The 230,686-nt window shown below is 29.6% G+C and carries 182 protein-coding genes and 1 pseudogene (2 of these 183 running past the window's edge); 156 read left to right on the top strand and 27 right to left on the bottom strand.

Features of this window, described 5'->3' with window-relative positions:
- Nucleotides 1-276: the final stretch of a glucoamylase family protein gene (locus CDLVIII_RS27730; RefSeq protein WP_009172802.1), read on the top strand. The gene continues 8,964 nt to the left of window position 1, outside the view; 276 of the gene's 9,240 nt are visible here — the last part of the coding sequence; its start codon lies off the left edge, out of view; the stop codon is at nucleotides 274-276.
- Nucleotides 277-430: 154 nt separating this feature from the next.
- Here CDLVIII_RS27730 and CDLVIII_RS31695 read toward each other — a convergent pair whose 3' ends face one another.
- Nucleotides 431-640 carry a hypothetical protein gene (locus CDLVIII_RS31695; protein WP_186005531.1) on the bottom strand — a complete coding sequence of 70 codons (210 nt, stop codon included), beginning with the start codon at nucleotides 638-640 and terminating at the stop codon, nucleotides 431-433.
- Between the two features lie 583 nt (nucleotides 641-1,223).
- Here CDLVIII_RS31695 and CDLVIII_RS27725 point away from each other — a divergent pair.
- From CDLVIII_RS27725 to CDLVIII_RS27700, 6 genes are read left to right on the top strand one after another with little or no spacing between them, the layout of a single operon-like run.
- The gene (locus CDLVIII_RS27725) at nucleotides 1,224-2,234 is read left to right on the top strand and encodes a hypothetical protein (protein WP_009172801.1); all 1,011 of its coding nucleotides are present in this window, start codon (nucleotides 1,224-1,226) and stop codon (nucleotides 2,232-2,234) included.
- A gap of 25 nt (nucleotides 2,235-2,259) precedes the next feature.
- Nucleotides 2,260-4,065 (top strand): ABC transporter ATP-binding protein, encoded by a 1,806-nt coding sequence (locus CDLVIII_RS27720; protein WP_009172800.1) that lies wholly within the window; start codon nucleotides 2,260-2,262, stop codon nucleotides 4,063-4,065.
- Nucleotides 4,066-4,076: 11 nt separating this feature from the next.
- On the top strand, nucleotides 4,077-4,964 hold the full coding sequence (locus CDLVIII_RS27715) for an ATP-binding cassette domain-containing protein (RefSeq protein ID WP_009172799.1): 888 nt from the start codon (nucleotides 4,077-4,079) through the stop codon (nucleotides 4,962-4,964).
- A 6-nt stretch (nucleotides 4,965-4,970) separates the two neighbouring features.
- Entirely contained in the window at nucleotides 4,971-6,185 is a 1,215-nt protein-coding gene (locus CDLVIII_RS27710) for an ABC transporter permease subunit (RefSeq protein WP_009172798.1), read from the top strand.
- On the top strand, nucleotides 6,186-7,706 hold the full coding sequence (locus CDLVIII_RS27705; protein ID WP_009172797.1) for a radical SAM protein: 1,521 nt from the start codon (nucleotides 6,186-6,188) through the stop codon (nucleotides 7,704-7,706).
- Nucleotides 7,707-7,765: 59 nt separating this feature from the next.
- On the top strand, nucleotides 7,766-7,966 hold the full coding sequence (locus tag CDLVIII_RS27700) for a CA_C0660 family putative sactipeptide bacteriocin (RefSeq protein ID WP_009172796.1): 201 nt from the start codon (nucleotides 7,766-7,768) through the stop codon (nucleotides 7,964-7,966).
- A gap of 120 nt (nucleotides 7,967-8,086) precedes the next feature.
- On the opposite strand, the gene CDLVIII_RS31690 is transcribed toward CDLVIII_RS27700, so the two are convergent.
- Entirely contained in the window at nucleotides 8,087-8,233 is a 147-nt protein-coding gene (locus tag CDLVIII_RS31690; protein ID WP_186005613.1) for a hypothetical protein, read from the bottom strand.
- Between the two features lie 396 nt (nucleotides 8,234-8,629).
- Here CDLVIII_RS31690 and CDLVIII_RS27695 point away from each other — a divergent pair, with 396 nt between their 5' ends.
- The 5 genes from CDLVIII_RS27695 (at nucleotide 8,630) to CDLVIII_RS27680 (ending at nucleotide 16,220) form a co-directional block, all read left to right on the top strand.
- Nucleotides 8,630-10,783, top strand: coding sequence for a methyl-accepting chemotaxis protein (locus CDLVIII_RS27695; RefSeq protein ID WP_009172795.1), 2,154 nt, complete (start codon nucleotides 8,630-8,632; stop codon nucleotides 10,781-10,783).
- A 274-nt stretch (nucleotides 10,784-11,057) separates the two neighbouring features.
- Nucleotides 11,058-11,918 (top strand): YitT family protein, encoded by an 861-nt coding sequence (locus CDLVIII_RS27690; RefSeq protein ID WP_009172794.1) that lies wholly within the window; start codon nucleotides 11,058-11,060, stop codon nucleotides 11,916-11,918.
- 410 nt (nucleotides 11,919-12,328) lie between these two features.
- On the top strand, nucleotides 12,329-13,666 hold the full coding sequence (locus tag CDLVIII_RS27685; RefSeq protein ID WP_009172793.1) for a tetratricopeptide repeat protein: 1,338 nt from the start codon (nucleotides 12,329-12,331) through the stop codon (nucleotides 13,664-13,666).
- 87 nt (nucleotides 13,667-13,753) lie between these two features.
- A complete protein-coding gene (locus CDLVIII_RS31685) occupies nucleotides 13,754-13,915 on the top strand; it encodes a hypothetical protein (RefSeq protein ID WP_009172792.1) in 162 nt (53 codons plus the stop codon).
- 520 nt (nucleotides 13,916-14,435) lie between these two features.
- Nucleotides 14,436-16,220 carry an MBL fold metallo-hydrolase gene (locus CDLVIII_RS27680; protein ID WP_009172791.1) on the top strand — a complete coding sequence of 595 codons (1,785 nt, stop codon included), beginning with the start codon at nucleotides 14,436-14,438 and terminating at the stop codon, nucleotides 16,218-16,220.
- A 252-nt stretch (nucleotides 16,221-16,472) separates the two neighbouring features.
- On the opposite strand, the gene CDLVIII_RS27675 is transcribed toward CDLVIII_RS27680, so the two are convergent.
- Nucleotides 16,473-16,727 (bottom strand): hypothetical protein, encoded by a 255-nt coding sequence (locus CDLVIII_RS27675; protein WP_009172790.1) that lies wholly within the window; start codon nucleotides 16,725-16,727, stop codon nucleotides 16,473-16,475.
- 95 nt (nucleotides 16,728-16,822) lie between these two features.
- Nucleotides 16,823-17,044 carry a hypothetical protein gene (locus CDLVIII_RS27670; RefSeq protein WP_009172789.1) on the bottom strand — a complete coding sequence of 74 codons (222 nt, stop codon included), beginning with the start codon at nucleotides 17,042-17,044 and terminating at the stop codon, nucleotides 16,823-16,825.
- A 185-nt stretch (nucleotides 17,045-17,229) separates the two neighbouring features.
- On the opposite strand from CDLVIII_RS27670, the gene CDLVIII_RS27665 reads away from it, so the two are divergent.
- From CDLVIII_RS27665 to CDLVIII_RS27635, 7 genes are all read left to right on the top strand, one after another.
- Nucleotides 17,230-18,927 (top strand): cadherin-like beta sandwich domain-containing protein, encoded by a 1,698-nt coding sequence (locus CDLVIII_RS27665; protein WP_009172788.1) that lies wholly within the window; start codon nucleotides 17,230-17,232, stop codon nucleotides 18,925-18,927.
- 324 nt (nucleotides 18,928-19,251) lie between these two features.
- Entirely contained in the window at nucleotides 19,252-20,514 is a 1,263-nt protein-coding gene (locus CDLVIII_RS27660) for a cadherin-like beta sandwich domain-containing protein (protein WP_009172787.1), read from the top strand.
- 390 nt (nucleotides 20,515-20,904) lie between these two features.
- Nucleotides 20,905-22,215: an N-acetylmuramoyl-L-alanine amidase family protein gene (locus CDLVIII_RS27655; protein WP_009172786.1), complete on the top strand. Its 1,311-nt coding sequence runs from the start codon at nucleotides 20,905-20,907 to the stop codon at nucleotides 22,213-22,215.
- A gap of 472 nt (nucleotides 22,216-22,687) precedes the next feature.
- Nucleotides 22,688-23,764 (top strand): cadherin-like beta sandwich domain-containing protein, encoded by a 1,077-nt coding sequence (locus CDLVIII_RS27650; protein WP_009172785.1) that lies wholly within the window; start codon nucleotides 22,688-22,690, stop codon nucleotides 23,762-23,764.
- Between the two features lie 336 nt (nucleotides 23,765-24,100).
- Nucleotides 24,101-25,330 carry a cadherin-like beta sandwich domain-containing protein gene (locus tag CDLVIII_RS29580; RefSeq protein ID WP_009172784.1) on the top strand — a complete coding sequence of 410 codons (1,230 nt, stop codon included), beginning with the start codon at nucleotides 24,101-24,103 and terminating at the stop codon, nucleotides 25,328-25,330.
- 446 nt (nucleotides 25,331-25,776) lie between these two features.
- Nucleotides 25,777-27,708 carry an N-acetylmuramoyl-L-alanine amidase family protein gene (locus CDLVIII_RS27640; protein WP_009172783.1) on the top strand — a complete coding sequence of 644 codons (1,932 nt, stop codon included), beginning with the start codon at nucleotides 25,777-25,779 and terminating at the stop codon, nucleotides 27,706-27,708.
- Between the two features lie 358 nt (nucleotides 27,709-28,066).
- A complete protein-coding gene (locus tag CDLVIII_RS27635) occupies nucleotides 28,067-29,536 on the top strand; it encodes a cadherin-like beta sandwich domain-containing protein (RefSeq protein ID WP_009172782.1) in 1,470 nt (489 codons plus the stop codon).
- A gap of 123 nt (nucleotides 29,537-29,659) precedes the next feature.
- On the opposite strand, the gene CDLVIII_RS27630 is transcribed toward CDLVIII_RS27635, so the two are convergent.
- A complete protein-coding gene (locus CDLVIII_RS27630) occupies nucleotides 29,660-31,444 on the bottom strand; it encodes an O-antigen ligase family protein (RefSeq protein WP_144005447.1) in 1,785 nt (594 codons plus the stop codon).
- Between the two features lie 322 nt (nucleotides 31,445-31,766).
- Nucleotides 31,767-33,185, bottom strand: a complete 1,419-nt coding sequence (locus CDLVIII_RS27625; protein WP_009172780.1) for an undecaprenyl-phosphate glucose phosphotransferase — start codon at nucleotides 33,183-33,185, stop codon at nucleotides 31,767-31,769.
- A 368-nt stretch (nucleotides 33,186-33,553) separates the two neighbouring features.
- Between CDLVIII_RS27625 and rfbA the strand changes: the two genes are divergently transcribed.
- Together rfbA and rfbC are read left to right on the top strand one after the other, a co-directional pair.
- The gene (rfbA, locus tag CDLVIII_RS27620; protein WP_009172779.1) at nucleotides 33,554-34,435 is read left to right on the top strand and encodes a glucose-1-phosphate thymidylyltransferase RfbA; all 882 of its coding nucleotides are present in this window, start codon (nucleotides 33,554-33,556) and stop codon (nucleotides 34,433-34,435) included.
- Nucleotides 34,436-34,495: 60 nt separating this feature from the next.
- Complete coding sequence (rfbC, locus tag CDLVIII_RS27615; RefSeq protein WP_009172778.1) at nucleotides 34,496-35,077, top strand: dTDP-4-dehydrorhamnose 3,5-epimerase; 582 nt, start codon at nucleotides 34,496-34,498, stop codon at nucleotides 35,075-35,077.
- Nucleotides 35,078-35,340: 263 nt separating this feature from the next.
- On the opposite strand, the gene CDLVIII_RS32820 is transcribed toward rfbC, so the two are convergent.
- Both CDLVIII_RS32820 and CDLVIII_RS32815 read right to left on the bottom strand, forming a co-directional pair.
- Nucleotides 35,341-35,685, bottom strand: coding sequence for a transposase (locus CDLVIII_RS32820; protein ID WP_347462534.1), 345 nt, complete (start codon nucleotides 35,683-35,685; stop codon nucleotides 35,341-35,343).
- A gap of 128 nt (nucleotides 35,686-35,813) precedes the next feature.
- Nucleotides 35,814-36,626, bottom strand: coding sequence for a transposase (locus tag CDLVIII_RS32815; protein ID WP_347462061.1), 813 nt, complete (start codon nucleotides 36,624-36,626; stop codon nucleotides 35,814-35,816).
- A 393-nt stretch (nucleotides 36,627-37,019) separates the two neighbouring features.
- Between CDLVIII_RS32815 and rfbB the strand changes: the two genes are divergently transcribed.
- The 38 genes and pseudogenes from rfbB (at nucleotide 37,020) to CDLVIII_RS27410 (ending at nucleotide 80,912) form a co-directional block, all read left to right on the top strand.
- Nucleotides 37,020-38,039 carry a dTDP-glucose 4,6-dehydratase gene (rfbB, locus tag CDLVIII_RS27605; protein ID WP_009172776.1) on the top strand — a complete coding sequence of 340 codons (1,020 nt, stop codon included), beginning with the start codon at nucleotides 37,020-37,022 and terminating at the stop codon, nucleotides 38,037-38,039.
- A 46-nt stretch (nucleotides 38,040-38,085) separates the two neighbouring features.
- Entirely contained in the window at nucleotides 38,086-39,039 is a 954-nt protein-coding gene (locus CDLVIII_RS27600) for a glycosyltransferase (RefSeq protein WP_035302627.1), read from the top strand.
- Between the two features lie 11 nt (nucleotides 39,040-39,050).
- Complete coding sequence (gene rfbD / locus CDLVIII_RS27595) at nucleotides 39,051-39,890, top strand: dTDP-4-dehydrorhamnose reductase (protein ID WP_009172774.1); 840 nt, start codon at nucleotides 39,051-39,053, stop codon at nucleotides 39,888-39,890.
- Nucleotides 39,891-39,946: 56 nt separating this feature from the next.
- Nucleotides 39,947-40,723, top strand: coding sequence for an ABC transporter permease (locus CDLVIII_RS27590; RefSeq protein WP_009172773.1), 777 nt, complete (start codon nucleotides 39,947-39,949; stop codon nucleotides 40,721-40,723).
- Nucleotides 40,724-40,740: 17 nt separating this feature from the next.
- Nucleotides 40,741-41,475 (top strand): ABC transporter ATP-binding protein, encoded by a 735-nt coding sequence (locus CDLVIII_RS27585; protein ID WP_009172772.1) that lies wholly within the window; start codon nucleotides 40,741-40,743, stop codon nucleotides 41,473-41,475.
- A gap of 64 nt (nucleotides 41,476-41,539) precedes the next feature.
- Nucleotides 41,540-45,214: a CDP-glycerol glycerophosphotransferase family protein gene (locus CDLVIII_RS29575; RefSeq protein ID WP_009172771.1), complete on the top strand. Its 3,675-nt coding sequence runs from the start codon at nucleotides 41,540-41,542 to the stop codon at nucleotides 45,212-45,214.
- Between the two features lie 13 nt (nucleotides 45,215-45,227).
- Complete coding sequence (ispD, locus tag CDLVIII_RS27575; RefSeq protein WP_009172770.1) at nucleotides 45,228-45,938, top strand: 2-C-methyl-D-erythritol 4-phosphate cytidylyltransferase; 711 nt, start codon at nucleotides 45,228-45,230, stop codon at nucleotides 45,936-45,938.
- Complete coding sequence (locus CDLVIII_RS27570) at nucleotides 45,938-46,978, top strand: alcohol dehydrogenase catalytic domain-containing protein (RefSeq protein WP_009172769.1); 1,041 nt, start codon at nucleotides 45,938-45,940, stop codon at nucleotides 46,976-46,978. Before ispD ends, CDLVIII_RS27570 begins: the two co-directional genes overlap by 1 nt.
- Before the next feature lie 12 nt (nucleotides 46,979-46,990).
- Nucleotides 46,991-47,995, top strand: coding sequence for a glycosyltransferase family 2 protein (locus CDLVIII_RS29570; protein WP_009172768.1), 1,005 nt, complete (start codon nucleotides 46,991-46,993; stop codon nucleotides 47,993-47,995).
- The gene (locus CDLVIII_RS27560) at nucleotides 47,992-49,131 is read left to right on the top strand and encodes a CDP-glycerol glycerophosphotransferase family protein (RefSeq protein ID WP_009172767.1); all 1,140 of its coding nucleotides are present in this window, start codon (nucleotides 47,992-47,994) and stop codon (nucleotides 49,129-49,131) included. Before CDLVIII_RS29570 ends, CDLVIII_RS27560 begins: the two co-directional genes overlap by 4 nt.
- Before the next feature lie 125 nt (nucleotides 49,132-49,256).
- Nucleotides 49,257-50,345 (top strand): acyltransferase family protein, encoded by a 1,089-nt coding sequence (locus tag CDLVIII_RS27555; RefSeq protein ID WP_009172766.1) that lies wholly within the window; start codon nucleotides 49,257-49,259, stop codon nucleotides 50,343-50,345.
- Nucleotides 50,346-50,384: 39 nt separating this feature from the next.
- Nucleotides 50,385-50,606, top strand: a complete 222-nt coding sequence (locus tag CDLVIII_RS27550) for a hypothetical protein (protein WP_009172765.1) — start codon at nucleotides 50,385-50,387, stop codon at nucleotides 50,604-50,606.
- Between the two features lie 106 nt (nucleotides 50,607-50,712).
- Nucleotides 50,713-51,360 (top strand): annotated as a pseudogene (locus CDLVIII_RS27545) (IS30 family transposase); the annotation flags it as partial.
- Nucleotides 51,361-51,464: 104 nt separating this feature from the next.
- Nucleotides 51,465-51,833 carry an IS66 family insertion sequence element accessory protein TnpB gene (locus CDLVIII_RS27540; RefSeq protein WP_186005530.1) on the top strand — a complete coding sequence of 123 codons (369 nt, stop codon included), beginning with the start codon at nucleotides 51,465-51,467 and terminating at the stop codon, nucleotides 51,831-51,833.
- Nucleotides 51,823-52,104 (top strand): IS66 family insertion sequence element accessory protein TnpB, encoded by a 282-nt coding sequence (tnpB, locus tag CDLVIII_RS27535; RefSeq protein ID WP_009172762.1) that lies wholly within the window; start codon nucleotides 51,823-51,825, stop codon nucleotides 52,102-52,104. The genes CDLVIII_RS27540 and tnpB (CDLVIII_RS27535) overlap by 11 nt, the downstream gene beginning before the upstream one ends.
- 171 nt (nucleotides 52,105-52,275) lie before the next feature.
- On the top strand, nucleotides 52,276-52,617 hold the full coding sequence (locus CDLVIII_RS32810) for a transposase (protein ID WP_347462058.1): 342 nt from the start codon (nucleotides 52,276-52,278) through the stop codon (nucleotides 52,615-52,617).
- On the top strand, nucleotides 52,614-53,912 hold the full coding sequence (locus CDLVIII_RS27530; protein WP_347462056.1) for an IS66 family transposase: 1,299 nt from the start codon (nucleotides 52,614-52,616) through the stop codon (nucleotides 53,910-53,912). The genes CDLVIII_RS32810 and CDLVIII_RS27530 overlap by 4 nt, the downstream gene beginning before the upstream one ends.
- A gap of 209 nt (nucleotides 53,913-54,121) precedes the next feature.
- Nucleotides 54,122-56,545: an Ig-like domain-containing protein gene (locus CDLVIII_RS32420; RefSeq protein WP_009172761.1), complete on the top strand. Its 2,424-nt coding sequence runs from the start codon at nucleotides 54,122-54,124 to the stop codon at nucleotides 56,543-56,545.
- Between the two features lie 221 nt (nucleotides 56,546-56,766).
- Entirely contained in the window at nucleotides 56,767-57,099 is a 333-nt protein-coding gene (locus tag CDLVIII_RS32415) for an Ig-like domain-containing protein (RefSeq protein ID WP_009172760.1), read from the top strand.
- Nucleotides 57,087-57,365 carry a hypothetical protein gene (locus CDLVIII_RS32410; protein ID WP_009172759.1) on the top strand — a complete coding sequence of 93 codons (279 nt, stop codon included), beginning with the start codon at nucleotides 57,087-57,089 and terminating at the stop codon, nucleotides 57,363-57,365. The genes CDLVIII_RS32415 and CDLVIII_RS32410 overlap by 13 nt, the downstream gene beginning before the upstream one ends.
- Nucleotides 57,366-57,797: 432 nt before the next feature.
- Nucleotides 57,798-59,348, top strand: a complete 1,551-nt coding sequence (locus CDLVIII_RS27510) for an MBOAT family O-acyltransferase (protein ID WP_347462054.1) — start codon at nucleotides 57,798-57,800, stop codon at nucleotides 59,346-59,348.
- Complete coding sequence (locus CDLVIII_RS27505; protein ID WP_009172757.1) at nucleotides 59,335-60,684, top strand: SGNH/GDSL hydrolase family protein; 1,350 nt, start codon at nucleotides 59,335-59,337, stop codon at nucleotides 60,682-60,684. The genes CDLVIII_RS27510 and CDLVIII_RS27505 overlap by 14 nt, the downstream gene beginning before the upstream one ends.
- A gap of 26 nt (nucleotides 60,685-60,710) precedes the next feature.
- Complete coding sequence (locus CDLVIII_RS27500) at nucleotides 60,711-62,225, top strand: amino acid adenylation domain-containing protein (protein WP_009172756.1); 1,515 nt, start codon at nucleotides 60,711-60,713, stop codon at nucleotides 62,223-62,225.
- 33 nt (nucleotides 62,226-62,258) lie between these two features.
- Nucleotides 62,259-62,486 carry a phosphopantetheine-binding protein gene (locus tag CDLVIII_RS27495; protein ID WP_009172755.1) on the top strand — a complete coding sequence of 76 codons (228 nt, stop codon included), beginning with the start codon at nucleotides 62,259-62,261 and terminating at the stop codon, nucleotides 62,484-62,486.
- A gap of 152 nt (nucleotides 62,487-62,638) precedes the next feature.
- Nucleotides 62,639-65,803 (top strand): leucine-rich repeat protein, encoded by a 3,165-nt coding sequence (locus CDLVIII_RS32405; protein ID WP_009172754.1) that lies wholly within the window; start codon nucleotides 62,639-62,641, stop codon nucleotides 65,801-65,803.
- 175 nt (nucleotides 65,804-65,978) lie between these two features.
- Nucleotides 65,979-69,239: a leucine-rich repeat protein gene (locus CDLVIII_RS31675; RefSeq protein ID WP_009172753.1), complete on the top strand. Its 3,261-nt coding sequence runs from the start codon at nucleotides 65,979-65,981 to the stop codon at nucleotides 69,237-69,239.
- A gap of 57 nt (nucleotides 69,240-69,296) precedes the next feature.
- Nucleotides 69,297-69,620 (top strand): hypothetical protein, encoded by a 324-nt coding sequence (locus tag CDLVIII_RS27465; protein ID WP_009172752.1) that lies wholly within the window; start codon nucleotides 69,297-69,299, stop codon nucleotides 69,618-69,620.
- Between the two features lie 266 nt (nucleotides 69,621-69,886).
- Complete coding sequence (locus CDLVIII_RS27460; protein ID WP_009172751.1) at nucleotides 69,887-70,624, top strand: Ig-like domain-containing protein; 738 nt, start codon at nucleotides 69,887-69,889, stop codon at nucleotides 70,622-70,624.
- Nucleotides 70,615-71,709, top strand: coding sequence for an Ig-like domain-containing protein (locus CDLVIII_RS31670; RefSeq protein ID WP_009172750.1), 1,095 nt, complete (start codon nucleotides 70,615-70,617; stop codon nucleotides 71,707-71,709). Before CDLVIII_RS27460 ends, CDLVIII_RS31670 begins: the two co-directional genes overlap by 10 nt.
- A gap of 358 nt (nucleotides 71,710-72,067) precedes the next feature.
- Nucleotides 72,068-72,883: an HAD family hydrolase gene (locus tag CDLVIII_RS27450; RefSeq protein WP_009172749.1), complete on the top strand. Its 816-nt coding sequence runs from the start codon at nucleotides 72,068-72,070 to the stop codon at nucleotides 72,881-72,883.
- Between the two features lie 127 nt (nucleotides 72,884-73,010).
- Nucleotides 73,011-73,850 carry a potassium channel family protein gene (locus CDLVIII_RS27445; RefSeq protein WP_009172748.1) on the top strand — a complete coding sequence of 280 codons (840 nt, stop codon included), beginning with the start codon at nucleotides 73,011-73,013 and terminating at the stop codon, nucleotides 73,848-73,850.
- A 138-nt stretch (nucleotides 73,851-73,988) separates the two neighbouring features.
- Nucleotides 73,989-74,846 (top strand): glycosyltransferase, encoded by an 858-nt coding sequence (locus CDLVIII_RS27440; RefSeq protein WP_009172747.1) that lies wholly within the window; start codon nucleotides 73,989-73,991, stop codon nucleotides 74,844-74,846.
- Between the two features lie 193 nt (nucleotides 74,847-75,039).
- On the top strand, nucleotides 75,040-76,761 hold the full coding sequence (locus CDLVIII_RS32700) for an N-acetylmuramoyl-L-alanine amidase family protein (protein WP_009172746.1): 1,722 nt from the start codon (nucleotides 75,040-75,042) through the stop codon (nucleotides 76,759-76,761).
- Nucleotides 76,762-76,868: 107 nt separating this feature from the next.
- Nucleotides 76,869-77,864 carry an Rpn family recombination-promoting nuclease/putative transposase gene (locus tag CDLVIII_RS27430; RefSeq protein ID WP_009172745.1) on the top strand — a complete coding sequence of 332 codons (996 nt, stop codon included), beginning with the start codon at nucleotides 76,869-76,871 and terminating at the stop codon, nucleotides 77,862-77,864.
- Between the two features lie 35 nt (nucleotides 77,865-77,899).
- Nucleotides 77,900-78,160, top strand: a complete 261-nt coding sequence (locus CDLVIII_RS27425) for a DUF4160 domain-containing protein (RefSeq protein WP_009172744.1) — start codon at nucleotides 77,900-77,902, stop codon at nucleotides 78,158-78,160.
- A 12-nt stretch (nucleotides 78,161-78,172) separates the two neighbouring features.
- Nucleotides 78,173-78,484: a DUF2442 domain-containing protein gene (locus CDLVIII_RS27420; protein WP_009172743.1), complete on the top strand. Its 312-nt coding sequence runs from the start codon at nucleotides 78,173-78,175 to the stop codon at nucleotides 78,482-78,484.
- A gap of 482 nt (nucleotides 78,485-78,966) precedes the next feature.
- Complete coding sequence (locus tag CDLVIII_RS27415; RefSeq protein ID WP_009172742.1) at nucleotides 78,967-80,643, top strand: AAA family ATPase; 1,677 nt, start codon at nucleotides 78,967-78,969, stop codon at nucleotides 80,641-80,643.
- A gap of 68 nt (nucleotides 80,644-80,711) precedes the next feature.
- Entirely contained in the window at nucleotides 80,712-80,912 is a 201-nt protein-coding gene (locus tag CDLVIII_RS27410; protein WP_035301955.1) for a hypothetical protein, read from the top strand.
- Between the two features lie 541 nt (nucleotides 80,913-81,453).
- Here CDLVIII_RS27410 and CDLVIII_RS27405 read toward each other — a convergent pair.
- From CDLVIII_RS27405 to CDLVIII_RS27390, 4 genes are all read right to left on the bottom strand, one after another.
- Nucleotides 81,454-81,732 (bottom strand): hypothetical protein, encoded by a 279-nt coding sequence (locus CDLVIII_RS27405; RefSeq protein ID WP_009169737.1) that lies wholly within the window; start codon nucleotides 81,730-81,732, stop codon nucleotides 81,454-81,456.
- Nucleotides 81,719-83,332: an IS66 family transposase gene (locus tag CDLVIII_RS27400; protein ID WP_009172741.1), complete on the bottom strand. Its 1,614-nt coding sequence runs from the start codon at nucleotides 83,330-83,332 to the stop codon at nucleotides 81,719-81,721. The genes CDLVIII_RS27405 and CDLVIII_RS27400 overlap by 14 nt, the downstream gene beginning before the upstream one ends.
- Before the next feature lie 79 nt (nucleotides 83,333-83,411).
- Nucleotides 83,412-83,693, bottom strand: coding sequence for an IS66 family insertion sequence element accessory protein TnpB (tnpB, locus tag CDLVIII_RS27395; RefSeq protein ID WP_242835760.1), 282 nt, complete (start codon nucleotides 83,691-83,693; stop codon nucleotides 83,412-83,414).
- A gap of 86 nt (nucleotides 83,694-83,779) precedes the next feature.
- Complete coding sequence (locus CDLVIII_RS27390) at nucleotides 83,780-84,118, bottom strand: hypothetical protein (protein ID WP_009172740.1); 339 nt, start codon at nucleotides 84,116-84,118, stop codon at nucleotides 83,780-83,782.
- A gap of 450 nt (nucleotides 84,119-84,568) precedes the next feature.
- Between CDLVIII_RS27390 and CDLVIII_RS27385 the strand changes: the two genes are divergently transcribed.
- The 7 genes from CDLVIII_RS27385 to CDLVIII_RS27355 all read left to right on the top strand — a co-directional run bounded on the left by CDLVIII_RS27385 (nucleotide 84,569) and on the right by CDLVIII_RS27355 (nucleotide 99,699).
- Nucleotides 84,569-86,434 carry an N-acetylmuramoyl-L-alanine amidase family protein gene (locus tag CDLVIII_RS27385; protein ID WP_009172739.1) on the top strand — a complete coding sequence of 622 codons (1,866 nt, stop codon included), beginning with the start codon at nucleotides 84,569-84,571 and terminating at the stop codon, nucleotides 86,432-86,434.
- A gap of 544 nt (nucleotides 86,435-86,978) precedes the next feature.
- Nucleotides 86,979-88,445 carry a cadherin-like beta sandwich domain-containing protein gene (locus CDLVIII_RS27380; protein WP_009172738.1) on the top strand — a complete coding sequence of 489 codons (1,467 nt, stop codon included), beginning with the start codon at nucleotides 86,979-86,981 and terminating at the stop codon, nucleotides 88,443-88,445.
- A 510-nt stretch (nucleotides 88,446-88,955) separates the two neighbouring features.
- The gene (locus CDLVIII_RS27375; protein WP_009172737.1) at nucleotides 88,956-91,190 is read left to right on the top strand and encodes a cadherin-like beta sandwich domain-containing protein; all 2,235 of its coding nucleotides are present in this window, start codon (nucleotides 88,956-88,958) and stop codon (nucleotides 91,188-91,190) included.
- Nucleotides 91,191-91,617: 427 nt separating this feature from the next.
- The gene (locus CDLVIII_RS27370) at nucleotides 91,618-92,925 is read left to right on the top strand and encodes a methyl-accepting chemotaxis protein (protein ID WP_009172736.1); all 1,308 of its coding nucleotides are present in this window, start codon (nucleotides 91,618-91,620) and stop codon (nucleotides 92,923-92,925) included.
- 258 nt (nucleotides 92,926-93,183) lie between these two features.
- Nucleotides 93,184-94,788 (top strand): N-acetylmuramoyl-L-alanine amidase family protein, encoded by a 1,605-nt coding sequence (locus tag CDLVIII_RS30320; protein ID WP_009172735.1) that lies wholly within the window; start codon nucleotides 93,184-93,186, stop codon nucleotides 94,786-94,788.
- Nucleotides 94,789-95,281: 493 nt separating this feature from the next.
- Complete coding sequence (locus CDLVIII_RS27360; RefSeq protein ID WP_009172734.1) at nucleotides 95,282-98,767, top strand: Ig-like domain-containing protein; 3,486 nt, start codon at nucleotides 95,282-95,284, stop codon at nucleotides 98,765-98,767.
- Nucleotides 98,768-98,925: 158 nt separating this feature from the next.
- Nucleotides 98,926-99,699, top strand: a complete 774-nt coding sequence (locus tag CDLVIII_RS27355) for an InlB B-repeat-containing protein (protein ID WP_009172733.1) — start codon at nucleotides 98,926-98,928, stop codon at nucleotides 99,697-99,699.
- A 286-nt stretch (nucleotides 99,700-99,985) separates the two neighbouring features.
- Here the strand turns inward: CDLVIII_RS27355 and CDLVIII_RS27350 are convergent, their stop codons facing one another.
- Nucleotides 99,986-101,968: an N-acetylmuramoyl-L-alanine amidase family protein gene (locus CDLVIII_RS27350; protein WP_009172732.1), complete on the bottom strand. Its 1,983-nt coding sequence runs from the start codon at nucleotides 101,966-101,968 to the stop codon at nucleotides 99,986-99,988.
- A gap of 1,077 nt (nucleotides 101,969-103,045) precedes the next feature.
- Between CDLVIII_RS27350 and CDLVIII_RS27345 the strand changes: the two genes are divergently transcribed.
- From CDLVIII_RS27345 to CDLVIII_RS27270, 17 genes are all read left to right on the top strand, one after another.
- Entirely contained in the window at nucleotides 103,046-104,641 is a 1,596-nt protein-coding gene (locus CDLVIII_RS27345; RefSeq protein WP_009172731.1) for a peptide chain release factor 3, read from the top strand.
- A gap of 111 nt (nucleotides 104,642-104,752) precedes the next feature.
- The gene (locus CDLVIII_RS27340) at nucleotides 104,753-105,067 is read left to right on the top strand and encodes a hypothetical protein (protein WP_009172730.1); all 315 of its coding nucleotides are present in this window, start codon (nucleotides 104,753-104,755) and stop codon (nucleotides 105,065-105,067) included.
- A 317-nt stretch (nucleotides 105,068-105,384) separates the two neighbouring features.
- Nucleotides 105,385-107,622, top strand: a complete 2,238-nt coding sequence (locus CDLVIII_RS27335) for an N-acetylmuramoyl-L-alanine amidase (protein ID WP_009172729.1) — start codon at nucleotides 105,385-105,387, stop codon at nucleotides 107,620-107,622.
- A 259-nt stretch (nucleotides 107,623-107,881) separates the two neighbouring features.
- On the top strand, nucleotides 107,882-108,025 hold the full coding sequence (locus CDLVIII_RS32395; RefSeq protein WP_242835807.1) for a hypothetical protein: 144 nt from the start codon (nucleotides 107,882-107,884) through the stop codon (nucleotides 108,023-108,025).
- Nucleotides 108,026-108,103: 78 nt separating this feature from the next.
- A complete protein-coding gene (locus tag CDLVIII_RS27330) occupies nucleotides 108,104-108,430 on the top strand; it encodes an N-acetylmuramoyl-L-alanine amidase (protein WP_083825399.1) in 327 nt (108 codons plus the stop codon).
- A gap of 427 nt (nucleotides 108,431-108,857) precedes the next feature.
- Complete coding sequence (locus CDLVIII_RS27325; RefSeq protein ID WP_009172728.1) at nucleotides 108,858-109,256, top strand: Zn-finger containing protein; 399 nt, start codon at nucleotides 108,858-108,860, stop codon at nucleotides 109,254-109,256.
- A gap of 310 nt (nucleotides 109,257-109,566) precedes the next feature.
- The gene (locus CDLVIII_RS27320) at nucleotides 109,567-112,704 is read left to right on the top strand and encodes a cadherin-like beta sandwich domain-containing protein (protein WP_009172727.1); all 3,138 of its coding nucleotides are present in this window, start codon (nucleotides 109,567-109,569) and stop codon (nucleotides 112,702-112,704) included.
- Between the two features lie 306 nt (nucleotides 112,705-113,010).
- The gene (locus tag CDLVIII_RS27315) at nucleotides 113,011-114,876 is read left to right on the top strand and encodes an NTP transferase domain-containing protein (protein WP_009172726.1); all 1,866 of its coding nucleotides are present in this window, start codon (nucleotides 113,011-113,013) and stop codon (nucleotides 114,874-114,876) included.
- Nucleotide 114,877: 1 nt separating this feature from the next.
- Nucleotides 114,878-115,573, top strand: coding sequence for a sugar phosphate nucleotidyltransferase (locus tag CDLVIII_RS27310; protein WP_009172725.1), 696 nt, complete (start codon nucleotides 114,878-114,880; stop codon nucleotides 115,571-115,573).
- Between the two features lie 265 nt (nucleotides 115,574-115,838).
- Nucleotides 115,839-117,299, top strand: coding sequence for an oligosaccharide flippase family protein (locus CDLVIII_RS27305; protein ID WP_009172724.1), 1,461 nt, complete (start codon nucleotides 115,839-115,841; stop codon nucleotides 117,297-117,299).
- Nucleotides 117,300-117,723: 424 nt separating this feature from the next.
- Nucleotides 117,724-118,809, top strand: coding sequence for a membrane protein (locus CDLVIII_RS27300; RefSeq protein ID WP_009172723.1), 1,086 nt, complete (start codon nucleotides 117,724-117,726; stop codon nucleotides 118,807-118,809).
- Nucleotide 118,810: 1 nt separating this feature from the next.
- Nucleotides 118,811-119,077 carry a hypothetical protein gene (locus tag CDLVIII_RS27295; protein WP_009172722.1) on the top strand — a complete coding sequence of 89 codons (267 nt, stop codon included), beginning with the start codon at nucleotides 118,811-118,813 and terminating at the stop codon, nucleotides 119,075-119,077.
- Between the two features lie 315 nt (nucleotides 119,078-119,392).
- The gene (locus CDLVIII_RS27290; protein WP_009172721.1) at nucleotides 119,393-120,748 is read left to right on the top strand and encodes a 6-phospho-beta-glucosidase; all 1,356 of its coding nucleotides are present in this window, start codon (nucleotides 119,393-119,395) and stop codon (nucleotides 120,746-120,748) included.
- A gap of 22 nt (nucleotides 120,749-120,770) precedes the next feature.
- Nucleotides 120,771-122,228 (top strand): 6-phospho-beta-glucosidase, encoded by a 1,458-nt coding sequence (locus CDLVIII_RS27285; protein WP_009172720.1) that lies wholly within the window; start codon nucleotides 120,771-120,773, stop codon nucleotides 122,226-122,228.
- Between the two features lie 290 nt (nucleotides 122,229-122,518).
- Complete coding sequence (locus tag CDLVIII_RS27280; RefSeq protein ID WP_009172719.1) at nucleotides 122,519-123,931, top strand: glycoside hydrolase family 1 protein; 1,413 nt, start codon at nucleotides 122,519-122,521, stop codon at nucleotides 123,929-123,931.
- Nucleotides 123,932-124,439: 508 nt separating this feature from the next.
- Complete coding sequence (locus tag CDLVIII_RS27275) at nucleotides 124,440-125,180, top strand: site-2 protease family protein (protein ID WP_009172718.1); 741 nt, start codon at nucleotides 124,440-124,442, stop codon at nucleotides 125,178-125,180.
- A 390-nt stretch (nucleotides 125,181-125,570) separates the two neighbouring features.
- The gene (locus CDLVIII_RS27270) at nucleotides 125,571-126,302 is read left to right on the top strand and encodes a MurR/RpiR family transcriptional regulator (RefSeq protein ID WP_009172717.1); all 732 of its coding nucleotides are present in this window, start codon (nucleotides 125,571-125,573) and stop codon (nucleotides 126,300-126,302) included.
- Between the two features lie 47 nt (nucleotides 126,303-126,349).
- Here the strand turns inward: CDLVIII_RS27270 and CDLVIII_RS27265 are convergent, their stop codons facing one another.
- Nucleotides 126,350-129,040, bottom strand: coding sequence for a sigma-54-dependent transcriptional regulator (locus tag CDLVIII_RS27265; protein WP_009172716.1), 2,691 nt, complete (start codon nucleotides 129,038-129,040; stop codon nucleotides 126,350-126,352).
- A 428-nt stretch (nucleotides 129,041-129,468) separates the two neighbouring features.
- On the opposite strand from CDLVIII_RS27265, the gene CDLVIII_RS27260 reads away from it, so the two are divergent.
- From CDLVIII_RS27260 to CDLVIII_RS27200, 13 genes are all read left to right on the top strand, one after another.
- Nucleotides 129,469-129,789, top strand: a complete 321-nt coding sequence (locus CDLVIII_RS27260) for a PTS lactose/cellobiose transporter subunit IIA (protein ID WP_009172715.1) — start codon at nucleotides 129,469-129,471, stop codon at nucleotides 129,787-129,789.
- A gap of 213 nt (nucleotides 129,790-130,002) precedes the next feature.
- Entirely contained in the window at nucleotides 130,003-130,311 is a 309-nt protein-coding gene (locus tag CDLVIII_RS27255) for a PTS sugar transporter subunit IIB (RefSeq protein WP_009172714.1), read from the top strand.
- 210 nt (nucleotides 130,312-130,521) lie between these two features.
- Nucleotides 130,522-131,859 (top strand): PTS sugar transporter subunit IIC, encoded by a 1,338-nt coding sequence (locus CDLVIII_RS27250; protein ID WP_009172713.1) that lies wholly within the window; start codon nucleotides 130,522-130,524, stop codon nucleotides 131,857-131,859.
- 381 nt (nucleotides 131,860-132,240) lie between these two features.
- On the top strand, nucleotides 132,241-132,969 hold the full coding sequence (locus CDLVIII_RS27245; protein ID WP_035301952.1) for a response regulator transcription factor: 729 nt from the start codon (nucleotides 132,241-132,243) through the stop codon (nucleotides 132,967-132,969).
- Between the two features lie 25 nt (nucleotides 132,970-132,994).
- Nucleotides 132,995-134,398, top strand: a complete 1,404-nt coding sequence (locus CDLVIII_RS27240; RefSeq protein WP_009172711.1) for a HAMP domain-containing sensor histidine kinase — start codon at nucleotides 132,995-132,997, stop codon at nucleotides 134,396-134,398.
- Nucleotides 134,399-134,575: 177 nt separating this feature from the next.
- Nucleotides 134,576-135,610 (top strand): cell wall-binding protein, encoded by a 1,035-nt coding sequence (locus tag CDLVIII_RS27235; RefSeq protein ID WP_009172710.1) that lies wholly within the window; start codon nucleotides 134,576-134,578, stop codon nucleotides 135,608-135,610.
- Nucleotides 135,611-135,768: 158 nt separating this feature from the next.
- Nucleotides 135,769-137,496, top strand: a complete 1,728-nt coding sequence (locus CDLVIII_RS27230; RefSeq protein WP_009172709.1) for a hypothetical protein — start codon at nucleotides 135,769-135,771, stop codon at nucleotides 137,494-137,496.
- Between the two features lie 306 nt (nucleotides 137,497-137,802).
- Nucleotides 137,803-138,687 carry a glycosyltransferase family 2 protein gene (locus tag CDLVIII_RS27225; protein ID WP_009172708.1) on the top strand — a complete coding sequence of 295 codons (885 nt, stop codon included), beginning with the start codon at nucleotides 137,803-137,805 and terminating at the stop codon, nucleotides 138,685-138,687.
- Between the two features lie 105 nt (nucleotides 138,688-138,792).
- Nucleotides 138,793-139,779, top strand: coding sequence for a glycosyltransferase family 2 protein (locus CDLVIII_RS27220; RefSeq protein ID WP_009172707.1), 987 nt, complete (start codon nucleotides 138,793-138,795; stop codon nucleotides 139,777-139,779).
- A 108-nt stretch (nucleotides 139,780-139,887) separates the two neighbouring features.
- Nucleotides 139,888-140,745 carry a LicD family protein gene (locus CDLVIII_RS27215; protein WP_009172706.1) on the top strand — a complete coding sequence of 286 codons (858 nt, stop codon included), beginning with the start codon at nucleotides 139,888-139,890 and terminating at the stop codon, nucleotides 140,743-140,745.
- Nucleotides 140,746-140,870: 125 nt separating this feature from the next.
- Nucleotides 140,871-141,854, top strand: a complete 984-nt coding sequence (locus tag CDLVIII_RS27210; RefSeq protein ID WP_009172705.1) for a glycosyltransferase family 2 protein — start codon at nucleotides 140,871-140,873, stop codon at nucleotides 141,852-141,854.
- Between the two features lie 200 nt (nucleotides 141,855-142,054).
- Entirely contained in the window at nucleotides 142,055-143,920 is a 1,866-nt protein-coding gene (locus CDLVIII_RS27205; protein WP_009172704.1) for a nucleoside-diphosphate sugar epimerase/dehydratase, read from the top strand.
- Nucleotides 143,921-143,922: 2 nt separating this feature from the next.
- The gene (locus CDLVIII_RS27200; protein WP_009172703.1) at nucleotides 143,923-145,422 is read left to right on the top strand and encodes an O-antigen ligase family protein; all 1,500 of its coding nucleotides are present in this window, start codon (nucleotides 143,923-143,925) and stop codon (nucleotides 145,420-145,422) included.
- A 172-nt stretch (nucleotides 145,423-145,594) separates the two neighbouring features.
- Here CDLVIII_RS27200 and CDLVIII_RS27195 read toward each other — a convergent pair whose 3' ends face one another.
- Nucleotides 145,595-147,604: a carbohydrate-binding protein gene (locus CDLVIII_RS27195; RefSeq protein ID WP_009172702.1), complete on the bottom strand. Its 2,010-nt coding sequence runs from the start codon at nucleotides 147,602-147,604 to the stop codon at nucleotides 145,595-145,597.
- A gap of 677 nt (nucleotides 147,605-148,281) precedes the next feature.
- Entirely contained in the window at nucleotides 148,282-149,346 is a 1,065-nt protein-coding gene (gene wecB, locus CDLVIII_RS27190) for a UDP-N-acetylglucosamine 2-epimerase (non-hydrolyzing) (protein WP_009172701.1), read from the bottom strand.
- A gap of 570 nt (nucleotides 149,347-149,916) precedes the next feature.
- Between wecB and CDLVIII_RS27185 the strand changes: the two genes are divergently transcribed.
- The 14 genes from CDLVIII_RS27185 to CDLVIII_RS27120 all read left to right on the top strand — a co-directional run bounded on the left by CDLVIII_RS27185 (nucleotide 149,917) and on the right by CDLVIII_RS27120 (nucleotide 165,764).
- On the top strand, nucleotides 149,917-151,134 hold the full coding sequence (locus CDLVIII_RS27185) for a glycosyltransferase family 4 protein (protein ID WP_009172700.1): 1,218 nt from the start codon (nucleotides 149,917-149,919) through the stop codon (nucleotides 151,132-151,134).
- Nucleotides 151,135-151,243: 109 nt separating this feature from the next.
- The gene (locus CDLVIII_RS27180) at nucleotides 151,244-151,849 is read left to right on the top strand and encodes a sugar transferase (RefSeq protein WP_009172699.1); all 606 of its coding nucleotides are present in this window, start codon (nucleotides 151,244-151,246) and stop codon (nucleotides 151,847-151,849) included.
- A gap of 203 nt (nucleotides 151,850-152,052) precedes the next feature.
- Nucleotides 152,053-153,156, top strand: coding sequence for a Gfo/Idh/MocA family oxidoreductase (locus tag CDLVIII_RS27175; protein WP_009172698.1), 1,104 nt, complete (start codon nucleotides 152,053-152,055; stop codon nucleotides 153,154-153,156).
- 235 nt (nucleotides 153,157-153,391) lie between these two features.
- On the top strand, nucleotides 153,392-154,264 hold the full coding sequence (gene galU / locus CDLVIII_RS27170) for a UTP--glucose-1-phosphate uridylyltransferase GalU (protein ID WP_009172697.1): 873 nt from the start codon (nucleotides 153,392-153,394) through the stop codon (nucleotides 154,262-154,264).
- Between the two features lie 80 nt (nucleotides 154,265-154,344).
- Nucleotides 154,345-155,433 (top strand): glycosyltransferase family 4 protein, encoded by a 1,089-nt coding sequence (locus tag CDLVIII_RS27165; protein WP_009172696.1) that lies wholly within the window; start codon nucleotides 154,345-154,347, stop codon nucleotides 155,431-155,433.
- 510 nt (nucleotides 155,434-155,943) lie between these two features.
- On the top strand, nucleotides 155,944-156,492 hold the full coding sequence (locus CDLVIII_RS27160; RefSeq protein ID WP_009172695.1) for an ECF transporter S component: 549 nt from the start codon (nucleotides 155,944-155,946) through the stop codon (nucleotides 156,490-156,492).
- 209 nt (nucleotides 156,493-156,701) lie between these two features.
- Nucleotides 156,702-157,784, top strand: a complete 1,083-nt coding sequence (locus CDLVIII_RS27155) for a sensor domain-containing diguanylate cyclase (RefSeq protein WP_009172694.1) — start codon at nucleotides 156,702-156,704, stop codon at nucleotides 157,782-157,784.
- 389 nt (nucleotides 157,785-158,173) lie between these two features.
- On the top strand, nucleotides 158,174-159,325 hold the full coding sequence (locus tag CDLVIII_RS27150; RefSeq protein ID WP_009172693.1) for an RNA-binding domain-containing protein: 1,152 nt from the start codon (nucleotides 158,174-158,176) through the stop codon (nucleotides 159,323-159,325).
- Nucleotides 159,326-159,551: 226 nt separating this feature from the next.
- Nucleotides 159,552-160,772 (top strand): tyrosine--tRNA ligase, encoded by a 1,221-nt coding sequence (gene tyrS / locus CDLVIII_RS27145; protein ID WP_009172692.1) that lies wholly within the window; start codon nucleotides 159,552-159,554, stop codon nucleotides 160,770-160,772.
- A gap of 289 nt (nucleotides 160,773-161,061) precedes the next feature.
- On the top strand, nucleotides 161,062-161,253 hold the full coding sequence (gene tlp / locus CDLVIII_RS27140; RefSeq protein WP_009172691.1) for a small acid-soluble spore protein Tlp: 192 nt from the start codon (nucleotides 161,062-161,064) through the stop codon (nucleotides 161,251-161,253).
- 171 nt (nucleotides 161,254-161,424) lie between these two features.
- Entirely contained in the window at nucleotides 161,425-162,495 is a 1,071-nt protein-coding gene (buk, locus tag CDLVIII_RS27135) for a butyrate kinase (RefSeq protein ID WP_009172690.1), read from the top strand.
- Between the two features lie 227 nt (nucleotides 162,496-162,722).
- A complete protein-coding gene (locus tag CDLVIII_RS27130; protein WP_009172689.1) occupies nucleotides 162,723-164,645 on the top strand; it encodes a hypothetical protein in 1,923 nt (640 codons plus the stop codon).
- Between the two features lie 139 nt (nucleotides 164,646-164,784).
- Nucleotides 164,785-165,042, top strand: a complete 258-nt coding sequence (locus CDLVIII_RS27125; RefSeq protein WP_009172688.1) for an EscU/YscU/HrcU family type III secretion system export apparatus switch protein — start codon at nucleotides 164,785-164,787, stop codon at nucleotides 165,040-165,042.
- A gap of 32 nt (nucleotides 165,043-165,074) precedes the next feature.
- Nucleotides 165,075-165,764 carry a metallophosphoesterase gene (locus CDLVIII_RS27120; protein ID WP_009172687.1) on the top strand — a complete coding sequence of 230 codons (690 nt, stop codon included), beginning with the start codon at nucleotides 165,075-165,077 and terminating at the stop codon, nucleotides 165,762-165,764.
- 52 nt (nucleotides 165,765-165,816) lie between these two features.
- Here the strand turns inward: CDLVIII_RS27120 and CDLVIII_RS27115 are convergent, their stop codons facing one another.
- Both CDLVIII_RS27115 and CDLVIII_RS27110 read right to left on the bottom strand, forming a co-directional pair.
- Complete coding sequence (locus CDLVIII_RS27115; protein ID WP_009172686.1) at nucleotides 165,817-166,764, bottom strand: methyl-accepting chemotaxis protein; 948 nt, start codon at nucleotides 166,762-166,764, stop codon at nucleotides 165,817-165,819.
- 37 nt (nucleotides 166,765-166,801) lie between these two features.
- A complete protein-coding gene (locus CDLVIII_RS27110; RefSeq protein WP_009172685.1) occupies nucleotides 166,802-167,482 on the bottom strand; it encodes a DUF2225 domain-containing protein in 681 nt (226 codons plus the stop codon).
- Between the two features lie 200 nt (nucleotides 167,483-167,682).
- Here CDLVIII_RS27110 and CDLVIII_RS27105 point away from each other — a divergent pair, with 200 nt between their 5' ends.
- The 5 genes from CDLVIII_RS27105 to CDLVIII_RS27085 all read left to right on the top strand — a co-directional run bounded on the left by CDLVIII_RS27105 (nucleotide 167,683) and on the right by CDLVIII_RS27085 (nucleotide 172,897).
- The gene (locus CDLVIII_RS27105; protein ID WP_009172684.1) at nucleotides 167,683-168,474 is read left to right on the top strand and encodes a GTP pyrophosphokinase family protein; all 792 of its coding nucleotides are present in this window, start codon (nucleotides 167,683-167,685) and stop codon (nucleotides 168,472-168,474) included.
- 442 nt (nucleotides 168,475-168,916) lie between these two features.
- Nucleotides 168,917-169,696: a hypothetical protein gene (locus CDLVIII_RS27100; protein ID WP_009172683.1), complete on the top strand. Its 780-nt coding sequence runs from the start codon at nucleotides 168,917-168,919 to the stop codon at nucleotides 169,694-169,696.
- A 30-nt stretch (nucleotides 169,697-169,726) separates the two neighbouring features.
- Complete coding sequence (locus CDLVIII_RS27095) at nucleotides 169,727-170,812, top strand: AAA family ATPase (RefSeq protein ID WP_009172682.1); 1,086 nt, start codon at nucleotides 169,727-169,729, stop codon at nucleotides 170,810-170,812.
- 11 nt (nucleotides 170,813-170,823) lie between these two features.
- Entirely contained in the window at nucleotides 170,824-172,158 is a 1,335-nt protein-coding gene (locus tag CDLVIII_RS27090) for a VWA-like domain-containing protein (protein ID WP_009172681.1), read from the top strand.
- Nucleotides 172,159-172,231: 73 nt separating this feature from the next.
- Nucleotides 172,232-172,897 carry a hypothetical protein gene (locus CDLVIII_RS27085; RefSeq protein WP_009172680.1) on the top strand — a complete coding sequence of 222 codons (666 nt, stop codon included), beginning with the start codon at nucleotides 172,232-172,234 and terminating at the stop codon, nucleotides 172,895-172,897.
- 106 nt (nucleotides 172,898-173,003) lie between these two features.
- Here CDLVIII_RS27085 and CDLVIII_RS27080 read toward each other — a convergent pair whose 3' ends face one another.
- Nucleotides 173,004-173,333 carry a HesB-like protein gene (locus CDLVIII_RS27080; RefSeq protein WP_009172679.1) on the bottom strand — a complete coding sequence of 110 codons (330 nt, stop codon included), beginning with the start codon at nucleotides 173,331-173,333 and terminating at the stop codon, nucleotides 173,004-173,006.
- A gap of 334 nt (nucleotides 173,334-173,667) precedes the next feature.
- Between CDLVIII_RS27080 and CDLVIII_RS27075 the strand changes: the two genes are divergently transcribed.
- Both CDLVIII_RS27075 and dcd read left to right on the top strand, forming a co-directional pair.
- Nucleotides 173,668-174,417: a hypothetical protein gene (locus tag CDLVIII_RS27075; protein WP_009172678.1), complete on the top strand. Its 750-nt coding sequence runs from the start codon at nucleotides 173,668-173,670 to the stop codon at nucleotides 174,415-174,417.
- A gap of 30 nt (nucleotides 174,418-174,447) precedes the next feature.
- Nucleotides 174,448-174,969, top strand: a complete 522-nt coding sequence (dcd, locus tag CDLVIII_RS27070) for a dCTP deaminase (RefSeq protein ID WP_009172677.1) — start codon at nucleotides 174,448-174,450, stop codon at nucleotides 174,967-174,969.
- A gap of 10 nt (nucleotides 174,970-174,979) precedes the next feature.
- Here the strand turns inward: dcd and CDLVIII_RS30315 are convergent, their stop codons facing one another.
- A complete protein-coding gene (locus CDLVIII_RS30315; protein WP_347462533.1) occupies nucleotides 174,980-175,237 on the bottom strand; it encodes an ATP-binding protein in 258 nt (85 codons plus the stop codon).
- 479 nt (nucleotides 175,238-175,716) lie between these two features.
- Here CDLVIII_RS30315 and CDLVIII_RS27065 point away from each other — a divergent pair, with 479 nt between their 5' ends.
- The 3 genes from CDLVIII_RS27065 to CDLVIII_RS27055 all read left to right on the top strand — a co-directional run bounded on the left by CDLVIII_RS27065 (nucleotide 175,717) and on the right by CDLVIII_RS27055 (nucleotide 179,416).
- Nucleotides 175,717-177,510, top strand: coding sequence for a MutS family DNA mismatch repair protein (locus CDLVIII_RS27065; RefSeq protein WP_009172676.1), 1,794 nt, complete (start codon nucleotides 175,717-175,719; stop codon nucleotides 177,508-177,510).
- Nucleotides 177,511-177,936: 426 nt separating this feature from the next.
- Nucleotides 177,937-178,842, top strand: a complete 906-nt coding sequence (locus CDLVIII_RS27060; RefSeq protein ID WP_009172675.1) for a 3'-5' exonuclease — start codon at nucleotides 177,937-177,939, stop codon at nucleotides 178,840-178,842.
- A gap of 124 nt (nucleotides 178,843-178,966) precedes the next feature.
- Nucleotides 178,967-179,416: a CBS domain-containing protein gene (locus tag CDLVIII_RS27055; RefSeq protein ID WP_009172674.1), complete on the top strand. Its 450-nt coding sequence runs from the start codon at nucleotides 178,967-178,969 to the stop codon at nucleotides 179,414-179,416.
- Nucleotides 179,417-179,586: 170 nt separating this feature from the next.
- Here the strand turns inward: CDLVIII_RS27055 and CDLVIII_RS27050 are convergent, their stop codons facing one another.
- Genes CDLVIII_RS27050 through CDLVIII_RS27040 form a run of 3 tightly spaced genes read right to left on the bottom strand, consistent with a single transcriptional unit; the run spans nucleotide 179,587 to nucleotide 181,587 of the window.
- Nucleotides 179,587-180,246 (bottom strand): hypothetical protein, encoded by a 660-nt coding sequence (locus tag CDLVIII_RS27050; RefSeq protein ID WP_009172673.1) that lies wholly within the window; start codon nucleotides 180,244-180,246, stop codon nucleotides 179,587-179,589.
- Nucleotides 180,247-180,256: 10 nt separating this feature from the next.
- Nucleotides 180,257-180,907 (bottom strand): PspA/IM30 family protein, encoded by a 651-nt coding sequence (locus CDLVIII_RS27045; protein ID WP_009172672.1) that lies wholly within the window; start codon nucleotides 180,905-180,907, stop codon nucleotides 180,257-180,259.
- A gap of 29 nt (nucleotides 180,908-180,936) precedes the next feature.
- Nucleotides 180,937-181,587, bottom strand: coding sequence for a hypothetical protein (locus CDLVIII_RS27040; protein WP_009172671.1), 651 nt, complete (start codon nucleotides 181,585-181,587; stop codon nucleotides 180,937-180,939).
- Between the two features lie 465 nt (nucleotides 181,588-182,052).
- Here CDLVIII_RS27040 and rpsA point away from each other — a divergent pair, with 465 nt between their 5' ends.
- Nucleotides 182,053-183,207 (top strand): 30S ribosomal protein S1, encoded by a 1,155-nt coding sequence (gene rpsA, locus CDLVIII_RS27035; RefSeq protein WP_009172670.1) that lies wholly within the window; start codon nucleotides 182,053-182,055, stop codon nucleotides 183,205-183,207.
- 73 nt (nucleotides 183,208-183,280) lie between these two features.
- On the opposite strand, the gene pyk is transcribed toward rpsA, so the two are convergent.
- Entirely contained in the window at nucleotides 183,281-184,699 is a 1,419-nt protein-coding gene (pyk, locus tag CDLVIII_RS27030) for a pyruvate kinase (protein ID WP_009172669.1), read from the bottom strand.
- 175 nt (nucleotides 184,700-184,874) lie between these two features.
- On the opposite strand from pyk, the gene CDLVIII_RS27025 reads away from it, so the two are divergent.
- From CDLVIII_RS27025 to CDLVIII_RS26870, 32 genes are all read left to right on the top strand, one after another.
- Nucleotides 184,875-186,329, top strand: a complete 1,455-nt coding sequence (locus CDLVIII_RS27025; protein ID WP_009172668.1) for an aminoacyl-histidine dipeptidase — start codon at nucleotides 184,875-184,877, stop codon at nucleotides 186,327-186,329.
- A 389-nt stretch (nucleotides 186,330-186,718) separates the two neighbouring features.
- Nucleotides 186,719-187,312 (top strand): C40 family peptidase, encoded by a 594-nt coding sequence (locus CDLVIII_RS27020; RefSeq protein WP_009172667.1) that lies wholly within the window; start codon nucleotides 186,719-186,721, stop codon nucleotides 187,310-187,312.
- A gap of 476 nt (nucleotides 187,313-187,788) precedes the next feature.
- Nucleotides 187,789-188,445 (top strand): SPOR domain-containing protein, encoded by a 657-nt coding sequence (locus tag CDLVIII_RS27015; RefSeq protein ID WP_009172666.1) that lies wholly within the window; start codon nucleotides 187,789-187,791, stop codon nucleotides 188,443-188,445.
- Nucleotides 188,446-188,936: 491 nt separating this feature from the next.
- Nucleotides 188,937-189,503 carry a Maf-like protein gene (locus tag CDLVIII_RS27010; RefSeq protein WP_009172665.1) on the top strand — a complete coding sequence of 189 codons (567 nt, stop codon included), beginning with the start codon at nucleotides 188,937-188,939 and terminating at the stop codon, nucleotides 189,501-189,503.
- A gap of 50 nt (nucleotides 189,504-189,553) precedes the next feature.
- On the top strand, nucleotides 189,554-190,243 hold the full coding sequence (gene radC, locus CDLVIII_RS27005; RefSeq protein ID WP_009172664.1) for a DNA repair protein RadC: 690 nt from the start codon (nucleotides 189,554-189,556) through the stop codon (nucleotides 190,241-190,243).
- A gap of 21 nt (nucleotides 190,244-190,264) precedes the next feature.
- A complete protein-coding gene (locus CDLVIII_RS27000; RefSeq protein WP_035301949.1) occupies nucleotides 190,265-191,281 on the top strand; it encodes a rod shape-determining protein in 1,017 nt (338 codons plus the stop codon).
- A 3-nt stretch (nucleotides 191,282-191,284) separates the two neighbouring features.
- Entirely contained in the window at nucleotides 191,285-192,133 is an 849-nt protein-coding gene (gene mreC / locus CDLVIII_RS26995; RefSeq protein WP_009172662.1) for a rod shape-determining protein MreC, read from the top strand.
- A 10-nt stretch (nucleotides 192,134-192,143) separates the two neighbouring features.
- Entirely contained in the window at nucleotides 192,144-192,635 is a 492-nt protein-coding gene (mreD, locus tag CDLVIII_RS26990; RefSeq protein ID WP_009172661.1) for a rod shape-determining protein MreD, read from the top strand.
- Complete coding sequence (locus CDLVIII_RS26985; RefSeq protein WP_009172660.1) at nucleotides 192,632-195,595, top strand: penicillin-binding transpeptidase domain-containing protein; 2,964 nt, start codon at nucleotides 192,632-192,634, stop codon at nucleotides 195,593-195,595. Before mreD ends, CDLVIII_RS26985 begins: the two co-directional genes overlap by 4 nt.
- A gap of 289 nt (nucleotides 195,596-195,884) precedes the next feature.
- A complete protein-coding gene (gene sfsA, locus CDLVIII_RS26980) occupies nucleotides 195,885-196,565 on the top strand; it encodes a DNA/RNA nuclease SfsA (RefSeq protein WP_009172659.1) in 681 nt (226 codons plus the stop codon).
- Between the two features lie 480 nt (nucleotides 196,566-197,045).
- Complete coding sequence (gene minC, locus CDLVIII_RS26975; RefSeq protein ID WP_009172658.1) at nucleotides 197,046-197,711, top strand: septum site-determining protein MinC; 666 nt, start codon at nucleotides 197,046-197,048, stop codon at nucleotides 197,709-197,711.
- A 21-nt stretch (nucleotides 197,712-197,732) separates the two neighbouring features.
- Entirely contained in the window at nucleotides 197,733-198,533 is an 801-nt protein-coding gene (gene minD, locus CDLVIII_RS26970; RefSeq protein ID WP_009172657.1) for a septum site-determining protein MinD, read from the top strand.
- Nucleotides 198,534-198,546: 13 nt separating this feature from the next.
- Nucleotides 198,547-198,816: a cell division topological specificity factor MinE gene (gene minE / locus CDLVIII_RS26965; protein WP_009172656.1), complete on the top strand. Its 270-nt coding sequence runs from the start codon at nucleotides 198,547-198,549 to the stop codon at nucleotides 198,814-198,816.
- Between the two features lie 455 nt (nucleotides 198,817-199,271).
- On the top strand, nucleotides 199,272-200,402 hold the full coding sequence (gene rodA, locus CDLVIII_RS26960) for a rod shape-determining protein RodA (protein WP_009172655.1): 1,131 nt from the start codon (nucleotides 199,272-199,274) through the stop codon (nucleotides 200,400-200,402).
- Nucleotides 200,403-200,637: 235 nt separating this feature from the next.
- The gene (locus tag CDLVIII_RS26955) at nucleotides 200,638-201,105 is read left to right on the top strand and encodes a hypothetical protein (RefSeq protein ID WP_009172654.1); all 468 of its coding nucleotides are present in this window, start codon (nucleotides 200,638-200,640) and stop codon (nucleotides 201,103-201,105) included.
- 104 nt (nucleotides 201,106-201,209) lie between these two features.
- The gene (locus CDLVIII_RS26950) at nucleotides 201,210-202,076 is read left to right on the top strand and encodes a M50 family metallopeptidase (RefSeq protein WP_009172653.1); all 867 of its coding nucleotides are present in this window, start codon (nucleotides 201,210-201,212) and stop codon (nucleotides 202,074-202,076) included.
- Between the two features lie 87 nt (nucleotides 202,077-202,163).
- A complete protein-coding gene (locus CDLVIII_RS26945) occupies nucleotides 202,164-202,769 on the top strand; it encodes a zinc dependent phospholipase C family protein (RefSeq protein ID WP_009172652.1) in 606 nt (201 codons plus the stop codon).
- A 298-nt stretch (nucleotides 202,770-203,067) separates the two neighbouring features.
- A complete protein-coding gene (locus tag CDLVIII_RS26940) occupies nucleotides 203,068-205,152 on the top strand; it encodes a YcdB/YcdC domain-containing protein (RefSeq protein WP_009172651.1) in 2,085 nt (694 codons plus the stop codon).
- Between the two features lie 375 nt (nucleotides 205,153-205,527).
- Nucleotides 205,528-207,066 (top strand): hypothetical protein, encoded by a 1,539-nt coding sequence (locus CDLVIII_RS26935; protein WP_009172650.1) that lies wholly within the window; start codon nucleotides 205,528-205,530, stop codon nucleotides 207,064-207,066.
- 151 nt (nucleotides 207,067-207,217) lie between these two features.
- On the top strand, nucleotides 207,218-211,441 hold the full coding sequence (locus CDLVIII_RS26930) for a DUF445 family protein (protein ID WP_009172649.1): 4,224 nt from the start codon (nucleotides 207,218-207,220) through the stop codon (nucleotides 211,439-211,441).
- A 663-nt stretch (nucleotides 211,442-212,104) separates the two neighbouring features.
- Entirely contained in the window at nucleotides 212,105-213,961 is a 1,857-nt protein-coding gene (locus tag CDLVIII_RS26925) for a TIGR03960 family B12-binding radical SAM protein (protein ID WP_009172648.1), read from the top strand.
- Complete coding sequence (locus CDLVIII_RS26920) at nucleotides 213,945-214,649, top strand: TIGR03936 family radical SAM-associated protein (RefSeq protein WP_009172647.1); 705 nt, start codon at nucleotides 213,945-213,947, stop codon at nucleotides 214,647-214,649. The genes CDLVIII_RS26925 and CDLVIII_RS26920 overlap by 17 nt, the downstream gene beginning before the upstream one ends.
- Before the next feature lie 35 nt (nucleotides 214,650-214,684).
- Nucleotides 214,685-216,133 (top strand): Rne/Rng family ribonuclease, encoded by a 1,449-nt coding sequence (locus tag CDLVIII_RS26915; RefSeq protein ID WP_009172646.1) that lies wholly within the window; start codon nucleotides 214,685-214,687, stop codon nucleotides 216,131-216,133.
- A gap of 194 nt (nucleotides 216,134-216,327) precedes the next feature.
- Nucleotides 216,328-216,639: a 50S ribosomal protein L21 gene (rplU, locus tag CDLVIII_RS26910; protein WP_009172645.1), complete on the top strand. Its 312-nt coding sequence runs from the start codon at nucleotides 216,328-216,330 to the stop codon at nucleotides 216,637-216,639.
- 7 nt (nucleotides 216,640-216,646) lie between these two features.
- Nucleotides 216,647-217,033: a ribosomal-processing cysteine protease Prp gene (locus CDLVIII_RS26905; protein WP_009172644.1), complete on the top strand. Its 387-nt coding sequence runs from the start codon at nucleotides 216,647-216,649 to the stop codon at nucleotides 217,031-217,033.
- Nucleotides 217,034-217,037: 4 nt separating this feature from the next.
- The gene (rpmA, locus tag CDLVIII_RS26900) at nucleotides 217,038-217,337 is read left to right on the top strand and encodes a 50S ribosomal protein L27 (RefSeq protein ID WP_009172643.1); all 300 of its coding nucleotides are present in this window, start codon (nucleotides 217,038-217,040) and stop codon (nucleotides 217,335-217,337) included.
- A gap of 600 nt (nucleotides 217,338-217,937) precedes the next feature.
- Nucleotides 217,938-219,230 (top strand): GTPase ObgE, encoded by a 1,293-nt coding sequence (obgE, locus tag CDLVIII_RS26895; protein WP_009172642.1) that lies wholly within the window; start codon nucleotides 217,938-217,940, stop codon nucleotides 219,228-219,230.
- Nucleotides 219,231-219,461: 231 nt separating this feature from the next.
- Nucleotides 219,462-219,764: a ribosome assembly RNA-binding protein YhbY gene (gene yhbY, locus CDLVIII_RS26890; RefSeq protein WP_009172641.1), complete on the top strand. Its 303-nt coding sequence runs from the start codon at nucleotides 219,462-219,464 to the stop codon at nucleotides 219,762-219,764.
- A gap of 188 nt (nucleotides 219,765-219,952) precedes the next feature.
- Nucleotides 219,953-220,567, top strand: a complete 615-nt coding sequence (gene nadD, locus CDLVIII_RS26885; protein WP_009172640.1) for a nicotinate-nucleotide adenylyltransferase — start codon at nucleotides 219,953-219,955, stop codon at nucleotides 220,565-220,567.
- A 54-nt stretch (nucleotides 220,568-220,621) separates the two neighbouring features.
- Nucleotides 220,622-221,200: a bis(5'-nucleosyl)-tetraphosphatase (symmetrical) YqeK gene (gene yqeK / locus CDLVIII_RS26880; RefSeq protein ID WP_009172639.1), complete on the top strand. Its 579-nt coding sequence runs from the start codon at nucleotides 220,622-220,624 to the stop codon at nucleotides 221,198-221,200.
- A gap of 36 nt (nucleotides 221,201-221,236) precedes the next feature.
- Entirely contained in the window at nucleotides 221,237-222,535 is a 1,299-nt protein-coding gene (locus CDLVIII_RS26875) for an LCP family protein (protein ID WP_009172638.1), read from the top strand.
- Nucleotides 222,536-222,574: 39 nt separating this feature from the next.
- Nucleotides 222,575-223,489, top strand: coding sequence for an RluA family pseudouridine synthase (locus CDLVIII_RS26870; protein ID WP_009172637.1), 915 nt, complete (start codon nucleotides 222,575-222,577; stop codon nucleotides 223,487-223,489).
- 164 nt (nucleotides 223,490-223,653) lie between these two features.
- Here the strand turns inward: CDLVIII_RS26870 and CDLVIII_RS26865 are convergent, their stop codons facing one another.
- Nucleotides 223,654-224,550 carry a LysR family transcriptional regulator gene (locus CDLVIII_RS26865; protein ID WP_009172636.1) on the bottom strand — a complete coding sequence of 299 codons (897 nt, stop codon included), beginning with the start codon at nucleotides 224,548-224,550 and terminating at the stop codon, nucleotides 223,654-223,656.
- 183 nt (nucleotides 224,551-224,733) lie between these two features.
- Between CDLVIII_RS26865 and asd the strand changes: the two genes are divergently transcribed.
- Entirely contained in the window at nucleotides 224,734-225,819 is a 1,086-nt protein-coding gene (asd, locus tag CDLVIII_RS26860; RefSeq protein ID WP_009172635.1) for an aspartate-semialdehyde dehydrogenase, read from the top strand.
- Between the two features lie 90 nt (nucleotides 225,820-225,909).
- Here asd and CDLVIII_RS26855 read toward each other — a convergent pair whose 3' ends face one another.
- Nucleotides 225,910-227,145 carry a D-alanyl-D-alanine carboxypeptidase family protein gene (locus CDLVIII_RS26855; RefSeq protein ID WP_009172634.1) on the bottom strand — a complete coding sequence of 412 codons (1,236 nt, stop codon included), beginning with the start codon at nucleotides 227,143-227,145 and terminating at the stop codon, nucleotides 225,910-225,912.
- Nucleotides 227,146-227,309: 164 nt separating this feature from the next.
- Here CDLVIII_RS26855 and CDLVIII_RS26850 point away from each other — a divergent pair, with 164 nt between their 5' ends.
- Nucleotides 227,310-227,990, top strand: a complete 681-nt coding sequence (locus tag CDLVIII_RS26850) for a helix-hairpin-helix domain-containing protein (protein WP_009172633.1) — start codon at nucleotides 227,310-227,312, stop codon at nucleotides 227,988-227,990.
- A 167-nt stretch (nucleotides 227,991-228,157) separates the two neighbouring features.
- Here CDLVIII_RS26850 and CDLVIII_RS26845 read toward each other — a convergent pair whose 3' ends face one another.
- Nucleotides 228,158-229,594 (bottom strand): transposase, encoded by a 1,437-nt coding sequence (locus CDLVIII_RS26845; protein WP_009172632.1) that lies wholly within the window; start codon nucleotides 229,592-229,594, stop codon nucleotides 228,158-228,160.
- A 456-nt stretch (nucleotides 229,595-230,050) separates the two neighbouring features.
- On the opposite strand from CDLVIII_RS26845, the gene CDLVIII_RS26840 reads away from it, so the two are divergent.
- On the top strand, nucleotides 230,051-230,686 hold the 5' portion of the coding sequence (locus CDLVIII_RS26840) for a hypothetical protein (protein ID WP_009172631.1). Its footprint extends 63 nt past the window's final position; only the first 636 of its 699 coding nucleotides appear in the window; the start codon lies at nucleotides 230,051-230,053; its stop codon lies beyond the right edge, outside the window.

Below are 230,686 nucleotides of genomic sequence, written 5' to 3'. Positions count from 1 at the left end.
ATGTATAGGGTTGGAATAGAAAATATTTTAGGCTTAAGAAAAGTAAAAGATAAAGGATACAGCATAAATCCATGCGTTCCAAAAGATTGGAAGGAATTTGAGATAAAGATTACAAATGAAAAAGAAGAATATATTATAAAAGCTTCTAGATTAGAGGAGAATGCTGAGCTGGATATTGGAAGTAATACTAAAGTAGTGATTAACGGAGAAGCAGTAAAAGATAATATAATTCCAAGGAATAAGGGTAAATTAGATATAACTGTATACTTTAATTAGTTAGCAGTTAAGAACTGAACTACCAATTAAAAAAGAAGAGCTTTTAAATTAGTTAAAAACTAATTAAGGGCTCTTTTTTTGTTCATTTAACAAACCTGTAAATCCTCATAAAATGAAGGATTTCTTTGCTTGTTTTTAATTATTTTAGTTATGCTTAATTCGTATTTTTACACATAATGCGAAAAATGTTTTTACGCAAGTAGCTTGCTACTGTTGCTTTTGTTACAATTTGCAGTAAACTACCATTTTCCTCATTTAGCTTATTTAAGGCTATAAGTGCAGGAACAGAAAGAAAATATCTATCTAAAAGTAGAATTGATTTTTCCACTAAAGTTTTTTTGATTGAAAAACCATTTTGAATCATTTGAACAATATGAGATTTATGTTGTTCTTAAGACTATATCCAGTTTCGGATAGTTTTAACACCATCTTTGAGATTAATTAAAAGAGGAAGACAGAACATCTTTGTGTTATTTCCCGCAAGCATGCCTATACCACCAAACATATATTTTCCTTTTTAAGAATAAAAAGAATACTTGCAAAAAAATAAATAAGATATAGCGTTTAATACTTGAAAATATACGTTTAATGAAAAATATATTTACTTAATTTTGATATTGTGAGAATATGTGGTTAAGGCAACTGAATAGGCACAATAAATAATAAAGTATTAGAGAAGCATGTTTATGGAGTGTACCAAATATCAAGAGAATGATTATTATAATAAATTTGTCAATGGTAATTTCAATCAATGTTTAAACAGTAGTGAAATTTATTATTTATAAAGAATAAATAATAAAGTTTTTATTGGAAGAAGGTGAAATATTATTAATTTAAATAATATATACGATTCTAAATATGAACATTTATATATATTAATTGCAAAAGGAATAGAAGAAAAAGAAAAATTCAGTGGATTAGCTCATGTTGGCGAACATGTATGCTTAATGCCATATTATAGTATATTAAAAAAGCCATCTTTAAAATATGCATATGGCTATACATGTTTGGATCATGCATGTTTATATTATACAGCAATAAAAGAAGAAAAAGAATGGATTAATTATATAGATGATTTGATAGAGAATGGAGATATAATAAATACTCAGAATGTAGAAAGAGCAAAAGTTCAAGTGATAAATGAATGTATTGGTATGGAAAAAATCACTATTGAGAGAGAAAAAATAGTTAGATTTGTAACAGAAAATAGAATTGGTTATTTTGCTATGGGAAAAATTGATGAGATTAGCAAAATAACATACAAGGATGTTGAAGCTTGGCTAAATGATATAAAAAGAAAAAATATATTTTATAAAATTCGGTTCAATGAAAAAAGAGAAATACAAGAACAAGTGAAAGCTATAATTGAAAAAGATAAATTAGCTAAAAAAATAAAAATAAGTGAATGTATATTCGATAAAGATATGGTTTTACATATTAATGAAATAGAAGATAAGAAATGTACAATCGACCTATATTTTAAAATAAATAATATTTTAAGTATAGAAGAATCAATAATTAAAGAGTTTATATTATGTTATTTACAATATCTATGCCAAAAATATTTTCATACTGATACTTATGTAAAGGAAAAATATTTTACTTATTCAGAGAGATATATAGTGATTACTGTAATTGATATCACTGTAGATACTTCAAATAATACAGCAAATAAATTAAGAAGATGTTTAGAGAAAAGAAATACTGTTAAAGAATTATTCTATTATAAAAAATTCTTTTATAAGTATATAAAAGAATGGTCTTTGCAAGATGAAAGTAATGAGGATTGGATCAATAAATTTTACAACTATGTATTGTATGATATACCAATTTTTGATTTGAAAAATGTTTTGGAATTAGCAGATGTCATAGATGAAAGAATATTTGAACATTTAGATTATATTACTCATCAGCCAATAAAAATAGTTATAAAAAATGCGAGAAAATCTAAAAAATAAATAATATCTGTTATGGAGTGATGTAATGAGTGATAAATTGAATTTCAAGCAGAAGTTAATGCTATTGAGAAAAGCTATTTATATACTACTGTCTGCTTCACCAATATATTTAATACTAATATTCGGTGTAAGTATTTTAACAGGTTTAATTGCACCTATTAATTTATTAATATGGCAGAAGTTTTTAGATGTAGTAGTAATTATGATTTCACAAGAAAAATGGTTAAATATAGGAATTGAATCGTTGATATTGCTATCAATAGTTACACTACTAGGATATTTATTAAATGGAATTTTACAATATATCAAACAGACATATGGCGATTTGTTAGACTTGCATATTACTGAAATGATATTGAAGAAAAGTTTGAAATTTTCCATGGAAATGTTTGATGATTCAGACACATATAATCATATAAATATGGCTATATCTCATACATCACAAAATTGTTTGAGTCTATTAGATTCAATATCAGAATGCATTTATTCTATTATTAAAGCAATCGGGGTTATAGTTATAATAATACAATTTGATTGGAAGGTCGTTATTGTAAGTGTAGTTTCAGCATTACCAGCATTATATATTTCTTTAAAAACAAACACATATTGGTATAATGTATTTTTTGAACGTACAGAAAAATTTAGATTAATTAATTATCTAAAAATGATATTAATTAAAAACGAAAATATTAAAGAAATAAAGTTGTATGGAATTGGGCTTAAAATAGTACAAATTATAAAAGATAATTATCTAAAGTTCTTAAAGAATGATAAAAAAGCTAGGAAAATCCTATTAGCAAAGAAGGTATCAGCTCAAGGATTAGATGAAATAATTTCGACTTTTCTTAAAGTTTGGATTTTAATATTATCTATTGAAAGTAAATGTAGTCTGGGAACTATTGTGTTATATTTTAATGCACAAGATAATTTAAAATCATCAATTATCGAATTGTCAAATCAAATTTCTGTATTGCATAATAGTATTTTATATCTAAGATCACTAGATGTTATAGAAAAAACAAATATTCAAGCCGATGAAATTAATAGAAGAATAGATTGTAAAATTTCGTGTATTGAATTTCAAAATGTTTCATTTAAATATCCCCAAAATCAAAAATTTGCATTAAAAAATATAAATTTTAAATTCGAAGTTGGAAAGACATATTCTATTGTAGGTCTTAATGGTTCAGGAAAAACAACTTTAATTAAATTGTTGTTAAAGTTATATAAACCTACTCTGGGAAAAATATTGATAGATGGAATTAATCTGCAAGAAATTAATGATGAAGAATACTATTCAAATATTAGTGCTATTTTTCAAGATTTCATAAAATATCCATTCAGCATACATGATAATATTGCAGTAAGAGGTAATAAAAAGAAAGAAACATATTTTTCTAAGGCAGTTAATATAGCAGGTATAAAAGATTTAATTGATGGGTTACCATTTAAAGAAGAAACATTATTAATGAAAGATTGGAAGTATGGAACGGATATATCTCAGGGGCAGTGGCAAAAAATAGCGATAGCAAGATGTTGTTATTGTGATAGTTTAATATGTATATTTGATGAACCATTTTCATCTATTGATGTAGAAGCAGAAAATCATATTATTCAACAAATAAATTCTAATAAAAAAGAAAGATTGGCAATATTTATTACACATAGGTTTTCGAGTATATCATTAGCAGATGAAATAATAGTTATGAAAGAAGGAGTAATTCTTGAACAAGGTAAACATATGGAATTAGTAAATAATAAAGGACTTTATTATGAGTTATATTCTACACAGACAGATAAGTTGAATAAATCTGTAGATAATGCATGTTAGGAGGAAATGAAATGAAATTAACATTAAACAATATCTGTAAAAATTTTTCAGGTAAAAAGGCTGTAGATAATGTTAATATAGAAGTTTCTAATGGAATATGGGGACTAATTGGGGCTAATGGTGCTGGAAAAACAACATTAATGAATATTATATGTGATATATTAAAACCTAATAGTGGTGCTATTTATTTTGAAAACCAACCTGTGCTAAAGCTAGGTGGTGAATATAGAAGTATTCTTGGATATTTACCGCAAAATTTTGGCTGCGATGGAACATTTACAGTAAAGGATTATTTGGAGTATATGGCAGGATTAAAAGGCGTACCTTATGTAAAGGCAAAGAAACAAATTAATAAGTTAATTGAAGTATTAAGTTTAACAGAATATACAAAGAGGAAAGTATGTCAATTATCAGGTGGAACAAAAAGAAGGGTAGGAATAGCACAAGCATTATTAAACAAACCTAAAATATTAATATTTGATGAGCCAACAGCTGGGCTAGATCCAGGAGAAAGAATTCGATTTAGACAGCTTGTATCGGAGTATGCAAAAGATAAAATAGTTATTATATCAACTCATATAGTATCGGACATTGAAAATATATCAACAAAAAATATCATTATGAGGCAAGGTAAAATTATATCAGTTGGAAATCGAGAAAAATTAATAAGTAATCTTATAGGTAAAATATGGACTGCCTATGGTACCGAAAATGAAGTTAACTCTTTATTGAAACAAGAAAATATTATTAACATTCATTATGGGGATAATAATAAATTAGAGGTAAGATATGTTAGTGATAATCAAATATTTGAAAATGCGCAAAGCTGTGTTCCTACTTTAGAAGATGTATATTTGTGGGAGTTCAAAGAAGAGATTAAAAATTATAAGTTAGGGTGAGGAAATATGTTAAGACTTATTAAATTAGAATTGAAACATATATTAAAAATGCGCAATACTGTAATTATTTTCTTTATTTTGATAATATTATCACTTGGTTTATCTATTCTTTCAACGTATGGAGAAAATGGATATGTACTGAATAATAATCAATCTACAACATTATCAGGTCTAGATGCTGTGCATAATATACAACAAGTTCAAAAAGAAACAGAGTTATCTGGAAAACATTTAGCTGATGTTTTTGAAAAGCAGAAAGAAATTTACAAAAAGTATGGTGAGTCTACTCCAGATGATGTGTTTGTAAAAGATGTATATCCTTATAGTGGTGAGAAAAGCTTAATACAGTGGGTTTACGGTATAGATGTTAATTATAATTATTCTAAAATATATGACAAGCTATCTGGAAATGATATATCGAAATTTTATGATAAACTCAAAAATTCTAGAAATGAGTATCTTGGTCAGCAGTTAAAAGGAAATACAAAGGCATATGAATTAGAACAAAAAAGAGCAGAAAAAATAGACATACCATTTTATTATTATCCGAGAGTAGGTTGGGATTCTGCACTTGATAAATTGGGACTAAGTATGAGGATAATTACATTTTTATGTTGTACATTAGCAGTACAATTATTCTCTGGTAATTATCAGAATGGAGCTGATGTTGTTTTTAGAACAACCAAACATGGTAGGAAAGCACTTGCATTATCTAGAACTATAGCTATGTCAATAGTTGGAATTATTTTGTATATAGTTTATATGGGAGGATATACATTATCATGTGCTATGCTTTTTGGCGTGAAGGCTCTGAAAGATCCTATACAACTTATAAGTATATTTTCATGTAGTCCATATACAATTGGACAAGTATTTATGCAAACAATTTTACTAGGGATAATCTCTGTGATTTCAGTGATCATTATTACATTATGTATATCTTCTAGAATTAAGTCACCAATATATGCTTTGGCATTTTCTATTGCTATATTAATAGCACCAATTATTATTCAAAGTATGCCTAGTGCACCAAACTTAGTTTATTTTATAGGGGATCTTTTTCCAAGTAGTGGGATAGATATTTATGGAGAACTTGTGAGATGTAATTACTATTATTTTATTAGATCTCCATATGTAATAACTGCTGCAGCAATATTGAATATAATTTTAGGAGCTTTTTTAACAAGATATTTTTATGAGAAGTATGAAGGAGGAAGGTAAATGATAAGTATTAATAGTTTAATTAAAGAAAAAGAAACAGGAGATATCTATAGATTAGGGGCTACTTTTTCTACTGATAAAAGCGATTATTTATATGATACGGGCACAGGTAAAGTTGTTCAGTTGGATGATGAAAGTTCACCATTTATTACTGGATTGTTTGATGAAAATATTTGTGCATCACAACTTAGAAATATAGCTGATGAAAATAAAAATATAGATAATGTTACTGATTTTTTTAACGAAGAAAATTTGCTTTGTAATTCAGAAATAAAGCATTTCATACCTTTAGAAAATAAAATTAAAGAAGAAAATTTGCAAATGGAGCAATTAATAATTGAATTGACAGGTAAATGCAATTTGAGATGTAAGTATTGTATTTATAATGATTATAATGATGGAACTAGAAATTTTAACACTGAAAGTATAGAATTTGAAACTGCAAAAAAAGCAATTGATTATATATATTTACATCGTAGCAATAAGAGATTAGCTATAACTTTTTATGGTGGAGAGCCATTAGTAAAATTTGATGTAATGAAACAGTGTATAGAATATTCATTAGAGCATCTCAAGGACTGCAATTTAAGCTTTTCATTGACTACAAATTTAACATTAATTACAAAGGAAATAGCAGATTACTTGGCACGCATTCCTAATTTAAGTATTGTTGTGAGCTTAGATGGGCCAGAGGAAGTTCAAAATACTGCTAGGGTATATGTCGATGGTAAACCGACATTTAAAGATGCATTTAGAGGCCTTAAAATATTATCGGAAGCGATTAATAAATACAAAAATACTACTATCACAGTTAATGCAGTTTTATTGCCACCATATACAGTAGAACGTTTAGAAAAAATAAATAGATTTTTTGAATCCTTAGATTTCTTGTCAGATGACACAGAAGTACGAGTTACTTATCCATCCCAAGGTACTGTGCCTGAAAGCTATTTTGATGAATTAAAAAATAAAGGTTATGATGACTATCAGATTGCTGATGGATGGTTTGATTGGGCAATTAAGAAGACTAGAGAAAGTGTTTCTAATCATAAGACACATAATATTTATTCATATGTTTTAGAAGCTTCACTAACTCAAATACACAATAGAATCTTAAGAGACAAGCCATTAGACCTGTATTATTATAATGGATGTTGTCTTCCAGGTCAAAGAAGATTATATGTTTGTACAGATGGCAACTATAAAGTTTGTGAACGTATTGGAGATTCGCCAGTGATAGGAAATGTAGATACTGGTTTAAATGAGGAAGCAGTTAAAAAGTATTATTTAAATAAATATGAAGAGGAATCCATACAAGATTGCTCTAAATGTTGGGCTGTCCGTCTATGTGATATTTGCTATGCAGATTGTTATGATGAGTCTGGAATTGATATTGAGAAAAAACGAAACATATGTAAAAATTTAAGGAATAGATATCTATCTTGGTTAGTTTATTATCATCAAGTTTTAGAAGATTATCCAGAAAGAATAGGTCAAATATCCAAAATAGAAGTCAACTAATAATTAATTGCATGAAAAATAGACAATTATTAATTAAAATATGAGAGGAAGTTTTTAGTATGAAAATAGTTAATCCATTAAACAGAAGACCAGAAACAGAAGAAACTATGGTAATGGGAGGATGTCATTGTTATTGCAACAGTGGAAGTAGTAGCACATACAATGTATCATGGTTCCCAGGAATGCCTAGTTGTGAATGTAATTGTAATTCTAAAAATAGTGATGACAATTATAGTGTAGCATTTAAAGCAGGTCATTAATTTTTATAAATAAATAGATAATTGTCTATTTTCAGATACTACTTACATAAAGTAAGTAGGATATAAAAAAGTATCCTTATATATTTATTATATACAAGGATACTTTTTTTATTCATAATTTTATATTAAATTAGAAAGATAATGTGTAAGCGGTGGAACATCTACCGTATTGAAAAAAATAGCTTCTTTTGCAATTTTTTTATGATTTAATGTATAATATAAAGCCTTTCTTAACGGCTTCTGATTTGTTAATGTTTTTCTGTCCATGCAAAAAAGGCATCCAGTATATTAAATGTCGAACAAGTATTGCTAGGTGCAGTTTGTCTTGTTGCTATAACTTGTATTATATTATAATTGGAGGAAAATACATTATGTCTGTTATAAATTATAAAAAAGTAATTAAGCGGAGCTTGCCTTGAAAAACATTTTCTAAAGTTGGCTAAAATTTTATTTAACAAATTCCACATAAATCTATAGTTAATCTACCAATATTATGATAAACTAATTTAAGTTGATTCTTTTGGTAGATTTTATCTCCTTTTTTTCTTGAGCAATTAAAAGGATACTATAAATTTACCTAAAGGGGTTAACTTTTTTTATAGAACTTTTGACTGTCCAGTCACTATAAATAACAGATCTACATTAAGTAAGGGGTAAATATCTATGAAAATGAAAAGAAAAAAGAATGATGCTGAAACAAAAGTAAATTCAAAAAATAATCTGGATAATGGAAGTAAAAGATCATATGAAAATACAACTATAAATAGAAGTTTAAAAAATGGCAGTATAAAACGAGAATTGCTATTTACAATGCTATCAATAGCTGTAGTTTTGACCTTTGGAATTATAATATGTGTGACTAGTATTTTATCCAGATATTATGATGATGAAATAAACAACAATAATCAAATTATAACAAATCTTATTTCTAAAAATGTATCAAGTTTTATGGATACAGCCTATAAAGTGACTGAGGATTTAGCATATAATTCTGATGTTGTACTAGGAAATAAAGATGCAAAAGAGAATGTACTTAAAGATAGTCAAAAAAGAAATCCATATTTTGAATTGCTATATATACAAGATCAAACAGGGATGCAGACTGGGAGATCATCAGGAGAGCTTGCTGATAGATCAGATAGATGGTGGTTTAGCCAATCTAAGAGTACACTAGCACCATTTGTATCTAAATCGTATTATTCAGTTTCATCTAAAAATCCAGTTACCTCAGTGTTTATTCCATTAATGGATGATAATAAATTTACAGGAGTAATGGGGGCCGATATTAATTTAGAAAAGCTCCAAGAACTAGTAAAAGAAAATTCAGATGAGAAATCAGGAAGGTATTCTTTCATAATAGATGGAGATGGTGTTGCGGTTGCTCATCCGGATGATGATGTAATACAGCAGTTATATAATTACAAAAATCAGACTAAAACAACAGGTGTTCAAGAAGGAAATCCTAAGGAAGAGCCAATTCAATTATCAGATGGAGTAAAAGAAATTATCGCACAGCTTACGGCTGGTAATTCTGGCAGTATTAAGTACAAAGAAGATGGACAAAACTATTATGCTTCTTATACAAATATTAAGCTTGATGGGAGCTCACAAAACTGGTCGGTTATTACAGTTCAGAAGGAATCTAGTGCAAAGGCAATAATAGATAAGGTAAGAGAAACTTCAATAATAGTAGGATTAGTTATCTTAGCTATAGCAGCTGTAATAATAGTATATGTTTCAAGAAGAATTTCCAAGCCTATAGCGGAAATATCAAACTTATTATCAATAGCAGCTACAGGAGATTTTACAGTGAAAGCTTCTATTAACTCTAAAAATGAAATTGGAGTTTTAGGAGAAAGTTTTAATGAAATGATACATAAAATTTCAGAATTATTAAATAGAACAAGAGCTCTAACCTATGATATTAAAGAAAGTTCTTCAATTTTAAATAGTAAATCTCAGGAAACTACAAGTGTAGCAAAAGAAATAAGTACTACTGCACAAGAAATAGCTGATGGTGCATGTAATCAAGCTAATGGGGCTGAAGAAAGTGCTAAGCTTGGTGAGCAGATGGAAACTGAATTTAATCAATTGGCAGAAAAAACTGAACTGATGATTAAGGAATCAATTAATTCGTCTAAAGCAATTGCTAACGGAATTATTAAAGTGGATGATTTAAAAACAAAAGCACAAACTACGGTAAATATTGTGGAAGAAACTCAAGGGAATATTGAAAATTTAAATGAAAAATCTAATAGCATAGAAGGTATTTTAGAAGCCTTAAAGGGCATTGCAGAACAAACTCAGCTGTTATCCTTAAATGCATCCATAGAAGCTGCAAGAGCTGGTGAGGCTGGTAAGGGTTTTGCAGTAGTAGCGGAAGAAATTCAAAAATTATCACAGGATTCAGCACAATCCACCAAAGACATAGGTAAAATAATTTTAGACATAAAACAATATATATTAAGCAGCGTTACAGCTATGAGGGAAGTGAAGAGTGTTTCAAAAGATCAGTTTGAATCTGTTAACGAGGTTAATGATGCTTTTAATAAGATTACAGAGGCAACTGATACAATAACGAATGCTGTAGATTATGTAGGGGATTTTGTTAAAAAAATGCATGAAAATAATAGTCATGTAGTCAATTCAATAAATAATATTGCAGCAATATCTGAAGAAACAGCAGCCTGCTCTGAAGAAGTGACAGCCTCAATTCAAACACAGACAGAAGCTATAGAAGAAGTTACTAAAGAAGCAGAAATGCTAAAAGAAAAAGCAGAACTTTTAGAAATAGAAATAGATAAATTTAAAATTTAAATAGTATGAATAATATTTAATAAATAATAAGCCAGAAGTACGCTGGCTTATTATTTTTATATGTATAAGTTTGAAAATTTAATATATAGGTTAAATTATTAATAAATAATTACTAAGATTATAAAGGTTGTTTGTAGAATATAAAGATGTCTTGTTGAAAATGCGATTAATTAAATATAGAATTATATTTGGCCAATGTAGAAGTTTGATTAAATCTCTAGATTGCGGGAGACGTAAATTTCTAATTATTAATTGAAATATAAGGAGTATATAAATGAGCACATATTACAAATATAAGAGAAATTTAGTTGATGTTATATTCATATTTTTAGGCTGCATGATAGCATCTTCAGGAGTAAATCTTTTTTTAGTGCATGCTAAACTTTTAAGTGGAGGGGCTACAGGTGTAGCGTTGATTTTAGAATACACACTTAAAGTTCCAGCTGGTATAGTGGTTTTCTTAATTAATGTACCACTGCTCATATTGAGTTACAAAAAACTTGATAGGTCATTTACTATTTATACTACAATAGGAATGCTTTGTCTTTCATTTTCACTTATGATAACAAAATCTTTTGCTTACTTTATAAATCTAGATGGGGATTTACTTATCTATTGCATTTATGGTGGAGTATTATGTGGAATTGGTTATGGATTAGTATTTCTAAGGCGTGGTTCTACAGGTGGAACTGATATCATAACAATGTTAATCAGAAAGAGATTTTCAAATTTTAATATAGGAAGCTTAGGCTTTTCTCTTAATCTATTAATAGTCATTGCTGGAGCAATAATATTTGGTATTCAACAGGCATTATATACAATTATTTCGTTATTCATTCAAAGCTTAGTTCTAGATAGAATGCTAAAAGGATTTAATAGCAGAAAACTGCTCCTTATATTAACAAGAAAAGAAGAAGAAATTATTGAATTTGTAATTAAAGATTTAAATCGTGGAATTACGTCTCTATTTGCAGAGGGAGAATATACCCATGATAGAAAGAAAATGCTTTATTGTATTGTAAGCTCTCATCAGATGATAGACTTAAAAAGTGCAATACACTCTATAGATCCAAGCGCATTTATAACAATAATCGATATATCAGAAGTTAGAGGAAAAGGCTTTTTAAATATATAACTCATGACTTAGGGACAATTGGATAAAAAACTTGTTATTTATCCGATTGTTCTTAAGAGTTAAGAGATGTTAATTAAAATAGATACATGTTTATTTAGTAGGATTAAACGTGTATCTATTTTTTTACATGAATATACGACTGAATAATGATAATATCATATGATTTCACTGGAAAATATGAATTAGGCATAATAATATTAAATTTTTTATAAAGATGGCTATTAATTAATATAAAAGTTATAAATATGGCATTGAACATTAACTCTAATTAATATAATATATCTATATATAGAAATATATGTTATTTATTATGTCATTTATAAAATAGTAGAGCAAAGCAACCTAAATAGCATAAAAGTACATTTCATTATTAATTCATTTTTAATAAGAGTTAAAACATTTATTTTCAAATGATAAGAATAACAGAAAGTTGGGGTATAACATTGTTTGATAATGAAATCATGAAACAAGGAGAAAGGTTAAAAAAGATAAGACAAGTAATTCTTGGAGCAACTCAAGATGAAATTTCAGCAGGTGTATGCACAAGAATAATGATAAGTTTAATCGAAAATAATAAGCAAAAATTAAGTTATAATTTAGCACAGGGAATTTCCGAAAATTTAAATAAAATTGCAAAAAAGAAAGGAATGAATCTATCATTAATTACGCCAAATGAGTTAATGATAGGAGAAGACGAACAAGCAAATTATGTTTTCCAAAATCAAATTTTGAAGGAATTAAAAGAAATTGAAATAATAGATTTGTTTGAACAGAAATTGCAGGCTGGAGAAAAGTTAATTGAAAGTTATAGCATTACAGATAATAACAAAATAGAGCTGTATAAATTAGCAGCTGATTTTTACTACTATAAACGTAGTTATTTTAAAAGTGAGCAGATGTGTGAGATTGGATTAAAAGTAAGCATTAATTCTCAAAATAGTTTAGAGGAAGTAACTTTTTATATATATAAATCCAGAAATAATATATTCACTGAGAATTACGCTAGGGCATTACAACAATTAGAGTACGCAGAAAAATTAAATAATGATATAGCAAACAATGATCTCTCTGTAATGATACTGCATTTTAGAGCATTGACATATAAAAAGCTAGGTGAATATGAGAGTTCTTTAAAGTATTTTGAAATGATAAAGCAGTTTGAAATTAAGGATTATAAGATGTTGTTAAGGATAAAAATGGTATATGCAAATTGTTTTAACGATTACCATAAGTTTGATGAAGCAGAAAAAGAATACAAGGAAACACTAAATATTGCTATGAAATATAATGATAAAGATTTTATAGCTCTTACTTACTTAAACCTCTCCGATTTATATTTTAATAAAAAGGATTATAAAACAGCAGCAATGCATATCAAAGAATCTTTAATATATAGTCTAAATAGTAAAGATCTTAATGAGATTTTATACTTTGCTGGAAAAGTGCTTAGACATGTAAATGAAGAGGTCGAGGGCTATCTTTTACAGGCATTAGAAGTATGTGAAAAAGATGATAAGGAGAACTTAAGTTTACTTGAAAAAGTAATTTATGAGTTGGTGCTTATTTATATAAAAAAAGAAGATAAGGAAAATTTAACGCTTATGGCAGATAAAGCAAAAGAATTAAATATAGATTATTCTTTAATCTACTTAGAGATTGGAGAGTATTACAGAGGTAAAAATGAAGAAAAAAGCAAATATTTTAGCAGGAAGTCAAGAGAAAAAATGAAGCAGATAAAAGGAATTTAAAATTTTTTTGTTTTCATTTCTAATATTATGTTATAATGTTAAATGAAGGATTTGTAGATTTAACTAAGCTTTTAGGGAGGAAAATTTATGAAAAAAATTATATTGGCAGTAATGGCAACATCAATGTTATTAACAAATGTTGCATTTGCGTCAACTAATGCTAACCATATTAAGAACACTAAAAATAACATAGTATCTAGTGTAAATAAAAATAATGTATTCCATGTAGATTCAGTAGATCCACATTAATAACAATAAAAGTTAGATAGTTGTGATCAAACTTTATCAAAAACTCACAAGAGTTGTTCCGTTATAATAAAGTTGTATTAAAGGGGTTGCGTAAGCAGCCCTTTATTGTTTTATATACTTCAAATTTCTCCATAAGATATTTTGAAGATTAATCTAGATATTAGATATAATATTATTTATCATAAGTGCTAAGCAATCACTGACTTTGGAATATTCATTAAATAGTGAGAGGTGATCCCATGAGAAATGTAAAACACGTTGTATTGAAACTATATCATCTGTAAAAAGATAAAAATTTACACAATATTTACATGAGTTAAGAATAGATATTGTCCATGTGATATACGATTGATTCTTAGCTTAAGTGTTTGTTATGTATGTTCAATGTAAGTTTGAAAAAATTTGAATTTAGAGTTATAATATCCCTTATGGGCAGTAGGCACAATCAAAAAATAATAGACCAGCATGTATATTTGGACTATTATTTATTTTCATGTGCTCTTAAGGAGGCAGCAGTAATATGCAAAAGAATATAAAGAAAGCATTAGTCATAATTCCAATGGTCTTTTTATTATGTATGTCGTTTGTTGGAACTATGGCAATGGCGGATGATAATGTAAATCAGACTAGTACGGTAGACAGCGGTAATAAACAAGGAAGCAGCAGTGAAAATGTGAAAAGTTCAGATTCAGAAGGTAAGGATGCTGTTAAAAATACGGAAACAACTCAAAGTAAGGATACAGCAAATACTTCTGAAAAAAATAATCAAGGAAAAAGTACAAGCTCTATAGATGAAAATGACAATCAAAACCAAAATTCAGAAACATCAACAATAGAAATTTTACCAGCATGGCAGAATTTACATTGGAAATGGTATTATGTTACTAAGGATGGAATATTAAAGAAAACGGGATGGTTTAAAGAAAAAGACGTAAATCCAAATGCAGATAATAGCAATGAATTTTATTTAGGAAGTGATTATTCCGCGACTATAGGTTGGAAAAAAATTGATGGTTCATGGTATTATTTTAACGAAGTTGGAATAAAACAAACTGGATGGCAATATGGTAACTATGGGTGGTTTTATTTGGATAAAAACGGGATAATGCAAACAGGATGGCTTAATGATAAGGGTTATAAGTACTATTTAAATGGTGATGGAATAATGTTATCAGGAAAGCAATACATAGATGGGAAATGGTATTTCTTTGCACAAGATGGAAGCCTAAAAAAAGGATTTTTCACTGATAATGGAATATCGTATTATTCAAAAGATGACGGAGAAATGGCAACTAATCAGTGGGTAACTACAAAATCAAATAAATATTATGTTAAAGCTGATGGTACTCTTGCAACTGGTTATGCAATCATAGATGGTCAAGCAGAAAATTTTGATTCTAATGGCAGGTATATAGGAACTGCAAAGATGAAAGATTATTTATTTGTTGAACATTTAAATGTTGGAGATGCGGATTGTGCGTTTATTAAGCTTCCAAATGGCGAAACTGTATTGATTGATACTGGAACTCCAGAATCTTCAGATAAGTTAGTTAGTTTTCTAAGAGGACAAGACCTAAAACAAAAGGATGGTAAGGGAGTAATTGATTATGTAATAGTTACTCATGCACATTCAGACCATATTGGTGGACTAGCTGCTGTATTAAGTAATTTCAATGTAGGTAAAGTATATATGCCTGATATTGCAAAAATGAAAAATTGGTATTCTGGTATAGAAGAAACAGCGGAAAATAGAAGTGATATAGAAATGATGAAATATGATTTTGAAGTTTATAATCGTGCAGTAGCAGCTATGAAGCTTAAAGACATGGAATTCATAACTCCAAAGCATGGTGAATTTGTAGACAAAGAGAAAATTTTACAATTCGTACAATCAGGTAAGGACTTTGGAGGAATTGGCTCTGATAAACTAGCACAATATTACTGGGGGATCAACGAAAATTCAGCCATCGTATATTTAAGTTATGGTGATTTACAAGAACTGTTTACTGCAGATATGGAATGGAATTCAGAAAAAGATTTTTGGACAAATGATTTATTGGGTGGTAGAAAAGTTGATGTACTTAAAGTACCTCATCATGGAAATGATACATCATCAACAGTAGATTTTCTTAGATACTTAAAACCAAACATAGGAATAATAAGTAGATCTAAAGAAAGTGCCAATGACAATGAGGCTCATAAAAATTTAGTCTCAAATGGAATTAACACATATGAAACAAGCGGCAGTGATGAAGGCATTTCAATATATACCACTAAAGATAATTGGACACTACAGCAAAAATAAAAGAAGGTATCTCAAAATGATTTTAATCATATTGAGATACCTTTTCTTTGGAAATAAGCACTAAATTAAAATGATAAACTTTAGTGCCTGAGTATTATGGGGTACATATAGTATTATTACCAACATCGCCATAGTTATTCATTTATTTTCTTGAATTATTTTAAAATTCCATAAGGAATTTTAATTGACAATTGACAATGCCCTAACTTATAATTTTTAACTATTTTGATAAACTGTAACTTATGAAGTTTATTAATCTATATCATCATCGTCAGGTAAAAGCATATCCTGTGTGTAATCAAATTCTGCGTTAGATATATTATTTGCTACAATAGGATCTGTTGCAGGATTTGGCATATTAATAGGAAAATCAACACCAGTAGCACTTTCAACATCGTTTTTATCAGGATGATAATTAGTTCTCATTTTTGGCAGATATGGATTATTAAAAGCTGCTTTATCATCATCTTTTACATTGGAAATAGATGAAATCTTTTTTTTACTCATAAAATCACTCCTAGTTTATTAAATGTCATATTTTTATACATCATATTGCAATTTACAATTAATATTTTAAAATTAACAATTATTGAAATCCTGAGTTAATTTAATGAATTTGGACTTGGTGGCTTAGGATGGCTTAAATTATTTGCATCTTCTATGCTTTCCTCACTTGGCTTATAATCATCCTTTGAATGAGGAAGATAAAGATTTTTAATTTTCTTCATATAAGAATCACTTGGATCTGATGCTGATGCATCAGTTAAATCTTCCATAGAATAATCTCCTGAAATTGGAGTACGGGATGCTTTTTTATTATCCATAATTAATCACTCCTAACTAGTAATTATTTGAAAAAATTAAAGTCATAAACTGCTTAAATTAAGACGACATAAAATTTGTCTATACTCTATTATTTGAAAAAACAGAGACGTTAATCCGTGAAATACTTGGATTTTGTGTTAAAATGATGGTAAAATTAAATTATAATGGCATGGAGGGAAGTATTATGAGCAAAATTATAAAACGAATAATTACAATTACACTTATCACAAGCACTTTTTCAACAGTTTTGAGTATATCACCAATAAAAGTATTCGACATTGCAGGAAAACCAGCTTATGCAGCTTCATATTCTCCAAGCAACGGAGAATTGAAATCCTTGAAGATTAAAGCTATTGATGGTGATACTCTTGATTTAAGAGATTCATATTATGGAGATGAAGTAAAATTAAATGATGATAAAGAATATTATACAAGGCTTACAGATGATAGTGATGGTATTAAAATAGATGCAAATGTAAAAGGCGATGATTACATAGTTAGAATTTTTACATCAGATAGTTCTGATGCAGTAGCCTATGAGCCAGGAGATGAAATTTTACTTGGAAAAGGTAATACTACAATATATGTAAGAACTTATGAATCATTATCAGCATTTAGAAAAGCAAAAGACCAAAAAAAAGATGTGACAGATTGTGATGAAGAATACACAATAAATGTTAAGAAGACTACGGATAGTTCTTATGAAGATGATACTCAAGATCCTATTTATTTAGAAGATATTGATTTAAGTAAAGGTGATATATCATTTTTAAAACAAAGGACAAGTTATGATATAAAGGTAGATTCTTCAGTTAGTGAAATAAAAATAACAGCAAAACCTGAAGATGAAGATGATAGAGTAAGAATAAATGGTTCATTAGTAGACTCAGATGATAACTATAAGAAAACCATATCTTTAGATAAAGGTGATAATGAAATTAAAGTAAAGGTAACTGATAATAAGGATAATCAAAGAACTTATACTTTAAATATAACAAGAGGAAATTCGTCAGATACAGAAGATGATATATATTTAGATGATCTTACTCTCAGTGATGGAGATATTGATTTCTCAGAGGATGAGACTTCATATGATGTAGATGTTGATGAATCAGTAAGTAAAATAACAATAGGTGCTGAGCCAGAAGATGATGAATATTTGGTTACAATCGATGGCGATGAAGTAAGCAGTGATGATGATTATGAGAAGAAAGTATCTTTAGATAAAGGTGAAAACACTATAAAAGTTACAGTTCAAGATGAAGTAAATGATAAAAAGAGAGTGTATACTTTAAATATAATTAGAGGAAAAGCAGATGAAGATACAAATACAGATAAGGACAATCAAGATTCAAACACAGGTGATCAAGGTACAGGTAAAAAATCAGGATGGGTTCAAACAAATGGAAGCTGGGAGTATTATGATGAAAATGGTGCTAAATTAACAGGCTGGTTACAAAAGGATGATAAATGGTATTTACTAAACAGCAATGGTACTATGCTAAGTGGATGGCAATATACAGGTGGAAAGTGGTATATGCTAGATAAAGCAAGTGGTTCTATGAAAACAGGCTGGTATAAAGAAGAGACTACTGCAGCAAACAACAATAATTCAAGTGATGGAACAGATAAAGATACTTCAAATACTACTAAGGTTGAAAATTGGTACTATTTAAATCAAGATGGTTCAATGAAGACAGGTTGGTTCCTTGATAATGGAAGTTGGTACTTCTTAAATGCAAATGGAATAATGCAAAAAGGATGGCTTATTTATTCGAATTCAAAATATTATTTAAATGATGATGGGACTATGGCAACTGGAACTAAGGTTATTGATGGAAAAACATATAACTTCACTGAGAATGGGGTTCTAATAATATAGACATTTAATTTTGAAACTAGATTTATTTGGTGGTTTACAGAAGTCACATATATATGTCGCAATTGACGATGAACAATTGTCAATTGTACTTTGTAAATTGTTAATTGCAACACATATATATTTGAGATTCTTAAATATTTATAAAATGTTAATAATTATATTATAAAAATTTTAGAATTTTATAGTATAGTTAGAAGTGTATAGAATTTTGATCAAATATTTTATTTAGATTAAGAATATACTATACTTAATGAAGCTTAAGATATCAAATTTCCTTAAATAGAACAAAGTTATGAAATTTGATAAAAGAATCGGAGGGAAATGATGCATAAAAGGATTAAACATATAATAGCTGTGACATTGGTTATTGGTGCAGTTTCAGGAATTGTTCAGGGAAGTAATCTTATTCTTGGAGGCGTGGCAGCTTATGCATCGACTTATAGCAATGCCAGTAATGGAGAATTAAGTTCACTTAAAATAACAAGAAGTACTGGAAGTGAAATTAAATTAAGTGATACTTATGCAGGCGATAGTGTAGCATTGTCAAGCAGAAAGGATTACTATATAGAACTTACTGGGGCTGATGGATTCCAGATATCTGCTGATGTAAAAGGAAGTGGATATGTAGTTAAACAATTTACTTCAGGTGACAAAACTGAAAAAGGTGAAGATGTTGGAGATTATATCTCAGTTAATTCAGCATATACGGATATCTACCTAAGAACTTATAAGAGTGAAGAAGCTTATAAGGATGCTTATGATGATGGAGATGTAACTGACTGCGAAAAGACTTACGTAATTCATGTTGATAAAACAACTGCTAATTTAGATGAAGAATTAGATAAAGATTATGCAAATCTAGAAAGTATTTATTTAAGTGATGGAAGCATTGCTTTTGATGAGGATCAATATTCTTATAATGTGAATGTGGATGAAGAGGTTGATAAAATACTTGTAAGAGCAACTCCAGAAGATGATGATGACTTAGTTGAAATTAATGGCAGTTCTGTAGAAGAAGATGATAACTATGAAAAGACAATAAGTTTAGATAAAGGAAATAACGCAATAGAGATTTACGTTGAAAGTGATGATGACGATGAGACTTATACTTTAAATGTATATAGAGGAAAAACATCAGCTTCAAATAGTACAAGCTCAACATCAAATATTCAAGATTTCTCAGTTCAAACTGCTGCAAATAAATTTAATACATGGCAGAGAGTTGACGGAGTATGGAAATATATAGATGGTACAGGAGAAGCATTAAAAAATCAATGGTGGTTTGATAAAGATAGTGGAAAGAGTTATTACTTAAAAGAAGATGGAAGCATGGCAACTGGATGGCTTGATTATAATAACGGCTGGTATCATTTCAATGAAAGTGGAGCCATGGAAACAGGCTGGATAAGTTTAAATGGTAACTGGTATTATTTAAATAAAGGTGGAACTATGCAGATGGGATGGCTTGAAGATTCTTCAGGTAACTGGTACTACTTAGATAGTAATGGGGAAATGAAAACCGGCTCAATTCAGGATTCAAATGGTCAATCATACTATTTAGATGCAACAGGAAAATTAATCAAATAAGACTTAAGTTACGTGGTGGTAACTTGCCGAAATTAAATAAATATTTATTCCAGCAGGTTCATGAAATTTTCTCTGTAAGATTCTAAGTGCAAGGTTGTGCCAATTTGCACTAATAATCTTGAAGAGCTTAATTTCAAATGCATCTTTCATAAATATGTATATGATTTATGGTGAAGTGCACACAAAAGCTTAATAAAGGTAGAAGATCAAAGTATGCTATTCTACTAAAAATATAGAACTAGTTTAGTTATATGGAAAGCTTACAATTATTTTAATAGATTTCATCCATTATTTGTTAAAAATATAAGAGCTAGTAGTGGAATGAATGTATTAGGAATTAATGATAATATTAAGTAAAATTTTATTGATCAAAAAATGGAGGAGAAAAATATGAGTAAAAATTTAAAGAAGATTATTGCTATAGCATTAGCAATAGGAACTGTTTCAGCTGTGGCACCAGGAAAATACGCTAATTTATTAGCAACAAAGGCATATGCATCAACTGGTGATATTAATTTAAAAGTAAAAGATAAAGATGGAACTATACGTTTATATGATTCTGATGATTATGATGATAAAGTAGATAGTGATGATGTAGATGATGGTGACACATATTATACTAAGGCTAAAGACGAAGTTACTTTTGATGTGGATGGTGCTGAAGGTGGAGATGATTATGTTAAAATATTTAAAGATGATGCATCAGATAGTAATAAAGGATATTCAAATGGACATAAATTTGCACTAGATGATGATCAAGATTTTATTATAAGAGTATATGATGAAGATGAAGATAAAGATGATGTAAAAGATGCAAAATATGATGATGATGATTTAGATTATAAAGAATACGAAGTTGATGTAGAATATGATGACGATGACGATGACGATAATGATGAGGATAAATTTGACAGTTTGGATTTATTAAATGATGATGGTGATTCTATACAACTTTATGATGAGGATGATTATAATTCTGATAATGAAGTAGATAGCGATGATGTAGAAGAAGGTGAAACTTATTATGCTAAGACTTCATCAGATAAAGTAAGTTTTGATGTAGATGGGGATGTAGATGATGATTATATTAAAGTATTTAAATCAACTTCAAGTTCAGCTAAGGGATATGATATAGATAAAGAATTTGATGTATCATCAGATATGACTTTTATTGTTAGAATATATGATGAAGAACCAGATGATGATGTAACATATGATGATGATGATGATGTTATAGGTGAATATAAAGTTAAATTACACTATACAGGTAATGGAACATCAACAGGTACAAGTGGTAATACAGCAACATCAACTCCAAGTTCGGCAGGAACTGTCTCGTCTGCTAAGCCAAATCAATGGATACAAGTAAATGGACAATGGCAATATAATGATTCAACAGGAAACCCAGTAAAAAATATGTGGGTACAGAATTATTACTTAAAAGCTGACGGAAATATGGCTACTGGCTGGGCAAGCTACAATGGAAGCTGGTATTACTTGGGATATGATGGACTTAAGAAGACAGGCTGGCAGTCAGTAGGAGGAACTTGGTATTATCTTGATACTGAAGGAAGAATGCAGCTTGGATGGGTTAGAGATATAAGTGGAAAATACTATTACTTAAACAGTAATGGTTCAATGGCTTATAGCACTACAATTGATGGATACAAGTTAGGCTCTGATGGAGCTTGGATTCATTAAGATTGAGAATTATAGGTGAATATAAGTTGATAAAAGGAACGTCTTTTGACGTTCTTTTTTAGCATATACATTATAATTTACAATGAACAATTAGCAATTGACAATTGATGAAGAAAAGCTTGTAGCTTCTCCAAAGTATGATTTGTGAAAATTTTCCAGAGAAATTTAATATAAAAATTATTAATTATACATTGCAAATTTTTTAGAAATATAGTATTGGAAAATAATGTAAAAATCAAGTATAATTTTGAGATTTAGTATCTATAATTAAATAAAAGAAAAAACTACAATTAACAATTGATGAAGAAAAGCTTATAGATTTTCAAAAAATATATTTTTAAAAATTCTGTGAGGAATTTCAACCTAAATTATTAATTATACATTGTAAATTGTCAATTAAAATGGTTATAGAAGTGAAAAATATGTTAAAATATATATAATTAGTGAAATATAATTAATTGGAGGAATTTAAATGAATAAAGGGATTCAACGCATAATAGCAATCACTCTTACTATTAGTGCATTTTCTATAATAGAACCTTCAAAATATTTAAATATTTTGACAACAAGTGCCGAAGCAAGAGTCAAAGGAGCTGATTTAAAGAAAATTTCTTTAGGGAAAGGTTCGATAGACTTTAAAAAAACAGTAACAGAATATACCTTGCAATTAGATTCATCGGTAGATGAATTAGCAGTAAGAGCAACACCTAGTGATGAGGATGCAGAAGTTGAAATAGAAGGGACTGAGGTATCTGAAGATGAAGGTTATGAAAAAATAGTAAATTTGGATAAAGGAGAAAATAAAATTACTATAAAGGTTCAAAATGGATCAGCAAAAAAGACATATACCTTAACGGTAAAAAGAGGGCATATAGAAAATAAGCAAATCTATTTAAGTAATATAAGTTTGAGTGAAGGAGAAATAAATTTTTCAAGAGAGAAAACTGATTATAAGGTAAACGTTCCAGCGGATCTTTCAGAGATTAGTATAAAAGCAGTTCCAGAAGATGATGATTATGATGTGGAAATAGATAAAGTAACTGCATCTGAAGATAGGAATTATAAAAGAACAGTATCTTTAATTAAAGGGGAAAATGAAATACAAATAAAAATAGAAGGTGAAAAAGATGATGAAGATCTGGAAAAAATATATACATTACATATAAATAGAGGAGGAACAGAGACTTCGTCAAATGCTCAAGAAAATCATCAGACATCTCCAGCTGGAAATAATAATACGGTTGCTAAAGGTTGGGGATTAAATAATGGACAATGGTCGTATATAGATGAGCAAGGAAATAAGACTATAGGATGGAAACAGATTAATAATCTATGGTATTACATGGATAGCAATGGAACAATGAAAACAGGGTGGCAGTTAATAAATGGTGAGTGGTATTATTTAAATTCAAATGGCTCAATGAGGACAGGCTGGCTCCAGGATTATGATGGAAAGTGGTATTACTTGAATTCTTCTGGAGTTATGGCAAAGAACACAATAATAAATGGGTATAAACTAGATTCAAATGGAGCTTGGATCTCTCGATAAATAGATGGGGGTAAATTTATGTGGTGGCTTACCGAAATAACAGAGTACCTGTCCTTTCTGGTTAAGGCGCACACATAAAATCTAAAAATATAGAAATAAAATGATTAAGAAACTTTAAGAAAGCTCAATTTCAAATGCCGTAGGTATTTATAAAAAATTAATTACATATATATATTGCAATTTGCAATGTATAGTTCACAATTAACAATTATTGAAGAAATCCTGTAAGGATTTCAACTATAATTGTCGATTGTACATTGTAAATTTTCAATTGCAACATATATATAATGTAGAATTACAATTTCTATTAGATCGAAATTATGGGAGGGAAATAAAATGAATAAAAAGATTAAAGTGATGTTTGCAAGTTTACTCTCTATAAGTTGTTTATCAATGTTTTCTCCAGTAAACTTATCATTTATTACTACAAAAGCTTATGCAGAAGTTTCAACTTATTCTTTAGCAGACAAAGGAGAATTAAAATCTTTAGATGTTCAATCTACAGATGGTGAAAGCCTTGAACTTTGTGATGATTATAGTGGATATAAGAAGTATTTAACAGATGACAAAGATTACTATGTGACACTTGATAAAAATAGTGATGGAGTTAAAATATTTGGAGAGGTAGAGGGAGAAGGTTATATAGCTAAAGTATTTGAATCTGATAGGAACTATGCAACTCCTCATGATATGGAAGAAGATATATCTATAAAGGAAGGAAAAACTACCCTTTATGTAAGAACGTATACAAGTGAAGCGGCACTAGAAAGGGCAGTGGATGATGAAAATATAAGTAATTGTGCTAAAACGTATAAAATAAATATAATTAAATCAGAAAGTAATGATATTTATTTAAATAATCTGACTTTAGATTCAGGTAAAATTCCAATTAATTTCGATGAAGAGAACTTTATATATAATGTAACAATTAATGGAAATCAAGATGATATAGAAATTAAAGCTGAACCTAAAGATGACGATTGCACTGTAAAAATTGGCGGGTTCACAGTCGATGAAGATGATGGATATAAAAAAGATCTGCATTTTAAAATGGGATTAAACGTAGTAAAAATTAATCTAACAGATCTTGATGACAATATTACCACATACACAATAAATGTAATAAGAGGAGAAAAATCTAATACAAATACTTCAAACGGCCCAAATGCAGCCCAAGTAGATAAAAATATAAAAGCTAATCAATGGGTGTTAATAAATGGAGTATGGGAATATAACGATTCTACTGGAGCTCCTGTAAGAAACAGCTGGTATTATGATAAAAACTACGGAAAGACTTATTATTTAAAAGAAGATGGTACAATGGCAGTCAATTGGTTAAGCTTAGGTGGCAACTGGTACTATCTGGGGGCAGATGGAGCAAGAAAAACAGATTGGCAGAATGTTAATGGCGAATGGTATTTCTTAGATTCTAATGGGGTGATGATGACAGGCTGGATTAAAGATACAAATGGTAAGTATTACTATATGCAAAGCAATGGAGCTATGGCTAAGAATACAAAGATAGATGGATACAGACTAGGGAGCGATGGAGCGTGGATTAAATAGTGCTTTATTAATTGACAATTGTAAATTGTCAATTAAAAAAGTCCCCAAATAAAATTAACCTTTTGTATTATATAATGTATTTAAAAGAAATAAACGGTACTTAGGGGAAATAAAAAAATAATTTCTAAAAAATATAAAAAAGTAGAAATTATTATTAAAAAAAGTCCCCAAAATAGAATTTACATTTGTATTAGTTAATGACAACATAGGAAAGACTAGGAACTTAAATAAAATTAGAAAAGATATAGTATTTTCTGTACAAGTTTTAATTTATATGGTATATTAGTATAATCGGTGTATTTTTAGTATAAATTACATATGATATAAATCGTTAAATGTGGAATTTTACATTAATGTACACACATAGGCATTATATACCTTTACAGGGTTGTACAATAGTGCTATAATTTATCTGAATTTTAAAATTTAGGAGGGAAAGAAAAATTATGTTTAAAAGAGCAAACAAAATTACAGCTTTATTAGTAGCTGCTGCTTCTGTTATGTCAGTAGTACCAGCTATGGCTTCAGACAAATTAGGAACTAAGGATGGTACTATCGATAATGCAGTAGCATTTTCAGATGGTAAATATGCATATCAAGGATATAGAACAGATGATGATGATCTAGGTATCTATTATAATGATGGAAGCAAAGATAAGGCATTAGACGATGTTGAAGATGCTGATCTTGAAGGTTCATTCCAAGATAAATATGCTTATGCAAAAGATGGAGACGATGAATATTTAGTTGATATGACAAATGGAGATGTAAGTGATGATGATACTCCAGAAGATCAATATGATACAGCTAAAACAAAATTAAAATCAAAATTAGCTAAAACTGATAGATATGATGATGTTAATTCTACTGAAGATATCGATTTCCTTGATAAAGATGGTAATGCTGTAGATGGTAATGATGATGCATATAAAGCAGTTTACTCAACTAAGTTTGGTGAAGACTGGTATGCTTATTCAGTAAATAGTAATGAAGATAATGCTAAGACAGGTAAGTTATATGGATTTACTAATGAAGATGGTAAATATGTAGATGTTTCTAACCTTGCAAACATCTATGCATATAGCACTAAAGAAGGAAAATATGTTAAGATTGAAGAATATGATGATTATGATAAAGATGCTGGATTAACTGCTTCACTTGCAGCAGCTCCAAAGTTATTAGCTCAAGACAAGGATAATCTTTATATATTAGTTAATGTTAATATATTTGATAGTTCTGAGAATGCAAAAGTTACAGGAACTACAACAGGTTCAGCAGTTGCAACTGATGGATTTAAGACAATTACTAAAAATACTGATGGTTCAGTTGTAGGTGTTACTAACCGTTACTTCATCCAAAAGGTTGCTAAAGCTCAAGGAGATCAAAAGGATGATGCTTATCTTCCAAAAGAAGTTTCATCTTACGAAGTAACTAAGGGTGAACTTGATTGTGGAGATGCAGATGATGCATATGATGCAATATTTACTGATAATAGAGAAGTTAAAGACGATACTACATTCTCAGTAGCTAATGGACAATTATTAGCTATCAGATATGATGAAGGCAAGGATAATGTTAAAGTAACTAGTATTAACTTTAAGAAAGATAAAGTTAAATATTTAGATGATTCTGATTCTGATACTGCAAAGAGACCATATGATGAAGATCATAATGGAATATTTGATAAAGATGATAAAGTAGATGTTTACTTAGCAGAAAAAGATGATGATGATGATGTAGACGTAGATGACGATATCGATAACGATGGACATTCAGGTTTACCATACGATACAGACGTTGATGGAAATGTTTGGGTTGTAGCTGATGGAAAAATCTATGAATTTGCAAACAATGAAATGACTAAGAAATATTCTGTAGATTCTTCATTAAACGTATTAAGCGTATATGATGAAAAGAATATAATCACTTGGGAACAAGATGGAGATATCTATACAACTGTAACAGAAGGTGCAGCTGAAACTGCTTCAGATGCTACTCCAGCTGCTCCAGCTACAGTAGGTTGGTCACAAGCTGCTGATGGAACTTGGACATTCTTTGATGCAACTGGAACTAAAGTTGTTAACAACTGGGTTAACTATCAAGGAGCTTGGTACTTCTTAAAAGCTGACGGTGTTATGGCTACTGGATGGCAACAAGTTGGTTCTACTTGGTACTACTTAAATGCATCAGGAGCAATGGCTACTGGTTGGGTTAATGATGGAGGTACTTGGTACTACTTACAATCATCAGGAGCAATGGCTACTGGTTGGTTAAATGACAATGGAACTTGGTACTACTTAAATGCATCAGGAGCTATGCTTGCTAACACAACTGTTGATGGTTATGTATTAGGAGCTTCAGGAGCTTGGATTCAATAATTAGCAATTTTAAATTGTTAATTTAAAAATGGGACGAGGTATAACCTCGTCTCTTTTTTCATAAATAAACAATAGATAATTGACAATGGACAATGTACAATTGACAATTAGGGAGGAAAAGCTTACAGCTTTTCTTAGAAACATATTTTAAAAATTCCTAAAGAAATTTTATCCAAAATTGTACATTGTCAATTGTTAATTAAATCATATCTTATTCCTTATGTTCATATTTATATTTAAAGGTTATAATTATTTATGATTACAGATAAACCTATAAATAGAGTATTTTTTGCAAAATAGTATTTTAAATTATATATTCATAAGGTAAAATTAATATTATAAGACTGGAGGTAATATTATGAACAAAAATATAAAGCGTATAATTGCTATGACTCTGGCTATATCAGCATTTTCCATAGCTTCACCAGTAAAATTTATTAACTCGGTAGATACAGCTTATGCATCTTCAGACGACGACAAAGATGCCATAGAAAATTCTTATTTGGATGATCTTGATATAAGTGAAGGAGATTTGAGTTTTTCAAAAAAGAAAACTGAATATACTGTAAAGGTTGATAGTAGTGATAGCACAGTAGTAATTACAGCCAAAGCAAAAGATAGAGATGATAAAATAAAGATAGATGGTGAGGAAGTTCCTTTAGATGATAATAGAAAAGCTCAAAAAGAAGTTGAATTAGATAAAGGACGGAATATGATTAAAATAAAAGTCGAAACTGAAGATTATGGCATAAGAACATATAATCTAGTAATAAACAGAGGGAGTGCTTCAAATGATTCAGATTCAGATTCAGATGATGTTTATTTAGATAACATTATCTTGAGTGATGGAGATATAGACTTTTCTGAGGATAAGATGTCTTATAATGTAAATGTAAATTCTTCGGTTAATGAAATAAGAATAGCTGCAAAGCCTGAAGATGAAGATGATGATGTTAAAATTGATGGAATAAGAGTATATAAATATGATGATTTCAGAAGAATGGTAAGTTTAAATAATGGAGAAAATAAAATTCTTATAGAACTTCAGGATAGTGAAGGAAAGGAGCAGACATACACATTAAATATAAATAGAGGTGGAACAGCTGCTGGAGGAAATACTTCGGAAGTGATTGATAACGAACAGGATCCAATATACTTAGATGATATAGTTATACAAGGTGGAGATGTCCCACTTAAGTTTAAACCTAAAGTAACTTCTTATGCTGTGGATGTTAATGAAGATTGGGATAGTATAATTCTAAAAGCAAAACCTGAATTTGATGATGTGGTTAGAGTTAATGGATCTACAACAGAAGATCCTTATATAAGAAGAATAAATTTAAATGAGGGAAAGAATGTAATTACAATAAAGATCAATAATAGTAATACATATGATCGAAATGATGATGAGTATGAAGAAAGAATATATACTGTTACAGTATATAGAGGCACAAGTGACGGGAAAAGCCAATCTAATACATCAAGCAATGCGCAAGTGACAGGTAAAGATGTTAAAACTAATCAGTGGGTAAATATAAATGGAAAATGGCAATATAACGATTCTATAGGAAATCCATTAAAGAGTACCTGGTATTTTGATAAAAATTATGGAAAGAATTATTATTTTAAAGAGGATGGAACAATGGCTACAGGCTGGATATCATATAATGGAAGCTGGTATTATTTAGATAACAGTGGTGCCATGGTTACAGGCTGGCTTAGAGATAATAATGGGGTATGGTATTACTTATATTCTAGTGGAGTTATGGCTGCAAACACAATAATTGACGGATATAGTTTAGGTCCAAATGGAGATTGGATTAAGTAAATAAGATTAATTTAATATTCTGTAAAAAAATCAGCGATAAATTAAAAAATAAAAAGTGGACAGTATGTTTGAATATACTACCCACTTTTTTATTTTTAAAATAAAAATTAATTAATCATCATTTTATTTAAAGGTTTGGCGATTGGTATAATTAATTGAAACACCGACACCTAAAATTATCCAAAAAATTGGCGCCACACTTATTACAGAATCATTAAACAATCCAGCAAATAAGTATCCTACAACACCTAAACAAATTGCAATTCCTAAAATTTGAGATTCATTGTATTCTTTCTTTAAAGCATATAGTTTTATGCTATCAACAATATAGATTATCATAATAGCTAAAAATGCTAATAACGCAATTAAACCTTCATTTAATGCAATTTGTAAATATAAATTATGTGGTTTGTCAACAATCATATTTGGAGTATCATAAGCATAGTATTTACCGATTAAATCATTTTTGGGAAATTGATATATATAACTATCTGGCCCGCCACCAATTACAATGTTATTTTTTATTAGAGGAATAGATCTTGACCAAATATAACCTCTTGATGATCCAAGCTTTTCTTTACCATTAAACAAACTAATAGTTTCAGGGTAATCTATATCAATATCATTGTTGTTATTAATATCAATTAAGTGGATGCTGTTGTCTTTTCCTAATCTAAATGCAAAGGTATAATCGTTATTAATCTTCATATATATAAATGCGACAGCAGTATCGGTTTTTGCTCGCTCAAATTCAAAAGAGGTGTTTTTAAAAGCTGCATTATCGGTAGTAAAAACATTGTTCTTTTGAATATAATTTACTAATTCATTTTTAGAATTTCTAAAGGTTAATTTATTATTTTCGTAAGATAACTTTAAAGTTTCTTTAGGAAATATAATTTCAGAATGATTATCAATATTTTTAACATCTTTAACTGGAGTATGTTCCTGATAATTAAAATCGCTTGTGTCTTTAAAGAAACTTAAAGAATCAGATATTAAGCTTGAAGTTCTTATAAAAATTGTACCGTTTGTTGCAAGATTAAGTCCTACGACTAACACGACTAGTGCGGCAATACATATTGCAATGATTTTCCATCTTTTAAAGATAGATTTCCACAATATTATAATACCTAAAAGTGCAGAAAAGCCAATACCAATAATACCAGCACGAGAGGTACTTCCGAATAATAACCATAGAGAGAGCAATGCACCAATACCTAAAAGTATTTTATATATAGTTTTCTTAACAAATATCGCTAAAACAACTAATATTGGTAATACTATAGCAACAAAACTTCCGACATAATTATAATGATATAAAGTTCCATATAATTTTCCGGTTTCATACATTAAGCTAAGCTTGCCAGTAGTTTTACCGGTGACAAGAAACAAACCTAATGTACTGTTGATTAAATCATTTCCTGTATATTGAAAGACTCCTAAAAAGGCTTCGATTGCAACTAATATAAGAATTGGAACAATAACATATTTAAGGTTTTTAGCTGTTCTAAAAGTATAAATTGAATATATTAATAAGATAATATAACAAGTAATAGTAATAAAGCCTTCGGCTCTATCAAATGCACCATGAATGGCATAAGCTTTATGTACTGAAAAAATTGCAGAGCATAAGGTGAAAATCCAAAATATAATACTTCCAATTAGGATAAGATTAGTAACTTTATCTTTTTTTTCAAATATTCGTTTAAAGAAGAGAATACCAAAAATAACTAGTATTATTGAAAAAAACAATAATATGGAGGCTTTCCACTGAGAAAAAAGGTCTGATTGTAGAGCTCTAGCATATATTTCTATAGTTTCATCATCTATTCTAACGGACGCTACATGAACTATCAAAGGTATTATTGTAAGAATAAGAGCTATAGGAATGAAAAAGTTAAATTTCACTTCTCTTAAAAATCTTCTTGGAAAATACGTTTTTTCTTCTAAATAATTTTTTATTTTTTCCACTATCTACACATCCTAGTAAGTTTATTTTTGTAAATTATTCATACAAATATGTAATATTATAACACTGGAGATAAGCCATTGCAATTATTTGCTCACAATAATAATTTTGCCAAAAAGATTGTAATTTTGATTAGTATAATAAATTTAATATGAAGAATATTAGTGAGGATAAGTAAACTATATAAAAAATCCGCTAGCGGAAAAAATATGGTTAGCGGATTTCGGAAATTATTTAAAAGATTAGCCTAATATAATTGTTCTATAAATCCATTCTATTATTGACAGATTCAGTATTGTTTAAGATGACTTTTTCGTTATTTTTAAATCCTTTGAAAGCAGTTTGGAATAATATACTTATATCCATTAGTAAACTCCAATTCTCAATATACTTAATATCGTACTCGATTCTTTTTTTTATTGAAGTATCACCTCTATATCCTTTTATTTGAGCTAAACCAGTTATTCCTGGTTTTACTTGATGTTTAACCATATAAAGTGGAATTTCATTTCTGAAATTTTCTACAAAAAAGGGCAATTCTGGTCTTGGTCCTACTAAGCTCATATCACCTTTTAGTACATTAAAGAATTGAGGGAGTTCATCAATGGAAAATTTACGAATAAAGGAGCCGAATTTAGTTCTTCGCGGATCGCTATTTGTGCTCCAGCCACTTCGTTCTTCTGAATTAACTTTCATAGATCTAAATTTATACATGGTAAATAAATTCTTATTTAAACCTACGCGTTCTTGTTTAAATATAATAGGTCCTTTTGAAGTTAATTTAATAATTAATGTAGTGAAGATCATAATTGGACTTGTAATAATTATTAAAGCGATTGAACCTATAACATCTATAGATCTCTTAATAAGGGAATTGCCTAAATTATCTAACGGAATCCTTCTAATATTAATTAACGGTATATCTCCAATTTGGTCTATATAGGGATGACTTGGAATGTATTTATAGCAAAATGGAATTATAGAAATTTTTGTTCCGCTCTTTTCGCAATCTGAAACTATTTTTTCTATGTATTTGGCATCTGATATATCAAGGGCGCAAACGACCTCATCTGGCTTGTACTTATTTAAGATATCTAATAAATCGTCATAGTTTCCAAGGCTTGTACCATAAAAATTCAAATTATTAGCAACATAACCAAGATAATTATAACCATATGATTTATTATTAATAATAACTTTTAAATATTCACTAGCAACTTCACCTGCACCAACAACTATTAAATGCTTTAAATTTAATCCTTTTGCCCTCATATAGGACAAAACTTTTCTTAAAATTAATCTTTTAGTAACTATTAAAATTATATTTATAAGATAAAATATAACAATAACCCATCTAGAGATGTTAACTAATTTAAAGATAAATAATAAAGATAGTATTATTGCTGTAAGAAACGTATTTGCTTCAATTATTTTCATACATTCTTTAGTAAAGGATACGGTTCTAAAAGAATGATACAAATTAAAGAAAGTAAAAATAATAAGATTTATCGGAAGTATAAAAAAGCTGAATTGAATATAAGTTATTAGTTTTATATACTCAGTATTTGGTGAGAATATATAAAATCGAGTAAAGTATGCTAAAGTCATAGATAAGAATAAAATTATAATATCTGTAATGGCGTTAATTTCATTTAAGAATTTCTGATTTTCCTTTATCATAAAGACTCATCCTTTTATATTATTATTATAAGTATGTTAGTTAGCTGTATAATATCATTTTATACGGAATTTTGCAATGAATTAAGTAGTATAATACCATTATTTTGACTGATAAAATTTGAGTTTAATTCAAGTTGATGGAAAACATAAAGGTTATAGAATGCATTTATTTATTTAGACTTATATGTTAAAATTAAATGTAATATATTCTAATTAACAATGAATGAGGGAAGAAAAGCTTACAGCTTTTCAAAAAGATAAGATTCAAAAAATTCTATAGGAAATTTTGACGGAAATTGTTAATTTCAAATTAAAACATAGCATAGTGATTATGTTTTTTAATATAACGTTGGAGGAAGTGATGAATTTTGACTAAAGGTATAGTACTAGCAGGGGGGAGCGGAACAAGACTTTATCCGTTAACAATGGTAACATCAAAACAGCTTTTACCAGTATATGATAAGCCTATGATATATTACCCTTTATCAACCTTGATGCTGGCAGGAATAAGGGATATATTAATTATTTCAACACCAAAAGATCTGCCGAATTTTGAAAAGCTATTAGGTGATGGCTCCAGATATGGAATGAATTTATCCTATAAGGCACAACAGGCTCCAGAAGGGTTAGCTCAGGCATTTATATTAGGAGAAGAATTCATTGGAAATGATAATTGTGCAATGATTCTAGGAGATAATATATTTCATGGAAATGGACTAAAACAACACTTAAAGAAAGCTATAGAAAATGAAGGCCGCGGAACAATTTTTGGATATTATGTAAATGATCCAGAAAGATTTGGAGTTGTAGAATTTGATAAGGCTGGGAAGGCGATATCTATAGAAGAAAAGCCAAGAAGTCCAAAGTCAAATTATGCTGTAACAGGATTGTATTTTTATGATAATAAAGTATGCGAATATGCGAAATTATTAAAACCATCTTTAAGAGGGGAGCTAGAAATCACAGATTTAAATAAGATATATCTTGAAAATGGGAAATTAGATGTAGTTACTCTCGGACGTGGATATGGATGGCTTGATACTGGAACCGTGGATAGCTTGACAGAGGCTTCTGAATATATAAAAGTAATTGAAACAAGACAAGGAATTAAAATAGCTTGCTTAGAAGAAATATCTTATAAAAATGGCTGGATTAATAAAGAGACATTAATGAAAAGTGCTAAGGAGTATGGGAAAAGTCCTTATGGGCAACATCTTAAGAATGTTGCAGATAATAAAGTTATTTATTAATTGACAATGGACAATGTACAATTGACAATTGTCAATTGTACATTAAAAGAAGGTTATATAATGAATTTGATAGGAACTAAATTAAAAGGTGTTTATATAGTAGAACCTCAAGTATTTGGAGATGAGAGAGGATGGTTTATGGAAACCTACTCTAGAATTAAAACTCCAGAGATAGTCTGCGATTTTGTGCAGGATAATCAATCATATTCAAAGGGAAAAGGAATACTTAGAGGGATTCACTTTCAAAATGGAGAACATGCTCAGGCCAAATTAGTGCGATGTATCAGAGGGTCGGTACTTGATGTAGCAGTGGATTTAAGAAAGGGATCACCTACATATAAAGAATGGATATCTGTGGAGCTTTCAGCAGAAAATAAAAAACAATTATTTATTCCAAGAGGATTTGGACATGGATTTTTGACGTTAACTGATGATGTAGAATTTGTTTATAAAACAGATAATTATTATAATCATGAAAGTGATAGAAGCATTAAGTTTAACGATCCTGAGATAGGTATTGAATGGGGAATTGAAGATCCAATTTTATCAGAAAAAGACAAAAAGGCACCGTTACTTAAAGATAGTGACTGTACATTTATATATGAAGGAATTAACAATAAACAATTTACAATGGACAATTAAGGAAGAAAAGCTTACAGATTTTCGATAATTATATTTCAGAAATTCCGTAAGGAATTTCATCCGTAATTGTCAATTATTCATTGTCAATTGTCCATTAAAAAGACGACTGGTAGTATGTCAAGATAAAATTTTAATAAAATTGGGAATTTGTTAGTTTGTCTTATGAAAAAAAGAAATCACTTATGAAAAAAAGAAATCACTTAATAAACCTTTTTTATTTCTAGAATTTAACTGGCAATTATAAGACTGCACACAACATCATATTAAATTATAGCTTTTCCAACTACCTCTTTAGAGGTATAAAGTTGATTATTGTGTAGCAAAGCAAAAATCAATCTTACAAGTTTACGTCCAGTTAGTGCAAGTGCTCTTTTGTGTTTATGTATTAAGGCTTCATCATATTTTTTATGATAATAATCACGGTATTCATCACTATGTCTAACGACGCTAGCGGCAGCTTCTAATAAATAATATCTTAAATATTTATTACCTGTTTTAGTTAGAAAGGTATTGTCAGCAGTAAAATTGCCTGATTGTTTCTTTCTCCAAGTTAAACCAGCATATTTAGCTATGCAACCTTGATTATTAAATTTGGTTATGTCACCAATTTCGGATATTATTCCAGCTGTAAATACAGGACCAATGCCAGGAATTGATAATAGGCATTGAAATTCATGATTATCGATTCTTTTAATAGCTTTTTCAATAGCTTTATCTAATTCTTTAACCTCTTTCTCTAAAGCTTTAATACAGAGTTTTGAGAAGCCGCAATAGTCGCATTTAAAGGATCATACAAAGCTTTGTCTAGCCGATAAGAATCTCTAGCAGCTTTTTGAAGCAACTTGGCAGTAGCTTCTGGATTTGAGAATCTGTTTTTACTTTTCTCAACTAAAAAGGCAACTAAATCTTCGATACTTGCATTAGCAAGTTCTTCGGTAGACATGTATTCTGTTAAAACAGCTAATGAGGTAGCTCCAAATGTATTTGGAAAAGGATTTTCACTTTTATCAAGTACAGCTAGCTCACTAAATTTTAAAAAGATATTTGATAAAATATAAGACTTTTCACGGCTTATATTTTCCATCAGATGAAGTCTGCATCTAGTAAGTCTTTGTAATGCTATATATTGAGCACCATTCCATGGAGCAGTAGTTATTTTACCGACTCTTGCAAAGTCAGCGATGATAAATGCATCCTTTGGATCGGTCTTATCCATATCAATAAAGGATTTCTTATATGCACAAATCACTCTTTGGTTCATGCAGTGAACTTTAGGCTTAAACCATACCAAAGCCTCGTGAGCAGCTAATGTATTGGCTAAATGCCAGCTATAGAATGAGGCTGATTCCATAGCTATTGTTAGGCGTGTTAGGTTGTTTTCCTTAAGGCAAGATAAAATAGTAGATACTATTTCTTCCGAACCTGGAAGGTTATTATTTACTTGAAATGATAATAGTTTTTTACCAAAGAAATCTAAAGCAAAGACATAATTGGATTTTGAACTAACATCTATACCAATGAATAAGGTAGTTGTTAAAGCGTTATTCATGGTATTACCACCTTTCATTTAAAATAGAAAAAAGAACTGGCATAGGATTATCTCTAATTTGTAATGCATCAACACCCTCGCACTAATAGGAACTAAGTTATTAATCTTTTGGGATTAGTTGCTACGCTAATCGATTAATAACCCGGACAACGACTGGGTTAGAAGTTAACAATACAAGTAGGGAAACACTCTTTATAAGAAGTACCACCGAGGTGGCCAACAAGGAGAAACCGAATAGCCCTACGCCAATTCTTCATTATAAATATTGGCGGTTAGAAGCAATTCTATACTGTTCTTATAATTTCCAGTTATCTTTAAGATCTTGTAGTTAGTTAAGATACTGGAAATTGATTAAAAACTAACTACAAAATTTATTATACGAGGAGTGTTTTTATGAAGATTATTGTAACAGGTGGAGCTGGCTTTATAGGGGGGAATTTTATTCACTATATGCTTAATAAATACGAGAACTATAAAATAATTTGTGTAGATGCTTTAACATATGCAGGAAATATGGAAACGTTGATCGATGTTAAAGACAATCTGAATTTTAGTTTTTACAAAATAGATATAGCTGATAGAAAAGCAGTTTATGAAATGTTTGAAAAAGAAGCTCCGGATATTATAGTAAATTTTGCAGCTGAAAGTCATGTGGATAGATCCATTGAAAATCCTGAAATATTTTTAAAAACTAATATTATGGGAACTCAAGTACTTATGGATGCTTGTCGTAAGTATGGGATAAAGAGATATCACCAAGTATCTACTGATGAAGTTTATGGAGACTTACCTTTAGACAGACCAGATTTATTTTTTACTGAAGAAACTCCATTGCATACTTCAAGTCCATACTCAGCAAGTAAAGCATCAGCTGATCTTTTAGTTGGAGCATATTATAGAACTTATAATCTGCCAGCTACAATTTCAAGATGTTCTAATAATTATGGACCATATCATTTCCCTGAAAAATTAATTCCTCTAATGATAGCAAATGCACTAAATGATAAAGAACTGCCTGTGTATGGTACAGGTGAAAATGTGCGTGATTGGCTTTATGTAGAGGATCATTGCAGAGCTATTGATTTAATTATTCATAAAGGAAGAGCTGGAGAAGTTTATAATATTGGTGGACATAATGAAAAAAGTAATTTAGAAGTTGTCAAGACTATTATAAGAGAACTTGGAAAATCAGAAAATTTAATTAAATATGTATCTGATCGCAAAGGACATGATATGCGTTATGCTATAGATCCTAATAAGATTCACAAGGAACTTGGATGGCTGCCAACAACAACTTTTGATGAGGGGATAAAAAAGACCATTAAATGGTATTTAGATAATAAATCCTGGTGGGAAAATATTATTAGCGGAGAATATCAAAGCTACTATACAAAAATGTACGAAAGGAGATAGGAGCAATTGACAATTGACAATTGTACATTGTTTTTCTTTTTTGTTTATGGAAGTTAATACACAATTTGATAATGTTAAAAACTTTAATAGTTTGCCGCTTATATCTATATTACTAGCAGTTTATAATCCCAATTACTCATGGTTTAAAGAACAACTTATTTCATTAAATAATCAAGGTTACAATAATTTGGAATTATTAATTTATGATGATTGTCCAGAGAATCCAACAAATGAACAAGTTATTGAAAAATGTATTACCAGATTTCCTTATAAAATAATAAGAGGAAAAGTAAATGTAGGTTCTAATAAAGCTTTTGAAGAGCTTACAAGGATAGGAAAAGGTGAATATTTCGCTTATTGCGATCAAGACGATATTTGGGAAGGTAATAAAATACAAATATTAGTTTATAAAATAATTAAAGAAAATTCTGTACTTGCTTATAGTGATATGTCTGTCATAGATAGCAATGGTGCGGTTACAGCAAAATCATTAATAGAAGTAAAACCTAGAATAGAATATGTTGAAGGCGAAAATTTATTCTCTAAATTTTTCTTCAAAAATTGTGTTTCGGGTTGCTGCATGCTTATAAGCAGTGAGATAGCTAAAAAATCAATTCCTTTTTCAAAAGTTACTATTCATGATCAATGGCTTTGCATTATAGGGAGTTTTTATGGTAAAATATCTTTCGTGAATAAGACCTTAGTAAAATATAGAATACATGGAAATAATCAGACGGGAAGCTTCAAAGGTATTTATAATAAAAAAGATTATTATAAATTGAGAGTAAATATATTAAAAGAACGAGTAAATGAAGTGAAAAAATATGTGGATGGTAAAGCTCTTAGAAGAGTTGAATCTTTTTGTTATGCTAGGATAAATAAAAAGATTTTTGAGATATTTAAATATAAATATCTGAATGAAAAAGAAGCGTATTTTGAAATTTTAATTAAGTATATGCCAAATTGGTTATTTAAAGTTATATTAAAGAAATTAAAGTGAGATGAAAAATTATGATTTTAGTCACAGGAGCTAAGGGACAATTAGGTTTTGATGTTATAACTGAATTCAATAAGAGAAATATTAATGCATTAGGGATTGGAAGAGAAGATCTTGATATTACAAATGACAAGGCTGTTAATGAGTATATAACAAAATTAAAACCAAAGTGCATTGTACATTGTGCTGCATATACAGCAGTTGATAAAGCTGAAGATGAAAAGGAACTATGTTATAATGTCAACGTAATAGGAACAGCCAATATAGCAAAAGCATGTAAAAAAGTAAATGCTAAAATGATTTACATATCCACAGATTATGTATTTGATGGTCATGGAGATAAGCCTTTTGAAATAAATGATGTTCCTAATCCACTTTCAGTTTATGGAAAAGCCAAGTATGAAGGAGAGCTAGTGGTACAAAAATACTTAAATAAGTATTTTATAGTAAGAGTATCTTGGGTCTTTGGTATACATGGAAATAATTTTGTTAAAACTATGCTTAGACTTGGCAAAGAAAGAAAATCTATAGATGTAGTTGCTGATCAAATAGGAAGCCCAACTTATACTGTGGATTTAGCAAAGCTTTTATGTGATATGACTGAAAGTGAGAAATATGGAGTTTATCACGCAACTAATGAAGGGTTCTGCTCTTGGGCGGAATTTGCTAAGGAAATTATGAAAATAGCTAATCTTGATTGTAAGATTAACTATATATCTACAAAAGAGTATCTAACTAAGGCTGTAAGGCCTTTGAATTCTAGATTATCTAAAAAAAGCCTTGCAAATAATAGATTTAAGCTGTTGGCAGATTGGGAGGATGCTTTAGCTAGATTTTTTGTTGGATTAAGATGATAATACAAAAGATAAATATAAAACGCAAATATATTGAAAAATATAAGGAGTAAAAAATGATTACACAAGTAAAAACTTTTTATAATTATAGAGCTTTATTATGGGAATTTGTAAAAAAAGATATTAAATTAAAATATAGAAATTCTGTCTTGGGTATATTTTGGAGTATGATTAATCCATTGTTGGTCATGATTGTACTAACCTTTATATTTTCAGATTTATTTAAAAACAAAATTCCTAATTTTCCAGTATACATTTTATCAGGAAAATTACTCTATGATTTTTTTTCTCTATCAACTAATCAATGTTTAACAAGCATTACGGGAAAGAGTTCGCTAATAAAAAAGATATATGTACCTAAATATTTATATCCTTTATCAAGAGTAATATCATCATTTATTATGTTTATTATTTCATTTGCACCATTAATCACAATTATGATAATAATGAATGTTCCATTAAATAAAATAACACCGCTTGCCATTTATCCCTTAATAAGCTTGTTTTTTACAGCTTTGGGAATTGGATTATTTTTAGCTACAGTAAATGTGTTTTTTCGGGATATGGAGCATTTGTATTCAGTAGTTTTACTGATGATTATGTACATGTCGGCAATATTTTATTCAGCAGATATAATCCCTAAAAATTATATAGTTATATTGAGATTTAACCCAATATTTCCTTTAATTTCAGTATTTAGGGATTGTATACTATATGGAAAAATAACAACAAGTGATAATTGGATATTATGCGCTATTTATCCTGTTGTAGCAATGATAATTGGATTAATAGCATTTTATAAAAATCAAGATAAGTTCATCTTTCATATATAGAAACGAGGTGAGTGAAGTTGAACGATAGAGTAATAAAATTTGAAAATGTAAGCATGAATTTTAGGAAATCAAAGCAAAAAATAACTTCATTAAAAGAATATATAATAAAGAAGATTAAAGGGCAAGTAGTATATGAAGAGTTTGTTGCACTTAATGATATTAATTTAGATATTATGTCAGGTGAAGTTGTAGGATTTGTAGGATTAAATGGAGCGGGAAAAAGTACTTTACTTAAGGTTGTAGCTGGGGTACAAAAACCAAGTAATGGTACTATAACAGTAATTGGGAAAGTATCACCATTACTTGAATTGGGTGCAGGTTTTGATAATGACCTTACAGGTAGGGAAAATATTTTCTTAAATGGATTAATATTAGGATATGATAGAAACTTTATAAAAAGTAAATTAGATGAAATTATTAATTTTGCTGAGATTAACGAATTTATAGATGTTCCAATAAAAAATTATTCGTCAGGAATGAAAGCAAGACTTGGTTTTTCAATTGCTACGGTTAAAGTACCAGAGATTCTTATAGTTGATGAGGTGTTATCTGTAGGAGATGGAAGATTTAGGAAAAAAAGTGAAGCGCGTATGTTGGAACTAATAAAATCAGAGGCAACAGTTTTATTTGTATCTCATTCACTAGAACAAATAAGGAGATTATGTACTAAGGTAGTGTGGTTAGAAAAGGGGAAAGTTAAGATGATAGGTGATACAAAAACAGTATGTGATGCTTATGAAGATTATCTATAAATCTATTGAGAAGAATTTAATTGGAGGTTATTGATAAATATACAGGAAATGAGGGCGTATTAAATTGTGTGAAATTAGTGTTATTATACCTGCGTATAATGTAGAACAATATTTGGATGAGTGTTTTGAATCATTAATAAATCAAACTCACAAAGATTTTGAAGTGATTGTGGTAAATGATGGGTCTACAGATTCGACTCAATATATATTAGAACGTTATTGTGGTATTATGAATAACTTGGTAGTCATAAATCAGGAAAATAGTGGATCAGCAGGTGGACCAAGAAATAAAGGAATTAATATTGCAAAAGGTAAATATATATTCTTTTTAGATCCAGATGATAAATTGCCTTGTACAGCGTTGGAAGATTTATACATTGCAATTACTAAATCAAACGCAGATATGGTATGCGGTAATTATAGCAAATTTAAAAAGGCTTCTATGTGGACCCTTAGGCATGTAACAGAAAAGATTTATCATTCAGAAAGATTGACAACATTTAACAAGGAAGTAGAGTTCACTAATAATATTATAGCTTGGAACAAACTGTATAGTAAAAAGTTTCTAATTGAAAATAGCATTTACTTTGATGAAAACTTAAGGTATGGGGAAGATAGAACTTTTGTAATGAAATCCTATGTTTGTGCAAAATCTATACATGTAATACCTAATTGTGTTTATAATTATAGAGAAAGAGAAAACAATAACAATAAATCAGCTACACAGGAACTAACAATAAAAACTTTTAATGAAAGTATAGAAGCTTGCAAAATGGATGTTGAAGTGCTAAAGATGAATGAATGTAAATATACCACTAGGGATATTTATAATAAAGATAGATCACAGCATGATTTCTTCAGATTTATAGATTATTATGCATCAAAAAATATAGATACTGAGACATGGACGGAAATTATTAGATTAGCTAAAGAATATAGGAAGCTATTAGATGAAAATATGGATAGTTTATCATATTATCAAAGACGTAAAATAAGTTTTTTATTAGATGAGAATATAGAAGCATTAAAAGAATATTCAAAAAATAAGAAGAAACTGTATAAGTGTTTATATAATGAAGGAAGATATAAAATAAAAGATTTCACTGGAATTAAATGCCTAAGTCAATCACAAATTGATGATGTTAAGGTAGCAGATTTGAATTTGTTTCATAAAATAGAAAATTTAAAAATAGTAGATAGAATATTAAATATCAATGGTTGGGCATATTTTCATAGATTTAACCAAAATACTGAGAAATGTATGAGCAAATTCCTAGTTTTTAAAGCTAATGAAAAAGAAATGGCTTTTGAACTTACTTCTTTAAAAAGAAGGGATATAGCTTTAAAAAAAGGAAAGATATTATTTAATTATTTATACAGTGGGTTTGAAGGACAAGTAAATTTGAAAGAACTAAAGGATTTGGTAAATGAAGAACAGCAAAGCGTAAAAATTTATTTGCGATTAAGCATAAATGAAAAAATTTATAAAGATGTATATGTTAATAAATTAGATGTATTTAGATATTTAAATCAAATCAATAATCATAATAGTATATCACAAAGAGTAGAAAATATAGAATTTACTGAAACATACATAAAACTAGAAGGATGGGCAATGATTGATTATGAGTCTTATAGCAATTATACAGATGTTAGTAAGAAACTTATATTTGTTAATAGGCTTACAAAAGAAGAGCATATATATGAATTAATCAATAAAAAAAACAATTGGTGTAACAGTGATTTTCAATCAAACCCATACAAACATTATTATGCATATCCCGGGTGGAGCATTAATATTCCAATATATGATATTAATGCTGGTATTTATGATGCATATATAGAAGTTTGCAATAATAATATACGCTTACGAGAAGAATTGAAGTATCCAAGTGATAAGTTAATGAAGAAACGTAGATATTTGGATAAGGGATATATAAATTTTAATAGAAAATATAAATGTGAATTTACAACTAATGAACATATAAGAGAGCAATGTAAATTTATATTTATAATACAAGATTTAAAAGATCCAAGCTATGAAATTAATGGTGGTTATATACCGATAATAGGAGAAAAAAGTGATTATTGGGATTATAAAGATAGTGATGAGGAAGTAATGATAAAAAGAATTGCAGTGACTTATACTAATCTTCAATTTTGGGGTACATTTTTATATACTGGACTTAATAAAAAGATTTTAATTCTAGAAGATGAACAAGGAGAAAAATATAGTTTACCATGTTCAAGTTATGCATTTTTATATTTGAATAAAAAAAATACTGGTTGGCAAAGCTCGGTTAATTACAATATAAAAGATGGCCGTTATAAGCTTAAACTTGAAATTCAATCAGATAATAGATTAAAGACAGCTGATAAGTTTAAATTGAGCAATGGATTAAATAATAATAAACAAGTTTGGAATAAAGAACATTTTATAGATAGAACAAAGGTTAAATTTATAAGAACAGAAGATCTAGCTAAGCCTGGACTTTATGGCATTGAAGTACTAATAAGCAATTCAATGGATAATAAAATTGAAGGAATTAAAACTAAAGTCATTAAAAGAGTTAATCAAAAATTAGATAAAGTAGTTAAAAAGAATAAACTAATAAGAAAAATTAAAAATAAGGGTTTTAAATATAGAACAAGTATATATGTTGAGCTATATAAATTTTTATCGAAATTGCCTGTAGATTATAATAAAATTACATTAGTGAGTTATAAAGAAAAAATGCCTGCTGATTACTTTGAATTTTATAATAGAATAAAATCAGAATATCCGAATGTTGATATTGAGTTTATCGGTGGAAATCAGAAGAATTTATCGCAGTATATTAAGATGGCATTTAGATTTGCAAAGTCTGGTACAATTTTAATAGATAGCTATTATAGACATCTATATAATGTGAAGCATAGGAAGGAAACAAAATTTATACAAGTATGGCATGCAACTGGAATATTTAAAAGATTTGGATTACTAGCTGTTGGTAAAAACCAAGCTAATACTAAAGAGTTTGAAATAAATGCGCATCATTATTATACTCATGTAATAGTATCGGGAGATGAAATTGTTAAGCCTTATGCTGAAGCTTTTGGTCTTCCAGAGGAGAGGGTTTTACCGTTAGGTGTATCAAGAACAGATGAACTATTTAATATAATTGAACATGAAAAGGTAAGAGAAAAAGTTTATGAAATTTATCCTATGTTTAAAGGGAAAAAAGTTATTTTATATGCACCAACATTTAGAGGTGATGATGATGAACGTAAAGTGTTTAGAAATCAGTTAGAGTTCAGCAAGTTTGAAGAATTAAGCAAGCAAGGTTACATAATAATATGTAAAATGCATCCGGCAGTACAACAGCCGTTAGTAATTCCACAAAACATGAAAACATTTGTATATGATGTTACTAAGTATCCTAATATAAATGAATTATTCTATGTTTCAGATTTACTAATAACGGATTATTCGTCTAGTATATTTGAATTTGCGTTATTAAAGAAACCAATGATATTTTTTGCATATGACTTAGATAAGTACCTAAATGAACGTGGCTTTTATTACGATTATTCAGAATTTGTACCAGGACCGATATGTAGAAAAACAGATGAAATTGTTGACTGCATTAAAAGATTAAATGACCATGATTTTGAATATGATGGTTTTGTTGAAAAGTATATGAATAAATGTGATGGGCATGCAACAGAAAGATTAATTGAATTAGTTAAAAATAGATAAGGAGCGAAGAAAAATGAATATAGGTATTATTTTAGCAGGGGGAATTGGTAGTAGGATGGGATTGGTTGATCAACCCAAACAATTCATAGATGTATATGGAAAACCAATATTAATACATACATTGGAGGCATTTGATATGCATTCAGAGATTGATGCAGTTGCAGTTGTGTGTTTACCAGAATGGCAAGAAGATGTGAGAATATGGCTTAGAAGATATGAAATTAATAAGGTAAAATGGTTAATAGATGCAGGAAAAACAAGACAAGAATCTATTTATAATGGACTTAAAGCAATAAGAGCAGATGTAGCTGATGAGGATATTGTTGTTATCCATGATTCTGCTAGACCATTAATAAGCAATAGAATTATTAGCGATAATATAGCGGGAGCAAAAGAATATAAAGCAGTAGATACAGTTATACCTGCATCAGATACTATTGTGAAAAGTTTAGATGGTGAGAAAATTCACAGTGTACCATTGAGAAAAGAACTATATATGGGGCAAACTCCGCAGAGTTTTGAATATAAATTGATAATGGAAACACATAAATATGCACAAGAAAATGTAATTATAGATGCGACTGATGATTGTCAACTAGTGTTAAAAAGAGAAATACCTGTACAATTAGTGCAAGGAGATAAGTTGAATTTTAAAATTACAACCATGGAAGATTTAGTATTGTTAAAAGCTATTGTTAAAATAGGGAATGTGGAGAGTATATAATGTTTTCAAAGGGATTTAAAATAGTTGACAAAAAACGTTTTGAAATATATGTTGAAAATATTGATAATAAATCTGATGAAGCAGTAGTAAAAATAGATACTGCAGCCATATGCAAGGCTGATTTGAGATATTATTTAGGATTACGTGATAAAAGAATACTTGGATTAAAATATCCAATCAATTTATTGCATGAGGCTACTGGCACAATAATTAAAGATCCGACAGGTATTTTTAAGGCAGGGGATAAAGTTGCTTTATGCCCTAATATTGTAAGTGACGAAGCAAGAAAAGAATTTAAGATCTGTAATATTGAAGAGTTAGGAGATAATTATTGTCCTAAAGCTCAATTTGCATCGAGTAGCATAAATGGCTTCTCAAGAGAGTGTATTAGTTATCCAGTGAGTAATTTAATATTACTTCCTAATAATGTAGAAGATAAAATATCAGTTTTTTCAGAAATGATTTCAGTTACTTTTGCAGCAATTAGAAGAATACAAATACCTAATGATTCTAGAATTGCAATATGGGGAGATGGAATATTAGGATATATTTTGTATTGCGTTCTAAGTGAAATAAAGGTGGGAGAAATTACTGTTATAGGTCATAACAGAGAGAAATTAAATAAATTTACAGAAGCTAACTGTTTCACGTCTGAAGAATTTGAACTATGCAATCCTAATATAGATATTGCATTTGAATGTGTTGGGGGTAGAGGTGCTGAAAGTGCAATTAATCAAATAATAGATAAGGCCAATCCAGGAACTAAAATTGTACTAACTGGAGTTTCAGAAAAAAATGTCTCAATAAATACAAGAAAGATATTAGAAAAAGGATTATTACTATGTGGTGTGACAAGAAGTCATGTTAAGGATTTTAAGGATGCAGTTAATCTGTTGAATAGTCCAAAATTTAGAAAGAAAATTGAGCTTTTAGTATTAAGTGAAAATACTATTAATAACATAAAAGATTATTATAATGTATTTGAACTAGAGGCGAATAATAGGGCATTAGGTAAACATATAATGTATTTTAATTTCTAGGGAGATATAACAATGATAAGTATTATAATACCATGCTATAATTCTAAAAAATATATGGAAAAGAATATAAATTCTTTGTTGAGCCAGACATGTAAGGAATTCAGGGTAATATTCATAGATGATGGTTCTAGTGACAATGTAGAACGATATATTAGAGAAAAATTTGAAAAGCATGATATTAAATTTGATATTTATGTAATAGAACATAGGGGTGTAGGATATGCTAGAAATTTAGGCATTAAGGTAAGTTCTACACCATATACAATGTTTCTAGATGCCGATGATTATTTATTGGATAATACAGTTGAGCTATTTGTTAACTCTATTAGAAATGAAACGGCGGATATCATCTTAGGAGAGTATATGCATGAAGTTTCAAACAAGATAGTGTGGAAATATGAAGATGCATATAAGAAAATCAGTAATAGAATATCAGGAGAAGAACTTTTAAGTCTAATTTTTGATAATCTAGTACATATTTGTACTTCAAATGTAATATACAAAACAGATATAATAAAAAAAGAATCTTTTAAAGAGAATAGTTTATATCACGAAGATTTGAATTTGTATTACAAAGTGATAGCCAAGGCAAAAACTATTACATTTATACCTCAGGTATTAATGGCATATGTTATGAGAGAAAAATCATTGTCACATGATTTAAGTATAGAAAAACTTAAGCAAGGTATAGATATGTTGCAAGATTTAAAAGATACGTTTGTTAATGAGGGCGTGTCGAGCATAATAATAAAAAAAATTGATACAAAGGTTATACCTAATACATGTTTTCTTTTTTTTAATAAGCTTTGTTTATCAGAGGCAAATTTAATTAGGGTATATGAAGAAAGTGGATACTTTGAAACGATGAAACATACTAAGTTGGAAAATAGAAGTATAACATCATGTGTTAAATACCTACGAATTAAGCTTATTGCATATTTTCCTAATGTATATAAAAATATTTGGAAAATATATCAGGAGACTATTAAAAGTTTAATTAGGAGGCAAAATAGTTGAAATCTATTTTAGGAAGAATATTTGCTTTAATATTTAAAATATTTAGTTTATGGAAAATACATAATAATAAAATTACTTTTATAATGACACATGATGATAAGTTCAATGGAAATATTAAATATGTTTATGAACAAATAAAATTAGATTATCCAAATTATAAAATTAATGTTATTAGCAGGAAGGATTACAGTATTAGAAAAATAAGAAGATTTAAGGATGTAGCTTACTTATTTATTCAAGTAACAGAATTGTATTTAAGAAAGAATTACCATTTAGCTACAAGTAAATATATTTTTTTGAATAATATTTTTATTACAGGAGCTTATTTAAAATTTAAAAAAGATGTTAAAGTAATACAGTTGTGGCATGCTATTGGAACATTTAAAAAATTTGGAGAAGAATATGCACCATCTGTTAAACTTAATGAATTGCAAAAAAAAGCAAATTCAATTTATACAGATTTAGTAGTATGTTCTAGTAAGGATATTTCTATTTATGCTAAAGCGTTTAATGTGAAAAAAGATAAAATTAAGGTAGTAGGAAGTCCGAATTGTGATTTATTCCATAATAGTGAAAAAATCAATAATATTAAAAAATCGATACTTAAACAGTACCCACAAATCAAAAACAAACGGATTATATTATATGCACCAACTTTTAGGGATGAAATTGAAGATAATAAAAAAGTATTAGAATACGTTAATATAATGGCAGAGAGTATTGATGAAAATTGTGTCGTATTATTAAGATTACATCCGCATATCTATAAACAATATGAGTATGGCAATAAATTTAATAATATAATAGATATGTCAGGATATGAAGATGTTAATGAATTAATGCTTATATCAGATTTATTGATTACAGATTATTCTTCTTTATTTTATGAATATAGCTACCTAGAAAAACCAATTATATTTTTTGCTTTTGATTTAAAAAGATATGAAAAAAGTAGAGGATTTTATTATGATTATACTGGATTTGTTCCTGGAGAAGTGATTTATGAGATAAAAGAATTAATTAACAAAATTAATAGTCATAATATAGTAAATAGAAGCATTGAATTTAAAAAGGAATATTTTAATTATGTTGATGGAAAATCATCTGATAGAGTATTATCAGCTTATTTAGAATAAAATATAAAAATATATTTATTTTTAACAGTACAAAATAAAGTAAATGATTTTATAAAGTATAAGTTTTGTTAATTAGAAACTTACATATAATTGTTTCAAATTATAATAATTTTGGGGGGAGAATAGTGAGTAATTATAGCAATAGGTTATTGTATACTCTAGAAGATAATAGTATTGAATTAAAAAAAGATAAGATGGGGAGAATTTTATTTTGGGATAACCTTAAATTTTTATTAATCTTAGTAGTTGTAGTAGGGCATTTTGCTGATTTCTATTCAACTTCTTCAATGAAAATGAAAGAACTATTTCTATTTATATATATATTTCATATGCCTTTATTTATATTTGTTTCGGGTTATTTCTCTAAAAAGATTATTAATGTAAAACAATTTAAAATAGAAAAAGTATTTTCATATTTAGTACTATATTTTTTGTTGAAAGTATGTTTTTTTATTCTAAATAAATATTTATTTGGTAAAGTAGAAACTTATTTTACACTTTTTAATGAAAATGGAGTGCCTTGGTATTTATTGGCCATGAGTATCTGGCTTTGTCTTACATATGTGGTAAAGGATATTAAATCAATATATGTATTATTTTCTTCGATTCTTATAAGTGTTTTAGCGGGATATGATAAAACTGTAGGAGATTTTATTTGTTTATCAAGAATTCTAGTCTTTTTTCCATACTTTGTAGTAGGGTACTATATAAGTGAAGAGAGACTAATAAAAATTTTAAAATGTAATTGGCTAAAATGTATGTCTTTAATTTTTTTATTGATCACAATTATAGCTATTTGTATGTATGGACAAAATTTATATCAATTTAGAGGTTATTTTACTGGACGTAATTCATATATTGTTTTGAATGAACCTTTATATGGTGGTGTATATAGAATATTATTTTATGGATTATCCGTAATTATTTCGTTAGGAGTTATATTCGCTACTCCTAAATGCAATGTGTTTTTTACAAAATTTGGTTCTAGGACATTACAAGTATATTTCTTACATTATTTAATCTTATCATTATATATCCATTATAAATTGAATGATTATTTAATAAAGTCTTTCCCAAAGAGTTGGAAATTTATTTATTTATGTTTAGCTATAATGTTAACTTATCTGCTATCTTTAAAAATGTTTGAATATCCTTTTAAAAGAATAATGGGTATAAATTTAAATAAACTAAAAGTTTCTCAGTATGATATGTAATAAAGTAAATGAGTATTTGTAATAGAAATCTTGATTGAAATGCTTAACTATGTGGATGTAGGATGGAAAATCAAAGAAAATATACCTAAGGAGATTGTAGAGTATTTTGATGAAATGGATCAAAGTAACATGAATAAATCCCATTGTTTTCATGTGAAAAAGGTGGAAGAGTTAGGAGACATCAAAAATATAACGACATATATGGAAAAGAATATAAACTATAGAAAAGCAAATCTCTATGGTTTTAATTCATATTTATAAATGGACCTGTTGTAAAATGAAATTGAACTAATAAAAAATCCATAGTTGATTATTCTGTGTTATGATTTAATCGCTAAACAAAAAATATACACGGAGGATAATCACTTTGGACTACCCAAATAATAGCACAAAATCACGTAAAAATAAACATTTGAATTTTGAAGAGCGTATGCTTAGCCAGCTTCATCTAAAAGATGGCTTTTCACCTTATAAGATAGAAAAAGAGTTAAAAAGTCCTATAAACACTATCTTAAATGAAATTAGACGTGGAACTACAACTCAAATTATTCAAGGAAAATATGTTGAAGTATACTTTGCTGATACTGGCGAAGCTATCGCTAGCGGTAGATTTAAGCGTTCTCAAATGATTTGCACAAAGACATTGTATAATCATATAGATATTGGTTTATTAGATGTAAAAAACACTGATTTACCAATGAAGCTACGTAGAAATACAAAGCCTACTAGAATTAAAAATCATAAGAAAAAACTTGGTTCTAGCATATCAGATCACCCATTAGAGATAAACACTCGCAACGAGTTTGGTCATTGGGAAATTGACACTGTTATTGGTCAAAAATCTAATAATGATAATGTACTACTTACAATAGTAGAGCGTAAGACTAGATATGCTATGGTAATTGATATTGTATCGAAAACCGCCGAATCAGTTACTGATGCTCTCAATAGAGTACGTAGTTTATTTGGCAATCAATTTAGTCAAGTTTTTAAGACTATAACTGATGATAATGGCGTAAACGATAGAACATGAGTACCTCGCATCAGGTTTGAATTTTTGAGATAATTAATCAAAGCTTTAAAAAACTACAAGTTTTTCAAAGTAACTAAACTAGTTTTTTGGAGGTACTAATGGATAAAACAACTCATGAAATGCGATTAATGCATTGGACATCTATTATAAGCGAATGCCGTAGTAGCGGCAAGGGTGTTAGATCTTGGTGTAATGAAAACAATATTAATGAAAAACAATTTTACTATTGGCAGCGCCGTGTTAGAGGACAAGTATTCAAGACACTGAAAAATACTGAATCTCAGAAGCAAATAAATTTTGTTCAACTCCCAGTACCTATTGAATCTTCAATAACTACTCCTTCCTTTAAGTCTGACATAGTTATACACGTCGGAAATAACGTGCTAGAAATTTCTAACACTGTTTCGGAAAATTTACTTTCTATGGTTTTGAAGGTGATGTCGAATGTTAAATAATGCATCTGGTTTTAAAAAAATCTACATTGCCTGCGGCTACAGCGATTTGAGAAGAGGTATCGTAGTGCAGCAAGAATTTAAACTCGATCCCTTCAATAGTGAAATCCTATTTTTATTTTGCGGCAGAAAAACAGATCGTATTAAAAAAGGTCTTTTATGGCAAGGTGATGGATTTCTTCTTTTATATAAGCGCCTTGAAATTGGAAAATTTCAATGGCCGCGTAATGAAGATGACGTTAAAGCCATTTCAATTCAGCAATTAAATGGTTAATGGAAGGACTTTCTATTGATCAAAAGAAAGCTATTAAAACTATAGCTCCTGGTTAAGATTTTATAACTTAGTTATCCACAATGGAGACTTTGATTACAAGGCTTTTCCACAATTTTTATAAATTGTATTTTTTCTATTGTATATGGCTTTTTTATATGGTATCTTGTCCATATGGATAAGAGATATACAGAAGCCGAATTAAAAAAACTTAATAAGGAAGATATGATTTCGATTTTCATGACTATGCAAAAGCTTGTAGAAAATCTTTCTTTGACTTGTGCTGAACAAAAGGTTCAACTAGAGCAAGTAAATCAAAATATGAACTTGATTTTAGAACAACTACGTATTTCAAAAACTAAGCAATTTGGTCGTTCTTCAGAAAAGATGGTTTATGATGGTCAGTTAAAATTGGAATTGTGTTTCGATGAAACAGAAGCGACTATTGTTAATAAGTATGTTGTAGAACCTTATATGGAAGAAGTCTGTCCCAAAGCATACAAACGTAAAAAGTGAAAGGTCAACGTGAGGAAGAGTTAAAGGGTATTCCAGTTGTAGTGATTAATCATGAATTATCTGGCGAAGAGCTTAATGAACGTTTGGGCAATAAATGGAAACGCCTTCCGGATGAAGTTTATAAAAGACTTGCTTTTCACCCAGCTAAATTTGAAGTGGAAGAACATCACGTTGCAGTTTATGCTGGAAAAGATAATGAAACTATTATCAGAGGCAATCGCCCAGCCGACTTGTTAAGATGTAGTATTCGTACAACTTCACTTGGAGCTGCTATTATGAACAGCAAATATGTAAATGCTATTCCATTATATCGTCTTGAACAGGAATTTTTAAGAAATGATGTAGTTATTAGAAGACAGGTAATGGCTAATTGGGTAATTCGGTGTGGAGAAAGATATCTTTCACTACTTTATGATAGACTCCATAAAAAGCTATACAAATGCCAGGTGTTGCAGGCATATGAAACTCCCGTTTGCGTAAGCAAGGATGGGCGATCTGCTGGTGCTAAAAGCTACATGTGGGTTTATCGTACAGGTAAAATGCATGAAGGCTCTGCTATTGTACTTTATGAATATCAGAAGACACGTAATTCCAACCATCCGCGTGAATTTTTGAAAAGTTATTCTGGCATAGTTGTTACAGATGGATATCAGGTTTATCATAGCTTAGAGAAAGAATTTGAAGACCTTAGAATTGCAGGATGCTGGAGTCATGCTAGGCGACGTTTTGCAAATGTTGTAAAGGCTCTTGGTAAAGAAAAGGCTAAAGGAACTCTTGCAAATGACGCATTAAAGCAAATAGCCTCTATTTATAAAGTAGAAGGCTTATTGAGTGAGCTCTCATCAGAGGAGCGTCAAAAGCAAAGGCAATTGACTGTAAAACCGCTGATAGAGGATTTCTTCGCATGGGTAAAAGAACATCAGAATGCTGTTCTTCTGAAATCTGAAACAGGAAAAGACTTTACCTATTGCATTAATCAAGAAAAATATCTTAGAGTTTTTCTTGAAGATGGTAATGTTCCAGCTGATAATAATGCAGCTGAAGGAAGTATTCGAGGCATCTGCATCGGAAAACGTAATTGGCATCTTATCGACACCGTTGATGGTGCTAAAACTAGTGCTATTATTTACAGTATTGCAGAAACAGCTAAAGCAAATAATTTGAAGCCTTATAATTATTTCGAATTGCTTCTTACAGAAATTCCAAAGCATATGGAAGATACTAATCTAGATTTTCTTGAGGATCTTCTTCTATGGTCTGAAAAACTTCCACTTGAGTGTAAGAAAATAAAATAGATATTTTTTAAGCCGCCATGAATGGCGGCTTTATTCATATAAGTACTCATGATTTACCGTTTACGTTGCTTCCTGTACGTATAAAAGCCATTTATATAATAATTTAATGAAAAAGCTAAAAAGATGAATTATGTATTAAAATATGGAAACTATGTCGATTTAATGATAATATAGTCTTACACTAACATAATTAGTATGGGGGAATATTTATGAAATTAAAAAGATGGACAAGCATATTAGTACTAATGGTGTCTTTTTTAGGCGTAAGCAACTATATTCCAGCGAATGCGACTGAAATATCAGCTTCTATTATGCAAAACAGAGATAACACAGTAAATGAATCACAAAGTGAATACAAAAATGTATTGGAGGAGGATACTACAACTCCTGCTGCTACTCAAGTTTCAATTACTTCGGAGACACAGCAAAATGAGAAAAATAATGCAAATATAGTAGATTCATCTCTTAAAACAGTAACAGAAACATATGTTAATCCGATGTATAAAGATGTGGATTTAGAATCATCTTCATCTGCTAGTAATACATTTAGTAGTTTTTCAACACTTACAGGGACAAGCCAACAAGCATTTGCGACAATAAAAGAAGCAAGCGATTATATGCGTGAGCAGATGGTAAAAAGGTCAGATACTATTACTTTTACTGTAAATACGTCATATTATCCTAATATTTCTGAAGACATTTTTAATTTAGCTATTGAGGATAGCGACAAAGCTAGCTCAAGTGAAGGGGATTATTTATATGCACATTTTAAATCGTATAATAGTAAGATGTCTTATAGTTCAAGTTATGTTATCTTTACCTATAATATTTCATATTTAACTACATATGAACAAGAACAAGAAGTAAATTCAAAAGTAAAAAATGTATTAGACAGTCTAAATGTTTACAATAGTGATGAATACACAAAAATTAAAGCAGTTCACGATTACATAGTACAAAATATAAAATATGATTATAGCTTACAAAATTATTCTGCATATAATGCAATTGTTGAGAATAATGTTGTATGTCAAGGCTTTGCATCCTTAACGTATAAGATTCTAAAGGAATTAGGAATAGGAGTACGTTATATCACTGGAATGGGCGGTGGTGGCGCACATGGATGGAATATAGCACGTATTAATGGAAAATGGTATAATATTGATAACACATGGGACGAAAATCTTTATTCATATAGTGATACTATAAGTTATAGATATTTTTTAAAAAACAATACAGATTTTGATGATCATATAAGAAACCCGGAATATGACACTGATTCATTTAACAAAGCATATGAGATGTCCAATGATTCATATGTATATTCACCAACAAAAGTCGAATCGGTAACATTAAATACAAATTCTTTAAACTGGACAGTAGGAAAAACAGGAACATTTACAGCAACAATCGCACCAAGTAATGCAAGCAACAAAGCAGTGACATGGGGGTCAAGTAACACAAAGGTAGCAACAGTAGATGCAAATGGAAAATTAACAGCAGTAGGAGCAGGAAGTGCAACAATAACATGTACAGCAAGTGATGGGAGTGGAAAATCTGCAACTTGTACTGTAACAGTAACGAATCCATTAACAAAGGTGACATCAGTAGCATTAAATACAGCAAATTTGAATTGGACAGTAGGAAAAACAGGAACATTTACAGTTACTGTAGGACCAAGTAATGCAAGTAATAAAGGTGTTACATGGAAATCAAGCAACACAAAGGTAGCAACAGTAGATGCAAATGGAAAGCTAACAGCAGTAGGAGCAGGAAGTGCAACAATAACATGTACAGCAAGTGATGGAAGTGGAAAATCTGCGACCTGTGTAGTTACAGTAACACCTGCGATAGTGAAAGCAACATCAGTAAAATTGAATACAAATAAGTTAAACTGGACAGTAGGAAAAACAGGAACTTTTACAGCAACAGTAGCTCCAAGTAACGCAAGTAATAAGGGTGTTACATGGAAATCAAGTAATACAAAGATAGCAACAGTAAGTTCAAATGGAAAGTTAACAGCAGTAGGAGTAGGAAGTGGAACAATAACATGCACAGCAAGTGATGGAAGCGGAAAATCTGCAACTTGTACTTTAACAGTAACGAATCCATTAACAAAGGTGACATCAGTAGCATTAAATACAGCAAATTTGAATTGGACAGTGGGAAAAACAGGAACATTTACAGTTACTGTAGGACCAAGTAATGCAAGTAATAAAGGTGTTACATGGAAATCAAGCAACACAAAGGTAGCAACAGTATATGCAAATGGAAAGCTAACAGCGGTGGGAGCAGGAAGTGCAACAATAACATGTACAGCAAGTGATGGAAGTGGAAAATCTGCGACCTGTGTAGTTACAGTAACACCTGCGATAGTGAAAGCAACATCAGTAAAATTGAATACAAATAAGTTAAACTGGACAGTAGGAAAAACAGGAACTTTTACAGCAACAGTAGCTCCAAGTAACGCAAGTAATAAGGGTGTTACATGGAGATCAAGTAATACAAAGGTAGCAACAGTAAGTTCAAATGGAAAGTTAACAGCAGTAGGAGTAGGAAGTGCAACAATAACATGCACAGCAAGTGATGGAAGTGGAAAATATGCAACTTGTGCTGTAACAGTAATCAAATAAAAAAACTTACAACATGATAGTGGAATTCGATAAAGGAGTTGTTTTAATAACAACTCCTTTATCGTAAAATAAAAAAAGATGGGTATAAATACAAATATTAAATATATATTGGATTGAGAGATATTTACTTAAACCATTTCACTATTATGGTATATATGATATAATATAAAATAGTATAATTTGGAAATAAAGGAATAATAATAATAAAAATCAAACTACATTTGAGAATTATTACAATAGTTTTTGTAATATCAATGTTGATGCAACTAGGGGAATTTACTACAATAACAGCTAATGCAGTAAGTATAGTAAAAGTAACATCAATAAAATTAAATACAAATAAATTAAATTGGACAGTAGGAAAAACGGGAACATTTACAGCAACAATTGCACCAAGTAATGCAAGCAATAAAGACGTTACATGGAAGTCAAGCAATACAAAGGTAGCGACAGTAAGTTCAAGTGGAAAGTTAATAGCAGTAGGAGTGGGGAGTACAACAATAACATGTACTGCAAACGATGGAAGCGGGAAGTCTGCAACATGTGTGCAGTGACGGTAATAGATAAGGATATGATAACTCTTGATAGCACTAATGCTAATGTAAGTAATGGAGTCCTAACCTTAAAAACTAAATTGAATAATAAAAAAATTATAATTCCATCAAAAATAAATGGACAAACTATTACAAGTATAGGATCGAGTGCATTTAGTGGATGTAAGAAAGATGCAAAATATTATGTGAGTAATAAATCTATAAGGGATTTGCTTATCAATAGTAATTCTTCAATTAATGCAAATCAAATAATAATAAAAGCATAGTTCTACTTAAATAACAGTAGCGCTAATAATGATTTTTTTATAAGGGACAACAATCAAAATAATATGTAAATCAAAGAATAGATAAGATAAAGATACATAATCTTATCTATTTCTTTATTCAGAAAATAAGTTGAAAATTCTTAGAGTATATAATATATTTTAAATTTGACACGATTTTGACAAAATAATAAATTATAATATGTTAAGGTAAATTATAGATATGTTGCAATTAAAAATTTGAAATGTATAATTATTGCTAGAATCCGTACAGGATTTATTAAAATTATTTGTTAAGTATCAAATGTATATTGTTAATTACAATATATTTTATAAGAATGTATTTTTAGACAATGGTAGTTTATTTTAATGCTGGGATGTGAAATGATGTCATTTTTGGAATTTAATTTTTGGATTTTTTTATGTGTATTGATTTTGGCATATTATTTTTTGCCTAAAAAGTTTCAATGGTTATGTCTGCTTATTGGCAGCTATGTATTTTATACATTTGCTGGAGTAAAGACTGTTGGTTATATTATTTTTACGACAGCTAGTGTTTGGATTGGCTCAGTACTAATTAGTAAAATTAATGAGAAGATGGAAAGTGAATTAATTGAAAAAAAAGAATTTTTAGCACTGCAAGATAAGAAAAATATAAAAATTATGGCGAAGAAAAAACAGCGGATAATTTTTTGGTTTGTTTTATTAATTAATTTTGGAATTCTTGCATTTTTGAAATACTTTAATTTTTTAACAGAGAATATTACAGGATTAGTTAATCTGACAACAGGAAATAAAATAGAGCCGATTACCCTAGGATTATTACTGCCTCTTGGAATATCCTTTTATACATTTCAATCTATGGGATATTTTATTGATGTGTATAACGGTAAATATAAGGCGGAAAAAAACTTGTTTAAGTTTGCATTATTTATTTCTTTTTTTCCTCAAATTATACAGGGTCCTATTAATAGATTCGATAAACTAGCAAATCAGCTATATGGAGATCATAAATTTGACTTGAATAAATTTCAATATGGATTGCAGTTAATTTTATGGGGACTTTTTAAAAAGATGATAATTGCTGATAGAGCAGTAGCAGTTGTTAATCAGGTATTTGGTCATTATGACAAGTATGGTGGTGGTATTACAATAATAGGGATACTATTTTACTCATTGCAGCAATATGCTGATTTTTCTGGTGGAATAGATGTAGCTATGGGTATTGCTGAATTATTTGGAATTAATATGTCTATAAACTTTAAACGTCCGTATTTTTCAACTTCATTATCAGAATTCTGGCGTAGATGGCACATCTCACTAGGTTCTTGGATGAGAGATTATATTTTTTATCCCTTAGCACTTACCAAGCGAATGGGCAAAATGGGAAAATATGCCAATAAACATCTTGGTAAGAGAACTGGGAAAGTAATACCGGTTGCTATCGCGAATCTTGTAGTGTTTTTAGTTGTTGGGATTTGGCATGGCCCATATTGGCATTACGTAGCATGGGGCTTATACAATGGTATTATAATTGCTTTTAGTGCTATCTTAGAACCTTTTTATATATGGTTAAAAAAAATGACCAGAGTAAATACCAAATGTTTTCCGTATCATTTATTTAGAATATTAAGGACATTTTTTATTGTAAACTTAGGCTGGTATTTTGATAGGGGAAATGCACTACATGCTTCATTCTATATGCTGCATAATACTATAACGAATTTTAAGTTTAACGAATTAATGGATGGAACAATTCTTAAGCTTGGTATTAAGCCACATGATTTTATAGTGCTATTTGCAGCGACAATTATATTATTAATAATAAGTATAATGCAGGAAAATGGAATCAAAATTCGAGAGTTTTTGTCTCAAAAAAACTTGTTTCTTAGATGGGCAGTGCTTTATGCGTTAATTTTTGCAATTATCTGTTTTGATGCTAGTTCAACAAATTTACTGGGAGGTTTTATGTATGCACAATTCTAAAGCAGCATGGTTTAGAGTGATAATATTTATAATATTATTATTTATGATAAACTATACCTTAATATTTGTCTTTGTACCTAAGGGCGGAAATGCAAGGATGACTATGCGTGAAATGTATTCTCAAAAAGAAAATATTGATGTAGCGTTTATAGGTGCTTCATTATCAGAAAGAGATGTTTATCCTTACATTATGGATAAAAAATTAGGCGTAAAGACATTTGATTATGCATTTCCTTCACAAATGTTTGTTGGTACATATTATTCTTTAAAGGAATTGTTTGATTATCAGAAACCAAAATTAATTATTTTAACCGCAGAGCAGCTTAATTTCACAATAAAGGAAGAAAAAACTTTAGCATATACTAGTACTGCACCATATATGAAATCATTTATAAATCAAATAGAATATTATTTTATGTCCTCTGCCCTAGATGGGGCATATTTGGACAGGCTTTTTCCATGGCGTGGATATCATGTAAATTCTGTACAGGCTTTAATGAAAAATTTTCACGAAAAATTGGATAAGTCTTATATTAATTATCCAGAGCCAGGACAAGTGGAGGATTTTGAAAAAAATAAAACTGGTTATATAGGAAACGGAGCTATAAAATTGAATCCTAATGATCCAAATGGAACTATTAATTATAATAATTTAAAAGTTTCTCGTACTAATAGAAATATCAGTGAGATACAGGGAAAGAATGTAGAATATTTAAAAAAAATATCTGAGTTATGTAAAGAAAATAATTGTGAATTAATTCTCTTGAATCCACCAGCTCCTGTATATCAAGTACTAAGAGTTAATAACTATTTTGATTTCAATAATGAGATAGCTAAAATTGCTAAGGACTTAAATATTGAGTATTATGATTATAGTTTAATTAAATCGGAATTATTTAAATTGAATGAAAATTATTTTTGCGATGGAGAGCATCTTAATAGTACAGGTGCGAAGGCTTTTTCAGAATCTTTTGCGGACTTCTTAAAATTAAGACAAAATGGTGAAGATATGGGTAAATATTTTTATACACCAGAAGAGTATAAAGCATCTATAAATTATATTGCAAATACATGGTTTAACTTTACAAAAGATGGGGGTAAAATAAAATTAACTGCTGATTCTACTCATGGAACTAAGGTGACTCCAGAATACCAATTTGTCTTAACAGATTTGGAAACAGGAGAGCAAAAGATAATACGGGATTATGATAAAAGTCCAACTTTTATTTTTGATTCATCAGAATATAAAAAATATAAAATACGAGTAAATGCTAGGGTAAATGGAGCTAGTGATGATAAATTAACTCGCTACTACGAAGAAGAAATTTCAAAATAAGATTTTTAGAAAGTGTAGGTAATAATATGGAGAAAAGTATTTTAACGTATCTTGAAAGATCAGAAAAAGAATTTCCGGATAAAATTGCTTTTTCTGATAATGAATATGAATTAACTTATCATGAGTTAGCTGAAGCAGCTCGTAGTATTGGAAGTTTTTTAGTGAGGGAAATAGGTACTCGTAAAGCGGTTGTTGTGTATATGGAAAAAAACGCCAGGAATATTGCAGCTTTTATGGGAGCTGCATATGCGGGGTGTTTCTATGTTCCATTAGATGCAAAAATGCCTATGGAACGAATTAATATAATATTAAAAACACTGCAGCCAGCTGTTGTAATTTATGATAATAAGACAGAAAAATTTCTTCCTCTTATGGAAACAGATTGCTTAAAGGTATTGTATGATGAGATTCACATGCTGCCACAGAATCCAGAGCAATTAGAAAATGCTCGAAGACAAATGATTGATACTGATCCTTTGTATATTCTTTTCACAAGTGGATCAACAGGAGTTCCTAAAGGTGTTATTGTATGCCATCGTTCCGTAATAGATTATGCAGATTGGGTCACCAAAACATTTGACCTAAATGAAAAAACAGTGTTTGGAAATCAAACACCATTTTATTTTAGTATGTCTGTATTAGATATATTTGCAACTATTCGAAGTGCTGCTACATTATACATTATTCCTAAAATGTTATTCTCTTTTCCTGTAAAATTATTAGAGTTTGTAAAAGAGAAAGAGATTAATACAATTTATTGGGTTCCTTCAGCGTTGAGTATAGTTGCAAATCTAGGAGCTTTAGATGTGGTACAAGTACCGAATTTAAGGAGAATTCTATTTGCAGGTGAAACAATGCCTACTAAGCAGCTTAATATTTGGCGTAGGCACGTTCCGCATGCAATGTATGCTAATTTATTTGGGCCTACTGAGATTACAGACATTGGAATTTATTATATAGTTGATAGAGAATTTAGGGATGATGAACCTATTCCAATAGGAGTGCCATGTGATAATGTGGGTGCGTTAGTAGTGAATGAGAATGGAGAGCTTATTGATGAATGTGGTAAGATTGGTGAATTATTAATTCGCGGTTCGTTCCTAGCTTGCGGATATTATAATAATCCTGAAAAGACAAAAGAGGTGTTCATACAAAATCCAGTAAATAATAGCTATCCTGAAACAGTTTATTGTACGGGAGATTTAGTTTACTGGAATGAAAATAGAGAATTAGTATATGCATCACGTAAAGATTTTCAAATTAAACATATGGGAAATCGTATTGAACTTGGAGAAATAGAAAATGCAATAGGTGCTTTAGATGGCGTAGATATGTGTTGCTGCCTATATAATATAGAAAATGATCATATTGTTGCGGTATATACAGGAGATTTAGATACAAAAGAAATGTCAAAGTTGTTAATGAAAAAGATTCCACGTTATATGATACCTAATGTATACCATAATCCATCAAATATGCCGCTTAATATGAATGGAAAAATTGATCGAACAAAACTAAAAAATGAATATATATCGAAATGAAAATTTTATATATTATGGTAAAGGAGAACTATTATGGAAAAATTAATTAAATTATTAGAAGAGGTTAGAGATGATGTGGATTTTAATGAGTGTAAGACTTTGGTGGATGAAGGAATTTTAGATTCATTTGATATTATTCAAATTGTCAATTTAATTGATGAAGAATACGATATTGAAATTCCAGCTATTGAAATAATCCCTGAAAATTTTAATAGTGCACAAGCCATTTTCAATATGATACAGCGTTTACAAGAAGAATAAATACAGAAGAGAAACCGTGCAGATATTAAGTTATCACATGGTTTTTTATTTTATTTAAATGTGGTATATATGTAATATTTTGTTTTGAGATAATTTTTGATATGGTATAATGTTATAATAAGTATAAATTATGGAAAATATGGAGGGATAACATGCTGAAAGCAAAAAGAAAAGAAATTATTACATTCTTGTTATTAACAATGTGTACAAGTTTGCTCCAAACTACTTTAGCACTTTCTGCAGAAAAGGATAATGAGAGAAGTATACTAATAAACTCAGCTCAAGTAACAGATTCAAAGGCAGGTACTACTGAAGAAAATACTATTATAGAAGCAGCGGATAATAAGCTTGTCAATTCAAGTGCGAATAGTGAATCGGATTTTACATATGAGGTGGATTCAGGAACAATAATAATAACAGGATACACAGGTAGTGCAACGGATGTTATTATACCAAGTCAAATTAATGGAACTAGAGTAGGAGCATTAGGATACGGTGCATTTGCAAATTGTAATAATATAAAAAATGTAACTATACCAGATACTGTAACAAGCACAGGATATAATGTGTTTAAAAATTGTACTAATTTACAAAGTGTAAATATACCGCCCCATATGACATATATTGCGGATTATTCATTTTATGGATGTAGTAATTTATCAAGTATAACAATACCAAATAGCATAACATCAATATCTAAATCTGCATTTTATGGATGTAGCAAATTAACAAGTATAACCATACCAGATAGTGTGGGAAGTATAGGAGACTCAGCATTCTATGGATGCAGTAACTTAATAAATGTAAGTCTTCCGAATAATATACCTACTATAGCTGATTCTGTATTTTATGGATGCAGTAATTTAACAGGTATAACTATACCTAGTAGTGTAAGAAGTATAGGAAATTACGCATTTTATAGATGTAGTGCTTTGAAAAATATATCACTACCAGATAATGTAAAAAATATAGGATATGAGGCGTTTGAAAATTGTAGTAGCTTAATTAGTGTGAATATACCAAAAGGATTAACGCTTATAAATTCGCAGTTATTTCAAAATTGTACTAGTTTAACTAGTATTACCGTACCTGATAATATAACAGAAATAGATAGTCAAGCATTTTATGGATGTAGCAACTTACAAAATATCACTATACCAAACAGTGTGAAAACTATACATAATACTGCATTTGGAGAATGTACCAACTTAACAAGTATAATATTACCAAATAATTTAGCCAATATAAGTGAACAGATGTTTGAACAGTGTAGCAATTTAACAAGTATAACAATACCAGATAGTGTAACAACAGTAGGACGTTTTGCTTTTTATGGATGTAGCAATTTAAAAAGTATTACTATACCAAGCCATGTAACAAGTATAGATGAAAATGCATTTAAAGAATGCAGTAGTTTATCAAGTATAACTATTCCTGCCAGTGTAACAAGTATAAAGAGTAATGCATTTAATAATTGTGAAAAAGCACTATTTTATGTGGAGAATGAACAAATAAAAAATCTTTTAATCAGTGCGCTGGTAGATGAAAGTAAAATCATAGTAACTGGTAAATCGGATTTTGGATTTGATTCAAATACAGGAACAATAACAACATACAATGGAAGTGACACTCAGTTAATCATGCCAAGTACAATTAATGGAGTTCCAGTAACTAATATAGGGAAATCCTCATTTAAAAATCTTAGTAATATAACAAGTATAATCATTCAGGGAAATGTAATAAGTATAGGAGATTCTGCATTTCAAGGTTGTAGTAAGTTATCAAGTATAGTAATACCAAATTCTATTACAAGTATTGGTGATTCTGCGTTCTGGGGATGTAATAATTTAACAAGTATAACTATACCAGATAGTGTAAAAAGCATAGGAAATTATGCATTTGTAGATTGTAATAGTACATTGTTTTATGTACTTAGTGAAAAGACAAAGGAATTATTAGAAAGTGCTGGAGTAGACGAAAGTAAGATTGTTATAAAGGAACCACCAACAGTAAAAGTGACATCAGTTCTATTAAACACAAATGCTTTAAACTGGACAGTAGGAAAAACAGGAACATTTACAGCAACAGTGGCGCCAAGTAATGCAAGTAATAAAAGTGTTACATGGAAGTCGAGTAACACAAAGGTAGCAACAGTAGATGCAAATGGAAAATTAACAGCAGTAGGAGCAGGAAGTGCAACAATAACATGCACAGCAAGTGATGGAAGTGGAAAATATGCAACATGTGTAGTTACGGTAACTAATCCATTAACAAAGGTAACATCAGTAACATTAAATACAACAAATTTAAATTGGACAGTAGGAAAAACAGGAACATTTACAGTAACAGTGGCGCCAAGTAATGCAAGTAACAAAGGTGTTACATGGAAATCAAGTAACACAAAGGTAGCAACAGTTGATGCAAATGGAAAATTAACAGCAGTAGGAGCAGGAAGTGCAACAATAACATGCACAGCAAGTGATGGAAGTGGAAAATATGCAACATGTGTAGTTACGGTAACTAATCCATTAACAAAGGTAACATCAGTAACATTAAATACAACAAATTTAAATTGGACAGTAGGAAAAACAGGAACATTTACAGCAACAGTGGCGCCAAGTAATGCAAGTAATAAAAGTGTTACATGGAAGTCGAGTAACACAAAGGTAGCAACAGTAGATGCAAATGGAAAATTAACAGCAGTAGGAGCAGGAAGTGCAACAATAACATGCACAGCAAGTGATGGAAGTGGAAAATATGCAACATGTGTAGTTACGGTAACAAAACCAGCAACAGTAAAAGTGACCTCAGTAAAATTAAATACCAATAAATTAAACTGGACAGTAGGAAAAACAGGAACGTTTACAGCAACAGTGTTGCCAAGTAATGCAAGTAACAAAGGTGTTACATGGAAATCAAGTAACACAAAGGTAGCAACAGTTGATGCAAATGGAAAATTAACAGCAGTAGGAGCAGGAAGTGCAACAATAACATGCACAGCAAGTGATGGAAGTGGAAAATATGCAACATGTGTAGTTACGGTAACAAAACCAGCAACAGTAAAAGTGACCTCAGTAAAATTAAATACCAATAAATTAAACTGGACAGTAGGAAAAACAGGAACGTTTATAGCAACAGTGTTGCCAAGCAATGCAAGTAATAAGAATGTTATATGGAAATCAAGTAATACAAAGGTAGCAACAGTAAGTTCAAATGGAAAGTTAACGGCAGTAGGAGCAGGAAGTGCAACAATAACATGCACAGCAAGCGATGGAAGCGGAAAATATGCAACATGTGTTGTAACTGTAAAAAAATAAGTTTAGTTCATAGCAAATTAGGGCATTTAGAAAGATGTCTTAATTTGCATTTTTTATTTGAGTTTTTTGAATATTACAATGTAGTTTTTGAGTTTTAATTGGTATATATGTAATATTATGATAAAATATGAATATAGATACATAGATTTGTTATTTAAAGAGGGGAGAAAATAATATGCTCAAGATAATAGAGAGACAAGTTGGAAAGTTATTGTTTTTTTCAATTTGCATAAGCCTGTTGCCAAGCACAGTAGCATTTTCACAGGAGAAAACTACAAATGATACAAGGATTAATACAATAGTTCAGACAACAGGCCCGGCTGTAAGTATCAATAAAGAAAAGACTGTAACAGAATCATTAAATAATGAACTTGTTAATTCAGGCGTTACAAATGAAGCAAAATTTACATTTGATTCAAGTACAGGAACAATAACTGGATTTTATGGCTCTGATCAAGTAGTAGTCATACCAAGTACAATTAATGGGGTTACTGTAAAGAAAATAGGGGAAAATGCATTTTTTAGTTGTGATAATTTAACAAGTGTAACTATTCCTAGCAGTGTAACAAGTATAGGTTCTAGTGCATTTTCTTCGTGCAATTATTTGGTCAACGTGTCAATTCCTAACAGTGTGAAAAGTATAGGAGGGTGTGCATTTGAGTATTGTACTAGATTAGCAAGTATAACGATTCCGGATAGTGTAACAAGTATAGGATCAAGCGTATTTTATGAATGCAGTAGTTTAAAGAGCGTGAAATTTCCTAGTGGTTTGACAAGTATAGGTGATTGCGTATTTTATAATTGTAGCAGTTTAGATGACATAACAATACCAGATAATGTAACAAGTATAGGAAATGATGCATTTCTTAGTTGTACTAAATTAACAAGCATACATTTACCGGTGAGTTTGGATCATATAGGTAAAAATGCATTTATAAATTGTAGTGGTCTGAAGTCTGTGGTAATTCCTAAAAATGTAACAGGCATAGAAGATTATGCCTTTTATGATTGCACCAGTTTAAAAAGTATAACTATTCCAGACAGCGTAACAAGTATAGGGCAGCATGCATTTTACGATTGTGAAAATGCCTACTTCTATGTAGATAGTGAAAAAATGGAAAATATGCTTATTACTAAGTGTTATGTAGACGATAGAAGAATTATGTTTAATCAAAAGATAACAACTTTAACTTTAAATACATATAGTTTAAATTTGAGAAAGGGTAATAAAAGTTCACTAAAGGTGTCAATAATTCCTTGTTATGCAACTAACCAGGAATTGGAGTGGAAATCAAGTAATAGTAATATAGTTACAGTAGATGGAAATGGAAATTTAGATGCTGTTGGTGTGGGAAAGGTTCAAGTAACATGTAGAGCTACTGATGGAAGTAATGTAAGTGCAACATGTAATATAGTAGTAATAAATAATCAATCCGTTATAAATTTTGATGCAGATACAGGAACTATAATTGGATATGATCCTGGACCATATACAGAGGCAGTTATACCAAGTACAATTGATGGTGTGAAGGTAACAACTATAGGTGATAAAGCATTTGCTGATTGCAATACTTTAACAAGTATAACTTTACCTGATACTATAAAAAGTATAAATGATTATGCATTTTCAGGGTGTACTGCATTAACAAGTATAAATTTACCGAAGAACTTAATAAAAATAGGAGATTATGCATTAGAGTCTTGTTATAAATTAAAAAGTATAATAATACCTAATGGAGTAACAAGTATAGGAAATCATGCATTTGCCAGCTGTGGGACACTAACACAGGTAACAATACCGAATAGTGTAACAAGTATGGGAGATTACGCATTTTCTGAGGATGGTGGATTAACAAAGGTGTCTATGCCCAGTAGCATAAATAGAATAGGAAGAAGTACATTTCTTAGGTGCTATAAATTGACAAGTATAACAATACCAAATGGGGTAACAAGTATAGGTGAGTATGCATTTGAATTTTGTGAGAATTTACAAGGTATAATTATTCCTGAGAGTGTAACAAGCATAGAGGGGGAGTATGCGTTTAGAGGGATAAGTAATAATGCTATATTGTATATAGAGAATGAAGATGTAAAGGAACTTTTAATTAATTACGGTATAGATAAAAATAGCATAAAGTCTGTCCAAAAAGTCACCGAAGTTACATTAGATACAAATAGTTTGACGCTAGAAAAAGGAAAAACTAGTTCATTAATAGCAATAATTTATCCTGATAGCACAACCAATAAAACAGTAATATGGGAAACAAGTGATAGTGGAGTAGCCACAGTAGATGATGATGGGGAAATAACAGGAATCGGAGTAGGAAGTGCAATAATAACATGTACAGCAAGTGACGGAAGTGGGAAATATGCAACTTGCGTAGTAAATGTGACGCCTGCTGTAGTAAAGGTAATATCAGTGGCATTAAATACGAATAGTTTAAACTGGACAGTAGGGAAAACAGGAACATTTACAGCAACGATTTTGCCAAGAAATGCAAATAACCAAAGCGTAACATGGAAATCAAGCAACACAAAGGTAGCAACAGTAAGTTCAAGTGGAAAGCTAACAGCAGTAGGAGTAGGAAGTGCGACAATAACATGCACAGCAAGTGATGGAAGCGGAAAATATGCAACCTGTAAAGTAACAGTAACAAAGCCAACAAAAGTAACATCAGTAAAATTAAATACAAATAACTTAAATTGGACGGTAGGAAAAACAGGAACATTTACAGCAACAGTAGGGCCAAGTAATGCAAGTAATAAGGGTGTTACATGGAAATCAAGTAACACAAAGGTAGCAACAGTAAGTTCAAGTGGAAAGCTAACAGCAGTAGGAGTAGGAAGTGCGACAATAACATGCACAGCAAGTGATGGAAGCGGAAAATATGCAACCTGCAAAGTAACAGTAACAAAGCCAACAAAAGTAACATCAGTAAAATTAAATACAAATAACTTAAATTGGACGGTAGGAAAAACAGGAACATTTACAGCAACAGTAGGGCCAAGTAATGCAAGTAATAAGGGTGTTACATGGAAATCAAGTAACATAAAAGTAGCAACAGTAAGCTCAAGTGGAAAGCTAACAGCAGTAGGAGTAGGAAGTGCGACAATAACATGCACAGCAAGTGATGGAAGTGGAAAATATGCAACCTGCAAAGTAACAGTAACAAAGCCAACAAAAGTAACATCAGTAAAATTGAATACAAATAACCTAAATTGGACGGTAGGAAAAACAGGAACATTTACAGCAACAGTAGGGCCAAGTAATGCAAGTAATAAGGGTGTTACATGGAAATCAAGTAACACAAAAGTAGCAACAGTAAGCTCAAGTGGAAAGCTAACAGCAGTAGGAGTAGGAAGTGCGACAATAACATGCACAGCAAGTGATGGAAGCGGAAAATATGCAACCTGCAAAGTTATAGTAACTAAATAGACAATTTTATATTGCTATATAAGAGTTAAATATAAAATATACAAAAGCATAGAATTTATGATGTTTAATAAAAGGAGTAAAGTAATATGTTTAAAAGAAAAATTACTCATTAAATTATTAGTTTTAAGTGTATGTACAATTTTTTTGCAACCTACAGTGGCATTCGCTGAAAGTACAGGAAGAAATGTAATTGAAGTACCAGAATCAAGTACTAATAATGCAGTTCAATTATTTGATAAATCAATTATGACAGGGTTAATATCAAAAGTAGGATCAGTAGCTCCAAGTGCTAATATTAATCAAACAATTCAAGTAAGAATAGAGGAATGTGGAGATTTTATAAAAAGTTTAAATACAAAAAATATAATATTTGGAAGATAATTTAAAGGATTAACAATAAAATCAGCAGCAATAGTATATGCAAATCATACGTGTATAGTGAATGTAAGATTATCAGGAAACCTAAAAAAATCAACGGATATCGGAACAATAACAGTTAATATAGAGTAGTAAAAAGTTACTCTATTTTTATAATTATCGATAATAGTATAAAAATGAATTAAGTTAAATTTTTCATATTACATAATTATGAAAAATTTGATATAATTATGAAGTAAATAATATTATTTGGATTAAGGGGGACAATAATGAAAAGAAGAATGTCATCAAGAACATTTATATTTACATTTACAATGATATTGATATTGCAATTAGGAGGATTTTCTGCAATAGCAGCTAATGCAGAAAGTAAAGTTGAAGAAAATACTGTAACTATAAAAACTGCTAATGTAGCAGCGGCTTCAACAGTAAAGGTAACATCAGTAGCATTAAATACAACAAAATTAAATTGGGCAGTAGGAAAAACGGGAACCTTTACAGCAACAATATTACCAAGTAATGCGAGTAATAAAGGTGTTACATGGAAATCAAGTAATATAAAGGTTGCAACAGTAGATTCTAAGGGGAAATTAACAGCAGTAGGAGCAGGAAGTGCAACAATAACATGTACAGCAAGTGATGGAAGCGGGAAGTATGCGAACTGTGCAGTAACAGTAACAAAACCATCAACAGTAAAAGTGACATCGGTGGCATTAAATACAACAAAATTAAATTGGGCAATAGGAAATATAGGAACATTTACAGCAACAGTATTACCCAATAATGCTACCAATAAGGCAGTAACATGGAAATCTAGTAATACAAAGGTTGCAACAGTAGATTCTAAGGGGAAATTAACAGCAGTAGGAGCAGGAAGTGCAACAATAACATGTACAGCAAGTGATGGAAGTGGGAAGTATGCGAACTGTGTAGTAACAGTAACAAAACCATCAACAGTAAAAGTAACATCGGTGGCATTAAATACAACAAAATTAAATTGGCAATAGGAAAAACAGGAACATTTACAGCAACAGTATTACCAAATAATGCAAGCAATAAAGGCCTTATATGGAAATCAAATAATGTAAAAGTAGCAACAGTAAGCTCAAGTGGAAAATTAACAGCAGTAGGAGTAGGAACGGCAACAATAACATGTACAGCAAGTGACGGGAGTGGAAAATCAGCTGTTTGTGTAGTGACAGTAACGAATCCGTCAACAGTAAAAGTGACATCAGTAGCATTAAATACAACAAAATTAAATTGGGTAGTAGGAAAAACAGGAACCTTTACTGCAACCGTATTGCCTAATAATGCTACAAATAAGGCAATAACATGGAAATCTAGTAATACAAAAGTAGCAACAGTGAGTTCGAGTGGAAAATTAACAGCAGTAGGAGTAGGAACGGCAACAATAACATGTACAGCAAATGATGGAAGTGGAAAAAGTGCAACTTGTGTTGTGACAGTTCAATCAGGAAATATTACAGGTACATTTATAACAAAACCTCAGGTATTAGTTAAAGATAACGATGTAGTTTTAACATTTAAAGTTAACCAATCAGGAACTTATGCGTTAAAAGGAATAGAATATGATAGTAAAGGTGAGACTAATGATAGCGTCACTTGGGATGAACATGCATACAAAGCCGGTGATGTAAAAGAAATATCAATTTCAGACACATTAGCAGAAATGGAGCAAGGAAAGTATATAGTTTTTCAAATAACTCCTAAAGATGACGAAAGCTCTGTAGTGAAATCAGAAAAGATATCTATTACTAAAAGTGGGGAAATGAATGTTGATGTATCTAAAATTACTACATCAAAAAGTGATGAAAATATAATATTAAAAGCTAACAAAAATTTTGAAGCAGGAATTTATGTGATTTATGCCTATGAGAATAATACATATGATTGTTCTGTAGAATCTACTAAATGTGCTGGTAATACTTCTAGCTTAAAATTCAACGACTTTTGGGATGATGAAAGTATCACAAGCATGCAGATTGCAAGAGTTTATGATATAAATGTGGCATCAGATGGAAGTGCAACTTGTAAAGTTGAAATGAGTGATGAATTTATACCTTCAAAATAAAGAATAAGTTAATCAATAGTAGAAGGCTTAAATGCCATCTTAAAATATAGAAGATAAATTTCTATATTTTAAGATGGCTAATTTTTTGCAATAGTAAAGTCCTATTTTTACATCAAATAATTCTATGTACAATAATTGTGATTAGGTGATATATATATATATAATTTCTGTAAAAGTCATTATAACAAAATAGATAGTTTTATAAAATAGTGAAGAATTACTCTTTTTAGATAATTTTAAATATGATATTATAAAAAAATAATATAATAATTATATAACGTTTGTAGATTTTATAATAATAATTTTTTAGAGATAATCAAAGTTTAACATAATGCATTAATTAACTGGGGGGAAAAGTATGAAATATTTTTTCTTTGATATTGATGGAACAATAAAGCCGTATAACCATAGCATACCGGAATCAACTAAGAAGACTATAAAACGGTTAAAAGAATTAGGACATGTTGTATTCTTGGCCACAGGCAGAAGGGATAATGAAATTAAATCCATAATGAAAGAGATTGATGTTGAACATGCAATATGTGCAGGTGGAGGAACTGTTGTCATTAATAATAATATAGAGAACCAAGTATTTTTTGATAAAAAGAAGTTGAAAGATATATTAAAACAGTGCAGAAAGTATAATATAATTATGGTTAGTGTCTGTAAGGGAGAGTATTATGCACCATATCAAGGTATAAAATTTGATTTATATATGTTTCTTATTAAGGCGCTAAAAAAAATAAAGTTATTTAATAAAATAAAACTGGTTAATAGAGCATTTTTTACTTCTTACATAAATGCAAAATTTATAAATGAAGAAAAATTTTTAGAAAAGCCTACGCAAAAACTGTTGTTTTATAATTATGAATGTATTAATGAAATAGAAACAATTAGAGACTTTACAATTTATAATAATGGTTCTTATGTATATATTGAATTTGAATTCAAAGAAAGAGGAATAGAATATATAAGGAAAAGGAATAATTTGGAATTAGAAGATATTATTGTATTTGGAGATGGGAAAAATGATATAGGCATGTTTAATTATGCAAAAAATTCTATTGCAATGGGAAATGCATGTGAAGAAGTTAAAAAATTGGCATCATTTATAACTAAAAAAGATAATGAAGATGGAATAGAATATGCATGTAAACACTTTAATTGGATATAGGTGTATATTTAAGTTATATAAGTGATTTTGTTAATTTTGCATGATTAATACAAATTTTTTATAGAATATTGATTACTATAATTAATATGTGTTTCAATAAACCCATTGTTACGTAGGAGGTTGGAAAATGGGAGACATTATAATATTTTGTATGACAATAGTTAGTATTATATATTTATATTATATTTTATTTAAAAATAGAATATTTTTGTCACACTATTTAACTAGTACAGGAGGTAATAAACCTAAAATTTATAATGTAAAATTTTGTATGGTTTTTATCTTTATGTTAATCCACTTTATTATAGGGATAGCAGTTGGGATATTTGTATTTATAAATGAAAATGATAAAGGTGATTTGATTCGCATTTTTGTAGCTGTTAGCGCTTCATTGTTTATAATTTTATTATTATGGGTGATATATTTTGTAGTGATTATTGGATTTAAAGAAATTATAGCAATGAGTGATAAGGTGCTTAATATGATATTGATAAATTCAATTGTTACGTTTTCAATTTTATTTTATCAAATATATAATGAACAAGTTGAATATCCAGAAGCTTTTATAGGTGCGAGTATAGTATTATATGTTATTAATATTATATCAATTGCCAGGATAGTCACAGTTATATTAAAAAAGAAAGTATCAGTGAAGAGTATCTGGTGTATTTCTATAATTAACATTTCATTCGCAATTGTTTCATTAACTAATATAACTTTTAAGCTTCAGAGCATATATGGTAGCGATTGTTATAGCCGTGAATTAATATCATGGGGAGATGCGTTATATTTTGTGGTAATTACTTTTTTTACGGTAGGATATGGAGATTTATATCCGGTTTGTGAAGTATCAAAAATATTATCAATGGTTACAATTATAACTGGATTTATATTCTCAACAATTTTTGTATCAGCAGGGTTATCAGTAACGATTGAACATTTTGCTAATGTTAATAAAAAAGAATAATAATTTATATAAGTTATAATTTAATATATATATTGAGATTAAATTTAAGAATAAACTGGTTCTTTTGTCATTGAGTATTTGTTATGTAAAATGTTATACTTTATTAATATAGCTATAAATTAAATGAGGTATTATATAATGAAAATATCAATAATTTGTCCAGTATACAATGGAGAGAAGTATATAGAAGAATTAAATAATAAACTTTTAAATCAGAAGCTAGATAAAAATCAAGATTTAGAAATTTTATATGTTGTAACTAGAGGCTCTGATAAAAGTGAAAGTATATTAAATAAATTGAATTGTAATTACTGTGTTATATGTCCAGAGGAATTTTCTCATGGCAAAACTAGGGAAATGATAGCAATGAAAACGAGTAGTGATATAATTGTTTTTATATCTCAAGATGTAAAAATGAAAGATGATTTTTGGTTGGAAAATCTAATAATGCCAATAATAAACAAAGAATGTGAGGCGAGTTTTAGCAGACAGATATGCGAGAATAATACTATAGAAAAGTATATTAGGGAAAAGAATTATCCAGAGGTATCCAGGGTAGTATCTAAAAAAGATATACAAAGATATGGAATTTTAACATTCTTTTATTCAGATGCAGCATCAGCAGTTGATGCAGAAATTTATAAGAAATTAAAAGCTTATGATGGGAAGAATTTAATAATAAACGAAGACATGTATTTTTCGCACAAATTGATACAAGCTGGCTATAAAATAAAGTATTGTGCAGATTCAGAAGTCTACCATTCTCATGTATTTACTTTTAAGCAATTATTTAAAAGATATTTTGATACTGGTATGTTTTTTAGAGAAAATTCATACTTTTTCAAATATAAGGGTAATGAAAGTGGAATAGCATTAGCTAAATATGTATTGAAGCGGGCCATTGAAGAGAGAAATATCAAGGTGATTATTAATTTGCTACCAAATTTTGGAGTTCGCTTTATAGGAAAGTTTTTAGGTGAAAGACATAAAAATTAAGCATAAATATATATTTTGCAATTAAAAATTCACAATGTACAATTGACAATTAGGTTGAACTTCTTACAGGATTTTCCTAACAGGTATTAAATGTATATTACACATTTATTTTACAACTTAATTAGCATAATTATGATATAATGGATAAAAGTATTTAATACATTGAATTAAAAGGAGTTATAGGGGGAAAAGTATGTTTAAAAGGACAAATAAAATAATATCATTATTAGTAATTGCTGCAGCAATGGTTTCAGTTATGCAAACTAGTGTAAAAGCAGCAAGTTCTAATGAATTACAATCAAAAAAGGGAGAAATTTATAATGCTATAGCTTATAAAGATGGAAAGTTTTATATAGGTGGGGAGCCTTATAAGAAAGATGAAGCTGCTTATTATTTAAATGATGGTAAATATTCAGAACTAGATGATATTGATTCTGATGATAAGGCTGAAATTTATGGAAGTAAGTATGTTAAAGTTGAAGATGGAGATTATTACGTTGATTTATCATCTGGGAAGGTAAGTGATGATGAGCTTCAAGAAAAGGCTTTAGATGATATTGCGGTAGCTTTAAGGAGTAAGATTAAAAGTGATAATGACGGAAGAATTGATGATGGTGACGCTAAAGAAATCAAAGATGTAACTGCACTTAGAGGAGCTAAGTTTTCAGATGCATGGTATGAGACTCAGTATACTGCAAAAGATAGCAGTATAAATGGCGGCGCTGGTACAATTAATGTTTACGCAGATGCTAGCGGTAAATACATAGATGCTGACTATAATATAGGAAAGATAAAGGTAAAACTAAGTGATGGAAAAACATCCAATATTCAAAATACTAATAATGAAGATTCTAATGTGACAGCTCAGGTTAGTAATGCTAAAGTTATTGGACAAGATTCGAATAATATTTACAGATTAGCTAAAATTACGGTTAAGGCTGTAAGGAGTGGAGTTACTGTAAAAGAAGTTAATGGAATAACAGTAAGCTCAAGTGCTACAGCTATTTCTGCATCAAGCGATGGGACAGCAGTAAGTTTTGAGGTTATTCAGGTTATATCAAAAAACCAGGCATCAGGAAAAGTTGATGGAATTAGATATGCTAAGGATGTCGATAGTTATATGCTTTCTGATAAAGATGGTAAGACCGTTGAACTTTTAGATGAAGATGCAGCTGATTTCACAGTAGCAGGAGGAAAATTAGTTAATTATAAGGTTGATAGTACTTCCATTGAAGCACAGTTAGTTAATTTAAAAACTAAGAGTTCAACCTATTATATTGAATTAGGAGATTATGATCATGTAAAACTTTTAAATGGTGACAGTGATGTAGACATTGATTCGCAAGGAAACCTATGGGCTGCATCAGATGAAGCTGTTTATGAGTTTGATAATGATGAGGATTTCCAAAAGATCTATACGGTAGATGACGATGAGGAATATACAGATTTATCAGTCTATGATAAAGATAACTTAATTGCTTGGAATGCAGATGATAAAATTTATTCTATAATAAGTAAAGGCTCAGAAACCTCAGATGATAATGGAAATGCAGATACTGGTGCTGGCACTGGAACAGGAAATACTACAACTCCAGGAAACACAGTACAAGCAGGCTGGGTTTTAACAAATGGAAGCTGGAGCTACAATAATGCAGATGGTACTAAGTTTAAAGGCTGGTTACAAGCTTCGGCCGGAGTATGGTATTATTTAGATCCAGCAGATGGAGTTATGGATACAGGCTGGAAATATATTAATGGCCAGTGGTATTATTTAGACAAAGCTTCAGGAGCAATGAAAACAGGCTGGTTAAATGATAATGGAACTTGGTATTACTTAAAATACTCAGGTGAAATGGTTTCAGATACAACAGTAGATGGTTATAAATTAGGAGCAAATGGAGCTTGGATTAAGTAAGTTATTTCAGCTAGGATAAAGTTATTAATTTTATCCTAGCTGTTTTTTGTTTTAAGAATATAAAAAATAGGTTATAATTAAGGTAAGGAATCTAAGGAGGTTAGAACTTGAAAAACAAAAACGTGCATCATGAACATGACGTAGGATATAAGCATTTATTTTCACATAAAAGTACTTTTTTAGAATTCTTAAAAAGTTTTATAAAAAAAGAATGGGCAAACCTGATAAAAGAGGAAGATTTAATTTTAGTTGATAAGTCATACATACTCTCAGGCTTTGAGGAAGAAGAATCAGATATATTATATAAGGCTGATATAAGTGGGAAGGAAGTAGTCTTTTATGTATTGTTGGAGTTTCAGTCAAAAGTGGATTTTCAAATGCCAATGCGATTGCTATTCTATATGGTAGAAGTATGGAGAGATATACTTAAGAATACTAATAAGATTGAAAGGAAAAGAAAAAACTTTAGGCTGCCAGCAATTGTTCCAATAGTATTGTATAATGGAAAAAACAAATGGACAGCAAAGACGAATTTTAGAGAAACGTTAAGTGGATATGAGTTATTTGAAGATAATGTATTAAATTTTAATTATATGCTATTTGATATAAATAGATATTCAGATGACGAATTATTTAGTATATCCAATTTAGTGTCAGCAATATTTTTATTGGATCAAGAAATGAATGAAGAAGAGCTGGTGAGAAGATTAAGAAAAATGATATATATTTTAAAAAAAGTATCACCAGAGCAGTTCAGTGTATTCAAACTATGGCTTAAAAATATTGTAAAACCAAGGCTTGCAGAAGAATTGCAAAATGAAGTAGATATTGTAATCGAGAAATCTAATCAAGAGGAGGTAGATATTATGGTAAGCAATTTAGGAAAAACTATAGATAAGATACAGCAAAAAGCTACAGAAAGAGGATTAAAACAAGGTATTGAACGGGGAATTGAGCAGGGAATTGAGCAGGGAATTGAGAAGAAAGCAAAAGATACAGCAATAAAGGCAATAGAAATTGGAATGAATAACGAGATTATTATGGAGTTAACAGGATTATCAGAGAAAGAAATAAATGATATTAGGAAAGAACTAAGTCATTAGCATTAAATTACTACATTATAAGAGGTGAGAATATTATGCCAGAAATAAGTTTGTTTTTTGGAATAAGAGTTACAATAAATTATAATGATCATGTGCCACCACATTTTCATGCTGAATATAATGGTAATAAAGTTTTAGTTGATATAATTAATGTTAAAGTCTTAAAAGGATACTTCCCTAAAAGACAATTAAAATTAATATTGGCATGGGGAGAGATTCATAAAGATGAGTTAATGCAGAATTGGGAACTTGCAAGAAATCATGAATCTTTATATAGAATAGCGCCATTAACATAAGGGGTGAATTTTATGGAATATATGCCAGAAGTTATTCAAGTAATACCAACAGATGATTTTAAAGTATATGTATATTTTGATGACGGCTCTATAAGGCTCTATGATGCTAGCGAAGATGTTAAATTAGGTGTATTTGCAAAACTACAAGATTTGAATTTATTCAAAAATTGTTGTACTGTTTTAAATGGTACTTTAGCTTGGGATTTAGAAGGAACTTATGATGAAACAAAATGTTTGGATTTAGATCCATTTAATATTTATGAGAACTCACCAGAAGTTGAAGAACCGGAATTTTTATTCCTAAGGGGTCAAAGTTCTGTATAAATTTACCGGGTGCGGATTAAAAATAATATATGTAAGTTCTAATTAAATCTGTACATTTTTAATTTTAGAAATTCTGTAAGAATTTCATCAATCATTGTCAATTGTACATTGTTAATTGGAATATATATAAATAAAGATAACAGGTAAGATAAATTAAAGCGAATCTTATCTGTTTTTTTGAAGTAAGAAAAGCTTATAGCTTTTCAAAAATATAAATTTCAAAAATTCTGTAAGGAATTTTAACCTAAATTGTTAACTGTCAATTGTCAATTGTCAATCGAAGTCTGCCATAGCCACTTTGTTGTTTTAAGCAAATATATTATAGGGTATAATTAAAAGTAACAAATATGTTTTATAAATGGATGTATATTATAGATTATTAATTTCTAATGATTCAGAGTTATGCATGAACTTAAGTGAGTAGCAAAACTGTTAATTTAATATTTATAATTGAAAATCTATAGAGAGGAAGTGATACTTAGATGAAAAAAACTATACAAATAGGGGCCTCTGACTTTAAAGAATTAATAGAAGGAAATAATTACTTTGTAGATAAGAGTTTATTAATAAAGGAATTCATAGAAAATGGAGCAAAAATCATCTTAACACCAAGACCAAGAAGGTTTGGAAAGACATTAAATTTAAGCATGCTTAGGTATTTTTTTGATATAAGAACAAAGGAAGAAACTAAAGACTTATTTAAAGGTTTAAAGATAGAAAATGAAAAAGAAATTATGGAGCTTCAAGGGGCATATCCTGTTATCTTTATTACTTTCAAAAATGAAAAATATTTAACTTATGAAGATTTTAAAGATGGACTTATGTTTTTATTATCAAATCTTTATAAGGAACATGAATACTTGCTTGAAAGTGATAAATTATCTAAAATAGATAAACAGGATTATATGGATGTGATGGCGAAAAAGGCATCCATTGCTGAAGTGTGTAATGGAATAAGTTCACTTATGGGGTATATGAATAAGCATTATGGGAAAAAGGTAATGCTATTTATAGATGAGTATGATGTACCAATTCAAGAAGGCTATTTACGTGGGTACTACGATGAGATGATTGTACTCATAAGAAATTTATTAACCTCAGCACTTAAAGATAATCCGTATGTTGAAAAATCATTGATTACAGGAATTCTTAGAGTTGCGAAGGAAAGTATATTTTCAGGACTTAATAATTTACAAGTAAATACGATATTAGGTTTTAAATTTAGGGATAAGTTTGGATTTACAGAAGAGGAGTTAAGAGAACTTCTACAATATTATGATTTAGATGATAGGAGTAAAAAAATTAAAGCTTGGTATAATGGATATATTTTTGGAGGGAAAATAATATATAATCCATGGTCAGTACTAAATTATATTGATAACAATGAAGTCGGCTTTATGCCTTATTGGATTAACAGCAGCAGCAATGATTTGATTAAAAGATTATTGCTTAAAGGTGACAATAATCTAAAAATTGAACTTGAAGAACTTATAGAAGGAAAATCAATAAATAAAATAATAGATGATAATATAGTAATGTCTGAAGTTGAAGATTCAAATGAAAATATTTGGAGCTTTTTGATTTTAAGTGGGTATTTGAAAGCTGTAAAAACCGAAGTTATTAGGGGGAGATTAAACTGTGAACTTAAAATTCCCAATGAAGAAGTTCATATATTTTATGAAAATTTAATTGAGAAATGGTTCAAAGAAACTTTAACTAATCAAAAATATGAAGAAATGTTAAATAGATTAACATGCGGAGATATAGAAAATTTTGGGTTTATATTTCAAGATTTTGTTTTAGATAATCTAAGTTATTTTGATGTGTCTGGGAAAGAGCCGGAAAGATTATATCATGCATTTGTTCTTGGGATGCTTGTATCACTTTCGGAAAGTTATGAAGTTAAATCAAATAAGGAAAGTGGTTATGGAAGATATGATGTAATGATAATTCCAAAAGATATATCAAAATTAGGGATCATTATTGAATTCAAAAAAATAAATGAACTATCAAAAGAAACTATAGATACAGCTGCACAGGAGGCATTAAAGCAGATTGAAGAAAATAAATATGAACAGGAACTTATTAGTAAAGGAATAAAAAATGTAATGAAACTTGCAATTGTATTTAAGGGTAAGGAAATTGATATTGTACAATAAAATTATAAAAAAAGAAAAGGTTGAATTTCAAAGTATATATTAAATTTATTGATTATAGTGGAGGAAAAATGGATATAAGATTCAATGAAAAATTAAATGATTTTGAGGATCTTGATATTATATATACTATAGATGTAGTAGATTTTTATAAGATATCTAAAGAGGAGTTAAAAAACAATATAAGAAGGCAGGGAATAGTCATTTTTGACAAAGGTATTTATTTTCCTGAGTTAAAGAAAATGCATGACAGGTTTGAAGGAGAATTATAGTTTATGTATGGGTTACTAGATGGAGAATTAAACTATATTATATGTGCCTTGAGTAAATTTAATGAAATAGATAAAGCAGTATGAAAGTATAAATAATGAAAATTTAAAGAAGCATATAAATGATTACGGAAAAGTTATATATAAAAGATGCCTGTTAAGTCTTATCTATACCTATTGTCTATGTTTTAGGCTATAATTAAATGGATAGATTTATGGAAGATTTTTATGAAGGTTATACATTTGAAGGATTTCTAAGATTATATTTATGAAATTAATAAGCTGTTTTAATTTCAACTAAAAATCATTAATATGGACAGATAGGACAAATTAAATGGTCTTAGTTGTCCATATTTTTTTTATATTTGGAGTACGTTGAGCTTGAATGAATGTAGAAAGTAATACCCAATACCCCAATTAGGCTGTAATTTAATTACTTATAATTGTAATGTTTATAGATAATCCTGAAGATTAAAATGTAAGCGGTGGAACACCTGCCGTATTGAAAAAAAGTAGCTTCTCAGGAACTTGAGAAGCTACTTTTTTAATAAAAACCTTCTTTTGCAATTTTCTTTATGTAGTTATATTGTTTTCGAATAAGTTTTTTAAATTCAGAATCTGATAAGTCATTAAAAATAGCTATTCCTTCTTCATAAAGACATTCATATATCAATTCACAATAATCATCATCTTCTCTGTGCATTTTATTGTATCTTTTTTCAAGTTCATATGGAAAATCTAGAGTATAAGCTATTTCGTCAATTCTTCCGCTAAGAAATTCTTTAGTCATATTCATCATATAGTCTATATTAGGCTGACTCACTTATATTCTCCTCCTTTGGGTTAGTTTCTTCTGTATTTATTTTGCATTCAAGTTGCACTTGATCTGCCCATGGTAAATATTCTTCAAGAACAGAATCGTTTGATGTAAAATTAATATTAGGTAAATTGCGGAATATATACTCCAAATACTTGTATGCATCTAGATTATTAGCTGCGGCTGTATTTATAATGCTAAATATAATTGCTGACGCTTCCGCCCCAGCTGGCGAATCTGAAAATAACGAATTTTTTCTTGTAATTGCTACTGGTTTCACAGCAATTTCAGATAAATTATTTGATAAAGGTATTCTTCCATCAAGCAAGAAGTTTGAAAAATATTCTTTATGATTTAATGTATAATACAGCGCCTTTCTTAAGGGCTCTTGTTTTGTAACTGTTTTTTCTGCCCATGCAAAAAAGGCATCCAATATAGGGATACTATATATAATCCTGTTATTTTTTCTTTCTTCTGGAGATAACTCTTTCCATTTTCTTTCGAATTTAAAGAGTTTATCACAATAAGCCCGTCCAATGGCTCCGCCGGATCCTGAAATCTCTTTCTTACCAGAATCTAGTGGGATAGCATCAAGATAATATCTTCTTAGATGGCTAAAGCACAAGCATCTAGTGATTCCTTCAACTTTCTCATATCCTGCATACGCATCACTTACATGATAACCAGTGAATCCATCTAAAAAAGCTTTTGCATGATCTCCAGCACGACTGCTAGTATATTGATATAGAATTACTGGCGGACCTTCACAGTCCTCAGTTCTATGTATCCATATATATGATTTACTAGATGCTTTCTTATCTTTTTCCTTGTTTACCTGCCATGTTGTCTCATCACTCATGATAATACTGCACTTTAATAATTGTTTATGCATGAGTTCATATAGGGGCTTTAGCCAATATTCAGAGCTATGTATTATCCAATTTGCCATCATATCTCTTTTAAGTTCAGCACCCATCCTTTTAAAATCTTTTTCCTGACGGTATAACGGCATAGACATCATATACTTTTGATACATTAGCCAGGCTATAATTGAAGGCGAAGCGACGGAATGCGTAAGCACAGGTGCTGGTACAGGTGCACAATATATAGAATCATATGGATTTATATCATTTTTCCCACACTCAATACATTTGTATACATATTGAACATAATCTTTTATTATAAGCTTTGCTGGAATATATTCCATTTCCGATCTTACTTTTTTCTTTCCAATTACTTTAAGATCACTTCCACAGATTTTGCACAAAGCTTCTCCATCAAGAACACATTCAACTACTTCGTGTGGCAGTGCCTTAATTAATTTTTCTCTGTCACCTTTTTTTCTTACAGGTCTTTTATGTTCTTTAATATTTATAATTTTGCTTTCATCTAGAATTTCATCATATGTTTCACCAAAAAGAGAGCATTGCCCATCTGTTTTAGGAGTTTTTTCACTTGACGCCCCAAAACGTTGTTTTGATGCATGCAAAACCGCTTGAGTAAGGAGTTCAACATTATGCTCTAACATATTCACCTTTTCTTGCAGTTTTTTATTTTCATTTTCAAGTTCTTTAATTCGTAAATCTTTCTTATCTAAAAACTGCATAGCAAAGGCTCCTTTCTAGTTAATTCTCTACTTATATTATACCAGAAAAGTGGCTATTTTACTAGCTTTTTAGACGATTTTAGAAAATCATTCCCGTAGTGTCAATCCTTTCTCGATGTGCTTTTTTCTGATCAATTTGTAGCCCATCTAAAAGCCATTCCATTTGACGTTTGGTTATATCACGTACTTCTCCTTCATTTTTTGGCCACTGAAATTTCATGTCATCAGAAAGAAACTTTGTAACTAATATAAATCCATTTTTGTCCCATCTAAGTGCTCTAAGAGAGGTGTGCCTTTTATTGCAAAATAAGAAAACACTTGTACCAGAGTATGGATTAAGATTAAATTTCAATGAAACCAATGCGGCTAGTCCGTTTTGCTGCTTGCGAAAATCGGTGGCACCGAGTGCAAGATATATGTGCTCCGCCCCATCGGCTATATGGTGCATCATAATTCTTGCAGAACCCTCATTAGTGCTGCTAAAGAATTTTGATTAAAATTGCTTGGAATCGTAACCTGTATATCTTTGTAGAGTATCTGAAAATCATCAGATTTATTTGAGTTTGATACTAGATTATCATTTTCTGAAAGGATTGGGGTAATTTCAGTAAATGCTATTTTTTCAACAGGCTTTTCTTTTCTAGTTAGTATTTTGTGATTCCAATAATTATATTTATGTTTACTAATTCCTTTCTTTTCACACCATTCTTTGACTGTCATACCACTTTCATTTCTTTCATTGATCCGTTGCTCCCAAAGGAGCAGATTTTCATTTGTGGATGCCATATTAAAAACCTCCAATCTGATTTACTTTATTAGAGCATATCAAATTGAAGGTCTATTTACATGACGGTATTTGTTCCAGCGCTTACGATTAAAATAAAGTATGTGTAATTAAGCCTATACAGTAATAAGGGTACCCAAAAGTAAAAAATCCAGATGTATATAATATCATGGAAGAAAAAACTTAAGAAAACAGCTTGAATATATCCTTAATATGTAAAAACATAAAGTAAATTGTCATAAAAAGAAAAAGATGCAGAAAAAAATAATATTAAATTCAAAAACTGCTAATAAAAACCTCCAATTAAATACAATTTTTCAACAAAAAGTGTGGACAAGGGTATATGAAGTTGCTATAATAATATTTGTAAGCCAAATGAATATTTTTAAATCAAAGTACTACTAGTAAATTATTAAAAAACCAGAAGATAAAACTTTAGGAGGAATATACGAATGATAAAAAGAATGAAAAAAACTACATCACTATTAATAGCTGCAGCAGCAGTTATTTCATTAGTACCAGCAACTGGAGCTAGTGCATCAGACAGATTAGAAACTAAAGATGGAACTATTGAAAAAGCAATAGCTTTTGATGGTGGAAAGTATCTTTTTGAAGGATACAAAAATGATGATGATGACAATGGACTTTATTACAATTCAGGTGATAAAGACAAGCTATTAGAAGATATTCAAGATGCAGACATTGAAGGCGAATACTCAAGCAAATATGGATATGTTGCTGATGGAAGTGATGAATATTTAGTAGACTTATCAAATGGAGATGTAACTGATGATACAACTCCAGAAGATGATGCAGATACAGCAGCTACTAAAGTAAGAACTTCTTTAAAGAAAACTGACAGATATGGAGCTATATCTTCAGTAAACTTAGATGAAGATTCAATATTAAAAGGAAACAAATTCGGAGAAACTTGGTATTCATATAGTGTTGCTCCAGAATCAGGTGCAGATGGAAAAACTAATACAGTTGGAACTGATAGTTTACTATATGGTTTCACTGACGGATCAGGAAAATATGTAGATGCGTCTCATGTAGCCAATATATATGCGTACAGCACAGAAAAAGGTAAAATGGTTAAAGTAGAAGAGTTCAGTAATGATGCAGATGATCTTGATGATGATTCAGGTTTATTGGCTACATTAGTAGAAGCACCAAAAGTATTAACACAAGATAAGGATTATATCTATGCATTAGTAAAAGTTAATATAACAGATACAGCTGAAAATGCAATTATGTCAGGAACTACAACAGGTTCAGCAGTTTCTGGTTTAGATGGTAAGACAACTACTCAACGTACTTATATCCAAAAAATATCTAAAGCACAAGGAGATCAAGTTGATGGAGCTTATGTTCCAAAGACAGTGGAATCTTATGAACTTCTTGGAGCTAACGATCAATTAGATTCAGATGATTCTAAAGACGCTACAGTTGCAATAAACAATGCTTTAGAAAACGGAACAGTATCAGTAGCTGGAAATCAATTACTTGCTGTTGAAGTTACTGATGGTAATGTTAAAGTAACATCTATCGATTTAAAGAAAGAAAAACTTGAATATTCAAAAGTTAACGACGTTCAAGTAACTACTAACAAAGTAGATGCTTATGTAGCAGAAAAGAATGATTCGGACGATATAGATGCTGATAATGCAAGCGGCGCATATGATATTGACATTGATGGAAATGTTTGGGTTGTTGCAGACGGAAAAGTTTCTGAATTTGCAAACAACGAATTCAAGGATGTTTACAGTGTTGATAGTTCATTAGATTCAATAAATGTATATGACGAAAACAATTTAATTGCTTGGGAAGAAGATGGAGATATCTATACAACTGTAGGTGGAACTGGTACTACTACACCTCCAGACCAAACTCCAGGAACAGCTGGATGGGTTAAGAATACAGATGGAACTTGGTCATACAACAAAGCTGATGGAACTAAAGCTACAGGCTGGGTACAAGATGGAGCTTGGTACTTCTTAAATACTAACGGAATCATGCAAACTGGCTGGGTAAATGATAACGGAACTTGGTACTTCTTAAATGGATCAGGTGCTATGAAGACTGGCTGGGTACAAGATGGAGCTAACTGGTATTACTTAAATGCATCAGGAGCAATGGCTACTGGTTGGGTAAATGATAACGGAACTTGGTACTACTTAAAAGCATCAGGAGCAATGGCTACTGGTTGGTTAAATGACAATGGAACTTGGTATTACTTAAATGCATCAGGTGCAATGTTAGCTAACACAGTTGTTGATGGCTATAAATTAAACGCATCAGGAGCTTGGGTTAAGTAGAGAACCCAAATCTCTTACTCAGCGAGCGTATGCGAGTCGAGTTTCCTTAAAAAAGACTATAGTTATGTCTGGATTAATAAAGACAAGATGTATAATTAAAGGTGGTGAATTGTGAGACAAGTTTATTTGCTCATTCTTGAGCTCACCCCTCTAACACACGAAAGATAAAAGATTCATACTATTAAGTCTTAAGAGTAAAAGGCTGCTACTTATAGTGATTAAAAATCACTATAGTAGCAGCTTTTTCTTTATCTTAAGATTTTCTTTGATAAAAATTAATATAAAATTAATATTTTGGAAGCTTCCATTAAGTTTACAGTAAAGCATCACATATGTTACCATTATTATAGAGAATGTAAATCTAGACATCAGATAAGGCGCACGAAGGAATAGAGTGGGTCAAAAACTGCTGGATTTTGTTAGAGAGCAGGTGATAATTTATAGTGAGCCAGGCAGGGGGATTGCAGCCATACGATAATTAAGAGTATCCAGGGAAATGGAATTTAGTTATTTTTTTGGAATGCGCCTAAAGAGGAGACGAGATATGGGAAATAAAATAAAAAACATAATAACCATATTGTTTGTTGCAGGTATTTTTTGCATTATAGAGTTAAGTTGTTTAAGTCTAATGACTATAAGGGCTTATGCGGAAGAAGATGATGAACCTCATTTAAAAGGTATTTATGTGAGCGAAGGAGATAATATAAGTTTTTCTGAGGATGTATACTCTTATATTGTAGATGTTGATAAAGATACTGAGGAAGCGTTCATTAAGGCAAAACCGGATGATCCTAATGACATTGTGAAAGTTAATGGAGATGTGGTAACTAAGGATAATTATTATAAAGAAGAACTGACTTTGGATAAAGGAAAAAATAAGGTTAAAATAGAAGTTGAAGATGATAAGACTCAAACTATATCAGAATATACTGTTTATATCTTTAGAGGCGGCAAGGAAGCTGTTTACTTAAAGGATATTGATATAGATGGTAATACAATTGGTTTTAATAAGAGTAGTACTTCTTATAATGTAGAATTAGATGAAGATGCGGAGGTTGTTGAGCTTGAGACAGTACCAGAAGATGATTCTTACTCAATTACTGTTAATGGAGTAGAGCTTAATGAAGAGACTAATTCAATTAAACTTAAATTTAAGGGCATAGCTAAATATACGATAAATATAGGAATTAAAGATAAAGATACAGGCAGAGTTGGAAAATATACTTTAAATATATATCTTGGAATTTCTGTAACACCTAATGTTCCTGATGCTATTAATTCAGCACTCAAACCTAATCAATGGGTATTAGTAAATGGGCGCTGGAGATATAATGATGCTTTGGGAAATCGCTTAAAGGGTACTTGGTATTACGATAATAAATATAAAAGTTATTTTCATTTTAGCAATATGGGAAATATGCAGACAGGCTGGATAGATGATGAAGGTAATTGGTATTATTTAAACTCTAAAGGTGAAATGCAGACAGGTTGGGTGAAATACGAAGACCAGTGGTATTACTTGAATTCCAAAGGAGCAATGCAGATAGGCTGGGTTTTCAACGATGGAAAATGGTATTATTTAAGAAGAGACGGAACTATGACAACAGGCTGGATAGTAAGTAATGATAATTGGTATTATTTAAACTCCAGTGGAGATATGCGTACAGGGTGGATGTACTACGGAAAGAAGTGGTATTTTTTCGACAATTCAGGGGCTATTCATACAGGATGGCTGAATTTAGGTGATGAATGGTATTACTTTAACGTTGATGGAAGTATGAAATCTGGAGAATGGATATATTATGATAGAAAGTGGTACTATTTTAATCTTATTGGAAACATGAGGCATGCTGTTGAGGGAGATCTGAATAGCGGATGGCTTTCTAAAGATAATGTATTTTATTATTTTAATGAAGACGGGTCAGCTAGGACAAGTCCAATAATAATTGATGGATACACATATTATTTCAATGAATATGGTGAATTCAAATATGGATATTATAATAATTAGATGTATTAAAAAATATAGAGGTTAAAGTCTGTAAAAAGATTTTTTAGATATGCTTAATATGAAAAAGAACCAATATTTTAAGGAACATTTGTATATTATAATAGGAAATGTAATTTAATGAATCCTGGACTGGCTGAGATTATTTTAGTAAAAGGTTAAAAGTGACAAAAAGTTCTCACTTTTAACCAATTAATTTTATATTGTTTTTAATTCTTAATATTACCAGATAAAATTTATCATAAATAAACGCTATAATTTAAAGGTTTGTGGAAAATAATCGATAATAATGGTATTATATACATATGAGTTTTTTACATATATGAATTGTAATAATAATTCTACATTTTCAAGAAATCCTGTAAGGATTCCAACTGTAATTGTCAATTGTCAATTGTACATTGTAAATTGTTAATTGCAAAATATATAATATTATATTGTTTAAAATGTCGAAAGATATTATTAAATAAATCATTACATACTTTAGGATGCATAAATGGGGGGACATATTTGATGAGAGTAAAAAATGTTAATCTTAAAAGAATCTTTTCTTACTTACTGATTCTTACTGTATTTTTTACAACAGTACAATTTGGAAGTATAAGTAAAGCAGGTGCAGTTACTACCGATGATAAATCACAGATACCAGGTTTGAACTTGTATGTAGGAGATACGAGCTCAGATCCAAAAGTTATTGATGGAAATGCTCAAGATGGGTATGTTTGCGAGCCTCTTGAGATAGGTTCATCATTCATTTTGCAAGCAGATACTGCTAATGGATATACTATTACAGGTGTAAGTAGTAGTAATCCTAAAAAGATGATAATTACACCACAAGGAGCTGGAAAATCGTATTCGGTTGGCTCAATAACTGATTATAGTGACTTTATTATTACAGTTACAATGAAGAAAGATAATGTTACAACAGATTATAAAATAAAGATGAAGTTTAATGTAGATTCAGTACTTCAATTTAAAAATCTACAGGTTTCTTTTGATGGTGGGCAGCCTATTTCAGTTTCTTATGCTGATGCAGTTAGCGGTGATGCTACCCTTGGACCTGTAGATTCAACTGTAAAAACTGCTACAATTCAAATGTTGGATGATAGTAATACACCTTTAGTATTCTCGGCTAATGGTGGAGGCAGTTCTACTCAGGCAAAAATAAACTTGGTTGGTGGAAGTAATGTTATAAATATAACTAGAACTTATTCAAATGTATCTAAACAATATACATTGACAATAAACAAAAAAGGTGTGGCAAAATTACAGGCTTTAGCGCCTTCAACTGGTTCATTATCTCCAGCATTTAATTCTGATACATATGATTATGCATTAACAGTAGCAACTACTGCTACATCAATTGCATTTACTCCAACAGCTGTAGATAATTCATCTACTATAAAAGTTGATGGTTCTACTGTACAGAGCGGTCATAAAAGTAAGGACATAAAATTAGATGAAGGGGAAAATGAAATTGATATAGTTGTTACTACAAAGGATGGAGATATAAGTACATATACTATTACAGTAACACGTACCGAACAATTTAGAAGTGCAAATCTTACAGGATTATCTCTAACTTCGGGCAGTCTTCTTCCTGGATTTAATAAAGGAATATATCAATATACAGCAACTGTTGATAATAGTATTACTTCCATAGGGGTAAAACCTGTAGCAGAGGACCCTAATGCGACCATAACAGTTAATGGAAAAGAAGTGCCAAGCGGAGCAACTTCACAATACATAAGCTTGGATGAAGGTGGAAATGTTATAAACGTAAAGGTTACAGATACTAAAGGAAACAGTAATACTTATGTGTTAAATGTTACAAGGAGGTATTCTAAAGATAATGTAAATCTAGATGATCTCTCTGTAACTGATGGAACCATGTCACCAAAATTTGATCCTGAAACATATCTATATAGTGTTAAGGTAGATAGAAGTATAGAAAGAGTAAGGGTATTATATACAACACAAAATGATAAAGCTAAGGTAACAATAAATGGTAAAGAATATACTAATGGGCAATCTGATTATATAAATATTGATATAGGAGCAAACCTTGTCGTAGTAGAGGTTACTGCTGAAGATGGAAAGACTACTACTACTTATAAGTTAAGTATAATTAGAGGAGACATTGAAGGTCATAATGATTGGGTTCTTGTGTCTGGAGAATGGACATTCTATGACGCTGCAGGTGTACAAGTTAAAAATGAGTGGGTTAAATATGATAATCAATGGTATTTCTTGGATATAAATGGTTATATGCAAACAGGCTGGTTAAATGAAAGCGGTAAATGGTACTATTTAAATAGTGCTGGTATTATGCAAACAGGCTGGTTCTATGATAAAGGATTCTGGTATTATCTTGAGGCTAATGGCGCGATGAAAACTAACGTATGGGCCACTTATGATGGAAAATGGTATTTCTTCAATAATTTTGGTGAAATGCAAACGGGTTGGACATTGTATTTAGGTAAATGGTATTACTTAGATGACCATGGTATAATGCAAAAAGGCTGGATAACTTGGAATAAGAATAAATACTATATAAATGATGATGGAACTATGAGAACAGGTTGGTTATATAGTGGAAAAGTATGGTACTATCTAGATTCTTCTGGACAGATGATGAGAGGATGGCAGACAATAGATGGTAAAAAATATTATTTTGATGCAAATGGCGCCATGAAAACAGGAATGATGTTCCTTGATGGACAATGGATAAATTTAAATAATATATAAGAGAAGTAAGATAGAAGTGATGATTATTAAAGTCATCACTTCTGTCTTATTATTTTATCTAATAGTTTTGGATAATAAAAACTATTAGATATATATCGCTAAATGCTAACTGCTAATTAGAGTGCAGTATGTGATGAGAATAGAAGTTATAATATGTAATATGCTGTTACTATTAGTTGAATGTAGAAAAAAAGAGTGATATTATATAGTATATATATTGCAATTAACAATTGTAGTTGAAATCCTTACAGGATTTCTTGAAAATGTAGAATTATTATTGAAACGTATATAATGAAGTATTGTGTTGTATATAATAAAAGTCTATGGATAATTAATAGGCTTATAAATTAAAAATGTATATAATAATTGTATTTATATAGCAATTATATTTTTTACTAAAATAAGAGGGCAATAGGGAGGAATAAGGATGAATGAAGAGAAAAAAAATATGTCGCTTAAGGCTAAACTTGTAACATCATATTTTATATTATGTTTGCTTGTATTTGTATCTGGAATTGTCAATTTTAAGCAGCTTAGTGATATAAAAAATGGGTTGGCAGATGGAAGTACAATAGCTAGAGATATTACAATAACAGTAGCTGTATGCGTAATAAGCATAATAATTGCAATTGCTTCAGGAATTTATATGCATAAGAATATAATTTCAAGATTGAACGAACTTAAAGCCTTTGCTGTAAGATTAGCAGGTTACGATTTTTCGGAAGATGTTAAAATAATAAGAATAGATGAAATCGGTGAAATTGGAAGCCAGTTGAATATAGCTCAGAAGAATGTGAGAGAACTTATTTCCACTATTCTTAATGAATCTTATAATATAAGTTCCTTAAGTCAGGAATTATCTGCAAATGTTGAAGAAGTTTCTGCTAAACTAGATGAAGTTGACAATTCATCTAGAAACATAAATAGCACAATGACAACAACAAGTGCCACAGCAGAAGAAATTGCAGCATCTATTGAGGAAGTAAATTCAAGCATGGAAAGTCTGTCAAAAAAAGCAGAAGATGGAAGCTCGAATGCTGAAAAAATTAAGAGCAGAGCTGAGAAGATAAAAGGAGATAGCAAAATTGCTATTGAGAATACAGCAGAAGTGAGAGAGCAAAAGGAAAAGAGCATTATTAAAGCAATAGAGGATGCAAAAGTTGTTGAAGAAGTGAAGGTTATGGCAAATGCAATAGCTGAAATTGCAGAGCAAACTAATCTGCTTGCATTAAATGCTGCAATTGAAGCTGCAAGAGCAGGAGAATCAGGAAAAGGATTTGCTGTTGTCGCAGAGGAAATAAGAAAGCTGGCAGAAGAATCTTCACAAACAGTTATAACTATTCAAAATACAATAGGTAAAATACAAGATGCGGTTAAAAACCTTTCACAAAATAGTAATGATATACTTAACTTTATGTCAAGTGATGTAGATAAGCAATTACAGGATTATGCTGAGGTTGGAGAAAAATATAGTAGTGATGGTGATTTTGTAAGTTTAATGTCAGAGGAACTGGTTTCAATGGCGCAAGAAGTTGAAGCTACAGTGGAGCAAATAAATCAAGCACTTCAAAGCACAGCAGCAGATGTTCAACAGTCATCAGTAAACAGCGAAAAGATACAGTCAGAAATAGACGCAAGTTCTGCGGCGATGTCACAGGTAGCAGATGCAGCTACAGAGCAAGCTCATATAGCAATGAATCTAACAGAATTAGTTCAAAAATTTAAATTGAAATAAAATACTGTACATATAAAATTGGGAATTTAGAGTTATGTAATAACTTATCGAAATCACATAAATATGGACAACTATAACCATTAAGTTAATTTGTAATACTTAATGGTTATTTTTATTGTGCGAGGAAATTATAGAATTTTTTCGGCAGAGAGAGCTTATTAAATAAGAAAAGTAGGGAGTTTCAAATGCAATATATATATTTGTACTAGTCAGTATAAAAATGTTATAATATATTTGGATATTTTGGAGGCGATTCACATGATAAGAAAAATTAATAAGATAATGGCATTGATACTTATTTGCACAAGCATAATTACAACAGTATCTGTAACTGTAATTAATAAAGCTGGCAATGCAGCTGAAAATCTAAATTCAAGTATTGACGATGAAGGACCAACAGATGAACAAATATTTTATTTAATAAAGAGTGAACTGGATGCAGAATATGCTAAACAGAATTGTATAGTTTTAGCAGATTCAACGCCGGTTAAATATATACCATTAATTGTGACAAGCGATATGGCGGATAAGATATCGGAAACCATTTGTACAGATAGTTTTGTAAAGGAACAGATTAAGGAGGAGATGATTAGTGCAGCAAAAGCTTCATATAATACAAATAATCTTCCACCAGAAGTAATAAATGAAATAAATAATAAAGTTGATAATATGACAGAGGACGAGCTTGGTGCTTATAAAGAAACAGTTAAAAAAGCTGTAGCTTCTCAAATATTAAGCCTTAATGGTCAAAGTATGCCTATATACGCATATAAAGCTATAGATAAAACAGATATGAAAACAGTTAAAGATCAAGGTTATTTTGCAGGTGGAAAAGTTGGATATATGTATATGGAAAAACAAGGAAAACCTCTAATTGTATCTGCAGCTGAGCTTGATAATACTGCTATAGGAAAAATCATTGAAGAAGTAAAGGATAAATTACTAAGTTGTTATAAAGATATAAAGGATTTAATAAACGAAATAAATGGTTCGGTAACTGATTTAATAGATAGTATAAGTAATGCTGTTGATGATTTGACAGATTCTCTTAAGGATAAAGATGATGATATAGATGATGCGTGGGACAAGGTATTTGATAGATTTGATAATGACAAAGGATGGGGCAGACATGATGGATATAGATATTATTATGATAAAGATGGAGTAAGCTTAAAAGGTGTTCAGACAATAAAGGGAAAGACATATTATTTTAATAGAATAGATGGAGCTATGGAGACAGGGTGGCAGATAGTTGATGGTAAGAGATGTTACTTTGACAAAAATAAAGGTTATGAAGTATATAATCAGTGGGTTCAAGATGGTGATGATTGGTATTTCGTTGGCGATGATGGATCGGTTAAGAAGATGCAGTGGGTTAATGATGGTGGAAACGAGTATTATTTAAAAGCTGATGGAAAAATGACAAGAGATTGGCTAAAGATAGATGATTACTGGTATCATTTTAATGAAAGTGGGATTATGGAAGTTTCTGCCTGGAAATGGTCTGACGGAAAATGGTATTACTTAAGAGATAATGGTCAGGCTGCAATAGGCTGGATTCAATTAGGAAGTAAATATTATTATTTTGGTGATCCATCAGGTGAAATGCAGACAGGCTGGTTTAGAGCAGATGGAAACTGGTATTGTTCAAATGATGATGGGGCTATGAAAACAGGATGGGCAGAATCAAAAGATGGCTTGTGCTATTTAGATGATGCTACTGGCATAATGAAGAAAAATGAATGGGTTACAATTGACGGAAAAACTTATTATTTTAATGTTAATGGAATAATGGTAACAGGTTCAAGATATATTGATGGAACAAAATATGTTTTTAATCCAGATGGAACCCTAAGTGAATAGAATAGTAATAAATAAAGCTTATATTCAAGTGATAAATTAAGGGGAAAAGCCATTAACCAATTAGTTATAACTTATAACTGTGCGTAGAGTAGCATAAGCTAAAAATTACAAGTAATAAATTAAATTCTTAATTTGTTATTTGTAATTTTTATTTTATGCTATATATGGTTATAAGTTGAGTTCTTAGTTCGTTTATTTATATAATAGAATAATGTGGTGTCATAACTATATATAGTGCAATTAACAATTTACAAAGTACAATTGACAATTACGGTTGAAATCCTTACAGGATTTCTTGAAAATGTAGAATTATTATTGAAATATATATATAGTTATATGAAAATATATCGATAATAAATTATATGTACGCTTTGATTGAATCTCTGAATTAAGTATTAGGTGCACATTATTGATTGGAATACATATTATTTGTAAAGTAATGGGGTTTGAGATAGTCGATTAGAGGAAATATTAACATAGGAGGCCAGTTTTAATGAAACGTAAATTAATAAATAAAATAGTTGCTGGAGCTGTTATATCTACAACATTATGTACATTAAATCCAGTTAAAGCTTCAGCTGAATGGGTGAATGATTATCAGGGTAATTTTTATTATATGCAGGGAAGTCAAAGGTTAACAGGCTGGAATAGAATTGATGGACAGTTATATTATTTTGACGAAGATGGAAAGATGCAGACTGGATGGATTAAAGCAGGGAGTTCATGGTATTATTTGCAAAATAGCGGAGCATTAAAAACTGGATGGATCAATTATAATAAAAATTGGTATTATGCAGACTCTAATGGTGCAATGCAGTCAGGAGTTATTAATATATCAGGAAAAGTTTATATTTTTGATAATAATGGAATCTTGCAAACTAGAAATATAGTTATTAATGGAGAGTTTTATACTATTGGTTCAGATGGAGAAGTTGTTGGGGCAAGAGTTCCAACACCTAGTAAAGAATTTGATGGTTATGGAAATTATGTTCAAATTTTAAAAAGTGATGATGCTAAAGCAAATGGATCTCCTACCAATTCAAGCTTTAACAATGTTATTGAAGATCAAACTGAGTCAGATGATGATCCTAACGAAGGAAGAATTTTTAAAGTCTTGCTTAAGGATTCAAACGGATCTGATCTTAACACAAAAACTGTTAAATATAATAAAAAAATTGATCTATATGAGCCAACAAAGACAGGCTATTATTTTTCAGGATGGAATACTAAGAGCGATGGATCAGGAAAAAATTATGATGAAGATGATGATATAAAAGTAAAAGAAGATTTAACCTTATATGCTCAATGGAGTCAAGATAATTCTACGAAGGTAGACAGTATTACCATTAAGGGAAGTTCATATGTTACTATAAATAAAACTATTCAAATGACAGCAGAGGTATTACCAAGTGATGCAGCAAATAGAAATGTAAAATGGTCTGTTACTAATGGAACAGGACAAGCTAAAATAAGCAGCAGTGGAGAATTAACAGGAGTTGCAAATGGAACAGTTACAGTAAAAGCAGCTTCTACAGATGGATCTAATGTAATTGCATCAAAGACAGTAACTGTAAGTGCAACAGATATATTAGTTCCTGTATCTAAAATAACTGTAACTAGTACAACTGGTATGTCTCAAATAACAACTGATGGTGGAACACTCCAAATGGTTGCAAGTGTATTACCAAGTGATGCAGATAATCAGGATGTAACCTGGTCAGTTGATGAAACATCTGGAGGCGCTGAAATTAGCGATACTGGACTTTTAACTGCAAAATCTAATGGAACAGTCACAGTAAAAGCAACAGCTAAAGATAATTCGGGAGTTGTAGGAACTAAAACTATAACAATAAGTGGACAAAACAATACAGTTCCAGTAGAAAGCATTACTTCAGTAACTGGAAGTGGCGGAATAAATGCTATAACTACTGATGCTTCCTTAGGTGGAGCAAATGGAACCCTTCAAATGGTTGCTAATATACTGCCAACTAATGCAAGTAATAAAACAGTAACCTGGGCAATAATACCTGATAGCAGCTGTACAGGAAAGGCATCAATTTCTACATATACAGGATTGTTAACAGCAGAAGCAGATGGAAAGGTTAAAGTAAGAGCAACTTTACAAAGTAATCCACAAATATATAAGGAAGGATTTGTAGATATTAGGAACCAAAGTGTTAAGTTGACTGGTTTTGTTATACATGCTAAGGATCAAAGTGGACAAGAAAAAACTTCTATTGACAGTAATGCAGGAACACTTGAAATGTCTATTAGTACTACACCAGCAGCTGCAAGCTATAAATCAGTAGCTTGGTCAACTGAAAGAGCTGGAGATAGCACAGGAAGTGCAAATATTGTGGATAATGGTAATCATACAGCTACATTAAAAGCAGTAACAGATGGAGAGGTTTTAGTGAAAGCTGTTGTAACTGCTTTAGATGGATCTAAAATTACCCAAACTACTAAAATATCAATTACTGGACAGAATTCAGCAGTAAGTTTAACAGGAATTCAAGTGACCGATAAATCTGGAAGTGCAAAGCCAACTATAACAGCTGATAATGGAACATTACAAATGGTAGCAAATTTCTTACCATATAATCAAACAGAAGCCACTGCATCTTCAATAAAATGGACTGCTGTAAATGAAACAGGAGCTGCAAATATTGATCCTAACACAGGAATATTAACAGCAGTGTCAAATGGAAAAGTTAATGTTATAGCAACTTATACACCTTCAGGCACAACTAAGCCAAGTATTTCTGGAAATACAGAAGTTTATATACAAGGCCAATATAATGAAACAACAGATATAACTATAACTCCTGATGGACCAGTTGAAGTAGGAGGAACATTACAAATGAATGCAGCAGTAAAAAGTAATGGAGGTAATTCTACTTATACTGCAGTTAAATGGAGTGTTCAGGGAAGTGTCGATGGTGGCTCTGCAACAATAGATAATAATGGTGTACTAAAAGGGCTGCAAATTGGTAATGTTATTGTAATAGCAACATCTGATTATTTTGATGGAGTGTCTCATGGAAAGTCTGTTAGTAAAACTATATATGTTAGTGAAAAAGTGCCAATTACAGGAATTGATCTGTCATCAAATTCTAGTACGTTAGACTGTACAAACGGAAATACACTACAAATGAGTGCTACACTTACTGGAAAGGATGGCAAAAATCCAACAAACCCAACAATAAATTGGTCAGTTACACCAGCAGGAACTGCAACTATTACTCCTAACGGAGGGCTTCTAACAGCGATAGCAAATGGATCTGTTACAGTAACAGCAGCAACTCCAGATGGAACAGTTACAAATACGAAAGTTATAACAATCCAAAATTTAATAGTTAATGCAACAGGATATACATTGAAGGGCTTTCCTGTAGTTAATGGGACTGTTGGAGCTTCTGAAACTAACAAAATTACAGATAATGCAGGAACGCTTCAAATGAAAGCAAATGTAGTGCCAGCAACTGCAACTACTATACCAACCCAAGTGAACTGGTCAGCTGCACCATGTATAGATGGCCCAAGTAAATCAGGTGGAGCTGCAGATATTGTTTCTAATACTGATGGTGCTTTATTAACTGCAAAAGCAAATGGAGATGTAAGAGTAACATTTACTGCCATATATGCCAATGGTACGAAAGTAAGTGGTTCTGAGGTAATAACAATAACTGGCCAAATTGTAAATGTAACTGGAATTGCTATTGATAGGACTAAAATACCATCAGCAGTAGGTCTTAATAAGAAATTACAGATGGCAGCAGCTATAACACCAGCTGGAGCAACTAATAGGAGCATTAATTGGAAGGTAACTGACAATACAGGTGCAGATATTCCGAGCATTGCAGTAATTGATCCAACAGGAGTATTAACAACTATGGGAACAGCTTCAACAGTAAAAGTAACTGCAACATCGGCAGATAATCCAAGTATATCTGACTATGTATTTGTTACAATAGGCTAGAGTTATGGATAAACAATACATAGCTTAGAGTTATAACTTATAATTCATAAATTATAACTGTGTTTAGTATAATCTGAAAATTACATGTAATAAATCGAGCTTTGATTTGTTTATCTATAATTTGACTAATGAACTAGATAAAAAAGGAGGAAATTACAGTGAAGCATAACTTTTTGAAGAAATCAATCATGGCCTGCATTGCAGCTTCAGCTTTAGTTACCTTGTTACCAGTGGGAGCTTCAGCCGCATGGATTAAAAGTTATTATGGTAATTGGAGTTATACAGAAGGATATGGATATGCTACGGGCTGGAGACAAATAGATGGTTTATGGTATTTCTTTGATTCATATGGATTAATGAGAACTGGATGGATTAATGATGGCGGACAGTGGTATTATGCTGATTTGAGTGGAGCTATGCAGACAGGCATAATTCAAATAGAAGGAAAAATTTATTTGTTTTCATCAAATGGAGCTATGCAAAAAGGAAGCAATGTAATAAATGGAAAACTCTATAATTTTGATGATAATGGAATCTGTGTTGGGACTGATTATCCAATGCCTGCTAGAGCTTTTGATTACTATGGAAACAATGCAATACCATATGTACCAAGCCAGATAGTAGATGAAAGTGCAAGCATGTCAAAAGATATTCCATCAGATGGATTAAATCAAGTAAAACAATACACAATTACATTTAAGGATCCAGATGCAGATGATGATGACGAGGAAGTTCTTAAGAAAAGAACTGCAGACGAAGGAACAATGGTGCCTTTATACAAACCTTCAAAGAGCGGTTATACTTTTATTGAGTGGAACACTAAGAGTGATGGAGATGGCACAGGATATGAGGATACAGATAAGATAAGACTTGAGAAAAATATGACGTTATATGCACAATGGGAAGAAATTGATGATGACACAGATAAATAAAAAGTAAGACTTTAAGATATTAAATATATATTGCAATGTATAGTTTACAATTGACAATTATTGAAGAAATCCTGTAAGGATTTCAACCATAATTGTCAATTGTACATTGTAAATTTTTAATTTTAACATATATATTAATAAATATATGCATTAAAATAGAAAGGAATGCCCTAATAAGAAGACTTATTAGGGCATCTTTTATATTATTATAAATTTAGGAATGTCCAAAAAACTATGCAAATTATAAAGCGCACTTAATTAACAATTAAAAAACGTGAAATTCTTCTTAAATCCAAGCACCACTTGAAGATAATGTATAGCCGTCAATTGTTGTGTTAGCTGCCATAGCACCACTTTGGTATAAGTAGTACCAAGAACCGTTTATATATTGCCATCCAGTTGCCATAGCACCAGATGAATTTAGATAATACCAATAGCCATTATCATAAATCCAGCCAGTCTTCATAGCACCTTGAGTACCATCAGAAACTGGATTTAAATAGTACCAAGCACCATTTATATATTGCCATCCAGTTGCCATAGTTCCATTTGCATCTAAAAAGTACCAATTACCAGCAACGTTAATCCAGTTATAAACTACTTTCGTACCAGTTGTATCGTAGAAATTCCAAGTTCCATCAGTAGTTTGAGACCATCCTATTATAGCAGGAGTGCTTGTACCAGCTTCAGCTTCAGTTTCTTTAGTCCCTTCAGATACAGTTGTATAGATGTCTCCATCATCTTCCCAAACAATTAAATTATTTTCATCATATACATTTATTGAGTCTAATGAACTATCACAAGAATATATTTTATTGAATTCATTATCTTTAAATTTGTATATTTTCCCATCAGTCACAACCCATGGATTTCCATCTATATCAAAATCATATGCACCATATTCATAATCAGCATCGATATCTACATCATCATCATCATCTTTTTCTACGAAGTAAGCATCTACCTTGTCATCCTCGTCGAATTTACCTTCGTCGCTGCTGTTAGTTTCGTCATTTGGAACTGCTTTATCAAATTTTACTTTATCTTTTTTTAGATTAAAGCTTATTGCTTTAACTTTATCACTATCAGCATCTATACCAATTAATTGACCATTAACTACTGTGAATTTAGCTTTAACTTTTCCCTCTTCTTTATCAACTACGGAATTTTGAGTAATATTAATTGGATCACCAATGATATCTTCAAATGCTTCATATGCATCTTTAGCATCATCACAGTCAAATTCAGTACCATCGTTATTTTTGTTTCCTAGTTCATAAGACGTTACACTTTTTGGAAGATAAGCATCATCCTTTTGATCATCTTCCTCTTTAGAAATCTTTTGTATATAAGTACGTATAGTCATTGACTTATCGCCAAAATCAGGATTATTTACTACCACTGCTGCTGCACTAGTAGTAGTTCCAGTAGAAATTGCATTATCAGAAAAATCAGTTATACCTACTTTTATTAAGGTATAGATATAATCTTTATCTTGAGCAAGAACAACTGGTTGTCCTAACAATGTAGCTAATAATTCTGAATCTTTATCCTTATCATCGGGATTGTTGCTGAATTCTTCAATTTTAATCATCTTACCTCTTGCAGTAGAGTATGCATATATATTTGCTATATTAGAAGCATCTATATATTTACCAGAATCATTAGTAAATCCGTATAAATATTCTTTACCATCCTCTTCTGTAACTCCATTACCGTCTGGATCAGCATCTGATGATAAAGCTATTTTATATGAATACCAATTATCTCCAAATTTATTTCCAGGTAAGGCTGCAACTGAATCATCATCGCCGTCATAATAATCACCGAAAATTTCATTAGCATCAGATGTTAGATCGCTGCCATATCTATCGGTTTTTTTTAATTTTGTTCTAAGTTTTGAAGCAATACTATCTGCATCATCTTCTGGAGTATCATCATCAATAACATCTCCATTTGTTAAATCTATAAGATATTGATCGTCTCCATCATTAGCAAATGCATATTTATCTTCATATGCAATGTTAAGATCAGCATCTTCTACATCATCCAGTTCCTTATCCTTTTCACCATCATTATAGTAGATACCTAAATCATCGTCGTCACTTCGATATCCTTGATATACATATTTACCATCTGCAAATGCTATTGCATTTTCGATAGTTCCATCTTTTGTTCCTAATTTGTCAGAAGCCATAGCAGGCACTATTGACATAGTGGAAGCTGCAGCTACTAATAAAGCCGTGATTTTTAGTTTTCCTTTAATCATATTCATATTCCTCCTTTATAAAAAATAGATTAAAAAGTTAAGAGAATAGTCTGTTTAACCATTACAATAAGTACATATATATGTTGCAATTTGCAATGCACAGTTTACAATTAACAATTTTTGAAGAAATCCTTATAGGATTTCAACCATAATAGTCAATTGTACATTGTAAATTTTCAATTGCAATATATATATGGAACTTTACTACTTATAATTTAATTACCCTAAAATGGATAATTAAGGATTGTAGTGATCGTTAATACATCATAACATATGATATACTTTAATAAAAGGGAATGTATACCATTTGAGGCTGGATAATGCTTATATGTATATATATAAACATACATACATAGCGGTATTACAGGAAAAAGTTAATTTTTTGTAAATAAATTAAAGGTGAAGAGTTTATACTCATAATTAAAATACATATGAACATTTTAGAAAGGTAATTTCTATCTATATAAATCAGAAAATATATATGTTTTTTGTGGAGTGAATATTTTAAATTAAGCTAATTATTTGACTGTACAAGATTATATATATTAAAGAACCTGTGATTGTGTTTTTATAAAAATAAAACCATTCTCTAATTGCAGCTAAGGAGGATGGATGAAGTATACATAACTTATTGGTTATGATATAATAGCTTAGTTAATAGAACGTATGAAATATATATTGCAATTTAAAATGTACGGTTTACAATTAATAATTATTGAAGAAATCCTGTAAGGATTTCAACTGCAATTGTCAATTGCACTTTGTAAATTGTTAATTGCAATATATATATAAGAAAAATAATTAAACAACATACAATATAAATATCACAAAATGAATTTTATTAATGATGCATTGAATAGGAGGAATTATTCCAATGTAGCTGAGATTTGTATAAATACTTTAATAATAAATTTATCAATACTAGTTCAAGTAACAGTCAGCAAGTTATAAGTAACAATTAAGGAGAAAAGTTCACGGAAATTTATAAAAAATTAAGGAAATCACGAAGCGATTTCATCCTTAACTGAAAACTGTTAACTGTAAACTGTTAACTGACTTAATTAGGAGGATTTAGATTTGGCTGATTATATAAAAGAAATTGAAAAAAGAAGAACCTTTGCAATAATCTCTCACCCTGATGCAGGTAAAACTACACTTACAGAGAAGTTTTTATTATATGGAGGAGCTATTAGACTTGCAGGTTCTGTTAAGGCAAGAAAAGCCTCAAAACATGCAGTTTCAGACTGGATGGAAATTGAAAAGCAAAGAGGTATCTCAGTTACTTCTTCAGTTATGCAGTTTAATTACAACAATCACTGCATTAATATATTAGATACTCCAGGGCATCAGGACTTCTCAGAAGATACGTATAGAACACTTATGGCTGCAGATTCAGCAGTTATGGTAGTGGATGCTGCTAAGGGTATAGAAGATCAAACAAGAAAATTATTCCATGTTGCAGCTTTAAGGGAAATGCCAATATTTACATTTATAAATAAGATGGATAGAGAAGCTAAGGATCCATTTCAATTACTAGATGATATTGAAAATGAACTTGGAATTAAAACTTATCCTATGAATTGGCCAATTGGTTCTGGCAAAGAATTCAAAGGGGTATATGAAAGAGACAATAACAGAATTATAGCTTTTAATGGTGGAAATCATGGTCAAAACGAAGTTGAAACAATAGAAGGTTCACCAGATGATCCTAAGTTTAGAGATATTTTAGGTGATGCTCTTCATGATAAGTTAATGGAAGATATTGAACTTCTAGATATTGCTGGTGATGAGCTAGATCTAGATGCTGTACGTGGTGGAGAACTAACTCCTGTATTTTTTGGATCGGCATTAACTAATTTTGGCGTAGAACCATTCTTAGAGCATTTCTTAGAAATGACTACATCACCACTTGCTAGAAAATCAGATGCAGGAACTATTGACCCATTTGAAGATAAGTTCTCTGCTTTTGTATTTAAGATTCAAGCTAATATGAATAAGGCACATAGAGACAGAATTGCCTTTATGAGAATTTGTTCAGGTAAGTTTAATAAAGGTGAAGACGTATATCATATGCAAGGTGGAAAAAAGATAAAATTAGCTCAGCCACAACAATTTATGGCTCAGGATAGAGAAATTGTTGAAGAAGCTTATGCAGGAGATATAATTGGTGTGTTTGACCCAGGTATATTCTCAATTGGAGATACTTTATGTATGCCATCAAAGAAATTTAAATTTGAAGGTATTCCAACCTTTGCTCCAGAATATTTTGCAAGAGTTAGGCCAGTGGATACTATGAAGAGAAAACAATTTATAAAAGGTGTTTCTCAAATTGCTCAAGAAGGAGCAATTCAAGTATTTAAAGAAATCCATATTGGAATGGAAGAGATTATAGTTGGAGTTGTTGGTGTACTTCAATTTGAAGTATTAGAATATAGATTAAATAGTGAATATAATGTTGATGTTAAAATGGATAGATTAGACTACAGGTTCGTAAGATGGATAGAGAATAAGGATGTTGATATGGATACCTTAAATTTAACTTCTGATACTAAGAAAGTTAAAGATTTTAAAGACAGAAATCTTCTAATATTCCAAAATGACTGGGGCATCAACTGGGCTTTAGAACATAATAAAGGATTAATTTTATCAGCAGTAGGAAAAAGCGAAGACTAATTTAAGTGTTTATAGTCACTTTTTGTAATATATATTTTTTTATGGTAGCAAAAAGTATTAATAATCATATTATTATAATATATAATACTTTCGTACATGGAGAGAAAGAAAATGAGTAACTGTGACTGTTGTGATTCAGATTTCAATACTTTGGGTGATAACGCGACTAATCCATTAAATGATTTAACGCTGTCTACAATGGTTGTAGGGAATCAGGGAGCAGTATTCTGCAAATTAGTAATGATATTACTATTTCTTTATGCATTTACTAATCAAAACTTTATTTGTTATTTAATAAGTATGAATGACAAATTAATGTGTAATCAAATGTGCCTTACAGACAAAATGGTTGATAATATGATGGATAATCTTAATAATTGCAGAAATGATCTTGAAAACTGCAGAAAAGGGCGCCATAATCACTAAAAGAGAGCATGAAACAGGCTCTCTTTTTATTTTTGTATAGGAAAGCATAGAATTTTTTAAGCCGAGAAATCTTATGAAATAAGAAATTAGAAAGGTTTTAATTGATAATTTTAACATATATATTCAGAGAAAAATTAAAGTTATAGTGAATAATGGATAATTAATGTCTTAGGATAAAAATTCGATTTTTGAAGAATATGTTCCAAAAGTAAAGTTAATGTAAAATTATTATAAATAAAGTGCATATTTTAGAAAAATTAGCTTTTATGCCATGGCGTTTTTTGCTAAAATCTAATATAAGGAGGTGGCAGACTATTTTGAATATTAAAAATAAATTTACTACCTTTGTTTTAGCCTTTGCAATGGTATTAAGTTTTATTCCGACATTAGGTGTACAAGCAGCAACTACTGATTTCAAAATAATTTCAGATACTGAAGTCACTGTAAAGCAAGCTGAGAAATGGGCTAAATCTAAAGGTGCGACGGAAACGTTTGTAGGTTTGGCAGATTTATACTTTGAATATTCTAAAGATCATGGAAAAGTTAATCCGGCAATTGCATATGTCCAAGCTGCAAAGGAAACTGGGTTTGGAAAATTTGGCGGAGTTTTAGATGAAAGTTATCATAATCCATGTGGATTAAAAAAAGCTTCAGGTGGCGGAGACACTGATCCTAATGCACACCAAAAATTTGACAGCTGGGATGAAGGCGTACAAGCACATTTGGATCATTTAGCCCTATATGCAGGGGCTAAGGGATATCCAAGAGACGACACTTATGATCCTAGGCATTTTGTAACAATTAAGGGGAATTCACCTACAGTAAATTCACTGGGTGGTAAATGGGCTCCAAGTGCTACATATGGTGAAGAAGTTAGGAAATTGTATGAAGACTTATTAGACTACGCGGGAATAGATTATCAAAAGGATGATAATAGTTCTAATAGTAATAATAGTGGAAATAATTCATCAAATTCGGCTCCAAATCCTGGGAAGATTGAAAGTAAACCGAGTGGATTAAATGCATCGGATGTTATTGAAGAAAATAAACCCCAGAGTGGAAATACAACTAATGTGGACAAAACTAACATAACATCAGCTATTGGCTGGAAGAATGAAAATGGAGCTTGGTATTATTATAAATCAGATAATACCAAGGCAATCGGATGGATTAATCCAGATGGCAATTGGTACTACTTAAAAGATGATGGGAAAATGACAACAGGATGGGTTTACGATAATAATAGCTGGTATTACCTAGATAAGTCAGGTGCTATGGTAAAAGGGTGGAAACAACTAGATAATGATTGGTACTTTTTAACTAGTACAGGTGCTATGGGCACTGGAATTCAATATGATGGTTCAGGCCTTTATTATTTAAAAAGCTCAGGAGTTATGACAACTAATACTGGATGGACTAAATTGGATGATAAGTGGTATTATTTTGAAAATGGTGGGAAAATAAAGACTGGTTGGTTTAAAGAAAATAATGTTTGGTATTTCCTTCAAGGAGATGGAAGCATGGTAACTGGTCTGAAGAAAATAGACAATAAAAGTCATATGTTTAATGACAGTGGTTCAATGATAACTGGCTGGAAACAAATCAATAATTACTGGTATTACTTTAATAGTGATGGAAGCATGGCAACAGATTGGATTGCAGATGGTGAAAACTATTATTATTTATATGATAATGGAGCGATGGCAAAGGGCTGGATCAATATTAACGGAACTTGGTATTATCTAAATAATAGTGGAGCAATGGTAACAGGCTGGGTTGCATCTAATGGAGATTCATACTATTTAGATAAATCATCAGGAAAGTTAGTTACTAATACTACAATTGATGGCTATAAAATTGGCGCTGATGGTAAGAGAAAGAATTCATCAAGTCAAACTGATGAAGATAATTCTAAGCCAGGTTCAACACCAGGAAATAATAATTCATCAAAAGGTAAGACTATAGTAATAGATCCAGGTCATGATTATGGTAATGATTATGGAGCTGAAAGCACTATTGATGGAGTAACCTATAGTGAAACGGTTTTAAATATGCAGGTTGCAGATAAATTAAAAACAGAGCTTCAAGATAGAGGATATAATGTAATAATGACAAGAAATTTAGGAGAAAAACCTTCTTATGGTACGTTAACTGATAGTCTTACTCATAGAGTTAACATAGCCAACAACTCAAAGGCAGACTTCTTTATAAGCATACATCATAACTCAGCAGGAGAAACTGCTAAAGGGGTATTATCTCTTTATAGCTCAGAGACGCAAGATGCTAATTTTGGTGGTAAATTGGATAATGCTAGAATAGAGAGAAGTAAGCAGATGGCAGCTCTTATAAATGACAACATTGCAAATAAACTTAATTTGAATAATAGAGGCGGTCAAGAGCAAAACTTATTTGTATGCAGAAATGCTAATATGCCGGCAGTATTAGTCGAAGTGGGATTCATAACTAATAAGGAAGAAGCAATAAGATGTGCAGATGCATCTAATCAGCAAAAGGTGGCTGAAGCAATAGCTGAAGTTATTGCGGCTAATATTTAACTAAATATTAAGTAGGTATTCTATATTTAAGTTGAACTAGCAGCTGCTATATAGATGAAAAAACTGTAAGCTGTATTAGGTATATGTAAATTGAAAAGAGATTCTATAACTTATAATTTTTTATAACTGATTAAAATAGGTATGCATTTATACAATTTTGGATATGCATACCTATTTTTTACTTGGTTATTTTTATAGTTCGACATTTTTTTGATGAAAAAGTTAATATCATACTGTATTAGTACCTAAAAAAATTTGGATGCTGGTATTATATTATAGATACCCAAATGAAAGCTGTTTTGAAAACTATCATAATCCATGTGGATTAAAGACAAACGTAGGAGGAGAAGATACTGATCCAAGTGCACATGAAAGATTTGATTCATGGGATGAAGGGATATAAGCTCATCTAGATCATTTAGCACTTTATGCAGGGGCTGATGGTTATTCGAGAAATAATACATATGATCCAAGACATTTAATTACAATATCAGCAAATGGTGTAGAAGTTTACTATAGCTCAAAAGCACAGGATTCAAGCTTTGGAGGAGGATATAGTGATGAGAGGCTTTCAGCAAGTATGAATATGGCATCTTCTATAGCAACGTCTTTAACAAATAGTACTGGTTCCATAAATAGAGGAGCAAGAGATGGAAATTTATTTGTTCTTAGAAATACTAAAATGCCCTCGGTACTAGTTGAATTTGGATTTATAACAAATACAGATGAAGCTAAAAGATGTGCAGATTCATCATACCAAGATCTAGAAGCAGAAGGAATTGCAAGGGCAATTGCAGCAGCTATCTAAATTTGTGGTAAAAGCTGTATGTTTAAATGATTAATTCATGCAAAAAAAGTATCCCATAGATGATAAAGGCAGTCATTAGGGGATACTTTTTTTAAAAGGTTGATATAATTTGAATATTAATATAAGATAGTTGTAATATATATAGATATCTAACATATGTATTAGACTTATAACTGTGTGAATTATAATCTGAAAATTAAAAGTAATAAATCAAAAGCAAATTTATACATTATAATAAATCATTATATATATTGCAATTTGCAATGTACAGTTCACAATTAACAATTATTGAAGAAATCCTGTAAGGATTTCAACTATAATTATCAATTGTACATTGTAAATTTTCAATTGACAATTATATATATGGAATATTTGTGCGCTTTGGTTTAAATGTGGGATATCTATAAGAGAATGAGGTGTGAGAAATATGGAATGGTTTAAAAGAATGATGTATGGAAGATATGGAGGAGATCAACTGTCAAGAGCATTGCTTGGATTATCTTTTGTATTATTAATATTAACAAACTTTTTGCCGAGAAATTTATCAATTCTAGTAGTTATAGCATATATTCCAACAGTAATTTGCATTTTTAGAATTTTTTCAAAAAATATATATAAGCGTCAACAAGAAAACTACAAATATATAATAAGAAAAAATAAAGTATTAGATTGGTTTAAACATAGATCAAATAAATTGAGAGACATGAGAACTCATAAGTATTTTGTATGTAAAAATTGTAAACAAAAACTACGAGTGCCAAGAGGGCAGGGGAAAATTTCTATTACATGTCCTAAGTGTAAAAATTCTTTTAAGGCAAAATCTTAAATTAAAGCAGGATAAAAGACCTTTCATAGTATATAACTATTGTATTATATTATGGGAGGTTTTTTTATATTTTTCTAAAGGTAAGCATAAATGGTTCGATATTTAAAATGTGGTATACATAAATCAATTATATGACACGTTAATTATATTAATAATTCTAATTTCAAAATTTACATTCTATGTTTTAAAAGCTTAAGTTACATAACCTGTGAGTTATAAATCTAATTAATGTGATGAGATAGATGCAAAATAATATAAAAAATTAAATCCGATTATTGATTTTAAATAACAATTTGGGAGGGCGACAATAATGAGAAAAGTCAAAAGTAAGTTTATAGCGCTGCTTATGGTGTTTACAAGTATAGTATCATTTTTGCCAGTGCAATTTGGTGGACAGGTAGCAGAGGCAGCTACTACATCAGGTATCAGAGTAAATGTTACAAATGAAAAATATATTCAACCAACAACATCTGGAACTGATGTGATTTATTCGCATCCTAGCGTAATAAGTGAGGATCAAAGTGGAACAACAGGGTTCGATTTAACAGTTCCGAAGGTTTATAGGACTGATACTACTCAGATGGAGAATGAGGTGAAAAATGCTGCAACTACTAAACCAACTAATGCTACTTTTATAGTAGGTCAGAGAGTTGTAATTAAAGCAATTGATGCTCAAAGCATAACAGACACAATAGATAGCGGCTCGCCTACTAAAATATCAACCAATATGGGGATAGATGTTACTAGAATAGATGGTACTGATGATACAAATGGTGAAGATGTAGTCGGAAAGAGGTTAGTTGGATTACCATATGGTGTTAACACTGTTTCATATGAAATAATACAAACAACTCAAACTGTTACTTATACTCCAGAACTAAATGCAGATGGAACTCCAACTGGTAATGGGACAATAACATGGGGAGATACTAAAGATTCCACTAATATTAGTGATAAAACAATAACAATAGAGTATGGAACTTCATTTGCTATACAAAAAATACAAAGCTTAATATTTAAGTCATATGTAGGTGGTAAAAGCGATTTTGATGGTGATACAGTTTTAGTTCCTAAAAATAATCAAAAACCATTTTTATATACACAAATAGCAGAAGCAGATCCCAATATACCACTTAGATATAATTTTAATGTACCTGATTCAACTTATATGCTAAAGTATGTTATGAATTTTAATATAAGTTTAGAAGATGCTATTGTGTTTTTAAATGGACAGGAAGATAAATCTATCGAGTTTGGAGATGAATCATTACAAGGATCATTATCTAACTTAGGATCTTCCTCAATAGTAATAAGAATAAAATCAACTGAGTCGGGTGATAGTACACCGATAACAAGGTCTTATGCTTTACAGATAAAATATAGTGCATTAGATGCTTCTAAGGATTATAGTTTGAAAGATGCAGGTATAACTAAACAATATATGAATGATGATAGTGATGTTGATGCATATATAGGCAAAACATTTTCAGTTACAAGAGATCCAAACTCTGGATTTCCAATTTATAATGGAACCATTACTATAGATTCAAGAGCTAAACAAATAAGTTTAGATCCTACGCTCATAGTGCCGAAGTCCGGCTTGGGATATAGTGTGCAGAATAATTATAAAGAGACTGCAGATGGGACGACTAAGGAAATAAAGGCTTCTCTCAGTGGAGGAGACGGAAAGAACTATGTTGATTTTCAAAAAGGCGCTTATAGCAATAAGATACAGTTAGACGTATATAAAGGAAGCGATGGAAATATAACAGATTCGTCAACAATATTAGCTAGATATTCATTAGATGTTATTATTGAGACAGGAAGTCACTCTACTATGAATTTACAATTCGCTGGATCGCCAGAGCCTTATTTAAGGCAACCAGGTGTAAGCGATAGTGTTTTAACATTTAATCCATCAAGAGTCACTTATGATTTATGTTTTGGAAATGTAAATTTAGATAAGGTTGCAGATCCAGTAACAATAAAATATACAGGAGAGCAAAGTGATAGAAATGAGTATATAAGAGTCTTCTATGCAACTAATAAGGATAGCAATAGTTATACAGAGTTCGATGAATCTAAAAATAATAATTATGATTCAGATGAAGACTCAAGTACATTTTTAAAAAGAAATCCAAGCATTACCATCAATTTGAAAAATTATGAAAAAATATATATTCAAACGTATTATGATAAATTTGATGATAAGGAAGTTACAGATTCAAGTGGTAACAAAACAACCCAAAAGGTGTTAGTTGGAAGTTATCCAGCTGGAGATAAGTATGTATTCTATTTACCGCAAAATTATAAGCCTTCTGATGGTACTCCACCAGAACAAAATTCTAATGATGCTTCTTTAAGTTCTTTAAGTGTTAAGGGATATACATTGAAAGATGCTGATGGAAGTGAAGGTTTTTCAAGCGATAAGTTATCCTATACTACTACTGTTTCAAAAAGTGATACAAGTGAGAAGATAACTGTAAAACCTACAAATGAAAATGTAAGCTCAATTGTAGCAACTATAAATGGAAGTAATGATAGCTATGATTTAGTTTCAGGAGAAGAAACTGAATTACCTCTAAATTCAAATGGAACTACTACTGTAAAAATACTAGTTACTGCACAAGATGGAATTACTACTGAAACATATAGTGTTGTAATAAAAAATAATCAAAAAAGCAGTAATGCTGGTTTGAAGAATGTAATCTTAAACACAGGTGACTATGATTTTAATCCAAAGAAAGATCCAACTGAGGTTCGAGTAGACCAAAATGTAGCAAGTGTTCAAGTAACTCCAATTCCAGAGGATTCTAAGTCGAAAGTTACTGTTAATGGAGAAGATTATTCTGATAGTGCCATAAGTGTAAGTCTTAGAGGATCTCAAAAGACAGAAATTGAAATTGTTGTTGAATCAGAAGATGGATCAGAGAGTAAAACTTATACGCTAAAAGTTTATAGAGTTGATGTATCTGACTGGAATGGCGGTTCTGGAGATGGTAGTCAATACGATGACGATCAATATTATGATGATTATAACGACTGTTGGGTAGATACAAGAAAATATGATGAATGGGGAACTGTAAATGGAAAGCCAACTTATTTTGATAAGAACCACAGACAAGTTAAGAATGCTTGGATAAAAACTGGGGGAAAACTTTATTATTTAAATAATGTAGGATATAGAGCTTCAGGCTGGAAAGTTGATGAAGCTGATGGAAAGACATATTATTTAGATTCATCAACTGGAGAAATGAGAACAGGATGGATAAATTTAAATAACAGCTGGTATTACTTGGAATTAAATGGTGTAATGCATAAAGGCTGGTTATATTTAAATGGAAAGTGGTATTACTTTACTCCAAATGGTCAAATGGTAGTAAATCAGACTATGTTTGTGGATGATAAAAATTATACTTTTGGACAAGATGGTACTGTTATAGCTTAAAGGATAGAGGAACAGGATTGATATTATTTTTAATATCAATCCTGTTTTTTTATGAACAATTGACATAATAACTTCGCTCTGAGGGCAACTAGCCTTCTTACTCGATGGAAAATATTCATAATAATTTTAGACGTGTTATTTATTTTAGTGTGCCTTATTGACATCCATAATTTCAAGGAATATAATAGTTATAGTTCAAAATTCGAACATTAGAGTATATAGCAGGCATATAAATCAAAATAACAAGCATCTGATGATGCGATGCATTATTTTTTTGGTATGCCAAACAAAAGGGGGAGTTAAAATATGTTAGAGGATAGAATAGAGATTTTAAAGACGTTAAATGATAACTTTAATATTAATCAAAGAGAGTTAGCGAAAAGAACTAATATATCTCTAGGTAAGGTTAACGCGGTTTTAAAAGAATTTACAATAGACGGATTTATAGATAGAATAACAAATAACAGAGGAACTTTATATAAAGTTACTGAAAAAGGAATGAAGTTTTTAGAAGAGAATATTGCATCTGCAAAGAATACAAGATTAAAGCTTCATGAAGCAGAAAGAAAGATTGTAAAGCAGGCTGTAATACTTGCTGCAGGTAAAGCAGAAGAGTTTGGAAAGCCTGTAGGAATGCTTGAAATTGAAGACTTTAAGTTAATAGACAGAACCTTAAATATTTTAAAGGAAAATGGGATAACTAAAATTGTTATAGTAACAGGTTATGAAAGTCAACGTTATGAGGAATATTTTAAAAATAGTAAAAACATTGCTTTAGTTAAGAGCGATACATACAAATGGACAGGTACTATGCATTCATTATCTTTAGCAAAAGATTATATTGATGATGACTTTTTACTTATAGAAAATGATTTAATCTTTGAAAAGAGAGCGATTAAGGAATTAGCAGAAAGCTCTAATCACGACTGTATACTTTTTACTAATGAAAGTGGTTCTGGAGATGAAGCCTTTGTTGAAATAAGGGATAATCATTTATTTAAAATGTCAAAAGATATTCATCAATTTAATAGAATTGATGGAGAAATGATAGGGCTTACTAAGATTTCTTATAAATTATATACAATGATGCTTGAAGAATTTAAAGGAAATGTTAATCCGTATTTAAACTATGAATATGTATTATTAGATGTAGCTAGAAATTATAATATAGGATTTGTTAAAATAGATGATCTTGCCTGGGGAGATGCAGATACTGCAAAGGAGTATGAAAAAATTAAAAATTATTTATATCCAACCATAAGAAGAAGAGAACTTAGTTATGAAATGAACAGCATAAAGGCTATTGTTCGTGAATCACTAAAGGTTAATGATGAAGATATTACAGAAGTTGTACCAGCTGGTGGTATGACTAATAAAAACTATAGAATCTGTGTTAAAGGTGAAAGATTTATTCTAAGAGTTGCAGGTGCGGGAACAGAGCAGATGATAAATAGAAGTACAGAAATGTTTAACTCTGCAATTGCTTCTGAAAAAGGATATAATGTTGAAGTGCCTTACTTTAATCTTGAAACTGGAGTTAAAATATCAAAGTTTATAGAAAATGCGGAAACTTTGACTCATAGAAGTATTAAAAAAGAAGAAAATTTAAAACAAGTTACAACAATCTTAAGAAATTTACATGAATGTGATGATTTTCATATGGATAATGAATTTAATGTATTCAGAGAACTTGAAAAATATGAAAATATCTTAAAAAGTGATAATGGAAGTTTCTTTGAAGATTATGATGAAGTAAGATCAGAAGTAATGGCTCTTGAAGAAGAATTAAAGAAATGTGATAGAGTATTTGTACCATCTCATAATGATTTAGTTTCAGAAAACTTTGTTAAAGATACACAAGGAAGAATTTATTTAATAGACTGGGAATATAGCGGAATTAATGATGATATGTGGGATTTAGCTGCTTTATCCTTAGAAAATGAATTCTCAGAAGATGATATTGAATTAATGTTTAGATTATATTTTAATGGAAAAGAAGCAGATAAGAATTCAAGAAGAAGATTATTAATCCATCAAATATGCCAAGATACATTGTGGGCAGTATGGACCTTGGTAAAAGAAGCTGAAGGCGATGATTTTGGTACTTATGGAATAGATAGATATAATAGAGCAAAAGAATACTTAAAACAGTTAGCTGAACTCGAGGTGTGATATGAGAGCAATTTTAATGGCAGCAGGTATGGGAACTAGATTAAGACCATTAACTGAAAATACTCCAAAGTCTTTAATTGAAGTTAATGGAATGTCTTTACTGGAAAGACAGATAATAAATTTAAGGGAAATTGGAATTGATGAAATTATAGTATTAACAGGTTACTTGCATGAAAAATTTGATCCTATAGTTAAAAAATATAATTTAATTAAAGTTATTAATGATAAGTATGATGTTTATAATAACATCTATACTATGTATTTAGTTAGACAATATTTAAAAGATGCATTTGTTATTGATGCAGATAATTATATTACTAGAAATTTTCTACCAAAGACTAAGCCAAGTACATCAATATATTATTCAGCCTGCAAGGAAAATATAACAGGTGAGTGGATATTAAAATATGATGAGAATAATAGAATACATAATGTTGAAATTGGAAAAGAAGGAGATAAGCCTGATTTTATAATGTCAGGAGCATCATTTTGGACAGCAAAAGACGGGATGCTTATTTCAGAAAAGGTAGAAGAAACTATAAATAAAGGTGACTTTAGAGATTTATATTGGGATAGTATTGCTGTAGATAACCTCAAGGATATGGATGTATATATTGAAAAAATACAGTCAAATGATATCTTTGAGATAGATTCTCTGGAAGATTTAGAATATTTAAAACGAACACTTAAATTATAAATATAAAGAAATTAGATACAATTTTATAGATATACAACCTTAAATTTAAGCTCGTGTGATTTCGGTTAATCACTGCATAAATCTGAATTTAAAGTTGTTTATCTATAACATGTATCTAATTTTTTTTGTATAAATATATATTTTGCATTAAATTGGAATATGAATTGACAATAAATTAAGTAGAATGTACAATTTAAAAAGTGAAAAATGTAATAGGACGTATAATTTAATATGAGAAATCCTCATATTTATGGAGGCTAAAAATATGGCTAAATCAATTTCAAAGAATGCAATTTTTAAGGCAATGCTTAATTTATTCAATATAATTCTGCCAATACTAGTAATTCCACTAGTAACTAGATCTGTTGGAAAAGAATTATATGGTTATATGGGATATGGGGATTCGCTAACTGCGTATTTCTTGATATTTGCAAGCTTTGGTATATATCAATATGGATTAAGAGAAATAAGTAAAGTTCGTGACGATAAAGTAAAACTTAGACAAACGTTTACTAATCTATTTTTGTTTACAACTGTTACAAATATTGTGGCTTCGGCAGCATATATGATATTTGTCGGAATTTATTATAAGAATGAACCATATTTTTATACTTGTATAGTTATGGGGTTTAATTTAGTATTTAATCTTTTCTATGTGGAATGGGTTAATGAAGCTTTAGAAAATTATGATTTCATAGCTATTAAAACAATGGTAGTTAGAATTATATATTCTGCGTTAATTTTATTATTTGTAAGGGGTCAGGGAGATTATTTATTTTATCTATATTTAGTTATAGGATTTAATTTTATAAATAATATAATTAGTTTTGTCTACGTGAAAAGAAAGGTACGTTTTGATTTTTCTAATTTGGAATTCTTTAGACACGTAAAACCTATGCTTTATGTCGTAATTCTTTCTAATACAGGAGTTTTATATACTCAGCTTGATAAAATTATGTTAAAAGATAGTATTGGAGGAACTACTGCTGTCGGATATTATTATATGGCCCAGAGAATAATGCTGATAATAAATACATTACTTCTTACAGTGATTCAGGTTACTATGCCGAGATTGTCTAATTACCTGGGAAATGAATCTAAGGGTGAATATCTGGTATTATTAAAAAGAGTAATTAAAATTTACTTCTTGATTCTGTTCCCAGCATCGATAGGATTGTTATGTCTTTCTAAGGAGGCTATATATATTTTTGGAGGAGCAGATTTCTTAGGAGCGGTTCCGGTAATGGTAGTATTTGCAGTATATATGCTAAGTATTGGAGTGGAAGGTGTAATTGCGAATCAAATGATATACCTTCACGGAAAAGAAAGAGAAGATGCAATGCTGGTGCTGGCTGGAGGTGTATTAAACTTGCTGCTTAAATTTGCATTAATTTTTGCAGGAGCTTTCAATATGGTAAGTGCTATAATAACTACTCTTATTGCAAACTTAATTGTAATATGTCTTGAATATTGGTTAGTAAAGAAAGTTATTAAATTAGATATACACTTATTTGCTTATGAAAATATAAAGTACTTCTTTTATTCGCTTATATTTATTCCAATAACTTTTGGAATAAAATTTGCTGTACATAATATATTAATTGCATGTGTATTAGAAGGGGCAGTATGTGCTTTAGTTTATGTAGGAATATTAGTTATTGTTAAAGACCAAGTATTTTTGGAATTAGCAGATAAAATTTTTATGAAGTTAAAAATTAAAAGATAAGTCTCATCTGTTTAAGAATATTAAAAAGGGGTAAGTTATTAAAAAAATGTTTTTAATAATTTACCCCTTTTTATTTTTTTACGTTAGTAATAATTTTATAGAAGATAGATAATAGTTAAAGGCAATAAATATGTCTTTTTATAGAGGAATGTTAGAAGAATAAAAATTATAGCGATTTATTTAAATATATTTGAAAAAAATTTTTTGAACATATTGCTATGAACATTGAACGATGGTAATATAATAATGTTCACAAAATGAACTAAAGAGAATTGAACTATGAGATATGTTATGTTTGCGAAATAATTGTTGTATCTATGAATAAAGGTAAAAGTTATAAAGAAATTTATTTAATTTGTAAATAAAAAAATATAGGAATTATAGTAATAAAAAGCAGACAGTTAATATTAGAGGGGGATTTATAATGGAAAATAATATAATTAATGCGTCGGCAATTGCTGCAAAGAAGAAGCTATCTTCACAATTTTTTAAAAAAGGTATTACAATTGCGTTATTTTCAGGTCTCATGTATGGATTTTATTCAGCATTTTTGACTTTGGGTATGACAAAAGGCGTTTGGAGTGACTGGTATGGAAGTAATTCAATTGGATTATCAGCATTTGCTATTACATATTTATTAGCTGCACTTGGAAGTGCAGTAAATGATACCTGCAGTGCTGTTTGGGCAATGCTTTATGCAGGTGTTAAAGGTAAGTTTGGCGATTTTTTAAGATGTATAAATACTACTCCAGGTCGTGTTATGATTTTAGCAGCACTTATAGGAGGACCTGTTTCGAGTACAGCCTATGTTGTTGGACTTCAAATGGCAGGCTCAATAGTTATTCCTATTACTGCTCTTTGTCCAGCTATTGGCGCTATTTTAGGTAGAATTTTATTTAAGCAGGAATTAAATAAGCGCATGATGCTTGGGATTGTCATTTGCGTTTGTGCAAGTTTCATGATCGGCAGCACAAGTATTACTGGAGATGCACCGGAAAATATGCTATTAGGTCTTGGTATTGCATTCATTGCTGCACTTGGATGGGGATTTGAAGGTTGCGTAGCTGGTTACGGCACAGCTATGATTGATTCAGAGATAGGTATCACCATTCGTCAGGCAACATCAGGTCTTTCAAATTTAATTATTTTAATTCCTATTTTAGGTATGATGGCTGGCAGCGTTAGCCTTTCAACAGAGCTTACAATTCAAGCATTTACAAGCGGGCCAGCTATGATTTGGCTTGCTATAAGCGGTCTTTGTGCCTTTATTTCATATATGACTTGGTATAAAGGAAACAGTATGTGTGGAGCAGCCCTTGGTATGGCTTGTAATGGTACATATTCATTCTGGGGACCATTTTGCTGCTGGATAATACTTGGTGTGTTCTATGGTATAGAAGGCTGGTCATTGCCTCCAATAGCTTGGGGGGCTGCTATACTAATGATAATTGGTATATTAGTAATTTCGATGAATCCGTTGGATTTATTCAGAAAAAAGGAGGAAAAATAGTATGAAACCACTTAATTATGCTATTTTAAAATACTTCACAAAAGTTGAAGAAGCTTGTGCAGAAGATGTTATTAAAGCTTTAAAAGGTGAATATGGTAAGTTTAAGGCGCTTAATAGAAACTCTGTGATTTCGGCTTTGATGACAGCTGAGGCTAATGGTCTTCTTGAAGAAACAAGATTTGAAATGGATCAAACAGGTAACTTAAGAGTGTACTATCATGCAAATGAGGATGGGGCAGCTACAATTAATAAATACATTAAAGATTGATATTCACAAAATTAATGAGAGAACAGTATAGATATAAATAGCGCATTTATATCTATACTGTTCTTATTTTTTATACACAAAAGAAGAGTTGCTGATTTTAAAAGAAGATTTACGAATAAAAAACATCTTGTTTTCAAAAAAAACAAATAACTAAAAAGCAGCAAGTGTTCCTAAAGTGCAGAAATCGAAGTAATTGTTTTCAATGTATGATAAATTAAAGTAAAGACTTAAACAGTGTACAGTTAAGAATTTCTACAATAACTGATAACTGTAAATTGTGAACTATAAACTGGTTAGAAGTGGGGATGAGAGTTTATGAAAAAATTAAAAATTGTCACTATTGGCGGTGGGTCAAGCTATACTCCTGAATTAATTGAAGGATTCATAAAAAGAAAAGATCAATTACCTATTAAAGAAATCTGGCTTGTGGATATTGAAGAGGGAAAAGAAAAACTAGAGATAGTTGGAGCTATGGCCCAGAGAATGGTTAAGGCTGCTGGACTTGATTGGAAAGTAAATTTAACGTTAGATAGAAGGGAAGCACTTAAGGATGCTGATTTTGTATCAACTCAATTTAGGGTTGGACTTTTAGATGCTAGGATAAAAGATGAAAGAATTCCTTTAAGCCACGGGATAATTGGACAGGAGACAAATGGGGCTGGAGGTATATTTAAAGCCTTTAGAACGATTCCAGTAATATTAGACATAATAGATGACATGAGAGAATTATGCAAAGATGCATGGCTGGTAAACTTCACAAATCCATCAGGCATGGTGACAGAAGCAGCAATTAAGTATGGCGGATGGGATAGAACTGTTGGCTTGTGTAATATTCCTATTAACTGTGTACAGGAAGAGTCAAAGATACTCGGAATAGATTCTAGTGAATTGTTTTTTAAGTTTGCTGGATTAAATCACTTCCATTGGCACAGAATATGGGATAAGGATGGAAATGAAAGAACTGCTGAAGTAATCGAGAAATTATATGATCCAGTATTTTCAGAGGAGAGAGAAAATGCCGGAGTTGCAAATATTAAGGATATTAAATTTAATTATGAACAAATTAAAGATTTAGGAATGTTACCATGTGCATATCACAGATATTATTACGTTACAGATGATATGTTAAAGGAAGAGCTTGAAAGTTTTTCAAAAGGTGAAACTAGAGCAGAAGTAGTAAAGAAAACTGAAGCGGAGTTATTTGAATTATATAAAGATCTAAAACTTGATTATAAGCCAGAACAATTAACAAAAAGAGGTGGAGCTTATTATAGTGATGCTGCCTGTGAATTAATTGCTTCTATTCATAATGATAAGAGAAGCACAATGGTAGTCAGCACAAAGAATAATGGAACATTAGAGGATCTTCCATATGATTCTATAGTGGAAGTTTCAAGCATAATAACAGCTCATGGACCTGAACCAATAAGTTTTGGAAAGTTTGAGCCAGCACCAAGAGGAATGGTTCAAATGATGAAAGGAATGGAAGAAACAATAATTTCAGCTGCAGTTACAGGAAATTATAACAAGGCGCTTCAAGCATTTACTATGAATCCACTAATTCCAAGTGGAAAGGTTGCAAAAGATTTATTAAATGAGATGTTAATAGCACATAAGAAGCATTTACCACAATTTAAGGACATAATAGATAGACTAGAAGAAAGTAAATAAAAATAGAATAGGAGTGGTTAAATTGAATAACAAAGTTAATGTTTTGCCTGAAGATTTTTTATGGGGAGGAGCAACAGCTGCAAATCAATTTGAAGGTGGATATAAAGAAGGTGGGAAAGGTCTTAGCACAGCTGATGTTATGACAGGAGGAACACATACAACACCAAGAAGAATAACTCCGGAATTAGAAGAAGGAACATATTATCCAAGTCATGAAGCTATAGATTTTTATCATCATTATAAAGAGGATATAAAGTTATTTTCAGAAATGGGTTTTAAAGTTTTTAGAATGTCTATAAATTGGAGTAGAATCTTTCCAAATGGAGATGATTTAGAGCCAAGTGAGGCAGGATTGAAGTTTTATGATGAGGTTTTCGCAGAATTAAAGAAATATAACATTGAACCATTAGTTACAATTTCTCATTATGAAACACCTTTTGGATTAACTAAAAAGTATAATGGATGGGCAGGCAGAGAAGTTATTGATTGCTATGTTAGATACTGTGAGACCATCTTTAAAAGGTATAAAGATGTAGTAAAATATTGGCTGACTTTTAATGAAATAAATATTTTAACTACACCCTTTGGAGCCTTTATGGGTGGCGGAATTTTATTAGATGAAAGTAGTGAAGTTTCCTTTAGTAAGGAAGTTGGAGACAGTAAGCAAATAAGATATCAGGCACTTCATCATCAATTTATAGCTAGCGCCAAGGCTGTTAAGCTAGGTCATGAAATTAACAAAGATTTTAAAATTGGCTGTATGATCGCATACATGACAGCATATCCGTATACTTGTAATCCAGAAGATGTATTTTTAGCCCAAGAAAGAGATAATTTAAACAATTTCTTATGTTCGGATGTACAGGTAAGAGGAGCTTATCCAGGCTTTGCAAAGAGATTTTTTAGAGATAATAACATTGAAATAAAAATGGAAGAAAATGATGAAGAGATTTTAAAGGAAGGCTGTGTGGATTTCTATACATTTAGTTATTATATGTCAAACTGCGCAAGCACAGATCAGGAATTAGAAAAAACATCAGGAAATATTCTAGGAGGAGTAAAGAATCCTTATCTTAAAGCAAGTGACTGGGGATGGCAGATTGATCCAAAAGGTTTAAGATGGACATTGAATAATATTTACAACAGATACCAAATTCCTCTAATGGTTGTGGAAAATGGATTGGGTGCTGTGGATGAAGTTGAAGAAGATGGATCAATAAATGATAATTATAGAATTGATTATTTAAGAGCACATATAGAAGAAATGAAGGAAGCAGTAAAAGATGGCGTTGAATTAATAGGATATACTCCATGGGGATGTATTGATTTAGTAAGCGCATCAACAGGAGAAATGAAAAAAAGATATGGCTTTATCTATGTTAATAAAGACAATGATGGAAATGGAGACTTAAGCAGATCAAGAAAGAAGAGCTTCTACTGGTATAAAAAAGTCATTGAAAGTAATGGGGAAGAACTTTAGGCAAGTGCACAATTTATGTTATTTAGGATATCCTGTGGACAACTTTTAGCTGACAGTTGATAAAAGACATCCATAGATATTCGTTAAAAAAATATATATTGCAATTCGCAATGTACAGTTTACAATTAATAATTATTGAAGAAATCCTGTAAGGATTTCAACTGTAATTGTCAATTGTACATTGTAGATTTTTAATTGCAACATATATAGATTGAAAATTTTAAAATATATTTGCATGTAATAAGTTAAATTCATATTTGCTTATTCATGCATACAATGGAGGTTTAAATATGTTTCATAAAAAGTTAAAAGATTTTCCAAAGGATTTCTTATGGGGGGCTTCAACATCCGCTTATCAGGTGGAAGGAGCTTATGATGAAGATGGAAAGGGATTATCAGTTCAGGATACAAAAGATCCAGTTCCAGGAACACCAGATTTTAAAGTATCTAGTGATCACTATCATCATTATAAAGAAGATGTGGCACTATTTGCAGAAATGGGCTTTAAAACTTATCGTTTCTCGATTTCATGGGCTAGAATAATGCCAAATGGTGTAGGAGAAGTAAATCCTAAGGGAATAGAATTTTATAATAATTTAATCGATGAGTTATTATCATATGGAATAGAACCACTAATAACTATGTATCACTTTGATTTACCAGATGAGCTTCAAAAAGAAGGCGGTTGGTCTAATAGAAAAACAGCAGATGCATTTGTTAACTATGCAAAGGTCTTATTTGAGAATTTTGGAGATAAAGTTAAGTACTGGCTTACAATAAACGAGCAGAATATGATGATACTTCATGGAGGCGCAATTGGAACTGTAAATGATGGAGTGAAAAATATTGAAAAAGAATTATATAAACAAAATCATCACATGCTCCTTGCACAAGCTCAAGTAATGAAATTGTGCCATAAGATGTGTCCAAAGAGCAAAATAGGACCAGCTCCAAACATAAGCTCTATATATCCAGCAAGTTCAAGAGCTGAAGATGTCTTAGCTGCAAGTAATCTGTCTTCTATAAGAAATTGGTTGTATTTAGACATGGCTGTACATGGTAGATATAATCCAATAGCATGGAACTACATGGTTGAAAAGGGAATTGAACCAATAATTGAAGAAGGAGATATGGAAATCTTAAAAGGAGCAAATCCTGATTTTATAGCATTTAATTATTATTGTACAGGAACAGCTGCTGAAAGTAAGATTAATGATAAGGAAGCTTCTACTCAAGAGGGAGATCAGCAGATTGCAATGGGGGATTTAGGAGTTTACAAAGGAGTTTCTAATCCAAATTTAGAAAAAACTCAGTTTGGATGGGAAATCGATCCTATAGGCTTTAGAAATACCTTAAGAGAAGTATATGAAAGATATAATTTACCTATTATCATAACTGAAAATGGCTTAGGAGCGTATGATACTGTTGAAGAAAATGATACTATAAATGATGATTATAGAATAGATTATTTAAGGAAACACATAGAGCAGGCAAGACTTGCTATAACTGACGGAGTAGATTTAATTGGATATTGCCCATGGTCAGCAATAGATCTCATAAGTACTCATCAGGGTTTTAAGAAGAGGTATGGATTTATCTATGTAAACAGAGATGAATTTGATCTTAAGGATTTAAGAAGAATAAGAAAGAAGAGTTTCTTCTGGTATAAAAAAGTTATTGAAACTAATGGGGAAGAACTTTAAGATTTAAAATAAATAATAGTTTTGCACTTAAAATTATGTGGTGACTTACTGGAATCACATGTATATTTGTTTAATTAACTAGCTTCAATAGCTTATTTTCAAATGCTGACTACTTATAATTAAAATACAGAAGTTTGGTATCTACAATAGATATATATATGTATAATAGAGTAATTTCATATATATATCTTTTTTCTTTGTCTGAATATACGCTTAAGTTTAGCAAATATTGAACATGCATTTTAGATCTTGGATATGTTTCAAGGTATTGTTTAAAATGGATGCTTATTAAAAAATAGATTATAATGTAGACAGGATAATGTTTAGGAGATAGAATCATGTCAAATTCTAAGTCTATATTAAATTATATTGAAAACTTATTATCATATCAGAAAGAACAAATACTATAAGCTTTAGAAGAAATTCTTATCTTAGGTTTGCAAGTAAGTTAAGCAGAATCTCAAAGTTTTAAAAGGATAAGACATCTAGATAGGAGGCAAAGTGCATTATGGAGAAAGAAAATAATGAAAATTTAATTAAGAAATTAGGTATAAAAAAATTTACATTAAATATTTTAATAGTTTCTTTAATAATTTTAGTATTGGGATTGGCTATAAGTTTTAAATATTCAGTAGGATATTTATTTATTCTTATGATTCATGAATTGGGTCATTATATTACAGCAAAATTTTTAAAGATAAATGTTGTTTTTGGAGGATTTACGCCTGTTGGAGCATATATAGTTCATGGAAGTACTAAAAATTGTAGGGAAAATGCACTTATTGCAATGGGAGGACCGGTATTTGGGGGCATACTTGGGCTCATTTACTATATAGTTTACTATGTTACAGGAGATTATACATTTTTAGTATTAACGCTTACTTCAATAATGTTAAATTTAGTAAACTTAATACCTGTAAGACCTCTTGATGGTGGTCAGATAGTTGAAGCGATATCTCCTATTCTATGCTATATTGGATTTCCATTTTTAATATATTTGTTTATATCTGTAAGTAAATTAAAGAGTAGGATATTATTGATTTTTATTATGATAGCAGGTATTTATCAAACATATAATTTTACTATAAAATACAGAAGTGATTCCTATTATAAACTGGATAAATATAGTAGGATAAAGTTTATAATTATATATAGTATATTGGTTCTATCCTTAGCAGTCAGTGCAATATACCTGTATAATATATTTGATTATAAAGATATATTTAAAAGCATTTCTCGATTTAAATAATTATATGTCAAATGAAAAATTATAAATAGATAATTTCAACTGTGATTTTTCATTAAATTTCAATATTATATCAAATATAGCCTAAATTTTAAGGTGAGTAGAGAATTTGGTGATACATATGTTTTGCCCTTTTTAGTGTAGAAAATGTTTACTTTATGATATATTATTTATATAGGTAACACTAAAGAACTATTGTATTAATTGTAATTTTTTAGCTTATGCTACACTTAGAATAGTTACAAGTGATAAGAGGAAAGGGATAAGCTAATGATGAAATTGCTCATTTTGGGGAGATTTCTAAAATACATTTTTTGAAAAGCCAGAGCTTTTTCTTCCTCAACAGTTAACTATGAATTGTTAACTGCAAACTGATTAACGGAGTGATGATATATGTTTAATTATGAAATTATTCAAAGTCTGAACGATTTAGAATTATTGTTATACAGATATATAATGAAAAATGCAGAAAAAGTTGTTTACATGAGAATTAGGGAACTATCCGATGAGGCACATGTATCAACGACTACCATATTGAGATTTTGCAAAAAGGTCAATTGTGAAGGCTACTCAGAATTTAAAGTAAAACTAAAAATGCATATACAGAAAAATGAAGAAAATAAAATAAGTGATGATACATCCATAATAATTGATTTTTTTAGAAAATTGGACAATAGCGAATTAGACAGGAAACTCAATGTTGTTTGTGATTTTATTAAAGAGGCGAGAAATGTTATATTTATAGGAACAGGAACCTCTGGAATATTGTGCAAATATGCTGCAAGATATTTCTCTTCAATAGGCAGATTTGCAATGTATATAGATGACCCGTATTTCCCAAGAAATTATAAAATGTATGAAGAATCTGTAATAATTGCAATATCAGTTTCTGGTGAAACACCTACAGTTATTGATCACATAAGTAATTTAAAAAGAGAATATAGTACAGTTATAAGCATAACTAATAGTGAAAATTGCACAATAGCTAAAATATCTGATCTTAACATATCTTATTATGTGCAACGAGAAAAGATAGGGATCAGCGACATAACTACTCAAATACCGGTATTATACATAATAGAAAGCATTGGAAAAAGACTGCATAATAAAGTCTTAGAAAATTAAAATCAGCCATGTTTATAAAGGTAAACATGGCTGATTTTAACTATATATTATTTGAGCTTATCTGCAAGTGTAGGTTCTGTGTTTAACAGAAGATTCATTAAATAACAAATCTCATCATCTATTATATTTATATTATATTTAATATTTATAAAGTTAAGATTTTCTCTTACTATATTGTATAAATTAATATTTTCCTTAATAAAAGCGTCTTTATTAGGATAAACAGCCGGATTATCATCATTTCTAAGCCTTCCAACGACAAAGGATAAATGAAGAATAATACCAACAGTATTTTCGTCTGATAATTTAATAGATAGTTTTTCTTGTAATGTATTTAATAAGTTTGTTACATCTTTAAATAACTCAGCACCATCAATATTGTAAATATTTTCTTTTATTATCTTAGGTAAATTAAGCATAGTGTTTTTGGAATCAATAGCAGCCTGAAGCTCTTTTAGTACGTCCATATTAAATACTTCATACATAGCGTATTGTTTTATAGGTGAATTTACAGGAAAAGAAGAAACTATAAACAATATCTCATTATGCTTTTGAAGATTAATAATTTTTTGTTTGAAGTAATTTTTGTCAAGGCAATTTAAGCATACAATTTCAAAGTAGTCACTATTTAATCTAAGATTGCTAAGTAAAAAGTTTTTGATAGCAATGGCAGCACCCTCTCCTGTTAAGCAGGCTGTTATAATCAATATCTTATCTTGATTTTCAGATACATTATTTATATTTTTATGTATTTCTACATAAGAATTAACCATAAGCACATCGTTATAAATATCATCTAAAGAAGATCCGATTAATGCTTTTCTTGTAGCTTCTAATACATGCAAAGTTGAAACAAGAGATATTACTTTAATATCTACATTAAATTCTTTTTTTATAACATCTGCAAATGTAGTTAAAGAACCCATATCAACTAATAAGAGATAGCCTGCAGAAGTAGGATTATCTTGTATACATATTTTTAAGCTTTCTAAAACTTTTGATGGAGCAACATCAACAGGCGCATTTATAGGAATTACATAATCTTCACCTAAAAGTTTCCCAGCAACATCAGCCATTGAAGTTGCTGTAGATTCTCCGTGAGCAATAAGTATAACTTTTACTTTATCTTGAGACACATCATTAAAAGTATTATCTGGTATCAAAAAGAGGGTTAAGTAACCAGCTTCATCTATTGGAATTGATTTACTAATGTGGTTTTCAATAAGTTCCTTTACCTCAAGGGCTATGGCAAATTCTGCCGGATAAAGTTCTTTAATCTTGTTTAAATTAGTATTAATTATTATCTTATCGCTTTTTATCCTATTTATTAACGTATTAATGTGCAAAGCAAAAGCAGTGTAAAGATTGTTATCAAAGATTATAGGAAGTCTTTTGGTAATGTGAGTTATTATTTCATCAAGACAGCCTAATGTACTTTCATCAATTATTGTTAACAAGTTTTGTCTATTTATTTCTTTAGGTACTTCGGAGTTATTTTTATTAAAATGTTTTGCGATATCTTTCTCAAGAATATTTTCAATATCAATATTAGAGATATCCAGAGACTTGAGTTTTTCAAGTTTATTTTCTATAAAATCATAGATTGTATTATCACTATTATTGAATATGGTATTTGTATCTTCATTAGAGCCGTTAAATCTAAAATACTCGATTTCCTCACTCATAAGTTTATTCCATAAAACCCTATGTTCCTTTTCTTTATAAAGACCTTCCTTAATATAAGGGGGTAATATTTTACTATGAATTCTTACATCTTTTTTAACATTAGTTAGAAATTCTGAATAAGCTTTTGCACAAAGAAGCTGAACATCACTTTTTAGTTGACCTATATTGTTAGGACAATCATAGGAGAGGAGAGCCCTAAGAGAATTTAAGGAGGCATAAATGTCTTTATTTATACGAATACTTTCATGTTTAAAAAAGTTTTTGATTAAAAATAAGCGCTCATCTAAAGTTCTGTCTTTAAGAGAAGGAATATTAATTACAATTGGAATTCTTCTAGTAAAAGTATTTAGTAAGGCAGAGTTTGGATCTTCTGTGGTAGCTGAAATTATTAAAACATCTGATTTTCTAGTTTCAGAATCACCAATTCTCCTAAAGGTACCACTATCCAAAAATACAAAAAGAGCTTCCTGGCCTTCAGGAGGAAGTCTATGAATTTCATCTAAGAATAAAATTCCGCCATCTGCCTGTTCGATTAATCCAGTTTTATCAGCTTCAGCACCTGTATAAGCACCTTTTTTTACACCAAAAAGCTGCGAGGTAAGCAATTGAGGATTATTACTATAATCAGCACAATTAAACACTATAAATGGAGAATCAGCAGATTTTACGTTCATTTCTACAGCGTAATTGTGCATTAAAGAAGCAAACATAGATTTACCAACACCAGTACTACCTAGTATTAAGCAATTCATGCCCTTAGGTGGATATAATATAGCAGCTTTGGCTTGCTCGACACAATCTTTAAGTGAAACATTATGCTCTGCTAATAAATCCAACTGAGACTTTTTACTTGTAACCTTATTCTCTGAAAGAAAAAATAGTACTGGCCTAGTAGAAGATTTGAATAATTTACCTTCTTTGCAAAGTTCGTTTAATTCATGACTCAAATTTGCTCTGGACATATTAATTAATGTTGATAGTGTTTGAGTATCTATACCATCTGAAAGGTTTAATTGGAGCAGTTTTTGGTAAACTAAATCTTTTTTTGTCATTGATATCCTCCTATTATAATCAGTATTTACATTAGTATATATTAATTTAATATTTTCTATATTTCAATGAAAATGATATCATAAATTTATTAATTGAGTCAAATAACAATTGCTATAGTGTTTGATAGTGTTTAAAATAAAGAATAAACACTATATTTATAATATCAAACACTAGAAATTTATAATAAACAGTTAATTTAAATCAATAGATGAGTATAAAATAGTAAAAAAATAATATATAAAAAAATAATAAAAATGCAAAGTGTGAAACATATTGAAATTAAAAGGTTTTCATCCGCTAAAGAGATATATATAATATAAAAAATAATAAAATATATTGAAAATTTTTAGTGATTTTTAGTGTTTGGCATAGGTGTTGCTATATATAATGGCATAAAGCAATAAAAGCATAAACAGGAGGCGAGAAGATGGATCAATTAGAAATGGCAATTATGAATATTATAATTAACGCAGGAGATTGCAAGAATCATGCTTATATGGCTCTTAATATGGTAAACGAAGGAAAGTATGAAGATGTTGAGAAAGAATTGGAATTAGCTAATGAAGCTTTAGGTAAAGCACATGATGCTCAAACAGATATGCTTCAAAAGGAAGCTGCTGGAGAAAAAATAGAGTTATCAGTTTTATTTGTTCATGCGCAAGACCATTTAATGACAGCTATATCAGAAAAAAATTTAATTGAACAAATTATTGATTTAAGAAAAGTTGTAAACACGTTATTAAAATAATAGTAAATGAAGAGAAAACGATACAAGCTAGGCAATGTTAAATAGTAAATATAATATATGTATTTCAATTCGAAATGTACGTTTTACAATTAACAATTGTTGAAGAAATCCTGTAAGGATTTTAATCATAATTGTCAATTGTATATTATAAATTTTTAATTGTAACATATATAAAAGTATAATATATTTTTAAATATTTAGGAGGAGAGTATTATGATAACAATAAAATTATTCTGTGCATCAGGAATGTCTACAAGTGTTTTGGTTAATAAAATGAAAGATGCAGCAAAAAGCAAAGGGATAGAAGCAGAAATAGTGGCTTTTCCAGAAGCACAAATGGATAGACATCTAGACAGTATGGATGTTGCTTTACTTGGACCACAAGTTGGATATACTTTAGGAAAAGCAAAGAAACTTTGTGAACCAAAAGGAATTCCTGTAGAAGTAATACCAATGGTTGATTATGGAATGATGAATGGAGCTAAAGTTTTAGATTTAGCATTAAAGTTGGCTCAAAAATAAAAAACAATGTTGATTTATGAAATGTGAAAATAACTTAATTGATAAATAAATATTAAAGTACAGTTTGCCTTATTAAGATTAAAGCAAACTTATAAGAACTAAGTAAACGATTATAAAATATTGGAAATTGTTAAAATTTATTAACGGTAATAATAGCAAATTTATTATTTGTAATTATTCATAAATATAATTTTAAGGGGGAAAAGTATTATGTCAGTCAATCAAACATTAAACGAAAAAGTAGTACCAGCGGTAATGAAATTCGTCAATTTAAAAGGACTGCAAGCATTAAAAGATGGTATACTATTTACCTTACCATTGAATATTGTTGGATCCATTTTCTTATTAATTGCCGCATTTCCATGGAAACCATTTACAGATTTTATGACTGGAATTTTCGGACCAAGTTGGAATGAGCCATTATATAAAGTACAACATGGTACAATGGGAATTATGGCACTAGTGGCCGTTATTGGTATTGCCTATATCTATGCAAAGAATGAGGGCGTTGAACCTTTTTCATGTGCTGTAATTTCATTAGCCGTATTCATGATTGTTACCAATGAATATACTATGTTTGCAGCAGATCCATCTGCAACTCCAATTAAAGTTGGAGGAGTCCTTTCGCAAGATTGGATGGGTGGTAAAGGTATGATCACTGCAATTATTATAAGTTTAGTCGTTGGAGCCATTTATTCTGCATTAATAAATAAAAATATTACCATAAAAATGCCAGAGGGTGTTCCTCAAGGAGTTGTTAATGGTTTTGCAGCTTTAATTCCAGCTGCTATTATATTCACAGGTGCATGTGTTATATATGCTGTGCTTGAGTTTGTATTTAATACTTCTTTTTCAGAACTTATATACAAAGTTGTTCAAACACCATTACAAGCAGCATCAGATTCTCCATTTGGAGCAATTCTTATCGCTTTTGCGGTACCATTCTTATGGTTCTTTGGAATACATGGAGGTGTAACAGTAAGTGGAGTTGTAACTGCTTTGTTACAAGCTAATACTGCAGATAATGCGAATTTACAAGCAGCAGGAACATTAGATCTTGCTCATGGAGCTCATATAGTAACTCAACAATTTTATGATAACTTTATTAACTTGACAGGTAGTGGTCAAACACTTGCATTTACAATACTATTAGTAGTTTTTGCAAAATCTGCTCAATACAAACAATTAGGTAGATTAGCATTGCCAGCCAATATATTTAATATCAATGAGCCAATATTATTTGGTACTCCAGTAGTATTAAATCCAATGATGGCTGTTCCATTTATATTTACACCAGTGATAAATGCAATATTACTTTATGTTGCAATTTCATCACATATACTTGCTCCAATGGGTGGAGCTATGCCACCTTGGACAGTACCAACTATATTCTCAGGTTTCATAATTGGTGGTCCAAGTTATGCTATAGCACAATTTGTATTCTTAATAACTTCAGCTTTGATTTACTTCCCATTCTTCAAGAAAGTAGATGCTATGGCATTTGCAGATGAATTAGCTGCACAGCATGGGAAAGGCGTAGAAGCTTAGTAAGTTTATTATAAAATAATTAAAAATTAAATATAGTTTGCATAGCAAGCTAATGAAGTAGCCCTTTTATTAACAATTTAAAAATATATTTAAACTAAAGATTTCAATGAATTAAGATTGAAGCTCGATATTTGTACTGTAGTATGAATGTCGGGCTTCTTTCTTGCTTTAATTTTATTTGAAAATAATTTTATGCACAAGAGAAGTATTTATTTAACAATTATGTAATAAGTTTAATTTATAATTATGGAAGGAGATTCATTGAGTTTTAATGTGACTTATTATGATTAAAATTCAGTATGATATAATTGGTTTAAAGTGAATTAAATTACTCAAGTGTAATTAATTGCATTTGAGTAATGAACAGTGTGAGGGGGAAGTATATTGAAAAAGAGAATATTAGTAGTAGAAGATGAATTTTCAATTAATGATACTTTGAAATTCGCTCTTTTAAAGGAAAACTTTGAAGTAATAGGAGCATACAATGGGAAAAGTGCTTTGAAACTTCTTGAGGAATTTAAACCTCATTTAGTTTTGTTGGATATAATGCTTCCTGACATAAATGGTTTTGAATTATGCAAGGTAATGAACCAGAAATGTTATGTAGTTATGCTTACTGCAAGGGATGATGTGATTGATAAAATATTAGGAATGGAAATTGGAGCTGATGATTACATAACAAAGCCATTTGAGATAAGAGAAGTTATAGCACGAATAAATGCTATTTTTAGAAGGGCACGTAAAAATGTTTTAGATAATAAAAATATAAGTGTTAAAGAAAATGTTTTGGAATGTAATGAAAATAATGATGTTAAGAATAATTTTACGAAAGATGAAATTTCTATTAATTTTGATAGAAGAACAGTGCTGAAAGATGGAAAGGAAATCATGTTAAAGAAAAAAGAATTTGATTTATTAAGTTATTTGTATAAGAATAGAGGAATTGTTTTTACAAGGCAGCAGCTTTTAAATGAGGTTTGGGGATATGACTATTATGGTGATACTAGAACCGTTGATGTACATATTAGGAGAGTGAGAGCAAATCTTGGAGATGATAAGGAGAATCCAGTTGTAGAAACAGTTTTTGGTGTAGGATATATGGTAAGATAAAACCTTAAGTTAGGAAGTGAAAAATATGCTTAAAACACTAAAAGGAAAAATAATGATAGGAATTATTTTTTCTCTCATTATTTTTAATTTGGGGTTAAGTATTTTTATATATAATACTTTTTATACAAATATAAAAAATAATATTAAAGATGATATGGATAGTATCAGAAAGTTTAGTATAAGCACTTTAAAATATAGTGCTATGGTTATTGAAGATGATAGCAAGGTAAAAAACAAAACTGTTTATGAAGTTAACAGTAATTACGATTGTTATGTAGGATTATATGATTTGAACAATAATCCAATAGATTATAAAGGCAATACATTATTTGAAGATAGCATTAATAATATTCTGAAGGATTCTGAGGGAAAAAGTTCAATAATAATGTTTAATATTAAAAACGGACTAATTTGTACATATGTATATCCTGTTTATCTTAATGGAAAATATGATTCTAGTTTAGTTCTACAAAAAAGCTATGATGATTACTATAATAACATTAAAAGTACTATGACCAGCATAATAGCTGCACAAATTGTTCTTTTAATGGTCATAATAGGCGCTTTAAATTATTTCATAAATAAAATAATAAGCCCTTTAAAAAAGCTTAGTGTTGAGATGAAAAAATATGGAGAAGGAAAAGAAGTTGATAGGATTTTAGTAAAAGCTAAAGATGAAATAGGACAAGTTACTAAGTCTTTTAATGAAATGATTGAGGAAAAGAAAAAATTAGAGAATATATCAAAAAACTTTTTTAATAATGCAACTCATGAGCTTAAGACTCCAGTTACTTCGATATATGGGTATGTTCAAATACTAAAAGAAGAAGATTTAAATAACATGGATGAAGAATTTAAAAAAAGAGCTGTCAATAGAATAATGCTGGAATGTGGAAAGTTAAAAGAACTTATACAAAAGCTTCTTGAAATTTCTAGGGGCAGTGTTAGAAAAAAGGATATAAAGCAAGAGGTGAAGCTTAATATATTAATTAAAGAGATATGTGATAGATTAATTGATAGAAGCAGGCGATTAAATAAAGAGTTTATTATTAATATAGATGAAATTACTATAATGGCTGTGAAAGAAGATATTGAGCATATAATTTTAAATTTAATTGATAATGCTTTAAAATACTCTAAAGGTAAAAAAATATATATTTCTCTAAATAAATTTGAAAAAAGTAAAGATAAGTTTATATTTGAAATAAAAAATAAAATTACTGCAATACCTAAAAATATTTCTGAAAATTTATTAGAGCCATTTGTCAAATATAATGAATTTGATGGAAACTTAGAGGATAGTATTTCAAGTTCTGGATTGGGTCTGTATTTATGTAATGATCTAGCTCAAAAGAATATGCTTACTTTAAGTTATGAAATAAGAGATAATCAAATCTCTTTCTATTTATTAAACCAGAATTTTTATTAAGATATTACAATGGTGTTACAAAATTATTAAATGAGTGATAGATGTTAAAGAGATACTACAATAACATTACAAAAATGTAAAAAGCATTGAATGTATCCAGAATGAGTATATTATGGATGTTGTACCAAATGTACAAGTTAAATATTTATTATTGTTTATATGAGGAGGAATAAATTAATGAAGAAAAAAGTATTAAATCAATTAATTGCATCAGTTTTAGTTTGTGGAAGTATTTTAGCAGCGGGGATTGCACCGGCAAATGCAGAAGTGAAAAGTCAAACAGGAATGGTTACAGAAGATGGTAAGACATACCTTTATAATGGATTAGGCCAAAAAGAAACAGGTTGGGTTAATATTAGTAATAAATGGTACTATTTTAATGAGAATGGTGAAATGCAAAAAAATACAACTTTAAAGATAAATGACAAAAATTTTAAATTTGATGAAAATGGAATAGCACTTAACGAAAATGGAACTCAAGTTAGTGACAATGTAACTGATAAAGCGGAGGAAGACTTAAATAAATATGGAGCACATATTAAAATTAAAAATGGGAAAATTTACTATTGCAACGCCTCGGATCAAGAAACAGGATGGGTTTGTGATGTAGATGGTAAAATGTATTACTATAATGAAAAAGGTGAAATGCAAAAAAATACAACCGTTAAAGATCTTACTGGTAAAGAAGTAAAGCTCAATGAAAAGGGGGTAGTTGTAGGTGAGCATGGATATGATCTCATTGATGGAGAAGAAGTTACTTACGATAGCTCCGAAGCTTATAAAGAGAGTCATAAGCAGTGGAAAAAGGTGGGTAATGATTGGTATTATTACTTTGGAGACCAAGGAATTAAAATTGTTGACAGCTGGCAAAAAGATAATGGACTATTTTACTACTTTAACAAAGAAGGAAAAATGCAAAAAAGTACAACAGTTAAAAGTGAGAAAGGTAATGATTGTATATTAAATGCAGATGGAGCATTAATTAATAAAAGCACACCAGACATTACATTTGATGATGATAATTATGAGTGGAAACAGGTAGATGGAAATTGGTATTATATGAATTCTGATGGGGATAAAGAGAAAGGATGGATTCAAGATAATGGTAAGTGGTATTATTGCAATAAAGATGGTATAATGCAAAAAAATACAACTATAATAGACCAGGATATTAAATATGTCTTAGGTACAGATGGTGCTTGGATTAAATAATATCTGCAATACAATTAAGTTTTTAATTTAACAATTATGTAATAAGTTTGCCTTATAATTATTTCTATTGAATTAATTTAGAAAGTAATTATAAGGCTGCTCTGATTTATTTTAGATTACTATTTTATTTATATGTGTATTGTGCTGGGAGGGGAAAGATGAAAAAAATATTTAGTTTGATAGCTTTATTAGCAGTTATATTTTCTTGTATTTGTATGTATTATCGTGATTACATAAAGAAAGGTCATGAAGAGGTTGAAGTTTTAAATACAGATGTCAGCATTAATAATATAAAAAGTATTATTGATATAAAAGATGAAATTGATGATGCTTATGAAGAAGTTCCGCTAGGGTATAACAATGGAAATATATATCTAATAAAATACGACTCAATTAACAAAAAATTATATAATAATAATATTTTCATTTTAAATAAAGATGGAAGTACAAAAGAATGTGAAATTAAATTACCAGATAACTACTCAAATTGCGAGCTAAGTATTTATGGAGATAAGATTTTTGGAAAGGATGGATATTTTAATTGGCAATCTGGAAAGGAATATAAACTACTTGCCGATGAAAATGATGAGTTAAGTACAAGTTGGTATCCTGTTTCCGGAAACGTTGATTATTATTTATGTGTAGAAAATAGCTCTCAGAGTAAAAAATACATATTATATAATATTAACAGTAATGAAGAATATAAATTCGAGTGTAATATTGATAGTGACGATGTTATTAATGGAATATTTTATGATGACATATCAAAAAAATTTTATGTGATTTGTCCAAATAATGTGGTAAAAGAAATAAATTTTGCTGAAAGTAATTTTACCTTAGAAAAATATGATGATATGAAAGTTAATGATAAGGATCATGAGGTTAAAAATGAAAAGCTTCCTAATAATTCTTTAAATTATACATATTGTTTAGAAGGCGAGGCATACACAGGGGTAGATTATAATGATAAATATCAGGACAGTATTAATATTAATCAATATGAGATAGCTGATAAATTTACAGAACAATTAAACAATATAACTTTATATGGATATGATAGTTTTTATAAAGAATATATATTAATTAAAAAAGATGATGATAAAAGTGGTAAAAAAATATATTTAGCCAAGCTTGAGAAAAAAGGATTTGATATGCTTATTGAAATACCCAAAATATATGGTGATGATAGTAAAATAAGCATTCATATGGTTGATTCACAAAATGTATTAGTAAAAGAAGAAAATTATGATAAAGAAAATAAAAAAATTAAAAACAGATATTTAGTTTATGATTTAGCTGAATATTTTCAGGATAACACAAATAAGTTAAAAAATGACAATGATAAATTAACGCTAAAAAATGCATATAAAAATATTAATGAATATACTGATTCTAATTCTAAAAACAAATTGAACGAAAATGAAGAAAACAAAAATTATCAAGAAGTTGAACAAGCTAAACCAACATTAAAAGATAATGATTCAAAAGAAAATGACAACAGCAAAGTTAATAGTACTAATACACAGGATAATGATTATAGGGAGCATGATTCATCGTGGAGAAAAGGAAATGGGGATTGGTATTATTATAAAGATAATGATGAAAAAGCTATAGGATGGTTAAAAACTGAAAGAGGCTGGTATTATTTTTATAAAGATGGGGTCATGCAAAAAGATGCAATTGTTGTCGGAAAGAATGGTAAAGAATATAAATTGGGGCATGATGGATTATTACTTAATCCAGATTCAGAGATAGATTATGATTATGATGCAGGTAAGGAAAAAAATAAAAAGAATAATGATGAAAGTACAAAAGATACCCATAATGTTAAGGAAGAGACTAATAATTCAAATGGAACTAAAGATAAAGAAGCATCTAAAAAATGATATTTATTTAGTACTTCATTATATAGCTGACAATAGAATTTATATAAGATGTTGAAATTAATGAACATTTACAAAATAGTTTAAGAAATAAAATAAAGCAAAAAGCTATTTCAAAATTAAAAATATTTTGGAATAGCTATTTCTGTTGTTTGGAAAGCCTTTAAGTGGTAAAATATATGTGTTTGAATATAAAAATCAATGATAATTTTTATGTTCAAGCGGTGGAGTGGTATTTCGATGAATTAAGGTTTTTATGAAAATTTTGTCGTGAAGCATACCACGCAAAAATATATGAGGTGATAAGTTATGGATAAGCCAATGGTAACTGTCTTAATGTCAGTATATAATGGTGAGAAATTCCTTAAAGAAGCAATTGAAAGTATACTAGATCAGACTTTTACTGGTTTTGAGTTTTTAATAATAAATGATGGCTCTACAGATAATAGTGTAAAAATAATTGAGTCATATAAAGACCCACGTATAAGACTAATTAATAATGAAAAAAATTTAAAGTTAATTGCATCCCTGAATAAAGGTATATCTCTTGCAAGAGGTAAATATATAGCAAGAATGGATTGTGATGACGTTTCCATGCCAGAGAGATTAGAAAAAGAGGTGGAGTTTTTAGAAAGTTCACCGGACTATGGATTGGTAGGAACTCATTATACTGTTATAGATGGTGAAGGAAAAGAGCAATATAATGTAAGTTATCCATCAAGTAATGAGTTAATTAAATTATTTTTATCATTAAATTGTCCTTTAGCCCATGGAAGTATAATGGGGAGAACTGAATTGTTTAAGAAGAATTTATATGGGAGTAAAGAATCCTATGCCGTTGAGGATTATGAATTATGGACAAGAATAGCTAAGATGACAAAAATTCATAACATTCCAGAATATTTATTTAAATATAGAGTATATGGAGAAAGTTTTTCTGATTCTAAAACTCAGTTAATGTATAATCAAACATTAGAACTTAGCAAAAAGCAATATATTAGTAATAAAAAAGAATATAAAGAATTAGTAAAAAGACAGATTTTAAGCGATTTATATAAGCAGGAAAAAGAAGAAACTGTAGAGTACATAAATAAGTGGATATTGAGCTTTGCAAAGAGATTTTTATATGTACGAGAATTTGGATATGCCTTAAAATTATACATTAAGCATGTAAAGATAAATAAACACAACTAGTTATGAGTTCTCAATAATGAGATATTAGATGTCGTCGAATTATAATTGATATTTATGGTAATAATCTTAAAAGTATTTAGCTTATGCGAATTTGGAGGCATTTATATGGATTATAAGGTTAGTATCATAATACCAGTTTATAAGGTTAGAAATAGGATTTTAAGGACTCTAGAATCGCTTAAATCTCAAAGCTTTAAAGATTTTGAAGTTTTATTTATTGATGATGGTTCACCAGATGACAGTAGTGAATTTGCCAATGACTACTTAAAAAATTCTGATGTTGTTTATAGAATAATAAAAAAAGAAAATGGTGGAGTTAGTTCAGCAAGAAATTTAGGAATTAAGGAAGCTAAAGGCGAGTATATTCAATTTTTAGATTCAGATGATTATATAGATGACAATATGCTTGAGAATTTATATAAAAAAGCAATTGATACAAATAGTGATGTGATTTATTCTGGCTATGTCTTTGAGGAGAGTAATGGGACAGAGATTTTAAATAATTTAGATGATTTAAAAGAAGGCCTATTTACTGGTAAAGAAGCAGCTCTTGGGCTTATATATGGTACTTCACATACTCATATTATGGCAAATTTATTTAAAAGGACACTTATAATTTCAAATGATATCAAATTTGATACTAATAGAAAATTTGCTGAGGATATAGCTTTTGAAATAAAAGCTTATTCATATGCTGAAAAAGTATATTGTTTAAAAAAAATATACTCTCATTATGTTAAATGGGAAGAATCTGTTATGAATAATATATCATTGAACTTTTTGGATATGTATTATTCAAATATCGAAACTTTAGAGTATTTGAAGAAAAGAGTTAATAATGTTGAACTTGAAAATGCAATGATTCATAGTAGAATTCCAAAATCTATCGTAAATGTTGTAGTGGCATTTGCTGTAAAACGAGAATTACATAATGAGATGTATAAATTTATAAAAAATCCAGATGTAAGAAAGTATCTATGTAAATATAAAATATATAAGCTGAAAAAAGATAGAATTAAGGATTTTATCTTAAGTAGGTTAATTTTATATAAGCCGGATATAGTTGAGAAATATTATAGCAAAAAAGTTTAAATAAGCTAAAAGTAAATTTAAAGTATTTCAAATAAAAAATAAAGATCAAATTTAGAAATTTCATTAACCTATAAGCAGTGGAAGAGTAGTAGGAAAGGAAAACAAGTAATGAAGGATAATAACTATACATACAATAAGGATGATTATGAAAATCTAGGATTAAGAGATGCTCAAATTATCATGGTAAAGATTTTAAAAAGCGTTCATGATGTATGTGAAAAACATGGACTAAGATATTTTTTAGATGCAGGCACATTAATTGGAGCTGTTAGACATAAGGGATTTATTCCATGGGATGATGATATTGATATTGGGATGCCAAGAGAAGATTTTAAAAAATTCTTGGAAATAGCTAAAAAAGAGCTTCCTGGATATTTATTTTTACAAACCTTTGAAACAGATGAATATTATGATGTATATCCTGTTCCATGTAAAGTTAGGTATAATGATACAATATTTCTAGAAGAAGGTGCAAACGAAAATTATAAAATGCATAATGGGATTTTTATAGATGTATTTCCATATGATAGTTTGCCTAAACATAATTTTGTGTATAAAATACAGCGAACGCTTAGCTACAACATACTGAAAAGCTTTAAGAGACTTAGAGATAAGCCTGAAAAATTAAGTTTTAAGAACAAGCTTACCTTTTCATTTTATAAATTAGTTGCAACTATGTTCCCAAATGAAAGACGATTAAGATTTTTTGATTTTTTAGTAAAATGGAACGATCCAAACTCAGAGTACATGGGATATGGAGTTGATACTTATTGGAGCGAGTATATTTATAAAAAGACGGATTATTTTGAATTAATTAAATTAGAATTTGAAGGAGAGCATTTTTATGCTCCTAAGAATTATGATGCTGTATTAACTCAATTATATGGAGATTATATGACTATGCCAAAGGAAGAAGACCGCGTATGGCATGCAAAGGAAATTAAAAAATTGAAAGTGAACAATTAGCTGTTTGATTTTATGTGGCAAAAATATGAAATTTTACTTAAGAAAAATGACTAAATATTGCATATCGTAAGCAATATTAGTATAATTCAAGAAGAAAGAATGAATTGTAAAGGTAGTGAATAATATTGATAAATGTATCTATAATTACTCCAGTTTATAATGTAGAAAGATGCATTGAAAAAACAATAAATTCTATCATAAATCAGAGTTCTAAGAGTTTTGAGCTTTTGCTTATAGATGATGGTTCAAAAGATAGGAGCATTGAAATAGCCGAAAAGTTACTTATAAATTCAGATGTAAATTATAGAATAATAAGCCAGAAAAACAGTGGAGTTAGTGCTGCAAGAAATAAAGGAATATCAGAGGCAAAAGGGGAATATGTATGCTTCTTAGATTCTGATGATTATATTCATGAAGATTACATAAAACTCATGTATCAAAAAGCAGCAGAATTTAAATATGATTTAGTTTTTTGTGATTATATTCAAGTAGATCCAAAAGATAACGTATTAGTTCCAAGTACAACTAGATTTTTAGAGCATGACATAAGTGGAAGGGAAGGCGCATTAAAGCAGTTGAATTGTGACATAACAATTGGGATGGGAAGTGCGTTATATAAAACTTCCATAATAAAGGAAAATGAAATATTTTTTGATAGCAGTAGAAAATATGCCGAAGATGTTGTGTTTACAGTTAAGTCATTACTAAAAATGAAAAAGATAATGTCTCTAAATAAAGCTCTAATGTTTTATGTTAGATGGGATTTATCAGTTACTAATTCAGTATCATTAAGACATCTTGATTGCTATTATTCGTATGTTGATTTATTGCAATACCTTGATTCACAGGGTGATTTTGAAGAAATAAAGAAGTTCCTTATAGAATATAAAATTCCATATGCAGTAAGTCATATTTTTTCTATGTTATCAAAAGATAAGCAATTTCATGGAGAGCTTCATGAATTTTTAAGTAAAAAGCATGTTAGAAATTATTTAAGAGCTTATAAAGTACAGAAAATTAATAAAAATTATATTAGGTATTTAATTCAATGTAAAGGAATATTATATTTTCCTAATATTTTATTGAAAGTTTTTGGGCATATGAAATAAAATAATAGTCTAGGATGTGAGGTGCATTTTGTAGCTAGTAGATAGTTATGCTACCTCATAGTTATGAATTATTAGGTGACCGCATTTTTATAGAGTAATAAAAAATAGACTAACCTTATTAAGGTATTATTTTTTAATATGACCTAGAAATAGAGTTTAAGATTTTAATAAAAATCTTTCCAGATAGGAGGAAAGTCAAATTGAGAAGTTGGAAAACATTAATAATTATGATTATTGATATGTTTATGGTTAATATGGCATACCTTTTTGCTATAAACATAACGAATAGTGGTGACTTTACAGAAATAGCAAGAATATATAGTCATGATTGTATAGTATTAAGTTTTGTTTACTTGATATGTTTCTATTTATTTAAAATGTATGAAAGTTTATGGCATTTAACTGGTACAGATGAATTTTTATTGGGTGTTGGAGGAAATATTTTAGCAGGTATAATATCTATTGGATATACTAGAAGTTCTTTGGGAAATACAGTTCCTTTAAATGTTTGTGTTGTTGGAATACTTTTAAGTATTTTTTTTGTATTAGGTTACAGAATTCTTTATAGAGTTTATAGAAGAACACTTTTGTACATACCGTTCAAGTATTCAGCTGACCAAAGAAGGGTAATGATAGTTGGAGCAGGTTCTGCTGGAACTATGATTATTAATGAAATGATGGCAAGAAGAGAACTTAAATATAATCCTATAGTTCTTATAGATGATGATAAAAATAAGATTGGTAAAAGAATATCAGGAGTAAAAATTGAAGGTAACAGATATGATATACCTTATATAGTAGGCGAGCAGGAGATTGACTTAATCGTAATCGCTATTCCATCATTAGATGCAAAGAATAAAGCAGAAATAATAGATATTTGTAAAAATACTAATTGCAAATTGCAGATAATACCTGGAATGTATGAGATATTAAGTGGGGACGCTACAGTCAGCAGAATTAAGGATGTTGACTTAGAAGATTTACTTGGGAGAGACCCGATTCAATTGGACAACAAGGGAATATCTCATTATATTGAAGGAAAAACGATATTAGTTACTGGAGGCGGTGGTTCAATAGGTTCAGAACTCTGCAGGCAGATAGCTATGTATAATCCTAAAAGGCTTATTATATTTGATATCTATGAGAATAACGCGTATGATATCCAAAATGAACTTAAGGAAGATTTTCCAGACATGAACCTTACTGTATTAATAGGTTCTGTTAGAGATAAAAAGAGAATTCATGAGGTATTTACTAGATATAGGATAAATGTTGTGTTCCATGCAGCCGCTCATAAGCATGTTCCATTAATGGAAGACAGCCCTAAGGAGGCTATTAAAAATAATGTGTTTGGAACATTAAATTTAGCTCAGGAAGCAAGTATCGCAAATGTTGAAAGATTTGTTATGATTTCAACAGACAAGGCTGTTAATCCAACAAATATAATGGGAGCTACTAAGAGATTATGTGAAATGATTATTCAGGCTATGGATAAGCAGTCTAAAACAGAGTTTGTAGCTGTTAGGTTTGGTAATGTGCTTGGAAGTAATGGCTCTGTTATACCTATATTTAAAAGACAAATTGCTCATGGGGGTCCAGTAACAGTAACTCATAAAAAGATTATTAGATATTTTATGTTGATTCCAGAAGCTGCTCAATTAGTGCTTCAAGCAGGTGCATTTGCTAAGGGTGGAGAAGTTTTTGTATTAGATATGGGGAAACCAGTTAAGATTTATGACTTAGCATGTGATTTGATTAAGCTTTCAGGTCTAGAACCTAATAGAGATATAAAAATTGTATTTACAGGGCTCAGACCAGGTGAAAAATTATATGAAGAGCTTTTAATGAGCGAAGAAGGTTTAGAAAATACCGTTCATAATAAGATATATGTTGGAAAGCCTACATTTGAAGATATGGATACTTTAAAGGAGAAGCTTGAACAACTACAAAGTTTATTAGAAGTTAATGATATAGGAGAAATTAAGCATCAAATGCAAAAAATTGTCCCAACATATCATTATAAAAATGAAGATGAAGTGGCTGCAGAAAATGCAGATAAGGAGTAGTTATGACTAGAGAAAATGTAATGAGAAGCATATTATTATTGATTATATTTGTTATTAGTGGTTTTTTAGGGATAGCAAGTGGAAATTATCTTATAGCTGGAATGTATATATTAACTGTGCTTATAGCAGTAATTCTTGTGGTTAGAGATACAGATTTATATAATGTGTTATATGGAGTACTTTTAGTATCTGCATTTTATGATTATTCACTATATGTTCCAGGAAGAGAAAATGTATATATGTTTCATATAGTTTTAGGCATATTTACGCTTGTATCGTTATATAAGGCATTTAAGGATAGAGAGGTTTTTATAAATATAGACAAGAAGATTCTAGCTATATATGCTATATGGTTTATTTATGCTTGTATTAGTATACTATGGGCATTAAATAGAAGTTTATCCATTAAGTACATAGCCATATACTTAATGATGTTTGCATTTATCGTTGATATGATGATTTACAATATAAATAAGGAAAGAATTAACAAGACTATAAATTTATTGTTATTATTAATCTCTTTAGTAGTTATCATTGGTTCTGTAGAAGTACTTGTGGGACAGCAATTGCCTATAAAGCACTACTATGATAGTTTTAAAGACAGCTTAGCACCTATATCTCTTAATACAATAAAAGCATGGCCAATAGTATTTTCATTTAATACAAATAATTTAGCAGCGGCTATTGCAGTATTACTACCAATTTGTTTCTATGGTATTTATAAAATTGATAATATTGCAGTTAAAATTTGGCTTGCATTAGTGTCATGGGCGGGTATTACTATAGTTACTATTACGACATCAAGAACTGGAATTTTTGCAGTAACCTTTGGGCTAATAGTATATGTGATTTATTCAATATTTAATATTAAAAAATTAGGTATTGGGAAAATGATTTTTCCAATAATATTAATAGTTGGATTAGTTATATCGTATAGATATAGTTATATGCTTGTTAAAATACAACCAGTGAATGATAAACAAATAGAAAATTTTAATGGACTTTCTGGTAAATTACATTCTCTAGAAGCATTAGATATTGAAGAAGGCGGAGCGGGATCTATAAATGTTAGAGGAACGATTATAAAGGATGTTTTAAGAGGAGTTCTACAAGATAAGAAATTCCTTGGATATGGGGTAGGTAATGTTGAACAATTTATAAGAAATCAAGGAAATACGGAAACAGTTTATAGTCCACATTGCTATCCAATAGAAATTCTAGGTGACTTTGGATTACCAGGTATAGTATTGTATGGAGTATATTATTTATACTTGCTTATAAGTAATTTAATTATTGGAATAAAGAAAAGAAGCATTATGTGTTTTGCAGCAGTTGCAGGTTTAATTGCCTTTGCACCAGCTAGTTTTGGTCCAAGTTCAATAACATATGTATTTTCATATTGGATATTAATTGGATTTTCAGTAGCATGTATACAAGTATATAGAAGAGAAAATAATGGATATAGATCAGCAAATTCAATAAAAGAGTATAAGATTATATAGTATTTATTGGTATGTGCTTTATTAAAAATAAAAGAATAGTCTTAATAACATAGAGAAAATAGAGACCAAACATTATCTCATGAGTTTTATTAAATTAAATTTATGATTAACTCCTAAGGATATATGCTTGGTTCTCTTTATTTAATAAATATATTACTAATCAATTATGGTATTATTCTGCAACGGAATAATTGTAGTTACTAGAGCTGTTACTATCCCAAGTATCTGAATTATTTTTAAAACACATATTAAGCATATAACTACCAGATGGTACTGTAATTGTAGCAGACCACTTCCCATCAGAGTGCTTAATCATTGTGACATCATTTGTGCTTGCCCAATTATTATATCCCCAGTGTAATGTCATAGAAGAAGCGCTAGAAGCTAAACTTCCATTATAATAAACTGTAATGCTTTTTCCAGCAGTTGGAGCTGGAGTTACTTGTACTGGAACAGAGCTTGAATATACAGGTAAATGCCAATTTTGACTGCTATTATTATCCCAACTGCTTCCGTTAGTAAAATCAAAATCCAATTTTGTAACTGAAGTAGGAATATTTATATTTCCCTTCCAAAAACCACTTGTTGAATCTTTTGTCATGGCAACATCGCTTGGATTTGTCCAGCTGTTATATCCCAAATGAAGAGAAACGCTGCTTGAACTAGCTAGAGAACCATTATAGTATATTGTAAAACTATTACCTTGAGTAAGAGTGCTGCTATCATAATCTACCTTATAGCCTGAAGTTGGTGAATAAGTTGTAGTTGAACCACCACTATTTCCACTTGTATTTGAACTGACATTATAAAGTACTATGACTGAATTTACTGGAATAGTTCCAGAAATTGTTCCGTTTGAAACAGTTAATGTGCAGCTTGAACTACCGTGGTTAGTGTAAGTTCCATTTGCCAAGTTAGTCGAGCAATTAATAGATGTATTTGAACCATCGTTAACAATTAAGGTACCAATAGCGCCACGATCTATTAACATAGTTTGATTATTGTTTGTCCATCTTAAATATTCATTTTGACTTATCATTGCATTATGGAAATTATTAATTGCAATTATATCAGGGTCTTTCCATAAGGAATCTCCTTCACTCCCAATTGAACTGGTAGGCCTGTCAAAAAATAAAGGAGTTGCATTTGCACGACCAGCAGCAATTGCCCAGCCCATTTTCCTTTGAGTATCTGTTAAGCTTTTACTTGTACCATCTTCATAGTTATCATGAGTTTCAACAAAATCTACAGCTTTATTGGAATCGATTCCATAAAAGGTAGTGCCAATAGAACTTAAATTATTAGAAGTGATTGCGCTTCTAATACCATATCCTAAATTGCTTGCGGAAACATTCATAAATGTTTCGTAGGAGGAAATATTATCTACTGTTCCATCTTGCAATATTTCACCATATATGAATAAATTTGATTCATTTGTGAGATTTCCTAAAACGTTAGTCCAGTAATTTCCTGCCCAGGACTTACCAGCATCTAAGCCTATATTAGTTTCAATATGCTTAGCTGCATCAAAGCGGAAGCCATCAGCCCCATCTGATGCACATTGATTTAAAAAAGTAATTGCTTTACTTTGGACTTCAGAATTTTGGGTATTTAAGTCCGGCATACCAATTCCTTCTTGTGTAATAGAATACCTATCACTCCAATTAGCACATTGTCCTAAGTTATGATAATAATTAGTATTTTGAAAACTAGAATCTACTGAGGAATCTAATTGGTCTGCATTCCCATTATTAGCCATATGATTCATTACTACATCTACAATAATTGAAATATTATATTTTGCGGCTTCAGTACAAAGTTCCTTGAATTGAGCCTCAGTTCCAAGTTGAGCATTACCAATAGACTGATTGGTTGGTTGATATAATAACCACCAATTACTTGCATCAGTAGATGAGCTTTTAGTTCCTTGTACAGGAGAAACTTGAACTGATTTGAAGCCTGCTGCTGCAATATTTGGTAATTCATTCTTTATTGTATTAAAAGACCAGTCAAAGGCATGAAGAATAGTTCCATCTTTGGTGTTGGCTGGTAAAGAGTTACCGGCAGCATATGCTACTGTTGAAAAACTACCTGTAACCTGATTCATGCTGTTGCTAGGGGGGATTGCTAAGCTTAAAAATAATCCGATAGCGGTTAGACTCAATATTAATTTTTTTTTCATTTACTTACACACTCCTTATAACATTATTGAAATTCTTATTCAAACGTTTGCATAATATAAAAATATTATACTTTATCTTGTGTGTATACTGTTAAATAAACTTCTCCTTAATGTGAATGTTTTTGTGCCAATATCAGCCTCCTTTAGTTGAATTTTTATATTTAATTTATTGAGGAATCTTAAGGCTTTAGAAAGACATAGTTGTAACCTATGTTAATAAGTAGCTTAAGATATGCTCATACAAATTGCTGAAATTTTAAATTTTAGGTAATTATTTAAGAATATAACTAGCAGTACATTAAAGTTTTTTTAGCTTTACTACTATGATTATAGTTTGAGGAATAGTTTGAATAAGAAGTGATTTAATTAAACGTATTTTACTAAAATTATTAGTATTAATTACAGAGCTAAACAATTAATATCCAATAATCTATTTAATGAAAAAATAGAATATAATGGAAAGTATTTCTGCATTCGTTTGCATGAATTAGCAAAATATCATTTCCTACATATTATAACATATATTACATAATATACAAGTAATTTTTCATCGCATTAATAAAATAAAAAAATATATAATTACTAAAATATAAGTGACTTTGAAATCTTATAATAAAAAAACGAATTAAGTAATAGTTAGTTACATAATTCGTTTTTTTAGAAATTATTTTCTTGTACTATTTTAAATAACCTTCGATGATTTGGGTGATCACTGAAGATGTATCTCCATTTCCAAAGACAGAAGCAGGAGTACCAGTTGGATTAAACGATTCTAATGCATCCATGATTTTATTAGAATCACTACCAACTATGACGTTCCAGCCATTATCTACCGTTTCTACCCATTCAGTTTCGTCTCTCATAGTTATGCATGGCTTCTTTAAGAAATAAGCTTCTTTTTGAACTCCGCCGCTATCTGTAACTATTTTTTGAGAATTTCCTTGTAAGGAAAGCATATCTAAGTATCCGACAGGTTCTATGATTCTAATATTATCTCCAATATGAAGATTATATTCTTCAATGAATTTTTTTGTTCTTGGATGGAGAGGAAGTATTATTCTCTTTCCAGAATTGCTTAAAGCATTAATTATTGAAGTTAATCTTTCTATGCTGTTTGTATTTTCTGCACGATGTATTGTAGATAGTATGTAGCTTTCAGGAGCCAAGTCTAATTTTTCGAGTATAGTAGATACTTCTTTAGCTCTTTCTTTAAAAAGATTTACAGCATCATACATTACATCACCAACATTATGAACACCCTTTGTAATATTTTCATTTTTTAAATTATTTACGGCTGTTAAGGTTGGTGTGAAAAGTAAGTCAGATATATGATCGGTTAAGATTCTATTTTGTTCTTCTGGCATGACTTTATTAAAGCTTCTAAGTCCAGCCTCTACATGAGCCACTGGTATTAATAGTTTGCTGGCACAAAGGCTTCCAGCAAGAGTTGAATTTGTATCTCCATAAACTAAAACCATATCAGGCTTTTCTTTTAAGTATATTTCTTCAAGAGCTATTAACATACTGCCAGTTTGATGACCATGATTTGATGAACCAATACTTAAGTTATAATTAGGCTTTGGGATTCCAAGCTCCTCAAAAAATATATCAGACATGTTATTATCATAATGTTGCCCAGTGTGTACTAATATTTCACTATTTCCATTTCTTCTAATTTTATTTGATACTGTTGCAGCTTTTATAAATTGTGGTCTAGCGCCTATAACAGTTAGTACTTTCATGTACTATTCCTCCTTAAATTTAAAAAAGTTATTTTCCTTCATATACTTGATGTTTTCTTTAGGATTAAATATTCATCTAAAAATACAGTACTATTTTAGCATATTATATTCATTAATCATACACTTATAATTTATATGTTGTAATTATAAGGAAGAGTAAAATTATTTATAACAGTAGAATACTGATATATAGGTTTACGAGATTATGATTCTCAGAAATACTAATTAAAGATTTAGCGAATTTTACGAATGTTAAAAGATTAGTAAAACCAAAAAAATCGTGGGATAAGAAATTATGTTGAAGAGTGTGGAAATAATATTTTTATATGGGGAAACTCGATTCGCTTCGTTCACTGAGTAAGTTCGCCTAGAAAATCGTAGAGGTATAATAAAGTATAAAGCGCAAATATAACGTTAGGGTAGATTTAAGGTTCTTTTTTCTAAGGAAACTCGACTCGCATACGCTCGCTGAGCAAGTTTGAGAAGCAAAATCATAGATTTTGACTCTCACTTGTGTTATAATCTATAGGGTTAATTAGCATTATATTGTAAAAAAAGGAGCAAATTAAGATGAATATCTTACTTATAAATCACTATGCTGGGTCTGATTATCATGGAATGGAATTTAGACCTTATTATATGGGGAGAGAATGGGCTAATATGGGACACAAGGTGACTATACTTGCCGCTGATTTTTCTCATTTAAGAAAGAAAAACCCTAAGATACAAGAAGATTTTCAAGAGGAAATAATTGATGGAATTACATATGTATGGGTTAAGACACCTGAATATCATGGAAATGGCGTTGGAAGAATAAAAAATATAGCAGCGTTTATGTATAAATTAAGAATGAATTATAAAAAAGTTTCAGATAAATATAAGCCAGATGCAGTCATAGCATCTTCTACTTACCCTTTAGATATATATCCAGCGCATAGGATTGCTAAAAGAGCTAAGGGAAAGGTTTTCTTTGAAATACATGATTTATGGCCATTGACACCTATGGAAATAGGGGGATACTCTAAGAATAATCCAGCCATAGTATTGCTTCAAAGGGCAGAAGACTTTGCTTTTAAAAACAGCGATAAAATAATTTCAATTTTACCGAATGCAGATAGACATATTAAAGATAGAGGATTTAATACAAGTAATTATGTTCATGTTCCTAATGGAATTATTGTGGGAGAAAAGAAAAATGCTCCTATGGAAAAGACAATTGAGAGATTGAAAGAATTAAAAGAAGAAGGCTATTTTTTAATAGGATATACAGGTAATCACTCTCCAGCAAATGTATTAGATACACTTATTGATGCAGCTAAAAAGACAACAGATGAAAAAATAAAGTATGTGCTAGTTGGAAATGGAAATGTAAAAGATCAATTGATTCAATATGCAAAGACAAATAATGTAACTAATATAGAATTTTTAGATCCAGTGCTAAAAGACAATATGGATAATGTACTACAATTATTAGACATATGTTATATAGGGTTAAAAAAGCAAAACCTATTTAACTATGGAGTAAGTCCTAATAAATTATTTGACTATATGATGGCAGCAAGACCAGTAATATATGCAGTGGAGGCTTCAAATGATCCTGTAAAAGACTCAAGTTGTGGCATCACAGTACCAGCTGAAAATCCACAAGCTATAGTAGATGCTGTTATGAAAATAAAGAGTTTAAGTGAAGAAGAGAAAAATAAATTAGGTCAAAATGGAAAAGATTATGTGCTAGAAAATCATACTTATCATGGACTTGCAGAAAAGTTCTTAGATGCATTGAAATAACTTAAAAATTTATGAAGAAATGCAAATTATGAGGTTAAGTATATTAAATTGTTGTAAAATAATTAATGTATGATAATATGATTTTAAATAATTTTTTAGGAGTAGATACATGAATAAATTTAATAAAGTAGTTAAAAGAATCTTTGATTTTGTATGCTCTACTTTGGGGTTAATTATATTAAGCCCGATTTTGATTATAATTGCAATTAGGATAAAAACAGATTCTGATGGACCAGTATTTTTTAGGCAGATAAGAGTTGGTGAAAAGAATAGAGAGTTTGAGATCCTTAAGTTTAGAACTATGGTTGTAAATGCTGAAAAGTTAGGAAGACAGATTACAGTAGGAAATGATAGTAGAATTACTAAAATAGGAGCATTTTTAAGAAAATACAAGTTAGATGAATTACCACAGTTAATAAACGTATTTAAAGGGGATATGAGTCTGGTAGGACCAAGACCAGAGGTACCAAGATATGTTAAACTGTATGATGAGAAGCAAAAAAAAGTATTAGAAGTTAAACCAGGGATAACTGATTTAGCATCGATTAGGTATAGGGATGAAAATGATTTACTCGGAGAAGCAGAAAATCCGGATGAATTTTATATAAATACAATAATGCCGGATAAACTTGCACTAAATTTGGAGTATATTAACAGAAATAATATTTTTATTGATATTTATATCATACTAAAGACAATAATAAAATGCATTTAATTCAGTATAAAATGCATTTAATTCAGTTGACAATTGATTATAAACAATTGTCAGTGAAGTGAGAAAAGCTAAAGGCTTTTCAAAAAATAAATTAAGAGAAAGCCTATTGCTTTCAACTACAATTGGTCGAAGACTACCTGTAAAGGGCATTAAGTATGCATTGTCAATTGTTTAATAATATAATGGGAGAAGGTAAACATATTATGAAAAAATTAAAATTTGCAATTATTGGTTGTGGAAGAATTTCTTATAAGCATGTTGAAGCTCTAGCAAAAAATAATGAAGAAGCAGAATTAGTTGCAACTTGTGATGTTATTTTAGAAAATGCTGAAGCAAAGAAAAAAGAATATATTGAAAAGACTGGAGCAGCAGAAGGGTCTGTTCATACATATACAGATTACAAGGAAATGTTAGAAAAGGAAGAAATAGATGTAGTTACAATTGCTACAGAAAGTGGATATCATGCAGAAATTGCTATTTATTCAATGAAAAATGGAGCGAATGCATTAGTTGAAAAACCAATGGCAATGTCTATTGAAGATGCTAATGAAATGATTAAGGTAGCGAAAGAAAACGATGTTAAGCTTGGAGTTTGCCATCAAAATAGATTTAATAAGCCAATACAAAAATTAAGAGAAGCAGTAGAAGATAATAAATTTGGAAGATTGATTAACGGTACAGCAAGGATACTTTGGAATAGAAATATGGGCTATTATGAACAAGCACCTTGGAGAGGAACATGGGCTTTAGATGGCGGTACTCTAATGAACCAATGTATACATAATATTGATTTACTTCAATGGATGATGGGTGGAGAAATTGAAAGAGTATATGCTGAATGCGATACATATTTAAGAGATATTGAAGCAGAAGATTTTGGAGCTATAGTGATAAGATTCAAAAATGGAGCTATTGGAATTGTTGAAGGGTCAGCATGTGTATATCCAAAAAATCTTGAAGAAACTTTAAGTATTTTTGGAGAAACTGGAGCAGTATCCATTGGAGGTCTTGCAGTTAATGAACTTGAAACTTGGAGATTTGACGGCGAAGATGAAGATGCTATTAAGAAATCGGTAAATGTTAAAATAGATAACGTATATGGTGAAGGACACACACCTTTATTTAAAGATGTAATTGATGCGATAAATACTAATAGAGCTCCATTGGTATCTGGAGAAGAAGGTAAAAAGGCAATGTCAATAATACTTGCGGCATATAAATCGAGAAAGACAGGAATGCCAGTGCAGTTTCCGTTAAAAGATTTTAAAACATTGGATATGAAAGATACATTTAAGGGAAGAAAATAAAATGTTTATATTATAAATTAAGGATAATAAAAGCATATTAAGTAAAATATATATTTGTTATGTATAGATATCCAAAATATAAATTTAATTTATAACTTATAATTAATAACTCATAACTTCTAATTATATGTAGATAATCCAAAAGTTATAAGCGAGAAATCAAATTTCTAATTCATTTATTTATATATTTTGAAGTTAAAAAATAGAAATTTTAAAAGTGAGAGGATGATAGGTCATGAAAGTAAAAAAGGCTATTATACCAGCAGCAGGGCTTGGAACAAGATTTTTACCAGCAACTAAGGCTCAACCAAAGGAAATGCTTCCTGTAGTTGATAAGCCAACAATTCAATATATTGTTGAGGAAGCAGTTGCTTCTGGAATTGAGGAAATTCTTATTATTACAGGTAGAAATAAGAAATCTATAGAAGATCATTTTGATAAGTCAATTGAATTGGAATTAGAGCTAGAGAAGTCAGGAAAAGCTGAATTACTTGAACTTGTAAGAGATATTTCTGACATGGTTGATATACACTATATAAGACAAAAGGAACCTAGAGGATTAGGTCACGCAATCCATTGTGCAAAAACTTTTGTTGGAAATGAACCATTTGCAGTTTTACTAGGAGATGATGTAGTTGACAGTGAAACTCCATGCTTAAAACAATTAATAGATTGTTATAGTGAATATAAGACTACCATTTTAGGAGTTCAGACAGTAGCCAAGGAAAATGTACCTAAATATGGTATCGTAGATGGAATTCATATAGAAGATAGAGTTTATAAAGTAAAGGATTTAGTTGAAAAACCATCTGTTGAAGAAGCACCAAGTAATGTTGCAATACTTGGAAGATATATCATTACACCAGAAATATTTAATATATTAGAAAATACTAAACCTGGAAAAGGCGGAGAAATTCAATTAACCGATGCTTTAAAAACATTAATTACTAAAGAAGCTATGTATGCATATAATTTTGAAGGAAAAAGGTATGATGTTGGAGATAAATTAGGTTTCTTACAGGCAACTATAGAATTTGCTTTAAAGAAGGATGAATTAAGAGAAGATTTTATAAATTATTTAAATACTAAACCTTGGGAACAAATATAGAATAATATTGATTTCGGTAAGCTATCACATAAGGCTAAGTTGAAAATTGGATATCTATAGATTATGGAGGCCTAAATTTTATGAAAATATGCTATTTAGCAGATATTAATAGTGCACACACTCATAAATGGTTAAATTATTTTATACACAAGGGGTATGACATTCATGTTATATCCCTTGGAAAAGGTGAGTATGAAGGAGTAACAGTTCATTCATTAGATGTGCAGGATAACGTTATGAAAAGATCTTCAGATAAGAATAAATTATTAGAATATTTGAAAAAGATAAAGAGAGTCAGGGCTTTAATTAAAGAAATCAATCCTGATATATTACATGCTCATTATGCTAGCAGTTATGGATTATTCGGAGCTATAGCAAAATATCACCCATATATTATTTCAGTATGGGGAGCTGATATCTATGACTTCCCGGTTAAATCGCCTATACATAAATTTATAATAAAACATAACCTGAAAAAAGCAGATTATATTTTGTCAACGAGCAATGTTATGAAAATAGAAACTCAAAAATATACTAATAAACCCATAGAAGTGACTCCTTTTGGTGTAGATATCAATAAATTTATTCCAAATAAAATTGAAAAAGAGGAGCTTGTGATTGGAACTATTAAAACCTTAGAGGAGAAGTATGGAATACAATACTTGATTAAAGCCTTTAAGGAAGTAAAAGATAGAAATAAAGATTTAAATCTAAAGCTTAGAATTGGTGGAAAAGGAAGTCAAGAGGGGTATTTAAAAGAATTATCAAAAGAACTTAATGTAACTGAAGATGTTAGCTTTTTAGGTTTTGTAAAGCCTAATGATGTAATTAAGGAATTTCAAAATTTTGACTTAGCAGTTTTCCCTTCGACATTAGATAGTGAAAGTTTTGGCGTTGCAGCAGTTGAAGCAGAAGCGTGTGGTACACCGGTTGTCGTAACAGATGTTGGTGGACTCATGGAATCAACAAAGCCTAATGTAACAAGCTTGGTAGCTAAGAAAAAATCTGTAGAAGATTTAGCTGATAAGATTGAAATGCTAGTTAGAAATAAAGAACTTATGAAGAGCATGGGAAAGAGTGCAAGGAAGTTCGTAGAAGAAAACTATAATATCGAAGATAATTTCAAACATGTTGATGAAATTTATAAAAATATAATTAAAGGTGTTTAATCATATTTAAGGCACATGAGCTTGTTAGTTTTTTGATTGTGCCTAACTATATATCGAAGTAAATAAATCCTAAAATGTATTGCTACATTTTAGGATTTATTTATAAATTTAAAAATAAGCTTCAGATGATATTTTATGTAATATAAATAGAAAATCTTTCAGATTAATAATGTCTGATATTCTGCTCAAGTAAAAATTTTATGCCAAGAGTGGCTAACGAAATGAGTAATAATGTACTTAATATTGAATTGCCAAATTGTATGAACATCGTACAAATGAATAAAAACATAAACATACCTAATAACCATTGTATAATTCTCATTATTTTATCTCCTTGTAAAAATTAATTCTGCAATGTTATTGTATCCTATATTACAAATGAAATTCATGAAATATAAACTCAAATGTATCCATACATTTGAAACATTGAAATAATGCAAATATAATATTAATAAAATATCAAAGAACATAGTTTTTAGATTAAATAAAGATTGTATGGAGGAAGATTTCATGGAAAGTAATAGAATACTAAATACTAAAGATATGGTGTTAACAGCACTAATGATTGCTTTAATCTGGATAGCTGGAAGTATAATAAAGATTCCAACATTTGGTGGGTTTGTGCAGATGGGAGACTGTATGGTATTTTTATCAGTGGTCATATTAGGTAAAAAAAGAGGAGCAGCAGCAAGTGCACTAGGAATGTTTCTTGTAGATGCACTCGCAGGATATTACTTATGGGCACCATTTACATTTTTAATTAAGGGAATAATGGCATATATAGCAGGAAGCATTTTAGAAAAAATGAGTGAACAGAGGTATTTTACAAAGCATATTATAGCCTTTGTAGCTGGCGGAATTTTTATGGTTATTGGGTATTTTGCTGCCGGAATAGTAATAGCTGGTTTTCTAACAGACAAAGTAGGGCTTTTTCAAGGCTTAATATATTCATCTAAAGATATAATTGGGAATATAATTCAAGTTACTACTGGAATTGTAATTGCTTTAGCTTTAGGAGCAGTAGTAATAAAAGCAAAGGATATTTCAGTCGCAAATTAGGTGGGTTTTTAAATTGTGTTTATATAAATCACCAATAAGCATTCTATATAGATATATAAAATATAAACTAGATGTGTAACTTGCAAGCAATGTTTTTGATTTGTTTATCTATATGTTCAATTATCATATTAAATGTAGTATAATTAAGATAAGTATGAGAATGAGTTATTTATCATAAAGAATTTATGGTTAAGGGATGGTGAGAATAAATGCAGAATTATGAAGAGCTATATAATTCTTTAAAAATGGAATATGAAACTTACCAAAAATTTTCTGAACAGCGTATACAAGAACTGAGCCAAAAAAATGTAAGGCTAGAAAAAAGCATAGATTCTTTATCAAATATAATAGAAGTAAGTAAATACATAAATACTTACTTCAGCAGTGATAACTTAATATCAATGATTAATGATATGATACTTGGGATATTAGGCGTTACATATTCAACTATATTCTTAATGGAAAATGACGAGCTGATTGTAAAAGCTAGTAATATCGAGAATATGAATATAAATCTAACGTCTAAAGAATACATATATGTAAATAAGGGAGAAGAATTTTTAATAAATTCTGAAAAGCCATTAAAGCAAACAGGAGAACATAAAGTAGATATACACTCAAGTATGGGAGCACCAATTAAAGTAAGAGAGAAATTTATAGGATACATAATTGTAGAGCATAATCTTTACAAATTTATGACTATTGAATTAAAGCTCTTTCTTAGATCAATTGCAAATCAGATTGCAATAGCAATAGAAAATTCATTATTATATAAGGAATTGGAGAAATTAAATCAAAGGGATCCTCTACTTGGAATATACAACAGAAAATATTTTTTTGAATATCTTGAAAAGAACGAGATTGGAAAAGCAAAAGATAAGTTTGCAATAATAATGATAGATATAGATGATTTTAAAAAGATAAATGATACTTATGGGCATCAATTTGGGGATAAAATATTAATGAGTACTGTTAGCATTATAAAAAACGGTATAGATGAAGGCGATATTTTAGCTAGATATGGTGGAGAAGAATTTATTTTATATATTTCAGGTTACGAGAATGAGGACAAAGTCTGTGAAAAAATTGAAGCAATAAGACAGAATCTTGAAAAAGAAAAAGTGACTTTTAATGATAAATGTAAGTCTGTTACAGCTAGTTTTGGAGTTTCATTCTTCCCTTTGAATGGAACAGATTTAAATGAACTTATTAGCAATGCTGATGATCTATTATATAAAGCTAAAGAGAGTGGAAAGAATAAATTTATGAGTGGGCATATATTAAAAATGTAATAATATTATTATAAAGCAAGCTTATTTAAAATAAGGGTGCTTTTTTGTTCTTTATAGATATTCAACTTTGAAATTAAACTTATGTGGTATATTACCGAAATCACATACATTTTTATTCCGCAGGACTTGTGAAATTTTCGCTGGAAAGTTCTAAATGCGAGCACGCATCCATTTCTGCATGCTCCCGAAACAAGTTCGTGAGAAGCAATAAATGGAACGAGCTCCCATTAATAACTTTCAGCAGCTCAATTTCAAATGCCTGCTTCACAAAAATGTATATGATTTCTAATATAGATACACATAGAAGTTTAACTTAAATAGATAATTATTCTATCTATAAGTATGGTTTATATATAGGTGTTTATGTGAATTATAAGGAGGAGTGAATTATGGATAGTAAAAAATTACTATCTTTGATAGCTAGAGAAGAAGGCACAAAATTAGATTTTAAGTTAAGATTAGAACTTAATTATGAAACGGGAAAGAAAGAATTAACTAAGGATATATGTGCCATAGCCAATTCAAGTGGCGGAAGAGGGTATATAATTGTTGGAATAGAGGATAAAACTAAAAAAGTTATAGGACTTCAAGATGATGATATATTTCAAGAAGAACAAATACAACAAATAGTGACAGCAAGGTGCGAACCTCCAATTCCAATAGAAGTAGATTTTATTGATATTAAGAATAAAAAAATAGGTGTAATATCAATATATGATGGAGGTCAGAAACCATATCAGGTTAGAGAAAATGGTGCTTTCTATATTAGAAGAGGATCTACAACAGATGTGATGAGAAAGCAGGAATTAATAGCTTTATTTGAAGAAAACTTAAGTTTAACAATTGAAACTTGCCCGTTAATTAAAAGCAATACTGATATGCTTAACATGAAATTGGTTGATAGTTATTTTAATAAAAAAGGAATAGAAGTTAATGGTGAAAATAGAAAGTATTTATTGCTAAGTGCAGGAATTGTTTATGAAAAGAAGGAAGCTTCACCACTTATATGTACATATGGAGGACTTCTTGTATTTTCTGATAAAAATTACTTATATATTCCTAACAATATGATAAAAATTATTAATAAATATAGTGCAAATGGAGAGGCACAGATAATTCAAGGGAGTCTTTTATCAATGATTGATAAAGCAGAAGAGGAGATCAATAAGATCGTACCTAAGACGTATCCTATACAAGCAATAGTTGAAGCTATGAAAAATGCCGTATTATATAGGGAATATTTTGACTTAAATAAAATAATAGAAATAGTTATAGACAAAAATAAAATTATAATTTCAAGCCCAGGTGAATTTATTGGAGAAAATATTAAGGGACAGAGGACTAGCTACAATAAAAGAAACATTTGGCTCTATGAAAAATTAATAACGTTAGATGAAAAAAAGAGATTTTTAAATAATGGAAACGGATTTAAAATTATAAAAAATGCATTTAAAGGAAAAGGAAAAGTCAAATTTATAAGTTCCAGAGCGGAGCATAGCTTTAAGGTTATATTACCAGGAGTTTTATCAATTAAAGCTTAGTAGCGTTCCTTCAGTTCTTATTTCTATAAGCTATATTGTTACATTAAGCTATTGTATGGATAACAAACGAAAATTTGAGAATTATGAATTGTTGCCAAATTTGAAGGTTGAGGATATACTATAATAAGTGATTTAAACAATGTGGTGTTATTAAATTAAAAATTGATTTTACGGTCAAAGCTTAATTTAATTTTAAATAAGAAGATTTTTAGGAGGTACTGTTATAATGGCAAACGTATTAGATGAGCTATTAGAAAGAGGATACATAAAACAATTTACGCATGAAGAAGAAACAAGAAAGTTATTAGAAAATGAGAAAGTAACTTTTTATATAGGTTTTGATCCAACAGCAGATAGTCTACATGTAGGACATTTTATAGCGATGATGTTCATGGCACATATGCAAAGAGCAGGACACAGACCAATAGCTTTAATTGGCGGTGGAACAGCTATGGTTGGAGATCCAAGTGGTAAGACTGATATGAGAAAAATGCTTACAAAGGATGATATTCAGCATAATGTTGAATGTATTAAAAAGCAAATGGAAAGATTTATAGATTTTTCTGATGGTAAGGCAATACTCGCAAATAATGCAGATTGGTTATTAAATCTTAATTATGTTGATTTTTTAAGAGAAGTTGGAGTTCACTTCTCGGTAAATAGAATGTTAACAGCAGAATGTTTTAAACAAAGATTAGAAAAAGGATTATCCTTCTTAGAGTTTAATTATATGTTAATGCAGGGATATGATTTTTATGAATTAAATCAAAAGTATAATTGTAAAATGCAGCTTGGAGGAGATGACCAATGGTCTAACATGATAGCTGGAGTTGAACTTGTAAGAAGAAAAGCACAAGGTGAAGCTATGGCTATGACTTGTACTTTATTAACTAACAGTCAAGGACAAAAGATGGGTAAAACTGTTGGTGGAGCATTATGGCTTGATCCAGAAAAAACTTCTCCATATGATTTCTATCAATATTGGAGAAATGTAGATGATGCAGATGTTGAAAAATGTTTAGCTTTATTAACTTTTGTACCAATGGATGAAGTAAGAAGGCTTGGAAGCTTAGAAGGTGCTGAAATAAATACAGCTAAGAAAGTACTTGCATACGAAATAACTAAGCTTGTTCATGGTGAAGAAGAAGCTAAAAAAGCAGAAGAAGCTGCTGCTGCCTTATTTGCAGGTGGAGCTGATATGTCAAATATACCAACTGTGACAATAACTAAAGAGGAAATTGGATTACAAATTTTAGACATTATGGCAAGTACTAAAATTGTTCCATCTAAAAAGGAAGGCAGAAGATTAATTGAACAAGGTGGACTATCTATCAATGGAGTTAAGGTTGAAGATGTAACTAGAACTTTAAATGAAGAAGATTTTAAAGATGGTGCAGCTTTAATTAAAAGAGGAAAGAAAAATTACAATAAAATAGAAGTGAAGTAATAAAATCAATCTTAAAGCTCTATATACTAGTAATATATTTTCTAGTATATAGAGCTTATTTTTATTAAAATAAAATTTTTGAACAACTATCTTTCTTTGCATATCCGAAAGCTATGGGTAATTAAATTCTATTATTCTTAATAAAACTTTTCTATTTATCAAGCATTAGATTAGAAAAATAACTTCACATAATAAATTATTTCAATGCACATAATACAAAGGAAAGGTGATTACGTATAAACCTCACCATTAAAACAATATACTAAGTGAAAAAGGAAGTGATGCAATTATGAAAAGTGAACCAGATGATAGAACGGATAATGTAGAAAGAATCCAATATAATATTGATAAAACTATTTTAAATTGCGAGCTTGCAGATGAAATGATTGCAAAAACAGATGACCTAAACATGAAGCAAACGTTAGAAGAAAAAAATGAAAGAAGAGAAGAAGCTCTTTGTGCTATGAGAAAAGAGATTTGAGAAGAAGCACTGGATAAGGAGAATAGATAAGAGATTATTTAGAATTATTATTAGCATTTAACAAAATAGAAAGTATCACAGGAGAGTGATGCTTTTTATTTTTTAGATAAAGTTTAATATTTCAATAATATGGGAATATTAAAAATAAAAATATATGATATGGAGGTAAAAATGAGTTATAAATTATTAATAATAAATCCAGGCTCTACGTCAACTAAAATATCTGTTTATGAAGAAGAAAAAGAAATATTTGGGGAGACCATAAGGCATTCTTCAGAAGAAATAGGTAAGTACAAACATATATTAGACCAAAAAGATTTTCGAACAGAAATTATATTAAAAATATTAAACGATGCTGATATGGACATAAAAGAATTAGATGCAATAGTTGGAAGAGGTGGGCTTTTAAAGCCTATACTTAGCGGAACATATAATGTAAATGATAAAATGTTACAAGATTTAAAAAACAGTGTGCAAGGGGAGCATGCATCTAATCTTGGTGCTATAATAGCAAGAGAAATTGGTGATTCTATCGGGAAACCAGCCTACATAGTAGATCCTGTGGTTGTGGATGAAATGGAAGAGATAGCAAGATTATCAGGTATTCCGGAATTACCTAGAAAAAGCATTTTTCATGCTTTAAATCAAAAGGCTGTGGCTAAGAAATATGCAAGAGAAAATTCTAAAAATTATGAAGATATCAATGTCATAGTAGCTCATATGGGAGGGGGAGTTTCTGTAGGGACACATAAAAATGGAAAGATAGTTGATGTTAATAATGCTCTTGACGGAGAGGGGGCTTTTTCGCCAGAAAGAAGTGGTGGTGTTCCAGCAGGTGATTTAGTTAGATTGTGCTTTAGCGGAAAGTATACATCAGAAGAGCTCCTAAAGAAAATTACAGGAAAGGGCGGTTTTGTAGCTTATCTTAATACAAATGATGCAAGAGTTGTAGAAAAAGCTGCTTTAGAAGGTGAACCTAAAGTAAGGCTTGTTCATGATGCCATGGGATATCAGGTTGCAAAGGATATAGGAGCAGCAGCAACAGTCCTTAATGGAAAAGTAGATGCTATAATCTTAACAGGAGGAATGGCTTATGGAAAACCAATGGTAGATCTTATAAAGGAAAAGGTAAAATTTATAGCTCCTATAGTAGTTTATCCAGGTGAAGATGAAATGCTTGCATTAGCCCAAGGAGTAATTAGAGTGTTAAATGGAGAAGAAGAGGGTAAAGAATATAAGTAGGATATGTATATCTAATATATGGACTAGACTTATAGCTTAGAATTGATATTTTTTTATAAGTTAAGGTAACAAACAAAATAGTGACTATTTACAATGAAAAGCCTGTAGGCTTTTCATTGTAAACTATTTAAATTAGAATCTTAAATTTCTTTTATATAACTCAATTTATATATCATTTATACGATAAGTATATTATAGAAGTAGTGAATTAGTGGGGGAGAAATAATATGCCAGGAGTTTGGAATGTAAATAATGGATATAATACAAACACGAAAAAAGTTTCCAGTAAGTTAACCTTTGAAGTTGGAGAGCGTTTTACAGGACGAGTAGTTGAAAAAGGAAATGGAAAGGATGTTACAGTAAAGCTTGCAGATGGATGGCAGTTTATTGCAGAACTTGATGGTAATGTTGATTTAGACGACCTTAAACTAATTAAATTTCAAGTAGATGGATTTCAAAATGGAAAATTAAAATTGAAATTGGTACAAGATTCAACAAATGAAGGAACAAATGAAGATGAAAATTTTCAGGATGTTATAGATAAAGAAGGACTATCAAAAGAAGATATTGACATATTAAAAAATATGGTTAAGCATAATATCCCATTAACTAGAGAGAATATTAATGAAATTAAGGGATTAATTCAATTTAATGAGAGAATAAGTGCTAATCCTAAAGAGTTAGATGCATTTATTCAGACATATCTACAAAGTAAAGGAATATCTTCTGATAGTTCGGAAGGTCAAGCTATTAAAGAGTTATTGACTAAGTTCTTAAATGAATATAAAAATATAAATTCAGATGATATACTTGCATTTATAGAAAATAAGCTAGATTTTTCAGAAGAAAGTATAAAAAGTTTTAATAAATTATTTAAAGGAAATTCTTCAATTGAAGAGATTATCATGAAGATAAGTGATTCGTTAAATTCTGATGGGAATGGGAAAAGTGTTCAAGATAACAATGCTTCTCAAGTATCCATTGATGAAAAAATGATAAATAAGGAACTAGAATTAAATAGGAATTCCTCAGATAAAACTACAGCACTCTTATCGAAGGCTTACAATGAAAATGATCCGTTATCTAAGAAAATCAATATATTGGATGTATTGAAAACTTTGGCTGGAAGTGAAGATAGTGAGCTTAGTATGATACAAAAAAGTGCTGGACAGGAAAGTGGCAGTTCGAGTATGGAAAAAGCGAATCTTCCTGAAGCACTATTAGAAAAACTAGATAACCCAGATATTGTAAAAATAATAAAAGATACTGTTGGGGATGATTTGGTAACTAATAATGCTTCTAAAACACAAGCAGATCGCCTTGTTGAATCAGCAAATAAGATAAAGTTAGAAGAATTATTAAGTAACATGGAAGGAAGAGAAGTTAAACTTACAGACAGCGAATTCAAAGCATTTAGCGAGCTATTAAATAGTAAGTCTAAAGGAGAAGAAGTAGTTAAAGAAAATCCATTTATGGATTTTAATAATGATAGTATACAGCCTAAGGAAGCGTCAGATAATGCGGTTAAGGAGACAATCTCCAATAAGATAAATATTGGGAAAATGGATGCGGAAGATATATTTTCAAGAAGCGGATTAGATGTCAAAGAATCAATAAAAGGTGAAATAAAAGATAAAATCAACAATATAAGGGATATGGTTAAGAATATAATAACTCAAACAGAAATAAAAGGGGATAGTTACGAAAAGATAATGAATTTGATAAAAAACAATATTAGTGACATTAAAGTGTTTAATTCTATGAGTAATGAGTATTATTATTTAAATGTTCCTGTAACTGCTAATTCTAAGGAATATCCTTGTAAATTGATAATAAAGGATAATAGAAAAGATGGGAAAAAGATAGATAAAACTAATGCTAAAATGATTATTAGTGTAAAAACCGCTAAGTTAGGTGATATTGATGGTTACTTGACCATGAGAGATAATAGAATTGATGTAAATTTAAAATGTGAAAGTGATTATACGTCCATTATAAATAAGAATAAATCGAAATTAGTAGAAGGTTTGTCAACACTTGGATTATTTGTAAATATAAATGTATCGGTTAAAGATAAACCTGTGGATATAGTAAATTGTAGAAATTTCTTTAATGATTTAACTATATCTACTATTGATATTAAGGTATAATATAAATAAATTAAAAATTTGGTTTATTACGTGCAAGTTTTAATTTGTAACTTGTTACTGATTTAAGTTATAAAAAAAAGATAAGTTCTAAGTTTAGTTCATATTTCAGCTAACTGGAGAGAAGGGAGTGTACAAAGAAATGAATCAAAGGAAAAAAGCAGCAGCATTAAAATATGAATTTAATAGTGATGCTCCAATAGTTACAGCAGCTGGAATGGGATATATTGCAGATAAAATAATAGAGAAGGCTTCAGAAAATGAAGTACCAATAGTGTACAATAAAGAATTAACGGATTTATTATGTAATGTAGATGTTGGAGATGAAATTCCTACTGAGCTATATGAGGCTGTAGCGCATGTAATAGCTTTTATTACTGATTTAGATAAGAAAAGATAAACATATAAGGATGACAGAAAGGTGATAAATAAATGGCACTTTATACTATTTCAGATTTGCATTTAGGCTTTAATGTTGAAAAGCCAATGGATGTCTTTGGTGATAGGTGGAAAGATCATTGTGACAAAATAAAAAAAAATTGGCTTAATAAGATAACTGGAGAAGATATGGTGCTTATAGCTGGAGATATATCCTGGTCATTAAAGGAACAGGACAGTAAATATGATTTAGATTGGATTAATGAACTGCCAGGTAAAAAGATTATTAGCAAAGGTAATCATGATTATTGGTGGGGAAGTATTTCTAAGTTAAATAAAATGTATGAAAATACTAAGTTTATTCAAAATAATTTTTACTTTTATGAGGATTATGCAATATGTGGGACTAGAGGATGGGTATGCCCTAGTGGAGATAAATACACTGATAAAGATGAAAAGATATATAAGAGAGAACAAATAAGATTAAAACTTTCTCTTGAGGAAGCTAAACGTAATGAATTCGAAAAAATTATAGTTATGCTTCATTATCCTCCTACAAATGAGAAATTTGAGGAATCTGAATTTACGAAGATAATAAAAGAATATAGTGTACAAAAAGTCATATATGGGCATTTACATGGACCTGTATTATCAGGGAAGGTGTTAGATGGATATTTAGATGGAGTTGAATATATATTAACTTCAGCAGATTATCTCGATTTTAATCCGAAAAGAATACTTTAAAATAAATACTAAAAAAGAACTTCAATTAAATTCATTGAAGTTCTTTTTGTATTTACAATAATTTTCCGAGTGAGTTACTGATTTCCTTTAAAGAATTATCTTGACTATGAAGATCTGAAGCAATTTCTTTTGATAAGCTTTCATGTTCTTCAAAGACCGTGCTAATATTATCTACTAAAGAGATTACATTATCCTTATCTTCGGAAGCAGTAGTTAAGTTTTCTATACAAGTAGTAATTTCTTGAGTAGCATCATCAATAGAAGTTTTTATATCGGAAAAACTATTTTTAGCTCCTTCTAGAGAATTATGTTGAGTGCTTAAAGCTGAATTACCAGAATTCATTGCACTGGATGCTTTTAAAATATCTACTTTAATTTCTTCTAATATACTTGTTATACTTTGAACAGCAAGTTTTGAATTTTCAGCTAACTTTCTAACTTCTCCTGCAACCACAGAAAATCCTTTTCCGGCTTCACCAGCTCTGGCTGCTTCTATAGCTGCGTTTAGAGATAAGAGATTAGTTTGAGCTGCTATTTGACTTATTGAGTCAGTAATACTGTTTACAGATTCTAATTTTGATACTAAAGCGTTTACTGTTGAAGTTGATACTGTAAAGGCATCTTCTAAATCAGCCAATGATAAATCTAAGTTATTAATAGAATTTAAACCTGTATCAGCCAGTTTATCAGTATCTAATACTTTAATATGAACATTAGTAATATTAATCGCTAAATCTTCCATATTTGATCTAAAGTTAGACAGCATGTCTTTAGCATTCTTAAGTTCTTTATTTTGGGACTCAGTATAAGATACTAATGAAGAAGCAGAAGAAATAATGCTTTTAATAGAAGAATCTACTTGGTCAGTTTTATTCTTTAGGCTACTAATTTCATTGCTTAGATCTCTCTGATTTGTATTAACATTGCTATCTTGATTTTTAGAAGGTTGTGTAAGGTTAACATCTAAATTTGTTGAAGTGTTATTTTTAAAAAATCCCATAGTCTAGTCCCCCTGTTAATAAATTAAAAATACTTTTTTAAAGATCTGTAGCTTTAATTAAATCCTTACCAGTACGAGCCATATCTTTAACTCTAGATGAAGAATTTACGCTTACGATAGTTTTTGAAAACCACAATAGTGCATCATGGTCATTTCCTAATTTTCGATTTAATTCACCAAGTAAATACATTAGAGAATCTCTTTGTAGTCCATATATAGGAAAAAGCTCATGTATATAAGCATTATTAAAGCCTTCAAGAGCTTGTCTAAGAAAAACTTTTTCTAAGTCTACATCATTTAACAATCTATACATCCAAGCAATTTTCAGTGAAATCATAGCTTTAGTGCTATCAGGAAGATTGATGAGCACTGAATTTAGTAAAGCTAATTTGAAACGTTCAATTGCTAATTTTTCATCTAAAATATCAGGGTATTCTCTTGGCTTCCATTTCGGAGTTACATTGCTTAAAACAAGCTCCTTTTTGTGGGATTTGAGCTTTTCAAAATCTGACCGCATTGCAGCATAACCGCAAGAATTACAGATAATAACATCATAAAAATATGGATTTACTGCTAGATATCGTACAAAAAAATCTGAATCTTTGGAAATAACTCGCGGTGACTTAGATTTAACAGTTTTTGTCTTGAAATGTGAATTACAAACAGGACAAAGTATTTGTTTGTCAAATAAGTGGTTTAATATGTCAGTATCATTCATTTTTAGTCACCTCATTAAAAGTACATTACTTTAAAAAAATTAATATTCTACATAAATTATATCATAATTTGAAGAATATAGATTATAAAAATTTTCAAAATAGTTTATTAATTATTATTATTAATTATACTTAATTTAAAGATTTTGATATAATAGATAAGGACAATATTGAGAAATGATGTAATTAAAGGGTGGTATTAATGGCAATAAGCGATTGGAAGGTTTTTTTAACGCCTTATGAGCAAGCAGTAGATGAATTGAAGGTTAAATTAAAATCGATAAGAAAAGAGTATAGAAAAAGAAATGAATATTCACCTATAGAATTTGTAACTGGCAGAGTAAAGGAAGTATCAAGTATATTAGAGAAAACTAATAAATTTGAGATACCAATAGACAGAGTTAGATATGAACTAGAGGATATTGCAGGAATACGAATAATGTGTCAATTTGTTGATGATATAGATACTGTTGTTGAAATATTACGAAGGCGTAAGGATATGCAGATTCTTTATGAAAAAGATTATGTAAGAAATGTTAAGGAAAGCGGCTATAGAAGTTATCATATGATAATAAAATACCCAGTAAATATGGCAGAAGGATTAGTTGAGATTTTGGCAGAGTTTCAAATAAGAACTCTAGCAATGAACTTTTGGGCAACAATTGAGCATTCTCTCAATTATAAATATAAACAACATATACCAGAACAGCTTAAAGAAAAGCTTAAGAGATCCGCAGATGCCGCATTTAGACTAGATGAAGAAATGTTAGAAATTAAAGATGAAATTAAGGATGCTCAAAAGTTATTTGAGGTGAAATCACACTTAATTTCTAATATAATGAATTCGTTATTGACATTAATAACTTTAGGTAAAGAAATAGAGGCAGCCAGGTATCAAAAAACATTAAACAAGTTGATAGAAGATGGAGAGGTTTGGGAATTAAACAGCTTACTTTTTTCTGTTAAAAGAGAAATTGAAAAATATAAAGATTAGAAAAATTTCGCATATGATCTAATAATAATTAAATTTGTAATGCAGGTTATGTGCAGAAAAAAAGTTCGATATAAGTTAGCAGTTAAGGAGGCATAGTCATATTTAAAGTGTATGTTTAGAAATCCCTTTTGGGATTTCATTATAAACCTAAAGTTGTTAACGATAAACTGTGGTGAAATTTTCTTTTTTAATCTATTAATGATGTAATTAAAAGTTATAAATATAGTTTTCGATAAAGAAATTTATATATAGAAGAAGGGTTATATTATCTGTTGGTGCTGGTAATTATAAGATTAAAAACTTTACTAGAAAAAGTATCCTGGTAATAAGCTCTATGGCAGTATCATGTAAATTCATAACATTTATTTTCATTTAGAATATTAAATGTGATAAAAGTGAAGATAAGATTAATTAAAGTTGAATAAGGTAAAGGAGAGAGAAGATGGATAGAGAACAATTATTATTAAAGTTAAAGAGTAATCCAGAGTATGTTCAAGAATTATCGGATATAGATGAAGATTTAATGCTATTTATAGTTGAAAATAATGGTAATAATATTAAATATATAAAGAGTCCTAGTAAGGAAGTCCAAAAACAAGCCATTATGAATGCTCCTTTAAGTATAAAATATATTGAAAATGTAGATGAAGAAGTTGGGATAATGTGCGTTAAAAGTCTATGGAATTCTTTGGAGTACATTAATGATCCAAGTGATAAGATAATTGAAGAAGCTATTAAAACAAAAGGCTGGGCGATTCAATATGTAGAAAATCCTAGCGAAGAGTTACAGCTTTTAGCTGTAAGTAAAGATTATGATGCAATTAAGTATATAGATAATCCTTCAGAAAAAATTCAACTTGCAGCTATAGAGAATTATTATGTTGCAATTAGATTCATAAAAAATCCTACTAAAAATGCTAAAATAAAAGCTATATCACTAAATGGAGAGGCTATAAATTATATAGCTAATTATGATTCAGATGATATAAAGTTATTCATTCATGAAAATATAAATGTAGTTAAGTATATTTATGAGAGTATCGATGTAAATTTAGTGATTGAAGTTCTTAAAGAAAAAATTGAAGATGAAAATGTTGAAAAGAAATATATTGAAGATTTTTTAGAATTAGAGATTCTAGAGATGGATAAAATCGGATTTGTTAAAGAGTTTGGAAGTAAAAATGCTAAAAAGCTATTAATAGATTATAAATTAGCATTGTAAGAGTCATTTTGAGATAAAGAGGTGAGAGTTTTGAATTATTCGGAATGTTTAAATACTGTAGATTTAATAATTGCATCAAATGATGTACCTTTAATCATAGGGGAAAGCGGAGTTGGAAAAACTTCGCTAGTTAAGCATATTGCAAAAGACAATGAATACTATTTGGTAACAATAGATGCTAATTTGTTAAAGGAAGGGGAGATTGGTGGATTACCAATAGTTGAAAATAAAGTTACAACATATGCAACACATAGTAAATTAATTGAAATAGAAAAAGCCATAAAGGAAGATAAACATGAAAGTGTTATTCTATTCATAGACGAACTAAATAGATGCGATCATGCTGTAGCTCAGGAACTTATGAATTTGATTTTAAATAGAGAAATTAATGGATATGTATTAGATGATAAAGTAAAAGTGATAGCTGCAATGAATCCATCAAATAAAAATGATGGTTATTATAACAGTAACTATGATGTTGTGGATATGGATCCAGCTCAAGAGGATAGATTTGTATGGGTAAGGCTTGATTCAGATGTTAAAGAATGGATCAACTGGGGAATGAGCAAAGAAGGAAATATCAATGAACATATTATAGAATTTTTATCTACTTTTCCTGAATATTTGCATACACCAGATTCTGAGGAAACAATAAAAGCTACTCCAAGAAGCTGGGAAAGGATATCTAAAGCATATAATGTTTACTTAAAAAATAAAGAAAAGTATTCTCTAGATATATTTTTAAATGTTGTAAAGGGAAATGTTGGAGTGAATATAGGAAATGATTTTGGAAGTTTTATAATAAACTTAAAGAAGACATTGATAAAAGTAGAGGATATATTTAGCAATGAAATTTTAAGTATGGAATTAAGAGAGGCTGTTAAGAAAGAAAATCATTCAAGGCTTTATATATTAGCTAAAAATTCATTAAAGTTCTTAGAAAATTATTCTTTAGAAAAAAACTTAAGGCTATTTTCCGAGATATTGAATTTATATCCTAGAGATTTAAGGCTAGGAATAATGAAAGAAATAAAGAGGGATTATAGTGGTGGAATATATGAAAAGCTACTGGATAGTGAAGCATTTATAGATGCATTTTTTGATATATTTAAATAAGGAGGCTAAGTATGGATTTTGAAGAAAAAAGACAGTGGCTTTTAAAAGAAGCATATGCTTTAGAAGAAAAAATTTATTCTAACGATAATTTTAAAAGAAGTTTCTTTGAATTAATTGAAGATGTTATTTTATACCTATTACAAACCCAAGATGCTTTTTTTGGACAATTTATGCTTAGAGTAAGAAGAAATATAAATGTAGACTTGACAGTTCCAATAGCTACTATTCCAAATAGAGATGGTTTTAATATGAATTTCAATCCATTTTTATTTTTAAATTGTAGCAAAAAAGAAATGGCTGCATTATTTAAACATGAAATATATCATATAATGAATTCACACTTTGAGAGAGAAAGAAAATTGAAAAATAGGTTTAGCAAAGAGGCAATTAGCATTGCATTAGATATTTCAATTAATCAATACATAAAAGATCTGCCAGGGTATAGTAGAAAGCTTAATGGCATTAATATGGAACATAATCTTTCACTTGAAGAAAATAGAAGCATTGAGGAATATGCAGAAGAAATATATAAAGCTATTAAATCAAGAGTGAAAGAAAGTAAAATAAATAATGATGATAATTCAAAATATGATATTGATATGTCAAAAGCACATGATTTATGGGATCAAATACAGATAAGCGATGAAGATATTAGAAATCTAACTAAGAAGACGGCAGTAAGCGCTTATGTTAAAAATACACCTAAGGGATTAGAAAACATAATTTTAGCGTATAAGGAAAAGGCTGAAATACCATGGCAGAGTGTTCTTAAAAATATTCTGCCAAGTGTAAAATCAGGATATAAGAAAACAATAACGAGAAGAAATAGAAGACAGCCTGAAAGATTAGAGTTAAGAGGAAGGCTGCCTGAATCTCAAATAGAACTTATTGTTGCGATAGATATAAGTGCAAGTATGAAAGAAGAAGATATACACAAGATATTGATAGAGATATTATCAATAACTTCAAATACTAAAAATAAAGTTACAATTATTGAATGTGATAATGAAATTAGGAATGTATATATAATTAAAAATGAAAAAGATATACAAAAGAGAAGTAAGGATAATGGATCAACTGAGTTTACTCCAGTATTTAAATATATTATTGATAATAATTTGAAAAATTCTGTGTTGGTATATTTTACAGATGGGGTAGGAGAAAAAGAGCTAAGAGTAAAGCCCGTTAATAAAAAGATAATATGGGTTATATCTGGAAATGAAGAGTTATCTTTAAAAAATCCATATGGAGAGATTAAAAGAATAAATACAGAAAGAAAAGAAGTAATAGAAGCTGGTATTGGATTAAAAATGGTCAATGAAGCTATACATGATTGGGCGAGATAAAAACTTTTATATGTTCAATTTTAAATATGCAAACATAAGCTTATATGTTAAAATAAATTAGAGCATAGGAGGGATGATTCTGATAAAAAAAATAAAAGGTTCAGATTATGTGATGCTATTATCTATGCTTCTTATAATAAGTATATTAGGTAATATTTATGTATTATTCAAATTAAATAATTATAAGTATAAATTAGGACAACAATCTTACATTGAGATTGAAGATTTTAAACAGAGAAATGAAAGTAATATGGATGTTTTAGCTAAAAGTATTGAAGAAGGCAGCATAAAAAATGAAGAATTATTAAGGCTTTACAAAAATTATGATGCTATGTCAAGTGATACCATAGAATTATGGCAGCAATATGGATCATATTCACAAGATTCAATTACTATATTTTCAAAAAACATAAAAGCAAATAAGATAGTTGAAAATGACATACAATCAAAAATGAAAGAATATATGTTTTCTACATTAAGTAAAGAAATGAAGAATGAGAATAAAAAGATGGAATTAAAAGATGATGATTTACAGTATTTTAAATATATGAATGAAATTTCTTCGAGAATATACGAATATTTAAATGAGTTTGGTAATGAAACATTACAAGGAGCAACAGGAGAAGAAAAAGAGAAGATGGTTGTGAAAAAATATTATTGGATAGATATGTTAGAGGGAATATATAACATAAGCAACGATTATGCTGGTGTACAATGGAAAATAGAAACTGTAGACTAACCTATAGATAAAGAAATCAAAAATTTGAGTTATTACTTATAACTTTTAACTCATAATTGATTAAGGGCTTTCGCCCTTAACCTTAAACTATGAATTGTAAGCTGGTTTAGTGGCATCCAGCACAAGAACCACCGCATCCACCTTCAGGCTCAATGACAGGTTTTAAACTTAAGCCATTACCTTCATTTTCTTCAGAAGAAAGAATTATAAATCCTCCGAACTGGTCGATTAAGCTTTTTTCATATATGAATGAGATGTCATTAATCTTTTCAACTTCGTCATCATCACTTGCATTTGAAACAGATATGTTAAATATTGGGCCGCTACATGCAGAGCCGGCAAAATTTATTCTAATATTAAAATCAGCTATTTCATTTTCTTCTAAAAAAGCTTTAAATTCATTATAAGCTTCTTCACTTATAGTAACATTTTTCATATAAACACCTCTACTTTACAAAATATTAATGAATTAAATCATTAGAATAAGTATAGCATATATGTATATAAATAAAAAGTTTATTTAACAGTTATATTGAAGTTAATAATATGTTATCATATTATAGTTTATTAAGTAGATATATGTTGCAATAAAATTACATTTGGGATGCATATTTGATAAGTAAGTATCTAAATGTAAAACGTATAAATTAATTATAATATATACATAAATATAAAAAATAGGTGGGAATGTTGCCCATTTATTAAAATATTATGATATAGTAAAGATATTAAGAATTCTATGTTAAATATTGTAAGAAAGGGAATTAACTATGAAACCATACAATAAAGATTTCGTGTTCCAAGAGATAAAAAAATACAGTGATTTAATTAATCAAGGAACTTGTGGTGACTATAAAATAGTTAAAGATACCATGAAAAAAGAAGATTTACATGGATATATGTATGAAAACAAAGAGGAATACAATGTAGATATAATTAAATTATATAAAAAAGGGATTAGTCTAATGAAACTTATGCCTAAGGAAATAGAGAGTTCGTATGAGTCTATTGCTTTTGCAAAAGGAAGAGTTGGCATAGTAGGTCTTGGGGTTGGGTATGTAGTTCAAGAAATTGCAATGAAACCTAAAGTTAAGGAAGTTATTGTGTATGAAGCAAATGAAGAACTAATCAATTTATACAACCAAAATTTTAAGCAAAATGATAAAATAAAGATAATTAAGGGTAATCCGTTTAAAGCTAAGGGAGAAAAATTTGATTTTTTCTATGTTGACTTATATAAATATGAATTAGTTCCTGAAGTTGTTCAAGACTATAAAATTTTTAATGATTTACATGAAATTGAAGAATATGCATTTTGGGGAGTAGAACATTTTTTGCTTAGCTGTAAGTATGAGGATATTATATGGGTGTATATACCAGAAAATTGGATTTCTATGAGTAAAAAAGCATATGAAGCTCTTGATGCATCTGGATATATAGAAAGCTATAAGCCGCTTGAAGAAGAAAAAGTAAAGAAAATATTATTTGAATTTAAAGAAATTTTAAATGCAGATATGTAAAATGTATGTGTTATAAATGGGAGGAAAATTATGATATTATCAGGAAAAGAGATATTAAAAAATATTGGCAATAGTATAATAATTGAGCCATTTAATGAAAAGAGAATAAATCCTAATAGCTATAATTTAACCTTACATAATGAATTATTAGTTTATGAAAATAATGTATTAGATATGAAAACTCCAAATCCAACTCAAAAAATAGTGATTCCAGAGGAAGGATTACAATTAGAACCAGGTAGATTGTATCTAGGCAGGACAAATGAATTTACTAGTACTAATAAATATGTCCCAATGCTTGAAGGTCGGTCATCTACAGGCAGACTTGGACTATTTATCCATGTTACGGCTGGTTTTGGTGATATTGGCTTTTCAGGATATTGGACGTTGGAAATTTTCTGTGTTCAGCCAATAATAGTTTATCCAAATGTTGAAATATGTCAAATATATTATCATGACATTCATGGAGAATATGATCTGTATAGCAGTGGAAAATATCAAAATAATACAGGAGTACAGCCAAGTCTTATGTATAAGGATTTTGAAAAATAATAAATGTCAATTATTTTTCAAAATCATTTAGTAATTCTATTATAAACATTGCACCTGTTTGAGACAGTGAGTTTTTTGAATGAATTTTACCATTTAGCTTTTCAATAATATTTTTACTAATGGATAATCCTAATCCTAGGTTCCCATTTTTCCCTTTATAAAATCTTTCAAACATATTGGAAAGATCAAAATCGTTAAAACCAGGCCTATCATCATAGATTATGAGCTTTACTCTGACATCATCTATAATTTCTAGGTTTATCGAAATGCACGTATTAGCATATCTGATACAATTGCTAATGATGTCATTAATTGCACGAGAAAGCTACCCAAACTAATAAAACTTCTCAAAATGACACCAATAGTAGTAATAGTATCAATAGTAGCAATGATACAGCACAATCAAATAAAAGCGATGATGGTATTGATACTTATGCTTAATAAAGCATTCTAGGGTATTAATAATAAACTTGAAGAAGAAGGCATATTCATTAAGCCTTCTTTTTTTAGTTAGTTGATACATAGGCGAATTTATATAAACTTAAACAATACTTCAATCAGTTATGAGTTAGATTTATGCTGTTTCTAACTGCATTGAAAAGGCTTACTTGAAAGTTATTTTATGCTATAATAAGTGAAAAGAAGGGCATAGCTATTAAAGAATAATTTGCATTTAGAGAAAAATATGAAAGGGAATTTACACTATTAATTTTGGTATATTTGAAAAATTATTGGTTAGGAGGAGTTATGAGTTTAGCAGAAGAATTTTATAAAAGCAGTATAGAAAAAAACAATAAGAAAAGTGAAGAGCTTAGTGTTAAAGTAAATATCGTTGGGTGGAGTAGATTAATAGCAGTACTTTTATGTGTTTTTATTGATTATTTATTATATAGAAAAAATAGCATAAGTCTTATTATATTATCAACTGTGTTCTTTGTGGTTATTTTTCTGATTTTAATTTTTTATCATAATAATATATTTGAGTATAAAAAAAGGATTGATTTATTAATAGGGATCAATAAAAAAGGATTAGAAAGGGTTAATGGAAATTTTGTGCATTTTGAAGATAAAGGTTCCGAATATTTGGATGAGCACCATCCATTTATAGATGATTTGGATGTATTTGGGAACAACTCTATCTTTCAATATATTAACACTACAGTTACTAAAGGCGGAAGAATAGAGCTAGCAAGACTATTAAAAAAAGAAAAAAAATTTAATAGAGATGAAATTAAAGAAAAGCAAGAAGCTATAATGGAATTAGGGAAAAAAATCATATGGAGACAGAAAATTATTGTTGAAGGAAGTTTAAAGAGGTCAAAAGATACAGAGCTATTTAGCTTAATCAATTGGAGTAAAGAAAAAGAATCATCTTCGAGCTTCCTAAGAATTTCAATTGCATGTACTTTTATTTTAATCACAATTTTTTCAATATATTTAGTATTAAAAAGAGTAATCCCAGCATCATTTTTAATGTTAGATTTTATGGTGAACTTTCTTGTCGTTAAGATATTATCTAAAGGGATAATGGAAGAAATAAAATTATTTGACTCTATAAAAAATAGTGTATATGGATATAGCAAAATTTTAAAATTAATAGAAGAGGAAGAATTTAACTCTTTCTATTTGAAAAGATTACAAAAACAATTAAAAAATGATGATTTGAGTTGTAAAGAGGAAATGGAAAAGTTTTCTAGAATATTAGATTGGTCAGGAAACAGCAGATATAATGCATATTATCTCATATTAAATATACTTGTATTTTTGGATGTATTTTTAATTAGAAGTCTAGAAAAATGGAGAGAAAGAAATGGTGACAATTTTAAAGAATGGCTTAAAGTCATGCATGAAATAGATGCATTAAACAGTGTAAGTAATTTAGCCTTCGAAAATGAAGAGTGGACTTATCCTGTCATCTTGGATAAAAGTGAAATAGATGGAATAAATATAGGTCACCCACTACTTGGAAAAAAGGCGATCAAAAATACATTTTCATTAAGTCAGGAACAGAAAGTAGCTTTAATTACAGGTTCAAATATGTCTGGTAAAAGTACATTTTTGAGAACAATAGGAGTAAACTTAGTATTAAGTTATATAGGAGCACCAGTATGTGCAGATAAGTTTTCTTGTGGAATTATGAATATATATACTTGTATGAGAACAAAGGATAACTTAGAAGAAAGTATTTCATCATTTTATGCAGAAATTTTAAGAATAAAAATATTGATCGAAGCATCTAAAAATGGTGAAAAAATATTTTTCCTTTTAGATGAAATATTCAAGGGAACCAATTCTAAAGATAGACATACGGGTGCTATAGTATTAATTAAGCAGCTAATTAAATATGGAGGGGTGGGACTCGTGTCTACCCATGATTTGGAACTGTGCGATTTAGAGAGGGAAAATAAGAGCATAATAAATTATAATTTTAGAGAATTTTATGAAAATGATAAAATTAAATTTGATTACACATTAAGAAAGGGAAAAAGTGAAACGCAAAATGCAATTCATCTCATGAAGTTAGCAGGAATAAACTTATAATTATGTGTAGTACAGATATCAGACTTTAAGCTTATGTGGTAGCTTACCGAAATCACATACATTTTTATTCCACAGGACTTGTGAAATTTTCGCTGGAAAGTTCTAAATGCGAGCTCGCATCCATTTCTGCATGTTCCCGAAGCAAGTTCGTGACAAGCAATAAATGGAACGAGCTCCCATTAATAACTTTCAGCAGCTCAATTTCAAATGCCTGCTTCATAATAATGTATATGATTTCTACTATAGATACATATAAAAGTTTAACTTAAATAGATAGTTATTATAGATATCAAATTTAAGACTTTAACATATACATTGGCGTAAGAACTATAAATTAAAAGACTTGCACAAATGTATAAATTTGCTTTTTGATTTGGGTATCTATAAATTAAAAATTATAAGTAACATTAGAAAGGATTAAATATTATGGGGTACATCATTATAGATTTAGAGTTTAACAATTTAAAAAATATAACTAATTATTATAAAGATTTTTTTGAAACATATGGTGAATTTAATGATATTGGATTAGAAAATGAAATCATAGAAATAGGAGCTGTGAAAGTAGACCAGTATATGAAGCCAGTGAGTGAAATTAGGGAATATATTAAACCTACAATTTTTCCGGTAATTAATCCTATAGTAACGGAAATTACTAAAATAGATATGAATATACTTGAGAAAAGCGGGATATCATTTGAAGAAGCTATAAATAAACTTAAAGACATGTTTGAAGAAGGAGATATTCTTTGCTCGTGGGCAAAGGATGATGTTGCAGAATTAATAATAAATGCCAACTATTTTAATTATAATGATTTAAGATGGCTTAATGAATATTTAGATATTCAGGAATATACAAGTAAGATGCTGGCTCATAAGAAGGCTTTAGGTTTAAAAGCTGCTTTAGATGAACTAAAAATCAAAGTAGATGACACAAAATTGCATGATGCATTGAATGATGCTAAATATACAAGTGAAGTTTTTAGAAGGGTATATAATTCTAGGATTATTAAGAATTATTTAGTTAAAGATATATATAATATGCCAGCTATTCATGTGGAAAATCTTGATGAAGTAAAAATCGATGAGTCAGAATTAATGTTGAAATGTCCAAAGTGTGGAAAAAAAGTAGAACTAGAGACACCAATAAAGCTTTTAAATTGGAGGTTTGCAGCTGTAGGTATATGTCCAAAATGTAAGAGTAATGTCTTATGCGAAGTATTGGTGAAAAAAACTCTTCAAGGAGATCAGGGATATAATGAAGTAAGCAGTATTTTAAAAGATCAGGTGTATTTAAATTACGTATATAAATTAGAGAATAATAGAGATTAAAGACAAGTTTAATAAAAATTAAGTAAATAGTAATGATTTCTTAAAAGAATTTTAGCTTTATATATGATAAAATATAGTTTGAAGACAAAATTAAATCAATACATTTAAGGAAAGGATTTTATTTATGAATATTGCCTTTTTTCTTACACCTAAAAATGAAGTAGTATGTGAAAGTCAGGATGCAACAATGAGACAAGTTATGGAGAAGATGGAGCATCATGGTTATACTGCAATACCAATTATTGATAAAGAAGGAAAATATGTTGGAACTTTAACAGAGGGCGACTTATTGTGGAAATTGAAAAATACTCATAATTTAGATTTTAAGAATACAGAATCTATTAGAGTTAAAGATATATCTAAGAGAATAACTCATAAATCGGTCTCAATAACATCAAATATAGAAAGTTTGATATCATTAGCTATAAGTCAGAATTTTGTTCCAGTAACTGATGATAATGGTATTTTTATTGGAATAATAAAGAGAAGTGATATAATAAACTATTGCTTTAACGAGATGGAAAAGAGAAAAGAGCTAGAAGCACAACATTTTTCTATGTATGATGAAGGCTGATGAATTAAATTATACGCTAATTGACAATTAGCAGCCAATAATTTATCATGAAATCCTTTTATATTCAGAAACATTTAATTAATTCTAGTTTATAATTTAAATTATATATAGATGTAATAAGAAAAACTATCAAATTGAAAATACTTCAATTTGATAGTTTTTCTATCTTGTTATTCTGCGTTTTGATATGCTTCAACTACAAAATCAAATTCAGTTACATCTGTTATTTCACCAAAGGAATCATCTTTAATTCCTGGATAATAGTACAATACTAATTTATCATTAGAATTAGTATTGTTTTCTAATAAAATATATAGCTTGTCTAATATACAATCTTCAACAACAGCTAAAACTTTATAATTTGAAGACATTCCAGTATCATTATTAACAAGGTCTAAGGTGAAATTATCAAATTTTCTTACATTGACCTTTTCTTTATCACAAGAGTAAATCATAGAACCTTCTCTACAACTGGAACACTTTTTAAAAGTACAGTCAAAAGCACAATTTAAACATTGGCAATGAGAACACTTCTCTAGCTGCATAAATGACTCTCTATTTTTAGCTTTAAAGTCTTGAAGCAGAGTAATGCTAGGACTAGATTTAAACATTGAAAATAAAGATTTCTTTTTACAATCAGCTTCAGCTGAATCTAAAAGTTTAATATATTCTTGAAGTATTGATGCTTTAGTAAAATATTTTCGTGTTTTTATATCTTTTTCAGAGAGAAAGGGGGATATTTCATTAATAGCATAAGCTACATCAGTATATATCTTTCCCCAATATCTTCTTTCCTCATTGATATAATCGATATCTTTAGAATTATCCATGTCGTATCACCTAATTAGTTTTATATTTTTCAAGTTCTGCATCTAAATCAACTTCATCTAATTTCTTGAATTCGCTGTCAAAATCATCTAAATCTCGTAATTCTCCTAAGCCTTGAGCAAGAGATTCTTTTCTTTGAATTTTTCTTTCAATACTGTCTATTTGAATTGAATTGCTCTTAGTTTGTACATTAGCAAGAACTTCATTAACTTTTTGAGATGCTTCAGCATTAGCGTATCTTGCAGCTGCTTCGTCTCTATAATTTCTTGTTTTTGTTATTTCTTCTTCTAAAGCACGAAGATTTGCTTTTAATGTATCAGCCTGAACTTTGGCATTATCATAACTTGCTTGTAAAGAAGAGATTCTTTTATCTGTTTCAACTTTTTTAGCTAAAGCTCTTTTAGCTAAATCTTCATTGCCTTTACTTAATGCTAATTTTACTTTTTGATCATAATCATCAGATTCTTTCTTTGCAGTTTCTAATTTTTTCTCAATTTCGTGAACATTGCCTAAAATTTGAGCTGAACTTAATTTAGCTTTATTAAATTGTTCATCCATATCCCTTAATTTTTGATCCAATAACTCAACTGGATTTTCCATTTCATCTAATGAATTATTTACCTTTGCTTTAATCATGTTTGACATTCTTGAAAAGATTCCCATGTTAATACCTCCTGAAATATCTATTATTTTTATTTTCTTTTATTTAAGTATTTTTTTATTATTATGATAACTACAATAAATAATGCAGCTAAAATTAAAGTATTAATTATTGAACTTATAGCTGAGCCAAAATAAAATGGACTGAAAAAGTGGCTGCCGCCTCCCCAGAAGAATGGCCAAAATGAAGACCGGCCATAGCCGCTGTTATATGTTTGAGTACTATTTCCACTATTATCTTTTGTATTTGCATTATTTGATGAATCAGTGGTTTTATTTTTATCAGTCGAAGAATAAGATCCACTGCTAAACCCTTTTGCGCCTCCATTACTTGAAGATGAGGAATTAGTAGAGTTATCTGAAGAATTATCACTACTGCTTGAATAATTACCTGACTTAAATCCTTCACTGCTCTTTGAACTAGTTGAACCACTGCTACTTGTGCCGGTAGAAGATTTGCTGGATGAACCACTAAATGATCCAGAACTAAATCCACTGCTAGATTTTGAACTGCTTGAACTGGATCTACTACTTGAACTAGATTTAGCAAATGCAGTAGTATTGTTAACTTTAGTTATGCTCGTAAATGATAAAATGTCTAAGGGTAAACTTGAAAATGTAAATATAAGTGTTAAAAACAGAGTTAAAACATATTTTTTTTTAATCTTATGAATAGTGATCACCCCTTAAAAGATTATGTATTTATTATATAGAAAAGCTCCTATATGCACAATATGGAAAAACGTCAAAAAAAGAACGAAAAACATGATTAGAATTAATTATTTCAATATGTAGTTGTTTTACTCATTAATAATAGTATTATCTATCATTTAAAAGGTTAATGAATACTGTTTAGTTCAGACCAGACATTTTTGACGAATAAAAGATAAACAGCTAATAAAATAAATATATGAAAGGAAGGACATATAATTGTTTAATATGATAATAATAAAATTATTTGGTAATTGAGTTTAAGTTGATAGGAGTTTTAGAATAATGAAATTTCGAAAATATTAATGCTGATTGAGATACATTGCATAAAAACATTTCTTGGATTAATATTATAATTAGACTAGGCATAATCAAAAAAATAACAATTGAAATTTTTATTTTCTTTCATATGCCTTAATCAGAGAGGAGGATTTTTTATGTCGAATGAAGATATGGAAATGAGCATGAGCGAACTTTTAAATAATTATGATGTAAAAAGATTGAGAGAGGGAGATATTTTAAAAGGTAAAGTTATTGATGTAAATGATAAAGAAGTATCGGTTAACATAAACTACGCTTTTGATGGATTAATAACTAAAGAGGAATTATCTTTAGATGAAAAAGACCCTAGAGAAGTAGTTAATAAAGATGACGAAATTTATGTATATGTTTTATCTCCAAATGATGGAGATGGGTATGTTGAACTTTCTTTAATTAAAGCTCAGGAAATAAAAGAGAAAGAAGATATAGATAAATTCTTTAAAGAACAAAAAAATATTGTTATTAAAGTTAAAGAAGAAGTTAAAGGTGGAGTAATTGCTTACTATGGAAATGTAAGAATTTTTATTCCAGGATCACTTGCGAGTAGAGAAAGAATTGAACTTGAAACTTTAGTAGGAAAAGAATTAGAAGTTAGAATTACAGAATTAGATTTAAGAAATAACAAAATTGTAGCATCAAGAAAAATCATTGAAGAGGAAGAATATAATAAGAACAGGAAAATAGTATGGAATAGTCTAGTAGAAGGCGAAAAAAGAAATGGTGTTGTTAAAAAACTTGTTAAATTTGGTGCTTTTGTAGATATTGGAGGAGTAGAAGGATTAATTCATCTTTCAGATTTATCTTGGGAAAGAGTAAATAAACCTGAAGATATAGTTAAGGAAGGGGATAAAGTAGAGGTATTCATAGGAAATATAGATAAGAAAAATGGAAGGTTATCTTTAATATTAAAAGATGTAGCTAAAGAGCCATGGACAGTACATGGAAATGATATTAAAGAGGGGGATGTACTAGAAGGGAAAGTTGTACGTCTTACATCATTTGGTGCCTTCGTGGAATTGTTTGATGGGATAGAAGGCTTGGTACACATAACAGAAATTACTGATGATAATATAACAAAGCCTTCAGATGTGCTGGAAGTAAAGCAAAAGGTAAAAGTTAAAATATTAAATATAAATAAAGAAGATAAAAGAATAGCATTGAGCATAAAAGAGGCTGTAGAAAGTAGTAAAGAATACCTTGACTATGTGGATCATGAAGATGATGGAGGAACATCACTTGGAGATTTACTTAAAGGTTTTAAGTTTGAGTAACTAAAAATATAAATGAAAATAAGTATGGGAGATGCCCCATACTTATTTTTATTTATGTCCAATATTTATTAAACTAAATTTTTTCAATCTTTAACATATTAGTTCCACCAGTATGAGTTGTTGGCATTCCAGCAGCAACTATTATGTCATCTCCAGGTTCAGTAATTCCTAATTTATATACTGTATTTTTAGCTTCAGTTAATATTTGATCTGTTGTGTTAAACATGTCGCACTTCATAGGACATATTCCAAAGTGTAAGTTTAATGTTCTTCTTACTTGATCATAAGGTGTTATTGCAATGATTGGCGCTTTTGATCTATATCTTGAAAGAATTCTTGCAGTTGCACCACTCTTTGTTGCAGCAACAATGGCCTTTGCATGTAAAAGATTTGCAGTTCTACAAGCAGAATAGCTTATTGCAGATGCGTAATCATTAAGAGAAGGTTCTCTAAGTCTTGCAGTTAAAGAATTGTAATCTAAATATTCTTCAGTCTCTTGAGCTATTTTAGACATTGTTTTTGCAGCTTCTATAGGGAAAAGTCCTGAAGCACTTTCACCACTTAACATGATTGCATCTGTACCATCAAAGATAGCATTACAAATATCACTAGCTTCAGCTCTTGTTGGAAGTGAGTTTCTAATCATTGAGTCTAACATTTGAGTTGCAGTTATAACAATTTTACCTGCTTCATTACATTTCTTAATTATCATTTTTTGATTTATAGGTACTCTTTGGATTGGAATTTCAACTCCCATGTCTCCTCTAGCAACCATTACAGCGTCAGTAACTTCGATTATGGAATCGATATTATCTACACCTTCTTGATTTTCTATTTTAGCTATTACTTTAATATGTTCACCATGATTTTCTTTTAAAACTTTTTTTACGTCAAGGATGTCACTAGCTTTTCTTATGAAAGAAGCAGCTATAAAGTCGACACCCATTTTACAGCCAAATTTAATATCTTCAATATCTTTTTCTGTGATTGATGGAAGTTTAATAACTACATTAGGAACATTAACGCCCTTATGGTTCTTAATTTCTCCACCAACTACAACTTTTGTGTGAATTGTTTTTCCTTCAACTCCAGTAACTTTGAACTTTAAAAGACCGTCATCAACAAGAATTTTTCCACCAACTTGTATATCTTCATAAAGCACATCATATGAAATAGAGCATCTTTTTTCATCGCCAAGAATTTCTTCTCCACAAATGAAATCAAAATTATCCCCTTCATTAAGAGTTACACCATCATTTACAAAATTATGAGTTCTGATTTTTGGACCTTTTATATCAAGAACTATAGCTGTTGCAGAATCCATTTCCTGGCTTAAACGCTTAATAAGTTTGATTTTTTCTCCATGTGATTCATGTGTGCCGTGGGAAAAATTCAATCTGGCAGCACTCATTCCGATTTCAATAAATTTTCTTAGAGTTTCTTCATTATCACTTGCAGGACCAATAGTAAAAATCATTTTTGTTTTTTGCATATAAACACCTCGCATTAAAATTTTGTATAATATATATAGTGTGTAAAATAATAAATCATAAAATAATAAAAATATACATAATATAGCAGTATGTAGCAGTATTTTATGATAAACTAATAAAAGATATGTATAATATTATTCTATCATATAATTAGAGAAAGGAAGAGAGTATAGAATGAAAAATTTAGATAATCTTACAAAGGAGAGAATCTTTTATCATTTTGAACAAATAAGTAAAATTCCAAGAGGTTCTGGTAATGAAAAGCAAATAAGTGACTATTTGCTTAGTTTTGCGAAGAAATTAGGATTGGAGTGTGTTCAAGACGACGCTTTAAATATAATTATTAAAAAGCCTGCTTCCAAAGGCTATGAAAATGCACCAACTGTAATTATTCAAGGTCATATGGATATGGTTTGTGAAAAAAATGGTGACAAAGTTCATGATTTTACAAAAGATCCTATAGAATTAGTAGTTGATGGTGATTATATATATGCTGATAAAACTACACTTGGAGGGGATGACGGAATTGCTGTAGCTTATGCAATGGCAATATTAGAAGATGATACAATAGCGCATCCTCCTATTGAAGTATTAATAACAACAGATGAAGAAACAGGAATGACTGGAGCTAATGCAGTGCAGGCAAAACATCTTGATGGAAAGATAGTTTTAAATCTAGATTCAGAAGAAGAAGGAAAGCTTTGGGTTAGCTGCGCTGGAGGAATCAGAACACAATCAGTACTACCTATTAGTTGGATAAATAAAAAAGAAAATACAAAAGAATTTGTACTTGATGTTAAAGGTTTAAAAGGCGGACATTCAGGAGCTGAAATTCATTTAGGAAGAGGAAATGCCAATAAATTAATGGGAAGATTACTTAGAGAAATTTCAAAAGAAATCGACTTTAATTTAGTTTTACTAAATGGTGGTGCAAAAGATAATGCAATTCCAAGAGAATCTGTAGCGATTATTTCAATCGATGCCTCAAAAGAAAAAGAATTAACTGAAATAAAAACAAAAGTATATGAAAAACTTAAAAAAGAATTTTACAAAAAAGACCCTGAATTAAGTATAGTAATGTCGGAAAATAAAGAAAAAGTAGAAAAGGTATTTTCAGATGAAACTACAAAAAAAGTAATTAGCTTATCTTATTTATATCCAAATGGCATAAATACAATGAGTTCCGACATAGAAGGTTTAGTAGAAAGTTCAACAAATATTGGGGTTGTAATGACAAAAGAAAATACCCTAGAATATCATAGTGCCGTAAGAAGTTCTGTACATTCGTTAAAGGATGAACTGGTTGAGAGAAATAAGTGCTTAACTGAAGCTTTAGGAGGAACACTTACAGCTCATGCAGCTTATCCAGAATGGCCATATAAAACCGATTCAAAAATAAGAGAAATATGCAAAAATGTATATTCTAGAATGTATGGTAAAGAACCAGATGTTGTTGCTATTCATGCAGGTTTAGAATGTGGAATCCTTAAAGAGAAATTAGGGGATTTAGATATGATTAGTTTTGGACCTGATATTATAGACATACACACTCCAAATGAACACTTGAGTATATCATCTGCTCGTAGATGTTTTGAATATGTATTAGAAGTTCTTAAAGAAATAAGATAATATCTATTTAAAGATAAGTTAACTATCAATATGATTTTATATTTGGTGGTTAACTTATTTTTTTATTATATTAAGTATGATGTTAATGAAAAAATGCTATGAGATTGAAATTAGTAAGAGTGCAATTTGAATAAGGTAAAAGAATATAAATATGAAGGATATTATTATTATTTTAAGAAAAATTGAGAAAGACAAAGATATTTTAACTTAAACAAGCATATGAAAGCGTTATCAGCTTGACCTGGAGCCAGCTTATGAATATACTAGAGACATGTGTTAAATATTAGGATAGTGAAAACAAAAATGAAAATGTTTTCTAAACTAAATAGGCTGGCAAATGGATTTGTTGTTTATTTGATTGTGCCTTAGTTAATGGAGAGGGAATAGAGATGAAAGATAAGAAAACTATGTTTACAAGATGCATAATTGCAACTTTTATTTTTTTAGGAGTTTGCTTTATTAACACTCAAAATGCTAAAGCTGATATTACTATGACATCAAACAAAGGGATTGTCCTTAAGACAAGTGAACTTAAGACAACTAAAGTAATTAAGGCACCATCAGATGCAAAAGTAACCCAAGATGAAGGAGATAAAGTTTCAAGAGGGGCCATTAGTAAGGGAAGCGAAGTGGTTAACTACGCATATAAGTTTTTAGGAAAACCATATGTTTATGGAGCTGCTGGACCAAATGCATTTGATTGCTCAGGATTAACACAATATGTATATAACAGATTTGGAGTAGGTTTATCACGTACTACGTACAGTCAAGTAAATGAAGGTCAAAATGTTAAACGTAGTGATTTAAAGCCTGGAGATTTAGTGTTTTTTAATACAGAAGGGTCGGTAAGTCATGTTGGTATTTATATTGGAAATGGAGAATTTATACACGCGCCGAGAACAGGAAAACCTGTAATGGTAAGTTCGTTATCTGATGGATATTATGCCGATAGATATGCAACAGCACGAAGAATATTTAGTTAACAATTGACAATGAACAATGTACAATTAATGAAGAAAAGCTTACAGCTTTTCATAAAATACAAATTTTAAAAATTCCATAAGGAATTTTAACCGGAATTGTACATTGTCAATTGTAAATTATCAATTAAAAAGTGGCTTAGCCACTTTTTTTATTTAACATAATTCATATATGTGTAACTCATAGAATAAATATATCATAAGAAAGCAGTTAAAAGTTATGAATTATGAGTTATGAGTTATGGATGAAAAGCCTTCAGGCTTTTCTAAAATAAAATTAAAGATATTCCAGAGAAAAAGTGAATGTTTAAATTTGAAGTGAGAATGCAAATATTGAATTTGCTTCTTCAAACTTTTGTAGAAGGTGAATATGAGCTGCATTTCCTTATTTTGAAACATGAACTCTCTCCACGAATTTATCATCCTAAACTCATAACTTTTAACTCGCAACTCTTAACTGATTAAGTGGGGGTGGAACTATGAGATACACAAGATATGAATATAAAAAATCAAGTAAAGTAAAATTTTTATTTAGTGTTGTGGTTATTGTAGGAATATCAATAAGCGGCGGACTATATGCCAGCAATGTCATTTTTCGGGGAAAAGAAATGCATGATATTAGTAGCAGCAGCAATTCAGGTTATTCAAATGAACTTCCTGAGATTATAGTTCTGCAATGTGGATACTACTCAAAAGAAGAAAATGCAAAAGAATCATTAACTGCATTAGCTAAATATTGTGAACCTTTCATAGTAGAAGATGATGGAATGTACAGGGTGTTAGCAGGAATGTATAACGAAGATGATGGCCTTAAAAAAATGCAGGAATTTAAATCAAATAATATTGATGTTACTAAAATTAATTTAAATATTCCCGATGATAGCTCAGAGAATAAAAAAATAGTGGAAATCGTTAATGGATTTTTAACAATTATAAATAAACTTCAAGATAATGAAGTTAAGAGTATAAAAACTACAGAATTTAAAGCGTGGACAGATAAAATTATAAAGGATGGAGATAATAATTCTAAAAAAATAAATGATTTGGGAAATTATGTAGAAAATTTACCTGATGAAATAAATAAATCGAATAGTAATACAAATATTCAAGAATTATACAAATTAATAAAAAACTAAGAATTTGATTAATAATTATTACAACAAAATTACATTTATATAAAAAAAGTCAGAAGTTAGTATAACAGACTTGTTTAAGAGCATCTTAAATGATAAACTATAAGGTATAAAGATGATATAAATAAACAAAATAAAATTTGTTACTTATTTAATAATAAAATTTATTGTGATGTGTAAGTGGAATTTTAAGATTGTTTATATAATGTATTGTTTTTGTACCTTTAAAATTAAGTGATTTTCAAGCTAAAAATTAATATGTCTATAATATGTATTATTTGTCAATGATGTATATTATACACACTTAGAAAAATAACAGACCAGCAAGATTGAATGACTATTTTGCGACATACTGGATAGACAAGTGCTGTTAATAGATTATTGTAACTATTAACAAATATATATTCCTGTCTGACACAAGGTATATGAAATATAGTGAACTGTTATTTTCTTAATGTGCGTAGATTTCTTTGTTTTAGGATGTGAATGAATATATGAGAGTGATATTAGCTTCTGCTTCAGAAAGAAGAGTAGAACTTTTAAGCAGATTAATTAAAGAATTTGATATAATAGTCAGTGACTTTAATGAAGATAAAGTTCTTTTTAAAGGGTCTATAGATGAATATGTTAAAGAGATAGCACTTGGGAAAGCTATGAATGTTCGAAAGAAATTATGTACTGATGCAATAATAATATCAGCAGATACTATAGTAACATTAGACAACAAGATTCTTGGAAAGCCGAAGGATGAAGAAGACGCTTTCCGTATGCTTAAGTCTCTTCAAGATAGAAAACATTTGGTTTACTCGGGAGTTGCTGTCATGAATACAGCTACAAATGTAATTAGGCAGGAAAGCCTAGCTACAGAAGTGGTTTTCTCTAAAATAAGTGATGAAGAAATATTAGAGTACATAAAAACAGGTGAGCCTTTAGATAAAGCAGGAGCTTATGGGATTCAAGGTATTGGAGGAATTTTCGTTAAGGAAATAAAGGGATGTTATTATAATGTTGTTGGACTTCCATTGAACAAATTAAAAGCTATGTTAGAAGAAGTGCAATAATTAATTATTATGGAATAGGGGTATCATTATTATGTGGAGGTAATATTTCAATGAAAAATAACCTTAAAATTAAGGATATGCCACAAGATGAAAGACCTAAAGAAAAATTATTAGCTTGCGGAGCAGAGAGCTTGAGTAATTCGGAGTTACTAGCTATTATACTTAGGACAGGAACTAAAGGAGAAAATGTACTTCAGCTTAGTGGGAGACTTTTGTCAGAATTAGAAGGATTAGATGGTATTTTAAGTGCAAGTTTTAATGATATAATAAACATAAGAGGCATAAAAGAGGGAAAGGCTTCTCAACTTTTAGCAATTGCTGAACTTTTTAAAAGATTTAAAACATTAAAATCAATGAGAAGAGATGTTAAAATAACTACGCCTAAAGATTTGGCAGATCTTCTAATGGGAGAAATGAATGAGCTAAATCAGGAAATTCTAAAGGTTATATTGTTAAGTACAAAGAATACAATTATTGGAGTTAAAGATATTTTTAAAGGTAGTTTAAACACTTCGGTTGTTCATCCAAGGGAGATATATAAGGAAGCAATAAATAAAAACAGTGCTTCTATAATTATATGTCATAATCATCCCTCAGGCGATCCAACGCCTAGTAAGGAAGATATAAATATTACATTAAGAGTTAAAGAATGTGGAAATATTATAGGAATCCAATTAATAGACCACATTATAATAGGAAATAATAAGTTTATTAGCCTTAAAGAAAGAGGACTAATATAAAAATTGGAAGGGGAAAAACGAATGGGATTTTTTGGATCAGGAAAAGATATGGGGATAGATTTAGGTACAGCAAACACCCTAGTATTTGTAAAAGGTAAAGGAATAGTTTTGAGAGAACCATCTGTTGTTGCAATGAATAACATGACAAAAAAGACATTAGCAGTTGGATCAGAAGCGAAGCTTATGATAGGTAGAACCCCTGGAAATATTGTAGCTATAAGACCATTGAAAGATGGTGTAATAGCAGATTTTGATACAGCTCAAACAATGATGAAGAGTTTAATAGAGAAAGTATCAACTAAGAATGCTTTTAAAAATCCAAGAATAATAGTATGTTATCCATCTGGAGTCACTGAAGTTGAGAAGAGAGCTATTGAAGAAGCAACAAAACTTTCAGGAGCTAGAGATGTTATTTTAATGGAAGAGCCTATGGCAGCAGCAATAGGAGCAGGACTTCCAGTAAGTGAACCTACAGGAAGTATGATAGTTGACATTGGTGGAGGTACTACAGAAGTTGCAATTATTTCTTTAGGTGGTATCGTAACTAGTAAATCACTTAGAATAGCTGGTGATGAATTAGATCAGTCAATAATATCATATATCAAAAAAGAGTTTAACCTAATGGTTGGGGAAAGAACTGCTGAACAAGTTAAGATGGAGATTGGGTCAGCGTATAGAACTTCAGATGAAGAAATGGTTATGGAGATTAAGGGAAGAGACATGATTACAGGTCTTCCTAAGATTGTTGAAATTTCGGAAACTCAAGTTAGAGAAGCATTAAAAGAACCTGTATATGCGATTATAGAATCAATTAAAACTACATTAGAAAAAACACCTCCAGAACTTGCTGCAGATATTATGGAAAAAGGAATAATGCTTGCAGGTGGTGGAGCTTATCTAAGAGGATTAGACACATTAATAAACAAAGAAACGAACATGCCTGTACATATTGCAGAGGCACCTCTTGATTGCGTAGTACTTGGAGCAGGGAAGGCACTAGAAGATTTTGATAAAATTAGTAGAGATCAAAGAGGTTAGTAGATGAAGCTTCTTAGAAATAAACTGGCAGTAACTATTATAGTGCTGTCAGTTAGCTTTTTAGGATTAATAGTATATTCTGCTAAGAGGGAAAATAGGAGTATTATTGAAAGTGGTGCCGGTAGTACTTTAAATCCTGTTCAAAGTATTTTATATAGTGGAACTAATAGAGTTAAAGAAACCTTAGATTTTTTCTTGAATTTCTCTGAAGTAAAGGCTCAAAATAAAGAGCTGACAGATCAGAATGCAGAGCTTGAAAATGAATTGACTTCTTATGCAAATTTAAAAGAAGAAAATGATAGATTAAGGCAAGTCTTAAATTTTGAGCAAGAAAGAAATAATTACAACTATATAGCATGTAATATTAAAGGCTATAGTGGTGGAAATTTCTTAGACGGATATATTGTTGATAAAGGTAAGAAGGATAATGTTCAAAAGGGTATGATTGTCATAGGAGCTGAGGGGCTGGTAGGACAAGTAACAAGTGTAGACGATAGTACTTGCATAATTCAATCGCTGCTTAATGAAAATATCTCCGTAGGTGTCATGGTTCAAAGAACCAATGATGTTACTGGATATATAAAAGGTTTTAAAGATAAGCAAAATGGAAATTTAGCAAAGGTATATGATTTACCAATGGATTCTGATGTTAAAGAAGGAGATGTTATAACTACGTCTGGAGTTGGTATGCTTTATCCAAAGGACATTAGAATTGGAGAAGTAATCAGAGTGGAAGAAGATAGTGTAAAAGTAATGAAAAATGCAGTAGTAAAACCATATGTAGATTTTAATAAATTACAAGAATTATTTATTGTATCTCCAAAAGATACAAAAGAAATTAAATACAATTAGAGGGTTTTAAATGGAAAAATTAATTATAATTTTAGTTTCTATAGGGTTAGTTATATTAGATAATTCATTAGTACCATTTTTTTCGATAAATGGTGCTTATCCAAGTTTATTATTTACATTTGCTATTGCTTATTCATTGGTTCTAGGAAAAGAAAAGGCTGTATTCATAGGAGTTGTAAGTGGAGTGCTTCAAGATATTTTCTTTTTTAATGGATTTGGAGTAAATTCTTTATTAAATTTATTGTTATGTTTTTTTGCAAGTCTAATAGGAGCATCTATAATAAAACATAAGAGATTAATACCTGTGATTTCAATCTTTTTTATTACAATTTTAAAATATATTGGAGTAGCCTTTATATTTTATTTATTAGGTATAAAAATACAGCTTCCAAGAAGTGTTTTTATGGGTATATATAATGGAGTAGTAATGTTTTTTGTATATAAGTTAGTGATAAAATTTTATGATGACGAGTATTCAAAGCAAAGATGGAGGTTTAAATGATAGTAAATAAACCAACAAATAAAAAGAAAAAAAGAACTTCAAGATATACTGTTTTAACTATTATTATGGCATCTATATTTTCAATAATTATTTTTAGGCTGATATATCTTCAGGTGTTTAATTATGAAGAATATAAAGATAAAGCTGATGTAACATCAACAAGATTTATAGCAGATACAGCTCCAAGAGGAAAAATATATGATGACAAAGGTAACACTTTAGCCACTAATATACAAACATATACTCTTACATATACAAAGACAGATGATGTAGAAAAGCAGTTTTATACAACAATGAAAGAGCTTTTCAAGATATTAGACGAAAATGGAGAGAAGATTCAAGATACATTATCATTAAAGATTGATGATAATAATAATATATATTTTGATTATAAAACGAGTGATAAAGAATCACAAAATGCGGAAGAATTGAGATTTAAAAAAGATAGAGGTCTAAATGATATATTAAAAAATAAGGATAAAGATCTAAAAGATGTTGAAGAATTATCTGATGAACAAAGTGCCGAGCTAGATAAAAAGCTTTTACAGCTCACACCAGAAGATTCCTTTTATGCTTTAGTAAGAGAGTATGGATTAATTGGACTTGTCGATCCAGATTATGCATCATCAAAGGATAAGAAAAAGATATATGATAATATGACCGATAAGGAATTGACTGATGAGATTATAAAACAGGGATATTCTTTAAATGACATTAGAAAATTTATGGTTATAAAAGATTTAATAAAGATGCAAAGTTTTAAAGGATATAAATCAGTAACCATTGCAGGAAATATCAAAAAAGACACAGCATTAATAGTCATGCAGAAGAATTATGATTTACCTGGAATAAATGTAAGTTCGGCGCCAATAAGATCATATCCATATAATAATTTGGCATCTTCGGTTTTAGGCTATGTGTCTTCAATTAATGATACACAAAAATCAACCTATGAACTTAAGGGGTATGATGTTTCATCAGATTTAGTTGGAAAATCTGGAATAGAATCTGCTTTTGAGGATCAATTAAAAGGTGTTAAAGGTGGGACTACAGTTAAAGTTAACTCCCAAGGTTCTGTTACTCAAAAGTTATTTGAACTTCAATCATATCCAGGAGATGATGTACATCTTACGATAGACAGAGATATTCAATATGCAGCTGAGCAAGCTTTAGCTGATAAAATTGCTGATATGCAGGCTAATGGCAGGGATGATAAAGGAAATAGACTTGCAAATGCAACTAGAGGAGCATTGGTTGCAGTCGAAGTTAAAACAGGAAGGGTATTAGCTTTGACAAGTTATCCTAATTTTAATCCTAATTTATTCACAGTTCCTGGACAATTAACACCTGAACAGTATCAGGACTATTTTAATCCTGATCTGGAAAAGTTTGGGCAGGAATTTATTAAAAGAATGGGACTTAATAAAACTGTTGATGATTTATTTCCAGTAAGAAATGGAGCTAGAACAGATCCGTATGATTTATATCCAAAACCAACGTATAATTATGCGACTCAGGCATTAATTCCACCTGGTTCAACATTTAAGCCTCTTACAGCGGTAGCAGGTTTGGAATCTGGAGTAATAACTCCTGATACAATGATAGATGATACAGGTGTATTTAATATTCATCCAGAGATTTTTGGTAAGGCTTTTAAACCAGGAGGATTAGACGCTCCCCAGGGAAATATAAATTTAACAAAAGCTATAGAAGAATCTATTAACTTTTATTTTTATGAAACTGCGACTAGAATGTATATACAGGCAGGAGGTAAGGCTAATAATGTTGAAGCACTAAATTCCCTTGCTAAATATGCTTGGCAGTTTGGAATGGGAGTTGATCCAAATGGTAATTCAAAGAAATCAACAGGAATAGAAATAGGAGACAGCTTCGGTGAGACTTATAATTTTACTGACAATAAAAAGTTAGTTTTATCAATGTCTACAGATAATATAATTGCTTTTTTAAGTAGCGGTCAATATAATGGAGTATCCTTTATTCCAATTGATATAAAGGATTCTGATAATGATAGTGATGTACTTAAAGCAGCTAAGCAGGCAATTAAAAGTAAAGTTAAAGATGCTATAGATAAGGATTCTGATAATCCGCAAGCAGTAGGCCACGATGCCTTCGCAAAGGATATTAAAAAAGATGTCCTAGATTTTATGAATAATTCAGATGAATATAAAGCAAGTATATCTGGAAGAAATGTAAATATTGATTCTCAGGCTGGAATAATTGCAGAAGAATTAGCTCAGTTTGCAACTAATGATACACCAGGACAAGTAAGATCACCAGGTTCGCTTGTTTCAGCATCAATAGGTCAGGGGATGAATAACTTTACTCCATTGCAACTAGTATCATACATATCAACTCTTGCAAATGGAGGAACAAGATATAAGATTCATTTAGTAGATAAAGTTACAGATGGTGATGGAAATGTGGTTCAAGAGTTTAAACCGGAAGTTTTAAATACAGTTCAAATGTCAAAAACTACCCAACAAGCTATCAAAAACGGTATGACAGCTGTTAATAATGAAGAAGGCGGTACAGGTAGTGCTACATTTGCTGGATATCCAATTAAAACAGCTGGTAAAACTGGTACAGCCGATTTTGCTGATGATCAATTAGAAAAGGGTAGAGAACCTTTTGCAACTTATGTAAGTTTTGCTCCAGCAGACGATCCACAGATAGCTGTGGCAGCAGTCGTATTTGATGGAGGTCATGGTAGTAATATTGCATCAGTAGTAAAAGCAGTTTATGATTCTTATTTTAGGGATCAATTGCAAAATGATACACAGTATACTTCATCATCGGATACGTGGAAAAAATATGTTTTAGGCAATCCGTATAATCAAAATGCGGATGCTTCACAAACAGCAGCAAATAATACTAGCAATAATAGTAACAATGGTAACACTGCTGCAACTCAAGATAAAGTTGTAGTTAAAAAGGATTAAGGTACAATTAAAAAAATAAATTATATATTTTTTAATTAAGTTAATTTTCTCTATTAGGGTATACAATAATAAATGTTGTATAATAAAACCTAATAGAGATTTTTTTGCTTAAGGCACAATTAGAAGATAATAAATCCATTTGTTAACCCATTTTCTGCTATGCTGTGGAGGTAAATTCGCTTAATAGACATAATATGAGGGCGATTTCTCTCATTACTTGATGAAAAATATTCATGGCAGCTTTGGATTTGTTATTTATGCCTATGTACCTTAATTAATGGAGGACAATATGAAATATAATAATATATTAGAAGGTAAATTTATATCAAGGCCCAATAGATTTATAGCACATATAGAAGTTAATAATAAGATAGAAATTTGTCATGTTAAAAATACAGGAAGATGTAAAGAATTATTAACTCCGAGTGCTAAAGTATTTGTTCAGGAAAGTAATAATCCTAAAAGAAAGACTAAATTTTCTCTTATAGGAGTTATAAAAGAAAATAAAATGATCAATATGGATTCGCAAGTACCTAATAAGGTCGCTTTGGAATGGCTTTCAAAAGGAAACTTATTTGAAGAAATTACTCTAATAAGGCCAGAAACTAAATATAAAAATTCGAGATTTGATTTTTATGTTGAAACAAAGAATAAAAAAGCATTCATAGAAGTAAAAGGTGTAACCTTGGAGGAAGATGGGGTTGTGAGATTTCCAGATGCACCTACTGAAAGAGGTGTTAAACATGTTAATGAACTTTGTGAATGTATACAAGATGGATATGATGCTTATATAATATTTGTAATACAAATGAAGGACGTTTTATATTTTGAACCAAATGTGAAAATGCATAAAGAATTTGCTGAAGCATTAAAAAAAGCGAAAGAATGTGGTGTTAATATATTAGCAGTTGATTGTGAAGTTACAGAAGATAGTATTAATATAAGCGATTATGTTAAGGTTGTATTATAAGGTATAATCAAAAAATAATAGACCAAAAGTTTCATGCTTCTGGACTATTATTCTTTTGATTATGCCTAAGGCACATGAAAGAAAATAACAAGTCCAAAATGCCATGCATATTTTTCATCAGGCAAGGAGGCGGATTGTGATCATAGCCGAGCCTATTAGTACGATCTGCCGACGCAGGATGATGGAAAATAGGCTAGCAGATGGACTTATTATTTTTTTGATTGTGCCTAAATAATTCTGAATAATGAACGATAATTTGAAAGAGAGATATTTATAAAATATACATTAGACAAAGTTGCAGACTTATATCCTTTAATTTGCCAGTAATTATGATTTTTTTATAAATTATTACAAAATTTAATGAAAAATCATTGAAAGAAATGTATGAAAATAGCTTGCATAATGTTATAATTTTATGTAGGTAGCCATTTTCAAAAGAATTTAACTATTTTAACCTGCAAAACTTATTGGAGGTCATTAATGTATAATAATGATGGTATTTTAATAAAAGGTAATAAAGATGGAATAAATACAACCATTAATATGGAGAAATTTTCTTGTTTTGACGATATGCTTTTAGTATTAGTAAAAAAGCTTTCTAAGGGAAAACACTTTTATAAAAACACAACATTAATTTTGAGAATAGCTTTGGAAGCTATTAACAAAAAGGAATTGGAAACTCTTAAAGAAACTTTGCTAACCAAAATAGAATTGAAGGATATCGTATTAGAAAATATAGAAAAAGAGTCTGAAATGGAACAAGTAAATAAAAAAGAAAGCAGAGTATTTTCAGGTGTATACGAAGGAAGGTCTAAATTTATACGAAAAACCGTTAGAGGTGGAGAGTGTATAAATTATCAAGGAAATATAGTTATAATTGGTGACATAAATAGTGGAGCAGAAGTTTATGCAACAGGCAATGTAATTGTTTTAGGCAGGATAAGAGGTAAAGTAAGTGCAGGAGCTAATGGAAATACAAAAGCAGTAATTGCTGCATTTTCATTGCAGCCAGAGATATTAAAAATTGCAAATGTTATAGCAATGTCTCCAGATGATTCTGAAAAACCAAAATATCCGGAATTGGCAAGGATTAAGGATGGGTTAATAATAGTTGAACCGTATTTACCAAATAAATATATATATTAGAATGTCGGAGGGATTTTTTTTATGGGAGTATCTATAGTGGTAACATCAGGTAAAGGTGGTGTTGGTAAAACTACAACTACAGCTAATATAGGAACTGCGTTAGCATCACTAGGTAAAAAAGTAGTTGTTATTGATGGTGATACAGGGCTTAGAAATTTAGATGTATTACTGGGTTTAGAAAATAGAATAGTATATACAATAATTGATGTAATAGAAGGAAGATGTAGATTAAAGCAAGGCCTTATAAAAGATAAAAGATTTCAAAATTTATGTCTTTTACCAACAGCTCAGACAAAAGATAAGGATGATATAAGTCCGCAGGAAATGCTTAAAATAGTAAATGAGCTAAAGGAAGAATTTGATTATGTACTAATAGATTCACCAGCAGGTATTGAGCAGGGATTTGAAAATGCAGTAATTGGTGCGGAAAAGGCGATTATAGTTGTAAATCCTGAAATAACATCCGTTAGGGATGCAGATAGAGTTATTGGTAAGCTCGATGCGAAGGGATTAGATGATCACTCAGTAATTATAAATAGATTAAATTATGAAATGACAAAGAATGGCGATATGCTTGATGTATCTGATATAATAGAAACTCTTTCAATAGAGTTATTAGGGGTAGTACCAGATGATAAGAATATAACTATTTCAACTAATAAAGGTGAACCAATTGTATTAGATGAAAATGCATTTGCGGGACAAGCATTTAAAAATATTGCAAGAAGGATTATGGGAGAAGAAGTTCCGCTTATGAATTTACATATTGAAGAACATCAGGGCTTTTTAGGCTCCTTAAAGAAGCTATTTAAGCGCAATTAGGGGAGGATTAAAGATGGGTTTTTTTAAGAATTTAAACAATAAACCAACACCTAAAGAGGTTGCAAAAGATAGATTAAAGTTAATTCTTATACATGATAGAGGAGAAATTGCTCCAGAGATTATAGATAAAATAAGAGAAGAAATTTTGGAAGTAATCTCTAAGTATATTGATATACAAGTAGATGATGTTGAAATATCAGTAAATAAGAGCGGTGATGAAGAAGGTGAAAATACTTCTGCATTGATAGCAAGCATTCCTATCAAAAATGTAAGGGGAAGATAAGGAACAATCAAAATATAAGAGGCATTTATTTTAAGAAAGTTAAAGAATTAAGTCTTTCTAAAAATGCATCTTATATTTTTTTATAATTATTGAAGTAATAGAGATTTAAAAGAGTATAAAACTTAAAAAATTAACTAATAATATTATTCCTATGAAACTAATAAATATAATAATTTATTTTGCTATAAACATTAAAAAATAATAAATAAATTCTTAAAATTATTACAAAATTATTATGATTCATTTAGTATGTACAATTATTATGGAGAATGTAGTGATAATAATGTATAATTAAGATGAATTAAGTTACATAAAAATAAATATTATTAAAACAGAGTTTTAAGGATATTTATTATAATTTTGATTTTTTATTGTTAAGGGTTAGAGGTTCATAAGGCCTGATGGGCTTTAGAGTTAATCATTAACTGAAATAAATAGAATTAGGAGGTGAAAGATTGTTTCGACAGTTAAAATTAGATGGAAGGTTAATCAAGGAAATTGATAAGACTATATTGATTTCTTTAATACTTATAGTTTTATATGGTATATTTAATATATACTTATGTACAAGAGGCGGTCAGTATCAAAATTCTGCCAGGCAGCAGCTGTACTGGTTTGGGCTATCACTTATCGGATTATATATAATTATAGCAATAGATTATACAATAATATTTAATTATGTTCCAATATTTTATTGGGCAACGGTTGTACTTCTAATATTAACTATGGTTCCTGGAATAGGAATTGTTGTAAATGGTGCAAGAGGATGGATTAATCTTAGAGTTGCTCATATACAGCCATCAGAGTTTGCAAAACAAGCTATTATACTCATGTTAGCTAAAAAGTTAGATGACATGGATGGAAAGATAAATGATGTTAAGAACTTTTTCACACTAGCATTCTATGCTATAGTACCAGTAATATTTATTTTAAATCAGCCAGATATGGGAATGAGCATGGTATGCTTTTTTATAGTTTTAGGAATATTTTATACAATGGGCTTTGATACAAGAATTATTGGTGGAGGATTAATGTCTCTAGTACTTGCAATAATACTGGTTTGGAATTCAGGATTTATACAACCATATCAAAAAATGAGATTTACAGCGTTTCTAAATCCAGAAGCTGATGATGCAAGTACGTATCACTTAAGTCAGTCTTTAATAGCTATAGGTTCAGGAGGGATACGTGGAATTAATCCATCTTTAGGTGAAAGTGAAGTTACAACTTATGCTGCTCAAAATGTTCCAGAAGTTCAAACAGATTTTATATTTGCTGCAATTGCAGATCAATGGGGTTTTCTTGGAGCTGCTTTATTATTATTGCTTTATGGGTTACTCATATATAAGATGATAGCGATAGCACGAACTTCAAAAGATATTTTTGGATCGGTCATATGTACGGGGATAGTTTCATATTTTCTATTTGCTATATTGCAGAATATAGGGATGACAATAGGACTATTACCAATAACAGGTATAACCTTACCACTTGTAAGTTATGGAGGAAGTTCTTTGCTTACAACCGTAATTACAGTTGGATTAGTGATAAATGTAGGGATGAGAAGGAAAAAGATTTACTTTTAAATCTTAATTAAAATTAAAAATAAGATTAATAATTCATTTACAAGACTATAAGATTTGGAAAGAATCTTATGGGTAAGTATTAAATTATTAATCTTATTTTTTTATAAGTTTCATAGCCTAAAATTAAGGCACAATCAAATAAATATAAATTACAAATGCAAAGAGAAAAGTTATTTTCATAATTTTATTGTGCACAAAATATAATTAAATAATAATAAATTTAAAGGAGTGTTCTATGAGTAGTTATAGGTCAGCTTATGAAAATTATTATAAGAATATAAATAATGCTACAAAACAAAAAAGAGATAAAGGTAAATATTCAATCTGGACTGGGAAGAAAGACAGATCTATAAGACCAATATATGGCGGTAGTACAAATATTACAGGAACAAATTTTATAATAAAACGGATAATTAGTGAACTAACAGGAGCCACAATCTTATTATTATTTTTTGTTGCATTAAAGTATATTCCATCAGCTCAAATTGAGGAGATGCACATAAAATCCAAACAGGCTTTAAGCTATAATTTTAATTATGATCAATGCATAGATGCATTCAATACAATTCAAATGGGAAATGTAAGAGGAAAAGATCTTAAGATGGGCAATTTTACTACTGAAGACTTAAAAATAGAAAATTTAAAAGCAAGAGCATCAAGTTTTATTGAGTACTTAAAGAATAGTCAGGATATGCAAAATTGAATTATAGGATTAGGAATCTATTATCTTTTTCCATACGCTTAATTATAACTGCCTGCGTGCATATCTTAAATCGTTTTTATATAGCAATATTATAGGGGTTGAAAATGAAAAAATGGTATATAGTATTGATTTTAGAATTATCAATATTAATGTGGCTTGGAGATTTTAAGAGTTATATTATTCTTAGTTTTCTATGGGTAATATTGCATGAATTTGCACACATAGTAGTTGCAAATAAATTTGGATGTAAATTTAATAATATTAATATTAGTATATTAGGTGCCAAAGCTGATTTGAATGATATTGATGAGTTAAATGAACGAAAAAAATTAGTATTATATTTAGCGGGGCCCTTTTTTAATCTTTTTATGGCTGTTATTGCAGGCTTTTTTTATGAGTATTTTAAATATGAATTTATTAGAAATAGCATGATTATAAATCTATCTTTAGGTGCATTTAATTTATTACCGGCATATCCTTTAGACGGTGCAAGAGTGACTGAAATATTATTATCAAGAAAATTTTTATATAAAAAAGCAAAAAAAATTACTGAAACATTTAGTTTTATTATTTCAGGAATAATGTTTGTAATATTTAGTATAATAATTTTATTACATAAAGTAAACATAAGTTTATTTCTTGCAGTTATATTAATCACATATGCAACATTTGTTGAGAGAGAAAAAACTATGTATATAATAATGGGGGATATGTTTAAGAAGATAAGAAGATTAAAAAAATATAACTATATAGAAAATAAATCTATTTCTGTCCATTATAAAAAGGGTTTAGTTAATGTATTAACTCTAGTTGATAAAAATAAGTTCAATACATTTTATGTTCTAAATGATGATATGGAGTTAATGGGAATAATACATGAGGATGAACTTATAAGGGCATTAAAAGATCATGGAAATATAACCCTTGAAGAATATATGAAAATAAGAAAAGATGGTACTAAAGATAATTAGATTTGATTTAACAAAAAATAACATAAAGATAATAGCTATTTAACCTATCTTTTTTATAATTATATAAAAAGGGTGTGAGTTAGTAATATGGATACATTACTTCACGGCAAAATAGGATATATCTTGGGTAAGGAATTAATTAATAATGGGTATTTAGGTATTACTATTAAGTCTTTTATTTATGGAAATATGCTGCCTGATTTTAGCCCTAAATACAGAATGACTAAACATGAAAAAAGTGAAGACTTTGATATTGTCTTAAAAATGATTGATGAGCTAGCATATGATAAGATAAAGGTTAATGAAAATATTTCAATAAAATTAGGAATGCTGAGTCATTATTTATGTGATTTCTTTACATTTCCTCATAATGAGGCATTTAGAAAAAATATTATTTGCCATGAACTTTATGAGCAGGCACAGAGAATTTTATGGTGGGGAAAGCTATCTGAAGTTTGGAATGAATGCAGCAGGGAGATACAAATTAAACTGGAATCCAAGAGAGATATTATAAATTATATTGAAGACATGCATAGCATTTATAATAGGAATCCTGGTGATAAAAAAAGAGATATTATTTTTAGTAATATTTTAATAAGGGTTGTTTGCCCATCCATACTAAAAATCAGAGAGAGCCAAAGAGCTTTGAACTCTAATAAAATAGTTAATAAACTTCAAGTTAATATAATATAGCATTTACAAAAAGATAGAGTTAATAGTTGTAGATATCGCAATTATTAACTCTATCTTTTTATGCTTTAGGGTCAAGAAAGCACCTGCAAAGCTGATTATCTTGATTTAAATAAATATAACAAATAATTATAAGAAAATTTGTCTAAGAAAATCTTTTATAAAAAGTAATAATTAATGCAACATTTTCCTTTAGTAAATAGTATTAATAGTGAAGGAAAAATATATATGAGTTTTTAAAGCAATGCTGATATATATAATGTAAAATATAAATAAAGAAATATGAAGGTGGGTGTAATTTATGAAAAGGAAAGGAATTTTAAGCGGAATATTAACAATCTGCTTAATGCTATCAAGTATTTCTATTCCAGTTTTCGGAGCAGAAGAGGATAGTAAAGGTCTTGAGCAAGCAATCGTTACAGCTAAAAATATTATAACGGTTCCAGATGATTATTCTGAGTTTACACATAATTTAAGCGAACAAGATACGGTTAATGGAAAAGTTAGAGTTTGGATGCTTAATTGGTCAGAAAAAGAAGGCAAAAATGGATATATATCTGCATCTGTTGGTGAAGACGGCTTTTTATATAACTATAATAAATCAGTTAGTGATGAAAATTCTAATGGACTTGCAAAGGTTACAAAGGATGAAGCTAAAATAGAAGCAGAAAAGTTTTTAGATAAAGTAATTCCTTCATCTTCGGAGCAAATGAAAGCAATTAATAACAATTATACTGATTATTCAGGGGATGAATATAATTTCACTTATCAAGAATTTATAAATGAGGTTCCAGTAAATTTCGTTACTGTAAATATTGGTGTAAATAAATATAGTGGCGAAGTTACATCTTTCAATGGGGAAAATCCAGAGATTAAAGGAATGGAATATCCAAGTTTAGATGGTGTTCTTAGTCAGGATGAAGCAGAGAAAGCTTATATGGACAAATTAGGAGTTAGCTTAAAATATTATTCTTATTATGATGATAAGCAAAAGAAAATGGATATATTTGCAGGATATTCTATAGATAGTAATGAAAATAAGGCCATTGATGCAAAAACCGGACAAGTTATAGTACCATTTAAAGATAGTCCAATATATGCTGATAAGGCAGAGGGAGTAACAGCAGATGTTTCTCAAAATAGCCTGTTTAGAGGTCAACAGGCATTGACACAAGAAGAAATTGATGCAATTAATAATGTATCAAATCTCATTACTAAGGAAAAAGCAGAAAGTGTTCTTAGGGAAGCGTCTGATATGATAACAGCTGATATGAAAGTTACGGATTCATCGTTAAATAAAAATTATATTAACGATGGTTACACCTGGAGAATCTCCTTTGACAATGCCTATGGTGAAGTAGATGCTAAATCTGGGGAAGTAATTTCTCTACATCTTTATAATAATAATAATACAGCTAATCAAACTATATCAGAGACATATGGAAAAAATATAGCAGAGAACTTTTTGCAAAAAATTGCTCCTAATAAGTATGCACAAACTAAATATGAAGATAGCAAAGACCCTATTATTTTGAAAATAAGAACTATCCAGCCAGAGGGAGATATTTTCTCTTTTAAATATGTACGTCAGGTAAATGGCATAGAATTTGAAGATAATTCATTACGAGTTGATGTTAATAAAACTAATGGTAAGGTTGTAGGATATGATAATAATTGGGATGATAATTTGTCATTCCCAGATGTCAGTCAAGCAATAAGCAAAGAAGCTGCATTCAATAAAATGAAAGACTTAGCTGGTTTTGGCTTAGAATATACCAAGGTAGATAAAGACAAGATAGGGCTTGTATATAATTTTAATAATAATGATAATTACATTGTTGATCCTATAAGCGGAATAAGATTAGATTTTACTGGACAAGCATATAAAGAAAATAAGTTACCAGAATACACAGACATAAAGGGACAATGGTGCGAAAAACCTGTAGAAGCTCTTTTAGATAATGGATATTATATTGATGGAGACAAATTTAATGCTAATATGGGTATTACCCAAATTAATTTCTTCAAATATATGTATTCACCTGTAAAAGATAATTATAATAGCGATGATGAATTTTATGATATGCTTATAAAAAATGGAGTAATTAAAAAGGAAGAAAAAGCTCCTAATTCTCTTGTTTCAAATCAAGAGGCAGCGAAATTCGTTATAAGATATTTAGGATACGATAATGTAGCTATTCATCCTGAAATATTTAATAATCCATTTAAAGATAATATAGATGAAAAATACAAAGGATATGCGGCAATGAGTTATGCTCTTAATATAATTAAGGGTACAAATGGTAACTTTAACGGAACTCATGATATAAATAATGGTGAAGCAGCTGTTATTATATATAACTTAATAAATGCAGGGAAAAAGTAAAAATAAATTCAGAAAAAATAAGGTATGAAATAAAAAGAGGATTTTCTATTTTCAAATTATATTGATTTGAGGAGTTAGTCCTCTTTTTTTATTTAGCTATCACTTATGAAGAATATCTGTTGCAACTTTGGACTTGTTATTTATCTTTTTACATTCCTAATTAATGGAAATTAATTTGGAATTTGAATTTTGTGTTGTTATTATAAGATAGCAGTGAATAAGATTATAATAAGACACATGAAAATAAACAACAGGTCCAAGATTGTCTTCAATATTTTTCATCAGGCAAGAAGAGAAGGTAAATTGACTTGCTATTCATTTGATTGTGCCTAAGCTAAAAGTATATTAAAAAAATAATAGTTGGGGTAATTATTTATGAGAGATGAAGTATTAAGTTTTTTATCACAAAAAAATAATCTTTACCTAGGAAGTGATAAAGAAATAGAAATAAAAGAGGCTGGACTATTTCTGGAAGATGATTTGGATTTGTATTCTATAGAAGAAATAGGATTTGAGAAAAAAGCATCTAGAAAGGAAGCTATAGAAAATATTTTAAGCTCAATAAAAATAGGTGGTATAAATTTTATATATTTAATAATAGGTCATACTGATGCTGTTCGCTTTTATTTTGGAATAGCAAGAGATTTGTATTATGATAGAGAAATGGAGTTAGAATTAGAGGAAATAGGGGATTCCATATTGAAGCCAAGTATAGAGAAAAGCCTAATTGACAGTAAAGTTTCAAAATTGGTATCAGATGAAAAGCAGAAGTTATTTGAAGCTATTAATAGAATGGAATATTTTAGCGCGCTAGAAGGAGTTCCAGGATTAAATGAAGAAGCAGATAAGTATATGGATAAATTAGTTAACATTATGAATGGCGATGAATATGGCATTTTGACAATTTCAACTCCTTTAGATATTAAGGATATATGGAATGTTGAAGATAACTTAATGAATTTATATACATCGTTCTCGTCTCTTGCTATAAGTGATGTGCAAGAATCTGTATCTAAGTCATCTACTACTAGTATTGCAACTTCGGCAGGAGAGTCATTTACAAATGTAGTCAGTAATTCATTATATCTTGAGAGTTCTCGAAGTGAACAAAAGGGAAGCGATACATCTGCCAATGTATCAGAAACAAATGATAGATCAGAAACAATTCAAAGGAACAATGAAAATAATTCGGCAAATAGAAGTATTGCTACATCAAATAGTAATCAAGAAGGTACAACTATAGGAGAGAGCTTTAATAAAAGTACTACAAGAACTGTTACAATAAATCCTGGAGTTTCTACAGGAAACACAACAGATTCATCCGTAACAGAGGTACGAGATACAACAGATGGAACCTCAACAAGCACAAATATTGTAACTACAAATAAAGAAGTTCAAGAGTGGATGACATATATAGATGAAATTCTTTTTCCACGATTAGATTATGGAAAGGGAAAAGGAATGTTTAATACCTCAATGCTTTTGTTTACTGATAAGAAAGCTACATTAATTAAATTAGAGAATCTAAGTAAGTTGCTTTTAGGAGGAAAGACTGGAAATAAGATACCAATAAGAGCTTTTGATTTAAATAAAGATAATGCTAAAATAGATATATATAAGAAATTTCAATTACCTCATGGTAATTTTCCAGAAGGAAAAGGTATAAATAATCCATTGGCTAGAAGTGCAATTTCACAATATTTAGATGATCAAGGAACCTTGATATTCGGAAATCTGATTTCCACCAAGGAGCTTAGTTCAATTATTACATTTCCACAAAATGAAGTTAAAGGATTAAACTTTATTAAACCACGTCAATTTGTTATTAATATACCTGATAATATTAAAGAGGAAGAAATTAATTATTTAAAAAAAATATTAGAGAGATTATTGGGACAAGTCGATGCAAATTAAAGATAACTTGAACATAGTTTAAAAAAGTGCGAAATGTCAGTGGATGTAGAAATATAATTAAAAAGTTATTATAATATAAAGCAAAGACAGTATTTTGAGTATCAATAATGAACTAATATACAATTATAAAAAACATTAGGAGAAAAGAATTATGTTAAAGTTTGTTTTACTAATATTATTACAAGGTATTTCGGGAGGAATATCAGGATATATAACAAATAAATATGCCGTAAATATGCTTTTTAAGGAATATACACCTTTAAAGCTAGGCGGAGTAGTAAAAAAGAAAAGAGAAAAATTTATAGAAGAAATTAGTGAGTTGCTTGAAAGAGATATAATAAATTCTAAAACTTTAAAAGCTGAAATTTCGAATAAGAATTTGGATGTTTACATTAATCAGATTTCTGAATTCTTTTTGGAAAAAGGATTAAATGATAATATTGGAGATATGAAAGTACAGGAAGTTTTTGATTTTTCTAATAGTGATGCTTTAAGTGAAGGATTTATAAGAAAAAATTTACATGAAGTTTTGCCAGAATTTTTGGGTAACATTTTTACTAAAATGAATTTAGAGGATTTATTAAATGAAGAACAAATTTCTCAAATAGTAACTTCAACCTATGATTTATTAGTAAATGAAGTTGAGAAAAGCAGTACACTTAAAGAGCTTATCTCTGATTTATATGAAGAAAATTCTAACAAGAAGCTTTCGGAAATTTTTTCAGAAGAGTTACAAGAAAAATTGATCAATAATGTATCTAAAAACATTATAGAGATAGTTAATGAGAATATTTTAAAAGATGAACAATCCTGTCAAATATTCTTTGATAAAATACTTGAAGCTATAAACGTAAATTCAACTGTTATAAAATTGCAAGAAAGGATTAATGATTATACACTTAACAAATTTATTTCAGATTCTGAAGAAAAAGAGATTACTCTTAATCTATATAATAAAATGAATAATCTCATTAATTCTCCTAAAGGCAGAGAATTAATATTAAATTTTATAAATGAGCTTTATTTGATTGGAAAAGATATTGATTTTACAATTTATGAACTTCTTCCAGCTGAAATGGAAACCTCTTTGACAGGATTCATAAAAACAGTTATTCCTAAAATTATGCCATACATATCAGAATGGATTTTAAATAATAAGGAATCTTTTGATGAAATGATCGAAGAAGCCATTGATGAAGCTATTGACGGCATGGACGAAAATATTAAAAAACTTGTGATTTCAAAAGTTAGAAGTGCACTTATGGGAGATATTTCATCTGAAAATGATATTGTGAATAAAATCATTAATTATTTTAATAATAGTTTAGATGAGGATTCTTATAATAAATTAACCAATACAATAATAAATTATTTAAAAAATAAAAAGATAAAAGATATTGTGAAGTTACTTGAGAAGCAGGATTTTATAAGTTGTGAAAAAGCAGTAGACTTTATTATTAAGCAGTGTAACCTGCATGGGAAAAATATTATAGGAGCTATAGTTAAATCACAGCTATCAAAGAGTATAGATAAATTTATTGAACTTGATTTAGTAAATCTATTTAATAATAAACTAAAACCAACATTGTATAGAAGTATTTTTAGAAATAAAGATAAATTAAATGCGAAAGTTAATACTGCAATTAGTGATTTTATAAATATAAAAGGTAATGAATTATTTAATAAGAATTTGTTACAATTACTTCCAGAAAATAAAGTTTCTAAGTTGTCTAATAAATTCGTAAGTCTAGCTGGTAATGTATTAAATAGAGATAGCGTTATATATAAGGAAAAGCTAAAGAACTTTATAGTTTCAAAAGTAAAAAATATAAATTTAGTTTCAACATTAGAAAAGTATGAAGTGGATATTTCAGACTTTATTGTGGATAATTTCATGGTAAGCTATAAAGAAATTGTGGATAAAAATAAGAAACGTGAAGTCAGAGAAGTAATCAATACATATTTTAATAAAGAGAATTTATCAGATATTCTAATAAATGAAGGATATCCAACATTAATTTCTAAGCTTCCAAATTTATTGGATGGTAATATTAAAAAATTTGCAAAAGATAATTTAAATAAATATGATGAAGATGAGATTTGCGACATAGTTCAGGAGTTTATGGGAAATCAGCTTAAGCCTCTTTCTGTTTTTGGTGGTATTCTTGGAACAGTGGTAGGAATAGCATATCAGCTTATTTTTCCTGACTCTATTGGGTGGTATGGGTTCCCAGGAAGCCTGATTAATTTAATAATGTCACTTGCAATTATGGCGGGTATTGGTTACATAACAAATGTAATAGCATTGTGGATGATTTTTCATCCATATAAAGAAAATAAAATTGTTTCAAAAATACCGTTTTTTAAGAAATTTGCTTTAGGGTATATTCCAGCCCATAAAAACCAGTTTGCAGTTGGAATGGCTAAATTAATTGATGAAGAATTGTTAAATAAAGAGGAAATTAATAAAAGTTTTAATAAGCATAAAGATATTACTACATCAGCGTTAATGGCCTTAATAACGAATAATAATTATCAGGTTTTAGTTAACTTTGTTAGAAATAAGAAACGAGATATAGGACGATATATTTATAAAGGGATTTTGAAATATTGTGATAATAAACCAAGTTTATCTAAAAAAATAGCAGATAAAATAAAAGAAACTAAGTTTGATAAATTTATTAAAAAGAATCATGTTTTAAGTATTATGCCAAAGTTAATAGATAGCCTTAATGAAGCTGAAAATTACTTGGTTGATTTGGCACAGAAAAAACTTTCTTCAGATAATCATGTTAATGATATTTTACCAAGAGAAATATTTGAAACAAAACAATATGCTGAAATTCAAATTGAAAAGATTCTCAAAGAAAAAATTAATAGTGCCAAGGAAACAGATTTAATAAATACAATTATTAGCGCCTATAGAAATGACTATGATTTACAAATAAAAAAATCATGTGAAGATATCTTGGGAAAGGCTTCTATTAATAAAGTTAATGGGAACTTTGAAATTAAGCTTTACTCATATATTACTAACGATTTAAAAATAGATGCAGGCAATAAAATAAGACAGTTCTTAAATGATGGGTTAGATGAGAATAATGATATTGGATCAATGTTTATTGGAAAAGTTAAAGAAGTTATTGATGTAAACCTAGAGATATTAGCTGATAAAATTACGGATAGAGCTATTTTATATTTACAAAGCAATAAAGAGCAGCTTGCCTTTACCGTACAGGAGACAATTAAAGATAATCTTAATTTCTTTGAGAAGATAGCTTATGGAGCTTTTGGTGGAGATGACATAGCATATAAGGTTGTAGAAATCATATTGTATAAGAAACTGCCAATATTTATAAAAAGCGAAGGCGATAATATCATTAATATCTGTAGGATGGTATTAGATAAAAATATTTATCCAATGAAAGTAAGCGAATTAAAGATTGAGGCTGATAAAATCAATACAGTAATGCTAATTGATAATATATTTGAAAAGTTTAATAAAGAAGCTGCTTTAAGAGAAAATATTAATAAGTTTAGTACTTTTGTTTTAGAACATGTCTTTTCAACTCCGCTTATAGAATATCTTAAATTATGTAACTTACATAGCTTAGATTTAGTTTATGAAAAATTTTATAATGAATTTAATATAATAAAAGGAGATGTTTATAGTAGCTTAAGTAAAAATGCAGAGGCTGTATCTAAAATAACAGGAGAGTTTTTAGAAGAAAAATTAATAGAGCCATTTTTCAATATATCGAGTTTACAAGCTTTTGATGGAATTACAGATGAAAATGTCAAAGAAGTTGTACATAAGGTCTTAAATTTAATTAGTTCTAGCGAAGTGTCTAAGAAACATTTAGCTGTGTTTGTAGAAGAGCTTTATGACAGCACAATATCAAAGATTCAGATAAAACAAATTGTTGATTTTGATATTTTAGATAGAGATATTGAGAAAGTTGTTAAGACTATTTTTGAAGATGAAGAATTTAATAAAACTAATATTAACTTAATAGAAAAAGTAGTACAAAATGCAATTGATGATAATTTAGATTTTGTTACAGATGATTCGAAAAATTACATAATAGGCCAAATAATACAAATAGGATTAAGTTCTGCTAGTGAATATATTGTTCCTATATTACAGGAAATAAACTTAAAGAATATAAGTAATAAACAAATTGAAGCACTTGATCCTAAAGAAATTGATATGTTATTTAACTCATTTGCAGGAGACTTTTTTAGTAAGTTACGTCTTTATGGAATATTTGGTTTTGTATTTGGTATTAATGTAGGTTTATCAATTATTCTATTAGGACTTGATCTTAGATATAGTAATGTATCTTCAAAAAAAGAATTAACACATTATAAATAAATAAATTGAAAATTAAAGTTATTACCTGTGATTTTTAGATTATTTATACACAATTATGAGTTATGAATTAAAGATGAAATCTCTTAAAAGGGATTTCTGAAACATATATTATTGAAAAGCCTGTGGCTTTTCTTCCTAAATTCATAACTCATAACTTATAAAAAATATAAGATCTAAGTTATAAACCTAGTTTATATGTCGCATATGTAGAGTTCACTAGGAATAAGGTTGTTTTCAATAAGAAGTAATTGTGTTAGAATAGGGATAGCAAATAAGAAGTATAGCAATAATAGTTTATACTTCTTTTATTTATGCATATATAGTAAACACTAAAATTAAAAATATTAGTGCTAAAAATGAATTTTATAGGTATCTTTACTTATACTGAAGTTATAAATTTACTGAAATTAGGTGCATATCTTTACACGGGAATCAAATACATTTTTGTGGAGACGGCATTTGAAAATGAACTGAAAAGTTTCTTAATTAGAGTTTGTTCAATTTATTGCTTGTCCTGAGCTTGCCTCAGGAACATGCAGGAATTGGCACAAACTCTGATTTAGAAACTTCCAGCGATATTTTCACAGTCCGGGGGAACAAAAATGTATTTGATTTCGGCAGGATATCACCTAAAGACGTGCGTTTTAAGGAGGAAATATATTAATGAATAAAATTTCGGATGATATCTTATTTAAGGTTGAAAAACCAAGTAGATATACTGGTGGAGAATTAAATCAAGTAGTTAAGAATCCAGCAGAAGTGAATATAAGATTTGCATTTTGTTTCCCAGATGTTTATGAAGTTGGAATGTCCCATTTAGGAAGTAGAATTCTTTATCATACTATAAATCAAAGAAGTGATACATATTGTGAAAGGACATTTGCACCATGGCCTGATATGGAAGAGCAAATGAGAAAAAATAATATTCCTTTATTTACTCTGGAAACTAAGGATTCTTTAAAAGAATTTGATATTTTAGGTTTTACTCTTCAATATGAAATGAGTTATACAAATATATTAAATATGTTAGATTTATCTGGAATAACTGTAAGAGCATCTGAAAGAGGAGAGGATGAACCTATAGTTATGGCAGGAGGTCCTTGTGCATATAATCCAGAACCTTTATATGATATAGTAGATTTCTTTGAAATTGGTGAAGGCGAAGAGATGATGAATGATGTCTTAGATGTTTACAATAAGTATAAAGATAAATGGAATAAGAAAGAATTCTTAAGGGAAATATCTAAGATTCAAGGAATATATGTGCCTTCATTATATGAGGTTATATATAATGAAGATAATACAATAAAAGAATTTAAACCAAAATATGATGATGTGCCAAAGAAGATTACAAAGCGAATTATAAATAATTATACTAAGGTTGATTTCCCGACAGATATAATTGTTCCATATACAGAAATTGTCCATGATAGAATAGTTTTAGAAGTATTTAGAGGATGTACTAATGGCTGTAGATTCTGTCAGGCAGGTATGATTTATAGACCTGTCAGGGAAAAGACAAAAGAAGATTTAAAAGAATTAGCAAGAAAATTAGTTAAAAGCACTGGCTATGAAGAAATTTCTCTATCATCCTTAAGTACCTGTGATTATTCTGATATAAGAGGTCTAATAACAGATTTAGTTCATGAACATGAAGAGGATAGAGTGGGTATAGCGCTCCCATCAATAAGAGTAGATGCATTTTCAGTTGATTTACTTAAAGATATTCAAAAGGTAAGAAAGACTGGACTTACTTTTGCACCTGAAGCAGGCTCTCAAAGAATGAGAGACATAATAAATAAGGGACTTACTGAAGAGAAAATATTAGATGCAGCAACAAGTGCGTTTGAAGCAGGCTGGAAGACTTTAAAACTTTATTTTATGGTTGGGCTTCCATATGAGGAATTAGAAGACTGCATGGGAATTGGAGAGTTAGCGGAAAAAATAGTATATAGATACAAGCAAGTACCTAATAAGATAAATAATAACAAAGGTCTTAGACTTACGGTAAGTACTTCAATACTTATACCAAAGCCATTTACACCATTCCAATGGGCTCCAATGGCTAAATTTGAAGATGTTACTGAAAAAATTAAGGCTGTTAAATCTTCAATTAAATCCAAATGCATAGTTTATAATTACCATGAACAAAAAACATCAGTTATGGAATCTGTCTTTGCAAGAGGAGATAGAAGATTATGTGATGTATTAATAAAAGCTTTTGAAAAAGGTGCTAAGTTTGATGGATGGGATCAATACTTTAATTTCAATATATGGATGGAAGCTATGAAAGAATGCAGTTTAACCCCAGATTTCTATGCGTATAGAGAAAGAAGCTATGATGAAGTATTGCCTTGGGATTTTATTGATATTGGAGTAAATAGAAAGTACTTAGAGATAGAAAATGAAAAGGCTAAGAAAGCAGAATTAACACAAAACTGCAGAGTCGGATGTACTGGATGTGGTGTTAATGTGAACTTTAAAGATGGGGAGTGTTTTGAAGGTGCGATACTTAACTAAATTTACTAAAGAAGAAAATATAAAATTTATATCTCATTTAGATGTTCTTAAAACTATTCAAAAAAATATTAGAAGAGCGGGACTTCCTGTAGAATTTTCACAAGGATTTAACCCACATATGAACACTTCAATAGCTCAGCCTTTATCGGTTGGAGTATATTCAAGTGGAGAATATATGGATATGGTGCTCACAACTGAGGTAGATGAAAAAGAAATTGTGGATAAATTAAATGAAACTGCTCCAAGTGGAATAAAGTATATAAGTGCTACAGCAATTCCTTACAAAGAAGGAGAAAAGAAAGTGCCACAAGCTATGGCATTAATTGATGCAGCTAGATATACAATAAAGATTAAGTATTCTGATGTGTCTAAACTTGAAGAAGAAATTAATAAGCTTTTAGAAGCAAAGGAATGGAATGCTATAAAGAAAAGTAAAAAAGGTGAAAGAGAAGTTAACATAAGAACTTTTGTAAAAGAGTTTAGCTTTTGGATTAAAGATGAATATTTAGTACTCAATGTGGTAATAAGTACAGGAAGCAGAGAACATTTAAGTGCAGATTTACTTGTTCAATATATTCAGGAAAAAACATCAAATGCCATTTTAGATTCTTTTGTTAATGTAAAGCGCGAAGAAATGTATTTTTATAAAAACGATAAACTTATTCCACTTAGTAAAGTTAGGAGTTAAGAATTATAAGTACTGAAGAAGTGGGTGTTATAAGAATGAAAGAGATTTTTATTGAGAGAAGAGAAAAAGTTTTAAGGATAGCTGTTAAATCAAATAATGAATTGATAGAAAGCATTGTAGAAGAAAATAACAATAAGCCTGTAATAGGAGAAATTTATAAAGGAAGAATTAAAAATATTCTTCCAGCTATAAATTCAATATTTATTGATTTAGGTTTAGATAAAGAAGGATACATGTATTACAGCGAGGAGCTAAAAGAAAAAGGTATAAAAAAAGGACAGGAGATATTGGTAGAAGTAATAAAAGAGCCTATTAATGATAAAGGGGCTAAGTTATCTTCTAAAGTTTCAATTCCTGGGAAATATGTTGTCTTAAACTGTTATGAAACCGGAATAGAATTTTCTAAAAGAATAGAAGATGAAGAAAAGAAGAAAGAAATTAGAGGCAATATAAGCTCTTTAGAAGATGCAGGCATTACTATAAGGACAGAAGGTGCAAATGTAACCTTAGAAGTTCTTAAAAATGAAATAAATAAACTTTACGAAGAATTTAAAGATATAGATAAAAAAATGAAGCACTCAATAGGAGAAAAAAAGCTTTATGGTGAAGATTTAAGCTTATTTAAGCTTCTAATGAATTTTAATGAAGAAGAAATAATAAAAATTTATGTGAATGATGATATGGATCTTGAAAAAATACTTCATTTTATAAAAGGGAAGGAAAATTTTAAGGTTGAAAAGTATGATGGGTATAGAAGTCTTTTTGATTTTTATAATTTAGAAAAAGAATTATTAAAATTAAGACATAATAAAGTCAATTTGCCTTGTGGAGGATATATTGTCATAGATAAAACTGAAGCAATGTACGTTATTGATGTTAACAGTGGAAAGAATGTAAAAGAAAAAAGTTTTAACAAGACAATTCTAGAGACTAACTTAGAGGCTGCAAAAGAAATAGGAAAACAGATAAGGCTTAGGAATTTAAGTGGAATAATAGTAATAGATTTTATTGATATGAGAGATAAAGGTCAAAAGGAAATTGTGATGGATTCCATTAAGGAAAGTTTAAGATCAGATAAAGGTAATGTAAAGATATTCCCATTTACTCAACTGGATCTTGTTCAAATTGCAAGAAAGAGACAAGGAAAGAGTGTATATGAGTACATGGAAGAAACCTGCGACTTGTGTAAAGGAAGAGGAATGATTTTAAAACTATCCTATATTGAAGGTCTTATTAAAAATGAAATAATAAGAATGAAGGAAGAAAACTCGATAAACAGCTTCCATATACAATTAGATAATATTTATAAAGACAGAATTAAAGAAAATCTATTTGACTTCGTGAAAGAAATAGATGGTCTGGATAAAGAAATATATTTGACTTATGTTGATAATATAGAAGGATATAAAATTGAACCGTTGATATTTCAAGGGCAAAAAGATAATTTAAAGGACTACTTGATTCAGTTAACAGTTCACAATTAACAGTTTACAGTTGAGGAAGAAAATCTTATGGCCTTTAAAAAGAATTTTTGCGTAAGTAGAAATTAAAAAAAACTTTACAACATGAGAAATTTGTGGTAGACTGAAATTCGTAAACCGCGCACGTAAGGTTTTATAGAAAACAAAGTTAAATCTTTGTACCAAAAGTGGCGAGACCGTTATGAGGAGGTGTTTTAATGTACGCAGTATTAGCAACAGGTGGAAAGCAATACAGAGTTCAAGAAGGAGACGTAATATACGTTGAAAAACTTAGCGCTGATGTTGACTCAACAGTTGAATTAAACGAAGTTTTAGCTGTAGGAACTGATGCAGGTATCAAAGTTGGTACTCCAGTAGTTGAAGGAGCTAAAGTTGTAGCTAAGGTTGCAGCACAAGGTAAGGCAAAGAAGGTTATAGTTTTCAAATATAAGTCTAAAAAAGACTATAGAAGAAAGAACGGACACAGACAACCTTACACTAAGTTAGTAATCGAAAAGATCGAAGCATAATAAAATTATGATTAAAGTAAAAGTTAAACAACATAAAGATGTTATAGTTGGTTTCGTAATAAATGGTCATGCAATGAGTGGTGACAGAGACTTTTCAAATGATTCTGCACTTATTGGAGAAGCATTTGATATGATATGTAATTCAGTTTCTGTATTATCTCAAAGCGTAATCATTGGTTTGGATGAAGTTTTAAAGCTTAATTCAACTTACGAGATGAAAGACGGATACTTAAAATTAGACCTTCAGGATTTTAATCGGGAAGAACTAAACCAGGCTCAGGTTTTACTTAAAACCTTTGAAAAAAGCGTGGAAAGTGTAATTTTAGGCTTTGATGCATTAGTAGGGCAAAAGAAACGTAAAGAATATATAACTTTTATAAAAGAGGAGGTGTAGTCACATGCTAATTATGAACCTTCAATTATTCGCTCACAAAAAGGGAGTTGGTAGTTCTAAGAATGGTAGAGACTCTGAATCTAAGAGATTAGGAGCTAAATCTGCTGATGGAGAATTTGTTCTTGCTGGAAACATTCTTTATAGACAAAGAGGAACTAAAATTCACCCAGGTGAAAATGTTGGAAGAGGTAAAGATGATACTTTATTCGCTAAAGTTGATGGAATTGTTAAATTCGAAAGACTTGGTAGAGATAAGAAGAAAGCAAGTGTTTACCCAGTAGACGTTGAAGCAATAGCTGAATAATATTCTAGAAAAAAAGCACTCTTACATTAAGAGTGCTTTTTTAGGGCATATGAAAGAAAATAACAAGTCACAATATGCCAAGTATATTTTTCATCAGACAAGGAAGTAGATTACTCTCATAGTGAGTCTATTAGAGCAATCTACTGATAAGCAGTGAACCAAAAGTGAGAGTCCAAATCTTGCATTTGGTGTCTCGAATTTTCACACAGTGCAATCTATGATTTTGTGTGAATCGGTTAAGCAGACATCTCGAATCTATGATTTGATGATGGTCGCTTACTCTGTGAGTACTCAGCGAGCGTATGCGAGTCGAGTTTCTAGTGATGGAAAATAGACAGGCGGATTGACTTGTTATTTTTTTGATAATGCCTTGAAATGGCAAGTCAAACATGAGATGTATGTACACACATAATGACTTGCTATTTTTTTGAATATACTTAGGAACGGCTTGTTATTTTTATTTCTATGATTTAATATGATAAGATGAGATTTACAGAAGATAAAGTATATTAATTGAACATACTTATTAGTTTTAATAATTGAATTTATGGTCAATATATATAGAGGACTTTATAAAAAATTAGATAAGAAGGTGATTATATGTTTATAGATACAGCCAAGGTTTTCATTAAATCTGGAAAAGGTGGAGATGGTGCTATTTCTTTTAGAAGAGAAAAATATGTACCTCTTGGTGGACCAGATGGTGGAGATGGAGGAAGAGGTGGAAGCATAATCTTCCAAGTTGAAACAGGAATAACTACATTATTAGATTTTAAATATAAAAAGAAATTTATAGCAGAATCAGGTAGTAATGGCGGTGGGCAAAAGTGTTATGGTAAAGATGGTGAAAGTCTTTATATAAAAGTGCCTATGGGAACCATCATAAGAGAAGCAGAAAGTAATAAAATAATTGCAGATCTTTCACATAAAGGACAGGAATTAGTTCTACTGCGAGGTGGAAAAGGTGGAAAAGGAAATGTTAAATTTGCTACGCCAACAAAACAAGCTCCTCACTATGCAGAACCCGGAATGCCAGGAGATGAATTAAACATAATATTAGAATTAAAATTACTTGCAGATGTTGGTCTACTAGGATTCCCTAATGTAGGAAAGTCAACATTGCTTTCAATGACAACAAAAGCAAAGCCAAAGATTGCAAATTATCATTTTACTACGTTAAAGCCTAATTTAGGAGTAGTTGCAGTCGAGGGAATTGAACCTTTTGTAATGGCAGATATACCAGGAATAATTGAAGGCGCATCAGAAGGAGTTGGTCTTGGAATACAATTCTTAAGACATATCGAAAGAACAAGATTATTAATTCACATAGTAGATATCTCAGGTGTTGAGGGAAGAGAACCTTTCGAAGATTTCGTGAAGATTAACGAAGAATTAAAAAAATACTCTGTTAAACTTTGGGATAGACCACAAATCGTAGTAGCCAATAAAACAGATATGCTCTATGATGAAAGCGTCTTTGAGGAGTTTAAGAAAAAAGTTCAGGAAATGGGCTTTGATAAGGTATTTAAAATGTCAGCAGCTACAAATGAAGGTGTTGATGCTGTAATGAAGGAAGCAGCAAGAATGCTTAAGGAAATTCCGATTACAGAACTTGAAATCTCAGAAGATGAAATGTATATACCAGAAGAAAAGAGATTTACTTACGATATCAGTGTTGAAAGTAATGAAGAAGAAGGTTACAATGTTTACGTTGTTAAAGGTACTTTTGTAGATAGATTACTTAGTGCTGTAAATGTAAATGATCCAGATTCTTTAAGATATTTCCACAAAGTTCTTAGAAATAAAGGAATATTTGATGAGCTTAGAGAAATGGGAATTAAAGACGGAGATATGGTAAGATTAAACGACTTTGAATTTGAATATGTACTTTAAACAGTTTACAGTTCACAAGTAACAAGTTACAGTTAAGGAGGAAACTCCTGCAGGAGTTTCAAAAAAGTAGATTTTAAAATTTTGCAGTAGTAATAAAGCAATAAATAATGCATCTGACTAGCAGAAAATTTTATTTAAAGATTCTATCATAACTGTAAACTATGAACTGAATTAAGCCCCCGGGGATAATTAATAAACAATATGTTGAAAAGATTTAGGAGGAATGAAGAAATGTTAACAGGAAAACAAAGAGCTTATTTAAGAGGTTTAGCTAATGACCTTGCGCCAATATTTCAAATTGGGAAGAATGGTGTTGAAGAAAACTTTTTAATACAACTTAAGCAAGCGTTAGAAGCTAGAGAGTTAATAAAGATAAAGGTGTTAGAAAATAGCGGTTTAGAAACTAGGGAAACTTCTGATATGATATGTAAGGCTATTAAATGCGAGGGAATTCAGGCAATAGGTAATAAAATAGTTTTATATAAACAATCAAGCAATCTTAAAAAGAGAAAAATAGAAATACCAAGTAAATAAATTTTAAAAATTATTGAAATAATTAATGAAAGAAGCTAGATAATAATAGCTTCTTTTTTGAAATTTAAGATATTATAAATATATTTGAGTCGGCTTCATGATATAATGAAAAAAAGAAATTTAATCAAAGGTACATTCAAAAAGTAATAATTTTATTCATGTACCTAAACTACTTTGGAGGAAAGCTTATGAAACGATTTGGTATAATAGGTGGGACATTTGATCCTATTCATTATGCACATTTATATATAGGTTATGAAGCTAAGGAACAATTGAATTTAGATGAAGTGATTTATATGCCGGCAAGAAAACAGCCACTTAAGTTAAATAATATAACTACTGATTCGGAATTAAGATATGAAATGGTTGAAGCGGCAATAGAACCTTTTACGGAATTCTCTATTTCAAATTATGAAATACAAAAAGATGGACTTAGTTTTACTTATGAGACATTAGAGTATTTCAAGAGGCAAAATAATGATAAAAATGAAGAAAATGAGTTGTTCTTTATAACTGGTGCAGATTGTTTAGTTACTATAGAAAAATGGCGTAAAGTTGAAAGAATCTTTGAATTAGCCACACTTGTTGTCTTTCCAAGAAAAGGAATGGACTTAGAAGAAATGAGAAGAAAAAAGCAGGTCTTAGAAGAGAAATACAATGGAAAAATAATTATTTTGGATTTGAAACAGCTTGAGATATCTTCAACAGATATAAGAAATAGAGTAAATACAAATAAAAGAATAGATTTTTTTGTGCCACCAAAAGTTGCCGATATCATCCATAAAAACAAACTATATAAGTAGCAGGCAATAATCAGGGACAAATTTCAAGTGACAAGTTAAAAGGAGGGATTAGAGTTGCTATCTATAGGAGAAATGAAATCATATCTTAAAAATAATTTAAAGGAAAATCGATATATACATACATTAGGAGTTGCAGATACAGCTAAAAAATTAGCTAAATTAAATGGAATCTCAGAAGAAAAAGCTGAAATTGCTGGTCTTGCTCATGATGTAGCTAAAAATTTATCAAAAGATAAAATGAAAGAAATGATGCAGGAAAATAATATTTTCTTATCAGAGGTAGAAGAGAATAACCCTAATTTGTGGCATAGTATAGTTGCACCTATCGAGGCAAAAAGCAAACTTGGAATTGAAGACATAGATATATTAGATGCAATAAGATGGCATACAACAGGAAAAATCGATATGTCTATTTTGACAAAAATTATTTATATTGCGGATATGATAGAGCCAGGCAGAGATTTTGAAGGGGTTGAAAGCTTAAGGAAAATTACATTTACAAGCTTAGATGAAGGAGTATATTATGGGCTAAACAGTAGTATAGAAATTTTATTAGAAAGAAATTTATTGATTGATGAAAATACAATAAGAGCGCGGAATTACTTTTTATTTCATCTAAAGCTTCAAAAATAATAAGATATAATTCATCATTTTTTAAGAGGTGAATACATGAGAAGAAAAAATAATAGCAAAAAGAACATTATAGGAGTAGTATCAAAGTTTTTTAAGAAAAATAATGATTCAACTAACATTTTAGAGAAATTAATTTTAGGTGTAATAGCTTTTATAATTACCTTTTTCATAGTATCCATGGTATCAGGAGCATATGCTTTAACTAAAATAGGCAGTAGATCAATGCCAAGCAGTATAGATCCAGCTTCAAATGAACCAGTAAATATTTTATTGATTGGAACAGATATAGGAAATGTAAATCAGGTAGATAATCAGACAGACAAAAGAACTGATACTATAATGGTATTAAACTACAATCCACAAAATAAGAATTTACATATTGTGTCTATTCCTAGAGATACCTTAATAAATGTTAATGGGAAAAATGTTAAAATAAATTCAGCTTATGAAATTGGTGGATATTCTAAAATAAAATCAGAGGTCGAAAATTTATTAGATATAAATATAAATTATATGGTTAAGATTGATTATACCGCTTTTGATGAGATCATAGATGCAATTGGAGGCGTTGATATGAAAATCGATAGAAATATGATTTATGATGATCCAGTACAGAATCTTCACATTAATTTTAAAGCTGGAGAAACAGTAAATTTGGATGGAAAAAAGGCAGAGGAATTCTTTAGGTGGAGAGAAAACAATGATGGAAGCGGTTTTGCCAATGGAGATTTGGATAGAATAGAAAACCAGCATAAATTTATATCTAAGGTTATTGAAAAGTGTACAAGTCCTCTTATGATATTTAGAGTACCTAAGATAATGTCAGCTGTAGGTGATAATGTGGAAACCAATATGTCAAGTGTTGACGTTTTAAGTTATGGTATGAAGTTTATGGGATTGAAGCAGGAAAATGTAACAATGAGCACAATAAAGGGAACAGAAAAAACTATTAATGGAGAGTCATTTGTAGTTTTTGATAAAAATGCAAATAAGGAAATATTAGCACCACTTACGTCATCATCTAATTCTAAAAGTTTAATATCAAGTACATCAAAGGGTGATATTAGAATAAAAATATTAAATGCAACAAAAATTAATGGATTAGCTGCAAAGGTAATGAAGCAGTTAAGTAATGATGGATATACAAAGATTGATACAGGCAATATTGAACTTAGTGATAAGAGTAGGATACTCGCAAATGATAGCGATAAATCGAATACAATAAAGCAGGATTTGAATATTAAGGACATTGAAAAAAAAGAAAATAAGCCTGAATATAATGATTATGATGTGATTATAATTTTAGGTAAGGATTATGAGGAATTTGGGAAATAGAGATTAGTTAACTAAATCACACAAGGAGAAGACAAGTAGATGAGCATTTTAGAAAAGCAGGTTGAAAATATAGAAGAAGGTACTAAAATAAGGGAATATCTCAAAAAAGAGCTTGGACTATCAACGAGATTAATAAGAAGTGCATCTATTGATAAAAGGATATTCGTTAATAATGAAGTAGTAAAGATGAACCGAATACTAAGTTCAGGAGAAACAATAAAGATTGATTTAGCTAAGGATGAAAGCCAAGACATAGCGCCAGAAAAGATGGATATAGATATTGTTTATGAAGATGAAGATATATTAGTAGTTAACAAAAAACCTTTTATGGTGGTTCATCCAACAAAAAGTTATCAAAGTGGAACTCTTGCAAATGGTGTAATAAATTATTTTATGGAAAGTGGTCAGAATTGTATAGTAAGATTGGTATCAAGACTGGATATGAATACATCAGGGCTCATCATAATAGCTAAAAATCAATTTTCTCATGGAATGTTATCAAAAGAGATGAGTGATAATAAGGTTGAAAAAAGATATTTAGCAATTGTTCATGGATGTATGAAGGAAAAGCAGGGAACGATTGATTTGCCTATATATAAACCAGAAGGTATTGAAAATGGAATTAAGAGAATAATAGACGAAAGAGGCCAGAGAAGTATAACCCATTATAAAGTCGTTGAAGAATTCAGTAATTCTAGTTTAGTAGAATGTAAATTGGAAACTGGCAGGACTCATCAAATAAGAGTACATTTAAGCCACTTAGGACATCCGATTTATGGAGATGTATTATATGGATACGGTGAAGAGGAGGAAGATTTAATAAAGAGGCAGGCACTTCATGCTTATGGCCTAAGTTTTAATTCTCCAAGAAGTGGAGAGTCCCTTTCCTTAAGGGCAGAACTTCCAGATGATATGAAGGAATTGATTAAAAATTTGAAGACAAAAATGAATTAAGGCACATGAACTTGTTATTTATTTGATAGTGCCTAACTAAATACAGGTTTAAAAGCTCAAGTGATTTTATTTAATTGCTTGAGCTTTTATTATAATTTGTAAATTTATAATTTCAGAAAGCATTTTTTAGTGATCTTGTAGAAAATGTAAGGTCATTAAAATTACTATTTTGAGTAAGAATTCATAAAGTCTTTAGATAATCTAAGAAATTCCTTTAGCGCTGGAGAAATCCATTTGTCCTTGTGATAAAGTACTTGAGAGATTATTCCAAAGTTAGGGCCTTCCCAATTTAGAGGAATCAGTTTACCACTATTTATTTCATCTTCCACAGCAACTTTTGGAAGTAGTGTTATGCCAAGGCCGCTCATTGTAAATTGTTTAATGGCTTGAACACTTCCAGTTTCAAAGGCTACATTTGGTTTTATATCGCAACTTGTTAGAATGTTTTCTAAGGAGGCTCGGTAGCTGCAGCCCATTTCTGTTAAGATAAGAGGCTCATTCTCAATATCTTTTGGCAGTATTGATTTTTTACTTATAAGCGGGTGTCCTGGATAAGCTAAAAATAGCATAGGTTCAGAAATTTCTACGTCAGATATAAATTCATCAGAATCAATTTTTACCCCCAATGAAAACGCTACATCAATAATATTATCAGTTAAAAAATATCTAAAATCAGCACAACTGCCAAATTTTAATGAGACTTCAACTTCAGGATAAAGTCTTTTATACTCCTTAAGTATTTCAGGAAGTCTTAATACACATAATGATTCAGCAGCACCAATGGTTAGAGTTCCGCTGGGTGTTTCTTTGTTGAATACTGTGTTTTTTATATCGCTTGATAGTTTTAACATCTGTTTTGCATAGGGTAAAAGTTTTTTTCCTTCATGTGTTAATGTAACGTTCTTGCCTATTCGCTCAAAAAGTTTCACTTCAAGCTCGTTTTCTAGTTGTTTAATTTGAGTTGTTATAGTAGATTGTGCATAACCTAAAATATCTGCAGCTTTAGTAAAGCTTTGAAGTTTACTTATTGTTAAGAATGCATTAAGCTGCTTAAAGTCCATAAAATCATCTCCATCAAATTTATTGATTATAGCAATAGAAATTATCAATTTTACTAATATATGTATAAATGATATCATATTTATAAGAGATAGGGAATACAGAAAAATAATTGAACAATGTATGTGGTTTAATTATCTTTTTAAATATGACCGGCAAAATAAAATTGTAAGAGGTGTTTTTTAATGAGTGATAAGTTAAAAGTAGGAATAATAGGAGCTACTGGTATGGTGGGACAAAGGTTTCTATGTCTTTTGGAAAATCATCCTTGGTTTGAAGTAACCGTACTTGCTGCAAGTAAAAATTCATCAGGGATGACTTATAAAGAAGCTGTAGAGAAAAGGTGGAAGATGGATACCCCATTACCTGAAAAATACAAAGATATGATAGTTAGAGATGCCTTTGAAGTAGAAGAAATCTGTAATATGGTTGATTTTGTTTTCTGTGCAATTTCACTTAATAAGGAACAGACTAAATTACTTGAAGAAGATTATGCAAAACATGAAACTCCAGTTGTCTCAAATAATTCAGCAAATAGAAATGTAGAGGATGTTCCAGTATTAATCCCTGAAATAAATGGAGTTCATGCAGAAATCATTGAAAGTCAAAAGAAAAGATTAGGAACTAAAAGAGGTTTTATAGCAGTAAAACCAAATTGTTCAATTCAAAGCTATGTACCGCCAATAAATGCTCTTATGGAATATGAGCCAGAAAAAATTCTAGTCTGCACTTATCAGGCAATTTCTGGGGCAGGTAAAACTTTTAAAGAATTTCCTGAGATTCTTGATAATGTAATACCATTTATAGGCGGGGAAGAAGAAAAAAGTGAAAATGAGCCGCTAAAAGTATGGGGAAAGATAGAAAATGGTAAAATTGTGAGTGCTAAAACACCTGTTATTACAGCTCAATGCATAAGAGTTCCAGTATCAAATGGACACTTAGCCGCTGTTTACGTGAGCTTTAAGAAGAAGCCTACAAAGGAAGAAATAATAAAGGCATGGGAAAGTTTTAAAGCACCTGAAGTTGTTTTAAATCTTCCAAGTGCACCAAAACAGTTTTTGAAGTATTTCACAGAGGATAATAGGCCTCAAACTAATTTAGATAGAGATTATGAAAACGGAATGGGAATATCTATGGGAAGACTTCGAGAAGATACGCTATTTGATTATAAATTTGTAGGTCTTTCTCATAATACTTTAAGAGGAGCAGCAGGCGGCGGTGTTTTATCGGCTGAGTATTTAAAAGCTTGTGGATATTTAACTGCAAAATAGATGTGTAATAAGCTTAAGAATATAAAATTAAAGGAAGCAGTTTTCTGCTTCCTTTAATTTTATGTAAAATAATCATGACATTATAATTTGTTATTTATTTTCATGTGATTTATTAAATTTGTTCTTTAAGAATCGCTTCAATCCAAATGCTCCTGCAAGGCAAACAGCAATAGCGCCTACATAAGCTGGGGCATTATCTTTATTTGGAAGTGCAGATTCATAATGCCTGGAAACTCCAGCTTCTAAATCAACAGTAGTATATTCCTTATCATTAACATAAACTGTTCCTTCTAATATATTTTCACCTTTATCAAAAGATTGTTTACTTAAATCCTTATCGTCCACTTTAATTTCAGAGGATACTGAATTTTCTTGTCCTTTAGGAACAATATAATCTATATCCTTGGAACTTATAAGAGGTATTGTAAGTTTACTGTTTATGTTATATTGTGAGATTTCATCACCTTTTTTATAAAGATGTACTAAAGAATAATTGTTAAAACCATAATCAAAAACATCTTTCATATCTTGAAAATTTTTATCTTTATCAAGTGCATTCAAAAATGAAGCAATAAGTATATGTCCATCTTTTTCTGCAGCAGCAACATAAGTTTGGTTTGCCTTTGTTGTATATCCATTTTTACCAGTTGTGGCAAATTGATAATAATATCTAGAATTCTTATTAATAAGATAATTTTTATTGTTTACTGTAAAAGTTTTACTAGAATCATTTTTCAAGGTTATTGTATGAGAAGGAGTTTGAGAAATTTCCATATATTCTTTATTATTTATAGCTGCTCTTAAAAATAATGCTAAATCATGTGGTGTTGTTATATGTTCAGGATCTGGCATGCCACTTGGATTTTTAAAGTTTGTATGTAATGCACCTAATTCTTTAGCCTTAGCATTCATAAGCTTAGAAAATTCATCTACGTTTCCAGATATATGATCGGCTAAAGCATTAGCACAGTCATTATCAGAATCTAAAAGAAGACCAAAAAGCAAATCTCGTACAGTTAAAACATCACCCTTTAGCAGACCTATACCAGTTCCACCCACTTTGGTGTAGTCTTCTTGAACAGTAACCTCATCATCAAGGCTGCATTTCTCTAAAGTGATAAGTGCAGTTATTACTTTAGTCGTTGAAGCTGGTTCAAAGGTAGTTTCTTCATTCTTCCCAAATAATACTTCTCCTGTAGATGCATCAATTAAGACTGAGCCTTGAGCATTAATTTGAGGTGGTGAAGTTTCAGCATATGCGTTTATAGATGTCGCATAAAATAAAAATAAGAGTAAGATATTAAGTCTTTTTAAAAATTTTTTCATAAAATTCTCCATACGTAAATCAAATATTTTACTTATATTCAAAATACATTTTACCAAAAATAATTAATTTATGCTACATAAAGTTCAAAATTAATCCAATTAGAGTCTAAATTACAATAAAATGGATATAATATGCAAAAGATAAACTAAAAGGAGATAACGATGTGATACAAGAATTGTTAAAGGATAAGAAAAAAATAGGAATATCAGCTATATTAATTATTGTAATGATTGTATTAGGAATTACATATTTGAAATCTGGCTTTAAAGAATTAAAGAAAAATGATACGGAAAATATTTTTGTGGATGATACAGAAAGTATTAATACATCAGTTAAGGAAAGCAATAGCAAGAAAGAAAGCGATAATAACACAGATAAAAGAGCTGAAACAGTTCAGCCTAAAGATAAAAGAATAGTTGTAGAAATTAAAGGAGAAGTAAAAAAACCAGATGTATATATGTTAGATGAAAATTCTATAATAAAAGATCTTATAGAAGCAGCAGGTGGACTAACTGAAAATGCTGATTTAAACAATATAAATAGAGCAAAAAAACTACAAGATCATGATTTAATTTACATTGCAAATAAAAATGAAATAGTAAATGGAACGCAAAATGTAAATCAAAGTAGTAACAATAATGAAAATGAGAGTAAGAAAGTTAACATAAATAATGCAACATTAGAGGAATTAAAAACAATAAAAGGGATAGGAGATGCGAAAGCAAAAAGTATAATTGAATATAGAGAACAAAATGGAGGATTTAAAACTATAGAGGACATAAAGAAGGTTACTGGAATAGGAGAAAAGATGTTTGAAACAATTAAAGAACAGATTGAAACGTAGGCAAGATCAAAAAATATATAAGTTCTAATAGATTCTCTACATTTTTTAGGTAATTATTTTAAAAAATTCTGAAGGAATTTTTTAATTAATTTTTAATTGTCAAATATACATTGTTAATTATAATATGCGAATCATATTTATACTGGACAGTCAAAAATTTTGTTCAATTAACAAGCCTGTAGATCATCATAAAATGAAGCATCTGCTTGCTTGTTTTTAATTATTTTAGTTATGCTTAAATTCGCATTTTTACACATAATGCGAAAAATGTTTTTACGAAAGTAGCTTGCTACTGTTGCTTCTGAAACTATTTCTTTCGATGGTGTTCTTAGATATCTAAAGAATTTGTTATTTAGTTCTGTTGCCGAAAATTTTAGTGCAATTATTTGTAATAATCCAATTGCAATTGAACTACACATAACATACATTTCAATAGCATTTAGTGTAGATATAATTCTTTCCTTTACTTTTTCATCCTCAACTTTATCAATAGCATCAATTTCATCTTTTTTCTTGAATCTATTTAGTTTTGGCATTGATTTGCTCCAAAATTGATAACTAAAAGCACCTATTACTTGTTTTAGTTCACGAAATGTACACTCAATTTTAAAACGATAGCTATACAGTCTTATTATTGTTTCTGGATTTAGATTAAGATCTGTGCTAACCAATATAGAATTTATACCGTTGTAGCTGACAAGCACAAAACGCAATTCTTGATATAATTTTTGTCCCCAAAGAAGATTTATGCAATAGTAACTAACATCTTGTTCTTTACCATAAATCTTAACTGTTGTTGTTTTAAAAGATTCCTTTTTTTCTTGGAAGTAATCTTTTAACTTAACAGAAGTTCCTTTTTCACGTGGTCTTCCTCGTCCACTATATTCGCCATGTTCTTCATAAGCAACACAAGACTTTTTAGCTTTTGTTACAATTTGTAGTAAACTACCATTTTCTTGATTCAGCTTATTTAAGGCTATCAGGGCAGGAACAGAAAGAAAATATCTATCTAAAAGTAGAATTGATCTTTCACCCAAAGTTTTTGTGATTGAAAAACCATTTTGAATCATTTGAACAATATGAGATTCATATTGTTCTTCTGGCTGTATCCAGCTTCGGATAGTCTTTATACCATCTTGAAGATTGATTAACAGAGGAATACAAAACATCTTTGAACTATTTCCTGCAAGTATTCCTATTCCACCAAACATATGGCCAAAGATATATTCGCCTTTTGAAGAATTTTCAGATTCTTGGTGTAGTTTTTTTACGCCAGGCATCTTGCGAGCCTCTTTTGAAGCTTTGATACCATCCCCAACAAGAATTGTTACTCCATCTTCCTTATAAATAGGTGCAAAGCTTTTTATAATTTCACACCACTTGTTTGTAATAGCCTCAAGTGTCCATGAAGAAGAATGAAAAAAATGTATCATTGTAGCATAGCTACTATGCGAAAGATTCAAATCACGAATTATTGATGTTAATCCTAATGAATCTGAACGCAGCATAAGACCTATTATAATAATGACAAACCAGTTAAATGAGGCTTGCCTTGAAAAACATTCTTTAAAGTTAGCTAAAATTTTATTTAATAAATTCCACATAAATCTATAGTTTCTCTACCAATATTATGATAAACTAACTTTAGTTAATTCTTTTGGTAGAGTGTATCTCCTTTTTTTCTTAAGCAATTAAAAGGATACTATAAATTTGCCTAAAAGGGTTAACTTTTTTTATAGAACTTTTGACTGTCCAGTATTTATAATACTATTTTTTTCATGTACTGCAGCAGGTTAGCATATATAATTTCAATATATTACATAATGAGAACAATTGCATGTAAGGGTAAAAGAATATATAATAAACATACATATTGTATTAAATTTGATAATATAGATGAAATTTAAAATATAATTAATAAAAGAATAACATTATATTATAGGAAGAAAGTATAGTATTGACACAAAATTGTAATATAGAAATGGTAAAGTTTTATTATTCATTGCAATATATTAATTAGACATCAGAATAACATCTATAAAATTAAGGAGGAAGATTTAGTGTCTAAAAAAATTATAAGTCTAGTAATGGGCCTTATGGTTGCAATATCGCTAATAGGATGCAGCAGCAATGCAAGTGGGAATTCTGAGGATACAAAAGCACAAACCGCAACTGAGGATAATACAGACCCTAAAGACAAAGATTTAGATGGAAAATGGGCGAAAAACTATACATTAGAAGAAACTCAAAATTTATTTAAAGACAAGTTATCAAAGATGGAGAATATAACCAAGGAACTTGGGGTAAAATATTCAAAAGATGAAAAGGTGAAAAATGACAAAGATGAAACGGTAAATGATAATAGTATATATTTTGATAATGATAAGCCTGAAGCAAATAAAATGGAAAGCTTGTATTTTGGTATGAAAACATATGGAGATGATTTATCAAGTGGAGATATAAGTTTAAAGTTAAGTTTGAACTTTGATGGTGAAAGTGCTATAAAAAATAATAATTTTGACTTAGGAAAAACATCTTTTAAAAAGTACATAGAAGCATTTACAGGTCAAGAAAATAGAGATTTTTCAGACATAAATAAAGAAATAATTGAAAAACTAAAAAATGGAGATCAACAAGTTGATATAAAAGACACAGTTGATGGGTTAAAAGAAGAAATTTTAGCCACTAAAACGTGT

It is taken from the genome of Clostridium sp. DL-VIII, assembly GCF_000230835.1.
Classification (GTDB): Bacteria; Bacillota; Clostridia; order Clostridiales; family Clostridiaceae; genus Clostridium.
This window is presented reverse-complemented; position numbering and strand designations above follow the sequence as displayed.

Coding starts and splice junctions, on each gene's coding strand:
- asd (WP_009172635.1), top strand. CDS start 224,734: ATGAGTGATAAGTTAAAAGTAGGAATAATAGGAGCTACTGGTATGGTG.
- CDLVIII_RS26935 (WP_009172650.1), top strand. CDS start 205,528: ATGAGAGATGAAGTATTAAGTTTTTTATCACAAAAAAATAATCTTTAC.
- rpsA (WP_009172670.1), top strand. CDS start 182,053: ATGTCGAATGAAGATATGGAAATGAGCATGAGCGAACTTTTAAATAAT.
- CDLVIII_RS27495 (WP_009172755.1), top strand. CDS start 62,259: ATGGAAAAATTAATTAAATTATTAGAAGAGGTTAGAGATGATGTGGAT.
- CDLVIII_RS26955 (WP_009172654.1), top strand. CDS start 200,638: ATGAGTAGTTATAGGTCAGCTTATGAAAATTATTATAAGAATATAAAT.
- CDLVIII_RS27000 (WP_035301949.1), top strand. CDS start 190,265: ATGGGATTTTTTGGATCAGGAAAAGATATGGGGATAGATTTAGGTACA.
- CDLVIII_RS27230 (WP_009172709.1), top strand. CDS start 135,769: ATGAAAAAAATATTTAGTTTGATAGCTTTATTAGCAGTTATATTTTCT.
- radC (WP_009172664.1), top strand. CDS start 189,554: ATGAAAAATAACCTTAAAATTAAGGATATGCCACAAGATGAAAGACCT.
- CDLVIII_RS27055 (WP_009172674.1), top strand. CDS start 178,967: ATGAATATTGCCTTTTTTCTTACACCTAAAAATGAAGTAGTATGTGAA.
- CDLVIII_RS27305 (WP_009172724.1), top strand. CDS start 115,839: ATGGCTAAATCAATTTCAAAGAATGCAATTTTTAAGGCAATGCTTAAT.
- CDLVIII_RS32700 (WP_009172746.1), top strand. CDS start 75,040: ATGTTTAAAAGGACAAATAAAATAATATCATTATTAGTAATTGCTGCA.
- CDLVIII_RS27655 (WP_009172786.1), top strand. CDS start 20,905: ATGAGTAAAAATTTAAAGAAGATTATTGCTATAGCATTAGCAATAGGA.
- CDLVIII_RS27110 (WP_009172685.1), bottom strand. CDS start 167,482: ATGAATGATACTGACATATTAAACCACTTATTTGACAAACAAATACTT.
- CDLVIII_RS27685 (WP_009172793.1), top strand. CDS start 12,329: ATGATAAGAATAACAGAAAGTTGGGGTATAACATTGTTTGATAATGAA.
- CDLVIII_RS26930 (WP_009172649.1), top strand. CDS start 207,218: ATGTTAAAGTTTGTTTTACTAATATTATTACAAGGTATTTCGGGAGGA.
- CDLVIII_RS32395 (WP_242835807.1), top strand. CDS start 107,882: ATGCTGGTATTATATTATAGATACCCAAATGAAAGCTGTTTTGAAAAC.
- CDLVIII_RS27195 (WP_009172702.1), bottom strand. CDS start 147,604: ATGAAAAAAAAATTAATATTGAGTCTAACCGCTATCGGATTATTTTTA.
- CDLVIII_RS31675 (WP_009172753.1), top strand. CDS start 65,979: ATGCTCAAGATAATAGAGAGACAAGTTGGAAAGTTATTGTTTTTTTCA.
- nadD (WP_009172640.1), top strand. CDS start 219,953: ATGAAACGATTTGGTATAATAGGTGGGACATTTGATCCTATTCATTAT.
- CDLVIII_RS29570 (WP_009172768.1), top strand. CDS start 46,991: ATGATAAGTATTATAATACCATGCTATAATTCTAAAAAATATATGGAA.
- pyk (WP_009172669.1), bottom strand. CDS start 184,699: ATGCAAAAAACAAAAATGATTTTTACTATTGGTCCTGCAAGTGATAAT.
- CDLVIII_RS27160 (WP_009172695.1), top strand. CDS start 155,944: ATGGAAAGTAATAGAATACTAAATACTAAAGATATGGTGTTAACAGCA.
- CDLVIII_RS27260 (WP_009172715.1), top strand. CDS start 129,469: ATGGATCAATTAGAAATGGCAATTATGAATATTATAATTAACGCAGGA.
- CDLVIII_RS27340 (WP_009172730.1), top strand. CDS start 104,753: ATGAGTAACTGTGACTGTTGTGATTCAGATTTCAATACTTTGGGTGAT.
- CDLVIII_RS27085 (WP_009172680.1), top strand. CDS start 172,232: ATGATTCTGATAAAAAAAATAAAAGGTTCAGATTATGTGATGCTATTA.
- CDLVIII_RS27385 (WP_009172739.1), top strand. CDS start 84,569: ATGATAAAAAGAATGAAAAAAACTACATCACTATTAATAGCTGCAGCA.
- CDLVIII_RS27680 (WP_009172791.1), top strand. CDS start 14,436: ATGCAAAAGAATATAAAGAAAGCATTAGTCATAATTCCAATGGTCTTT.
- CDLVIII_RS27015 (WP_009172666.1), top strand. CDS start 187,789: ATGAGATACACAAGATATGAATATAAAAAATCAAGTAAAGTAAAATTT.
- CDLVIII_RS32815 (WP_347462061.1), bottom strand. CDS start 36,626: ATGAATAACGCTTTAACAACTACCTTATTCATTGGTATAGATGTTAGT.
- buk (WP_009172690.1), top strand. CDS start 161,425: ATGAGTTATAAATTATTAATAATAAATCCAGGCTCTACGTCAACTAAA.
- CDLVIII_RS26925 (WP_009172648.1), top strand. CDS start 212,105: ATGAATAAAATTTCGGATGATATCTTATTTAAGGTTGAAAAACCAAGT.
- CDLVIII_RS26905 (WP_009172644.1), top strand. CDS start 216,647: ATGATTAAAGTAAAAGTTAAACAACATAAAGATGTTATAGTTGGTTTC.
- CDLVIII_RS26875 (WP_009172638.1), top strand. CDS start 221,237: ATGAGAAGAAAAAATAATAGCAAAAAGAACATTATAGGAGTAGTATCA.
- CDLVIII_RS27705 (WP_009172797.1), top strand. CDS start 6,186: ATGATAAGTATTAATAGTTTAATTAAAGAAAAAGAAACAGGAGATATC.
- CDLVIII_RS27270 (WP_009172717.1), top strand. CDS start 125,571: ATGTTTAATTATGAAATTATTCAAAGTCTGAACGATTTAGAATTATTG.
- CDLVIII_RS27665 (WP_009172788.1), top strand. CDS start 17,230: ATGAGCAAAATTATAAAACGAATAATTACAATTACACTTATCACAAGC.
- CDLVIII_RS27390 (WP_009172740.1), bottom strand. CDS start 84,118: ATGGCATCCACAAATGAAAATCTGCTCCTTTGGGAGCAACGGATCAAT.
- obgE (WP_009172642.1), top strand. CDS start 217,938: ATGTTTATAGATACAGCCAAGGTTTTCATTAAATCTGGAAAAGGTGGA.
- CDLVIII_RS27415 (WP_009172742.1), top strand. CDS start 78,967: ATGAAAAAAACTATACAAATAGGGGCCTCTGACTTTAAAGAATTAATA.
- mreD (WP_009172661.1), top strand. CDS start 192,144: ATGGAAAAATTAATTATAATTTTAGTTTCTATAGGGTTAGTTATATTA.
- CDLVIII_RS27180 (WP_009172699.1), top strand. CDS start 151,244: ATGAATAAATTTAATAAAGTAGTTAAAAGAATCTTTGATTTTGTATGC.
- CDLVIII_RS27625 (WP_009172780.1), bottom strand. CDS start 33,185: ATGATAAAGGAAAATCAGAAATTCTTAAATGAAATTAACGCCATTACA.
- CDLVIII_RS27410 (WP_035301955.1), top strand. CDS start 80,712: ATGGATATAAGATTCAATGAAAAATTAAATGATTTTGAGGATCTTGAT.
- CDLVIII_RS27380 (WP_009172738.1), top strand. CDS start 86,979: ATGGGAAATAAAATAAAAAACATAATAACCATATTGTTTGTTGCAGGT.
- galU (WP_009172697.1), top strand. CDS start 153,392: ATGAAAGTAAAAAAGGCTATTATACCAGCAGCAGGGCTTGGAACAAGA.
- rfbD (WP_009172774.1), top strand. CDS start 39,051: ATGATTTTAGTCACAGGAGCTAAGGGACAATTAGGTTTTGATGTTATA.
- CDLVIII_RS27505 (WP_009172757.1), top strand. CDS start 59,335: ATGCACAATTCTAAAGCAGCATGGTTTAGAGTGATAATATTTATAATA.
- CDLVIII_RS31690 (WP_186005613.1), bottom strand. CDS start 8,233: ATGGACAGAAAAACATTAACAAATCAGAAGCCGTTAAGAAAGGCTTTA.
- CDLVIII_RS27420 (WP_009172743.1), top strand. CDS start 78,173: ATGGAATATATGCCAGAAGTTATTCAAGTAATACCAACAGATGATTTT.
- CDLVIII_RS27125 (WP_009172688.1), top strand. CDS start 164,785: ATGAATCAAAGGAAAAAAGCAGCAGCATTAAAATATGAATTTAATAGT.
- CDLVIII_RS32405 (WP_009172754.1), top strand. CDS start 62,639: ATGCTGAAAGCAAAAAGAAAAGAAATTATTACATTCTTGTTATTAACA.
- rfbB (WP_009172776.1), top strand. CDS start 37,020: ATGAAGATTATTGTAACAGGTGGAGCTGGCTTTATAGGGGGGAATTTT.
- dcd (WP_009172677.1), top strand. CDS start 174,448: ATGATATTATCAGGAAAAGAGATATTAAAAAATATTGGCAATAGTATA.
- CDLVIII_RS27010 (WP_009172665.1), top strand. CDS start 188,937: ATGAGAGTGATATTAGCTTCTGCTTCAGAAAGAAGAGTAGAACTTTTA.
- CDLVIII_RS27105 (WP_009172684.1), top strand. CDS start 167,683: ATGGCAATAAGCGATTGGAAGGTTTTTTTAACGCCTTATGAGCAAGCA.
- CDLVIII_RS27310 (WP_009172725.1), top strand. CDS start 114,878: ATGAGAGCAATTTTAATGGCAGCAGGTATGGGAACTAGATTAAGACCA.
- CDLVIII_RS27290 (WP_009172721.1), top strand. CDS start 119,393: ATGAAAAAATTAAAAATTGTCACTATTGGCGGTGGGTCAAGCTATACT.
- tnpB (WP_009172762.1), top strand. CDS start 51,823: ATGTTAAATAATGCATCTGGTTTTAAAAAAATCTACATTGCCTGCGGC.
- rplU (WP_009172645.1), top strand. CDS start 216,328: ATGTACGCAGTATTAGCAACAGGTGGAAAGCAATACAGAGTTCAAGAA.
- CDLVIII_RS27150 (WP_009172693.1), top strand. CDS start 158,174: ATGGATAGTAAAAAATTACTATCTTTGATAGCTAGAGAAGAAGGCACA.
- CDLVIII_RS27240 (WP_009172711.1), top strand. CDS start 132,995: ATGCTTAAAACACTAAAAGGAAAAATAATGATAGGAATTATTTTTTCT.
- CDLVIII_RS27700 (WP_009172796.1), top strand. CDS start 7,766: ATGAAAATAGTTAATCCATTAAACAGAAGACCAGAAACAGAAGAAACT.
- yhbY (WP_009172641.1), top strand. CDS start 219,462: ATGTTAACAGGAAAACAAAGAGCTTATTTAAGAGGTTTAGCTAATGAC.
- CDLVIII_RS26940 (WP_009172651.1), top strand. CDS start 203,068: ATGAAAAGGAAAGGAATTTTAAGCGGAATATTAACAATCTGCTTAATG.
- minD (WP_009172657.1), top strand. CDS start 197,733: ATGGGAGTATCTATAGTGGTAACATCAGGTAAAGGTGGTGTTGGTAAA.
- CDLVIII_RS27155 (WP_009172694.1), top strand. CDS start 156,702: ATGCAGAATTATGAAGAGCTATATAATTCTTTAAAAATGGAATATGAA.
- CDLVIII_RS27280 (WP_009172719.1), top strand. CDS start 122,519: ATGTTTCATAAAAAGTTAAAAGATTTTCCAAAGGATTTCTTATGGGGG.
- sfsA (WP_009172659.1), top strand. CDS start 195,885: ATGAAATATAATAATATATTAGAAGGTAAATTTATATCAAGGCCCAAT.
- CDLVIII_RS32810 (WP_347462058.1), top strand. CDS start 52,276: ATGGATAAGAGATATACAGAAGCCGAATTAAAAAAACTTAATAAGGAA.
- CDLVIII_RS27165 (WP_009172696.1), top strand. CDS start 154,345: ATGAAAATATGCTATTTAGCAGATATTAATAGTGCACACACTCATAAA.
- CDLVIII_RS27100 (WP_009172683.1), top strand. CDS start 168,917: ATGGATAGAGAACAATTATTATTAAAGTTAAAGAGTAATCCAGAGTAT.
- tyrS (WP_009172692.1), top strand. CDS start 159,552: ATGGCAAACGTATTAGATGAGCTATTAGAAAGAGGATACATAAAACAA.
- CDLVIII_RS27550 (WP_009172765.1), top strand. CDS start 50,385: ATGCTTAACTATGTGGATGTAGGATGGAAAATCAAAGAAAATATACCT.
- CDLVIII_RS27090 (WP_009172681.1), top strand. CDS start 170,824: ATGGATTTTGAAGAAAAAAGACAGTGGCTTTTAAAAGAAGCATATGCT.
- CDLVIII_RS27570 (WP_009172769.1), top strand. CDS start 45,938: ATGTTTTCAAAGGGATTTAAAATAGTTGACAAAAAACGTTTTGAAATA.
- ispD (WP_009172770.1), top strand. CDS start 45,228: ATGAATATAGGTATTATTTTAGCAGGGGGAATTGGTAGTAGGATGGGA.
- CDLVIII_RS27295 (WP_009172722.1), top strand. CDS start 118,811: ATGAAACCACTTAATTATGCTATTTTAAAATACTTCACAAAAGTTGAA.
- CDLVIII_RS30320 (WP_009172735.1), top strand. CDS start 93,184: ATGATAAGAAAAATTAATAAGATAATGGCATTGATACTTATTTGCACA.
- CDLVIII_RS27130 (WP_009172689.1), top strand. CDS start 162,723: ATGCCAGGAGTTTGGAATGTAAATAATGGATATAATACAAACACGAAA.
- CDLVIII_RS27120 (WP_009172687.1), top strand. CDS start 165,075: ATGGCACTTTATACTATTTCAGATTTGCATTTAGGCTTTAATGTTGAA.
- CDLVIII_RS27060 (WP_009172675.1), top strand. CDS start 177,937: ATGGGGTACATCATTATAGATTTAGAGTTTAACAATTTAAAAAATATA.
- CDLVIII_RS27020 (WP_009172667.1), top strand. CDS start 186,719: ATGAAAGATAAGAAAACTATGTTTACAAGATGCATAATTGCAACTTTT.
- CDLVIII_RS27720 (WP_009172800.1), top strand. CDS start 2,260: ATGAGTGATAAATTGAATTTCAAGCAGAAGTTAATGCTATTGAGAAAA.
- CDLVIII_RS27250 (WP_009172713.1), top strand. CDS start 130,522: ATGTCAGTCAATCAAACATTAAACGAAAAAGTAGTACCAGCGGTAATG.
- CDLVIII_RS27115 (WP_009172686.1), bottom strand. CDS start 166,764: ATGGGATTTTTTAAAAATAACACTTCAACAAATTTAGATGTTAACCTT.
- CDLVIII_RS27175 (WP_009172698.1), top strand. CDS start 152,053: ATGAAAAAATTAAAATTTGCAATTATTGGTTGTGGAAGAATTTCTTAT.
- CDLVIII_RS27235 (WP_009172710.1), top strand. CDS start 134,576: ATGAAGAAAAAAGTATTAAATCAATTAATTGCATCAGTTTTAGTTTGT.
- CDLVIII_RS26985 (WP_009172660.1), top strand. CDS start 192,632: ATGATAGTAAATAAACCAACAAATAAAAAGAAAAAAAGAACTTCAAGA.
- CDLVIII_RS32420 (WP_009172761.1), top strand. CDS start 54,122: ATGAAATTAAAAAGATGGACAAGCATATTAGTACTAATGGTGTCTTTT.
- CDLVIII_RS27350 (WP_009172732.1), bottom strand. CDS start 101,968: ATGATTAAAGGAAAACTAAAAATCACGGCTTTATTAGTAGCTGCAGCT.
- rpmA (WP_009172643.1), top strand. CDS start 217,038: ATGCTAATTATGAACCTTCAATTATTCGCTCACAAAAAGGGAGTTGGT.
- CDLVIII_RS31685 (WP_009172792.1), top strand. CDS start 13,754: ATGAAAAAAATTATATTGGCAGTAATGGCAACATCAATGTTATTAACA.
- CDLVIII_RS26865 (WP_009172636.1), bottom strand. CDS start 224,550: ATGGACTTTAAGCAGCTTAATGCATTCTTAACAATAAGTAAACTTCAA.
- CDLVIII_RS27660 (WP_009172787.1), top strand. CDS start 19,252: ATGCATAAAAGGATTAAACATATAATAGCTGTGACATTGGTTATTGGT.
- CDLVIII_RS27670 (WP_009172789.1), bottom strand. CDS start 17,044: ATGGATAATAAAAAAGCATCCCGTACTCCAATTTCAGGAGATTATTCT.
- CDLVIII_RS27425 (WP_009172744.1), top strand. CDS start 77,900: ATGCCAGAAATAAGTTTGTTTTTTGGAATAAGAGTTACAATAAATTAT.
- CDLVIII_RS27590 (WP_009172773.1), top strand. CDS start 39,947: ATGATTACACAAGTAAAAACTTTTTATAATTATAGAGCTTTATTATGG.
- CDLVIII_RS27460 (WP_009172751.1), top strand. CDS start 69,887: ATGAAAAGAAGAATGTCATCAAGAACATTTATATTTACATTTACAATG.
- CDLVIII_RS27075 (WP_009172678.1), top strand. CDS start 173,668: ATGAAACCATACAATAAAGATTTCGTGTTCCAAGAGATAAAAAAATAC.
- CDLVIII_RS31695 (WP_186005531.1), bottom strand. CDS start 640: ATGATTCAAAATGGTTTTTCAATCAAAAAAACTTTAGTGGAAAAATCA.
- CDLVIII_RS27185 (WP_009172700.1), top strand. CDS start 149,917: ATGAATATCTTACTTATAAATCACTATGCTGGGTCTGATTATCATGGA.
- CDLVIII_RS27080 (WP_009172679.1), bottom strand. CDS start 173,333: ATGAAAAATGTTACTATAAGTGAAGAAGCTTATAATGAATTTAAAGCT.
- minC (WP_009172658.1), top strand. CDS start 197,046: ATGTATAATAATGATGGTATTTTAATAAAAGGTAATAAAGATGGAATA.
- CDLVIII_RS27710 (WP_009172798.1), top strand. CDS start 4,971: ATGTTAAGACTTATTAAATTAGAATTGAAACATATATTAAAAATGCGC.
- wecB (WP_009172701.1), bottom strand. CDS start 149,346: ATGAAAGTACTAACTGTTATAGGCGCTAGACCACAATTTATAAAAGCT.
- CDLVIII_RS27045 (WP_009172672.1), bottom strand. CDS start 180,907: ATGGGAATCTTTTCAAGAATGTCAAACATGATTAAAGCAAAGGTAAAT.
- CDLVIII_RS27215 (WP_009172706.1), top strand. CDS start 139,888: ATGAAGGATAATAACTATACATACAATAAGGATGATTATGAAAATCTA.
- CDLVIII_RS27360 (WP_009172734.1), top strand. CDS start 95,282: ATGAAACGTAAATTAATAAATAAAATAGTTGCTGGAGCTGTTATATCT.
- CDLVIII_RS27325 (WP_009172728.1), top strand. CDS start 108,858: ATGGAATGGTTTAAAAGAATGATGTATGGAAGATATGGAGGAGATCAA.
- CDLVIII_RS27220 (WP_009172707.1), top strand. CDS start 138,793: ATGGATTATAAGGTTAGTATCATAATACCAGTTTATAAGGTTAGAAAT.
- CDLVIII_RS27650 (WP_009172785.1), top strand. CDS start 22,688: ATGAATAAAGGGATTCAACGCATAATAGCAATCACTCTTACTATTAGT.
- CDLVIII_RS27225 (WP_009172708.1), top strand. CDS start 137,803: ATGGATAAGCCAATGGTAACTGTCTTAATGTCAGTATATAATGGTGAG.
- CDLVIII_RS27450 (WP_009172749.1), top strand. CDS start 72,068: ATGAAATATTTTTTCTTTGATATTGATGGAACAATAAAGCCGTATAAC.
- CDLVIII_RS26945 (WP_009172652.1), top strand. CDS start 202,164: ATGGATACATTACTTCACGGCAAAATAGGATATATCTTGGGTAAGGAA.
- CDLVIII_RS26915 (WP_009172646.1), top strand. CDS start 214,685: ATGAAAGAGATTTTTATTGAGAGAAGAGAAAAAGTTTTAAGGATAGCT.
- CDLVIII_RS27635 (WP_009172782.1), top strand. CDS start 28,067: ATGAACAAAAATATAAAGCGTATAATTGCTATGACTCTGGCTATATCA.
- CDLVIII_RS32410 (WP_009172759.1), top strand. CDS start 57,087: ATGTGTGCAGTGACGGTAATAGATAAGGATATGATAACTCTTGATAGC.
- CDLVIII_RS27315 (WP_009172726.1), top strand. CDS start 113,011: ATGTTAGAGGATAGAATAGAGATTTTAAAGACGTTAAATGATAACTTT.
- CDLVIII_RS26845 (WP_009172632.1), bottom strand. CDS start 229,594: ATGTGGAATTTATTAAATAAAATTTTAGCTAACTTTAAAGAATGTTTT.
- CDLVIII_RS27065 (WP_009172676.1), top strand. CDS start 175,717: ATGAGTTTAGCAGAAGAATTTTATAAAAGCAGTATAGAAAAAAACAAT.
- CDLVIII_RS26950 (WP_009172653.1), top strand. CDS start 201,210: ATGAAAAAATGGTATATAGTATTGATTTTAGAATTATCAATATTAATG.
- CDLVIII_RS27200 (WP_009172703.1), top strand. CDS start 143,923: ATGACTAGAGAAAATGTAATGAGAAGCATATTATTATTGATTATATTT.
- mreC (WP_009172662.1), top strand. CDS start 191,285: ATGAAGCTTCTTAGAAATAAACTGGCAGTAACTATTATAGTGCTGTCA.
- CDLVIII_RS27400 (WP_009172741.1), bottom strand. CDS start 83,332: ATGCAGTTTTTAGATAAGAAAGATTTACGAATTAAAGAACTTGAAAAT.
- CDLVIII_RS29580 (WP_009172784.1), top strand. CDS start 24,101: ATGAATAAAAAGATTAAAGTGATGTTTGCAAGTTTACTCTCTATAAGT.
- CDLVIII_RS27695 (WP_009172795.1), top strand. CDS start 8,630: ATGAAAATGAAAAGAAAAAAGAATGATGCTGAAACAAAAGTAAATTCA.
- rfbC (WP_009172778.1), top strand. CDS start 34,496: ATGAATTTGATAGGAACTAAATTAAAAGGTGTTTATATAGTAGAACCT.
- CDLVIII_RS27715 (WP_009172799.1), top strand. CDS start 4,077: ATGAAATTAACATTAAACAATATCTGTAAAAATTTTTCAGGTAAAAAG.
- CDLVIII_RS27445 (WP_009172748.1), top strand. CDS start 73,011: ATGGGAGACATTATAATATTTTGTATGACAATAGTTAGTATTATATAT.
- CDLVIII_RS27500 (WP_009172756.1), top strand. CDS start 60,711: ATGGAGAAAAGTATTTTAACGTATCTTGAAAGATCAGAAAAAGAATTT.
- CDLVIII_RS27025 (WP_009172668.1), top strand. CDS start 184,875: ATGAAAAATTTAGATAATCTTACAAAGGAGAGAATCTTTTATCATTTT.
- CDLVIII_RS27690 (WP_009172794.1), top strand. CDS start 11,058: ATGAGCACATATTACAAATATAAGAGAAATTTAGTTGATGTTATATTC.
- CDLVIII_RS27320 (WP_009172727.1), top strand. CDS start 109,567: ATGAGAAAAGTCAAAAGTAAGTTTATAGCGCTGCTTATGGTGTTTACA.
- CDLVIII_RS27440 (WP_009172747.1), top strand. CDS start 73,989: ATGAAAATATCAATAATTTGTCCAGTATACAATGGAGAGAAGTATATA.
- CDLVIII_RS27600 (WP_035302627.1), top strand. CDS start 38,086: ATGGAAGTTAATACACAATTTGATAATGTTAAAAACTTTAATAGTTTG.
- CDLVIII_RS27255 (WP_009172714.1), top strand. CDS start 130,003: ATGATAACAATAAAATTATTCTGTGCATCAGGAATGTCTACAAGTGTT.
- CDLVIII_RS27375 (WP_009172737.1), top strand. CDS start 88,956: ATGAGAGTAAAAAATGTTAATCTTAAAAGAATCTTTTCTTACTTACTG.
- tlp (WP_009172691.1), top strand. CDS start 161,062: ATGAAAAGTGAACCAGATGATAGAACGGATAATGTAGAAAGAATCCAA.
- CDLVIII_RS27370 (WP_009172736.1), top strand. CDS start 91,618: ATGAATGAAGAGAAAAAAAATATGTCGCTTAAGGCTAAACTTGTAACA.
- CDLVIII_RS27465 (WP_009172752.1), top strand. CDS start 69,297: ATGATGTTTAATAAAAGGAGTAAAGTAATATGTTTAAAAGAAAAATTA.
- CDLVIII_RS27050 (WP_009172673.1), bottom strand. CDS start 180,246: ATGGATAATTCTAAAGATATCGATTATATCAATGAGGAAAGAAGATAT.
- CDLVIII_RS27265 (WP_009172716.1), bottom strand. CDS start 129,040: ATGACAAAAAAAGATTTAGTTTACCAAAAACTGCTCCAATTAAACCTT.
- CDLVIII_RS26855 (WP_009172634.1), bottom strand. CDS start 227,145: ATGAAAAAATTTTTAAAAAGACTTAATATCTTACTCTTATTTTTATTT.
- CDLVIII_RS27300 (WP_009172723.1), top strand. CDS start 117,724: ATGGAAAATAATATAATTAATGCGTCGGCAATTGCTGCAAAGAAGAAG.
- CDLVIII_RS27275 (WP_009172718.1), top strand. CDS start 124,440: ATGGAGAAAGAAAATAATGAAAATTTAATTAAGAAATTAGGTATAAAA.
- CDLVIII_RS27725 (WP_009172801.1), top strand. CDS start 1,224: ATGCCATATTATAGTATATTAAAAAAGCCATCTTTAAAATATGCATAT.
- minE (WP_009172656.1), top strand. CDS start 198,547: ATGGGTTTTTTTAAGAATTTAAACAATAAACCAACACCTAAAGAGGTT.
- CDLVIII_RS26870 (WP_009172637.1), top strand. CDS start 222,575: ATGAGCATTTTAGAAAAGCAGGTTGAAAATATAGAAGAAGGTACTAAA.
- CDLVIII_RS27675 (WP_009172790.1), bottom strand. CDS start 16,727: ATGAGTAAAAAAAAGATTTCATCTATTTCCAATGTAAAAGATGATGAT.
- CDLVIII_RS27640 (WP_009172783.1), top strand. CDS start 25,777: ATGTTTAAAAGAGCAAACAAAATTACAGCTTTATTAGTAGCTGCTGCT.